The following is a 178,166-nucleotide window of genomic DNA, read 5'->3' on the forward strand; positions in this document are numbered from 1 at the left end:
CAGGCCGGCGGCACGGCGGATTGCATTCGCCACGATCGGGGATGGGCGCCAGGTCAGGTTCTGGTCCGGTACCCCGTTTCACATGTCGAGATCGCTCGCAGGTGAAGGTCACGAGTTGGTCCATATCGGTCCGTTGAGCGCACCGATACTGCCCCTATACAAGACGTATTCCAGGCTTTGCCGTGCCTTTCGCAGGCGCGGCCGTTCCCCGTTGCATGCGGGGGCGGTCGTTGCACAGTATGCAGCGGACTCAGCGCGTAAAATCCGAGCGGTGTCGCCCGATATCGTCTTCGCGCCGGCCGGCTCTACCTTTGCATGGAGTGTGCCTAACGGCGTTCCGCTCGTCTATGCGTCCGACGCGACCTTTCGGCTCATTGAGAACTACCATCCTAACTATCGAAACTTGTCGCGAGGTGCTCGGGACGTCGCTGAACGCGTGGAGCGGGACACGATCGCGCGCGCGGATCTGATCCTCTACCCTTCGGAATGGGCAGCCGAATCTGCCATCAGGGACTACGGTGCCGACCGTAGCCGGGTGCATGTCATTCCTTGGGGCGCCAACCTTGAAGAAGCGCCGGATCGTGCCTCCGTGCTAGGTTGCCGCAAGCCGGGTCCCTGCCGTCTGCTCTTCATCGGCGCCAACTGGGAGGAGAAGGGCGCTGACATCGCGGTCGGCGTCCTCGCTGAACTGAGGAAGAGGGGCATGGAGGCGGAGCTCGTGATCTGCGGATGTACTCCGTCGAAGTCAGTTGCTCAGGATGGCCTGACGATCATCCCTTATCTCGACAAGTGTGATCGCGAACAGCGCAACCGATTGGATCAACTCTATCGGGACGCGGATCTATTTCTGCTGCCGACCCGGGCGGATTGCTATGGAATCGTGTTCTGTGAAGCCGCGGCCCATGGAGTACCGAGCATTGCGCCGGCCACTGGCGGCGTCCCCTGCGTCGTCCGCAACGGGGAGACGGGCTTGTTGTTGCCACCGAACGCGACGAAGGCGGACTATGCGGCGGTCATCTTCGAGACCTTTGCTAACCAGGATCGGCTGGCACGCCTGAGACAATCGAGCCGCGACGCCTTCGAGGCCCGATTGAACTGGCAGGCTTGGGCCCGGCGGGTTTCAGATCTGATAGAAACTCTATGATCGTCTTGAATTATCATGAGCTGGTGGAAGCCTCGCCTTCGAACGCGTGGTGCCTGACTCATGAGGCGTTCGAAGTGCATCTCGCACTTTGCGGGGAAGCGCTGGTCTCGCCCCAGAATTTTCTGGAGCATTGCTGCGATCCGACATCCCACGGCACCGGCGCGGTCCTGTTGACTTTCGACGATGGATTTATTTCGGACTATACGCATGTCTACGCTCGTTACATGACGACCGGTCGTATTCCGGGTTTCATGTCCTTTATCCCGGTAGACTTTGTAGGCTCGCCGGGACGTATGAGTTGGGACATGATCGAGGAGCTTGCCAAGGGGGGTGTTGCGATCGGTTCACATGGCATGGCCCACGTCGATTTGACGACCGTCTCGGACGCAGAGCTCGAGCGCGAGCTCGGTGTGTCCAAGTCGATGCTCGAGGATCGCCTCGGTCGACAGGTAGCTCTCTTCGCTTTCCCATATGGACGGTTTTCCCGACGGGTCTGGGAGGCGGCGCTGAGGGCTGGCTACACACACCTCTTTACAATCCAGCTTGGATATCATCGCGGCTTCGAATCTTTTTTGTACTCCCGCCTTTGTATGACGAACAACATGGATGCTGAGTACATGCGCCGCCACTTGCGCGATCCGGATGCGATGCGCGGCGTTTCCTGGAAAATCAGCACAAAGCTCGGGCTCTATCGCCAACTCATGCGCTTGCGGTATCACTAGCGCTTTAGTATTTGGGCGGTTTCAGTGCTGTGCAAAGCCAGGACATCGCCCGTTGAGTCGTCTTGGCCTCGTCGATCACCTCGAATGCTCGTTTTGCCTCCCGCAACACTGCCAGTGATCGCCGCGATGCGGTGTAGTTCGAGACGATGATGCAGCCTCCCGGTTTGAGTGATTGCGCGTAACGCTCGAGCGACCGAACGGGGTCGCGCAAATAGAAAAGAGACTCGTTGAAGACGATGACATCGAAACGGCCGTCGGGCTCGTACACGTCGCCGTCAGCCTGAGAAAAGTCAGTGCGATCGTCGTTGTACAGACGGAGCTTCTCGATTGCCACGTCAGAGATGTCCACTCCGACATAGCGTTCATATCCAAGCTGCTTGAAGCGCTCGAATAGCATGCCGTCTCCGCAGCCGATCTCGAGGTACTCGCCGCCACGTCTAAAAGCGTCCATGAAACCAATGAGTGTCCAGTAGCGAGCTACTTCGCGCTGCATGTAGGTCCAGAGGCCATCGCTGTACTCGGCGTCCCAAGTGGATTTCGCTTTTGGGCTGTCACCGAACCCCTGCGCAGTCTCCCACTCGCTAACGGCACGCCCCAGCGCGTCGCCAAAAGGCAGCCGGGCCAATCCGAAGGCATAGTACGCGGCGCGCACCCGGCGCCATGCGTGGTAGTGAAGTGCTGCAAGCATTCCCAACCTGCCAACGCGTATTCGACGTCAGATAGTTTAATACAGGTGAAGTTATCGACAGATCAAGAGTGTACGGCGGGCGAGAACTGCAGATTTCATAGTACCTGTGAGGTGAGCTTCGCCCGGTCAATTCGCCTGCGCATCTCGGACCTTTGTCCGTGAGCCGCCAAGGAACGATTCCCGCAACTGTCTTGCGCTCCTATCGTTCCGTGATCGGATCGAGAGTACCACCCCCCGCAGAATCACAGCACGTCCCAATAACTCGCCCCGCTGCCAACGCGCGGGCATCATCAGGTAGTGGCTGGACGCTGCCACATCGGGTCTTCCGTTGCCGCGGATCGGGTCTAAAGCATTGTTTCTAGCTGAAAGCCGGCCGGGAGTATTGTCCGCGAGAAGGTAGTGCTTTTGGCAGGAGCTACACACTCCGAATATTCGGAGAAATGGGTTGGCTTGTGCAATGCAGAAATTAAATGCCTATTAACAGTTGACGGATGTATTTAACTGCGCCTATCATTATTCGTTTTTGCAATTTGTGACAGAAAATCAAAGCCATGAGTGATGGTTTTGCGGAAGCGATAATTTCCCTTTCATTGCATGCATTGCCAGGGCGGTTGCGCCTAAGCGTTAAACCCGGAGCGCTCGGTTACCGGGTTGGTCGACGGATTTGTCTTAAGTTGCTGTTTACAGCTGGTGGCCCATCGCTGTCCGCTTGGCATGCTAGCCCCCGACCAATTTTCGCTTGAAGGGAGTTGTCATGCAGATCGGGCCGGCGCTTTCAGGCGTATTAGGTACCACGACGATTGAGGAGTTGCGGCGCCCGGGAGCGCAGGATGCGATCGTGATCGGCGGGGGAGCCGCCGGAGGATTGGCGGCGCTCTTACTCGCCGAGGCTGGCCTGCGCGTGCTTGTGCTTGAGGCCGGCTGGCAGAATTCGCCGCGAACGACTGGGATGCGCCGAGCTATAGCCAGGATGAGCCGTAGGCTCGCGGACCCTGCGACACTTCGGTTGCTCCCTCCTGCGGTTGTTCCCTTTGGCAAGATGGCCTTGAGAGGCCTCGGCATGTTGCGCCAGCCCATCCAATCTCGCTGCAGCATCTGGGGCCGAGCACCGGACTCGTTTGTAGACGATCATGATCTGCCTTACGTGACGCCACGGAGCCAACCTTTTGTCTGGATACGCGCGCGAACGCTCGGCGGACGCGTGGGCCTTCCAGGGCACGGCCGGCAATACTATCGGCTGAACTCCTCCGACCTTGCGCCGTGCGATGGATTGAGCGCGCCTTGGCCGCTAGAGCCGGGTGAGTTGGACCCCTGGTATTCGATGGTCGAGCGACGGCTAGCGCTTGCCGGTGCCATGGATGGCGTACCATGGCAGCCTGACAGTCACCTCTCGCGAGAACTTGAACCTTCACTGAATCAGTTCGCGCTGATGGCAGCGATCCGCGCACGGTGGCCTCACTCGCGGCCGATGCTCACGCGCTTTGCCGCACCGCTGGATGCCTTGGAAACTGCTGCTCTTACAGGGCGCCTTCGATGCCGTGAGGGCGCAGTCGTACGGCAAATCGATGTTGATCGATCAGGTCGCGTACGCGGCGTAGTCTGGTTCGATCAACAAAGTGGAACCGACGTACGTGCTTGCGCTCCGTTGGTCTTTCTGTGCGCGTCCTCGTTAGAGTCGACACGAATACTCTTGCTTTCGCGTTCATCCAAAGGGGGCCAGGGGCTCGGTGCAGGATCTGACGCGCTGGGGCGCTACTTGATGGACCATATTGTCGTAACTGGGTGGGGTGGAGGTGCGCCGCTGAAGCCCAGCCCAGTGCTCGAAGATGGGTGCGCGATTTACCTTCCACGCTTCGATGCGCGCGACGGGCCCGCGCCCCTCGGCGGGCGAGGTTTTGGCGTGCAGTTGTATCAATTTCCAGGAGGGCACGGGCGTTCCCATTTTACTGCGGTTAGCTTCGGTGAAATGCTTCCTCGTGCCGAAAACCGAGTAATGCTGCATCCTACACGACGGGATATATGGGGAATCCCCGTATTGCATATCGACTGCCGCTATAGCGAAGCGGATTTGGCGCGTGCCCGCGATCAGGCAGCTGCCATACGCGAGATCGCCGCAACAGCTGGCGTGACGTTGAGCCGCGTTAATGAACGGCCGGCCCCGCCTGGCTCCGCGATTCATGAATGCGGGACCGCCCGGATGGGTATCGACCCCGCGACCTCCGTGCTCGATCCAAATAACCAGTGCTGGGACGCACAGGGATTGTACGTTACGGATGGTGCCTGTTTCCCGTCCCAGGGCACGCAGAATCCCACGTTGACCATTCTCGCTCTGACCGCGCGCGCATGCCATCATGCGGTGAGCACCGTCGCCCAAACAAAGCGAGAAGCTGCATTCGGACTAGCCGGAGGCGCGTCATGACGGTGGCTGCTGCCGCGCCGTTTCGAGAAATCCTTCCGCGAAACATGCTCCCCCTAGGTTTTGGATCCGGCGCACTGTTGAGCAAGCGACGAACCCGCCGTGAGGCTCTTAAGTTGCTCGAAGCAGCTATGGATTGTGGGGTCACATATTTTGATACTGCGCGAATGTATGGCGCCGGTCGCGCAGAGGGCATTCTGGGAGAGTTGGCGGCGCGAAAGCGGGAGCGCCTGGTTCTGGCAAGCAAGGCGGGCATTGTCCCACAAAGTCATGCACTTCATGTCCGCGCAATGGGTCGTAGCATTCGTCTTCTGCACAATGTCGCGCCAAGCTCAAAGAATTACCTGCCTGTGCCGTCCAACTATCTGCCGCGTTTCGGAGCCTTTGGTCTCGTGGAGTTCCGAAAAAGTGTCGAGACTAGTCTCAAGGAATTGCGTACAGACTATCTCGATATTCTACTCCTGCACGAGTGCAGCGCTGCCGACGTAGAGGAAACGGACCTGATCCGTCTTCTCGATGATCTCAAGCGTGAAGGGAAGGTTCGCGCCATTGGCATAGCGACAGGCATAGAGGAGACGGTGTCCATCCTCCAAAGACATGCAGCGCTGTTCGACGTTGTGCAGATTCCAAATGCCATCTGGAATATGAACGTCAGGAAAGTTCCGGCAACTAACCGCCTCGTGATTACGCATTCGTCTCTTACCAGCCGATTTAAAATACTGCTTGATCGATTGTTGTCCGATGAGCGGATGGCGGCTGAATGGCGTTCGCTGACGCAGGTAGATCCACGTGATTCGACAGAACTGGCTCATCTACTGCTGGCCCATGCGCTGAATGCAAATCCAAACGGGATCGTCATCTTTTTCTCATCCAATCCGTCGAATGTTGTGGCAAACGTGAGATCTGTCAGCAGTCGAGCTATCGACGAGAAGCAGATCGCGGGTTTGAACGCATTATTGGCGAGAAAGCATGTTGCCGAATTTCTTGACGCGAGCTTTCGAGATCTGAGTTTCTGATCGGTGCAGACCGACGACGGTGGCTTGACTTTGCATCAGTCAGACGCGGCGGAGTATGGTCAGGTCGTCGGCAGGACCTGATCGAACATCTTGTTGCGACCCTGCCGGGGAAGCGGGTGACTGTGTGCTGGGCTCGGGGGACATCAACGATCAGGATAATCGGCGCGCGCTCGTAACTCTCGATCTGAATGGTGTGTCCGCAACGGTATTTGCTTTGCTTGGGGTTTTTGGATGGCGCTGGATGGGCCATTACCTGAACCGGGCAATATGGGTTCGGATTGTTCGCAGCGCGATGTGTGCTCAAATGCTCTTGCCCGACGCTCGCGCTCTTGATTGTCCGGACAAAAATTATGTCGTGTTTGGCGGCGGATAATCTTGTGGATCAAAATATTTAATTGGTTTTCTGCTGTGGCGCCGTCGACGACACTTGGTAAGCTGTTGTCTAGTGGCGAAGGCGTAACATCGATTCCGGCATACTTTTGTATATCTTCGACCGCTCTGTGTGGCCCTCGTTCAATGCGGTGCACGAGTGGTTGATCGGACTGAAGAAATTTCCGGCATTTAATTCGCGCGATGCGAATGTGTCTAGGGTAGCTCAGGAAATTACCTTGGGTGAGCCGTCGTGTCGTCGCAAAAAAGCCTCCACCCGCCGGGAAGACGCACCCCAACGGCGCTGCGCCAGCAGAGTCGCACTTGGGGTCGCGTCGCTTGGGGAAACAATTGGGCGCGTGCCAGGGGCAAACCAGATTGAAATTAACAGGAGAAAACTAGATGGCATCCATTCCTCTGACATGGAATGATCCGATGTTTAGCGACCAGACCAATTCGGGGACGGTCTGGCTTGGAAATGGAGAGACGATTTCGGGTGTGAGCATTTCCGACCAGAGCGACACTGTCGCCGTCGGAGGGAGCGGCTCGTTCACCATCGACGACGTCCGTATTTCTTCAAGGGAAGGCGTGCGCATTGGGGGCAGCGGTGATGTCACCATCAACAATACGTACATCGAGACAACGGGACTGTCGGGCGATCACGCCGACGGAATTCAGGCCTATGCTCCCGGCGCCACCGGGAATCTGACCATTACAAACTCGACGATTGTATCGCACGACCAGAATGCCACTGCTGGGCTGTTCATCGCAGATGGTTATAGCGGAACGTTCACTTTCAATAACGTGGTGTTCGACGGTGGCCCATTTGGTCTGCGCATTGCCGCGGACGCAGGAGCCGGTCACGATGACTACCTCGCCCTCAAGGACGTGTATTTTGTGGGGCCATTTGCGTATGGCGCGCTTTGGTTGGAGGAGGTCAATGCGAACATACACATCACGCAATGGGAGAATGTTCGCTACGCAACGATCGTGGACGGTCAACTCATCCCGGGCGACCTTATCCCGCCTCCGCTTCCGGTTGAAGGACCGACCGCACCCAGCACGCCGACCGTGCCGGATGCTCCGACTATCGCGTCGTTCTCGACCGACAGCGGCACCGCTGGCGACAAGATTACCAACGACAATACCATCGAGCTCAAGGGCACCGCGGCTGCCGGCAGCACGGTCAAGATCTACGACGGTACGACCCAAATTGGTTCGACGACTACGGACTCGAGCGGCAGTTGGGACTACATCACCAAGATCCTGACCGACGCCAAACATACGCTGACCGCAACGGCGACCAGCTCGTCGGGTCAGACCAGCGCGGCGTCGTCTGCGTTGGCAATCACTATCGATACCAAGGCTCCGACTGCGCCGACCATTGCCAGCCATACCGTGAACACCGCCAATCAGGTGGTGATGTCGGGCAGTGCCGAAGCGAGCAGCGTCGTGAAGGTGTTCGACGGCACGACCCAGATCGGGACCGCGACTGCCAACAGCACCGGCGGGTGGAGCTATACAACCAGCGCCCTTGCGGCCGGTTCGCACAGCCTTACCGCGACGGCAACGGATGCAGCAGGCAATACCGGCCCGGCGTCCACTGCGTTCACCGCCAGCATCACCGGCACCTCGGCGCCAGCCACACCGACCTCGCCGACGTCACCGACGTCGCCGACTGCCGGCACGGTGGTCGAGTCAGCTGGCGCGACAACTCTCGTTGAGAGCGGCGGCAAATATTACCTCAATGGCAGCACCGGATCGGGCCCCACGCTGAAGGACAACGGTGTGCAGTTTGTGAAGGGGTCGGATGGCACCTGGACTCCCATCGGTGCGGAGAAGACGGCGACGGGCTATGTGGTTGCGTGGAAGGAGACGAGCACGGGTCAGTACACGGCGTGGAACACCGACAATAACGGCAACTACGTGTCCCATGTCAGCTCCCTGACCGGCTCCACAGACGGTGGCTCGGTGTCGGGTACTGACTCTGGCCTTAAGTCGCTCGAGACGAGCTTCCATCAGGATCTGAACGGTGACGGGCAGGTAGGTACTTCCACTGCGACCATCCCGACGTCGCCAACCCCGACGACTGGCAAGGTCGTCGAATCGGCTGGTGTGACAAGTCTCGTTGAGAGTGGCGGCAAATACTACCTCAACGGCAGCACCGGCACTGGCCCGACACTAAAGGATGACGGCGTGGATTTCGTGGGCGGGTCCGATGGCACCTGGACTCCCATTGGAGCGGAGAAGACGGCGACGGGCTATCAAGTTGCCTGGAAGGAGACGAGCACCGGTCAGTACACGGCGTGGAATACCGACAATAACGGCAACTACGTGTCTCATGTCAGCTCCCTGACCGGCTCCACGGACGGTGGCTCGGTGTCGGGTACGGACTCTGGCCTCAAGACGCTGGAGACCAGCTTCCATCAGGACCTGAACAGTGACGGGCAGATCGGTACGTCCAGCGTAGCTACGTCATCCACTGCAACCGGTAGCAACGCGGCTATTGCGGGCAGTACGTTCATCGCTTCGCCGGGCAACACGACCCTGACCAGCACTTCCGGCGATGACACCTTCGTTGGCAGCAGCCAGGCCGATACTTTCGTGTTTGGCGCGAACTTCGGCAACGACGTCATCAAGGGCTTCGTTGCCCGCGGACCTGCTCACGACACGATCGAGTTCAGCAAGAGTGTGTTCGACAGTTTTGCCAGCGTTCTTTCCCACGCGACCCAGTCCGGCACCGATGTCGTGATCGCGACGGGGAGCGATACGCTCACGCTGAAGAACGCCAAGCTCGGCTCGTTGACCAGCAACGACTTCCACTTCGCGTAGGGGACGGCATCCACAGAGAGCAATCTTCAACAACTGCCTTGGGGGATCTCTTGAGGGATCTTCCAACAAAGGCGCGTTTCAGGGGCAGAAGCCATGATTGACTTTGGACGGCGGGGGGTATTCCCCCCGCCCGCAAATCTCTATCGAATTCCATTTCTTCACATATCAGGACTCTGGTCAGCCGGACGGCAGTGGGCGGAAAACGCTCAACTGCAGACGCCGCAACTGATCGGCTGGGCAAAGGGCCTGATCGAAGTGCTGCGGTCACGGATATTCGCTGGTCGACCCCGGCCAGTGGATCACTATGACGAGTCGCAGTCAGAGTTGTCGGCGTTCCTGCGGTCTTGCCGCCGGATCTTCTGGGCGCTAGCGGCATTCAGCGGCATGAGCAACCTTCTCATGCTCACCGGCTCGTTCTTCATGCTGCAAGTCTATGATCGGGTGCTGCCCGGACGCAGTATACCGACTCTTGTCGCTCTGTTGGCTCTGGCAACGGTGCTCTACCTGTTTCAGGGCGGGCTCGACTTCGTCAGGAGCAGGATCAGCGCCCGGGTGGGCCGGTATTTCGATGAAAGTCTCGGGGTTCGCATCTTCGAGGCTCTTGTTCGCCTGCCTTTGAAGACCAGAGCGGATGGCGATGGCCTGCAGCCGGTGCGGGACCTCGATCAGGTCCGCAGCTTCCTGTCGAGCGGCGGGCCGACGGCGCTCTTCGATCTGCCCTGGATGCCGATCTATCTCGGCGTCTGCTTCCTCTTTCACTTCTGGATTGGCATCACTGCGCTGGCTGGTGCGTTGGTGCTGGTGGGCATTACGATGCTCACGGAAACGCGTACCCGAGGTCCGGCAAAGGCGAGCTCGCGTCTTGCCATTTCGCGAACTGCCCTCGCGCTCGAGGGACGGCGCAATGCCGAAGTTCTGCAGGCCATGGGTATGCGGCAACAAGCGGCTTTGCGTTGGCAGGATGCCAATGCAAAGTACCTCGCAGCCCATGAACGGGCCAGCGATGTCGCAAACGGACTCGGTGGTGCCTCGAAGATTTTCCGCGCGATCTTGCAATCGCTGGTTCTTGCCGTTGGCGCCGTCCTCGTCATCAACCAGGAATCGACGGCCGGCATCATCATTGCCGGGTCGATCCTCACCGCGAGGGCCCTTGCGCCTGTCGAAATGGCAATTGCGAACTGGAAGGGGTTCGTCGCGGCGCGCCAATCGGGACAACGGCTCGATTACTTGCTGAAACTTCTTCCTCAGGAGGAGGAGCGGTTGGCATTGCCTGCGCCTGTGGAAACCCTTAGCGCCGAGAACCTCTATATCAGTGCTCCGAACTCCGAGAGACCCACTCTCAGCGAAGTGTCATTCCAGCTGCGGAGTGGGCAGGCGGTCGGAATCATCGGTCCGAGCGGATCCGGCAAGTCGACGCTGGCGCGTGCGCTGGTTGGCGTGTGGCCGTGCATTCGAGGCAGGATCCGGCTCGACAACGCCGCCCTCGATCATTGGTCTTCGGACGACCTCGGCAAGCACATCGGTTATCTGCCCCAAGACGTAGAATTGTTCGACGGCAGCATTGCGATGAACATTGCACGCTTCGACCCGAACGCAACCGCCGCCGCTGTTCTGGAAGCCGCCCGCGCCGCGGGCGCGCATGATCTCGTCCTCTCACTGCCGGACGGGTACAGCACGAAGATCGGCGAGGGAGGGCTGGCGCTGTCGGCGGGGCAGCGGCAGCGTATCGCGCTTGCGCGCGCTTTTTACGGCAAACCCTTCCTGGTCGTGCTTGACGAACCATCTTCCAATCTCGATGCGGAGGGCGAGGAGGCTCTGACAGAGGCGATCCTGAACGTGCGACGCCGCGGAGGGATTGTGGCCGTTGTCGCTCATCGGCCGAAGGCGCTGGAAGGTGTGGACCATGTATTGTGCCTCGGCGAAGGCAGAGTTCAGTCCTTCGGCAAGCGAGAGGAGGTACTCAAGAGAGTGCTGCGGACCCCGGTGCCGCTGAAGGTCGTCGCAGAAGCTCAAGGAGGCGGCCGATGAACGATCAGATAGCGCCGGCGTTGCAGTCCATCCAACGTTACATGATCGTCGGAATGATCATGTTCGCCTTGGTGACTTTTGGGGTCGGCGGCTGGGCGACGACTTCCCAATTGTCGGGCGCGGTGATCGCGCAGGGCGTGGTCGTGGTGGATTCGAGCGTCAAGAAGGTCCAGCACGCCACGGGTGGAATCGTCGGAGAGTTGCGCGTGCGCCAGGGCGATCGGGTCAATGCAGGCGACATTCTGATCCGCCTCGACGAGACGCAGACGCTCGCGAATGCGACGATCGTCACGAATAGCATCGACGAATTGCTGGCACGGCAGGCCCGTCTCGAGGCCGAGCGCGATAGTGCCGAGCAGGTCGTGTTTCCAAAGGTACTGCTCGACCGGGCCAAAGAGAGCAACTCCGAGGCAAGCCGTGCAATCGCCGCGGAGCGGAAGCTGTTCGACCTGCGTCGTCAGGCGAGGAGCGGCCAAAAAGCGCAGTTGCAGGAGAAGAGCGCGCAGTTGGAGAACGAAATCAAGGGCTATATGGGGCAGACGGAGGCCAAGCAGAAGGAAGTGGAGTTCATCCGACAGGAGCTGGAGGGCGTGCGCAGCCTCTGGCAGAAGAACCTGGTGCCGATCACCCGGCTCAATTCCCTCGAGCGCGACTCCGCCCGCATCGAGGGCGAGCGCAGCCAGCTCGCAGGAATGATCGCTCAGTCGAAGGGCAAGATCTCCGAAATCGGACTCCAGATCATTCAGATCGACCAGGACCTCCGTACCGAGGTCGGCAAGGACCTGATCGAAACCCGCTCGAAACTCTCCGAGCTGGGCGAACGCAAGACTGCGGCGGTGGATCAGTTGAATCGGGTCGATATCCGGGCGCCACAATCCGGTCGCGTCCACGAGCTCAGCGTCCACACGGTCGGGGGGGTGATCTCTCCGGGCGAGCAAATCATGCTGATCGTTCCTGACGCGGACTCGCTCGCGGTCGAAGTCAAGATCGCACCGAAGGATATCGATCAGGTCTACGTGGGGCAGACCGCTACAATGCGCTTCGCAGCGTTCAACCAGAAGACCACGCCCGAAATCGACGGCGAGGTCAGCATGGTCTCGGCGGACATCACGCAGGATCAGCGTGCCGGCACGAGTTACTACACAGGCCGCGTCTTGCTGAAGACGGAAGAGCTGGTGAAGCTCGGCTCGGCCAAGTTGCTGCCCGGCATGCCTGTCGAGGTCTTCATCAAGACGGCAGGGCGGACCGCGTTGTCCTACCTGCTCAAGCCGCTACACGATCAGGCGCAGCGCGCATTCAAAGAGCGCTGAGCCCTTTGGATTTGAAATGACACAGCCCCGAGTGGACCCGCACTCGGGGCTGAGAGGAATCTCAAGAGTTTGTCCATTGCTGCGAACAACATTGATGTTCAAGACGAAAAAGAAGCCCAAATGAAAAGATAACGACGGGCTTGCAGGCGTGCCGTGAGCTGAGTGAACACCGAGGAGAGCTGCTCGCTGCGGATGGCTCGCCGCTCGTCGCATTGCATCCGAAGCCTATCGTTTGGCTTCGACCGCCCGGAGCTCAAGATTGCGCCGCGAGATTGATCGAGTCGATGCGGGGTAGACCGCAACGTTGGCCGCATCAACGAGCACCGAGCTGACGACGAGCCCCTGCAATGCGGCTGGAGGTGGACGGCGTGGCTTGAGGGGGCTCTGGCCGCCAGGAACGAGCCACAAGGGTGGACAGCTTTCGCACCTTCGTCAGGCTTGATTGGGCGTGTCTGAGCAGCCGCCAGAGATTGGCTGGGGTGAGCCTGGCAGTACCGATCCACGTCGTCAGCGCCGACAGCAAAGCTCCTGCGCGTGCACGGACCGAGTATGGCGCAGGCTTGCTGTGTTGGCCGGCGGACCAGCTAGCTGCCCGGCGGTGCAGCCCGCTCAGCACATCCATTCGCTTGCTGTGCAGAGTCATCGCTGTGACGAAGACAAGCAGGATGGCTTCAGCCCCCAAAATGACGAGCAGTTCTTCCGGCATGTGCAATCTCGATTGTGAGGCGGAGAGGTCGTTCGGAATACGATCTGCCGGGGGGCGCATTGAATCAACGATTAATTCGTCGGAATCGTTAAATCGTCGCCTATTTCTGAACGCTGCCGAGCAGCTCATAGTGGCCGGCGATGCGGCCGGGCCGGGACGCGTCTGCGGGGGCGATCTGCTTGTGGCTGTACTGAATAATGCGCAAACGAATTATTTCTTCCTGCCGATTATATTTAATTGACAATTAAATTAAATAAATTAAAGATGAAATATGGTTGCCGCGGGACTGTCGGTGTCAGCCTGCCAGCGGATCCGAGCCTCAGTTTTGCGTTTGCGAGGGGATCGGCAGATGTATCGAACCTTCGGCTCCGTCGTGGCGGTCGCTATCATGCTCGGAGGAGTTCAATGGGCGGGGGCGGGGCGCATGTCCTTGCCGGCGACGCCGCGGTCAGGGCAGCACATTGAACTGGGAAACCCGACGCTGCCGCCCCTTGCGTACACGGTGTTCTGCCTGCGCTACGAGGCGGAATGTCTTCCGCCGCGCTCGTTTCGCGGTGGGCCGATCCGGCTGACCGAGGACCGCTGGGCGGCTCTGCAGGAGGTCAATCGCGCGGTCAATCTCGCCATCGTGCCGGCGCGCAACGAGCTCGGCCTTGCCGGCGAGGAATGGGTCATCAACCCGAAGCACGGCGATTGCAATGACTACGCCGTGAGCAAGCGCCACGAATTGCTTCGGCGCGGCTGGCCTGCGCGAGTCCTGCTACTGAGCGAAGTCGTCGTCAGTTCCGGAGAGCACCACCTCGTGCTTCTCGTGCGCACGCGAAATGGCGATTTCGTTCTCGACAATCTATCACCCGAAATCAAACCATGGTCGCGCGTTCACTATCGCTGGGTTCGGGTACAAATGCCACGCCACATTCTGTGGGCGAGAATCGAAGGGAAGGGAGCATGAACCCGACAACCATTCAATGAAATATCTCTGGTTAAGATCGCCTGCGGTGTGAACGCGCAATCCGCATGGTCGCAATCATTTGAAGGGGAAATCTGTGAAGAAATTATCGCGTTGGCGAGGCTTTGGCTGGGCGCAAATAGCCGCCGGCTTGTGTTACGCCGGTTCCGCACTGGCGGATCAAACACTTTCCTCCAGCCAAGCGCCAGGTCCTGCCTCCTCGCGTTTGCCTTCTCCTGCGTCGGCTCCTCCACTCTCATTTGATGACCCCCGCTTTGCTGGAAATTCCTCCGAGCCATACACCCGTTACGGGAAGTTCTTCAGCAACGGTGAAGTCGTCGAGCATCGTTCCTGGGATCACAACAACGATGGAAGCTCGGTCGTTTGCGGGGATTGCACTCTGAAAAATTCCCGCATTCGATCCAACGAGGGATTCCGGTGTATTGGCTCCGACGGTATTGGCGGCATCAACATTGATGGCGTCTACATCGAAACCAAAGGTTTGCCGGGCGATCACGCAGACGGGCTTCAGTGTTATGATCCTGGCAAAACCAACGCCATCACGGTTCGCAATACAACATTCAAGACCTACAACAACACCAATGCAACGGCCGGATTCTTCTACGCTGATGGATTAGGGGGCTCAGTTAGCTTTGAGAACGTCCTGTTCTGGGGCGGACCTTACGGGTTGCGAATGCATCCCGATGGCATGAACGTCACTGTTTCCCTTAAGGATGTGTATTTCGTTGGCCCGTTCCTATACGGCGCATTTCTGATCAACAATGCGGGCGGCGGAACAATGACGATCACCAAATGGGAAAACGTCAGGAGTGCAACCATCGTCAATGGCCAGCTCGTCCCGGGGAGTTTGCTTCCTCAGCCTCGGATCCGCTGATCCATTTTCCTGCCCCAGCCCCGCGGCTTGCATTCTCGGGTTAAGGTCGCCCGTCCGGAAATAATAACTTGCAAATTAAATCAATTTAATAATATAAATGTTTAATAGTGGGTTCCGGTCGGTTATGCCATACCGAAGACGAGGAAGGCTGAGCGCGCACTTAGCATGGCCGACCTGGGTCGCCAGGCACTCACCACATTGATGAGCCAATTCCGGATGGTTTGGCGACCATCAGGAAGGACGGGCCTGACAAATCGCGTTCGAGCGAGATGGTTGTCGAAGATGGGTTCGGTCGAACATTGAAGGGGGGCCTGACGTATCGCATGAGGCTGAATCCCATGTCGGATGCAATTTATCGGGCCGCTGAGCCCGACATTTCGATCATCATCGTGAGCTACAACACGCGCACCATGACGCTCGAATGTATTCGATCTGTCTTGGCACAAACAACGACAGTACTCTACGAAGTCATCGTTTTCGATAACGCTTCAACAGACGGATCTCCGGAAGCCATTCGCGCAAACTTCCCTCAACTCGAGCTCATCGCGTCGCAAGAAAATCTTGGGTTTGCCGGCGCCAACAACATCGCCGCGATGCGGGCGCGGGGGCGCCGGTTTCTGTTGCTCAACCCGGACACCCTGATCTTGAATCACGCAATCGATCATCTGCACGAGTTCGCCGATGCGAATCCGCGCTTTGGGATCTGGGGCGGGCGCACCGTGCTGTCTGACGGCCGCTTGAATCCTGGCTCCTGTTGGGGAGATGCCACCTTATGGAGCATCTTCTGTTTTGCTACTGGTCTGACCAGCTTGAAGCGCAGCAGCTCGGTTTTCAATCCCGAAGGATACGGTGGTTGGAAGCGTGACAGCATTCGTGCAGTCGACATTGTCACGGGCTGCTTTCTTCTCATAGACCGCGAACTTTGGAAGCAACTTGACGGCTTTGATCCCGAGTTTTTCATGTACGGTGAAGAAGCGGACTTGTGCCGCCGGGCGCGCAAGCTTGGTGCATCCCCAACCATCACGCCTGCAGCTACCATCATTCATTACGGCCAGTCTTCCGAGCCCGATCAAGCAGAGCAACGCATCAAGGTCCTTGCCGGCCGGATCACGCTGTTGCGGCGTCACAATTCTGCTGCGACGATTCTCGCAGGCAAGACACTGTACATGCTTCTCCCGCTCCTGCGCTTGCTTGGGTACGGAACGGCCGGCCTGGTCTCCGGCAGAAGTGATTTGCGTGAAAAGGCGCGAAACTGGCGCTATGTCTGGCAGCATCGTCAACGTTGGGTGAATGGCTGGAGCAATGTCGGCGTGAGGAGAGCGCGCGGCAATCCGCGCAACGACCGGCCAGAGGAGGTAGCTGCTGTGGAACGTCCGTTAGGGGACGCGTTATCCCGCTCGCGCCAGGGATAGCCACTGATGCGGCGCGACGTTACCATTGTGGTCTATCATCATATCGCGGACCATGAAGACCCGTTAACCGGCAAGCTTGGAGTTGTTACAAGGCCAGAGGTTTTTGAGAAGCACGTCAAGTATTTCGCGCGTCATTTTGACGTGGTGAGCGGATCGGACCTTGTAAGTGGCACTCTGCCGCGTAAACCTTTGCTGATCACCTTCGATGACGCATATCGCTCAGTTCTCGATACCGCGAGTACTGTCCTTAAAACGGCAAATGCACCTTCGCTGTTCTTCGTCAATCCGACAACGTTGCTCGGAAGCAGATTGCCAGTGGATAATATCCTATCGTTGGCAGCGGTGGTGCTCGGTAAACAGCAACTGATAGCTCTCCTGAACATCAGCGAAACCGGACCAACGTCAGTCCCTAGGCTCATCGCCAACGTGATTTCAAAATGGACTCAGGCGCAAATTGCGGAGGCGAAGCAGCAGCTGTGTACCGCAATGGGCACCAATGAATTGGAGCTCCGGCGTACATCGAAGCTTTTTCTTAATATCACCGATATCAAGCGGTTTGCGAGCTTAGGGATTGAAGTAGGAAACCACTCGATGAGCCACACGTTCTTTCGTTCGCTTTCATCGAGCGAGTTGGAGACCGAGATCGTGCAAAGCCGAGAGCTTCTGGAGAAGTTATCGGGACAAACGGTTCAATGCCTGAGTATTCCTTATGGGAATGCATTGGACGCGACCGAAGGTGCGCTGCGGGCCGCACGGCGTAATCACAAGGCGATCTTTCTAGTGCATGCGAAAAGCAACCGCTTTAAACCAGCGGCTGACATTTTCTATCGGATTAGCCTGGGGAACGCCGCGCCAGAAGAGATTCCGTTCAAGCTCCGGATTATGCCTGTACTACGGTGTGCGAGAGATTGGCTATGGTAGCTGGGCAGCCCGAACAAAAGAGAATAGTGATTCTGACGCGGGATGGCCCAGAACATCGTTATGTCGCAAACATGCTTTGCGCTGGACTCTCCATTGACCGCATCATTGTGGACCGGTCAGCACGGAGAACAAGACTGCGGCGCGCCGTACGGAAGGGGTTGGTGCATTTCTTAGGAAAGGCAACCCGTGCTGTCTTTCTCAAGATGATTCGAGACGATGAGGCCCGGACTCGGTCACTTGAAAGTCTGTTGGGGCAAAAGGCTCAAACATTCTATGCATCTGATCGAATCGACTATGTCGAGGGCATAAACGGCACCGCAAGCTTGGAAGTCCTGCGGCAGAGACGCCCCGATGCGATTCTTATTTACGGCACGTCGGTCGTGAAGAATGCGGTCCTCGACTCTGCAACCGATATCTGCATCAATCTGCATACAGGTATTAGCCCGCAGTATCGCGGAACCGCGTGCAGCTTTTGGCCTGTAGTCAACGACGAGTTGGACATGCTCGGTGCGACCATTCACGAATGCACGTCCGGCGTCGACAGCGGGCCGATCTTTGAGACAGTGCATTCGAGATACGAACCAGGGGACGATTTGCATAGGATTTTTGGCCGAGCCGTGATGGTCGGTGCCGAAGCGTATGTACGAGTGGTTCAACGCTATGTGGCGGGCACCTTGAGCGGAGTTTCGCAAGATCTCAGCCTTGGGCGCGAGTACCGTGGAGCCGATTTGACCATTGGTCCGGAATTGGTGGCGCGACGCCGGCTCGCCCGTCTGAGGTCCATCGCCGAAATCTCGATCATTGGTCAAAACGACAGGGTAGTTCGCTGACGCAATCGTGCAAAAGCTCGCCTTATCGACCGAAGTCGTAAGCCGCCCCAGCGGATCGTCATCGATGGGGGAAAGCCGTGACCGGCGCCTGCTAGGACGACGCTGCGAGCCCCAGCGCCGTAACCGCTGAGGGGTCGACCCAACGTCGGATAGTGCCGTCAATCAAATTGGCCCCGTACATCCAGCCATCAGGGCCCTTCTGCATGTCGACGATGCCTTGTACGTTGTCCACCAACTGGACGCTGGTGACCTGCCGGCTTGCGTTCAGGGTCGCAGCGAAGATCGTTCCGTTTTGGACATCGTCGAAAAAAATGGTGTTCTGATTGTAGAAATCCCCCGCGGTAATCACGTGGGCATTGTCGGGGGCCCCGTGGCTTAGAGACAGGATCGGAAATACGGCGGGCGGGTCTGACGTATTGTTCCGATTGCCATTGTTATAGAAGGTGATCGCCTGCGCGAGATTTTGGTAGCTGCCGGTCCTGTCGGGGCCTTCGAGATAGGGCCATCCAAAGTTCGAGCCGGCTGGCCCCGTATTCAGCTCTTCCCAGCTGTTCCAGCCCACATCCCCGAGCACAGGAAGATTAGTAACTGGATCGAAGCTGAAGCGGTACGCGTTGCGAACACCGTAGTAGAACACCTTCGACGCATTACTGTTTGGATCGCTTGCCTGATAGAACGGATTGCCGGGCACTCCCTCACCTGTAACGGGATCGATCCGCAACAACTTGCCCGATAGATTGTGGATGTCTTGGACGCGCACTCCCCGGGGGTCGACGAAGTTGTACGACACGCCATCGCCGACGGTGAGGTAGAGATAGCCGTCCGGGCCGAAATGAACAGCGCCTACGCCGTGCGAATCGCTATCAGTCGCCAGATAGTCACGAATGTTTTGGTTCTGGATGCCGGTCCGATCCGGATCGTTGTCCTGCGATCCACTCTCGATCTGGCTCGCCGGAGCTGTGATCGTGGTGCCGTTGACGATGCCGGAAGGAGCGATGCTCGGATCGCCTGTGCTGTTTACGTCGGGACGGCTCGTATAGGCCCAGATGCTGTTCTTTCCGACCAGCACTACCTCGCTCGCCGGATCGGCAATCATTGTGGTTGGGTCAACGGTGACCCTCACCAGGCGAGCAGGTCGGTTGCCGGCCTGATCGGGGCCGGCAAGGCCGGGCTGGCCCGCCGTTTCGGGTGGATCGTAGGTATAGAGCAGGTAGACATAATGGTCCGTTGCGAAATTCGGGTTCACGGCGATACCCAGCAATCCGCGATCGTTGACGTCATTTACCTCGCTCGAAATGTCGATCAGCGGAGTTGATCGAAGTTCTCCGTTATCCACCACACGCACCACGCCGTCCTTTTGGGCAACCAGCATGTAGCGGCCGTCTGGAGTCCAATCGATCGCCGTTGGCCCGCCGGCATACCCCTGGCCCAGTCCCGTCACGTACGTCTCGCCCGCCAGATTGCCGAGATTGGGGTTGTCATTATCCAGGATTTTCACAGTCGTCGTTGTCTCGGCGCCGAGAGTGGCACCGGTCGGGTTGCTCAACGTGACCGTGAAGGTTTCATCATTCTCCGGTGTCGCATCGTTGAGGATCGGTACCGTGATCGTCTGGGTCACCTGGCCAGCAGCGAAAGTCACCGTGCCTGACGAGGCGGTGTAGTCGGAACCCGCGAGGGCGCTGCCGTTGCTTGTCGTGAAGCCGACAGTAGCTGTTTGACTGGTGTTGCCGCTGCGCAGCAGCGTAATCGTTGCCGTCTGTGTATTCTCGGTAACGCTGATCGCCGCGTCCGCCATTGAGATCGCGACGGGCGAGTCGTTGTCGATGATGGTCACGAGCACTGTGCGCGGGGTCCCGAGAGAACCGGAACCGGCATTCTGAAGCCCGACCGCGAACGTCTCGTTACCCTCGGTGAGCTGATCGTTCACAATTGAGATGGTGAAGCTCTTGGTGCTCTCTCCCGGGTTGAAGACGACCTGACCGGTGTTCGACCGGCCATTAAACGTGGGCTGGATGAAGTCCTGGCCTGCCGTAGCTGTGCCGCCGGTGCCGATTTCGTTCGTCGTGTACTCCACGGTTGCTTGAGATTGGAGGTCGCCGGAGCGTACGACGGTGATGGTAGCCATCCCTCCCGTCTCACTGACATACACTGTGGAACTGCTAAGTAGTGAGATGACGTTGCCCGCAGCGAACACGACGTCGCGGAAATAGTTTGCATTCTGATAGACATTGGTGGGGAAGGCGCCCTTGGACAGGTCGAAGACGCCGGCACCCACCGGGGCGTTCAGGCCACCATTGCTGATGGCTGAGGCGAAGCCCTGCGTGGTGGAGACGTAGTTGCTGTTGATGTTGACGGAGACGATGTAGGTCGTGCCGGCCTGGATGGTCAGCGGCGTGGCGAGCGCCTGCTGCTGCCAGCCCGATGCGCCTTCGTTGGTAAACGTGACCGTCGCCAGCTCCTGGCCGGTAGCCGACCAGATGTGGCCGATATGCGTGCCCGTCTCGCCCGGAGCCTTGTAGTACCGGATTGCCTGGATCGAGCCGGAGGTGTCGCTGGTGAAGCGCATCCCCAACTCATAACCTACTCCGTCGCTGGCATTGGTGATGACAGGCGTCTGGGTGGTGAACAGCGTAGTGGTGGCACTCGCAGCGGCAACCGTCGCCGTGGCCGCGCTGGTCACATCCTCGCTGGCGCCGAACAGGTCGGTGTAGGTGGCATTCACGCGGATCCGCTTGCCGACCAGGCTGCTATCGAGGGTGAGGCTCGAGGTCGTGGCGGTCAGGTTCGTCCAAGTGGTGCCGTCGGGGCTGCTCTGCCAGTGATAGGTGATGCTGGCGGGCGCGCCGTCGGGGTCCGTGACGCTGGCCGTCAGGGTCTGGTTCTGGGTCGCGGTGCCGTTGATCGTGACAGCGCCGGGGTCGTTGACGTTGGCCACTGTCGGGGCGGTCGCGGTGCTCACCGGGGCCTCGGTGCTGCCCGAGAGGTCCGTGTAGCTGGCGGTGACCCGTATGAAGCTGCCGACCTGAGCCTGCCCGAGGACCAACGTGCTCGCGGTCGCGCCACTGATGTTGCTCCACGAATTGCCGTTCGCACTCTGCTGCCACTGATAGGAGACGGTGCCCGGCACTCCGTCCGCATCGCTCACGGTCGCGGTCAAGGTCTGGTTCTGCGTCGGCGTCCCGCTGACGCTTACCTCACCGGGGCGGTTATTGGGCTGTGACGAGCCCGCAGCGAACACGACGTCGCGGAAATAGTTTGCATTCTGATAGACATTGGTGGGGAAGGCGCCCTTGGACAGGTCGAAGACGCCGGCACCCACCGGGGCGTTCAGGCCACCATTGCTGATGGCTGAGGCGAAGCCCTGCGTGGTGGAGACGTAGTTGCTGTTGATGTTGACGGAGACGATGTAGGTCGTGCCGGCCTGGATGGTCAGCGGCGTGGCGAGCGCCTGCTGCTGCCAGCCCGATGCGCCTTCGTTGGTAAACGTGACCGTCGCCAGCTCCTGGCCGGTGGCCGACCAGATGTGGCCGATATGCGTGCCCGTCTCGCCCGGAGCCTTGTAGTACCGGATTGCCTGGATCGAGCCGGAGGTGTCGCTGGTGAAGCGCATCCCCAACTCATAACCTACTCCGTCGCTGGCATTGGTGATGACAGGCGTCTGGGTGGTGAACAGCGTAGTGGTGGCACTCGCAGCGGCAACCGTCGCCGTGGCCGCGCTGGTCACATCCTCGCTGGCGCCGAACAGGTCGGTGTAGGTGGCATTCACGCGGATCCGCTTGCCGACCAGGCTGCTATCGAGGGTGAGGCTCGAGGTCGTGGCGGTCAGGTTCGTCCAAGTGGTGCCGTCGGGGCTGCTCTGCCAGTGATAGGTGATGCTGGCGGGCGCGCCGTCGGGGTCCGTGACGCTGGCCGTCAGGGTCTGGTTCTGGGTCGCGGTGCCGTTGATCGTGACAGCGCCGGGGTCGTTGACGTTGGCCACTGTCGGGGCGGTCGCGGTGCTCACCGGGGCCTCGGTGCTGCCCGAGAGGTCCGTGTAGCTGGCGGTGACCCGTATGAAGCTGCCGACCTGAGCCTGCCCGAGGACCAGCGTGCTCGCGGTCGCGCCACTGATGTTGCTCCACGAATTGCCGTTCGCACTCTGCTGCCACTGATAGGAGACGGTGCCCGGCACTCCGTCCGCATCGCTCACGGTCGCGGTCAAGGTCTGGTTCTGCGTCGGCGTCCCGCTGACGCTTACCACACCGGGGCGGTTATTGGACTTCACCGGCACGTCAGTTGTACTCCCCCAGCTAGTCAGCGTGAATACATGCTATCTAAAATAGCAACACCAGCTGTACGGGTTGTAGTTTCGGTCGCGGCAGTCACGTTGGTTTCGCATTTAACAATATAAATAACATTAAAAGTATTAAATCGGAAGCGGTTTTTGACTTTGGAGTAGCGCCGTTCGTCAACTTCCTCTTGAGCTTGAAGAAGCGGGCGTGCGTCACGGATTTCGTGCACTCAGCGGGATGTGCCGTTTGCCCAGCTTCGAACGCACTCGCGATGTGCAACTCTTATGGTTTCATCCGCTTCGCGATTAGGTCGGCGAACTCACCCAGATTCCGCGCCGCCTCGACCTCGCCAACGCGAAATCGAACGCGAAACTTCTGCTCGACGGCGATCACGAGCGAGATCTGCATGAGCGAGTCCCACTCATCGACGTCCGCCGCCGAGAGCTCGGGGGTAGCCGCGATCTTCTCGAGGAAGATTCCGTCGAATACTTCCTGCAACTTCGCTAATACTTCAGCCTGTTTCATAAGCTCTCCGGGCAACATCTATCTTTGTCGAACGCACCTGATACTTCCTCACCTCCAGCTCGAACTCTTTTCGGGTTGCGGAGTCTTCCGTACGCGCGAAACCAAACTCCTCGTAGAATTCGGCGACGATCCCGTTTTTGGCCGTTGGGAGATAGATGCCCCGCACTTTCGTGCAGCCGGCAGCCGCTGCGAGCCGGAAAATCTCATTCATGATCTCGTCCTCGACCTGGCGCTTCAGCACGCGGCAACTCATGAGCCAGGTATCGAGAACGAAGACGCCACCATCGATCTTTGCAATGACTACGGAGATGAGCCCGGAATCACCGAATCTATCCTCGAGCCGCATCGTGAAGCACCGGTACTCCGGCCTTCCTAGGAGCGCCTTAATCTCAGTCTCGGACCGACGGGCCGTCGTCAGGTTGAACTGGTTGCTGCGCGCGATCAGCTGGGCGATGCGAGGAACATCGAGCGAGTCGAATTCTTTGATCGTGCCTCGCATCTCAAGTGAGGCGAGGTAGGCAGGCATGTCGGTGACGCTCGCTGCGAGCTCCGTACGTCGCCGTTCTTGCCTGTACTGCGCCGTCCGCTCGAGATCCTCCTCGGTGATGGTCCGTGGCTCGAAATGACGTCCGGCCTGGATGCGAACGATGAATTCGGCGGGGTCCGGCCCGAGGAGTACACCTGTAACCAACGGCTGAAACTGGCGCACGATCTCGATTTCCGCCGGGTTGTCGTCGGCAAACACGAAGCTGTCCAGGCCAAGGCGGAGTTCCTCCGCGATCCTCTGCAGGTTGTCCGACTTCGGGTCCCAATTGGCTTTGAAGGCCGCGAAGTGCTCCAGCCGGACAACCATCTCAGGATGTTTCTCGAATACCTCGATTGCGCGTGCATGGTCGTTCTTGCTGCATACCGCAAGCAGGACGCCGCGTTGGGAAAGTCCAAGCAGGTACCTCTGGAAATCCTTGAACGCTTCACCACGGGGGGACGAGTAGCCAAGTTCGATTCCCTCGATACCGTCCTCCGCGATCACGCCGCCCCATAGCGTTTGATCGAGGTCGATCGCCAGGACCTTCTTGGGGCTCTGCTTCCGGGAGGCGATCAGATGGCTTAGCTCTTGCGCGATGTCGACGAGAAAGTCAGGTGAGCCGAGCTGCTTCGATTCATACCACGCTCGCGCATCCGCCGCGGCTGAGATCCCTCGCTGCGCCGAGAGGAACTCGACGTCGCAGATTTGCACCTCAGCTGGGGCCCGAAGCCCGAGCTCGAGATTGACCGCCTTTCGGAAACTCCAGTCGGTGCCAAGCGTACGTGAACGAAACGAGCCGAGATCGAGGCCGTCGGGCAGCGCAAGATTGGCGAGGATCGCCGCCGCACCGGAGCGCACGGTGAAAGTCTGCGCGAGGTTGAGGAGGTGCTCAGCGGCGCGGACTGCGGCTTCGCGCTGATGTTCGACGTCATCGAGGAGCGAGCCTGAAAACCGGCAGTGGCTCGCGTTCGGCAGTATGAAGGCGAGATCCGGCTTGAAGGCGTACAGTGAGCTCGAGCCGTCAAGGATCTCCGAGACGAAATTATCGTACTCGCCGAGGAAACGTTCGCACTCGATCCCACGAATGGCCAGCAGATGTTCAACCAGTTCGTGCAACGGATAAAGGTTGTAGCCGCCTATGAGGGCGAGGCGGAGTCTTGGCTGGACGCTTCCGGGTGCATAAAGCTTCGCCTTTTTTCGAAGCGTCGACAGAAAGAACAGCTCGGAGAAGCTCGTCGCTTGCCGCGAGCGGGCGACAAGATGCCCCCAGGACGTGGCATCGCCTGACAACGCCAGGGACTTGAGTTCGGCATCATTGATGCGCCGGTCCGGCTGGGGTGCTGCAGCGAGAATGGCGAGCCTCCGTCAGGACAGCGACTTGATGTGATTGTCCCCTACGCTAAATGATGATATGGCTCGGGTCAATTAAATGTATTTAAATAACTGATTAAGGTATAATAAATAGATGATGGTGCATGTCAGGCCGGAGCCGGTGAGCCCAAGCACGCTTTCCACGAAAGCCGAGAATCTCAAACTGCTTCCCGGAGGAAATAACCTGCTTCTCCGAGAGCTCCGGCTGGAGGACTCCGCGCAAGTCATCGCTTGGCGGAATGATCCCGTTCTCGGTAAGTTCCTGACCCGCGAGAAGCTGACCTTGGCTCAGCAGGAAGAGTTTTTCCGGAACTATCAAGCGAGGGTCGACGATTACTATTTCATTGCCGAATTCAAGCGCTCGAAGAAGCCGGCTGGCAGCATCGCGCTGGCGAACCTGGATTTCGCGGCGGGACAGGGCGAAGTTGCGCGGTTGATCGTCGATCCTGCCGCGCGCCTTTTCCTGGCAGAGATGTTCGACCTTTTACTCGAATTCGCATTCGAGCAGCTGGGGCTTTCGGCCGTCGTGGCCAACGTTCAAAGCCGGAACAAAGCCGCGAAGAACTTTCATATTCGCCTCGGCTTCCAAATTGAAAAGGTTGCGCCGAAAGCTTGGTGGAACGGCGACGACGTGATTACGTTTCGGATGTCGCGCGCAGACTATCCACGGCTAAAACAGGCCTGGTCGGCGCTGCTCCTCGATGCACGAGAGGGTTAAACTGTTTGAGCAACCAGCCAGATTCCGCTCGACGCCGCCCGTCTCCTTAGGCTGCCAGGGAAGGGAGGAGCAGCGCATGGATTTGCAGTTTCATCACATGGGAATGGCGTGTCGAAAGATCGCGGCGGAGCTGTCCGAGCTCGCGGTCGTTGGCTACAGTCCTGAAGGCCCCATGTTCGAGGACCCCATCCAGCAGGTTCGGATTCAGTTTGTATCAGGCGGCGGTCCGCGCCTGGAGCTCATTGAGCCGATCGGCGCACAATCGCCTGTGGCAGGTATCTTGAAGCGCGGCAGCAAGTTCTATCATCTTGCTTACGAAGCAGCTCGCTTCGACGACGCGATCGCTTGCTTTAGGTCGGAGCAATATCTTCCTGTATCGTCACCCGCGCCGGCGGTCGCGTTCGACATGCGCCGCATAGTGTTTCTTGCCTCCGCGACGCTCACGCTCGTTGAGCTCATCGAGGCGAGGGCCTAGCGCGAGTTGGCGATTGATCCGGATGCCAGGTAACGATTTGCGCGAGCCCGTCAGACGACACAGCTCCGCTGCGCCGAACCCATTCAGCAGCGCGCAGGCCGCCGGCCTGCAGTCTCACGACCGGCTCGGGGCCAAGCTCGGACAGCAGAATGCCCATGTGCCCTGATCCCGGAGACGTTGTTGGCCAAACGCCCAACCCATTTTCTGACAATACGGTTCGATCGATGTCGCCCCAAAACTGCACGACAATGGCGCCAGGGGGCGCGCACGCAACGAGGTGAGCTGTTTCCGGCGCGCCGATGCGAGGCTTAGCCGCCGGTCGCAGCGCAACGATGATTGCGTCCCATTGGTCGTGATACAAGCTCTGGACGTCCTCGAAGACGTCCACGCTCGCTCCGGAGCTCACGAGACCGGAGCGAAGCGAGCCAATGAAGTCGTTGTCGCACAGCAGGGCAATGCGATTCTTGTAAGCGGATAAGCCGCTATCGTGCAGTTGCTTCACGCACAGTGGACCGAGAAACGAGAAGACATCGACTGACGGGTGACGTTCGTTCACGCCGACGATTGGAATTCCGCGCCGCAAGCATGCGTCCATGTCGAGGTCCTCGGAGCGAAATTCCCAGGCCTCGTACATCAAGGCGATGACGGCTTCCTTTGGTAGCTCATCAATAAGCGCAGCGGTCAGAGGCCGAAGATGGCCGCTGTTGGTTACGATATCCGTCTGATGGATGATATCGGGAGTGATCTGCTCCAGGATGTCTATGCGATCGGCCACGCCGACCGAATCTGCGAGCTTGAGGGTCTGGTCCATGGCTTCAGCCGAGGTGCCGTGCCGCGTAGTTTTCGTAAAGGCATAGACGTGCCTGGCTCCGGCCATCGCTGCGAGAACGGCCGTCACGGCATAGGCCCCGGTCGCAGCCTCGGTGAGAACCGTTAGTTCCGAAAGGTCTAAGAGAGTTTCGGTGAGGGCGCGGCTCATCAGGGTGCCCAGACGTGGCAATGAGAAGCCTGGTCGTAAGGTGGTGTCGAAGCGAGACCGCAATTGCCCGAACGCTACACCGGACTCGGTCCCGATCATGAAATCGCCTCTCGGTTTCGTCAGGTGGGAAAGCGGTCGCTTGGGCGCATGTGCGGCGACTGCTCTAGCCCCGTTTTGCGCCGAAGCGGCGCTGAAGAGCGATGTGCCGCCTCATTTAATACATTAAAATATAAAAGTAACGCGCTTTGTGCATATAAGTCGTTTGGTATAATCTGCCTCTGGACCTCACTTTGCGCAGGAGTTCACCGATGCGCCGCGACGGGAGTGTCGGCATGCGATAGTACTCAAGGTGTTATTTGCGTAGACAATTTAAAAGGCGAGATTAACATATTTACTTGCGACGCATCCAAAACCGCTTATTTTCTATGACCATCGCAGGGAGAGCGCCGATGAACCCGACTGACTCCAATAGTGAAGACCGCCGTGAGTTCTTGAGAAGCTGCGGAAAATTTGCCGCCGTCACTCCTCCTGTGATGACACTGCTGCTTTCGACCTCTCTGACCTCATCCGCCATCGCTAGTTCTGGTGGAAACGTTGTGCAGGGCAATAATGGCAAGGGCAACGGTGGTGGGGACGGCAGTCCTAACGGGAAAGAAGATAGCACTCGCTAAAGTGGCGCCTGGCGGCCCAGCCCTGACACCACCGTCCCGGGGACCGGTCGGAGGTTCAGCCGGCCCGGCGGCGCCGTTGTGCGGACGAACGGTCGATCAGGAGATCGTTTAGCTTCTTGCCGGCGCGAAGCTGCGCCTTCAGCCATCGAGGCTGCTTACCACGGCCGGACCAGGTTTCGGACGGGTTCTTAGGGTTCTGATACTTCGGCAGCACGGGAGGGTAGGGGCGGCGTGCACGTCCCTCGGTCTGCCCCCCGGTCTTACCTTCGATCTTGCGAAGCCGCTCTTCGAGCTTGGCTTTTTCCGCGGTCATCCTGCGACTAAGAACAGCAGTGACCTCATCGTAGAGTCGCCACAGCTCAGCTGTGGTCATAGATGCCCAATCATCGTTCTCCATGGAAGCCGTCCCCACTACCTCCGAACCGAAACAGGAGGGGGGCTTATCAGGTCAAACCGGGGTCCGGCAAGCACGATCACCCGTGCCGCTGCGCCAGTGTGCGTGGTGGTCGGAGTTACCGGCTGGGCCCGTGCCTCCGAACCAGCGGTCGCTTCGCCCTCCGCCCCCGGGCTCGTCGCCTCGGCGCAAGCAATCGCTGCTCGGCCTTCGACACGCGGCTACGCAAGTTCTGCAATTCAGTGAATTGAATGATGAGAGCCTGATGAGTTTGACGCAAAACTGCTGAAGAATACATGTGACCACCTACTCATTGCCAACGATGCCCTCCCTGACCGCTCATTGAAGTTGCTGAATTGACGAATATGCAGCTCCAATATGGGTGACCGGATTTCGTCGTTGCTACACTGGCTGCGCGACGCAGCCGTTTTCGTGCTTTACTAACCAGCTTCGCCTTGATGAATAGTATTACTTTTCCTCCCTTCAATAACGTGGCTTTTTGAACGATCTCGTGTTCGTCGAAACTTCGTCGAATGTTAGATTTGAATCGTGAATGACCCAATATATCGTTGGTAATAACGGTGCCAACGAAGTTAATTGGATGTTGACCATCATGACACAGCAGCCGATCCGTGCGCCTAGACATTCTACGGGAGAATTTTCTGATCGAATCTATCATGCGTTGTCGAAATTTGGCTTTCGTCTACAAGCTTGCGGCCTCGAATGTTGAGCACCGCATTCTTACGGTGCTGCGCATACTTGCCGGTCAAGTTACCGTGGCGCAGTCGTCGAACGTTCGGCTGTCTAGGATTTGAGACTGTGTGACATTGTCGCCGAGCGGACCCGTCATCCTCGCGTTTCGAAGAAATTGTTGGATTAAACGGCTGCACGGGGGGTTCTTAGCGATAGGCAGGGGAAGCATGCACCGCACCAGAATTGTCATCGCGGATCGACATCCGATCGTTTTGCAAGGGATCAGGAGCGTTCTTGCAGCGCAGCGTGATTTTACGATCGTTGCGTCCTGCAGCGATGGCGCAAGCTGCAATGAGGCAATCCGATTTCTTGTGCCGGACGTCGCGCTCGTCGATGCTGCACTGCCTGATGTCAGCCGGCAGCAGATCCTCGCTCCCGCAAGCGCTTCAGGCCCAAGTCCCGCGGTAGTCTTTTTCGCCGGTGTCGCGGCGGATTGTGAGTTGCAAAGGCTGGCCTTGGAGGGCGCCTGCATCGTCCTCTCAAAGGATTCGGATGCCGAGATGCTGGTCTCAACCCTGCGGAAAGCCGCCCAGGGCCAAGCAGCGGCCTCGCCGAGCGCATGGCTAGCCAATGATGACGCCCGCCCCGATGAGAAGCCCCTGGCGCAACTGACGGACCGGGAGCGGCAAATCATGCGGCTTGTGTCGGAGGGTCTATCGAACAAGGAGATTGGACGTCGGTTGAACCTTGCCGACGGTACGATCAAGGTCCACCTTCATCATATCTTCCAAAAGCTGGACATCAGCAATCGCACGATTCTCGCGGCATTGGCGATTTCGCGAAACGAGCTGCATGCCGCGTCACGTAAGATGGATCCCCCTGATCTGTTGCATCAGGATCCGGCGAGCGTGAAATAATGGGAGTGTCTGGCTCTTCCGAGCGTGCGCGGGGGTTATCGCGGCGCCAGAAGCCCAGCCATGTCGCTGCAGGCCCCTTCGGCCTCGGCTAACGTTCGAAAGGGCGAACCGCCAATCTTGATTGCGGCCTGGTTTTTGTGGAGCGGACGCCAACTCGCCAAATAGCCGGCGCGGCCATGAAAGCCGGGGCCTCTCGGGCTTCCGAAGCTGATCACGAACGAGAAGCCCTCGCTGGTTGCGCTCCAGATCTCCATGTCGCGGACAGACCGGTGGAATTGCAGTGGCATCGTCATCATCCCTTGCAATCGAGCTTGCGCTCGACGTCCGTTAAAACGCAAATTAATCGTATTAAATGGCGAGCGCAACTCCGAAGCTGCGCCCGAAGGCCAGGAAGTACAGGAACGAGTACGGAAATTGCCCACGATCAATTGACGGCGCACGTCAAGAAACACCACTCACATAAAGAAAATTATCGGTTGAAAATACATTTAATGTATAATACCGTAATTAATATTTTAAACCGAGGAGAGCGTGTTGTGACCCGGGACGGCAACGAAGATGACGACCGGCGGGCGTTCTTGAAAACCTGCGGAAGATTTGCGGCCGTCACACCCCCAGTGATGACTCTGCTTCTATCCACTTCCCTGACCTCAGGAGCCATTGCAAGCTCGGGGGGCCTGCGTGGAGTGACGCAGAAGGATGGGAGGCAATCGTCGTTCTTCGATAACGACCGGTCGTCCGTATCGGGACCGGGGAGCTCCAGCGGCGGGTCAACAGGGGGCGGGGGAGCCCCTGGCGGGGGCTCTGCTAAATCATCTCGCGCCGGAGGAGGGGCAGCCGGTGGCGGATCCGGCGGTAGCGGCGGGTCTGGCGGTGGCGGAGGCAGTGCGAAAGGGCCTTTCGCAACCGGCGGCAGCTCTGGAATTCCAAACGCAAGTGGTGGGCTCGATTGCGCAGAAGAAGACGAGGAAAAGCGCAAGGCCGAGTGTCCGGGAGCTAACACCAGGATTTCGAGTGCAGCCGAATCCAGCCGATAGCAGTCTTCTCAGCCCATGCGTGAGCCTGCGGCGCCGTACGGTTTGGCAGGGCTGGACCTTTCTTAAACTCCGGCCGAGTCGTCCCTTGTTGCACCGCCGCAGCGCGATTTGCGGTGTAAACACTGCCAAATGTTCATGCGATTGTGGTGAATTACATACTTTTCCTGACCTTATGCGACTTCTTCTCAAGACCTCGATCAGGAGCGTGTCATGAATATCCGCGTTCGAGCGGAGAGTCCTGCGGCGCTGCTTCGAGAACGTCTCGAGGCGCTGGTGGCAGAGCTTGCGGAACTTGAAAAGCTCAGAGAGCGGGTAGGTCGAGAGGAGAATCTTCAGCGCAAGCTGCGCAAGGCGGGCAGCGCCAACAACCCCGCTCGGACCGCGGGTGGGCCTTCCGGCTTCGCACAGGCAAAGCTCATGGCCATACCGCTCATTCGCAAGAAGTCGGGCTGTTGTGACGAGCGTCCCAAGGCGAATGGATGACGGGAATTTTCGTCCATTGTTCGCTTCGGCCGGGAGCCGGCCGCAAAGTCGAAAAAAATGCCACGCAGGATCGGACGTTTGCAGCGACTGAGCTTCGCGCGGTTTGCCGGATGGCGCGGGCACATGCGGTGGTTCGCGAAAACGAACTGGTTCTAAGAGCCTGTCCCGGCTATTCGGCTGCCAGGCGAGCGGGAGGCGCTCCGCGCTGGAGGCCTATGAACGAGCCCGACCGTGCTCTGCGAGACGATCCGATCGATGCTGCGGCTCATGACCTTGTAGCATTCGCATGCCATGGCTTCGAGCCGCGGCCGATCGATTTCAAGCTGGCCACGTCGATTGGATCTTAGCGCTCTTGATGTTCGCATTGTGCTCACGACATGTGTGACGGTGGTGCGGCGGACGCCCAGCAATTCCGACAACGTTTCTTGGGTCAGCGGGAGGAGATCGCTGCCATTTGCCCGATCGTGAATGTGAAGCAGCCAGCGCGCCAAGCGGGCTTCGACGGAATGTAATGCGTTGCAGGCAGCCACGTGCTGGAGTTGCGTCAGCAACGATCTCGTGAACACTTGCACCATCGCTGCGACGGCGGGGCTGCAATGTTGCGCTGTCAGGAATTGCGCAGGCGAGATCTGCAGCGCGGTCCCGGCGATGCGAGCAACGGCCGTCACGGGCGAGTGGGATGCGCCAAGCGCTGACGTCAGACCCACAGCCCCTTCATGCCCCACTATCGTCGTGGCGACCGTCTGCCCGTTCGGCAGCTCCATGATAGTGGCTATCGCGCCGCTCAGGGGGAAGAAAAGATGTTCGATCCGATCGCCTGATCGGACGAGCACCGTATCGCGCTCGATGACGATCTTCCGCAGATGAGGTGCAAGCAAAGCAAAATCCGCCGGCGGCAACGCTGCTAACAACCGATTACCAACCCTGGTCGCGTGGTCCATCATGGGATCAACCCCCGACGGATGTTCGGCGCGAGAACTCATGCCGGCTCGTCGAGCTGCTGTCCGGCGTGCAGCTCAACAGCAGTCAACTGGCAACCACAGATATGGTTCCTGCGATGAAGGCTAGCATGCGCTGGTCTGCCAATCGCAGGAACGGCTTGCGCCCGCGACTCCAGCTTGCGCTTATACAGACCTGTCGCTGACCTGCAATTGATGTCGTCGACTCGCCGACGGCAGCCTGCGCTGCGGCTGAACAGCATCCCAGCCAACGATCATTCTCCGAACAGCTGATCGGCCTTGAGTTGTGAAGCGTGCCAGGCGCGGATCGCGAGCGCGCTCTGAAAGTCTCGTCTCAGGGGCGGACCAATTTCCAAGATGGCGTTCTGGCCGCCGGGACCAATAGCGTTGGAATGACGGCCGTGAGCCGTTCGTGTGCCCCACTCGAAGCCCACCCAACGGCCTGGCGTCGCCGTACTGTTCGGCAAAAGGCTAGGACTTACGGCAAATGGGCACATTTGCACGTCAAATTCGCGATTTTAGATATGGTTAAACCGGATTAAATCTCTTTCTTTATTCTATTCGTTGTATTTTAATGACTTCACTCGGTCTCGGCTATATGCCGAAGGACATAGACGGCCGGGTCGAGGCAGAGTCCATGTTAGACACGTCTGCGAAAGAGCGGATACTCAAGCCCGTCCGGCTTGTGATCGTAGATCGACAGCCGATCGTTCTACGGGGGCTAGAGTCGATACTCGGGGCACAGCCGGACTTCGACGTCATCGCGTCGTGCAGCGACGGGACAAGCTGCATCCAAGCGATGCGGAATTTGACACCCGACGTTGCACTTCTTGCTGACACCCTGCCAGATCTAACGGCATCCGAGATCCTCGTCATTGCGAAAGCTGATCGGCTGCCCACGCGTCTGGTGTTCTTTACAGATTCCGACACGGACCACGATCTAACCTTGGCCATCGCTGCTGGCGCGTGTGATGCAATCGCGAAGCATGTTGCACCGGACGCTGTGCTGCGATCGCTGCGACTGATGACGAAGCGTAGCTTTTTGGAGCAGTCCGATCTCTCGCCAACCGTCGAGAAAACCGACAGCAGCAAAATCGACAACCTACTGGAGCTATTGACGCCGCGCGAACGTCAAATTGTACGACTGGTGTCAGAAGGAATGTCGAACAAGGAGATCGCGCACCAGCTAAACGTTTCAGATGGAACCGTTAAAGTACACCTGCACAACATATTTCAGAAGCTTGAAATAACCAACAGGACGGTGCTCGCCACCCTCGCATTGCTACAACGCCCGTCCGGGTTCGGAATGCTCTCGCTGGCTCTCCTGGCGGTCGCCATTGCGGACGAACTCAAGGCGTCGGAGGCAAACGACATTCTTCCGCATGACGACAGCACCGGCCCCGCGGTGGAGTATGCCGAATATGAGCTCTGGAAGCGAGCTATCCTCCGTCACGCCATCGTCGCGGACTCCGACGAAAAGCCGTCGCTCACTCAGAGAGGCGTTTTTGTCGGGGCGAGCCAAATCTCGACCGCGGCCTCGGCAATGGAAGCGCCTCGCACCGCTGAGCAATCCGCAGGCTCGAAATCGTGGAAGGACTACAGTTCTGTTGGATCAAGCACGCCCGGTTTGGCCACACCTTCCCTGCGAGGAATGAACGACGCGAAGATTGGAGGTGACTCCACCGAGGAACATCTATTCTCGCGGCTGACATCCAATCCGACTTTGATTCACGGAGGGTATGGTACTTTCGCCACTCTCACCGGTGCGTTGATCTACACACTCAGCGATCCCCATTTGGCATTGCCGTCGCATGACCCGGCCAAAGCGCCGCTCGACAGCTTCGTGGACGTTACCGGATACAATGCGGCCACCAAACTGGCTGCGATCACCAATGCCGACGATCATCATGTAGATGATTCAGTCCCGGGTTTCCTTGCGCAGGCTTCTCGCCTGCCTTCCGCGTTTGTGGTCGTTGAAAACGAAAGCGCCGCCGGAGAAGGCACTCGGGGCCACTCGAGTGATGGTACCGTAGGGGAGACTCTCCAAAAACTTGCCGGCCTCGTGCACTTCAGTCACGATGCCGGTAGTAGCGGATATAGCCACGATCAGCTGATGGGCGGCAACGTCGCTGAAAACGTTGTTCATCGCGACCCGACCGATTCCAGTTCTACCTCTTCCGACTCTGTCTTCAACTTCGCGTCTGGGCCGAGCAGGATCAATCTTGCGGCTTTCGGAGCCCTTGCCAGGCTTCATATGACAGCAGCAAGCAAGTCCATACCGCCACACACCGTCGCTTGGATCTTCAACTCCACAACCAATGAAACGATCGTCTATGTGAATGCGACCGATCATGTTCTGGAGATCGGAGACCGCGACCTGTTGGAAATCCATCTGCCGGGAATTGTATCCATCGCAGAATCGGATTTTGTCGGCCAGCCGACAGCCGCGGCGGCCGCTCTCACGTTGGAGCAGCTCGAAGAAGCGCTGACATCCGTGATTGCAATCGAAGCTATTCTGAGTACCGACAGTGCCCATGCAAGTATCGGGACGAGAGAGAGCACATTCGGGACCGCTGGAGTTTGGGACAGTCTGGCTGATGCCGGCTTGAGGACTGAATTCGCGCCGGTCCGCACAACGGAAGAGAGCGTGGATGGGACCGAGGGGTCGGCTCGCATATCACCGATCGTGCTTGCTCATGCTGCAGCGGTAACGGAAGTTGAAAGTCTTACATTGAAGAGTCAGGGGAACGATGCAGGCACCGGCCCCAGCATCGCAGCGGCCGGTAGCGCGGGCGGCAGTAACTCACAGCATGTTCTGGAGCCATGGCCTGCAAAGGAAACAGGTGCGGAGCAGACGGACGGTGGCTTCATACCTGGGAGTGATGTCGGTGATGAGAACGAGCATCAATCCCCGGCTTCGGACCCTTCGGGAAGGTCAGGGAAGACGGCAGAAACAGGCAGCGCGGAACATGGCAAGCCGGTGCATTCAACCTCTAAAAACGCATCGGAAGCAGCCGATTTTGGTGAATCGAGCCTCGCGACAGCGCACAGGGACGACTGCGAAGGGCCGCAGCACGCTCCCGAGCAAATGTCTGCAATGGCCGGCGCCAGAGATACGGCCGACGTGAAGTCCATACCGGGCAATCGCGCTGGCAAGGACAACGCGCATGATTCACCGGCTTCGGACTATTGGTCAGGGCCAGCAAAAGCGGCCGAACCAGGCGGCCGGGACCACAGCAACTCGCACGCGTCGGAGCGAGGGTCGGCAAAGGCAGCCACGGAGACGGCCGAAGCGAAGTCCATGCCGGACAATCGCGCCGGGAAGGACAACGCGCATGATCCACCGGCTTCGGACCGTTCGTCAGGGTCAGCGAGAACGGCCGAACCAGGCGGCCTGGACCACAGCAACTCGCACGCGTCGGAGCAAGGGTCGGCAAAGGCGGCCACGGAGACGGCCGAAGCGAAGTCCGTACCGGGCAATCGCGCCGGCAAGGACAACGCGCATGATTCACTCGCTTCGGACGATTCGTCCGGGCCAGCGAAAACGGTCGAACCAGGCGGCCTGGGCGCCAGCAACTCGCACGCGTCGGAGCGAGGGTCGGCAAAGGCGGCCACGGAGACGGCCGACGCGAAGTCCGTATCGGGCAATAGCGCCGGCAAGGACAACGCTCATGATTCACTGGCATCGGACGATTGGTCAGGGCCAGCAGCAGCGGCCGAACCAGGCGGTCTGGACGACAGCAACTCGCACGCGTCGGAGCGAGGGTCGGCAAAGGCGGCCACAGAGACGGCCGAAGTGAAGTCCATGCCGGGCAATCGCGCCGGCAAGGACAACGCGCATGATCCACTGGCTTCGGACGATTCGTCAGGGCCATCAAAAGCGGCCGAACCAGGCGGTCTGGACGACAGCAACTCGCGCGCGTCGGAGCGAGGGTCGGCAACGGCGGCCACCGAGACGGCCGAAGCAAAGGCGACACCGGGCAATGGCCTCGGCAATGACAACGAGCATCATTCCTGGACTCCAGCCTATACGCGCGAGTCAGCGAAGATGGCAGAGCCCAGCGGCGTGGAGCAGAGTAACAAATGGGAGCATTCGACCTCTGCTCACGGCCCGAAGGCTGACGAAAGTGTTGCAACGGCGGAGCCGGAGCCTGTAAAGGCGACAACCACGGAGTTGGCTGAAACTGTCTTCATGTCCGAGATGAGTGTCGGCGATGGCGACAATCATCGTGCATCGAACGCAAGCGCGTCGGCAGCAGTGGCCACGACAAAACTGGCTGACCTGCAGCATAGCAATTCAGGATACAATTCACACTCGGCCTCCGCAAAGGCATCAGCAGCAGCCGAGATCGCCGAATCGAGCGCCACAAAAGGCGATAGTGCAGGGAACGGAAACTCGCAGCACGCTACGCAACCTGCTGCAATCGCATCGGTGGCCGCACAGCCGGCTAAAGCTGCGTTCGAGACCGGCGGCGCCGATCAAGATCGAGTGTTCCGCTTCGACAGCGACGCAACTCCTTTCACTCCCATCGTCAGGATTGAACCTAGAGAGGTCCACATTCCGCTCGATCCACGCGCCAAGCCCGATCAGGCGGCCACCCTCGATATCCTCGTCAAAATCCTACCCAACGCACTGGACGATCCCGCGGCCAACCATGGCAATAACGGACCCCATCACGCCCCTGTAGCTGCGCATCATGACCTGCTGATTTGAAATGTTGCATTGTCTCGCGAGCAGGACGCAGGGCCGATGTTGAACAGCCTGCTCCGTATACTGGTCGGTTGATATGCGCCCCTTATGCATTGATAGTCCTCGATAACTCATTGAAATCGCAGTAAATGCGACCGCCCTCCGAGCGCACCACCTTCATTTTCATAGCTTTTCTGGGCGGGGTTCGCGCTGCACGCCGCGATTCGGAACCAAAGCCCTCGCCCCGCATTCGCAACTGGTCGCCGAATGCGCTTGAAGGTGGAGGACGATGAGGGACGCTATGTCCGATGTTGCCGAGATCCGCGGCGCCGTTCACCTGTGCATCGACATGCAGAACATTTTCGCCCCCGATGGCCTTTGGGCGACGCCCTGGATGGAGCGGGTGCTGCCGACGGTCGTCTCGGTCGTTGCGCGCCACGCGGAGAGAACGATCTTCACACGCTTCATCACCCCGCAGGATCCGGAGGACCGCCCGGGGCAATGGCAGAGTTATTTCCGCCGCTGGCGCCAGGCGACGCGCAGGCATCTGCCGTCATCGGCTCTGGAGCTCGTGCCGGCCTTGGCACGTTTCGTTCCGCCGGCGGCGATGATCGACAAGTCGGCCTATTCCGCGTTCAGCAATCCCGGTCTTGCGCGCCTGCTGGTCGAGAAGAACGTCGGCACCGTCGTGATATCGGGCGCGGAGACGGACGTCTGCGTGCTCTCGACGGTCCTGAGCGCCGTCGATCTCGGCTTCAGGATCGTCCTTGTCGAGGACGCGCTGTGCAGCTCGTCCGACGTCGGCCACGACGCGCTCATGACGATGTACCGCACCCGTTTCCACGGCCAGGTCGACCTGGTGACAGCGGAAGAGCTGGCCGAGGTCTGGCGGGAGTAGGGTCCGACGTCATTTGAGCCGCGCAAGGTCCTCGCGCCCACGAGGCGGATCAAGCGACCGCGACGTCGGCCGCCACCGGTCTCGCATGCGGCGGCCGAGCATCGTCCGCGCCGGACCGCATGCTCAGGTAGGTTGGGTCGAAGCCGGCGAGCCGGACCAGGCCCGGCCAGTCCGTGATGGTCAAGGTCTTGCCCTGCCATTGCAGCAAATGGCAGCGGCGCAGCTCCTGGATGGTGCGGTTGGCATGGACCGGGGAGATGCTGCAGGCTGCGGCGAGGTCGGACTGGGTGAAGGGCGAGGACAACCTGAAATCCCGGGCAAGCCCGACGGTTTGCAGCCGCACCGTGATCTCGCAGAGCAGGTGCGCCACACGTGTCAACGCGTCCCGGCTGCCGAGGTTCACCGTCCAGTTGCGCTGGATGGCGTGATCGGCAAGCAGCATCAACAGCAAGGCGTGCGACATTGCCGGAGATCGCACCGCGAGCTCGCGAAAGAAGCGGTGCGGCACGAGCGCGACGATTGCGGAACCGAGCGCGGTCAGGTTGCCCTCGATGCGCGGGCGATACAGGCTTTGCAGGTTGGCGATGTCGCCGGGCACGCAGATCGCGGTGATCTGGCCATCTGCGCTTTCGTCATTCTGCCAGGACAGATATCCCTGGAGCACCAGGCAGCATTGCGTTGCCTCATCACCGTGCCGCAGGATGGTCTGATGCGCGCCGAAATGCGCGATGCTGCTCGGCATGTCCGCAAGCAGATCGAGATGTTCCGGGGTCAGTTCGACGAGGCTCGTCAGGCGGTCGGCCAGCCTCGAGAAAGCAAATCCTGCCTGCATTTGATCTCCGACGGCCCCCGTCGGCCCAAGTGTGGCCGATAATGACGGCGGAAAGCATTAACGTTTGATAGGTTCGTCTGGAGTATCGGCGAGGCAGCAGGCCGCTTGCCGATACAAGATCCTCACGTTCAATTGACGTTGTCGCCGAGCATGTTGCGGACGCCTGTGGTCACGGCGGCGAGGCCGCGCGTGCCGTGCATCAGCGCGATCTCGCCCTGCTGCTCGTGGCGGATGGCATGCGCCATGATGCGCAGACGAGGGTCGCCGCGGCTGTGCCACATCTGGTCGGCCATCCTGACCGCACCGCGGTGATGCCGGCTCATCGCCTCGACGAACAGCGTGTCGAACTGGTCCGGCGGCGCGGTCTTGACCTGGCGCATCTCGGCCGGCGTCAGGAAGCCCGGCATCGCCGCCCGCTCCTCGGTGCTGCAATCGGGCATCTCCGTGTCGAACCAGCTCAGCCACCAATTCTCGAATATGCGGTTCTCTCCGGTCTGGCTCGCGACCATCAGCATTGCGAGCTTGCGCAGATGCGGATCCTGCGCGCGCTCGGCAGCCGTCCGCGCCAGCTCGATGCCCTGGGCATGATGCGTTGTCATGTGACGGATGTAGGCCTGGTCTTGATCCCTGTCGCGGCCCATCCACGGCGGCTCGTAACCATGACCGCCGAACAATGCGACCGCCCCAAGTAGCGCAATCACGGCCAGCGCGCCGGTGATCCACATATTCGTGAACCGCACGTCGCTGTCAGGCGCAGTCCCGCGCCTCCAGCGCAGGCGCGCGAACAGGGGATACATCACGGCGGAGGAGCCATGCACCAGCAGCCCGATCCAGTAGGGTTGTTGCAGCGTGAACAGCGGCTGCCAGAATGGAAACAGCGGCACCAGCACGAACCATTCCATGCCTGAAGAGAACGCGGCCCAGGGCAGCGCCAGCAGCAGGATCGTCATCGGCCGCAAGTCGGCCGTCCAGCGTCCGAGCACGCCGAAGAAAACCAATGCCCAGGAAAAATCGGCCCATTGGTGAAAGGCGATCCCGGCCAGGATCGCGCTCCAGGATGGCTCGGAGCTGATCGCCCAGTCGCGCGCAGGAATCGCGGCAACCGTCATCCAATCGACCGCCGCATCGCGGCCGATTCGGGCAGCGAAGAGTTGGCTGACGATGGTCGAAAAGGTGCTGCTGATCAGGCCGAGTGCGGCCGCGGCAATCCAGCGCGAACGCCGCCGCTCGCCGGTGGTGCGCCGCGCCCCACTCGTGAGTGCTGGTCGCGGCTCGGCGTTCACGTCAGCTGCTTGAGCTTCTTCAGCGGATTGAGTTCGCTCGGCTTGTCCTGTTCGTCGCGCCCACGCTCGGCTTGCGCCTTGCCGTCATCGTGCAGATCCTGGTCGCCGATGATCTCGCCGACGGCCTGCTTGGTCTTGCCGGCGATCCGCTGCTGCAGACCTTTGGTCTTGCCCATGAGCTGCCTCCGATATGTCCTGCCGTGGCTCACGCCGCTACCCCGGCGCCCTGAAGGGGGCGTGGGCGCCGGGGCTGCGGTCTTGCAAATTGCCCCCGGCGGCGGGGGGAGACGCCGGAAGCGTTGATCAGACTCTTCGCGACGCGGATGGTTCCTCCTGACGTCACCGAGGTTCGAGTGCGATGATCACGCCTTCGTTGCCCCGGAGCAGGATGGACGCATCCGGCACGGGCTCGGGCGGCCGATCCAGATGCGTCGACATCAAGAGACGGCCGCGACCTTGCCAATGGAATTTCCGCGGTTCGGCCGCGAGATTGAGCGCGACCAGAATTTCGTTACGGCCTGCCGTCCGTTTAAAGGCCAGGACATCGTTCTGCGAGCGCAGCGGCTCGTAGCCGCCCCGTTGCAGGCCGGCATGCTCGCGCCGCAGCGCCATCAGCGCGCGAAACAGAGCGAGGATCGAGCGCTCGTCGCGCTGCTGTGCGGCGACATTGGCCGCACCATCGGGCGGCTCGAGCGGCAGCCATGGGCGGCCCGTCGTGAAGCCGCCATCGGGGCTGTCATCCCACCGCATCGGTGCGCGTTCGGGATCGCGGCACAGGCCGTAGCCGGGCACGAGCTTCTCGAAGGGATCGCGGACGCGGCCCTGCGGAATCGGCACGCGCTTGCGGCCGATCTCGTCGCCCATGAAGAAGAACGGCGTTCCCCGCAGCGTCATCAGCAGCATCGCCAGCACGCGCATCTGCGCCTCGCCGATCTTGCTCGCGATCCGCTGCTTGTCGTGGCCGCCGATGACCCAGACCGGCCAGCCATCGTCAGGGATGGCGTTGAGATAGGCGTCGACCGTGGCCTGCAGCGAGAGGGCGTCCCATTTGGAATCGAGCAGGGCGAAATTGAGCGGCAGATGCAGGCGCGGCCGGTCGTTGCCGTAGAAGTGGCCGATGCGGTCGGTCTTGCCCTGGACCTCGCCGCACAACATCCGTCCGGGATAGGCGTCGATCACCTCGCGGATGAACTCGATGCAATCCATCGTCTCAGGCCGATCGTCGGTGAACACCGTCGTGTGCCGCTGCGGCGGCGGCTTGCCCTCGGCTTGCGGATTCGCCGGATTGTCGCGCAACAGCCGGTCCTTGATCAGGACCGCACTGGCGTCGACGCGAAAGCCGTCGACGCCGCGGTCGAGCCAGAACCGCATGGAATCGGCGATCGCGGCGCGCACTTGCGGGTTGCGCCAGTTCAGGTCGGGCTGCTCCACCAGGAAGGAATGATAGTAATATTGTCGGCGCGCCTCGCACCATTCCCAGCCGCTGCCGCCGAACCGGCTCAGCCAGTTGTTGGGCGGCCCGCCGTTCTCGGCCGGATCGGCCCAGATGTACCAGTCGGCTTTCGCGCTGTTGCGCGAGCTTGCGCTCTCGACGAACCAAGCGTGATCGTTCGCGGTGTGATTGGGAACGAGGTCGAGGACGAGCCGGATGCCCGCACCGTGCAGCGCCTCGAGCAGGCGATCGAATTCCTCGAGGCTGCCGAAGGCGGGATCGATCGAACAATAGTCGGATATGTCGTAGCCGAGGTCGCGGAAGGGGCTTTTGTAGATCGGCGTCAGCCACACCGCATCGACGCCGAGCCATTTCAAATAGTCGATGCGCGACATCAATCCGGCAAGGTCGCCCTTGCCGTCGCCGTTCGAGTCCTGAAAGGAGATCAGCGCGATCTCGTAGACGACGGCGGATTCCCACCACGCAGCTTCGTCACGGGACTCGTCGCTCATCACCTTGCTTCACCTCGTTTTGCCCAGCGTGCGCTGCGATCTGTCTCGCCGCAGTGCGGACGCTCTCGATGCCCTTGGGAAATCCGCTGCGGTTCGGATAGAGCTTGCGCCGTGCATCGCGCGGCGGGCGGCGCGGCTTGGTGTCCTGCGCGGCGCGGTAGTCGAGCACGGCGATGCCGCCGACCATCAGCAATGCCAGCGCGATATTGCCCTTCTTGGGATTGTCCGCCGTCAGCCCGGACAGCAGCGCGGCGGCATCGAGGCCGTCGCCGCCGACGCGGGCCCACAGGCCGGCGTTTTTCTCGACAGAGAGCGTCATGATCCCGGCCATGATTTCGCGCACGCCGAAGGCGCGGACCAGCGTCTCATGGCCTTCCATGCCCAGCGTGTGCGTGACGCGCCGCGGCGCGAACAATTCGACGACGCCGAGGCCGATGCTGAACCAGCCGAGTGCGCGCGCGAGCTGGTCCGCCGGCTGCTTCAGGCTCGGTCCGCCCTCGACGATCTTGGGGTCGCCCTTGGTGCGCACGATGTTGGAGAAATGAAACATGGCTAGCTCCTTCAGGGCTTCAGCACGACCTTGACGCAGGAATCGCGCTTGTCGCGAAACACCTGGTACATCTCCGGTCCCTGGGCGAGCGGGACGGTGTGGGTGATGACGAAGGACGGGTCGATCTCGCCCTCTTCGATGCGGCGGAGCAGGTCGTCGGTCCAGCGGTTGACGTGGGTCTGGCCGGTCCGCATCGTCAGGCCCTTGTTCATGAAGGCGCCCATCGGGAGCATGTCGGACAGGCCGCTGTACACGCCGGCCACCGAGATGATGCCGCCGGGACGGCAGACATAGATCATCTCCCGCAGCACGTGGGGCCGGTCGCTCTCGGCCATCACCATCTGCTTGGCGCGGTCGAGCAGGGTGTCGGGCAGCGATGGCATCACATGAGATTCCATGCCGACGCAGTCGATGCATTTTTCCGGACCCTTGCCGTCGGTCAGCTCCTGGAGCCGCTCCACCACGCTCTCGGTCTCGAAGTTGATCGTGGTGGCGCCGCCGGCCTCGGCCATGCTGAGCCGCTCGGGCAGGCAGTCGATCGCGATCACCTGGTTGGCGCCGAGCAGGATGGCGCTGCGGATCGCCATCTGCCCGACCGGGCCACAGCCCCAGATCGCGACCGTATCGGTCGGCTCGATGTCGCATTGCGCGGCGGCCTGCCAGCCGGTCGGGAAGATGTCGCTGAGGAACAGCAATTGCTCATCCGGGATGCCGGCCGGAACCTTGATGTGGGTGGCGTCGGCAAAGGGCACGCGGAGATATTCGGCCTGGCCGCCGGGATAGCCGCCGGTCAGATGCGTGTAGCCGAACAGGCCCGCCGTCGTGTGTCCGAACACCTTGTCGGCCAGATGACGCTTGCGGTTCGTGGTCTCGCACACCGAGAAATTGCCGCGCTTGCACTGGTCGCATTCGCCGCAAATGATCGTGAACGGCACGACGATGCGGTCGCCCTTCTTCAGCTTGCCGTCGACGCCCGAGCCGACCTCGACCACTTCGCCCATGGTCTCGTGGCCCATGATGTCGCCGGGCAGCATGCCCGGGATGAAATTGTGAAAGAGGTGCAGGTCGGAGCCGCAGATGGCGCAGCTCGTCACCTTGATGATGGCATCACGCGGATCCTGGACCTCCGGGTCGGTGACGGTGTCGCACCGGATGTCCTCCTTGCCGTGCCAGACCAGCGCCTTCATCGTCCGTCCTCCCGGTTGAGCCACGTGCCATCTAAGTCCAGGCACGAACGATGGTTGCTATCGCCGCGCGCAAATTCTTCGCACTGCGCAAATAGGAACGAGGGAGCAGGGCGGCGATTGAGCGTGATCACCTCAATTCCAAGGATGTGCGCATGCCCGCCAATCAACTCGCCGTCGTCACAGGCGCCTCAACCGGTATCGGTCTGGAACTCGCCAGGTGCTGCGCGCAGGCGGGGTTCAACCTCGTCGTCGCGGCCGACGAGTCCCAGATCGAGCAGGTGGCCGTCGATCTCCGGCGGCTCGGCGGCAGCGTGGAGCCGGTCGAGACCGATCTTGCGACCACCGAGGGCGTCGACAAGCTGTGCGCGGCGGTCGGCGACCGGCCGATTGACGCGTTGCTCGCCAACGCCGGCATCGGCCTCGGCAAGGCGTTCCTCGACCAGGACTTTGCCAGGGTGAAACACCTCATCGACACCAACATCACCGGCACGCTGTATCTGATCCACCGCGTCGGCAATGAGATGCTTCGCCGCAATGCCGGCCGCATCCTCATCACCGGCTCGATCGCCGGCTTCATGCCGGGCAGTTTCCAGGCCGCCTACAACGCCAGCAAGGCGTTCCTCGATTCATTCTCATTTGCGCTGCGCGAGGAGCTGCGCGACAGCGGCGTCACCGTGACCTGCCTGATGCCGGGGGCGACCGAGACCGAGTTCTTCCGCCGCGCCGACATGATGGACACCAAGGTCGGCACCGACAAGAAGGACGGCGCCTACGATGTTGCCAAGGCCGGCTTCGATGCGATGCTGCGCGGTGAGGCCGATATAGTCACCGGGCTGAAGAACAAGATCCAGACCACGGTCGCGAACGTCACGCCGAACGAGATGCTGGCCAAGCAGCACCGCAAGATGGCGGAGCCCGGTACCGCAAGGTCTTAGAGCGACGCGCGCGCAATGTTGCGAAGCGCGCGAACCCTCTGCGAAGAGAAAGCAGACCCCCGATTCACATAGCCTAATGCGCCGCGGCCCTCAAACCGTCAAATTGTACGGGCTGAACCAAGAGGGGGGCTGCTCTGGCGATGGATCGCATCGAACAGGCCTTTATCGCGACTGCCGTTACGGGTTTTCTCGTGATGATGGTTGCGATCGTCTGGATGATGATGAGCTGAAGGTGGGGAGCTTGCCGTATTGCGCATCGCGCTACCTTACGCCGCAGTTATCCTGTGCCTGGCGGTGACCGCGTGGCTTGCTTTCGCGCATCTATTTTGATCGTCGCCCGGCTGCGAGCTTTCAACCGCTTTTGCTAGACCGGCTGTTCGGCGATGAGTCCGGTGAGCTTCCGTGCCATCGCCGCAAGATCGATCGGCTTTTCCAGGAGCGGCACGTCCTGAAATTCCGGACTGAGCGTGATCTTGTCGTATCCGGTGGTGAAAAGGAAGGGCACGTTCCGCGCTCTCAGCTCGCGGGCGATCGGAAAGATCATTTCGCTGCGGATGTTCACGTCGAGCACGGCGGCGTCCAGGACGGTGCCGTCGTGCAGGATCTTGAGCGCGTCTTCGAGATCGCCGACGGGACCGGCGATCTCGGCGCCCAGCGCGCGGAATGTCTTGCCGATGTCATCGGCGAGAAAATACTCGTCCTCGACCACGAAGATGCGGCGCCCCTTGAGCTCTGCGCGCTGATGCGACGATGTCGCCATGCTGTCTCGGCCTCCAAACGCATAGGAACATAAGCCGGCGATCCGCCTTGGTGCAAACTGCAAACGATGCAATTGGAGGCGGGTTCCATGGGCAACCGCGACATCATTGTCATCGGGGGCTCGGCCGGGGCGACCGCTCCATTGAAGCAGATTCTGGGCCGTCTGCCCGCGGATTTGCCGGCCGCCGTCTTCGTCGTGCTGCACATTCCGGCGCAGGGCATCGGCATCCTCTCCACCGTGGTCGGCAGTGCCGGTCCACTTCCGGTGCGGCAGGCCGAGAACGGCATGAAGATCGAGCCCGGCCAGATCTACCTGGGTGCGCCGGACCATCATCTTCTCGTCACGGAGGACCGCATCTTCCTCGGCCGCGGCCCGCGCGAGAACATGGTGCGGCCGGCGATCGATGCGTTGTTCCGCTCCGCCGCGCTCTATCACGGGCCGCGCGTCATCGGCGTGCTCCTGAGCGGCCTGTTGTCGGACGGCGCTTCCGGCCTCAACGCCATCAAACGCTGCGGCGGGATGGCCGTGGTGCAAGACCCCGCGGACGCGATCTCGGACGAGATGCCACGGCGCGCCATGGAGGCGACCACGGTCGATCTCTGCGTTCCCGGCGCCACCATGGGCGACGTGCTCTCCGAGCTCGTCAGGGAGCAGGCCGGCGCCGCGCTGCCGATTCCGCCCGAGATCAGGCTCGAGGTCGAGATCGCGGCCGGTGAGCGGATCGGAAGCGACAATCTCGCCGCCATGGCTGACCCTGTCGCCCTGACCTGTCCATCCTGCGGCGGGGTGCTCTCGGAGGTCAAGAATGCCCGCCCGATGCGTTTCCGCTGCCAGGTCGGCCACGGCTTCACCGCCGATGCGCTCGCCAAGGAGCAGGAGGGGCGCGTCGACGAAGCCTTGCGCGTGGCATTGCGGATTATCGAGGAGCGGGCGGAGCTGGTGCAGCGCATGGCCGCCGACGGCCGGCGCAGCGGCCGGGCTGCCGTCGCCGAGATGTACGAGGCTCGGGCGTTCGAATACCGCGAATATGCCGACATGATCCGACGCGTCGTGCTAAAGTCGCTGGATCCTTCCGTAGGCAAACGGGAGGCGTAAGGCGCCGCCATGGCCATCCCCCTTGCCCAACGCGTCGCGCAGCTCGATGCCGAGCGACGCCTCCTAGTGAAGGCGGAGCGGGATATCGAGGAAGGCTGGCTGCGGGTCCGCAATCAGGAGGACCGGGTGCGCGAACTCATGGCGGGCGGTCATGACACGTGTCAGGCGGAGCGGCTGGTCGACCTGCTCAAGCAGACGCTGGTCGAATGGGAGCGCCACCGCACCCTGATCGAGCAGCGCGTCGCCTTTCTCCAGCACGAGGTCAATCCGGAAGCGTAGGGCGCGCGACGCCCATCTCTCAAGCTGCGCTGTGCGACGCAGCGCAGCAGCAGGCGGCCCACTCGCGCTTGTCCCCTCAATCGGGCTAGCTGGGTCAAAGAGATGCCCGGGACATTTTTGCCTTTGATGTGTTGGGATAATATTGAATTCTGCTATGTGCAGGACGGGGCGCCCATCGGGTTCCCGCCAGCCAGTGAGCCACCAGAGCCATGACCGAAGTCAGCGACCAGCCGGTCGATGCACAGCGCCAGAGCAGGACCCCGCTGATCATAGGGGTCGGCGCCTCGCCGGGCGCGCTGGACAGCATCGAGCGCTTCTTCGCCAAGATGGCGGTCGCGACCGATCAGGCCATCGTGTTGGCGCTTCAGCACCACGAAGCATTCGACGAGCCGCGGCTGCGCGAGATCGTGCAGAATTCCAACGGCAGCAAGGTGGTCGAGATTGCCGACGGCCGCCCGGTCGAAGGCGGCACGATCTATCTGTGTCCACCGGCCATGATCACCACCATCCAGGGGGACCGCTTCGCAATCCGCAAGGCCGAGCAGGCGCCCGGCGAGCGCGCCACGATCGACAGCTTCCTGGTCTCGTTGGCCGAGGAGCGCGCCGAGCAATCCATCGGCGTCATTCTTGCCGGCACCGGCGGTGACGGCACGCTCGGCACGGCGACACTGAAGGATCACGGCGGCCTCGCCATTGCCGAAAAGCTAGCGAGCGAGGATGAGGCTGAGCAACTGCGCAACGGCAACACGCCCGCCGCCATCGCCGACTATGTGCTGCCGCCCGAGGACATCCCCGAGCACATCCAAGTCTATGCCCGTCATCTCAGGCGTCTGGAGGAGAAGCAGGGCTTCGACGAGGTCCTCGCCGCGGCCGCCAGTTCGCTGTCGCGCATCGCCGACATCCTGCGAAACAAGACCGGCAACGATTTCCACGGCTACAAGCAGAACACGTTCCTGCGCCGTGTGCAGCGGCGCATGCAGGTGGTCCGGATCGACGACATTGCCGCCTATGTGGATTTCCTTCGCAACGACAAGGACGAGGCCCAGTATCTCTTCAACGACCTCCTGATCGGCGTCACCGAATTCTTCCGCGACAAGCGCGAGTTCGAGGTGCTGGAGATGCAGATCATCCCGAAGATTTTCGAGGGCAAGGGCGCAGGCCAGCAGATCCGGGTTTGGGTGCTCGGCTGCGCCACCGGCGAGGAGGCCTACTCGATCGGCATTCTCCTGCGCGAGCACATGGCACGGATGGATTCCGTGCCGCAGGTGCAGATCTTCGCCACCGACATCGATGGTCGGGCGCTGGCGACCGCCCGCGTCGGCCGCTATCGCACCAATATCGAGACGGACATGACCAGCGAGCGGCTGGCGCGCTGGTTCGTGCGCGAGGGCGATACCTATTGCGTGGTGAAGGAGCTGCGCGAGATGTGCATCTTCTCGCAGCACAACGTCATCAAGGATGCGCCGTTCTCGAAGCTCGACCTCGTCTCCTGCCGCAATCTGCTGATCTATCTCAACGCCGAGCTGCAGAACCGGGTGATTCCGCTGTTCCATTTCGCGCTGCTGCCGGAGCGGTATCTGTTCCTCGGCAATTCCGAGAACGTGACCCGGCATCCGAAGCTGTTCGCGCCGGTCGACCGCCGCGCCCGGATCTTCAAGAAGCTCGAGACCGGGACGCGGCTGCCGCCGGAATTTCCGATCACGACCGCGGCGGGCAGGGTGCCGGTCGAGGTGCCGGCGATGCGCTCGTTCGGCCCCGACGTGGGCCTGGAGCGGCGCGCGCAGCGCATCGCGGAGCGCTATGCCCCGGCCTATGTCATCACCGACGAGAATTTCCAGGTTCTACATTTCTCCGGGCGCACCGGCCGCTACATCGAGCCGACGGCGGGCGCCGCCACGCTCGACCTGCTGCAGCTCGTGCACCGCGATCTGCGGCTGGAATTGCGCACCGCGCTCAGCCGCGCCTCCGATAGCAACGAGCCGGTTCATGCCGATCAGGTGCAGCTTGGCGCCAACGGTCACCGCGTCCTCGTCGACATCACGGTCGAGCCGATCCAGGAGGGCGCCGGCGGCCACCGCAATTTCGTCGTCCTGTTCAAGGACGGCCCTGCGCGAACCATCGAATCCGACCAGGCCAATCCCAACGTGCTGGTGCGCACCGAGCACGTCGAGCGCCTCGAGAATGATCTGCGCGCCACGCGCGAGCGCCTCCAGGCGACCATCGAGGAGCTCGAGAGCACCAACGAGGAGCTGAAATCGTCGAACGAGGAATATCAATCGCTGAACGAGGAGCTGCAGTCGGCCAACGAGGAGCTCGAGACCTCGCGCGAGGAGCTGCAGTCGGTCAACGAAGAGCTGACCACCGTCAACGGTGAGCTGGCACACCGCGTTCAGGAGCTGACGCGTGCCACCAGCGACCTCAAGAATTTCCTCGAAAGCACGCAGATCGCCACGGTCTTCCTCGACAACGATCTGCGCGTGATGAACTTCACGCCCGCCATCACCCAGCTGCTGCATCTGGTCGAGACCGATACGGGCCGGCCGATCAGCCATATCAAGGCGCGCATTCCGATCGAGGAGCTTTACGACGACATCCGCCGCGTTCTGCGCACGCTCGCCAGCGTCGAGCGCGAGCTGAGCGCGCCGGACAGCGGCACGCGTTACATCGTGCGCATCCTGCCATATCGCAGCGTCGACAATTTCATCGCCGGTGTCGTCATCACCTTCATCGACGTGACCGCCATCACCCGTGCCGAGGAGCGGCAGCGCCTGCTGCTCGCCGAGCTCCAGCACCGGGTTCGCAACACCCTCGGCGTGGTGCGCTCGATTGCCCGCCGCTCGGCGGAAACGAGCTCGACCGTGGAGGAATACGCCTCCCATCTCGACGGCCGTCTCAACGCCTTCGCCCGTACCCAGGCGCTGGTGACGCGCGATCCCGAAGGCGGCGTCGATCTGGAATATCTCGTGGTCGAGGAGCTGCTCGCCTATAATGCCAGGGAAGGCGAGCAGATGCGGGTCTCGGGCCCCAACATCCGCTTCCAGCCCAAGGCTGCCGAAACCTTCGCACTCGCCATTCACGAGCTCGCGACCAATGCGCTCAAATACGGCGCCTTGAGTCAGCCGAGTGGGCGCATCGAGGTGACCTGGCGCGTCGATGAGAGCACCGATCCGGCGGAGCTGGTGTTCGAGTGGCGCGAGCGCGGCGGGCCGCGCGTGACGGCAAGGCCGCGAAAAGGATTCGGGACCGAGCTTCTGGAGCGTACGCTGGCGTTCGAGCTGAAGGGGCAGACCACGATGACATTCAACCCGGCGGGGTTGCAATGCACCATCACCATCCCCCTGACCAAGCGTGCCTTCCACACACCGGTGGTGGCCGTCTGATGCCGTTGTCGACAGCCGATCGGAGCGTGCTGGAGCCGGCCATTCGCCGGCTCAGCGCGCTGCGGCCGTTGTCGAGCGAGGCTCGCGCGTCGCTGGAATACGCCATGCTCGAGGGCCTCCAGCGTGCCGGATCCGGCGAAGATCTGATCACTGAGGGTGATCGCGTCGACGGCGTCCGAATCCTGTTGTCGGGCTGGCTCGGCCGCTACAAGACGCTGGAGGACGGCAGGCGCCAGATCGTCAATTTCATCTTCCCGGGCGAAAGCTGCGATGCGCACGCTTACCTGCTTTCGGAGATGGACCATTCGATCGTGGCGCTGACGCCCGTGGTCTATGCCGAGATCAAGCGCGCGCGATTCGAAGGTCTCCTCGCCAACAACCCCACGCTGTCGGAAGCCTTCTGGTGCGAGACGTTGCTCAACAGCGCGATCCAGCGAGAATGGGCGATCAATCTCGGCCGCCGGGTCGCGCTGGAGCGCGTGGCGCATCTGTTCTGCGAAATCGTCGAGCGGCTGCGCCCGGTGGGAATGGTCGACGGCAATTCCTGCCTCATGCCCGTGACGCAAACGGATCTCGCCGATGCCACCGGACTTTCCGTCGTTCACCTCAATCGGACGCTCCAGGAGCTGCGCGCGGCGGGGCTGATCGTGCTGCGCGAGCGGACGCTGACCATCCCGGACCTCGATGCGCTCAAGAACGCGGCGCTGTATTCGCCGAGCTATCTGCGGCTCTACCGCGAGACTGAAGCTATCAGGTGACGCCGTTCCGCCGCGGCGCGGGCTGGTTTTGCCCGTGACGCGCGGTCGCGATCATGCGGGTGTATGCCGCTGCCGGTCCTGCGCATCATCATCGTTCTCACTTGGAAACGGCTCGTGAGTTTGCCGGCCGAGAAACGTATCCGGGAGGGGTAGCTCCAGCGCTGCTCGTGCCTCGCGGATCGTCTTGCGAACCTCCTCGACGTGCTTCTCGTCCGACTGCAACGGATGGTGAATCTGCTTGGTCATCAAGCGCTCCCTAATCAGCAGGCGGGAGCACCATCGGTCTCTCAGCCACCAGCGCCTACGGGCAGAGCCTCAGCCGGTGATAATGTCACCGTACACCCGCTGTGTCGTTTCAGCTAAGGAATTCGGCGATCTGCTCGTTAAAACCCCTCCCGGGCCACGGGTGGCGGTTGAGAGCGTTCCGGCGCGGTTGTGATCGCTTGATCCAGGTTAATCGGCGACGCTTTTTGAGCCGTTGGCACGGTTTGAGTAACTTATGCAAGTGCGCGCTTGCGAGCTCTGTTGCATGATGCCTGATGCCAGAGACCCTGTTTGCCCGCGCCACGCGCGCTATCGAAGAGAGCCGAGCCCTCCGGGAGCAGCACAGACAAGTCGCGGGACGCTACGGCGACGCGGTGAACGATTTGCGCCTCGCCATCATGGACAGCGCCATGCTTCGCTCCGAGATCAGGGCTCGCCGCGACAACGAAGAATCCTAACTCCGGTCTTTTCGCCGAAACAGGCAACCGTTCCCTTTCTGGAACGTTAGATCGTTGGCCAGGCTGTGTAGCCTGGCATCAACACCCGTCGGAACGCAACGGCGCGCTCGACCTCATGCACCAGGAGGACGCCTCATGAGGACGCGACATCGGTTCAAGCAAGTCGACACTCTGGAAGCGCGGCTCGCCGCCGAGGCGGAGCGGCTACGCGAACAGGCCAGCTTGCTTCCGCCCGGCGCGGCGCGCGACGAAGTCCTGCGCAAGGCGCGTCAGGCGGAAACTGGGTCTCAGATGAGCGAGTGGCTGCGGTCGCCGGGCCTGCAGCCGCCAAGTTAGCCCGGCGCGATGCGCGTCGTCAGCGCCGCTTCGCGGCCTTGCTTCGCCGATTGTACGGGGAGCGGTTGACCGGCCGCAGCGATATTCCTTCGCGTTGCGCCTTGCTGCGAATGGCCGTGACGGGGCGCTGCAGCTTGATGCTCATCACGCCGGTCGGCGTGTTGCCTTTCGCAAGCTGCTTCAGCTTGTTCACATCCGCCGCTGTCCACGGCTCGCGCGCGCGGCGCTTGTAGGCGGGATTTGCCTTGCGCGGTCCTTTGCGGCCGATCGGCGACCCCGGGCGTTTCAATGCTGCTTTTGCCATGATGATCCTCCTTCAGGTCGTCCTTGAACATACGAATCAGCATTTCGGTTCCGGCGCAGTCCGGATCGATCGGTCCTGCGGTTGTGATTTGCGCAAAATCTCGCAGCGTTAACTTATTGAAATGCCGGAACCGGCTGTTGCGACGGAAGCTACAATCGTTGCCGGGCCGAGCCGCCTCGACCGGCAAGCGACTTGAGTGACAAGAGAGCCTGGGCCCCGGCGCCCGATCCCCCGCCGGGGCCGATTTCCTTTCAACCGAATTGTCCACGAAAGTTCAAAAGTACAAATGACCGCCAAACGTAACCGCAGGAAACAGACCCAAACGCTTCAGGAGCGGCTAGCCGCCTTTGCCGAAAGCGCCCGCGAGCGGGCACGCGACCTGCCGCCGGGCAGGGAACGCGAGATGCTGCTGCGTCGCGCCAAGCAGAACGAAGTGACCTCGAACCTCACGGATTGGCTCAGCGCACCCGTCGCTTCAAGGCGAGGACACCCATAGTGGCAAGTATCAAGCACTACCGCGCGTTCCAGATCGATCCGGACGGGCACGTGTTCGGATGCATCAACCTCGTCTGCGACGACGACGAGCAGGCCAAGCGCGAAGCCGCCTCGCTCGTCCTGGTGCATCGAATCGAGCTGTGGCGGCTCGATCAACGGATCGCCAAATTCGATGCGCCGCAGGAGCTTGTTCGCCAGTAGGGCTTGGGAACTGCGCGCTGGGCGCCGGGTTGGGTCGGAGGGATTCGACTTCGCCAGGAGCGAGCATGACGGACGCCGACATTCGCAAGGGGATGCCGCCCGTCAAGCTGTCGCGTGAGGAGTTCGAGCGGCGCTACAAGCGTCAGTTCGTCGATCCCGCCTTTGCTCCGCTTGGGCGCGAGCTCGATGCCATCATCGCTGCGGCCTGGGACGCCTACAGCCATTCGCGCAAGGCACCGTTGACGCGGAAGGCCGGCGCAGGCTTTTCCGACCCTGACTACAATCTTGCCGTCGACTGGCTCGATGCGCGCTCAAAAATCCTGGAGGCGCAGCGTCGCCACGACGATGCCGACGAGACGCCGCGCATCCTGATCATCAACGGCTCGGCCCGCAGCGAGCACACCTGTCCCGGCGAGATGTCCAAGACCTGGCGGCTGGTCAAGCTGGCCGAGCCCGTCTTCATCGAGATGGGATTTGCCGTCGACATCCTCGATCTGTCGCGCCTCGCTTCGGAATTCGGCAAAACCATTCATCCCTGCAAGTCCTGCGTCGGCACCGCCATGCCGCTGTGCCACTGGCCGTGCAGCTGCTATCCGAACTACTCGCTGGGCCAGACCCACGACTGGATGAACGAGATCTATCCGCTCTGGGTTGCCGCCCACGGCATCCTGATCGTGGCACCCGTGAACTGGTATCACGTGCCCGCCGGTCTCAAGGCGATGATGGACCGCATGGTCTGCGCCGACGGCGGCAATCCCGATCCGACCTCGACCCACGGCAAGAACGCCGCGGAAGCCAAGGCGATCGAGCTGAAGGGCTGGCCCTATCCGCGCCATCTCGCCGGCCGCCATTTCGGCCTCGTCGTTCACGGCGATGCGGTCGGCGCCGAGGGCGTGCGCCGGGCCTTGTCCGACTGGCTGACCGACATGCAGCTGATCTCGGCAGGGCGCTACGCCGAGCTCGACGGTTATGTCGGCTACGACGAGCCATACGCCACATCCCATCGCGAGCTCGACGAGGACCGCGAATTCCAGCAGGAAGTGCAGAATGCGGCGCGCGCGCTCGGCAACGCCGTCCGGCTCGCGCGAAGCGGGCGCCTCGATGAGCCCGGCGCCGGTCTTGCGGACCCGAACCCCAAATGACCGGCGCGCCACCCCTTGAATGCCTGATCGTCGGAGGCGGGCCGGCGGGACTGATGGCCGCGATCTATCTGGCGCGCTTCCGCCGCCGCGTCTGCGTCGTGGACGCCGGCGCGAGCCGGGCGGCCCTGATCCCGCGCAGCCACAATGTCCCCGGCTTCGTCCACGGCCTGTCCGGCGCGGAGCTGATCGAGCGGATGTCGGCCCAGCTGAACGACCTCGCCGTCACACGCGTGGAGGCCGAGGTCACGGCGTTGCAGCGTCACGAACACGGTTTTGAAGCGAGCTGGAATGGCCGCGGGCATTCGGCCGCCACAGTCATTCTCGCCTGCGGGATCGTCGATACCCATCCGCCGTTCGCGGAGTGGCGCGCGGCGGTCGCGGACGGACTCTTGCGCTATTGCCCGATCTGCGACGCCTTCGAGGCCACCGGCCGCCGCATTGGCGTCGTCGGGCCGCTGGATCGTGCCGCCGCAAAGGCGCTCTTCCTGCGTGGCTATGCGCGCGACGTGACGCTGCTTGCGACCGGCGCGGACGACGCGAAGGCCGCAACGTCGGAGCTGTCCGAGGCGGGCGTCGGAATCGTGTTCGCGCCCGAGCTGCGCCTGGCGCGGCGAGGCGGCGGCGTTGAAGCGGATTTCGCCGACGGACGTACCGCGCAATTCGACATCGTCTATCCTGCGATGGGCGCGGAGGTCCGCTCCCAGCTCGCGATGGCGCTGGGCGCCGACCACACTGCGGACGGTCATTTGAAGGTCGACGATCACCAGCGCACGTCGATCGCCAGGCTCTACGGAATCGGCGACGTCGTCACCGACCTGCACCAGATCTCGGTCGCGTTCGGCCACGCGGCCATCGCGGCCTGCACGATCCACAACAGCCTGCCGCCGCGATTTGCGTGATGGGACGGCGGTGAGCCTCACAATCGACTGGAACCGGGAACGAAGCGCGTTGCCCCGCTTTGGTCGAGCGGAGCGGGGCGCGCAACTGGAGACAACCGATGGCTCAATCCGAAGACATGACCCGCTGCATCGCGCTTTGCATGAGCTGCTACCAGACATGTCTCGGCACGGCGATGAACCATTGCCTCGAGACCGGCGGCAAGCATGTTGAGCCGAAGCATTTCCGCCTGATGATGGCCTGCGCCGAGATCTGCCGGACCGCCGCGCACTTCATGCTGATCAACACGCCGCATCATAAGCACACCTGCGGTGAGTGCGCCGAAATCTGCACCGAATGTGCCGAGGATTGCGCCCGGATCGGCGGCATGGACGAATGCGTCGCGACGTGCCGCTCCTGCGCCCAATCCTGCCGCGCGATGGCGGCTTGAGGAGGTGCCTATGCTGGAAGAGAAACTCAAGGAAGCGATCGTCGGCGAATTGCAGCGTCAGGCCGCCGACCGGCCGCAATCGCTGAAGGTGCAGGGCGCGGGAGACGCAGCGGCCTCGGAGGAGCTGACCGTCAACGGCAAGATCGACCTCGGCGCGCTTGTCATGGTGATCGCAGGATCGGTCGCCGGCGGGCCTTGAGCTCGATCGTCGACCGCGGCCTCAGCCATACTCCTCGCCGATGCCGTATTCCCGGTAGATCTGCAGCGGGTCGAGCTCGGGAAACAGACGGCATTTGGCCTGCGCAAGATGCAGGCTCACCGCTGCCGGCTCCTTGCCGTTCGCGAGCAGCTTGCGGATGTCCTCCATATGCGCGTTCGGCTGGTGCTTCGGTTCGAGCTGCTCCAGCGCGACCAGGGCGGTCGCGAGTGCCTCGGTCAGAACCCAGTCGTCGTGGCCCGTGATTCCCTTCTTCGACATCGGAAGAACCCCACATCTGGTGGCGGTCACAGTTTACCGCGCCTTCGGCCAAATCGCCATTGAGCCGTTGCGGGCCCCTCGCGCGCGAGGCCATGGGCCATGCTCCAGCTTGCCTTATGGCCGCGTCAGGCTAAAAGGCGGCTAGTTGCGGGGGCGGCAGTATCCTTGTTGAAACAAACTTGGCGTAGACGGGCCGTATCCAGGCTCGCCGTTCCGGTCTGGGTCCCGATCCCGCACGTCGCAACACCATAGGGTTGCGACCCCCTCAAGGTTCGAGCCAGCATGGTTTTTCTCAGTTTCGTCTACCGCTTCCTCACCAATTTCGCCTTCATGGCGGTGGTCTACTTCAGCTTGAACTTCATGGAAAAGTATCCGAACCGGGCGATCCTGGCGATCCTGGTGCTGGTCTATGCCGCCATGCGCGCGGCCTCGACGCTGCGGGCGTTCTACTTCTTCCAGAAGATCGAGAAGCTGGAGGCCGAGACCAAGCGCCTTCAGGCTCCGATCAACGACGGTTCGGGCAGCACCACCGCGCGCAAGCAGGTGATCACCGACGTCGCGCGGCTGCGGCGGGACGGCGAGCTCAAGTCCTACATGGACCTGTTCTTCCTGGCGCTGATCGTGCTGCTCTGCGTCGCCGCCATCATGCGGCAATAGCAGCTAAAGCATGATCCGGAAAAGTGCGAAGCGGTTTTCCGAAAAGATCATGCATAAACAACAACCTAAAGCGCGATGATGATTCATCCTAATCTCATCGCGCTTTAGGCGCGTTTTTTCAGGCTGGCGACGCGGGTCGGACGGGGCGGCACGCCCTTGGAGGCCGCGCCATTGGCCGCGGCGCTCTTCGCCGCGGTACTCTTGGGTACGATGTCGACGGGCTGCGCAGCATGATCCGCTGCAGCCGGCGCCGCCTGGGCGGTACGCCGCCCATGCAGCTTGGCCGTCTTGCCCTTCGCGCCTCTGCCCTGTGCTGCCTTGTCCTTGGCCGGATGTGGCCTCTCGGCCGCCATGGCGAGCCGGGTCGCGGCGCGCCGCGATGAGGTCGTCGACATCAGCACCTCGACCGAGCCTTCCGGAATCGCGAACAGATCGCGACCCGGGACGGGCAGGGTGGATGCGAGGTCGATCTGGCCCTTGCTCCGGCGCGGCAGCAGCGATTGATGTTCGGGCTGCGCATTGAGGTCCGCGAGCGCGGGCGCCGGCAGCGTCCTGGTCTGCGTGAACACGAAATGCGGCACGCGCGGCCAGCGCGCGATCGGCGTCGTCTCGGTTGGCGGATGCAGCAGCCATTCGACCTGCGTGGTCGGCGTCGCCGGCCGCTCGGGACTGGCGGGCACCACATGCACGATGCGATAGCCGCGCGCCTTGAGGTCGCGGATGATCTTGGGCAGCGCCGCCACCGTGCGGGCCTGGATGTCGTGCAGCAACAGGATGCCCTTGCCCTTGGCCTCCAGCCGCTGGATCGCGAGCTGGTAGACGCGGTCGGACGAGACGTGCCGCCAATCGTCGGCCGGGAAGTCGGCGCTCCAGACCTGGAGGCCGCGCGAGATCAGATGGTTCTCGAGGCCCTCGGCGCGCATCAGCCCGGGAATGCGGAAGAACGGGGCGAGCTGCGACGGATCGGTCATCGCGGCTGCGGTCCATTCGATGCCGCCATTGATCTCCGCCTCGGCCTTCTCGATCGGCATCCGGTCGAAGGTCAGCGGATGGTCCATGCTGTGCGTGCCGACGGTATGGCCCGCCGCGACCAGCTTGCGCACGCCTTCCGGATTGGCCTTGGCCTGGTTGCCGACGATGAAGAAGGTCGCCTTGATGCATTCGTCGGCGAGGATCTTGAGCACCTGGTTCGAATATTTCGGGATCGGACCATCGTCGAAGGTCAGGACGACCTCATGGTCCTTCAGCGGCAGCGTCTCGCGGTACTGCATGGTGCCGATCAGCGGATGTTCGCGCGGATCGACAACGAGGGTGCGGGAGGTGCCGAGGGCGTCGGGGTGGCCGGGACACTCGGCTGCGAGCGCGGCCGGCGAACCGGCGGTGAGCATTCCCAGACAGAGGACGATCCACGATCGCGTCCGCAAAACAACGCTACTTCCGATCATGAACCTCGTCTGCCCCCATGCAATTTGGCGCCCTAGATAGGTCGGAGATGGCTCAAAACGGTTCAGCCGCAGCCGCTCTCATCTTCACGGGGTAGCATGAACAGAGTGTTAATTGGCCCCAAATCACCCCATTTTGCCCGGGCGTGACATTCCGGCATCAGCGCGTATCGGCGCTCTTCTGTGATGTGCCCGCCGGGACGATGTGGACCACCCGATAGTCGTTCTCCCTCAGATACCGTAGAAACGCCGGCATCATTGCGGCCGTGCGCGCCTTGTTGTCGTGGAAGAGGATGATGCCCTTTCCGCTCGCGGCCAGACGCTCGGTGACGAGCTTCAATTGCTGCTCCGGCGTCAACTCCTCCCAGTCGCTGGCCCATAAATCGGCCCCGAACACAATGATGCCGCGCGACTGGAGCAGGTCGAGCTGCGCTTGGGTCGACTCGAAATAGGGAAAACGGAAGAACGGCGTCGAGGGTGTCGTCGTCGAGACTCCGTGTAGCGCCATTTCGTCTGCGGCAATGCCCCGGTCGATGTCGGCCATGGCCTTCTCGAACGGAATACGCCCCATGTACGGATGCGAGTAGGAGTGATGCCCGACGGTGTGGCCCTCGCGGGCGATGCGCTTGACCATGTCCGGGTGCTCGGAGGCGTGCTGGCCGATCAGGAAAAAGGTCGCGCGCACGCATTCCTGTGCCAGCGCCGCCAGCACTTTCGACGTCGTCGGCGGGTTCGGCCCGTCGTCGAAGGTCAGCACGACCTCGCGATCGGCCAGCGGCAGCGTCTGCGGAAAGCTCTTCAGGCCCACGCGCGGATAGGTCTTGGGATCGACGCTGAGGACGCGCGAGGTGCCGAGCGCGTCCTTGCGCGGGCACTCGGCGGCCTCCGTCTCGGCGGCGCCGATGACGGTCGCGGCATTGCCGATGACGGTTGCGACAAGCGCGCCCGCCATGGTCGAGGTCCACCTTAGTCGCAGCATCTTTGCCATTGCGCTCGGCTTTGCCTTGTGGGTATTGCCTGAAGCCTCAGCTCACACCACCGGTTCCAACCTGTCAAACGGCGAGGCGCGCCATGGATGAACATCTGGACGTTGCCCCATCGGCTGCGGATTCGGTACTCGACCACGTGCCGATGCGCAATGAAGACGGCGATATCAGGCACGAATTCGTCGAGGAGGTCGCCCGTGCGATCGAGGCCGGGGACAGCGCGGCGCTGCGTGCCTGCGTCGCGGAGCTGCACGAGGCCGATCTCGGCGATCTGATCGGCGCCCTCGAGCCCGACGACCGCGTCCGCCTGGTCGAGCTCACCGGCCGCGATTTCGATTTCTCGGCGCTGAACGAGGTCGATGAGACCGTCCGCGAGGAGATCCTCGAGGAGCTGCCGCCGGAGACGGTCGCCGAGGGCGTCCGCGAGCTCGAATCCGACGATGCGGTCGAGCTCTTGGAAACCCTCGGTGCCGAGGAGCAGGAAGAGATTCTGGAGAAGCTGCCGCTCAAGGAGCGCGTCGCGCTCGAGCGCAGCCTGCTGTACCCGGAGAACTCCGCCGGCCGCCGCATGCAGACCGAGTTCATCGCCGTGCCCCAGGATTTCACGGTCGGCCAGGCGATCGACTACATGCGCGAGACGCCGGATCTGCCCGACCGCTTCTACGAGATCTACGTCGTCGACAAGGAACAGCACTGGCAGGGCGCGGTGCCGCTCGACGTGCTCCTGCGCACGCGCCGGCCGGTGGCGCTGACCGAGCTCACCGACGAGGACCGCCGCCGCGTCTCCGTCCTGGAGGACCAGGAAGAGGTGGCGCGCATGTTCGGCAAATACAATCTCGTCGCCGCGCCCGTGCTCGACACCCAGGATCGCCTCGTCGGCGTCATCACCGTCGACGACGTCGTCGACGTCATCGAGGAGGAGGCGGACGAGGACCTCAAGGCGCTCGGCGGTGTCACCAGCGACGAAGAGCTGTCGGACACGTTCCTCACCATCGCCCGCGGCCGCTTCAACTGGCTGCTGGTGAACCTCGCCACCGCGTTCCTGGCGTCCTCCGTGCTCGGCCTGTTCGAGGGCCAGCTGGAGAAGATGGTCGCGCTCGCGGTGCTGGCGCCGATCGTGGCGAGCCAGGGCGGCAATGCCGCGACCCAGACCATGACGGTGGCGGTGCGGGCGCTGGCGACGCGCGAGCTCGGTTCCTCCAACGCCTGGCGCGTGGTGATGCGCGAGGCCCTGGTGGGCCTCGTCAACGGCCTCGCCTTCGCCGTGATCACCGGCATCGCCGCGGTGGCCTGGTTCAAGATCCCGGGCCTCGGCATCGTCATCGGGCTCGCCATCGTCTGCAACCTTGTAGCCGGCGCGCTCGGCGGCATCCTGATCCCGATGGCGCTGGATCGCGTGCGGGCCGACCCGGCGGTGGCGTCGGGCACGTTCGTGACCACCGTGACCGACGTCGTCGGCTTCTTCTCCTTCCTCGGGATTGCGACGCTCTGGTTCGGGTTGAAGTAGGTCTCACCCCATCGTCATTCCGGGGCGCGCCACTTGGCGCGAACCCGGAATCCATTTGTCCGCGTCGACGCTGCGCAATGGATTCCGGGCTCGCGCTTCGCGCGCCCCGGAATGACGACAACCGTCTTTAATCCGACTTTAAGCGACCTGCCGCATCATCGCCTTTGCTTGGGGGAATGGGCATGCGGTTGCGGCTGAAGGCGGACGGACGGATCGTCGAATTGCGGAATGGGCAGGAATTTCCGGTCCAGCCGCTTTCGGTTCAGCCGACGGCCAATGCGGCGCCGTCTGACACCGGCCCGCTCGCGGTGCGCGATCTGCGCCGGCGCGCCTGCCTGACCCAGATGGAGTTCGCGGCCAGGCTCGGCGTTCCCGTCGAGACCATCCGCAACTGGGAGCAGGGCAAGCGCGCCCCGCGCGGCCCGGCCCGCGCACTGCTCACGGTGATCGCGCATGCCCCCGACACGGTGTTCCAGGCGCTCGCCAAGACCTGACGCCAAGACCTGACGCCAAGGCCTGACGCCAAAGGCCTGACGCACAACCTCCCGTTAGGCCTGCATCGAATATCCCGCCTGGCTGCCGCGGCTTCCGTTGGCAGTATCATCGACCGGGTCCATAATGACGTCTGGGGCTGTCGCAACGGAAGAGGATTCCTCATGCTGTTCGTCGAGGCCAATGGCGCAAGGATTCCGGCGATCGGTCTCGGGACCTGGGAGCTGAGCGGAAGGCCGGCCGCGCGCGTGGTCGAGCAGGCGTTACGGCTCGGCTATCGCCATATCGACACCGCGCAGGTCTACGACAATGAGCGCGAGGTCGGCGACGGCTTGCGCGCCTCCGGCGTGCGCCGCGACGACGTATTCCTCACCACCAAGGTCTGGACCAACCATTTCGCACCCCATGATCTCGAACGCTCGGTGAAGGAGAGCCTCGCTCGCCTGCGGCTTCCCTCGGTCGATCTGTTGTTGCTGCACTGGCCCAATCCTCATGTGCCGCTCGCGGAGACGCTGGGCGCGCTGTCGCATGCAAAGACGATGGGCCTGACCCGCCACATCGGCGTCTCCAATTTCACCGTGGCACTGATCGAGCAGGCGGTCGCGCTGTCGGCGGAGCCGCTGGTCTGCAACCAGGTCGAGTATCACCCCTATCTCGATCAGGCGAAGGTACGGGCGGCCTGCGACCAGCATGGCCTTGCCCTCGTCGCCTACAGCCCGATCGCCAAGGGCCGCATCAAGTCCGACCAGACACTGGCCGAGATCGGTCGCGTCCACCGCAAGACGGCGGCGCAGGTCTGCCTGCGCTGGCTGGTGCAGCAGAATGTCGCTGCGATCCCGCGCACCTCGCGCATCGAGCGCCTGTCGGAGAACATCGAGATCTTCGATTTCGAGCTGTCGGAAGACGAGATGGACCGGATCGCCGCGCTCGCCAATCCGAAGGGACGCCTGACCGACTTTGGCTTCGCCCCGAAATGGGATTGAGAGGGACCCGGGGTATGCTAGGACCGCGGGGGCAACCCAAGATCGGTCGATGGAACTGGGGAAGATCATACGGACGGACATTGCCGCCTCGGCAATCGCCCATCTGACGTTGGTGGCGCTGATCATCGTGATTAGCGAGGTCCGTCCGTTTCATAGCCAGCCGCCCGAAACCGTCGCGGTCGACATCGTCACGCCGGAGCAGGTGAAGCAGGAGGAAACCAAGGCCGAGGAGAAGAAGGAAGAGGCGAAGCCGCCAGAGCCGCTCCCCGATCTGAAGCTGCCGAAGCCGGATATCACCGACAAGGCGGAGGCATCGAAGCCTGCGGCCAGGCCGCAGGCGGCAGAACCATCGCCATCACAGCAGGCCTCGCCCGAGCCGCAGCAGAAGCAGCCGCAGGCCTCGAAGCAGCGTGAGGCCAACGCGCCGCCGCCGCCGCAGGCCGCGCCGCCGCCGGCCTATCAGACGCCGCAACCGGACGTCACCATCAAGTACGGGGTCATGCTGGGCTTGCCGCCCGAATTGCCGGTCGAGCCGAAAGGCGCCAAGGATGACGGCGGCGATGCCAACGATTCGATCGCTGCGAAGCTTCCGCCCGAGGTCATCGCGGAGCTTCGCCGTCACTTGCGCGGCTGCGCCAAGCTGCCGCCCGGCGTCGCACCGACCGACAACGTTCATGTCAAGCTGCGCACCGTGTTCGCCACCGACGGCACGCTGGCGCGCGAGCCCATCCTGATCGAGGCGCCGCCGTCCGCCAAGGGCGTGGCCATCGTCAAGTCCGCAACGAGCGCGCTGCAGAACTGCCAACCCTACAAGATGCTGCCGGCCAATCTGTACGGGGAATGGAAGGTGCTGGATCTGCCGTTCAGCCCGAAGGATTTCGGCGGATAGCACGTCGTCGTGTAGCCCGGATGGAGCAAAGCGTAATCCGGGGCTGCGCGCTCGGCATCTTGCGCTGTCCCGGATTACGCTTGCGCTCCATCCGGGCTACGGGAGCAGGGTGTTTCGCTTCTCTGTCAATCTGCCTGCGCTAAAATATTCCACTTTACCGAAATTCGGAAATGACGTATGTGTCGCCCATCCCGGCTCAATCTCGAGGGGCGATCATGCGGTCGTCATTGTCGCGAGCCGGGCTTGCGGTGGACGCGGCAGCGTCGTGTACGAGAGCTGAGGGCAGGGCGGATTGCTCTCCGTGAGCCCGAGGCTTCGTACGGACGAGCGGCGCTGTCAGGTTCGTCGCGCCGGCATTTCGATGGCAACGTGCACAACGCCGTCGAACCCTGCGGCGCCAACGAACCGCGCGTACGGCAAAACCGTGTGGTCCTGGCCGTCGTTGCTACGGCCAAGCTCTGGCGAATGCGGCCCTCGCGTCAACCGGCGCGGTGCCGGCGACTTTCGCGGGAGTGAGGGAGGCCAGAGGGAACTCGGCTCCCGGGAGAGCGCGGCATAAGCCGTCCGACCATCGCGCAGGGAAGGCCGTGTGTTGGGCTTCACCTGTATGCTGCTGTGCGGTTCTTCCTGCGTGTGCTCCAGCGCAGCGGACCGCGGGTGCCGCCGGCACCCGGCCTTCCCTGCGCCCTCTTGCATCTGAGGGCGGCGAGACGAAGCAAAGCTCGGGCGAAGCAGCCGCGAGATCGCGAAGGCATGTCTGTGATCCGATCTCGTGCCCCGGACGCAGCGCAGCGTCCCCCCGGCGATGCGAAGCATCGTCCGGTTCGACGATGCGCTGCAGAGCAGGGGCCCATGCCTCCGAGCAATCCGTGTGGCGCTGGGTCCCGGCTCTGCGCCGCAACGCTTCACGCGTTGCAGCTTGTCCGGGACACGTGGCTCAATGCCCTCGCTTCATCCCCTCACCACCATCCACCGCCCCGGTGCCATCGCGGCCCAGGCGCTGGACGCGAACTGCCGCCGCCAGGTCACGACCACGACCGCTGCCGTGGTCACGAACAGCACCCAGGGGCTGACGAACCAGCCGAGATAGCCGAGCGCGAAGAAGAAGGCACGCTGGCCGCGGTTGAAGTGGCGGCCGGCGGATTCGAACAGGCGCGAGGTGCGGATGACGTGGGCTTCGGCCTCGGGGGTGTCGCGCTGTGAGGCCGGCGGCATACCGCCAAACAGGATTGCGACATAGTTGAACAGGCGATAGGCCCAGGCAAATTTGAAGAAGGCGTAGACGCAAATCAGCACGAGGCCGACGCATTTCAGCTCCCACAAAGCGGGCGAGCAACGATTGATTGGCGGCAGGCGATGGCGCTAAAAAGCGGCTGCAACTGCAGGACTAAACGAAGGACCAGTGACATGGCTGCGCTGAAACTCGCGATCGGCAACAAGAACTACTCGTCATGGTCGATGCGGCCCTGGCTCGCGCTCCGCGCCAACGACATCCCGTTCGTGGAGACGCTGATCCCGCTCTACACCGACGATCCCGCCGACAAGGCGCAGATCCTGTCCTTCAGCCGCGCCGGCAAGGTGCCCGTGCTGGTCGACGGCGACGTCACCGTGTGGGATTCGCTTGCCATCATCGAGTACGTCGCCGAGCGCTATCCGGAAGCGAAGCTCTGGCCTGACGACGTCGCCGCGCGCGCGCATGCCAGGTCGGTATGCGCCGAAATGCATTCCGGCTTTGTGGCGCTGCGCAACGAATGCGGCATGAACCTGCATCGGCCGATCCGCGCCGTGGCGCTGTCGGCGGATGCCAAGGCGAACATCGCGCGCATCGAGGAGATCTGGCGCGAGTGCCGCACCCGCTATGGCGCACAGGGACCGTTCCTGTTCGGCCGCTTCGGTGCGGCGGACGCCATGTATGCCCCCGTCGTGCACCGCTTCCGCACCTATGCGATCGAGGTGGCGCCGGACACCAGGGCCTACATGGAGACCATGATGGCGCTGCCGGCGTTCCAGGAATGGACCCGGGATGGACTGGCCGAAACGCTCGTCATCGCCAAGTTCGAGGACGCCTGAGCGGCAGTCCGACCGGCGCCGGCCGGAGGCGGGGACGCCAGCCGATCGGGAGGAGGGTGCGACAGGCCTGCGACATGTCGGCGGAATAAGCAGCTCCGCCGGTATCATCGCCCCACCGGCTGTCCCGTTATCATCCTGAAATAACTGCAAAAATTGTGCGCGGGCCATGCCGGCATGGCGCTGGCCAAAAGCATCGGACGCGTGCTATACAGCCGCCCGGGTTTCCGGCCGGCCCTCGCAGTGGGACACTGGGCGAGGCGGGCGCTGTTTGAGTAATGGAGAGGGTGTTGAAGCACAAATTCCCCGTGGGAACGCGCGTCCTATTCACGGCCAGCAATGTCGCGCGTCCGGCTGCGAGCGGCGCGTATGAGGTCATCCGTCTGCTCCCGACCGAAGGCGACGACTGCCAGTATCGGATCAAAAGCTCGACCGAAGCCTTCGAGCGCGTCGCCAAGGAAAGCCAGCTCGCGCTCTCCTGAAGGCCGACGCCGTCAGTGCATAGGCGCCTCCCGGGAATTGTACTCTGCCGCCGTCAAAAGGCCCGCTTCACCTTCACAAGGGTGGGCGGGGGCAGTTGCCGACTCGCGGTGCTCGCTTGACCATCCGCTCTTTGCTCGCGTGAGGGGACGTCGCGCATGAACTGGGCATGGGCCACTTCGCTCGACCAAATCTGGCTCTCGCCGGCCTTCCCGATTTGGATGACGCTGGCGGCTGCCGGATTCTTCGGATTGATTCTGCTGATCACGCTGTTGCGCGCCGACAGATCGGTCGCGAACGGCGCGCTGACCGTCATTACCCTGCTATCCATCGCGATCGCCGGCGCAGCCACGGTGCGTCTCTATGGACCGGACGCGCCGTCCGCTCCGGCCGAGGCGCGCGCGCAGGCTGTGGTGAGCGCGAGTCTGCCTGCGCTGTCCTGTCTCGACGATCTCGCCGGCGATGCCGTTGGCGCCGGCTGCGAGAAGGCGCTGTTCGGCGCGCCTGACGCTGCGGCCGCGGCGGTCTCCTACACCGCCGCTAGGATCGACCGCCTGACCGCGCTCGGCGATGTCGCCACGGCGGAGAAGAGCCTGACCCTCGACATGAAGGTGCTGCGCAAGTCGCTCGAGCGAGATCGTTACGGTCTCGTTGCACATGTGCTGGTGGCGCGTGACGGCTGCACGCAGTTCGATTGCGCCGCGTTCCGCTCGCTGACCGACCAGCAGCAGGTTGCCGCCAACATGGACTCCCATCTCTACGAGACCCTGGTCGCGCGCTATGCGCCGACCTGGAACGCGCCCGCAGCAGCCGCAGCGGCGATGCCCGCCAACGCCGCGCTCGCCGGACTGCCGCCGTCAATGCCGACGGGCAGGCCGACCAATGCCGAGTTCCCGAGCGCGTCCTCGACGCCGCCGGTGAGCATCATGAATCCGGAGCCCACGGCGGCGACGCGCCAGGCCGCGCCGGCCGCAAATGCGGCGGCAGCACCGCGTGCGCCGGCCGCGGCCTCCGCACAGGCCGCAGCGCCTCCGGCATCGAGCCCGCCGGCTGCGAAGAAGCCGCCGCCCCAAAAGGCTGCGCGTGCGCCTGCGGCGCCGGTTCCGCTCGCGCCGCCGCCGGCCTCGACCGCCGCGCCCGCGCCTGCGGATAACGAGTAGATCGGCATTCCAAATGCTGGGTTGCCCGGCTAATGCTTGGGCATGCCACTCCATCTGATCAAGCTCGCCGTCGGCTGCGACTCCGTCAAGGAATTGAAGGAGTGGGTGGCCGAACGGATGCAGACCGCCAAGAAGAAGGGTCTGCCGCAACATCACATCCACATCACGCGCATGGTGCCCAAGCGCGACGCCGAGATCCTCGCCGGCGGCTCGCTCTACTGGGTGATCAAGGGCGAGATCGCCGCGCGCGAAAAGATCATCGGCATCGAGCCGTTCCGCGACAAGGACGGCATCGGGCGCTGCCGGATCGTGATGCAGCCGAAAGTGATCTCGGTCTCGCCGCGGCCGATGCGCCCGTTCCAGGGCTGGCGCTATCTGACCGACGATTCCGTGCCGGCCGATCTCGGCAAGTCAGCGGCCGGCTCGATTGCGGCGATGCCGGAGCCGATGCGGCGCGAGCTGCGTGACCTCGGACTGCTCTAAACAGCCATATTGTCGATCAGCCGGGTGGTGCCGAGCTTGGCTGCGACCAGGATCCGCAAGGGGCCGTCCTTGCGCGAGGTGACCGGTGCCAGCGTCTCGGCATGGCGGACCTCGTAATAGTCGAGCACCAAGCCGGCCGCCTTGACCATGTCCGCACCGCCGGCCATCGCCGGCGCGATCGAATCGCCGGCACGGATGCGCCCGGCGCTCTCTCTCATGGCGCGGTAGAGGACAATGGCGGTCTGGCGCTCCTCGGGCGAGAGGTAGACGTTGCGCGAGGACATCGCGAGTCCGTCGCGCTCGCGCACGGTGCGGGAGCCGATCACCTTGACACCGAGGTCGAGGTCGCGCGCCATCTGCGTCACCACGCGCAATTGCTGGAAATCCTTTTCGCCGAAGATCGCGACATCCGGCCGGACTTGCGTGAACAGCTTGCCGACGACCGTGGCGACACCGCCGAAGAAGTGCGGGCGGAAGCGGTCCTCGAGGCCGGCGAGCGCCGGCCCCTCCGGCGCGATGCGGGTGGCAAACCCCTCCGGATACATGGCCGCGACGCCCGGGTGCCAGACGATATCGACGTCCTCGGCCGCGAGCTTGGCGATGTCGGACTTCCAGGTGCGCGGATAGGCGCCGAAATCCTCGGTCGGAGCGAACTGGGTCGGGTTGACGAAGATCGACACCACGACGCGGCTGGCGCGCCGCTTGGCGAGGCGAACCAGCGACACATGCCCGTCATGGAGTGCCCCCATGGTCGGGACCAGTGCGATCGTGGCCTTTCGCTTGCGGAGATTGTCGACGGCGCGTCGCAGGGCGGGGACCGTGCGGGCGATCAATGGGCTTGCTGACATTGGGACTCGACGATTGGGAAGCGGCGCAGGTGCGGGCGTCGCGCCCGGCCGGCTAACCTTAACAAGCGGCGATCGTGGACGCCATGCATCCGGATGCGGCACAGCATCCCGCGCAAGGCGGCGTAGAACGTCGCGACATTTTGGGCTGGATCACAGACGAAAGACGGCGCCGCGACACATCGTGAGAACGGCGCGTTGCAATTTGCATTTCCTGTCACGCATTTCACTTGACCGCTGACGCGGTCAACTCGAAGATATTCGCAAGGGGTGTTGAGGATCGCCATGCTTGTGCAGGCTAGCCAAGGCCAATCCGGCTCGGCGCACGTGGTCGTGCTCGGCAACGAGAAGGGCGGCTCCGGCAAATCGACCACGGCCTTGCACATCGCCGTTGCACTTCTGAAGGCCGGCCAGCGCGTCGCCACCATCGACCTCGATTGTCGCCAGCAGAGCTTCACGCGCTACATCGGCAACCGGTCCGCCTGGGCGCAACGTACCAAGCTCGACCTCGAGCTGCCGGTGCATCGCTGCATCAAGCTCGGCGAGACCATGCAGATTGCCGAGAACGAGAATTCCGAGTTCCAGCAGTTCATGGAAGCCGTCTCCGCGGTCGAGAGCAGCTTCGACTTCATCGTCATCGATACGCCCGGAACCGACAGCTATCTGATGCGGCTCGCGCATTCGATGGCCGACACCCTGGTCACGCCGATCAACGACAGCTTCCTCGATTTCGACGTGCTCGGCACCGTCGATCCCGCGACTTACGCAGTGACGGGCGAGAGCCACTACGCCGAGATGGTGCGTGACGTCAGGCGCAAGCGACGCCAGCTCGACGGCGCGACCACCGACTGGATCGTCGTGCGCAACCGCCTGTCCATGCTCGGCTCGCGCAACAAGCAGCTCGTCGCCGAGGGCCTGAAGGATCTGTCGCTGCGGCTCGGCTTCCGCTACGTCGACGGCTTCGCCGAGCGCGTCGTGTACCGCGAATTCTTCCCGCGCGGCCTGACCGCCCTCGATGATATCGACGAGGCCACGCTCGGCATGCGGCCCAATCTCGGCCATCTCACTGCGCGGGAGGAGGTGACGAGCCTGCTCCGCCAGCTCAAGCTCCCGCTCGACGAGCGCGGCCGCCGCCGCGCGGCCAACCGGGCCGAGTGGTTCAGCCAGGTCGACAAGCCGCTCGAGGTCCACGATATCCTCGGCGCCTGACCTCGCGGTATAGCGCTACTCCCGGCCGATCCGGGCCCTCGGCTGGCACGGGAACCGGGACTGCGCCGCGCGCGTTTTCACCCTGCGTTTACCGCGAGTCGAACCCGATCAAGGCCGGTTGCGTCGAATCGGGACCTGCACCCTCACGTAGCGGTATGAGAATGGGGTGCTCACCGAACGAGTGCAACGCACAATGAAAGGGCTCCCGATTCACAACATTTAGCCTTCCTGTCACGCTGCTGTGACATATATTAGGGAATAGGCGACAAGGGGACGAAGAGCCCCGGAGAACACGATTTTCAACAGGGATTCAGGCCGCTTAGGCCTGAGGCTGAGGACGAAAATGAAGCGTGGAATTGCCGTTCTGGTTTCGGTCAGTGCCCTCTGCGGCATCGCCTATTTCACGGCGAGCAAGTGGGCGATCAAGCACGAGACCATCACATTCTACGATGCCTCGCGCGATAACCGTCCGGTGCCTGTTTCCATCGCGGTGCGCCGCGACAAGGAAATGCAGGCCAATGCCGGCATGATCAAGCTGCCCGTCGCGGTGATCAATCACGGCAACACCGTCAAGAACACCGAATACGGCTTCCTCGCCAACATCTTCGCTGCGCGCGGCTACATGGTCATGAGCCCGCAGCACGATCTGCCGACTGATCCTCCGATGGTCACCAAGCCCGGCGAGCTCTATGTCGGCCGGCTGCCGCAGATCCTGCGCGGCGTCGCCAACATCCATCTCGCCGTGCACGAGATGAAGAAGGTTCAGCCCAACGCCGATTACGACAAGGTTACGATGGTCGGCCATTCCATGGGCGGCGACATCACCATGTACTTCGCCAAGCAGTATCCGGATGAGGTCAAGAAGGTCGTCACCCTCGACAATCTGCGCGTGCCCTTCGTTACCGCGGGCAAGTTCAAGATCCTGTCGTTCCGCTCCCAGGATCCGCAGTTCAAGGCCGACGCCGGCGTAATTCCAACCGACGAGGAATGCGAGCAGGCAGGCATTCAGGTCGTGAAGACCGAGTTCCAGCACAACGACATGCGCGATACCGGTCCGGATGTGGCGAAAAGCTCGATCCAGAGCATGCTCGACAAGTTCCTGAGCGCGACCGACAGCGAGATCGCACCGGTCGACACGCAGTCCGCCCCGCCCAAGATCCTGGAGCCGGGCCCGGTCGCCCTGATGGCTCCTGCCAAGAGCTGACGTCCAAGAGCTTACCGAGCTGACGTCGTCGCAAGGCTGCACCAATCGTCGAAGCCTCCGCCGGCGCCCGCCCGCGGAGGCTTTGCGCATTGACCGGGCCGCATGCGCTGACCACATTAGCTTCTGACGCAAGGTGTAGCTGCGATGTCGGGCGAACCCATCAAACCGCGCGGCCGCGATGCCGTCTCGGCGCGAGCAGACGGCGTGCTGCCGCAAGCGCAAACCTCGACCTCGGAAGACATCGCCGCGTTCGTTGCCAAGGCGCGGACCCTCTCGCCGCATGCCCCGGGCGCAAGGGGGCGGCTGATCTTCGCGCTGGATGCGACCATGAGCCGGCAGCCGACCTGGGACTTGGCCTGCGCGCTCCAGGCCGACATGTTTCGCGAGACCGCAGCGCTCGGCAGTCTCGACATCCGGCTGGTCTATTATCGCGGCCTCAACGAGTGCCGAGCCACGGCTTGGATTTCCGACAGCGCCAGGCTGGCGACGCTGATGAGCAAGATCGATTGCCGCGGCGGCGATACCCAGATCGGCAAGGTCCTGAGCGAGGCCAGGCGCGAGGCAGTAGCATCCGGCGTGCGGGCCGTGGTCTTCGTCGGCGATGCCATGGAGGAAGACATCGACGAGCTCTGCGCCAAGGCCGGCGAGCTCGGCATGCTCAAGGTGCCCGTATTCGTCTTTCAGGAGGGCCATGACGCGGTCGCCGAACAGGCCTTCCGCGAGATGGCGCGGCTGACTGGCGGTGCCTGGTGCCGGTTCGATCCCGGTGCGGCAGCGCAGCTGCGCGAGCTGTTGCGGGCAGCTGCGGCCTATGCCGCGGGTGGACGTGAGGCGCTGTTGAAGCTGGCTGGAAGCGTGAGTGGCGCGGCGAAGTTGATCAGCCAGATGAAATAGCGGCCCGGCCGGTGCGGCTTGCGGCGCTGGGCGCCATGCTTTTTGACAACAGCACGACTATATTCCGGCCATGACCCTGATCGCCGGCGCTGTCGCCGTTATCACGCTGTACCTGCTGCTCCAGATGTTCCGCTCCGCCAATCCAGCGGTGCTGGCGCGCACCCTCAAGTTCGGCGGCGGCGTGCTGGCGCTGGTGGTTGCGGCCTTCACCGGCTTGCGCGGCGAGCTGGCGGTTGCGATCCCGCTCGGAATTTTCGGCGCGGGCCTGCTCGGCTGGACACCACTCGCGAATGCCGGCTTCGGCAATGTCGGCGGGCTGTTCGGCGGCGGTGCGACGCGCCCGTCCGGGCAGGCCTCGCGGGTGCGCTCGCAATTCCTGGACATGCGGCTCGACCACGATTCCGGCCAGCTTTCTGGCCAGATCGTTGCGGGGCCTCATGCCGGGCGCAATCTCGACGAATTCGATCTCGCCGGCTTGCTCGCGATGGTCCCGACGTTCGACGCCGAGAGCGTGGCCCTACTTGAAAGCTATCTGGACCGCCGGTTTCCCGCTTGGCGTCAGAACGCGCAGGGCGATACGGCAGGGCGGCAGCGCCGCACGGCGGCGAGCAGCAAAATGACGGCGGAGGAAGCCTATCAGATCCTTGGCTTGCAGCCGGGAGCGGGGCGCGACGACATCAGCCGGGCCCACAAGTCCCTGATGAAGAAACTCCATCCCGACCAGGGGGGCTCGACGTATCTCGCTGCCCGGGTAAACGAGGCCAAGGATACTCTGCTTCGCACGCATAACGGCTAACTCCGGCACCAACGCTACAAACGCCCGTACCGCGTGAGCTCCGTTTGCTCTGTCTGCCGTCGCCCGCCCTTGTCGGCGTGGTCGATCCCCTTGAGCAAAGTTTTAACCGTAAATCCTTGACGAGAGGTTGTCGTGGAACAGCCTTGTCCGGAGCCTGCGGCATCACCGCCTCACCAAAACGAAAATGCCCGCGCAAGGCGCGGGCATTTGGTCTGGAGCGGAGATGGAAATCAGTTGCGAACGGTGATGCAGGAGATCTCGGCACGCTTCAAGGTGCGGCAGACGGCTTCGGCCTGATCTCGCTCGAGCCCGGCGAAGCGGGCGCGGTAAAGCTTGCGATTGTCCTTGGCTACGACCGGCTCGGTGAACGGGTCCGCCTTGCTGAGCAGGCCGCGGGCCGAGTTGCGGGCCGCGTCGATGCGCTGCTGAGCTTCGTTCTCGCTCTCGAGCGCACCGACCTGGACGATCCAGCCGCTGTGGATGACGGCGGGCTTGGTGGTGGCGCTCATCTGGATCGGCTGCGGCGCCGGGTCGGCCGAGGCGAGCTTGGGAGCGGCTGGAGCCGGTGCGGCGGCGGTTGCCGCCGGCAGCACGCCAAGAATGCCGTTGCCGGTGCCGAAGCCCGCCGGCTGCCGCGGCAGTTCGGTGCGGGCCATCTCGGCCTTCGGCGCTTCCGGCTGGCTCACCGCCTCCGGCTTGTTGATGAGATCTGCCCTGGCGACGACGGCACCGGAGGTTTCCGCGACGTCGGAACGGGGCGGGACGGTGCTGGTGACCGGCGGCGCAACGACCTGGACACCACCCTGGGCCGGAGCGGCGGAGGCGACCTTCACGGCGCCGGCCTTGACCTGAACGGTCTTGACCCGAACCGGCTTCATCGGCTCGGACGAGCCGGGGATGATGGAGAGCGGCTGGCTCGAGATAACGCCATTGGTGAGCGGCGCCGGCTCCACCTTGGACTCCGTCGGCCGAGCTTCGGGTTTGGAGTGAGCGGGCGGCATCGCCGCAGTCGCTGCGGCCAGCGTCGACAGACGCGCTGCGAGGCGCGAAGGGGTTGCTTCGGGAGCAGGGGCCGCCGCTGCCTGGACCGGCAGGGCGGGCCGCGCCGGCGTATCCGAGGCATCGGCGACATCGACGTTGGCATCAGCGCCGTTGCGCTCCGTGACTGCGGCGACGGTGCGGACGGTCGCGCCCTTTTCGATGTTCTCCGCGAGCAGGTTGCGCATGATGGCGTCGCGCGAGCCACCGCTGCGGCCGCCGAGCACCACGCCGATCAGGTGGCGGTTGCCGCGGCGGATCGAGCTGACGAGGTTGAAGCCGGAAGCGCGGGTGTAGCCCGTCTTGATGCCGTCCACGCCTTCGACACTGCCGAGCAGGCGATTGTGGTTGCGGATCGACTGTCCGCGCCAATTGAACGTCGAGGTTGCGAAATAGCGATAGTAGCGGGGGAAGCGCTCCTGAATGGCGCGACCCAGCGTGGCCTGGTCGCGCGCGGTCGTGACCTGCTCGTCGTTGGGCAGGCCGTTGGCATTGCGGTAGACCGTCCTGGACATGCCGAGCGAACGCGCCTTGCGCGTCATCATCCGGGCGAAGTCGTCCTCGTCACCGGCGATCGCTTCCGCAATCACCACGGATGCGTCGTTGGCCGAACGGGTGACCAGGCCCTTGATCGCGTCCTCGACGCGAATGGTCTGGCCGGCACGCAGATTCAGCTTGGTCGGATCCTGGTCGGCGGCGTGCTTGGACACCGGCATTTCGGTGTCGAGCTTCATCTTGCCGGATTCGAGGCGCTCGAACAGCAGATAGAGCGTCATGATCTTGGTCAGCGAGGCCGGGTGGCGGATCGCGTCAGGGCTCGTCGCCTGGAGCACTGCGCCGGAATTGCCGTCGATGATGATGGACGCGAATTTCGAGCTGGAGCTCTCGGACACGTCGTGCTGCACCCGGTGGTGCGCGTAATGTCGACGATGGCGCCGTGCCTCGGCTGCATCGACGGTGAAGATGACTGCGGTGGTGACCGTAAGAAGCCCGAAAACGCCAACCCGCGCCCAGCGCGAGGCAGACAAGTTTTTACGAAGCATGGAACCCCGTCCCCGTTTCTGACTTGATCACCGGCTCGTGAGGCGAAATTGTGCCCGACGGACCCGGGATCATTACCTGCTCAGGCTGTCCCTCCGCTGGTGTTGGCCGCGGGGGACGTTGGACCCGAGCCGCTGTTCTGGCTAAGGTGATGTTCTCAAACGGCTTTTGGCCGCTCGCGGAAGTGACCACGTCCAGGGAATCAAGGTAGGGTGGCCCGGTTTCCAAAAGCTTAAGGAACCCTTGCGGGAAACCCCGGGAATCTCTGCGATTTGCGCCGGATTTGTGCGACGCACAAGATTCTTGACTTTTTTGTGCGTTGCACTAATTTTGGGCGGAGTCAGGGAGCCGGGGCTTCCCGACGCGAGCCAGGGAAAAGGATTCCGAAATGTTCAAGGTTGAAGACTTCCAGAGCTACGGGAAAGAGCAGTTCGAGCAGTGCGTTGCCTCCGCGACCTCGGTGCAGCACGGCCTCCAGGCGATCGCCAGCGCCTATGGCGACTACACGAAGAAGTCGTTCGAAGACACCAAGTCCTTCGTCGAGAAGCTTTCCGGCGTGAAGTCGCTGGACAAGGCGATGGAAGCGCAGACCGATTTTGCCCGTTCCGCCTATGAGACCTTCGTCGCGGAATCGCAGAAGATCGCCGGCCTCTACAGCGACCTCGCCAAGCAGGCGTTCAAGCCGGTCGAGACCATCGTGTCGAAGTTCACCCCGGCCGCGAACTGACGCATCGGTACGAGCCTGAAAGCAAAAGCCCGGCCGAGTTGGCCGGGCTTTTCATTTGCGGATGCTGATCGGACTATTTCGCGACGCGCAGCTTGGAAATCTGCGTCAGGATGTTCTTGAACGCGTCCGAAGTTTGAGCGGAACTCGTGATCATTTGGAAGTTCCCGTCGGTTGCGCATTTCTCCAATACCTGAGATTTCGCGTCCGCATTGTTGATGTTGACCTGAATTGTAAAGATCGTGATCGGGTTTGCCTTGTCCGCCTTGATATTCTCGCAGAGGATCGCCTGGCGGGCGTCGATCGCGGACTGGGAGGTGCTCCAGCGGTTCTGGGTATTCAAGCCGTCAGACAGCAGCACGATATAATCCTTGTAAACGTAGTTGCTGGCCTTGGCCGGTGCCGCGATCGGCGGGTTGGTCGTGCTGAGGGATTGCCAACCCCAGGCAAGACCAATGGCCTGGTTGGTATTGCCGCTCGGCGACATCGCCGTGATCTGATCCTTGAGCGTCTGCCACTGATTGCTCATCGGAAACACGGTGGCTGGAAGGCAACCCGACCACTGCTCGGCATAGAACTGCGAGGAGGGGCTCCCGCTGCCCGAACCGGGTGCGGAGTTCTTGGTGTCGTAGTCCTGATCACGGTCGTTCACGCAGCCGGTCCAGGTGTTGTGACCCGGTGCTGCCGCAGCCGTTGCTGTGGTCCCATCGCCGCGCCAGAGATGGCAGATCTTGCCCGAGCCGCTCCCTGTGCAGGTGCAACTCGTGCTCGATCCACAGCTTGCGCTCGCCCCGGTGGCGGTGGTGTAGCAGCCGTTGTAGTAGATGCCGGACTTGCCTGAGATCTTGCTGCCATTGTCTCTGCTCGGGCAGATGTAACCGGCATAGGTGCCGGTCGACGGTATCTTGCTGGTGGTGTTGGCGCCGCTCAACGTGGCCGGCCGATCCATGCAGACAAAGCCGTGGGTGGAGTACGAAAAGGGGCAGTTCGATCCGCCGATGGCCGAATTGAAGGCGCTGGACTTGTTGTTGACGAGGATCGGAGGCTCGGCCTCCCATTCAGTCCAGTTGATCCATGAGGCATTGACATTGGTCGTGCCGACATTGACGTCTTTCGAGAATGGAATGATCGAGATGTAAACGTCGCCCGTCTGCTTGTTGTAGTTGGACAAGGTGGTGATCATGTCCTTGGCCGCGGCTTGCATGGCCGTCATTTTGCCGTTCTGGGCCATCGATCCCGTGTTATCCAGGACCATTGCCACCCGCATGCGCGTATTTCCCCACGCCGCAGTCGAACTGCCATTGTATCCAAGCGTCGGAAAGCCCGCGATCTTCATGAAATCGGTCGGCATGGCGCCCGATCCGGTGACCACGACGTTCGAAATTCCATTGGAATCCTTCGGGGTGTAGGTGGCATGGATGTCTGCGGTCGAGACCAAACCGGGGCGACCCGTATAGAGACCGCTAAAATAGGATTTTGCCTTGGCCTCAACTTCGGACTCCGAGATGATGCCGTTGGTGAGGTCTTTGGAGACCATCAATGCTGCGGAATCGAGCGCAGACTGCAGCGAGGTGCGTGCGTGGACGGCCCGGCTGTAGTCCAGCGCGGCGCCGACAAAACCCAGCACTGGAACGAGCGCAATGGCGAAGATCACTGCGATATTGCCTTGCTCGGCCGCTGCGAAACGGGCGAGTTGTCGACCAAGGCGGCTGACGAGGGGCAGACCAGACATGACGATCCCCGAAATCTGTGTTTTGCCCGATTTCGCGCCATGCCATTGAATGGCAGGTAAATTGGACCGTAGAAAAACGGGGCGTTTTGCGGAAAACCGTCGCAGCCGGGTTAACGGCCGGGTTCCTGGTCAACACGTTCCAAACGTGCCGGGCGGAAATTTTTGTCAAATCGCTCCGGATTGATTAACCTGATCAGGATCGCCCGGACCGGGAATCGGGACTGCTGCGACCGCATGGGCTGAACCCCCGCGTGCTTGCGGCGGGCCGGGGGCAGGGCCATATTGCTGGCGAGCGATCCGGCCTCGACCGCATTTGCCGGGAGCGGCGATCCAAGGCGGCGCGCCTGCGCCAGGCTCCGAAGGGTGGGGTCGCGCGGTGACCGCCATTCGCTTCCGTGGGGAATTTGAACGCCTGTGCCATGCTGCAATTGACTTCCAGCCTCGATCTGTCCGCGCCAGCCGCTGCCGACGCGCCTCGCATGAGCAATGACGACAACCGTTCGGGTACTCCCTCGGGTCCGAGCACGTCGGTCATCACCAAGGTCAAGCCCAAGACCAAGCGGCCGAACCTGTATCGCGTGCTGATCCTGAACGATGACTACACGCCGATGGAGTTCGTCGTTCACGTGCTGGAGAAGTTCTTCAACAAGGACATCGAAGCTGCGACCAAGATCATGCTGCACGTCCATCATCACGGGATCGGCGAGTGCGGTGTGTTCACCTACGAGATCGCCGAGACCAAGGTGACGCAGGTGATGGATTTCGCCCGCAAGCACCAGCACCCGCTGCAATGCGTGATGGAAAAGAAGTAAGGCGGCTTGCGGCTCGCTTGAGGCCGTCTCCTGTACAAGCCGCAGTGTGATTGTCGCGTAGCGGCTGCGCGCGGTGGGCTGCAGCCGGCAAAACTACGGAATTCTGCGCCGGCGCCGATCCCGCCCAAATCGGAACGGGTTTTGCATCGAAAATGCCGCAAGTGTGTCGCCGCCGAGTCGCGGAACCGGTCTTTCGCCGCGGTCTTGTATAACTATATGTGACAAAGGTTGTTGTTGCCTGACCGGGCGATGACGATCATGATGGTGGGGGCCATAGAGGACGCGAATGCCGACTTTTTCCCAAAGCCTTGAACAATCCCTGCATCGTGCGCTGGCGATCGCAAATGAGCGTCATCACCAATACGCGACGCTTGAGCATCTCTTGCTCTCATTGATCGACGACTCCGATGCAGCCGCCGTCATGCGCGCCTGTAGCGTCGATCTCGACAAGCTCCGTACGAGCCTCGTCAACTACCTTGAGACCGAATTCGAGAACCTGGTGACGGATGGCGCCGACGACGCCAAGCCGACCGCCGGTTTCCAGCGCGTGATCCAGCGCGCGGTGATCCATGTGCAGTCGTCCGGTCGCGAAGAGGTGACCGGCGCCAACGTGTTGATCGCGATCTTCGCCGAACGCGAGAGCCATGCCGCGTATTTCCTGCAGGAGCAGGACATGACGCGTTACGACGCTGTCAACTACATCAGCCACGGCATTGCCAAGCGGCCGGGCGTCTCCGAGGCGCGGCCGGTGCGCGGCGTCGACGAGGAGACCGAGACCAAGGGCAACGAGGACGCCAAGAAGAAGGGCGAGGCGCTCGAGACCTATTGCGTCAACCTCAACAAGAAGGCGCGCGACGGCAAGATCGATCCGGTGATTGGACGCAATTCCGAAATCAACCGCGCGATCCAGGTGCTGTGCCGCCGGCAGAAGAACAACCCGCTGTTCGTCGGTGAAGCCGGCGTCGGCAAGACCGCGATCGCAGAAGGGCTCGCCAAGCGCATCGTCGACAGCGAAGTGCCGGAGGTGCTGGCGGCGGCCACCGTGTTCTCGCTGGACATGGGCACGCTGCTTGCCGGCACGCGCTATCGGGGCGACTTCGAGGAGCGCCTGAAGCAGGTGCTCAAGGAGCTCGAGGCGCATCCCAACGCCATCCTGTTCATCGACGAGATCCACACCGTGATCGGTGCGGGCGCGACGTCGGGCGGGGCGATGGACGCCTCGAACCTGCTCAAGCCGGCGCTGGCCTCGGGCACGATCCGTTGCATGGGCTCGACCACCTACAAGGAATATCGCCAGCACTTCGAGAAGGACCGCGCGCTGGTGCGGCGTTTCCAGAAGATCGACATCAACGAGCCGACGGTCGAGGATGCCATCGCGATCCTCAAGGGCCTCAAGCCGTACTTCGAGGACTATCACCGGCTGAAGTACACCAATGAGGCGATCGAGGCGGCGGTGCAGCTCTCATCGCGCTACATCCACGACCGCAAGCTGCCCGACAAGGCGATCGACGTGATCGACGAGTCCGGCGCGGCGCAGATGCTGGTCGCCGAGAACAAGCGCAAGAAGACCATCGGCATCAAGGAGATCGAGACCACGATCGCCTCGATGGCTCGGATCCCGCCGAAGAGCGTGTCGAAGGACGACGCCGAGGTGCTCAAGCATCTCGAGCAGACCTTGAAGCGCACCGTGTTCGGGCAGGACAAGGCGATCGAATCGCTCGCCGCCTCGATCAAGCTGGCGCGTGCCGGCCTGCGCGAGCCGGAGAAGCCGATCGGCTGTTATCTGTTCTCTGGCCCCACCGGCGTCGGCAAGACCGAGGTCGCCAAGCAACTCGCGGCGACGCTCGGCGTCGAGCTGCTGCGGTTCGACATGTCCGAGTACATGGAGCGGCACACCGTGTCGCGCCTGATCGGCGCGCCTCCCGGCTATGTCGGCTTCGACCAGGGCGGCCTGCTCACCGACGGCGTCGACCAGCATCCGCATTGCGTGGTGCTGCTCGACGAAATCGAGAAGGCGCATCCCGACCTCTACAACGTGCTCCTCCAGATCATGGACCACGGCCGGCTCACCGACCACAACGGCAAGCAGGTCAACTTCCGCAACGTGATCCTGATCATGACCACGAATGCCGGCGCGGCGGATCTCGCCAAGCAGGCGTTCGGCTTCACCCGGTCGAAGCGGGAAGGCGACGATCACGAGGCGATCAACCGGCAGTTCGCGCCGGAATTCCGCAACCGTCTCGATGCCATCGTCTCGTTCGGCCATCTCAGCGTCGAGGTGATCGGCACCGTGGTCGAGAAGTTCGTGCTTCAGCTCGAGGCGCAGCTCGGCGACCGCGATGTGACCATCGAGCTGTCCGAGCCGGCGAAGGCCTGGCTGGTCCAGCACGGCTACGACGAGCAGATGGGCGCACGTCCCATGGCGCGCGTGATCCAGGAGCACATCAAGAAGCCGCTGGCCGACGAGGTGCTGTTCGGCAAGCTCAAGGGTGGCGGCCACGTTCGCGTCGTCCTTGTCAAGGACGAGGCCGACGAGACCAAGGAGAAGATCGGCTTCGAATTCGTCGAGGGCCCGGTCACGCCGAAGCAGGAGAAGCTGCCCGGCACCCGCAAGCGCCCGCCGGGCAAATCCAAGCCGGGTGGCCCCGGCGGCTCAAAGGGGCCGACCTCCAAGGGGCCGCTGGTCAAGGTTTGATCGGCACGTGATGAAATCGAAAAGGCCGGCTGCAAAGCCGGCCTTTTTGTTTGCACCGATGTCTGCGCGAGGAGGCCTTACGTTCCGGCCTGCGGTTCGCGCGGTGGCCGCGGCTTTCTCGGTGCGCGCGGTGCTGCGTGCGGGACCGACGGCTGCATCGTCACGATGACCGGATTCGGCTTGTGATCGGTCGCGGCTCCGGTCGCTGCGTCGACGCCCATGCCGACGATACCGCCCAACAGGAGATTGCCCGCAAAACCCGCGGCTCCGCCCGTCTGGACGTCCCGGCTGAGCGGAACGATTTGCGGCTGATAGCCTTCCTTCTGGAAGGTGATCGAGATGTCGGCGTTCCGCTTGACGACCACGGAGCAAGGGGTCGTGCAGGTGGTCGGAACGTCCATTCCGCTGACGACGGCTTCCACGCCTGATGGTGTCGATGAAATGCTGATATTCTCCGTCGTACCGCGGGTGACCGACGCGCAGCCGCCCAGCATGACGCTGAGCGCCACAATTCCAAATGAACGCATGAAATGCCCCTTGTCCCACCGCCACTATGCGCAACCGGGGCGGGAGGGCAATAGGCCATTGCTCCGAATAGTTAAGCCACGCGGAGGTTGTGCACGACTACGCGCGAACCGGGTCGGGTCCGGCTATTCACCCCGCAGGCGCTGATCGTCCTGCACGCGGACGTGCTCGGCACCGCGCGCGCCGGCTGTGGAGAGCCGCAGCATGCTCAGCATCGCGCCGCACAGCGCAAATCCAACGCCGACAAGGAGCGCCAGCCTGGTCCCCTCAAGCGGATACCGTCCGAGCAACAGCGCCACCAGCGCCGCTCCGGTGGTCTGGCCGAGCAGGCGCGCCGTCCCCAGCATGCCGCTGGCGCCGCCGGCGCGCTCGCGCGGGGCGGCTGCGATCATGGTGCGGTTATTGGGGGTCTGGAACAGACCGAAGCCGGCGCCGGCGAGCGCCATCCGCCAGATCACGTCGAGCGGCGTTGGCGTCGCCGGCAGGAAGGCGAGCGCGCCAAGGCCGCAGGCGAATAGCGTGAGCCCAATACCGCCGAGCAGGCCGGCCGGATAATGCTCGACCAGGCGGCCGGCGAGAGGGGCCGCAACCGCCAATGCGATCGGCCATGGCGTGATCAACAGGCCCATATGCACGGCCGAATAGCCGAAGTGGCTCTGAAGATAGAAGGGGATCGCGACGAAGGCCAGCATCTGCCCGCAGAACGATGCGATCGAGGTCGCAATCGACAGCGCGAACACGGGGATGCGCAGCAGGTCGATTGGCAAGAGTGGCGAGGTCATGTGAGTCTCGCGATAGATCAGCAGCGCACCCGCGGCGATCGCGATGGCAAACTGCACGAGACAGGTGATCGCGGCCTCGCCATGACCGACGTTGTCGACCGCCGCGATGCCGACGCCGAACGTGATCGCCGACAGCCCTGCACTCTGCCAGTCGAAGGAGCGGCTCGCGGGCTTGGTGTGCGGCAGGCTGCGCAGGCCCAGCACCAGTGTCACCACGCCGAGCGGCACGTTGATCGCGAACAACCAGGGCCAGCTTCCGACCGCGAGGATGCCGGCGGCGAGCGTCGGGCCGATCGCAGCCGAGAAGGCGACGACGAGCGCGTTGAGCCCGATGCCGCGGCCGAGCAGGCTGCGCGGATAGGTGAAGCGCACCAGCGCGGCGTTGACGCTCATGATGCCGGCCGCGCCAAAGCCCTGGAGGATGCGCGCGATCGTCAGCAGCGGCAGCGTGTGGGCCAGCGCACAGAAGGCCGAGGCCAGCGTGAACAGCGCCAACCCGACCAGATAGACGCGGCGATAGCCGACGATCTCGCCGAGCGAAGCCAGCGGCAGCAGCGAGATCGTGATCGCGAGCTGGTAGCCGCTGACGATCCAGATCGACAAGGCCGGGGTCGCATCGAGATCGGCCGCGATCGTCGGCAGCGCCACATTGACGATGGTGCTGTCGACCACCGCCATGACGATGCCGAGCGCAATGGTCAGCACCGCCTGATTGCGTTGCGGCTGCGGCAGGCCGTCGGCATGCTCAATGGTGACTGTCGACATCGTGAGCGGCGTATCGTTGGCGAATCGGACTCGGCCACATGCCGAGTATTGCGCCAACAGGGCAGGGCCGCGATAGTTCCGGAACCGGCCGCCAGCGCGCCGGCTTACCCAAGCGCGCTTGATGCAGCTGTCCTACACCGCCGGTGGATTGCGGTCGCTGAAGGTCACGCGCTGGTGCCAGTAGGGATAGGGCAGCGTCACCGTGCTCGCGGCATCGAGCTTTGCGACCTGGTCCTTGGTCAAGGACCAGCCAACCGCGCCGAGATTTTCGCGCAGCTGGGTCTCGTTGCGTGCGCCGATGATCAGCGTCGAGACCGTCGGACGCTGCAGCAGCCAGTTCAGCGCGATCTGCGAGACGCTCTTGCCGGTCTCCTTCGCGATCTCGTCGATCGCATCGACGACACGGTAGACGTGCTCGTCCGAGACGGGCGGTCCGAATTCGGCCGTCTTGGGCAGGCGGCTGACTTCCGGTTTCGGCTGACCGCGGCGGATCTTTCCGGTGAGGCGCCCCCAGCCGAGCGGCGACCAGACCACGGCGCCCAACCCCTGGTCGAGGCCGAGCGGCATCAACTCCCATTCGTAGTCGCGCCCGATCAGGGAATAGTAGGTCTGGTTGGCGACGTAACGCGGAAAACCGTGCTTGTCGGCGACGCCGAGCGACTTCATCAGGTGCCAGCCCGAGAAATTCGAGACGCCGACATAGCGGATCTTGCCGGCGCGCACGAGCACGTCGAGAGTCGAGAGCACCTCTTCGGACGGCGTGAAGGCGTCGAAGCCGTGGAGCTGGAAAAGATCGATATAATCGGTGCCGAGCCGGCTCAACGAACCGTCGATGGCTTTGAGCAGGTGCTCACGCGACGAGCCGATATCGTTGGGACCGTCGCCAAAGCGGAAGGTCGCCTTGGTCGAGATCAGGACCTTGTCCCGGCGACCCTTGATGGCCTCACCGAGCACCCGCTCGGACTCGCCGAGCGAATAGACATTCGCGGTGTCGAACATCGACACGCCGGCCTCGAGGCAGATGTCCAGAAGACGCCGCGCCTCGGTCGCGTCCGTCGTGCCCCATGCCGCAAGGCGGCCGACGCCGCCGAACGTGCCCGTTCCCAGGCTCAAGGCAGGCACCATAAGGCCGGACCGGCCCAAGCGTCGGTATTCCATCGATCTGCTCCTTGGCTGGCCGCTGATGATCGTGGCGGCCTTGGCGGCGGAAGATACTGCAAGCAGGCGCCGTGTCCTATCACCTGCTCACATACCGGCCCTGCTCGCCATGACCTGATCGTGCAGATGACAGCCGACTGGAATGCACCTCAATGCCGCAACTGGCTCTGCCGGAAGTCGCGCGGCGACATCCCGAAATGCTCGCGGAAGACGCGGCCGAAATGCGAGAGGTCGTTGAAGCCCCAGGCGAAGGCGATCTCGCTGATGTGGCGATGGGCGAGCAGAGGCGAGGCGAGATCCCTCCGACATCGGGCGAGGCGTTCGGCAAGGACATGACGCTGGAAGGAGGTGTCCTCGTCTGCGAGAAGATCGTTGACATAGCGCGGCGAGATGCCGAGCGCGGCTGCGGTTTCAGCGACCGAGAGATCGGGATCGGCGAGGTGCGCGCGGATGTGCGCCTTCACTCGGTAGAGCAGGGCCGAGCGGTGGGTCGAGGACGGCAGCGATGACTTGCCGAGCCGCTCGCTCAATTCCATCGCAAGCAGATCAACTGCCTGCTCCGACAGCGCCGTAGCCGTATCCAGAGCCAAGCTATCCGCATTTTGGCAGAGCCGGACAATGAAATCATAGGCGAGCCGCTCGAGCGGTGCGTCGGCGCCAAATGACATTGCTGTCAGCGTCTCGGTGCCGCCGAGCCGCCGCTGCAGCATCTCGCGTGGGACCTTGAAGATGGTCTGCGTAAATCTGTCGTTGAACTTCAGCTCGTACGGGCGCGTCGTGTCGTAGAGCGCGAACTCGCCGGGGTGGATCACGGTCTCGCGGCCGTCCTGTACAACGCCACCGTTGCCGCGATTGCCGAGTGCGACTAGGACGAAACCCTGATCCGAGCGCGCGATGCGCGACGGTGTGCGGAAGACGTGCTGGCGGTCCGAGCAGACCTCGGAGCACACGGCCTTGCCGAGCGAGGCCTGCGTGACCGAGCCATGAAAGGCGCTGCCGAGGTCGGACTTGCAGTCGAGCCCGACGAAGACGTCGCAGACGATGTCCTGCCAGAGCGCGAGCCGCCGGTAGCCGGGACTGCCGTCTGTCGTGAACTGGATTGGCATCAGGACAGCCTCCCTTTCACATCCTGCAAAACCGCATGTTGGCGCAGATCGAGCCTGACCGGAGGCAAATTCCGTACCGGGCGATCCCTTCCAGTCGAGTTTTTGTTCCGCCGTGGTCGAGCGCCTGGCCGCCCAGCTTGGCCAAATAGACTGCATCGGACGTGGCTTGCGATCAACCGGCAATGGAGGCGGCAATGGGCATCGAACATCCGAAATACAAGGTTGCGGTGGTGCAGGCGGCACCGGCCTGGCTCGATCTCGACGCCTCGATCGACAAGTCGATCGCGCTGATCGGGGAGGCCGCGGAAAAGGGCGCCAAGCTGATCGCCTTTCCTGAAGCTTTCATCCCCGGCTACCCCTGGCACATCTGGCTGGACTCCCCGGCCTGGGCGATCGGGCGGGGCTTCGTGCAGCGCTATTTCGACAATTCGCTGTCCTATGACAGCTCGCAGGCCGAACGCCTGCGCGAGGCCGTGCGCAAGGCAAGGCTCACCGCCGTGGTCGGCCTGTCCGAGCGCGACGGCGGCAGCCTCTACCTCGCGCAATGGCTGATCGGCCCTGATGGCGAGACCATCGCAAAGCGCCGCAAGCTGCGGCCGACCCATGCCGAGCGCACGGTCTATGGCGAAGGCGACGGCAGCGACCTCGCCGTGCATGTGCGGCCCGACATCGGCCGGCTCGGCGCCCTGTGCTGCTGGGAGCATCTGCAGCCGCTGTCGAAATACGCGATGTACGCTCAGAACGAGCAGGTCCATGTCGCGGCCTGGCCGAGCTTCTCGCTCTACGATCCCTTCGCGCCGGCATTAGGGGCCGAGGTCAACAACGCGGCTTCGCGCGTCTATGCGGTGGAAGGCTCCTGCTTCGTGCTCGCGCCTTGCGCCACCGTCTCGCAGGCCATGATCGACGAGCTCTGCGATCGGCCGGACAAGAATGCGCTGCTGCATGCGGGCGGCGGCTTTGCGGCCATCTACGGCCCCGACGGCAGTCAGATCGGGGAGAAGCTGGCGCCCGATCAGGAGGGCCTGCTGATCGCCGAGATCGATCTCGCCGCCATTGGCGTTGCCAAGAATGCTGCCGATCCCGCCGGACATTATTCGCGGCCCGACGTCACACGGCTGCTGCTCAACAAGAAGCGGTACCAGCGGGTCGAGCAGTTCGCGCTGCCGGTCGACACTGTCGAGCCTATGGACATTGCGGCGGCGGCAAGCTGAACGCGGCGATCACGGGGAGGGCATCGCTATGGAATCCGCAATTCCTGCGCATCTCGAAACGCCACGCACGCGCCACAAGCGCGTGCCGGACGATTACCAGCCGCCATATCCGTCCTTCGTGGCGCGCTACAAGCCTTCGGTCAGCCGGGTCGTGATGGCCTATTTCGGTGTTCAGTATGGCGGTGCGGCACCGGAGGCAGCAATTGACGCGTTGAAAGAACTCGCAGGACTGTTCGCAATGGATGGCGGTCCGTCGCATTGGGACCGGGCAAGCTATAGAGATCAGTCCGGCAGCGAGAATGTTGTCACGGTCGCTTATTGGGACGATCTCGCACGCTTTGATGCCTGGTTCGCGCAGGCTCGCGAGATGTGGACCGGGCGGCAACGCGAAGGCATCGGTACCTTCGTCGAGGTGCTGCGTCCTATTGTGGCCCGTCACGAGACGCTGTTCTCCTCGCCCGATCGGCCGGAAGGTGTCGCCGTCGTTGCGGAGGGCATGAGCGGCGAGGTGCAGGAGCACGCCTATTGGGGCGGGATGCGCGACCGTATCCCGCTGTCGCAGACTGATGCGATGGCGCCTGGTGGCGCGCCTGAGCTGATTTGCGACGGCCCGCGGCTGAGAGTCGTGGCGCACGATAATCTCTGCCTGATCCGGTCCGGGCAGGACTGGAGCGATACGGAAGCATCCGAGCGAAAGCTCTATCTCGACGACGTCGAACCGGTGCTACGCGAAGGCATGGACTTTCTGCGCGATGATGGCCTCGCGATTGGCTGCTATGCCAACCGCTACATGCAGGTGCTGGCGGCCGACGGAAGCGCGAGCGAAAAATCCTACGGGCAGAGCTGGTGGAAGAGCCTCGCCGCGCTCGAACGCTGGGCGGAGTCGCATCCGACCCATGTCAGGATCTTCGGCGCGGCCATGAAATATCTGTCGACGCTCGGGCCGTCAGCCAAGCTGCGGCTCTATCACGAAGTGACGGTGGCGGCCGCCGACGAACAGTTCTTCGAATATCTGAACTGTCACCCGAAGACAGGCATGCTAGCGGCGGTCGAAACTGTCAGCACCTAAGCGACACAATGGCCGAGCAGCTCGGGATGTGCCGCGCAGATGTGATGCGCGCCGGCCTCCCGCAGCTCGCTTTCGCTGCCATAGCCGTAGAGCACGCCGATGGCGGTCATGCCGTTGGTGCGGGCGCCGACCACGTCGTGGCTGCGGTCGCCGATCATGAGCGCGCTGTTCGCATCGACGCTGGTCTCGTCGAGCGCGTAGCGAAGCAGGTCGCGCTTGTCGACACGCGTGCCGTCGAGCTCGGAGCCGAACACGCGTTCGAAATACGGCTTCAGGCCGAAATGATCGACGATGCGGCTGGCGTAGACGGCGGGCTTGCTGGTCGCCACGAACATGCGCTGACGTGTCGCTGCGAGCGAAGATAACGTGTCCGTAATTCCGCTGTAAGCCTCGTTCTCGAACAGGCCGATATCGCTAAAGCGCTCGCGATAGAGCAGCAGTGCTCGGTCGGCGAGCTCATCGGCTCCGGTGAGCTTGCGAAGGCTGGCAAGCAGCGGAGGGCCGATGCACCAGGTCAGTTCGTCCTCGCTCGGCACGGGAACGCCGAGCCGTTCCAGCGCATATTGGATCGAGCGGGTGATCCCGGGCTTCGGGTTCGTCAGCGTGCCGTCGAGATCAAAAAAGATTGTCACCATCGGGCATGACCGGTGTTGATACTGCCGTCTGTTGCTAGTTGGCTCTGGTTCCAAGTCAAGGTCCGATTTGTCCGATAGCGTCAATGCCATGCGAATAGCTCGGGTCATTACTGTGTTGTGCCAGGCTTTGCTGCTGGCACCGGCGCTCGCGGAGGAGGCACCCTCCACCGATGCGCCTCCGAAGGCCGAGGAACCCGAGAAGCCAGCGGAGAAACCGAAAGATGCCCGCGAGAGCGACACGCGGGAGTCGATCTGCCTGATCGTGGAGGCGGCCGCGCGCGACAATAACCTGCCGCTGGAATTCTTCGCGCGCGTGATCTGGCAGGAAAGCCGCTTCCAGGCCGATGCGGTCGGGCCCATGACGCGCAGCGGCCAGCATGCGCAGGGGATCGCGCAGTTCATGCCGGGCACTGCCAGCGAGCGCGGTCTGCTCGATCCGTTCAATCCGGTGCAGGCTTTGCCGAAGTCGGCCGAATTCCTGAATGAGCTGCGCAACCAGTTCGGCAATCTCGGCCTTGCCGCGGCCGCCTACAATGCCGGCCCCCGGCGCGTGCAGGAATGGCTCGCCGGCACCGGGCCGATGCCGGAGCAGACCCGCAATTACGTGTATGCCATCACCGGCACCAGCGTCGATGCCTGGGCCAAGGCGGGGAGCACCGGCAAGGGACCACCGAGCTCGCCGACGACGAGCTGCCGTGATCTGATGGCGCTGCTCAAGCGTGCTCCCAATCCGTTCGTCGCCGAGCTCGAGCAGCATGTCGAGCTTGCAGCCGCAAAGATCTGGGGCGTCCAGCTCGCGGCCGGCTTCGACCGCAACAGGGCGCTCGCGATGTATTCCCGGGCCGTGACGAAGCTGAGCACCGTGATCGGCGAGCGCGATCCGAGCCTGCTCTCCTCGGTGATGCGCAGCCGCGGCACGCGCGCGTTCTATCAGGTCCGCATCGGCACGGATACGCGCGCCGAGGCTGATGATCTGTGCAACCGCATCCGCAAGGCGGGCGGGGCGTGCTTCGTGCTGAGGAACAGGGGTGTGGCGGGGTAGGATGAGCTGTCATTCCGGGGCGCGACGAAGTCGCGAACCCGGAATCCATCGTGCAGCGATTTCTGTGGCCTGATGGATTCCGGGTCCGCGCCAAGTGGTGCGCCCGGAATGACGGCGGTGGATGTGCCGCGCATGCCAGCCCCGCCGCGCGGTTCCTTGACGCGAGGCGCCGTCTCGCCCGTTATGCGGGCACGATTCCTTACCGGCCAAAGCTCCCGTGGCGCTTCCTCCGCTCGATTCACCGCAATGGAATAGTCCCTGGCGCGCCTTCGCGTGGGGACTGCGCTCGATCACGCAGACGATCCTCACCATCGTGCTGTTCGTGACCTATCTCGGCATCGGTGCGCTCGCTCACGACACCCATTTCAGCCTGCTCTGGGCATTGTGCTCGACGCTGTTCGTCTGGGCAGGTCCGGCGCAGATCATCCTGATCACCACGCTCGGCTCGGGCGCCACGATCATCCAGTCGGCGATCGCGGTGACCGTCAGCGCCATCCGCCTGTTTCCAATGGTGGTCTCGGTGCTGCCGCTGATGCGCACACCCACGACCAAGCGGCGCGAGCTGATTTTCGCCGCGCATCTCACCGCAGTGACGCTGTGGGTCGAATGCCACCGCTTCCTGCCGCAGGTGCCGCGCGAACGGCGGATCGCCTTCGTCCACGGGCTCGGCTGCGGGCTCGTCTCCGTGTGCCTTGTCGCCAATATCGTCGGCTATTTCCTCGCCGCCAACCTGACGCAGACGCTTGGTGCGGCGATCCTGTTGCTGACGCCGCTTTCGTTCCTGTTCTCGACGGCGCGCAACAGCCGCGAGGTCGCCGACGTCGTCGCGCTCGTGCTGGGCATCGTGCTCTATCCGCTGGCGGCGAAGATGAACTCCGGCCTCGATATCCTCGTCAGCGGCGTGGTCGCCGGGACGATCGCTTATGGCGTGCACTGGTGGCGGGAGGTACGCGCATGAGCTTTGCGCAAGCGATCGGCGACTGGCACGCGCTGGCCGTCCTGTTCGTCGCCGGCGTCGTTCCCAACCAGATCTGGCGCATGCTGGGCCTGTGGTTCGGCGGCGGCATCGACGAGGGCTCGGAGCTGCTGGTCTGGGTCAGGGCGGTCGCCACCGCGATCCTGGCCGGCGTCATCGCCCAGATCGTGGTCCAGCCGCCGGGGGCGCTGGCCAGCGTGCCTGATGTCCTGCGTTATGGTGCGGTCGGTGCCGGTCTCGTCGTTTTCCTGCTGACCCGCCGTTCGATCTTCGCAGGCGTGGTCACGGGCGAAGTCTTCATGCTGGCCGGCAAGTGGTGGTTGGGCTAAAACCGCCAGCGAACAGCCAGGGAACAGGACATATGGTTCGCGAACAGGAGCTCCGCGAGGGCGAGGTCGCCATCGAGCTGCCGCCGACGCAAGATGCCGGCCTCGTCTTCATCGGCCGGATCCGCACGCCCTGGTCGTCGCGGCTGGAGACGCCGCGGCAGGGACGTCAGGACGGTCCGATCTGCCGCCTCGAGATCTTCGAGCCGTTCGTGCCGGCCATCAAGGGCGTCGACTTCTACAGCAACCTCGAAGTGCTCTATTGGCTCGACCGCTCGCGCCGCGACATCGTCCTGCAGAGCCCGAAGAACAACGAGAAGACCCGCGGCACGTTTTCGCTGCGCTCGCCGGTGCGGCCCAATCCGATCGGCACCTCGATCGTCAAGCTGGTCGGCATCGAGGGCAATGCCATCCTGGTGCGCGGCCTCGATTGCATCGACAACACGCCGCTGATCGACATCAAGCCCGACCGCTGCGAGTTCACGCCGCTGGCCGCGCCGCAAAAGGGTGATTTCGAGACGGAGTGAGGGGCCTCCGCTCCAACCTCGTCATTGCGAGCGCAGCGAAGCAATCCAGGATCCGTCCACCGAGGCAGTCTGGATTGCTTCGTCGCAAGAGCTGCTCGCAATGACGAGGATGCAGCGCCGGCTACCCCTTCAACGCCGCCATCAGCTTCGCCGCGTGCTCTTGCAGCACCTTGTCGTCTTCCTTGCGGCTCGCAGGCGGCAGCATGGCGACGCCGTCGTGGCGCGGCATCACGTGCATGTGCAGGTGAAACACCACCTGTCCGCCGGCAGGCTCGTTGAACTGCTGCACTGTGATGCCGTCGGCATTGAACGCCTTCATTGCGGCGGCCGCGATCTTGTGCGCGCCTCGGGCGACATGGGCGTAATCGTCGGGCTTGATGTCGAGGATGTTGCGGGCAGGAGCCTTCGGGATCACCAGCGTGTGACCGGGCACGCGCGGCATGATGTCAAGGAAGGCGAAGACGTGCTCATCCTCGTAGACCTTGTAGCAGGGCAGCTCGCCGCGCAGGATTTTCGCGAAGATGTTGTTAGTGTCGTAGGCGGTCATGGCGGCGGCTCCTCGAACGATTTGCGCTTACTGTCACCAGCCGTGGCGACGCGTCAAGGCGCCTCGTCGGCCGCTTTGCGGAACGGGCCGAGCTCGGCGAGCTCTCGTCCGGCTTCCGCGACATAGGCGCGCTCGCGCTTGAGGTAATCGTCGATGGCGCGGCGCAGGCCGGGATCGGCGATGAAGTGGGCGGAATGAGTGGTGCGCGGCAGGTAGCCGCGCGCGATCTTGTGCTCGCCCTGTGCGCCGGCCTCGACGTGCTTGAGGCCGCGCTTGATCGCGAAATCGATCGCCTGGTAGTAGCAGACCTCGAAATGCAGGAACGGGTGATGCTCGACCGCGCCCCAGTTGCGGCCGAACAGCGTGTCCGAGCCGATGAAGTTGATCGCGCCCGCAATCCAGCGATTGTTACGGCGGGCCATCACCAGCAGCACGTCCTCGCTCATGGACTCGCCGATCAGCGAGAAGAACTCGCGCGTCAGATACGGCCGACCCCATTTGCGCGAGCCGGTCTCCATGTAGAATGCGAAGAAGGCATCCCAGGCATCCTCGGTGATGTCCTTGCCGGTGAGCCAGTGAATGGTGACGCCGGCGGCGAGTGCATCGCGCCGCTCGCGCTTGATCGATTTGCGGTGGCGCGAGTTCAGCGTCGCCAGGAAGTCGTCGAAGCTCGCAAAGCCCTCATTGTGCCAGTGGAACTGCTGGTCGGTGCGCTGGAGGAAGCCGTGCTCGGCGAGCAGCTTCCATTCTGACTCCCGCGCGAAGGTGACGTGGACGGAGGAGGCCTTGCTGACGCCGCACAGCGCGATGAGCCCACTCGCCAGCGCCTCGGTGATACGCTCGCGATCGACGCCATCACGCACCAGCAGCCGCGGCCCCGTGGCCGGCGTGAAGGGAACCGAGACCTGGAGCTTCGGGTAGTAGCGCCCGCCGGCGCGCTCATAGGCATCCGCCCAGCCGCGATCGAAGACGTACTCGCCCTGGCTGTGCGATTTCAGATAGCAGGGCACGACGCCAGCCACGCGGCCGCCGAGCCGGGCGACCAGATGCCGGGGTTCCCAGCCAGTCCGGATCGTGGCCGAACCCGATTTCTCGGCCGCAGAGAGAAAGGCGTGGGAGACGAACGGGTTATAGGCGGGTCTTGAGAGGTCGAGGGAATCGCTTGGAAGAGCGGATGAGGTTCTGGTGCCAGCCCCATTGCACCGTCCGCCGGGATTGGCGCAGGCGTCCCAATCCTCCGGTGACACGTCGCCAATCGAAGGTACGGCCTCGAGCGTGATTTCCGATGATGCCATCGTGCCCAAGATCGTGCATTGCAGCAGCGACTTCAAGAGGGCGGGGGAACACAGGTCTCGTGCCCCGGACGCGGCGCAGCACTCCCGGCGATGCGAAGCATCGTCCGGTGTGGTGCGCCGCTGAGCCGGGCCCACGTGGCCGCGCGCTTGCGGAGAGATGGGTCCCGGCTCAGCGCTGCGATGCTCACGCGTCGCAGCTTGTCCGGGACACGGGCAAGCCCTACGGCACGAACCCCTCGAAGATCATCTGGTCCGCATACCGCCCGACCCGGCTCCGCTGCTCCGGGGTGCGGACGGTCCAGCCGAGCAGGGCGCAGCCGAACAGGTTGCGGGCGATCCAGGGGGCGGGGGCCGGCAGGTGGTCGACCTTGAAGGCGACGAAATGCGGCTGGGTCTGCAAGCCATGGCGGAGGTACAGCATGCTGTCGCGCTGTTCTTGGGTGAGGTTGGCCCAGTACTCGTCCTCATAGCTCCGCTGCGCGACGATGCCGCGCGGACGGTTGGGCAACAGGTCACGCAGCGCCAGCACCTGGTCGGGATCGAAGGACATGCCGACGGCGGGGCCGTCATACGAGGCCAACACCTCGGCCATCCGCTTCACCAGCTTGCGATCGCCACCGAAATGGCTCTTCACCTCGATCACCAGGGGCACACGTCCGGCGACCATGGCGCAGAGGTCGGCGAGCGACATCATCCGCTCGTCGGTGTCCTTGAACCTGACGGCCTTCAGCTCGGTCGCGGTCTTTGCGATCACCTCGCCGGTGGCCTCGGTGAGTCGGCCCAGGGCATGGTCGTGATGGACCATGGCCTCGCCGTCGGCCGAGAGCTGGATATCGACCTCGATCGCAAAATTACTAGCAATCGCAGCCTGCACCGCGCCCGGCATGTTCTCGACGATGCCGCGCGAAATGTCATGCAGGCCGCGATGGGCGACCGGCCGCGCTGTCAGCCAATCCGGAGCGCGCATTTGGCGTCAGGCGACCTCGAACACGCCTTCGACCTCGACCGCCGCATCCGCGGGCAGCGAGGCGACGCCGACGGTGGTGCGGGCGTGGCGGCCCTTGTCCCCGAAGGCGGCAACCATCAGGTCGGAGGCGCCGTTGAGCACCTTCGGCCCATCCAGGAAATCCGGGGCCGAGTTGATGAAGCCGCCGAGGCGCACGACGCGTACGACCTTGTCGAGATCGCCGAGCGCCGCCTTGACCTGGGCCAACAGGTTGACGGCGCAGCCGCGCGCGGCTGCGGCGCCGTCCTCGATCGAGACGCCGGCGCCCAGCTTGCCCTTGGCGATCAGCTTGCCGGCGGGGTCGAAGCAGACCTGGCCGGAGACGAAAAGGAGGTTGCCCGTGCGCACAAAGGGCACGTAGTTGGCGACGGGGGAGGGGGCCTCGTGCAGCTTGATGCCTTGCTCCGCCAGTTTCTGCTCGACCGTGCCCGCCATGTCCGACCTCGTTGTCCAAAAATCCTTCGCTCCGGCGCGTCCCCTGGATGGCCGGGCGCGCCCTGTTTCGCCCATCGTGCCGCCACATGCAAGCAACCGGAGGGGTTGAGGCTGGCCGGCAGGTTCAACGTGGAGGGGCAATTTTACGTGGACGGCCTCAGTTGCGGCGCAATGGAACGGTCATTAAAATGTCGAATCTGCGCTTTCCTCAGGGAACAGACATGGTGCATCTTTTCCGGACTTCGCTCGGTGTGATGGCGCTTGCCGCGGCCAGTGTCGGCCTTGGCGGCGTAGCCGAGGCCGCCAACGGTCCGTTTCTCGCGCACCAGGCGCTGTATGATCTCCGCCTCGTCAAATCGCGCACCAATTCGGTCAATAGCGCCCGCGGCCGGATCCTCTACAATTTCACGGGGAACGCCTGCGAGGGCTATACCTCGGAATTCCGCCAGGTCTCCGAGCTCGACAGCGGCGAGGGCAAGGTCACGCTCAGCGACCTCCGCTCCAATTCCTGGGAGGATGCCGCCGGCAAGAGCTACCGTTTCAAGATCGAGACGCGCATGAACGAGGCGGATGCCGGCCGCGTCGACGGCTCGGCCGAGCGCGACGGCGACCACATCAACGTCAAGCTCAGGCTGCCGGCGCCGAAGACGTTCACGCTCGACGGCAAGATCGTGTTCCCGACCGAGCAGATCCAGCGCATCATCGCCGCCGCGAAGGAAGGCAAATCGCTGCTGGAGCTCTCCGTCTATGACGGCTCCGATGACGGCCAGAAGGTCTACAACACGCTGACCGTGATCGGTCAACCGATCCCCGCCGACCGCGCCACCTCGTCCGATCCGTCGACTGCGGACGAGCACATGAAGTCGCTCAAGCGCTGGCCAGTCACCGTCAGCTATTTCGACCGCGACGCCCAGCAGAAGGAGGGCGAGCAGACGCCGGTCTATGCGATGGCGTTCGAGCTCTACGAGAACGGCGTCTCGCGCCAGCTCGTGCTCGACTACAACGATTTCGTCATCTCCGGCGCCATGGGCAAGTTCGACGTGAAGGACAGCAAGCCCTGTAATTGAGGGCTAGGTCTCTCGTCGCGAGCAGCGTCGTAGGGTGGGCAAAGCGGATCGTGCCCACGCTTTCTCTCGATAATTGTTGATAGATGGTGGGCACGGCGCAAGTGCGCCTTTGCCCACCCTACGAGATCTCTCTTGGTCGCTTCGCTCCTCGCAATGACGGGGCTAGCTCTCGTCACACTCTCCCGCTACGCTCCCTCCCAACCACAAATTCGGGGAGCCAGCCCATGCCGAAGCTCGACCATCTCCGCCCCAGCGGCCTGCATCACAATCCAGCCTATTCCCACGTCGTCACCGCGACGGGGGCGCGCACGATCTACATTTCCGGCCAGGTCTCGACCGACGAGGAGGGCCGGATCGTCGGCGAGGGCGATATCGCTGCGCAGACCACCCAGGTGATGCAGAATCTCGGCCTCGCGCTGAAGGCCGCGGGGGCGAGCTATTCCAACATCGTCAAGATCACGACCTTCGTGGTGAACTACAAGCCGGAGCTGCGGCCCATCATCGGCAAGGCCCGCTCGGCCTTCTTCGAAGGCATGGAGCCGCCAGCCTCGACGCTCGTCGGCGTCTCCGCGCTCGCTGCGCCGGAATGGCTGATCGAGATCGAGGCGGTCGCGGTTGCGGATTGAGGTTTTCCTGTAGCCCGGATGAAGCGCAAGCGTAATCCGGGAAGCCTGTCGCCACGGAGCACTGTCCCGGATTGCGCTCCGCTCCATCCGGGCTACAGCTGCTATGAGTGCTTCGCCTCTGACAGCTCTTGTAGAGCCGCCATCGCTTCGTCGGCTCTGTCGGACGGTACGAAGAGATGGTCGTGGTGGAACGCCGACACGGCATTCACGCTGATGCCGGCGTCGGCGAGGCGCGCCGTGATTGCCGCCAGGAAGCCGACCGCATCGAGCGCGGAGTGAACCGTGAGCGTGATCAGGCGTGAGGCGAATTCGTAGCGCAGTCCTGCGCGTTCGGCATCCTCCAGCGGTGCTACGACCGTTGTGCCCTCCGCCTCGCGGAAGATCAGGAGCGGATCGACTGCTGCGGGAATAGTCTCGTCTGCCGCGATCGTGCAAAATACGAAGGTGCCCGGTCGCAGCTCCGGCTTCATCAGTCTCAGCAGCGCATTGAGATCGCGTTCACACGTCATCACTCCTGCGCCTTCTCCGGGCCCTCATAGGCAATGCCGCGGATCACCGCGGCGCTGCCGAACTTCTTGCGCAGGCTGTCGACCGCGCGTTCGGCGTGGGCGGCGCGGCGGTCGAGCATGTCGGTGTCATCGACCGCCGAGCCCTCGCGCAGCGCGCTGACGCCGGCGCCCATCAGGCGGAAGGCGGTGCCGTCGATTTCCTTGGCCAGCATCTCGCGGCAGATCGAGAAGATCTTCGCGGCCAGCTGCGTCGGGGCGGCGATCGATTGCGAGCGCGTGCGCTGGCGGAAATCGGCGGTCTTCAACTTCAGCGTCACGGTGGAGCCGGCGAGCTCGCTGCTCTTCAGGCGCGACGACGTCTTCTCGCAGAGTCGCCACAGGATCTTCTCCAGCGTCGCGAAATCGCGGATGTCGGTCTCGAACGTCGTCTCGCTTGAAATGGTCTTGGCGCCGCGGTCAGGCTCGACGCGGCGGTCGTCGATGCCGCGTGCGAGCCGCCACAGCCTGCGGCCCTCGCTCGGAAACTGCCGCATCATCTCGATCTCGTCGGCCTTCTGCAGATCGGCGATGATGCGGAAGCCGCGCTGCACCAGGCGTTCCTGCGTCGCGGGACCGACGCCGAAGATGAAGCCGACCGGCTTTTCCGCCAGCATCAACCGCGCTTCCTCCTGGTCGAGCGCGGCAAAGCCTCTGGGCTTGTCGAGGTCGGAGGCGATCTTGGCCAGGAACTTGTTGCAGGACAGGCCGACCGAGACGGTGATGCCGATGTCGCGCTCGACGTCGCGGGCAAAGCGCGCCAGCACCTTGGCGGGGATCATGCCGTGCACCCGCTCGGTGCCGGAGAGATCGAGGAAGGCCTCGTCGATCGAGAGCGGCTCGACCAGCGGCGTCAGCGCCTGCATGGCCTGGCGGACCTCGCGGCCGACCCGGACGTACTTTGCCATGTCCGGGCGGATCACGGTCGCATGCGGGCAGGCTTCCAGTGCCTTGAACATCGGCATCGCCGAGCGAACGCCATAGGTGCGCGCGATGTAGCAGGCCGCCGACACCACGCCGCGCTTGCCCCCGCCGATGATGACGGGCTTGTCGGCGATGTCAGGGTTGTCGCGCTTCTCGACCGTCGCATAGAAGGCGTCGCAGTCGATATGGGCGATGGTCAGGCCGGCGAGCGAGCGGTGGCGGACGAGGCGGGGGGAACCGCAGGCCGAGCAGCGCCGCAGGCCCATATCCAGATCGGCCAGACAATCCCGGCAGAAGCAGCGGGGCCCGGCCGGCTCTGGGACGCTCACGGCACGTCGCGCTCCCAGGAGGGGTCACCGAGCGCATCGCCGAGGACCTGCCGCGCCGCGGCAACGTTGGTCGGGTGCAGTTCCGCCACCTTGGCAAAGGCCTTCACCGCGGCATCGTCCCGCATCACGAAATCGAGCACGCTGAGGAGGAAATTCGGGTCCGCGGCGGCGTTGCGCAGGGTCTCCGGACCGACCCCCGTCTCGGCCAGGAACAGGCCCAGCCGCTCAGGCTCGCCCGCGACGAAGGACAGGGCCTGAATCGCAACGATTTCAGCGACTTCGCGGGGGTTGTGAACAGGCTTTTTCACGGGGACGGTTTGCCTTTCCGTTAACTTTCGGTCTCTAATTTGGAATCATCATGCCCGAGTCTCGTGCTCAAGTCTTCCGGCCCCGGACAAGCAACTGGAAACCACATCGCAGAAAGTGGACCCTCGGGTTTAACGAAACTCAAGCGAATCTGAGGCTAGTTTGAATCCAGTTTTCGAAACGCCGGGAAGCGGCGTCTGAGGCGTCACATGTACCGGTCCTTCGGACCAATCAGGAGGGCGGGATGGCTAAGACCGTCCTGATCGTGGAAGACAACGAGCTCAACATGAAGCTCTTCCGCGACCTGTTGGAGGCGCACGGGTACCAGACCTCCGGCACCAGCAACGGCTACGAGGCGCTCGACCTCGTGCGCAAGATGCGGCCCGACCTCGTGCTGATGGACATCCAGCTGCCGCAGGTCTCCGGCCTTGAGGTGACGCGCTGGATCAAGGACGATCCGGAGCTGCGTGCCATTCCCGTCGTCGCGGTCACGGCGTTCGCGATGAAGGGCGACGAAGAGCGCATCCGCGAGGGCGGCTGCGAAGCCTATTTGTCCAAGCCGATCTCGGTCGGCAAATTCATTGAGACGGTCCGGCGTTTTATCGGATAGGAAGTGAGTTCACAGTGTCCGCGCGTATCCTGGTCGTCGACGACGTCCCCGCCAACGTCAAGCTGTTAGAGGCCCGCCTTTCCGCCGAATATTTCGACGTGATGACCGCCGCGAACGGCACCGAGGCGCTCGCGATCTCAAGGCGTGCCGAATGCGACATCATCCTGCTCGACGTGATGATGCCCGACATGGACGGCTTCGAGGTCTGCCGCCGCCTCAAGACCGATCCGGCGACGCACCACATTCCCGTCGTGATGGTCACCGCGCTCGACAGCCCCGCCGACCGCAACCGCGGGCTCGAGGCCGGTGCCGACGACTTCCTGACCAAACCCGTCTCCGACGTCGTGCTGATCGCGCGGGTGCGCTCGCTGACGCGGCTGAAGATGATGACGGATGAGCTGCGCATGCGCGCCATCACCTCGCTCGAGATCGGCATGCAGGCGCCCGAGCGCAGTGCGATCGCCGACACCGGCAAGGGCGGCCGCATCCTCCTGGTCGACGACCGCCAGTCCTCCTACGAGCGGCTGGCGACGATCCTCGCCGCCGAGCACACCATCGACGTCGAGCCGAACCCGACGGAGGCACTATTCCACGCCGCCGAAGGCAATTACGACCTCCTGATCGTCTCGCTCGACCTCAACAATTTCGACGGCCTGCGCCTGTGCAGCCAGGCGCGCTCGTTGGAGCGCACGCGCCATGTGCCGATCCTGGCCATCGCCGATCCCGAGAATTCGACGCGGCTGCTGCGCGGCCTCGAGATCGGCGTCAACGACTACCTGCTGCGCCCGATCGACAAGACCGAGCTCTTGGCGCGCGCCCGCACCCAGATCCGCCGCCGCCGCTACACCGATCATTTGCGCGACAACGTGCAGAACTCGATCGAGATGGCGATCACCGACGCGCTGACCGGCCTGCACAATCGCCGCTACATGGAGAGCCATCTGGCAACGCTCGCCGAACAGGCTGCGACCCGCGGCAAGCCGCTGGCGCTGATGATCCTGGACATCGACTATTTCAAGTCGATCAACGACAATTACGGCCACGATGCCGGCGACGACGTGCTGCGCGAGTTCGCGGTGCGCGTGCGCAAATCGATCCGCGGCATTGATCTCGCCTGCCGGTACGGCGGCGAGGAATTCGTCATCGTGATGCCCGAGACCGATCTCCATGTTGCCGGCATGGTCGCCGAGCGCCTGCGCCGCTCGATAGCGGGTGAGCCCTTCGCGATCCACAAGGGGGCCAAGCGCATCGAGGTCACGATCTCGATCGGCCTCACCACGCTCGAGCGAAAGGGCGAGGCGGTGGCCGACGTCCTCAAGCGCGCCGACACCGCGCTCTACCGCGCCAAGCACGACGGCCGCAATCGCGTGGTGTCGCACGCGGCGTGAGCGGCCGTCCGCGCAAAGTTGCGAAAACAACCCCATGCACAGTAGCCGGCGCGAGCGGGATCAATGGGTTACGCGGGTGGCGAGATAATTTGCGCCGGCAGCGGCGTCGTTTGACCCGTCGGGCAAAACAGGAGCATATTGGTAGGGTCGCGAAATGGTCCTGACGGGTAGTCAGGCGCCCGCGCTTTCTCCACAAATCCCGGTGTCATTCCCCGCCTTGTGCGCAGTCGCGCACTGGAGCGGGGAATCCAGTACGCCGCAGCTTCTCGGGTCTAGCTTCACTGTCTCTTGAATACTGGATCACCCGCTTCGCGGGTGATGACAGCGAGCGATCAGGCGACAGCGGTTAGTCTGGAGCGCGCTTGCTCCGTTTCTCCGCCGGGTTCGCATCCTCGCCCACATCCACCCCCGCATTCCGCAGCAGCACCTTCGCCGCTTCCTTCGCGGCTCTGGCCATCGCCGGATCATCGCGCACGAGGTCCTGCGCGATGGAGCCGTCGACCAGCAGCACGAGCTGCGTCGCGAGAGCCTCCGCATCCGCAACGCCGAGCTCCTTCAACCGGTCGCGAAACCAGAGGCGGCGGCTTTCCTTGAAGGCGATCGCGATCTTCTTCACGGCGCGGTCGCCGGGGCCGAGCTCGGCGACCGCATTGACGAACGGGCAGCCGCGAAAGTCTTTCGCCGCGAAGCGTTGCTCCAGCGAATCGAACGTTCCGAGGATCTGCTCGGCGGGCGGCTTGTCGGAGGGGCGTGCGCTGACGAAGCGACGCTCGAGATAGGCCGCGATCAGCGCGTCCTTGGACGGGAAGTGATTGTAGAGCGTGCGCTTACTGATGCCGACCTCGGCCGCGATGGTATCGACGCCGATGGCGCGAATGCCTTGCAGATAGAACAGCTTGTCGGCGGTCTGAAGGATCCGCTCTTTCATCGTCTGTGGGGCAGGCGGGGGAGCCATGCGGAGCTAAGCGTCCTGTTCGCTTGACAGCCGCTTCCATCTATAGCCTAAGTGCACAGGTCTGTGTACCCAAAAACATCGGCTAAAGCAGACGACGGCACGCGTGCCGCGCCCAAAAGGGAGAAGAAAAATGCCCCTGCTGCAGGTTCTGCGTCCCACCTTGCCGATCCTGATCGGCGCCTCGATCATGCTGACGCTGAGCATGGGGCTGCGGCAGTCGCTCGGCATTTTCATGCAGCCGCTGACGCACGACATCCACATTTCGATCTCGGATTTCACGCTTGCACTGGCCGTGCAAAACCTCGCCTGGGGCTTCCTGCAGCCGCCCGCCGGTGCACTCACCGTGCGCTACGGCTTCCGCCCGATCATGATCGCCGGTGCGCTGATGTACATCGCGGGCCTCGCGCTGATGGCGACGGCGAATGGGCTTCTCAGCATCATGATCGGCGCCGGCGTGCTGATCGGGACCTCGCTCGCCTGCACCGCGGCGGCGATCGCGATGTCGGTGGCGGCGCGCGCGGTGCCTGAAACGGTGCGCTCGACCGTGCTCGGCATCGTCTCCGGCGCGGGCTCGCTCGGCGCGCTACTTTCGGCGCCGATCGGGCAGATGCTCAACGAGGGCTTTGGCTGGCGCGTCGGGCTTGCCGGCTTCGTCAGCATGTCGGTGCTGATGATCCCTGCGGCCTGGTATGCTGGGCGCGTCGACAGGATTCGGTTGCCGAAGCCGGCGGCCGACGAGATCGATGATGCCACGGCTGCAGCCGCGGCGAGAACCGCGTTCGGCAATGCCTCCTTCGTGGTGATGACCTGCGCCTATCTCGTCTGCGGCATGCAGCTCGTGTTCCTCACCACGCACCTGCCGTCATATCTCGCGATCTGCGGCCTCGATCCGATGCTGAGCGCGCAGACGCTCGGCATGATCGGCGGCTTCAACGTGCTGGGCTCGCTGTTCTTCGGCTGGGCCGGCCAACGCTGGAACAAGCTGGCGCTCTTGGGCGGGATCTACATCCTGCGCTCGCTCGCACTCGCCTGGTACTTCATGCTGCCGGCAAGCCCGTTCTCGACGCTGCTGTTCGGCGCGATCATGGGCTTTCTGTGGATGGGCGTCGGCCCGCTGGTCGCGGGCGCGGTCGCCGAGATGTTCGGCCTGCGCTGGCAGGCGATGATCCAGGGCCTCGCCTTCATGAGCCACCAGATCGGCAGCTTCCTCGGCGCTTACGGAGGCGGGCTGCTCTACGACGCGCTCGGCTCCTACACCATGGCCTGGCGCATCGGTGTCGCGCTCGGCCTTGCCGGCGGCATCGTGCAGGTCGCGTTCGCGCTGATCAGGCCGTCGCAGCCGCCGGCGCCGGTGCTGCGGACAGCCTAGGGCGGGGCGGGTGGTCGTTTTCCTTGGCCTTGCACCGCTGCCGTTCTCACAAATTTGCATTTGCCTCAAAGCGCTCGGTTGCTGACGTGCGAGAGAACCTTTCGTCGACTCGGCAGGCGGTCGTTCATGGGCTTGCCAATTTCGCGTTTGGGTCGTGTCAGGCTGTGGTCAGCCTTCTCAGATTGAAAATGGACTTGAGTTGCAGAGTGTTAGCCAGTTCATAATCCTAATCGCGCCGGCCAGCTTAAGCTTTCGAGACAACCGCTCGGGAGGCAACGATGACGCCCGGCTGGCTCATTTTCCCTGCGACTATCGCCTGTGTCTACTTCCTGGTCATTGTGAGTTTGATCATGCTTGGCGCTTGGTAGGCGGCTGAGGGAAGAGAATCTTGAAAGAGCGCGCTCTCAAGATTCGCCCATAGACCGACGCGAACTCATGTCGGTCGGAATTCGATCGGGTGCGGCCATGGATTGCGCGAATTGCGGCAGAGTCCACCCGGAGGGAACGAAGGTCTGCGGCGATTGCGGCGCGCCGCTGTTCTTTCGCTGCCCTGCGTGCGGGGGCGACAATCCGACAGGCAAGAACTTCTGTGGCGACTGTGGTGCCGCGCTCACGCCGACCGTACCGCCGCAAATGACGAGAGGGGCCGGCGCAGCGACGTCCATCGTGCCACCGGTCACGGAGCGCGCAGGCTTGTTGGCCGCACCAAGTTCTTCCGCCGAGCGTCGTCAGCTCACAGTGATGTTCTGCGATCTCGTCGGCTCGACGGCACTTGCGACAAAGCTCGATCCGGAAGATCTACGGGACATAATTGCTGAGTACCGCGATAGCGTAGCGGCGGTCGTCCGCAAATACGGTGGCACCGTCAGCCGTTACATCGGCGATGGCATGCTCATACTATTCGGTCATCCTTCAGCGCATGAGGACGATGCCGAACGCGCAGTGCGCGCTGCGCTTGAGATCGCCGCGACCAGGCACGCGCCGGGAGCCCCAGCCGAGTTCGAGCTGCGGGTTCGTCTTGGGCTCGCGACTGGCCTCGTCGTCGTAGGTGACCTTATCGGCAGCGAAGCGGCGGAGGCGCAGGCCGTGCTTGGCGAGACGCCGAACCTTGCCGCTCGACTGCAAGCGCTCGCCGAACCGGATGGGGTAGTCATCCCTGAGGACACGCGGCGGCTCATCGGCGGGCTCTTTGACTACGAGAATCTCGGCGCCGTGACGCTGAAGGGCTTCGCCGCTCCGGTGCAAGCCTGGCGGGTGCTTCGTGAGGGAACAGCGGAGAGCCGGTTCGAGGCGTTGCACCCTTCGGTCCTCGCCCCGCTGGTTGGGCGTGAGGAAGACCTCGCGCGGTTGGAGCGGAGCTGGCGCCATGCGCGGGCGGGTACCGGTCAAGTCATGCTGCTTGTCGGCGAGGCGGGGATCGGCAAGTCGCGCCTCGTTGCGGCTCTTCAGGAGCGTATCGAGCGAGAGCCGCACACCTGCTTGCGCTACTTCTGCTCGCCTCATCATCAGGAAAGCGCGCTTTACCCCTTCATCGCACAACTCCAGCGAGCGGCTGGCTTCGATCGTGAGGACACACCGACGACCAAGCTCGACAAACTTCGAGCGCTCCTGTCGCCTGCATTGTCGCCCAACGAGGACCCGGCGATCCTGGCCGAGTTTCTGTCGATCCCCAACGATAATCTATACTTACCGGTTACGAGTACGCCGCAACAAAAGAAGGAGAGAAGCTTCGCCGCTCTGGTTCGCCAGCTTGAAGCTCTCGCGCAAAGACGTCCAATCATGATCGTGTTCGAGGACATGCAATGGATCGATCCAAGCTCGCGCGAGCTGCTGGACCGAACCGTCGATCGCGTAGCAAGCCTGCCGGTTTTGGTCTTGATCACCTACCGCCCCGAGTTCCAGTTAGTATGGACCGGAAAGCCGCATGTCAGCTTGCTCGTGCTGAACCGGCTCGACCAGAATGCGGGCGCTGCGCTCATCCGGAGCGTGGCAGGTGGCCAGACGCTGCCGACCGAAATCGTCAATGAAATTGCTGAACGTACGGATGGTGTGCCGCTGTTCGTTGAGGAGTTGACCAAAGCGGTGCTCGAAACAAGCCCCCAGAGTATCGCGCGAGCGATCTCCTTCGCGCCGCTGCCCGGACTTGCCGTACCGGCCACGCTACATGCTTCGTTGATGGCGCGGCTCGACCGGATTGGGCCGATCGCCAAGGAGGTGGCACAAATCGGCGCAGCTATTGGCCGCGAGTTCTCCTATGATCTGCTGGCCTCGGTCGCACAGCGGTGCGACAAGGAGTTGCGGGCGGCGCTTGACCGGCTGATCAACACCGGCCTCGTGTTTGGGAGTGTCGAGCCGCCCGACGCCAATTTCTTGTTCAAACATGCACTGGTCCAGGATGCGGCATACGGCACAATGTTGCGCGGCCAACGCCGCGAGCTGCACGCTCGGATCGCTGGCGCACTCGAGGAGAGGCTCGCTAGAGGCATCCAAGAGCAGCCGGAAATCCTCGCCCACCACTGCGGACATGCGGGCTTGGCCGAAAAGGCGATTTCCTATTGGCAGGAGGCTGGTGAGCGTTCAAAGGCTCGATCGGCAATGACAGAAGCAATCGCGCAGATGCGAAAGGCGCTTGATTTGCTATCTCAACTGCCGGATGCTCCCGGGCGCCAGCGCACCGAAACTGAACTTCAACTCGCGCTCGGCGGTGCACTGATCGCCGCGAAGGGCCACGCGGCCGAAGAGACCGGCAGGGCCTACGCCCGGGCGCGTTGCCTCTGCGAGGCACTCAACGACACGCCGAATCTGCTCAAGGCACTCTGGGGCGAGTTCGTGCATTATCACGTCCGTGGTGAAACGGACCGATCGCATCGCATCGCCGAGAATCTGCTCGATTTGGCCGGGCGACAGAACGATGCGGCCATTCTTGTCGCCGGTCATCGGGCAGTCGGCGATAGCTGGCTTCATCGCGGACAATTGGCCTTGGCGCGCACCCACCTCGAGCGGGGGCTCGCCCTTTACGATCCGGCGCAGCAGCGCTCTCTGACGGCCCTGTTCGCAGAAAACGCCCGCGTGGCGATGCTTTCGTTCCTTTCGCTTACGTGTGGCCTTCTTGGCTTCGCCGATCAGGCGCGCGTGCAGAGCAGTGACGCTCTGGCAGAGGCCCGCGATTCGTCGCACCCGATCAGCCTCGCATTCGCGCTGAGCGTTGCCTGCCGGTTGCATTTCGTGCTCGAAGACGCGGGCATGGTTGGGCAACGGGCGGACGAGCTGGTTGCGCTCACCACCGAGCAGCGCTTTGCCTTCTTTCTCGCGATGGGGACGGCATATCGCGGCTGGACGCTGGCCGAAGCCGGCGACCCCGAGGCCGGGGTGGACTTACTGCGGCGCGGCATCGAGGGATTCCAGGCGTCCGGCGCAGCATGGACTCTTCCGTTCTACCTTGCGCAGCTCGCAGCAGCCGAGGCAAAGAGAGCACGATATGAAACGGGGCTCGGCCAACTCTCCGACGCCTTGGCACTAACCCAGAAATCGGGGGTGCGGTGGTTCGAGGCCGAGCTGCATCGGCGCCGAGGCGAGTTGATGCTAAGGGCTCGGCCAGGCGCGGAGGCCGATGCGGAGGCCGAGTTTCGCCACGCCATTGCGATTGCTCACCAGCAGGAGGCGAAACTCTGGGAACTTCGCTCCGCCGTCAGTCTCGCCCGGCTCTGGCGTGATCAGGACAGGGGTGATGAAGCACGCGGTCTTCTCGCGCCGGTCTACGGTTGGTTCAGCGAGGGCTTCGACGTTCGCGACTTGAAGGAAAGCAAGGCGCTGCTGGAAGAACTCTGAGTGTAACGTGGAGCTTGTCGTAAGCGCGCTCCATTGGAGCTCCGTAACGTTCTCGGGTTTCGCGACTCCGCTGCACCCTAAAGAAACGTAAGGGCAACGGTGACCTGCTCGGCGCCGTCAATTCTCGGGTCGGCCCCGTCGCTCCGGTTCGCAGCTGGAGTTGGTCCGCGCTGCTGGTCGCGCTTCGGGTTATTCGCATGACCTCTCCCGGCTTCGCACTTTGTGCTGACCCGGTCCGGATCAGGTACTCGACCGCAACCACTGCGAAAAGACCCGAATGGTCCGCGCGCGCGGGTGGCTTGGCCTGCTGACCACATAAAAGCTGTAGCCGGGTAGGTTCAACGAGAATGCCTTCACGAGCGTGCCGGCGGCGAGGTCGTGTGCCACGAGCACATCACTGAAGATCCCGACGCCCTGCCCACTGATCACCGCCTCGATGGCGTGCAGTTCTTCCCGGAAACTCAAGTGCTGCAGGTCCTTGTATTGGGGCACCTCGCGCCACCGGCGCTGGGCCAAACCGAGCCATCTCTGCCACGTCGGTGGCTCACGATCGGCCGGCGACCAATAGGAGTGGATCAGAACGTGCTTTGCGAGGTCGACTGGTCTCTTCAGCCGTCCGGTTGAAAGCAAATCCGGATTGCAGATCGGCCAGAACGTATCGCTAAAGAGTTCATCGACGATTCCGTCTGTCGGCGGTACGCGGCTGGTCGCATAACGGATGGCAACGTCGCTGTCTCCGGCCTGCAGATCGAGCACCGTGTCAGTGCCGATCACTTCCAATGGCACGTCAGGATGCAACTTCCGCCACAGGGGCAGGCGGGGCACGAGCCAGCGGCTAGCGAAGGCGTTGGTCGTCGTAACCCGGAGCGGCTGCTCGTCACCTTCCTGCTTGAGGGACGCAATGGCAGCGGCAAACGCCTCGAGTCCGCCGCGAATGGCGGGAAACAGCCGCGCGCCGGCATCGGTCAACGAAAGAGGGCGTGGTCTGCGCCGGAATAGAGCGCGGCCGCAATACTGCTCGAGCAATCCGATCTGGTGGCTGATCGCGGTCGGCGTGACGCCGAGTTCTGCCGCGGCTTTCTTGAAGCTCAGATGACGCGCGGCAGCCTCAAAAGCGCGGAACTCGATCAGGGGCGGCAGCTTGTGCATGCGGCGAGTGTAGGTGAAATCAGTTCATCGTCACCTGAATTCTTCGGATTTGCTCTGAGACAGCCCGCGATCGAGGATGTGGCGGGCCAAGCTAGGGAGCTCGTGTCATGTCCATCGCATCTGTTGCCAGCGCTGCCGCCGAACTTAGCGCCTCCTTCGGAGGAGAACTGCTCAAGCCAGCGGACGAGGGCTACGACGAGGCGCGCAAGGTTCACAATGGGCTGGTCGACAAACGGCCAGCATTGATTGCCAGATGTCGCAGTGCGGCTGATGTCGTGGATGCCGTGGCACTTGCGACCAAGCTCGGCCTCGAGGTCGCTGTTCGCGGCGGTGGCCACAATGTGGCCGGGCGCGCAACCATCGACGGCGGGATCATGATCGACCTCTCACCCATGAAGGGGGTCCGGATCGACGCGATCGGCAAGACCGTATGGGCGCAGGGCGGGGTCACCTGGGGCGAGCTCAATCGAGAAACGCAGCTTCACGGACTTGCGGTGACCGGCGGCGTGGTCTCGACCACCGGCATCGCGGGCCTGACGCTCGGCGGAGGACTGGGCTGGTTGATGGGCAAGTACGGCCTCGCGTTGGATAATCTGCGGGCTGTCGAACTCGTCACCGCCGATGGCAAGGTTGTGCGGGCCAGCAAGCAAGAGCAGCCCGATCTTTTTTGGGCCGTGCGCGGCGGCGGCGGAAACTTCGGGATTGCCACCAGTCTTGAATACGACCTCCATACGGTAGGGCCCATCATCACCGGCGGCCCGATCGTTCACCCTATCGAGCGTTCCCGCGACGTGCTGGAATTTTTCCGGACCAGCACGCGATCGCTCACGGACGAGCACATGCTGTTCGCATCCCTGACCCATGCGCCCGACGGGTCCGGCAGGGAGGTCGCGGCCCTGGTTACCAGCCACTGCGGTCCAGTCGCCGAGGCCGAACGAGCGATGCAGCCGCTGAAACAGTTCGGGCCTCCCATTCTGGATGCGGTCGGACCGATGACCTATTGCGAGCTCAACCGCATGCTCGACGCCAACTATCCGAAAGGCGCGTTCAACTATTGGAAGTCGAACTTCCTCACGGAGCTGAGCGATGGTGCGATCGCGACGATGATCGAATGCTTCGCCCGCTGCCCGACTCAGATGGGGCAGCTGCTGCTCGAGCACATCCACGGTGCCGCGGCCCGCGTGGGTGCCGGGGATACGGCATTTGTGCATCGGCAGGAGGGCTACAATTTCCTGATCCTCGCGCAATGGACGCAGGCCAGCGATACCAGCCGCAGCATCTCGTGGGCACGCGCAACCTATGAAAGGATGCGGCCCTTCTTTGCCTCAGGACGCTATGTCAATTATCTCGACGACGATGAGACAGGCGATCCGGTTGCCGCTGCTTATGGGCGGAACTACAGGCGCCTGCAGCAGATCAAAGCGAAATACGACCCTACGAACTTCTTCCGGATGAACCAGAACATCCGGCCGCTCGCCTGATTGCCGGCTGACGATTTCTCGCTCTCATCAAGATGTGAGTAGAAACTAAGCCGCGACCCGATGCATCGTGGGCGGGGCGAGCTGACGCCCGGGAGGGACTAGAGAATGGCGGTCGTGTGCAGGCCCGCTCGCATCGACGACTTGAAGCAGGCCGATGACATCGTGGTCGCCAGCATCAATGAGCTAACCGAACGGCGGGGGTTCGGGAAGATGGCATCCTCTCGTCCGCCGAATTTTCAGGCCTTCTCGCTCGCGGATGATCCCGGGCTTATGGGTGGCCGATGACGACGGAGAAATAGTCGGCTTCGCGTGGAGTTGGGTCTGTGGCGAGCTTTGGTTCCTGGCCCATTGTTCGTCGCGCCTGATCGTCAGAGCGACGGCATCGGCAATCAACTCATCAACAAGGCATTCGCGCATGCAGAAATGCGCGGAGCACCCATCAAGGCACTGATCACCTTCACGTTCAACAACGTATCTCAAGGCCTCTACATCCGCCACGGACTGTTCCCGCGCTTTCCGATCTACATGGTCGGCGTCCCTCGTGACCGCCTGGCGCCACGGTTGGCTGCGCCGCGGCTCCGTCTTGAATCTCTCACGGCCGACGCGATCCCATACGACAGGCTGGCGCAGATCGATGTCAGCGCAGTCGGCGTTTCCAGGGAGAAGCATCATCGATTTCTCCTTGGCGACAGCACGACGCGCGGATTCACCATCCACGCCGGCAATGAGTGCGTCGGGTACGTCTACATTTCGGGTGGACACATTGGTCCGCTTGCAGTCCACAGGCCAGATCTGGTTGAGTCCGCTTTCGCCGCTGCGTTGTCGTTCGCGGCCCAGAGCGATTGTCCGGCCATTTCGGCTTTTGTGCCGGGCGCGAGCGAGCCGGCGCTCAAGGCGGCAATCGACCACGGGATGCGGCTGACGTTCCCGATGCTGCTGATGTCAAATCGACCATTCGGAGATTGGGGGTAGCTATTTCCCGCGCAATCCGGGTTTCATGTAGAGGATTCAACCGAGAAGGTCGACGTTGCGGGGCAGGCCGGAAGGCACGGAATGATGGCTGGATCGGCGCTCGTCACGGGCCGATCATGCTCTAGCCCTACCGGGGACGCGCGCTGCGGCCTGGAGGGGACGGCCGCTGCACATATGGGTTTTCCAGGCACATCGCCGAACGGCCCGCCGCGCTGGCTCTGCATTCGTCAAATGAACGATACTGGCAAGAGATGTAGGTGCCGCCGCCCCATTCCCACTCCTGCAGACATACCGGAAAATTGCCGCCGAACCGCTGCGCTGCCGCTGGACCGGGCGCGGACATGGTGATCAGGACGAAGAGCAGACAGGCAAGCGCGCGCATCATGATCAGCGCGGCCGCTGCGGAGCGTGCTGCTTGAACCTCACGCGCGGGTTCACATCGCAATAGGTGTTCGATCGCCCGGATGCCGAGGCCAGGCACTGTTCCCGCGTCGAATACATGCAGTCTCCGGAAGCGCCGAGCCCTCCGCCAAAAACGCACCAGGGATAGTCATACTGAGCGTTTGCTGCGGAAGAAAATCCGATGACCATAACGACAATGAGCAGAGCGATGCGCATGCGATTCTCCCATCAAGTCAGTTGAGCGGCAACGCAAGAGGTTCGCTCCGAAAGATAGCCGCTTGACGATGCTGGCTCAACAACCACGACTCAAGCGAGTTCCTCTCGTCACGCCGGAGTGTCCCAGTGTGATCTCGCAGAGCCGGTCCGGATTTGCTTCGCTGCGCTAAGCAGCGCAGCGCTGGGTAGCAGGGTACATGAGCAGGGACATGCGAGCCGAAACGACAACGGGGCCCGCAAGGGCCCCGCAAAAAACCTTAGCGCGCTACGCCGCGATCTTACTTGATCTTGGCTTCGCGGAATTCGACGTGCTTGCGCGCGACCGGGTCGTACTTCTTCTTGACCAGCTTGTCGGTCATGGTGCGCGAATTCTTCTTGGCAACGTAGTAGAAGCCGGTGTCGGCCGAGGACACGAGCTTGACCTTGATGGTGACCGCTTTGGCCATGTTCTGAACCTCAGAATATCAGGGGAATCTGGAGCCGGCCAAACGGCCCGCGTTGGCCGGCAACCTAGTCAGAAACGACGGGAAGTCAAGGTTTCAGGCGGCGGAAACCGCTCAGATCGGGCCCATTAGGCCTCAAAGAACCGGTTTTTCGGCCGCGGCAGGCCCAGATTCTCCCTCAAAGTGGGCCCTTCGTACTCTTTGCGGAAAATCCCGCGCTTCTGCAGCTCCGGGACCACCTTGTCGACGAAATCGTCGAGACCGGCAGGCAGGAACGGGAACATGATGTTGAAGCCGTCGGAGCCGCGACCGACCAGCCATTCCTCCATCTGGTCGGCGATGGTCTTGGCGGTGCCGACGAAGGACAGGCCGCCATAGCCGCCGACGCGCTGGGCGAGCTGGCGCACGGTGAGCTTCTCGCGGGCGGCGAGATCGACCAGGCGCTGCCGGCCGCTCTTGCTGGCATTGGTCTCGGGAATCTCGGGAAGCGGCCCATCGGGATCGAAGCCGGAGGCATCGGTGCCGAGGATGACGGAGAGCGAGGCAATGGCGCTGTCGTAATGCACGCGGCTGTCGAGCAAAGCGCGCTTCTCCTTGGCCTCATCGACACTGTCGCCCACGACGACGAAGGCGCCGGGGAGGATCTTCAGGTGCTCGGGGTCGCGGCCGATCTTCTCCATGCGGCCCTTGATGTCGGCATAGAGTTTCTGGCCGTCGGCGAGGCTGCCGCCGCCGGTGAACACTGCTTCCGCGGTCTCGGCGGCGAGCTGCTTGCCGTCTTCGGAGGCGCCGGCCTGCACGATCAGGGGCCAGCCTTGCACGGGGCGGGCGATGTTGAGGGGGCCGCGCACTTTGAAGTATTTGCCCTTGTGGTCGAGGGTGTACATCCTGGCGGGATCGAAGAACAGGCCGCTCTCGACGTCGCGCATGAAGGCATCGTCGGCGAAGGAGTCCCAGAGGCCGGTGACGACGTCGTAGAACTCGCGGGCGCGCTTGTAGCGCTCGGCGTGCTCCATGTGATCGTCGAGGCCGAAATTCAGCGCCGCGTCCGGGTTCGAGGTGGTGACGATGTTCCAGCCGGCGCGGCCGCCGCTGAGATGGTCGAGCGAGGCGAAGCGGCGCGCGACGTGATAGGGCTCGTCGAACGTGGTCGAGCCGGTCGCGATCAGGCCGATGCGCTCGGTCACGGCTGACAAAGCCGACAGCAGCGTGAACGGCTCGAACGAGGTTACGGTGTGGCTGCGCTTCAGCGCGTTGATCGGCATGTTCAGGACGGCGAGGTGATCGGCCATGAAGAAGGCGTCGAACTTGCCGGCCTCGAGCTTTCGGATCAGCGTCTTGATGTGCGAGAAGTTGAAATTGGCGTCGGGCCAGGCCCCGGGATAGCGCCAGGCGCCGGTGTGGATGCTGATCGGGCGCATGAACGCGCCAAGCTTGAGTTGCCTTTGTGCCATCGCCCGGTGTCCGTTCTTGGTGACGCTCGCAAAGACATAGGCATGAGTGGGAACTCCGCCATTGGGGGAGGCGGGAAGAATTTTTTGTTTTTCGTAGCTCTCTCAGCACGTCATTCCGGGGCGACGCGGAGCGGCGAGCCCGGAATCCATAACCACCATCCGGAGTATGGATTCCGGGCTCGCGCCAAGAGGCGCACCCCGGAATGACGGAGGATAGACTTGATCGAACTACGCCCCAGCGCGCCAACTAGCTCAAAACGTCCTTCTGCATCTTGCCGGCGTAGAAGTGGAAGAACGGCACCGGCGCGTCGTGACGGAGCGGGCCGGTGGCGAGGCGGGTGTCGAGCTCGTTGAGCACGTTGCGCGTCATCGGATGCAGATCGGCGAGCGGTTTTGAGCCGAGCTCGACCCAGACCAATTCGACCAGCTCCGCATCGGCATGGATCACGCCTTCGACGCGGTGGGTGATCGCAGAGGCATCGGCGGTGAAGAAACGCGTGTCGAAGCGCTTGACGCGGCCGGGCGGGGTGATCGCGCGCGCGATCAGGAACAGGCTGGAGGGATCAGGCAGCAGGCCCGCATCCGCGAACGGCTGCCAGGGACCTTCGAGCTTCGGCACTTTGCCTTCGGCCTTGCGGCCGAGGCAGAGGCCGGTCTCCTCGCAGGCTTCGCGGATGGCGGCAATGGCGAGCGATTTCGCGCGCGAGGCCGGCGTCTTCGGGCTGCCCTTGGCGAGATTGGCTTCCAGTTCGGCGGTGATGGGCGCGGCGCAGGGCACGCGATAATCGGCCTTGTCGACCCGCCCGCCCGGGAAGACGAATTTTCCCGGCATGAACACCACCTTGTCGTGGCGCTTGCCGACCAGCACTTTCGGAATGGCGCCGCTGCGGTCGACCAGGATCAGCGTCGCCGCATCCTTCGGGCGGAAGTAAGGATGATGATCGGCTTCCTTCTCCTCGTGAACCCTGGTCTTCTCCTCGGCCTGCGAGATATCGGTCATGTCCTCACCCGAACTGTTCTTTTACGTGTTTACACAGGCGGAATACCATCGGGAGGGTTGTCGTCAAACCCGTGCATGCGCAGAGCCCATTGCAAGCCGACCACAGCTCCCTTCACGGGCTGCAGCAGCGCGAGCGAGGCGACGAAGGTGAAGGGCAGATAGGCTGCGAAGCTGAGCCAGACCGGCGTCGAATAATTGGTCTCGATCCAGAGGATGGCCGGCACCACGATGTGGCCGACGATGACGATGACGAGATAGGCAGGCAGATCGTCGGCGCGATGCGGGGTGAAGTCGAGGCCGCATTTGGCGCAATGGTCGGCGGTCTTCAGGAAGGCGCGGAACAGCTTGCCTTCGCCGCAGCGCGGGCAGCGGCCGCGGAAGCCGCGCTTCATTGCTGACCAGACGTCGCGCTTCTCGACGAGACCGTTCTCGCGCGTCCAGATCTTTGGTGCCGTGCTCATCGTCACCATGCCTTGCCCTTCTTGCCCTTACCCTTGTTCTTTCCTTTGGCCTTCCTTCCCTTGCCGGACTTTTTCTTCTCCGGCTTGCGTTTTCGCTCCGGGCTGCGTCCGGGCTGCGGCTTGGACGATTTGCGCTGCGGACGGAGCGGCCTGCGCTGGCGCGGGCCGCTGTCGGTCTCGAACGACAGCAGCTCGAAACGCAGCGCGCCCGCGATGGGAGCGGCCTCGATCAGACGGACGTCGACGACGTCGCCGAGCTGGTACATGGTGCCGCTGCGCGTGCCGACGAGGGCATGGCGGCTTTCGTCATAGTTGAAATATTCCGTGCCGAGGGATCGGATCGGGATCAGCCCGTCAGCGCCGGTCTCGCTGAGCTTCACGAACAGGCCGGCGCGGGTGACGCCGGAGACGCGGCCCTGGAAGCTGGCGCCGATGCGGTCGGCGAGGTGATGGGCGATCAGGCGGTCGACGGTCTCGCGCTCCGCCTTCATGGCGCGCCGCTCGGTCAGCGAGATATGCGCGGCGACTTCGCTCAAGCTTTCCGGCGTCTCGCTGTCGGGCAGGGCGCCTTCGCCAAGGCCAAGCGCACGCACCAGCGCGCGGTGCACGACGAGGTCGGCATAGCGGCGGATCGGCGAGGTGAAATGCGCATAGCGGCGCAGGTTCAGGCCGAAGTGACCGTAATTCTCTGAGGAATATTCGGCCTGCGCCTGCGCGCGCAGCACGACCTCGCTCACCAGCGGGTAATAGTCGTGGCCTTCGAGCTGGGCCAGCACGCGGTTGAACGTGGTGGGGCGCAGCGCGCCGGACTTGGCGAAGGGAACGTCCAGTGTCTCCAGGAATTCCGCGAGCGCGTGAACCTTCTCCAAGGTCGGCTCGTCGTGCACGCGGTAGATCAGCGGCAGCGATTTCTTCTCCAATGTCTCCGCTGCGGCGACGTTGGCGAGGATCATGAACTCCTCGATCAGCTTGTGCGCATCGAGACGCTCGGGGACCACGACGCGATCCACGGTGCCGTCGCTCTTCAGGAGGATCTTGCGCTCGGGCAGATCGAGATTGAGCGGATCACGCTCGTCACGCGCGCGCTTGGCGCAGGCATAGGCGGCATGGAGCGGCCTCAGGATCGGATCGAGCAGGGGGCCGGTGGTGTCATCAGGCCGGCCGTCGATCGCGGCCTGCGCCTGCGCGTAAGCGAGCTTGGCGGCCGACCGCATCAGGATGCGATGAAAACTGTGCGAGCGCTTGCGGCCGTCGGGGCCGAGCACCATGCGCACCGCCAGCGCGCCGCGCGGCTCGCCGGGCACCAGCGAGCAGAGATTGTTGGAGATGCGCTCGGGCAGCATCGGCACGACGCGGTCCGGGAAATAGACCGAGTTGCCGCGGTCGAGCGCGTCGCGGTCGAGCGCCGTGCCCGGCCGCACGTAGAAGCTGACATCGGCGATGGCGACGTTGACGATGAAGCCGCCCTTGTTGTTGGGATCCGGATCGGGCTCGGCATGCACCGCGTCGTCGTGATCCTTGGCGTCGGGCGGATCGATGGTGACGAGCGGGACGTCGCGCCAGTCCTCGCGGCCTTTCAGATTGGCGGGCTCTGCCGCTTCCGCCTCGCGCTCGGCGGCGGAGGAGAATTGCAAGGGGATGTCGTGGGCGTAGATCGCGATCAGGCTGATCGCCTTTTCCGACTTGACCGAGCCGAGCTTCTCTTTCACCCGGCCGGAGGCGAGGCCAAAGCCGCGGGTGCGGACGATGTCGACGCTGACGAGGTCGCCATCCTCAGCGCCGCCCGTATCGGTCCTCGCGATGTTCAGCTCGCGGTCGGCGAACTTCTTGTCGACGGGGACGAGCCGTCCGCCGCCCTCCGGCAGGCTGCGGAAGACGCCGAGGATGCGGCTCTTGGCCTTGTCGATGACCTTGATGATGCGGCCGCGATAGGCGGGACCTTCATCGTCATCGCTGCGCTCGACGCGCAGCAGCGCGCGGTCGCCGACGCCGGCGGCGGTGCCGGGCCTCGGCCGGCGCGGCATCTCGATGAGGATCTTTGGCGGCTCGCCGTTCTCGACCTCGTCCCATTCGGCGGGGGAGGCGATCAATTCGCCATCGGAGTCGCGGCCGGTGATGTCGGCGAGCAGCGTCGGCGGCAGCGCGTCCGGCTCGGAGACCTTATGGCGCTTCTTCTTGATGGTGCCGTCGTCGGCGAGCTCGCGCAGCATGCGCCTGAGCTCGGCGCGATCGGCGTTCTTCAGGCCGAACTCGCGCGCGATGTCGCGAGTCCCGACCTTTCCTGGATTTGCCTTGATGAAGGCGACGATGGCTTGCCTGTCGGGAAAGCCACGGTCTTTCTTTGGTTTCACTTAACCTCTAATTCTTGATCTCAGGTCTTGCCGGCACTCTTCTTGGCCGGAGCCTTGGTGGCGGCTGCCTTGGTCGGCGACGTCTTTGCGGTCGACGGCACGGCGGCGCGCGCCTTGCTGGTGGATTCGGATTTGGATTTGGCCGCGGCTTTCTTCGCAGCCGGCTTCTTCGGCTTCGGTGCGGCGTCCTCGCCGTCCGCAGCCTTCTCTGACGCTTTCTTGGCCTTGGCCGGCTTAGCCGCCTTCTTGGCCTTGCCGCCGCCCTTGCCGCCACCCTTGGCGGCGCGCTCGTCGATCAGCGCGATCGCCTGCGGCAGCGTGATGGTGTCCTTCTCGAACTCGGCCGGGATGGTCGCGTTGACGCCGCCCGCGGTGACATAGGCGCCGTAACGGCCGCTCTTCACGGTGACGGTGCCAAGCGTCGGATGATCGCCCAGCGCCTTGCCGGGATCGGCGCCGAAGCGGCGGCTCGGGCCCTTGGCAACCTTCTCCGCGATCAGCGTCACCGCACGATTGAGGCCGATGTCGAACACCTCGTCGCCGGCCTCTAAGCTCGCATAGGTCTTCTCGTGCTTCACGAACGGTCCGAAGCGGCCGAGGCCCGCGGTGATCGGCTGGCCGGTCTCCGGATGCTTGCCGATCTCGCGCGGCAGCGACAGCAGCTTCAGCGCAAGCTCGAGATCGACGTCGCTGGGCGAGGTGCCCTTCGGAATGCCGGCGCGCTTGGGCTTCTCGCCTTCCTCATAATCCTTCTGCTCGCCGAGCTGGATATAGGGGCCGAAGCGGCCGGCCTTGACCCAGACATCGCGACCCGTGTCGGGATCCTGGCCGAGCGAACGGTCAGCAGTCGCCTCGCCATCGGCGGCGAGCTGACGGGTGTAGCGGCATTCCGGATAGTTCGAGCAGCCGACGAAGGCGCCGAACTTGCCGGCCTTGAGGTTCAGCCGGCCGGTGCCGCAGTTCGGGCACTGCCTGATATCGCCGCCATCGGCGCGGGGCGGATAGATGTGCTGGCCCAGCATGTCATCGAGCACGTCGAGCACCTGGGCGACGCGCAGCTCCTTGATGTCGTCGACGGCGCCGATGAAGCCGGTCCAAAAGTCCTTCAGAACCTGCTGCCAGGAGATCTCGTTGTTGGAGATGCGGTCGAGCTGTTCTTCGAGGCTCGCCGTAAAGTCGTACTCGACATAGCGGGCAAAAAAGCTTTCGAGGAAGGCGACCACGACGCGGCCCTTGTCCTCGCCGTGCAAACGCTTCTTCTCCAGCTTGACGTAGCCGCGGTCCTTCAGGACCTGGAGGATCGAGGCATAGGTCGAGGGCCGGCCGATGCCGAGCTCTTCCATGCGCTTCACGAGCGATGCTTCCGAGAAGCGCGGCGGCGGCTCGGTGAAATGCTGGGTGACGGACAGGCTCTGTCGCTTCACGGCCTCGCCCTGGCTCATCGCGGGCAGGCGGCGGGAATCCTCGTCCTCCTCGTCGTCGCGGCCTTCCTGGTAGAGCGCGAGGAAGCCGTCGAACTTGACGACCTGGCCGGTGGCGCGCAGCTCCAATGTGCGGGAGCCTGCCTTCGCCGTGATGTCGACGGTGGTCCGCTCGAGCTCGGCGGATTCCATCTGGCTCGCGATGGTGCGCTTCCAGATCAGCTCATACAGCTTGGCCTGATCGGCATCGAGCTTGCGGCTCATGCTGTCGGGGCGGCGCGAGAGGTCGGTCGGGCGGATCGCTTCGTGCGCTTCCTGGGCGTTCTTGGCCTTGGCCTGGTACTGGCGCGGGCTATCCGGCACGTAGGCGTTGCCGTAATCCTCGCCGATCACCTTGCGCGCCTGGGTGATCGCCTCGGGGGCGATCTGTACGCCGTCGGTACGCATATAAGTAATGAGTCCGGTGGTCTCGCCACCGATGTCGATGCCCTCATAAAGACGCTGGGCGATGCGCATCGTATGCGCCGGCGCAAAGCCGTATTTGCGGCTGGCTTCCTGCTGCAGCGTCGAGGTGGTGAAGGGCGCCTGCGGATTGCGACGGGCCGGCTTGGCGTCGACCGCGGTGACCGCGTAAGTCGCCAGTTCCAGCGCCTTCTTGAAGTCTTCGGCTTCCGCGCCGGTGCCGATGTCGAGGCGCTGGATCTTCTTGCCGTCGGCGCCGACGAGGCGGGCCTCGAAGGCATCGCCCCGCGGGGTGAGCAGGGTCGCGATCAGCGACCAATATTCGCGGGCTACGAACTTCTCGATCTCGAGCTCGCGGTCGCAGACGAGGCGCAGCGCCACCGACTGCACGCGGCCGGCCGAGCGGGCGCCCGGCAGCTTGCGCCACAGCACGGGGGAGAGGGTGAAGCCGACCAGATAGTCGAGTGCGCGGCGCGCCATGTAGGCGTCGACCAGGGCGCCGTCGATCTCGCGCGGATGCTTCATCGCTTCCGAGACGGCCTGCTTGGTGATGGCGTTGAACACCACGCGCTCGATCTTCTGATCCTTCAGCGCGCGCTTCTCCTTCATCACCTCGAGCACGTGCCAGGAGATGGCCTCGCCCTCGCGATCGGGGTCGGTGGCGAGAATCAGGCGGTCGGCGCCCTTCAGCGACTTCGCGATATCGTTGAGCCGGCCGGCCGCCTTGGGGTCGACCTCCCAGATCATCTTGAAATTGGCGTCGGGATCGACGGAACCGTTCTTCGCCGGGAGATCGCGGACATGGCCGAACGAGGCCAGAACCTCATAGGACGAGCCCAGATATTTGTTGATCGTCTTGGCTTTCGCCGGCGACTCCACAATGACGATATTCATTTAGTTCCAGTGGCTTACGGGAAAATCTTGGGCCGAAAACGAAAGGACTCGGGTCGGCCGTTTCGACCCGAACATGGGTGGTGAGCGGCCCCCTGTCAAATCGTGGGGTGTTGAAAGGCGCCGCAATGGGAAAAGTTTCATATCGAAAAAGTTGCAGAATACCACCTTGGAGTTGCGGTTGATGTGGGCGTAATGTCCTGTCGGGGCATGGATTCGGGTGGGGTTCTGGTGACCAGGCCAGGAAAGAAACGGGCGCGCGCCGGATCCGGCGCGCCGGGGGGCACGCGTCACGAGGAACCGGGGGAGGGCGGTGCGGACGAGGCCGTGGCCTTCATCGCCGAGCAGACGGGGGCCTTACGCAAGCTGGCCGAGCGCCACAAGCTGGACGTGCTGCATTATCTCTTGGGCATGACCAAGCTCGAGGCCGACGAGCACCTGCGGCTACGGACCAAGCGCAAGCTGTCGTGATGGCGGTGGGGTACCACTTGGGACTTTCACGCCGACTTGCGTCGCGGTGCCGGCCGCGGCTTTAGCGTGGTGTCGGCCGGGCTGAGCAGCCGCCCATCATCGGCACGCATTTCCAGCTTCTTCACCGGACGGCCCTTCTCGCGATCGACCAGCATCGTCGCAATCTCCTCGGGACGGTCGTCGAACTCCTCGCTCCACTGCCGCAGCGCGACCAGGATCGGGAAAGTGCCGCGGCCCTTCGGCGTCAGCACATATTCCTGATAGGCACTGCCGTCGGAGGCGGGGGCGGTTTCGAGAATGCCGTGGTCGAGCAGCGATCGCAGCCGCGCCGCCAGAATGTTCTTGGCCATGCCGAGCTTGTTCTGAAACTCGCCGAAGCGGCGGACGCCGAACAGCGCCTCGCGGATGATCAAGAGCGACCACCAGTCGCCGAGCGCCTCCAGCGACCGCGCGATCGGGCAGGCATCACCCTCGAAGCTCGTCCGTTTCACCATCGTTCGTCCTTTCGCATTCACACGCCGCCAGCGCCGATCACGCGCTTGTGTGGTTGCATCATAAAACCAAATAGCCTAGATGGCAACTTAGTTTCATCATGCAACTACTGGAGGCGAGCGTGAGACTGAAGGACAAGACGGCGCTGATCACCGGCGGCAATAGCGGCATCGGGCTGGCAACGGCAAAACTGTTCGTGGCCGAAGGCGCCAAGGTGGTGATCACCGGGCGCAACAAGGAGACGCTGGCGGCGGCCGCCAAGGAGCTCGGGCCGAACGCGCTCGCGCTGCCAGCCGACGCGACGGACATCGCGGCGACGGAAGCTGCAATCAAGCAGGGCGCGGAGAAATTCGGCAGGTTCGACATCGTGTTCGCCAATGCCGGCATCGCCGGCGGCACACCGCTGGGATCGGCGACACCAGAGATATTCGAAAAGGTGATCAGCACCAATCTGACCGGCGTGTTCTTCACCGTTCAATCCGCGCTGCCCCATCTCAACGACAACGCCTCGATCATCCTCAACGGCTCGGTAATCTCGGTGCTCGGCATTCCCGGCTACTCGGCCTATGGCGCGGCGAAGGCCGGCGTGCGGGCGATGGCGCGGATCATGGCTTCAGAACTGTCGCCGCGCGGCATCCGCGTCAACGTGGTCGCGCCGGGTGCGATCCGCACCCCGATCTGGGGGCCTGCGACCGCGACGCCGGAAGCCGAGAAGGCGTTCGAGAAGCGGATCGCACTGTCGACGCCGCTCGGCCGCATCGGTGAAACGGATCACGTGGCGAAGACGGTGCTGTTCCTCGCCTCCGACGATTCCGCGCATGTGCAGGGCCAGGAGATTTTCGTCGATGGCGGCGCGGTGGCCTCGCCGAGCGGCGCGCCGATCTATCGCGGCTGATCAAATCAAGCGAACCTGCTCGGGCGCAACATTCGCGTTGCGCCCGAAGTGTTAGCCACGGCTAGGCTGCGCTCAGGCTTGTTGCCGATTGGAGCGCACCAGCGATCGCCTTCTCGCGGTGCTCCGGCCCGAGTTGGATACCGTCGGCCGGGATGAATTCGACGCTGGTGATACCCATGAAGCCGAACACCCAGCGCAGGTAGGTTTCGAGATGCTCGCCGGCTGCGTAAGGCGTCTCTGCGCCGTAGTGGCCGCCGCGCGAGATGGCCACGATCACCCGCTTGCCGCCGGCGAGCCCCTCCGGCCCGGCCGCGCCGTACTTGAAAGTTTTTCCCGCCACCAGGATGCGGTCGATCCAGGCCTTGAGCTGGCTCGGAATAGTGAAATTGTACATGGGCGCGCCGATCACGACGATGTCGGCGGCCAGGAACTCCTCCAGCGCCGCGGCGCTTGCGGCAAGGTCGGGCCCAAGCTCCGCCGGCGTGGCGGCGCCTTGCGCGGCGGCGAGGTGCGAGCCGGAGAGGTGGGCTAGCGGTGTCTGGGTCAGGTCGCGGTAGACGACTTGAAGCGAGGGCGTCGCCTGCCGGAGCCGGTCGACGATGGCGGCGGAAACCTGCCGGCTGACGGAGTGGGGGCCGAGCACGCTGGAGTCGACATGGAGGAGTTTCATGTGGGGTCACCCTGGTATAAGTTTGTAACCAGCGCTACATGTGTGACTATCGAAATCCCCGCAAGAACGCACTTTTTTGAGCCATGGGCACATCATTGAAACCTGCGCACACCGAGTTGCCCGCACCGCCGCGGCCAAATCCGAGACTGGATACCAGGCCCATGCCGGATCCCAACCATGCGGACTGCCGTGGGGTCGCCTCCGTGCTGTCCCGCGTCGGCGACAAATGGAGCGTGTTCGTCATCATGATGCTGAGCGACGGGCCAAAGCGCTTCAACGAGCTCAAGCGCATGATCAACGGCATCTCGCAGCGGATGTTGACCCTGACGCTGCGCGGCCTCGAGCGCGACGGCCTCGTTACGCGCACGATCTTTCCGACCATCCCGCCGCGGGTGGACTATGAGCTGACCGATCTCGGCCGCGGCCTGTCGCGCCCCGTCGAGGCGCTCGGCAAATGGGCGAAGGACCATCTGGATCAGATCGAGGCCGCGCGCACGAAGTTCGACCAGCGTAACGACGGCTAGCGTTGCGCCTCGATAGTTCATCCCGTCATTCCGGGGCCTGAGCGAAGCGAGGGAGCCCGGAATCCATTTGGCCACAGATCAAGTGGATGAATGGATTCCGGGCTCGCGACTTCGTCGCGCCCCGGAATGACACCTGGGGAGGCTAAACCAGCGACACCATCCCGCCGCCGTGGCGTTCGAGCTTGCCGGCGAGCTCGAGCTCCAGCAGCACGGTGCGCACGATCGCGGGCGAAGCGCCGGACATCCGGACGAGGTCGTCGATTGTAACAGGGGCCGGGCCGAGCAGGGCGGTGATCTGGTCGCGATCATGGCTTTGCGGATCGCTCTCGAACCGCTCGCTGTCGGGCTCGCCCACGGGATGCATCAGCGGCCGCTCCATGATCGGCTGAACCGCGTTGACGATGTCGGCAGCTTCCGTGACGAGCGTTGCGCCCTGCTTGATCAGGTCGTTGGTGCCGGCGGCGCGCGGATCGAGCGGCGAGCCCGGGACGGCGAACACTTCGCGGCCCTGTTCGGCCGCCATGCGTGCCGTGATCAGCGAGCCCGAGCGGTGCGCCGCCTCGACCACGACGACGCCGAGCGAAGCGCCCGAGATCAATCGGTTGCGCCGGGGAAAGTCGCGGGCGCGCGGCTCATGGCCGAGCGGCATTTCGGAGATCGCAGCGCCGGCGTGGTCGAGGATCGCGGCGAGCAGGTCGCCATGCTCGGGCGGATAGATGCAGTCGTGGCCGCCGGCGAGCACCGCGATCGTGCCGCTCTCGACGCTGGTGCGATGCGCGGCCTGGTCGACGCCGCGGGCGAGCCCGGAGATGACCACGAAGCCGGCTTCGCCGAGCTCGCGCGCGAGCTGGCCGGCAAATTTGAGGCCGGCGCCGGAGGCGTTGCGTGAGCCGACGATCGCGATCATCGGCCGCATCAGGGATTTGGTGTCGCCGCGCACCGCGAGCAGCGGCGGCGCATCGTCGATCATCGCCAGCCGCTCCGGATAGCCGTCCTCGCCGGGCGCGCGCCAGGCGATGCCGAACTTGCGGCTCGCGGCGAGCTCGGCCTTTGCTTCATCCGCGCTGCAGATGCGCGCCGATCGCGCCGCGCCGCCGCGGCGGGCGAGATCGGGCAGCCGCTCCAGCGCGGCGCGCGGGCTGCCGAAATGATCGACCAGCGAGCGGAAGGTGCGCGGCCCGACATTGTCGGAACGGATCAGCCGCAGCCGGTCGATCCGCTCAGCCTCGGTCAGCTCCACGCTTGAATTGATGGCGTCCACGGCGTCTCCTTGCAGGGACAGCATGGAACAACCAGAGGGCGTTGCGCAACAGGGACGTGCGCTTGCACGACCTTGCTGCGATGCTAAAAGCGATGCCAATAAGAAGGATGTTGTCATGATCTCACTCGCCGACCTCCAGCGCCGCATTGAAGCGGGGGAGCTTTCGCCCGACGCCGCCATCGCCCAGTCGCATGCGGCGATCGAAGCCAAGGAGAAGGACGTTCAGGCTTTCGTCCGGCACGACAAATCCGCGAGAGCGCAAGCCTCGGGCCCGCTGCGCGGCATTGCCGTCGGCATCAAGGACATCATCGACACCGCTGACATGCCGACCGAGATGGGCTCGGAGATCTATCGCGGCTGGCAGCCGCGCGCCGATGCGCCGGTCGTGATGATGCTGAAGCGAGCCGGGGCCACCATCATCGGCAAGACCACCACGACCGCGTTCGCCTCGAGCGATCCGACGCCGACGCTCAATCCGCACAATACGGCGCATTCGCCCGGCGGCTCGTCCGCGGGTTCGGCGGCGGCCGTCGGCGCCGGCATGATCCCGCTGGCGCTGGGCACCCAGACCGGAGGCTCGGTGATCCGGCCGGCGGCCTATTGCGGCGCTGCCGCGATAAAACCATCGTTCCGGATGCTGCCGACCATCGGCGTGAAGTGCTATTCGTGGGCCCTCGACACGGTCGGCCTGTTCGGTAGCCGCGCGGAAGATCTCGCGCGCGGATTGCTGGCGATTACCGGCCGCACTGAATTCGACGGCATCGGTCCAGCCAAGGCGCCGCGCATCGGCGTGGTCAGGCAGGAATTTGCCGAAGCCGTGGAGCCGGCGGCAGAAGAGGGTTTGCTGGCTGCGATCAAGGCGGCCGAGAAGGCCGGCGCCCGCGTGCAGATCATCGATCTGCCCGAGGCGGTCAAGGAAGCCTGGCGCATCCATCCCATCATCCAGAACTTCGAGGCGCATCGCGCGCTGGCCTGGGAGTTTTCCGAGCGTCACGACGAGATCGCGCCGCTGCTGCGCGCCAGCCTCGATGAGACGGTCGGACTGACATCGAAGGAATACGACGATGCGCGCCGCATCGCCCGCCGCGGCCGCCGCGAGCTCGGCGAGCTGTTCGAAGGGTTCGACGTGTTGCTGACCTATTCGGCGCCGGGCATAGCGCCAGCCAAGGAGCTCGCCTCGACCGGCTCGCCCCGTTACAACCGGCTGTGGACGCTGATGGGCAATCCTTGCGTCAATGTGCCGGTGCTGAAGGTTGGCGGCCTGCCTGTTGGCGTGCAGGTGATCGCGCGCTTCGGCAATGATCCTGTCGCGCTGACCTCTGCCTGGTTCCTGGAGGACGCGCTGGCGAAATCACGCTAGCGCAGGTTCGGAGGGAGCACGGGCCTGAGCGGGCGCTGAGCCGGCTCTTGCACGTTGTCCAAGCCAACGCTCCGCGGCCTCGCGACCGCTCCGGTGCAGCAGGCGAATGAAGCCGCGGCCGAGATCGGTGGATGAGCGCTGCGCCAGGCCGTCAACGGAGTCTTCCGCCGCGATCCTGGTGAGCCGCAGCGGAGAGGCCATGTGCCACTGCGCCCATTCGATCGCGGAGATCTCGGCATTGAGCGCGGCGTTAGCCGCGATCTGGTCGAGCCGGCGGTCGATCGCGGCGAGCGTGATCGGCACATAGCTGTCGCGCGTCGGCGTGACCTGGACCAGCAGCAGATCCGTTGCCGCGGTGTCCTGCACCAGGCGCAGCAGCGGCGGATTGCCGCCGAAGCCGCCGTCCCAATAGGCCTCGCCATCGATCTCGACCGCACAATGGACCAGCGGAGGGCAGGTCGAGGCCAGCGCGACGTCGGCGGTGATGGCCTCGTTGCCGAAAATCTGCTGCTGCCCGTCGCGGATCCGCGTCGCCGCGATCAGCAGTTTTGGGCACCGCGCATGGCGCAGGACGGAAAAATTGATGTCGCGGGAGACCGCCTGCCGCAGCGGATCGAGATCGAACGGATCGAACTGCCCGGAGCGCAGGGTCGGGCCGAACGCGACCGAGCTTCCCGCCGGCGAAAAGCCGCCGATCAGCATCAGTGAGCGGAACGAGGCCTCGTGCATCAGCCGGACCCAGAACCGGTTCAGCCGGGAGCGTGCGCCTTCACGGCCGCCTTCGGCCAGGCCGCAAGCGAGGAGCAGCGCATTGATGGCGCCGGCGCTGGCGCCGCTGACGGTGTCGATCTCGATGGTGGTCTCTTCGAGCAGGCGCTCCAGCACGCCCCAGGTGAAGGCCGCAAAGGTGCCGCCGCCCTGCAGCGCCAGCGAAAGCTTTCGCGGCGGCCATTGCTCGGAACGCGCCCGCGCGGGCGCGACCGGTGCAGCCTTGGCGACGGCGACATCGAGCGGAGCGTCAGGCTTGACTGCAGGCTCCGGCTGCGGCGCTGGCCGTGCAGCGGGCGCGGGCAGCGGCGCGTCGGACCAGATATTGGTCGCCGAGAGCAGCCGGCTTGCTGCAGTGCCGGAAGCACCGAGCGAGCCGATCCCGTCATTCACGCCGACAATCTTCTCGCTCATTCTGAGCAACCGCCTAACGCCGTTTCCCGTATCAGGATGACAGGCATGGAACCAGTTCGCTACAGCCTGCCGTGACTCGCAGGAGAATTGCGAACAGGATTTGGCATATAATGCGGAAGGGGTGCGGCGGTATCCGTACTTTTTCCGACCTCAAATTCTTGTTTGAGGCGTTGTCGCGACGCGAACCGGAATCCAATTCGCTCTAAAGCGCGATGCGATTAGGAATCGTCATCACGCTTTAGGTTATTGTTTGAGCATGATCTTTTCGGAAGACCGCTACGCACTTTTCCGGATCATGCTCTAGGCCTTCTCGCCGATCCGGCTTTCCTTGCCCGCTTGCAGGCGCTTGATGTTCTCGCGATGCGCGTAGAACAACAGCAGGGTCAGCACGGCGGCGAGCGCCGACAATGCGAGATGACCGAACCACCAGAGGAACATCGGTGTGATGAACGCCGCCACCAGCGCCGAGAGCGAGGAATAGCGGGTGGTGAAGGCGGTCGCCAGCCAGAGCAGGCAGAACACGACGGCGCCCGGCCAGAACAGCCCCAGCAGGATGCCGATATACACCGCGACGCCCTTGCCGCCTTTGAACTTCAGCCAGACCGGGAAGAGGTGGCCGAGGAAAGCGCCGAGCCCGGCTACCATTGCGGCGTAGGGGCCTGCGATGTAGCCGGCGATCACCACCGCCACGGTGCCCTTGAGCGCGTCGAACAGCAGGGTTCCCGCGGCGAGGCTCTTGCGTCCGGTGCGCAGCACGTTGGTGGCGCCGATGCTGCCGGAGCCGATCGAGCGGATATCCTGGGTGCCTGCGAGCCTGGTCAGGATCAGCCCGAACGGAATCGAGCCGAGGAGATAGCCGATGACGAAAGCCACCGGCAGAAACGGTTCAAGTGCCATGGCGGCATCTCCAAAGGCCCATTCTCCACGTCGAACGAAGCCGCACGTCAGACATGCTCATATACCGTTCGTCCGCCGACAATGGTGCGCACCACCCGGCCTGTAAAGCGGGCCTCGTCGAACGGGGTGTTCTTGCAAGGCGACTTGAGGTCGGCGGGATCGACCACCCAGGGCACGTCGGGGTCGATCACGATGACATCCGCGGGGCTGCCGGCGCGCAGGGTTCCGCCCGACAGGCCGAGTAGCTCGGCCGGGCGGGTCGACATGGCGCGGATCAGCGTCTTCAGCTCGATCTCGCCATTGTGCACCAGCCGCAGGCCGGCCGGCAGCATGGTCTCGAGCCCGACGGCGCCGGGCGCGGCTTCCGCGAACGGCAGGCGCTTGCCCTCGACGTCCTGCGGATTGTGGTCGGACATGATGACATCGAGCAGACCGGAGCCGATCGCCGCCACCAGGGCGCGGCGGTCGTCCTCGGTGCGCAGCGGCGGCGACAGCTTCAGGAACGAACGGTAAGGACCGATGTCGTTCTCGTTCAGCGCCAGATGATTGATCGAGACCGAGGCGCTGACGGCGAGCCCGGCATCGCGCGCGCGCTGAAGGATGTCGAGGGAATCGATGCAGGTCAGCGACGCCGCGTGGTAGCGGCCGCCGGTGAGGGCGACGAGGCGCAGATCGCGCTCCAGCATCACGGCTTCGGCGGCATTCGGGATGCCCATCAGGCCGAGCCGCGAGGCAAACTCGCCCTCATTCATCACGCCTTCGCCGACAAGATCGGGGTCCTCGGTGTAATGCACGATCAGCGCGTCGAAATCGCGCGCATAGGTCAGCGCGCGGCGCATCACCTGCGCATTGGTCACGCTTCTGGCGCCATCGCTGAAGGCGACGGCGCCAGCGGCTTTGAGCAGGCCGAACTCGGTCATCTCCTGGCCGTGCATGCCCTTGGTGAGGGCGGCCATCGGCTGGATGTTGACGATCGCGGTGTCGCGGGCGCGGCGCATCACGAAGTCGACCGTTGCCGAATTGTCGATCACCGGCGAGGTGTCGGGCTGGCAGATGATGGTGGTGATGCCGCCGGTCGCGGCCGCCTGGCTCGCGGTGGCAAAGGTCTCGCGGTGGCTGAAGCCGGGTTCGCCGACGAAGGCGCGCATGTCGATCAGGCCGGGTGCGACGATCTTGCCGGAGCAATTGACGATGTCGGTGCCCTCGGGGACGCCGGCCGCGCCGATGCCGCGGCGGGTCTCGCGGATGCTGCCGTCCGCGATCAGGACGTCGCCGACGCCGTCGAAATCCCTGGAGGGATCGACGACGCGGGCATTGGCCAGCAGGATGGGGCGGCGATCGGTCAGCATCGGCATCACGCGTTCGGCAGGTTACGGGCGAGCGCTTCCAGCACCGCCATGCGCACGGCGACGCCCATCTCCACCTGCTCGCGGATCAGGGATTGCGCACCGTCGGCGACGGCCGTGTCGATTTCGACGCCGCGGTTCATGGGGCCGGGATGCATCACGAGCGCGTCCGGCTTGGCGTAAGCGAGCTTCTTCTGGTCGAGCCCGAAATAGTGGAAGTATTCGCTCGACGAGGGCACGAAGGAGCCGTTCATGCGCTCGCGCTGCAGCCGCAGCATCATGACGATGTCGGCGCCGTTGAGACCCTCGCGCATGTCGCGCGCGACCTCGACGCCCATGCGCTCGATGCCCGGCGGCAGCAGCGTGGAGGGCCCGACGACGCGGACGCGGGCGCCCATGGTGTTAAGCAGGATGATGTTGGAGCGGGCGACGCGCGAATGCATCACGTCGCCGCAGATCGCGACCACGAGCCCCTCGATCCGCCCCTTGTTGCGGCGGATGGTGAGCGCGTCGAGCAGCGCCTGGGTCGGATGCTCGTGCGCGCCGTCGCCGGCATTGATCACGGAACCGTCGACCTTGCGGGCCAGCAGTTCCACGGCGCCGGAGGCGTGATGGCGCATCACCAGGATGTCCGGGTGCATCGCATTGAGCGTCATCGCGGTGTCGATCAGTGTCTCGCCCTTCTTGATGGACGAGGAGGCGACCGACATGTTCATGACGTCGGCGCCCAGCCGTTTTCCCGCAAGCTCGAACGAGGATTGGGTCCGGGTGGAGGCCTCGAAGAACAGGTTCACCTGCGTCCGTCCGCGCAGGACGGTGCGCTTTTTGTCAACCTGGCGGTTGAGCTCGACATATTCTTCGGACAGGTCGAGGAGGCCGCTGATGTCGGCCGCGGAAAGGCCCTCGATGCCCAGCAAATGCCGGTGGCCGAGGACGAAGGTCGATTTCGATGTCATTAAAAGCAGAGCTATAGGGGCGGACGGCGGGGGGAGCAAGCTTCAAATCCCGCCGCCGGACTTATCCACGGCGCTTTGCGGCGGAGGCGGCGCCGCCAGCCGGTGTTCGGGGCAGCCGCTTTGCGCTAGACTCGCAACATTGGTTGCGTCACGGGCTGGATCATGACGGGCACGCGGTATTTTAATCGACTGGCGCGCAATGTTGCTGCGCTCGCGACCGCGTGCATGGCTGGCCTTGCGACACCGGCTTGGGCCGAAAAACGCGTCGCACTCGTGATCGGCAACGATCTCTATCCGAACCTGCCGGCCGACCGGCAATTGAAGAAGGCCGCCAATGACGCAACGACCGTCGCCGACGCGCTGAGGTCGCTCGGGTTCGACATCGTGCTCGGGACCAATCTTGGCCGCCAGGGCATGATCGACCGGCTTGCGGATTTCACGTCGCGGCTCGAGCCGGGCGATACCGCCGCCGTTTTCTATGCCGGACACGGCGTTGCGATCGCAGGCGTGAACTACCTCGTGCCGAGCGACGTTCCCACCGTGAACGAGGGCGCCGAGGCGCGGGTGCGCGGGGCCTCGATCGGCGAGCCCGACGTGATCGCGGAGCTTCAGGCCAAGGCAGTGCGGGTCGCCTTCGTCGTCATCGATGCCTGCCGTGACAATCCGTTTCCGCGCGCCGCGGGACGTTCGATCGGGAACACGCGGGGGCTTGCTGACGCCCGGCCCGCGCGCGGGATCTTCACGCTCTATTCCGCAGGCATCGGCCAGACCGCGCTCGACCAGCTCGGCAGCAACGATACGGCGCACAATTCGGTGTTCACGCGGATATTCGTCGAGCAGCTCAAGCGGCCCGAGCTGCATCTCGGCGACCTCGCGGTCGAGGTGCGCGAGCGCGTGGCGGCGCTGGCGCTGACGGCGACGGATGCCGGAGGACAAGCAGCACCGCACGAGCAGACGCCCGCTTATTACGACCAGACGGTCGGCGGGCGCATCTTTCTCTGGAATGCGGAATCGTCGAACGGGGCGCCGAAAGTGGCGGGCATGCTGGTGAAGCCGCTGGCAAGGCCTGCGGTCGCGGAGCGCGCCACCATGCGTCCGCCGCGTCCCTCCGCGGCAGGCGAAAGCTGCGCCCGCAGCGGCTTCGAGACCTATTGCGTCAGCTCGATGCTGAAGCCGCAATTCGGCAATTCATACGGCGCAGCGAATTTGTTCGACGCCTCGACGGGGACGGCCTGGGTCGAGGGCGCATCCGGCAACGGCGTTGGCGAGTGGATCACCATCGAGTTCGAAACCGTGCGGCGGGTCAAGTCGATCCACGTGCAGAACGGCTACCAAAAAAGCCGCGACATCTTCGCCAAGAACAACAGGGTCCGCCAGATCCGCGTGCTGTTCTCGGGCGGCGAGTCGCAGACCTTCGTTCTCGACGACAAGCTGTCGGCGCAATTGCTGATGTTGCGGCCACCGGTGTCGGCCCATTGGATGCAGTTCATCATCGACGATGTCTGGGCCGGCAACAAATATACGGACACCGCGATCACGAAACTTCTGGTCAACTCGGATCCGGTGCAATGACCGCAAGGACCGGAACCGCGGCGCGCGTCGCGCTTGTCGTGCTGCTCGCACTATCGTTTCTCGTTCCCGTGCGGGCGCAGAGCTTGCCCGGTGACTTCGTCTATCTGCGCGATATCGATCCCAGCATCATCCAGGATATCCGTTACGCCACGTCGAACAATTTCGTCGGCCGTCCGCTCGCCGGCTACCAAGCAGGCGAATGCGTGGTGAAGCGCGAGGTGGGGCTGCGGCTGAAAGCGGTGCAGCAGGAGCTGGCGGCGCAAAATCTCTCGCTCAAGATGTTCGACTGCTACCGGCCGGCGCGGGCCTCGCTCGACATGGTCAAGTGGTCGCAGAACGGCCGCGAGACGGCGTCGGAGCGGCGCTACAATCCGAAGATCCCGAAGACCGAGCTGTTCCGCCTCGGCTACATTGCGAGCCGCTCGCAGCATTCGACCGGTGCGGCACTCGATCTCACGCTGGTCGATCTCAGGGCGGACAATTCTGCCAAATATGATCCAGCCAAGACCTATGCGGATTGCACGGCGCCGGTCGAGGCGCGGGCGCCCGAGGGCAGCGTCGACATGGGCACAGGCTACGACTGTACCGACCCGAAGGGGCACACTGCGGCACCATCGATCACTCCGGAGCAGCGCGCCTGGCGCAAGCGGCTGGTGGCTGTGATGGCCAGGCAAGGCTTTGTGAACTATTCGAAGGAGTGGTGGCATTTTTCGCTGCCGGGGGCAGGCGGGGCGGCCTATGATTTCCCGATCCAGCCGCGACGGAACTGATTCCGCGCCGAGGACGCAAAATGACCCAGCCCACATTTGCGACCCACGAGGTCTTCAACCAGTCGCCGCCGTTCGAGGACGTCGATCTTTTCGCCGTGGACCGGCCGCTGGTCGAGGCGGTCAGGTCCAATGGCGGCGCAGCGGCGGAGCGGGAACTGTCGGAGTTCGGCCGGCATTGGGGCTCGGCAGCAATGGCCGATCGCGGGCGCCTTGCGAACGAGAACACGCCGAAGCTGCGCAGCTTCGATGCCAAAGGCAATCGCCGCGACCAGGTCGAGTTTCATCCCGCCTATCACGAGCTGATGGCGCACAGTGCGCATGCCGGCGTGCACAATTCGACGTGGATGGCGGACGGAAAACCTGCGGGCGATGCCACTGAGGTCATTCGTGCCGCAAAGTTCTACATGGCTGCGCAAGTCGAGACCGGCCACCTTTGCCCGATCACGATGACGCGCGCCTCCGTCGGTGCGCTGGCGATGCAGCCTGACTTGCTCGCGCGCGTGATGCCGGTGTTGTCGACCAAGAGCTACGATCCGAGCTTTGCGCCGTGGTGGCAGAAACGCGGCATGACGCTCGGCATGGGCATGACCGAGAAGCAGGGCGGCACCGACGTGCGCGCCAACATGACGCGTGCGGTGCGCGACGGGGACGGCTATCGCATCACCGGCCACAAATGGTTCATGTCGGCGCCGATGTGCGATGCGTTCCTGGTGCTGGCACAGGCCGACGGCGGGCTGACCTGTTTCTTCATGCCGCGCTTCGCGCCGGATGGATCGGTCAACGCCGTCCAGTTCCAGCGGCTGAAGGACAAGCTCGGCAACCGCTCCAATGCCTCGTCCGAGGTCGAATTCACAGGCGCCTATGCCGAAAGGGTCGGCGAGGAGGGCAAGGGCATCCGCACCATCATCCAGATGGTACAGCTGACGCGGCAGGATTGCGCGATCGCCTCCGTCGGCCTGATGCGCTCGGGGCTTGCGCATGCGCTGCACCATGCCCGGCATCGCAGCGTGTTCCAGAAGCATCTGGCCGATCAGCCCCTGATGCAGGCCGTGCTGTCGGACATGGCGCTGCATGTGGAGGCGAGCACGGCGCTGGTGATGCGGCTCTGCCGCGCCTTCGACCGCACGCCGCACGATGCGGCGGAGGCGGCCTATATGCGGCTGCTCACGCCCGCGATCAAATACTGGACCTGCAAGAGCGCGCCGCCGTTCCTGTTTGAGGCGATGGAGTGCCTCGGCGGCAACGGTTATGTCGAGGACGGCATTCTGGCGCGCCATTATCGGGAGTCGCCGGTCAACGCGATCTGGGAGGGCTCGGGCAACGTGATGTGCCTCGACGTGATCCGCGCGCTCTCGCGCGAGGGCGAGGCGGCGACGGCGGTGCTGCAAGCGCTGGCGGCCGAGACCAAGGGGCTGCCGGGGGCGGGCGAGGCGGCCAGCTTCATCGGCAAGACGTTTCGGCGCGCCGACGGCGAGCGCGTCGCGCGGCTTGCGGTCGAGAAGCTGGCATTGCTGGCCGCGACGGCCGCGCTCAATGGCGTGTCGCCGCGCCAGGCCGAATTGTTTGCCGCGACCCGCCTTGCGACGAACCATGCCAGCATGTACGGCGCGGTCGAGCTCGACAGCGCCGACGTGCGCGCGCTGCTGGATCGGGCGCTGCCGTGAATCTCCAAAACGAAAGCCTGCTGATGGACTCCCTCAATCCCGATCATCCGCCGCTGACCGCGACGCCGGCGGCGCCGCGTGTCTGGAAGTTCTGGGGCACGGCGGTGTGGGGCCTCTTCATCTTCGTTGCGATGTTCGTCGGGCAGATCGGCGCCGTCCTTCTGCTGGCGGCGCAGCGTGGTCTACCCATGGACCTCGCTTCGCTGCAGGTCGTCGGCCGCGAGCCCCAGACGCTAGCGCTCTCGGTCATCATGGGCTTGCCGGCGACACTGGCCGCGGTCTGGCTCGCCATTCGCATCAAGAAAGCTTCGTTCATCGATTATCTCGCGCTGCATTGGCCGTCCTGGAAGCAGCTGCTGTTCGGCGCCGTCGGCCTCATCCTGATCGTGCTGCTCTGGGAGACGATGTCGCGCGCCCTCGGCCGCGAGGCGACGCCGGGCTTCATGACCGATCTGTTGAAAACGGGCCGCGACAAGGGCGCCGCGCTGCTGCTGCTGGCCGCATTCGCGGTGGCGGCGCCGATGTCGGAAGAGGTTCTGGCGCGAGGCTTCCTCTATCGTGGCTGGTCGGCGAGCTTCCTGCGCGCACCCGGCGCGATCCTGATGTCGTCGCTGGTGTGGACAATCGTCCATCTGCAGTACGACATGTACTTCCTCGCCGAAGTTTTTGCCATCGGCCTGTGGTTCGGCTACATGCGCTACCGCTCCGGCTCGCTGTGGCTCACGATCGTGCTGCATGCGCTGAACAATCTCACCGCGGTGGTGCTGACGATGTGGCTGGGGAGCTAGGCCGCAACTTCGTCATTGCGAGCGCAGCGAAGCAATCCATAATCTCTCCGCCGCGGCAGCCTGGATTGCTTCGTCGCAAGAGCTCCTCGCAATGACGAGGTCAGAGAGGTGCGCTCGAATTGACGAGTGCTAGGCCGCCAGCGCGATCGCGATCGGCATTGTAATGGCTGCAAAGATCGTCTGCAGCGTGATGATCTGCGCCAGCAGCGGGGCGTCGCCGCCCATCTGGCGGGCGAGGACATAGGCGCTGGACGATGTCGGCACAGCCGAACAGATCGCCACGATCGCCAGGCTGTTGCCGGAAAGCCCGAACCAGAGACCGAGCCCCATCGCGAGCGCGGGCATCAGCAAGAGCTTGAACACGACGCCGACAGCTGCGCCGAGGCTTGGACGGAAGAGCCCTTCGAGATGCAGTCCCGCGCCTGTGACGAGCAGGCCGATGGCGAGGGAGGAACTGCCGAGCGCGTCTGCAACCTCATGCCAAAGCCTTGGCAGCGGCAGGTGGGTGACATTGACAGTGAGGCCGATAATGCAGGCCCAGATCAAGGGATTGCGCACCAATGTCATGACGATGGCGCGGCCGGATTGCTTTTCCGGCGATGCGTAACGAGCGAGCACCGACACGCTGAACACGTTGACGAGCGGGATGATCGCCACCATCGCAACGGAGGCGAGCGCCAGCCCGACATCGCCGAACAGATTGGCGGCGATCGACAGCGCAACGAAGGTCTGCCAGCGCGTCGCCCCCTGGAAGATCGAGGTGAAGGCGGGGCCGTCGATGCCGAGCCGCGACAGGGCGGGGCGCAATGCGAGGCACAACAGCGACATCGCCAGTGCCGACAGCAGCAGCGCGCCGCCGACCCCGGCGACCGGCACCTTGGAGAGGTCGGCTTTTACCAGGGTCTGGATCAGCAGCATCGGAAACAACACGAAATAGGTCAGCTGCTCCAACCCGTGCCATTGCGTGTCGAGGCGCATCAGGCTGCGCTTCAGCACGATGCCGAGCACGATCAGGATGAAGACCGGCAGTAGCGCCGCGATGACGACGGCCATGGATCAGTCCGGTCCCGGGCTCGTGCGTAGATTGGCAAGGCGATCGAGTGCGCCTTGCAGGATGAAGATCGCGGCGTGCTCGTCGATCACCTCGGCCCGCTTGGCGCGGCTGACGTCCATGCCGATCAGCTCGCGCTCGACCGCCGCGGTCGAAAGACGTTCGTCCCAGAGACCGATGGGCAGCGCGGTCAATCCGGCCAGATTGCGCGCGAAGGCGCGGGTCGATTGCGCGCGCGGGCCTTCGCTGCCGTCCATGTTGATGGGCAGGCCCAGCACGAAGCCGACCACCTTGCGCTCGGTGGCGATGGCCAGCAGCCTGGCGGCATCCTGCTTGAACTGCTTGCGCTGGATCGTCTCGACGCCGGTCGCCAGCCGCCGGTCCGGGTCGGATACCGCAACGCCGATGGTCTTCGTGCCCAAATCGAGGCCGACCAGCGCGCCGCGCGCGGGCCAGTGGGTTGCAGCATCGATGAGAGGCAGGATAGGAGCCGGCATGGCTTTAGCGCATATCATGCGTCGCGCTGCGGGGTGAACTGGTAACCATGGATGCACTGACACTATTCGGCCTGTTTGCCGTGACGGCGATGCTGGTCTGCTATGCCCTGGAGGATCGCAGCCACTGGTTCGTGCTGCTGTTCGCGGCGTCCTGCGCGCTCGGTTCCGCCTATGGCTTCCTGCAAGGCGCCTGGCCGTTCGGCCTGGTCGAGGCGATCTGGGCCGTCGTGGCATTGCGGCGGTGGCATCTGAGGCCGCGGTGACGAAGGGGTGGGCGAGGGGCCTGCCGCGCGGCAAGCGGCTCCTCGCCCGATTTTCAGCTCAGCGGATCGCGATCGGGTTAATCATGGCCTGCACGGCGCCGGTCCAGCGCGGCTGGCCCAGCACGAACAGGAATTCATAGCCCTTGTCGCGCGCGAGCGCCGCCGTGTCCATGTTCTCGAGGATATAGGTCCCGTTCATCGCGAGCAGAATCTGGTGGACCTCGAACACGGTCTTGCCTTCGAACGGCAACACCTCGAGCCCCCAGGTGTCGGCGCCGACCGCGACGACGCCCTTGCCGGCGAGGTACTTCGCGCCTTCGACGCCGAGGCCGGGCTCGCCGGCCGAGTAGCGCTTGTCGTCCTTGCCGATCAGGCTGAGCCAGCCGGTGTGGAAGATGACGACATCGCCCTGGCGGATCTCGACGTTCTGCTGCTTGGCGGCTTCCTCGATCTCCTTGACGTTGAAGGCGGTGCCTTCCTTCACCACGTCGGTCTTGAAATAGGCGGCCATGTCGAGCAGCACGCCGCGGGCGACCATCGGCGGCACCTTCTCGATGCCGAGCTTCTTCAAGCCATTGGGATCGGCGAAATCGGCCAGCTTGTTGCCGTTGTAGTAGACGTGCTCGACGCCGAGATGGCCGAGCCCGTCGAGCTGACTGCCGATGCCGACCCAGCTGTCGAGGATGTCATCGTTGTAAGTGGCCTTGTTCGGACCGAGACCCGGGGTGCCGGCCTGTCCGGGCTGCACGATGGTGAGCTTGAAGGTGCGCGGCGGGTAGGCGGGCGTCTGCGGCGTGACGGGGATGCCGAGGGCGTAGGTCTTGCCGGTCTTCACCAGCGATGCCGCCTTCACAACGAGCTCGGGCGTCATGTAGTTGGCGGCGCCGATCTCGTCGTTCGGCCCCCATTTCGATTTGGTCCAGTCCTGTGCGCTTGCAGTTCCTGAAATCGCCGACAACGCAGCGACGCAGCACAACACGAGCGTATTGCGCATCAATAGTCCTCCCGATGTTTTCTGCCGATGTTTTGGCTTCGTTTATGGTTTCGCGCTGGCCAGTCACTTATCCTAACGTAGAAGAAGCGCGGGCTTCAAAGCTTTTCGAAGTGCTGCGCTGCGATGGCAGGGCGCAGCGCGAATCGATTCAAACGCGATGGATTTGTGACGAATTTCGTGGCGTGGAACGTTGGCGCTCCGTCATGCTGCGATGACGTCCTCGTCCTTCTTCAGGCAATCGGCAAAACCGCTCAGCGCACTGTATTGATGTCCGGCGCGGCGCTGGATGAAGAGTGTCTCGACACGTGCATGTGACGGGCTCAGCGTGTGGACGGCGACGGCGCCGTTCATCGCGCTGCGTTCCACAACGGCGCGCGGCAGCAGCGTCACGCCCATGTCGGCGGCGACGCAGCCGATCATGCCGTCGAGCGTGCCGAGCTCGAAGCGTGCCGCCGACGGCCAGCCGAATTCGACGAAGATCTGTTCGAGCCGCTGGCGATAGGTGCAGCCGGTGCGGAACACCAGCGCGGTCGGACCCGACTCCGGCGTGCCGGCGCGCAGCTCGGCGAGCGAGGCCCAGCGGCGCGCGCTGACCAGCACCAGCTCTTCGCCGAACGCGCTCGTCGCGGTGAGGTCGTCATGCGCGATGGGCCCGGCGATGAAGGCGCCGTCGAGCGTGCCGTCGAGCACGAGTGCGACGAGGTCGGCGGTCGGTGCGGTGCGCAAGGAAAGACGCACGGCAGGGAAGCGGCGGTGGAAATCAGCGAGCAGCGGCGGCAATCGCACGGCTGCCGTGGTCTCCATCGAGCCGATCGCGAGCGGTCCTTTCGGCTCGCCATCATCGCGCGCGGCGAGCACGGCTTCGCGCGACAGCGCCGCCATCTTTTGCGCATAGGGGAGGAGGCGCTTGCCGGCACCGGTCAGCGTCATGCCGCGCGAGTGCCGCTCGAACAGCGGTGTGCCGATCTCCGCCTCCAGCGCCTTCACGCGCTGGGTGACGTTCGACTGCACGGTGTTGAGCTCCTCGGCGGCGCGGGTGATGCCGCCGGCGCGGGCGACTGCGGCGAAGGTCTTGATATCGCTGAGTTCCATGGCGTCGTTTCGCTTTTGAGATGGCAGCGTTCGCAACAATTCAATTTTCGAGAATGCTAGTCGCGCCTAGTCTCGCTGTCCAGATCGGGGAGGAGCCATGCCGATGACGACGTCGCTGACCACGCTGCTGGGGATCGAGCATCCGATCCTGCTGGCGCCGATGGATGTCATTGCCGGCAGCCGTCTGGTCGCGGCGGTGAGCCGCGCTGGCGGGTTCGGCATTCTTGGCGGCGGCTATGGCGAGCGGGTCTGGCTGGAGCAGGAGACGGCGAAGCTCGCCGACCTCAGTGCACCGTTCGGGATCGGCTTCATCACCTGGAGCCTCGCCAAGCAGCCCGAGCTTCTCGATGTCGCGCTCGCTGCGAAACCGGACGCGATCATGTTGTCGTTCGGCGATCCCGCGCCGTTCGCGCCCAAGATCAAGTCCGCCGGCGCGCGCCTGATTTGCCAGGTGCAGGACGAAGCGATGGCGCGGCAGGCGCTCGATGCCGGTGCTGACATCCTGATTGCGCAAGGCACGGAGGCGGGCGGTCATGGCGCTTCGCGCACCACTGTCGATCTCGTGCCCGCCATCGTCGATCTCGTCGCGGGGCGCGTTCCAGTGGTGGCGGCTGGCGGCATCGCGGATGGGCGCGGCCTCGCGGCCATGATGATGCTGGGCGCGAGCGGCGTGCTGCTCGGCACGCGCTTCTATGCCAGCCAGGAGGCCGACGGTGCGGAGGAGGCCAAGCGCCGCATCTGCGCGGCGAACTCCGGTTCGACCGTGCGCGGCATCCTCTTCGATCTCTCCCGCAACAATGTCTGGCCGGCGCCGTTTACCGGGCGGTGCCTGTTCAACGATCATGCCAAGCGCTGGATCGGCCGCGAGGTCGAGCTGATGCAGAATGTTGCCGCAGTCGCTTCCGAGTATGCGGCAGCAAGGGCGGCGGGCAATTTCGATGTCGCGGCCGTGATCGCCGGCGAGGCGGTTGGGTTGATTCATGATATCCCACCGGCGGCGGAGATCGTCGAGCGGATTGCGGCGGAGGCGGAGCAGTTGCTGGCAGGACGCCGGAATTCAGCGAGAGGTGTTCTTCCTTCTCCCCTTGTGGGAGAAGGTGGCGCGCAGCGCCGGATGAGGGGTTCTTTCCGCGGAGAGTGAAGTCAAATCTGAGAGGTCTGCTTCCGCGGATGCAAACCCCTCACCCGTCTCGCCGCTATCGCGGCGATCCACCCTCTCCCACAAGGGGAGAGGGAAGAGCGAATGCGAGGCAAGCATCATGTGGCCTGACCGTCGACTGATCGATCTCTTCAAGACCGAATTTCCGATCGTGCTGGCGCCGATGGCTGGCGTGATGGATGCGGAGCTGGTGATTGCGGCTGCGCAGGGCGGGGCGCTGGGGTCGCTGCCGTGTGCGATGATCTCGCCGGAGAAGGCGCGCGAGCAGGTTGGTCTCATCCGCCAGCGCGTCAAGGCGCCGGTCAACATGAACTTCTTCTGCCACACGCCGGTCGAGTTGACGCGCGAAGCCGAGGCGCGGTGGAAGCAGCGGCTCGCGGGGTACTATTCCGAGCACAGTCTCGATCCCTCCGCGCCGATCGCGGCTGCGAACCGCGCGCCGTTCGATGCAGCGTTCTGCGAAGTGGTCGAGGAGCTGAAGCCGGAGGTCGTCAGCTTCCATTTCGGCCTGCCGGAGCAAGCGCTGCTGCGGCGCGTCAAGGCGGCGGGTTGCCTCGTCATCTCGTCCGCGACGACGGTGAAGGAGGCGGTCTGGCTGGAAGAACACGGCGTCGATGCCGTGATCGCGCAAGGTGCCGAGGCGGGCGGCCATCGCGGCATGTTCCTGACCGACAAGATCGCCGAGCAGCCCGGCACCTTCGCGCTGGTGCCGCAGGTCGTCGATGCCGTGAAGGTGCCGGTGATCGCGGCGGGCGGCATCGCCGACGGACGCGGCATTGCCGCAGCCTTCGCCCTCGGTGCCGCCGGCGTGCAGATCGGCAGCGCCTATCTGCGCTGCCCGGAATCCAAGCTCAGCGCGGGCGGCCGCAAGGCGCTGGCCGAGGCGCGGGACGATTCCACCGTCATCACCAATGTCATGACCGGCCGGCCTGCGCGCGGGGTGCAGAACCGGCTGATGCGCGAGGCCGGTCCGATCTCGCCGAATGCGCCGCCGTTTCCCCACGCCGCGACGGCGCTGGGGCCGCTGAAAGCGGCTGCCGAAAAGCAGGGCAGGGTGGATTTCACCAATCTCTGGGCAGGGCAGGCCGTTGCGTTGGGCCGCGAGCTTCCCGCCGCCGAATTGACCCGGGACCTGGCCAAATCGGCGCTGGGGCGCATGAAGGCCCTCGCCGGATAGGGGGAAGCGCCGGTTGCGGCGCAAAACCGGCCTCTGCTATACGGCACATAGGTTTTGCCGTAAGAGGCCTTATATAATGTCCGTCGACGCCGCTACCGTCCGCCGCATCGCGCATCTGGCGCGCATTGCGGTTTCCGAGGACGAGGTTCCGCATCTGCAGGGCGAGCTCAACGCCATGCTCGCTTTCGTCGAGCAGCTCTCGGAGGTCAATGTCGAGGGCGTGGATCCCATGACCTCGGTCACCCCGATGCAGATGAAGAAGCGGCAGGACGTGGTCGATGACGGCGAGATCGCCGACGATATCGTTGCCAACGCCCCCGCGACCGAAGGTCACTTCTTCCTGGTGCCGAAGGTCGTTGAATAAACAGGTTAGGTCCGATGTGCCTGCTTTGCGACGATGAGAAGGCCTATCAGGCCTACATGAACTACCTCGACAAGATGGAGCGGCAGGGCAAGGCTGCCGACCCCAATGTCGCCGTCAATGCCGTGCTCGACGAGCTCGAGGCGGCCGCGAAAGCCGCCGCCAAAAAGGACGACCCGGCCGACGACAAGACCCTGTCTCCGTTCTTCTGCAGCCCGATCAATAAATGACCGATTTGATATCGCTGACGCTCGCCGAGGCCCGCAAGGGTCTCGCGGCAAAAACTTTCACGTCGCTCGAGCTGACCGATGCGCATCTTTCCGCGATCGAGAAAGCGCGCGTGCTCAACGCCTTCGTGATAGAGACGCCGGACCAGGCGCGCGCCATGGCGCGCGAGGCGGACAGCAAGATCGCCAAGGGCGATGCGGGCCCGCTCGCCGGCATCCCGCTCGGCATCAAGGACCTGTTCGCGACCAGGGGCGTGCGCACCACGGCGTGCTCGAAGATCCTCGGCAATTTCGTGCCGACCTACGAGTCCACCGTCACCTCGCAGCTCTGGCGCGACGGCGCGGTGATGCTCGGCAAGCTCAACAATGACGAGTTCGCGATGGGCTCGGCGAACGAGACCTCGTGCTTCGGCCCCGTCGGCAATCCCTGGCGGCGCGAGGGCAGCAACACCACGCTGGTGCCGGGCGGCTCGTCCGGCGGCTCGGCCTCGGCCGTGGCGGCGCTGCTCTGCATGGGCGCGACCGCGACTGATACCGGCGGCTCGATCCGCCAGCCGGCCGCGTTCACCGCGACCGTCGGCATCAAGCCGACCTATGGCCGCTGCTCGCGTTGGGGCATCGTCGCCTTTGCCTCCTCGCTCGACCAGGCGGGCCCTATCGCGCGCAGCGTACGCGATGCCGCGATGCTGCTGCGCTCGATGGCCGGCCACGATCCCAAGGACACGACGTCGGTCGATATCCCCGTGCCGGACTACGAGGCGGCGATCGGCAAGTCCGTGAAGGGCATGAAGATCGGCATCCCCCGGGAGTATCGCCTCGACGGCATGCCGGCCGAGATCGAGAAACTGTGGAGTGAGGGCGCGGCGTGGCTGAAGGCGGCCGGTGCCGAGCTGGTCGAGGTGTCGCTGCCGCACACCAAATACGCGCTGCCGGCCTATTACATCGTGGCGCCGGCAGAGGCCTCGTCCAACCTGGCGCGCTATGACGGCGTGCGCTACGGCCTGCGCGAGCAGGGTAAGAACATCATCGAGCTCTACGAGAACACCCGTGCGGAGGGATTTGGCGCCGAGGTGCGCCGCCGCGTCATGATCGGCACTTACGTGCTCTCGGCCGGCTATTACGATGCCTATTACCTGCGCGCGCAGAAGGTGCGCACGCTGATCAAGAAGGATTTTGAGGACTGCTTCGCCAAAGGCGTCGACGCCATCCTCACCCCGGCGACGCCGTCGGCGGCCTTCGGCATCGGCGAGAAGGGCGGCGCCGACCCGGTCGAGATGTATCTCAACGACATCTTCACGGTGACCGTGAACATGGCGGGCCTGCCCGGCATCGCGGTGCCCGCCGGCAAGGACGTGCAGGGCCTGCCGCTCGGGCTGCAATTGATCGGCCGTCCGTTCGATGAGGAGACGCTGTTCTCGCTCGGCGAGGTGATCGAGCAGGCCGCCGGCCGCTTCACGCCCGCGAGGTGGTGGTGAATGTCGCCGATTTCATCGCGAGCATCAGTGGCGCGGCGCCCGCGCCGGACCTGAATGCGCCGCTCGCCGGCCTCTGGTGGGCGGCGAAGGGCGACTGGGACCGCGCGCACACGATCGTTCAGGACGAGAGCAGCCGCGAGGCCGCCTGGGTGCATGCCTATTTGCACCGCGTCGAAGGCGATCTCGGCAATGCCGGCTATTGGTACCGCCAGGCCGGCCAGCCGGCGGCAAAGGATTCATTGGAAGCGGAGTGGGAGCGGATCGCTGCCACGCTGCTCGGGAGCAGGACATGAGCACGGCCACGCACAAGCTTCTCAAGGGCTCAACGGGTGACTGGGAGATGGTCATCGGCATGGAGATCCATGCCCAGGTGACCTCGAACGCCAAGCTGTTCTCGGGCGCGTCTACCGCTTTCGGCGGGGAGCCGAACAGCCACGTCTCGCTGGTCGACGTCGCGATGCCAGGCATGCTGCCGGTCATCAACGAGGAATGCGTCAGGCAGGCTGTCCGGACCGGGCTCGGCCTCAACGCGCAGATCAACCTGCGCTCGGTGTTCGACCGCAAGAACTATTTCTATCCGGACCTGCCGCAGGGCTACCAGATCAGCCAGTACAAATCGCCCATCGTGGGCGAGGGTGAGGTGATCATCGATCTCGACGGCGGCAAGACGGCCACCATAGGTATCGAGCGGCTGCATCTGGAGCAGGATCCCGGCAAGATGCTGCACGACCGGTCGCCGTCACTGTCCTACATCGATTTCAACCGCTCTGGCGTGGCGCTGATGGAGATCGTCTCGAAGCCTGATATCCGCGACGCCGAGCAGGCCAAGGCCTATGTGACCAAGCTGCGCTCGATCATGCGCTACCTCGGCACCTGCGACGGTGACATGGAGAAGGGATCCCTGCGCGCCGACGTCAACGTGTCCGTGCGCAAGCCCGGCGCGCCGCTCGGCACCCGCTGCGAGATCAAGAACATGAACTCGATCGCCTTCATCGGCCAGGCGATCGAGTATGAAGCGCGGCGCCAGATTGAGATCCTGGAGGACGGGGGCGAGATCGAGCAGGAGACGCGCCGGTTCGATCCCAACAAGGGTGAGACGCGCTCGATGCGGTCGAAGGAGGAGGCGCACGACTATCGCTATTTCCCCGACCCCGACCTGTTGCCGCTGGAGTTCAGCCAGGACTTCGTCGACGCGCTGAAGGCGAAGCTGCCGGAGCTGCCGGACCAGAAGAAGGCGCGCTTCGTCGCCGATTTCGGCCTCTCGGCCTATGATGCGAGCGTGCTGGTCGCCGAGCGCGAGAGCGCGCTGTTCTACGAGACGGTGCTCGACAAGCTCGCCAACCACGCCCGCGACGGCAAGATGGCGGCGAACTGGGTGATCAACGAGCTGTTCGGCCGTCTCAACAAAGAAGGCCGGGATATTACGGCCTCGCCCGTCAATGCCGGGCAACTGGCTGCGATCATCGACCTGATCGGCGAGGGTACGATCTCGGGCAAGATCGCCAAGGATCTGTTCGAAATCGTCTGGCAGGAGGGTGGCGATCCCCGCGCGCTGGTCGAAAGCCGCGGCATGAAGCAGGTCACGGATCTCTCTGCGATCGAAAAGGTGGTCGACGACATCATCGCGGCCAATCCCGACAAGGCGGCGCAGGTGAAGGACAAGCCGCAATCGCTCGGCTGGTTCGTCGGCCAGGTCATGAAGGCATCCGGCGGCAAGGCCAACCCGCAGAGCGTCAACGACCTGCTCAAGTCCAAGCTCGGCGTCTAAGCCTCACGCATTCGAACGAGGTGACGGACGCGTTTCGTCACCTCGCTTTCGGTTCTCGCTGCGACGTTCGCGCGCATCCTCGACGGCAAACTTCATCCTGATCGACGGCGATGCGGCGGGGCGAATCGCCGCCGCGCGATTCGCCCGAAACGGCGGCTTGAACGCGCTCCGGCGAGCGCCCGCGCCGTTAAGCATGAAAATATTTTCGTTGCCAAAAATCGCGACTCAGAGTCCGCGAAACGCCTTTGCGAGGCGACCGCACGATTGTCGATGCGCATCGCTGCGTTGGTCGCGCGCGATACGCGCGTGCGAAAAAATACTTGCTGCATAGTGTTTTCGTGCAATCGCATCGTTCGCGAACGTCGGCGATGCGCGCGCTCTGCATGATCGCAAGTGCACGTCGTACGAAGCGCCTGCGTCGCGCCCGCCAAGCGCAGGCGCCTTGCTGCGTCAACACTTCTTTAAGTGAGAAGCTGTTTTTTTCTTCGTGTTGGTGTATTCGGGATGAAGTGCATTCGATCCCCGAGTGCACGCAGCGATTAAAGCCATCTCACACATCGGAGGGCAACATGGCCAAGAAAGCGAAGAAGGCGAAGAAGGCGAAGAGCGCAGTGAAGAAGACTGCGAAGAAGACCCGCAAGGTCGCGAAGAAGAAGAAGTAACTTCGCTTCTGAAGTTGCCGGCTCCAGATAGCCGGCACGTCATCAGCGCCTCCTAGAGGTTCTGGTCGACGATAGAGGGTGTCGGCGAGACATCAGGTCAACGGTCGGACCGTTCTCTTTCGCGGTCCGGCAGAAGAAACGAGTTTTCTTCGTTCGGTGCGGTTCTCCTCAAACGGGCTCCGCAATTTCACGACAGGCCTTCGGGCCAAAGTGGAATCTGGTCCTGACGTGTTCGCCGACGCCCTCGTTCCCTTGAAGCCGGGGCATTGCCGGCATTCCTCTCCCTCACATCGTTGATTTGACCGCGCCGCGTCCGAGCGCGCTTCTGTCATGCCGGCTTGATCGCTTGGCTTGGAGAGGCAAGGCGTCCTGTGGCGTGATCGCGCGCCGTTTCGCCCAGCGGTGTCGCCGCCCGGCTCCGACGGGCCGATCCAGCACGCGCGGCTTGTCGTGGAACGATTGCGGCCGCTGGAATACTCGGTCACCCGCCTGCCACCTTCGCCGCTTCGGCGGCCCGAGACCGCATACCGTGGAAGCCTTGGCGTAGCGAGGGCGCGGGTGACGCCAGTTGAAGAAAAGCAACCACATGACCTGCGCCACCGCGCGCGATGGTTATCGATGTCCTGAAATCCCAGGGTAAACCGAATCTGACGAATGACAGAAGTCCCTGCGAATCATGGACTTCTTGAATTCTCGGCAGAGGAGGCGCGCGCCCGCGTTTACGTCTGCTTCATCGCGATGCTTAAACTGCCATTCAAATTTGCCCGCCATCATCGCCTCCAACAAGCCGGCAAACGGCGACGGGGAAGAGTTGAACAGTGCACGATCCCGTGACGGGTCATGCACATCAGAGGTTGGACGGGAGCCGCGCTCGGGGGACGAGGCGGCATAAGAACAAAGGGGATGCGTGATGTTTCAGGGTACTTTCGATCTGGAGACGGCGACGCCGGTCGATGCGAGCGCGCTGTCGGACGTGCTGTTCGAGCGCGGGATCTATTGGGCGAGCGGCCGCTCCGGCATCGTCGATCTCGTCGCCGCGCACAAATGGTTCAATCTCGCCGCGCTGAAGGGCCGCAAGGACGCCGTGGCGCTGCGCCAGGAAATCGCCGGGCAGATGTCGGAGGCCGAGATCTCCGTCGCGCAGCGTGAGGCGAGAGCCTGGGTCTGCGCGCACTGAGCGTCACTTCGCTTGGGAACCGGACCTTGACCGGGCGGCGCCACCGCGCCGAGGCGGCTTCAGGTCGAGGTTTGCACGGCAAACGAGGCCGGCGCTTTGCCCGCGCAATGCCTGCGCCAGATTTCGTCGAATGCCTTTTCGATATCCCGCGTCATGCGGACAGTATCGAAAAGCGGCCAAGTGGTCCGGCGCGCCGCCAGCTTGCTCCTGAGCGCGACGCGAAGTTCGGAATCGTGCGCGATTCGAAGTGCCAAAGCCTCATATTCCTCCAGCGATCGCGTCACCAGCTCGGGAAGGCCTACGGCGTTCAGGAGACTGGCTGCGACGCGTCCGGCAAAAGTGGTCCCAAGGCACGTCAGGACCGGCAAGCCGGCCCAGAGGGCGTCGCTGGCCCCGGTGTGGGCGTTGTAGGGCAATGTGTCCAGGAACAGATCGGCGACCTGGTGGCGCGCCAAATGCTCCTCAGCAGGGACGCGCGGAGCGAACACGATTCTCTCGGCGACAATCCCCCGCGCAACGGCTTCACGCTTCAGATTCTCCGTGGCGACCGGGTCGCCATCCAGCAGCCAAAGGACGCTTCCGGGGGTCTTGTCGAGCAGCCGCATCCAGACGCCGAACAACGGGGGCGTGATCTTGGGGCTTCTGTTGAACGCGCAGTAGACGAACGCATCGTCCGGCAGTCCGAGCTGGCTCCGGCTCGGTGGATTTGACGGGAGCGGTCGCTTCGCGTCGGTCGCCTGGTAGCTATTGGGAAGATAGATCACCTTCTCGGCGTAATAAGTCTGCTCTGCTTCGGGGATGACGATCCGGTCGGCCATGAGATAGTCGAGATAGGGGGCGCCCATCGTGCCGGGAAAGCCGAGATAGCTGACCTGGATAGGAGCCGGCCGGCGCGCAATGATTTTCGGCCGTGCACCGGCGGTGAAGCCGCCGAGATCGACGAGAACCTCGATCTCGAGCTGGCCGATCAGCTTGACGACGTCCTCGTCGGCGAGATCGCTGACATCTTCAAAACGTTCGAATGCGGCCCTCAAGCGGTTGCGCATCTGGCTGTCGTCGTCGGGCCCGTGGGAGATGGCGGTGACGTCGAAGCGCTCGCGGTCGTGCGCCTCGAAGATTCCGGCCATCAAATACGCGGTGGCATGACTGCGAAAATCGGCCGACATGTACGCGACCCGGAGCCGGGACGCCGGTCTCGGCGTTCCGGGCCTGGCGGCACCCCCGTCGGGGGTCACCTTGGCGACATAGGCCTTCGCGCAGGTCAATTGGCGTGCAGGCGATGAGGAGACATGAAAGAAGGTGAAGGGGTCGACCGGCACGCCTGCCTCGGCAGCGTCTTCCATGGTGGCCTGTTCACGTTCGAAGCTGCTCCAGTCGGCGCGCTTCCGCTTGCAAGCAACGAGGTTGCTCAGCGCAAACGGGAACGTCTTATCAAGTGCGACCGTTCGTTCCAGAGCCACGATCGCTTCGTCGTCTCGCCCCAGCTGGCCAAGAACCTCAGACAACGCGAAATGGTTCTGTGGGTCGGCCGGTGCAAGCTCGATGGCGCGGGCGTAGCTGTCACGCGCTTCCACGAGTCGACCAAGCTGCTGCAACGCGCTGCCTCGGTTGGCGAACGCGGCGCTCGACGGTGCGATCGCAATGGCGCGATCAAACTCGGCTATGGCGTCGCGAAGCTGCTGCCGTGCAATGAGGATCGCTCCGCGATTGAGATGCGCGTCCGCGAAGTTCGGAGCCAGGGCGATTACTTTCGCAAGCCAGACGAGCGCATCGTCCGGCTTGTCCAGCGCGCGCAGCACGTTGGCATAGTTGAAAAGAACGTCGGGATTGCCGGGGTCGACGCGTGCAGCCTTCTTCAGCAAAGGCTCGGCATCCGCAAAATGGCCGCGCTGGGCGTGCAACAGCCCCAGCATATGGAGCGCGACGGCATGCGTTCTGCTTCCCTTCAGAATGGTCGTGTAGGCCCGTTCCGCTTCCGACAGATTGCCCGAACGGTGCGCCGCAATTGCCTGGTCCAGAATAGCTGACGGATGGAGTGAGGAGGGGGCCGAGGCTCCCTTGTTGCGGCCTTGTTGCGACATGCAATGGGTTCTCGACCCGACGTAGGGGGGTCTGTGCTCGGGCGAAATGGTGCAAAAACTCTAGTCACCTTTGCCGGCGAGAACAACGGCCGCGCCGCCTGCGCTCATTCGCACGGGCGGACGCGCTTGCGCTGGAGCAAGTTTCCTCTTCATGGCGTCGCCTAGAATCCGACGTCATGAGCAACCAGGCTACGAATGGACGATGGCTGCCGATTCAGATCGCTCCCGACGAGTGCGACCTGGAACTCGGGCGTCTGCACAAAACAGGTATTGTGCCATGGTCCTTTCCATGCCGGCGTAAGGGCGGCATCTGGTTCAATGTTTGGGCCGATGAGGCCGTGCTGATAGCGCCCTCGCATTGGCGGGTCTGGCGATCCGGCATTTAGGTGGGGGCTCACATATATAAGGAGCGCGCGAATCGCGCGGGCTCGCCGCCCTCATCCTTGTGCGGAACTTTCGCACCGGCGTCGCCCATCGCCTTCCGCTGGACGCGCGCAGGGACCTTGATTCTGCTTCCGGGGATTCTGCTGCCGGGTGGCGGAGAGGGAGGGATTCGAACCCTCGATACAGCTTGAGACCGTATGACGCTTTAGCAAAGCGTTGCCTTCAGCCACTCGGCCACCTCTCCGGTGCGAGCCTTATGCATCTATTTGCTCGGGCTGGTCAATTTGGAAGCGCGTGTTTTAGCTCGAATATTCCCAGCGATTTGCGAAACGAGACGGGTTTGCGCTCGGATCAGGGCGTGGCGCTGAATTTTCGAGGAAATTCAAAGGTGCAAAGAAGGACTAGCACCTCTGCGTCCTCGCTCGCCGAGCTGTCCGGCCCGATTATCCCGCCAGCGTGACTTCCATATAGAGAGTGATGGCGAGCCCCGGACGGCGGAGGTACTTGCAGGCTGCCTGCGTCAGATTGCGCGACGGGGAGGCGGTCGATGCCTGCCCATTGAGTCTCCTTCTGATTCCACGATTCGAGCGCCTCAAAGCTGGCTCAAGCCGAGCTCTCGCGCGCGGCGCCTCATGTGCGGAACTTTGATGGCATTTGGAACCGCTCCGAAAACATCAATATAAACAATGCGTTACGAGAGCGGTTTGATCACATCTGCGTGTTATTTGTGCAACACCCGTTGGAAAACACGCTGCACCGGCCCGTTTCGGAGCGTTCTCTTGTTGTGTGTGCAAGGACGTTCGGTAATTGTGACTGAGCGACGGAGGGGGGCATCCCGAGGTCGTCCCGTTTAGGTCATTCGCTTAAGTCCCTCGCGTTCATGCGGGTGTGTCCGAAGACGCGAAGGGGCCGAAAGCGGTGATTTAGAGGGGGTTGGGGAATTGGCCGTCCGGTCAGTGACCTTCCCTGAAGAGCAACTTGGAGGTTTAACATGAAGTTGGTTAAGAGCCTTTTGCTCGGCTCAGCGGCGGGTCTGATCGCCGTGGGCGGAGCTCAGGCAGCCGATCTCCCCGTGAAGGCCAAGGCGGTCGAGTACGTGAAGATCTGCTCCCTGTACGGTGCTGGATTCTACTACATCCCGGGCACCGACACCTGCATCAAGTTCGGCGGCTATCTGCGTGCCGACATGCTGTTTAACACGAACAGCGACTACGGCATTGGCCAGGGTGCTCCCGGCGGCGCCAACAACCGTCTGGACAACTACTACCAGACCCGCGCTCGTTTGGACTTCACCATCGATACCCGCACGGCAACCGAGTACGGCGTGGTCCGCACCTACGCCGATACGGTTTTCAGCTGGGATGCCACGTCGGTGACCGGCAGCGCCCCGTCTGCCTTCTCGACCGGTTCGGCTTCGCTCGGCCTCTACCATGCGTTCATCCAGTTCGCTGGTTTCACCTTCGGCCGCACCGTCTCGATCTTCGACGCACCGTGGCAGAGCTATCCGGCTGGCGGTCCCGACTTCCTTCCGGGCGGCAGCAACAACGTCACCGGTGTGAACCAGGTCGCCTACACGGCTGATTTCGGCCAGGGCATCACGGGTTCGGTCGCGTTGCAGGATATGACGACCGCCGCTGGCGGCCAGTCCAACCTCTGGAACGCGAGCGTGACGGGCGTTGCCGGTGCAGTGGGTGGCTTCGCCACGACTGCAGCTGCGGGCGCTGCCTTCATCCAGGGCATCTACGGTGTCAACGATTGGGGTGGCACGCGCATGCCCGACATCGTCGGTCAGGTTCGTGTCGATCAGGCTTGGGGTCTGTTCCAGATCTCGGCGGCGGCGCACGAACTCCACTCGGCTTATTACGGTACGACGGAGCTCACGGGTCATCCGTCTGACAAGTGGGGCTGGGCGGTGCAGGGTGCCTTGTCGATCAAGAACATCCCGACCGGCGCGGGTGACTCGATCAACTTGCAGGCGGTCTATACCGACGGTGCTTCGCGGTACAACTTCCAGAGCCTGTTCCCGCAGACCATCTTCATCTACGGCGGCAGCGGCATCGCTTATCAGAGCATCGGCTTCGCCGGTATCGCTGATGGCGTGTTCGGTTCCGGTCTCGGTATCGAGACCGTCAAGACCTGGGGCTTCCGCGGTGGTTATACCCACAACTGGTCCCCGAACTGGGCGTCGGGCATCTACGGTGCTTATGCTTCGCTCCGCTACGGCGATCAAAGCAAGGCTCTGATCTGCGCCAACTTCGCTGCTGCTCTGGCCCCCGCCGCTGGCTCGACCTGTAACCCCGACTTCAACCTTGCGGTTATCGGCGGCAACTTGGTCTGGACTCCGGTCAAGGGTCTCGCCTTCACGGCTGACGTGAGCTACGTCTGGCTCGACCAGAAGCACTCTGGCGTTGTCACGGGCGCCAACACGGCCAACCTGGCCGTTGCCAAGCCCGCAGCCACCTACGAGCTGAAGGATCAGGGCAACCTGCAGATGCTCCTGCGCGCTCAGCGCAACTTCTAAGATCGACCCTAGGTTGATCCATGAACCCCGGCAGGAAACTGCCGGGGTTTTTCTTTGGAGCGTAGCGCTTCGCCTAACGTGCGGACCTTGTTGGCTCGCAAGCTGGAATGTCGGCAAAGTGCTATCAAACTACCATCTCAGGCCCTTCCACTCCTTGAAGGCATAGGTCGGGTTGAGACCGCAGGCATCGATTGTGCCCGACGTGGTCGCCATGCACTGGCTGTAATTGGACAACTGGCAGTTGCCAGGATTCTCCCAACGCCGTTCTTGCAGGCAATAGCGATCCTGGATGCCGGTTACCTGTGGCTGGGCAGGATGGCGGTTCTTGCCGAAGGGGGGAGCCGCCGGTCGCGAGGCCCGACGAGATCACGGCTGCGAACAGGAACGCACCGACCACGCGCAGCGTGACACGTTCCCAGCTTTGTGAGGCATAAGCTAACCGGTGCGTGGGAACGCTTGGTCCAATTCTATCGTCAGGTCGCTGGTGCCGTCGACGAATCCTGCCGAGCCCTGCCCAGCAACCAGGCTCTGATTCTATCGGGCCATCGACGCCCGTTACTGCACGCTGACGGCGCCGCGGCGCAGATCGGCTTCGATCTGCAAGCGGGTGCCGCCGCCGAAACGGGCGCGGTAGACTTGAAGGTTTTCCATGATCCGCTGCACATAGTTGCGCGTCTCGGAGAACGGAATCAGCTCGACCCAGTCGACCGCGTCGACCTTGGGGTCGCGCGGATCGCCGTAACGCTCGACCCACTTCTTCACGCTGCCGCGGCCGGCATTGTAGGCGGCGAAGGTCATGATGTAGGAGCCGCGATAATCCTCGAGCAGTCCGCCGAGCTCGGCCGAGCCGAGCGTGGCGTTGTAGACGGAGTCGTTCTTCAGCCGCGCGAGGTCGTAGGTTGCGCCGTGGCGCTTGCAGACGTAGCGGGCGGCATCCGGCGTCACCTGCATCAGCCCGTAGGCCTGCGCCGGCGAGACCACCGACGGGTTAAACGCGCTCTCCTGCCGCGCAATCGCATAGATGATGCTGCGTTCGACCTCGGGGCCGATCGGCGTGAACTGAGGGATGCCGTTGACGGGGTAGGCGTAGAAGTCGAACGGGAGGCCGCGGTTGAGCGCGGCCTTGCCGAGCAGCAGCATGCCGCGCGCGTCGCTGTAGCGCTGGGTGAGCTCGCCGAGGCCCGCGAGCGCCTCGGGATCGCCGTTCTCGCCCATGTCGGCGAGCAGCGGTATCGCGAACTCGCGCTCGTCCAGCTCGTAGAGCAGTTGCGCGGCGCGCACGATCTCGAGCCGCTCGGCGCCGCGACCGCGCGGCTGGCTGTTGAGCTCGATCTGCGGCAGGCCGAGCTTTGCGCGCGCGAGCTGGCCGTAATAGCTGGTCGATTGCTCGGCCGCCCGCGCATAGGCATTGCGTGCCTCCTGCTGGCGGCCCATCGCCTCGGCAGCGCGGCCCTGCCAATAGCCGGCACGCGCCAGCGCGGTGGGATTGACGCTGCCGACGCCGATGCGAGCAAAATGCTGGGCGGCGGTCGCGGGATCGTTGAGGAAGCGCAGCGCGATCCAGCCGGCGGTGAACTCCTGCTCGGTCTTGTAGATGTCGCGCGAGGGCAGGGCGGCGTCGCGCGCGATCAGATAGGCGCTGCGGAATTCCTCGGTGTCGATCATCTTGCGGGCCAGGAGGCGCCGCTCGATCCACCATTCATCGAGATTGTGGAGGCGACCCGGATCCTTCGGCGCCGACAGCATCAGCTGGGCGGCTTCAGTGAACTTCTCCTCGCGGCGCAGCAGCTGGATCTTGCTGAAGATGAAGCCGGGATCGCCGTGCAGCTCGCGCGGCACGGCATCGAGCAGCGCCCGCGCGTTCGGCGCTTTCTTGACCGCGGCGATGCGGGCCTTGGCGAGCGCGACATAGCCGGCGCCGAGACGCTTGGCGGCGCGTAGCGCCGCCTCGTTCTCGCTGCCGTAGAGCAGGTTGTCCATCCGCGCTTTCTGGTCGCCCGGCGTGAGCAGGGCGCCGAACTGGTCGAGCGCGTTGTTCTCGGTGTCCTCCGACATCGGATCGGCGCGCCAGGCGTCCCGCACCAGCCGCTCGGCATTGGCGCGGTCGCCGCGCGCCAGCATCGCCCTGGCGAGTGTGAAGCGTCCCTTGGCGGAGATCGGCGACTCGTTCTCGAACCACGACCACGCGACCGACTCGTCGCGCCTGTCGTCCCACATCGCGGCCTCGAGCCGCCGGCGCAGGAAGGTCTGCGACGGCCAGCTCGGATTGGCTGAGAGGAAGGCGCGATAGCGTTCCACGGTCGCGCCGTTGTCCTCGCTGCGCAGGATGATCCATTCGGCGAGCTTTCGCGCGACCGGATCGGAGATGCCGGCCGCGGCATTGGTGGCGTCGCCGGCCTTGCGCTTACGCACGAGCTCGATGACGCTCTCCAGGGTGTCCTTGTCAGCCTGCGACGTCGACGATGTCGCAGCGACGGCGGCCGGGATGACCGGCTTGCGCGGCGCTGCATGCTGGCGTGTTGCAGGCGCCAGTATGGGAGCTGCGGCCGGTCTGGCTGGGGCCGGCGCAGTTGGTTTGACGGTGGCAGTCACGGCCGGGGCGGGGGCTGCCTTGGGCGGCGCGCCGCTCGCAGTCGGCGCTGCCTTTGGCGCGGAAGCAGGTGCCGTGGCAACGGGAGCGGTGGCCGCAGGCTTGGGTTTGTCTTTGGGCTTGTCCTTCGCCGGTTCCTTGCTGGCGTTCTTGCCGGCGTCCGGCTTCTTCGCGGCGTCCTTGGCGGGGGTGCCAGGCGTACCCTTGCTTGCGGCCTTCGCGGCGTCCTTGCCGGTTCCCTTGGCCGTATCCTTCGCCGTTTCCTTGGTTGATCCTTTGGCCGAGCCATTCGCGGCGTCCTTGGCTGCTGGCTTGGCGGGATCCTTGGTCTCCGCGGCCGTCTCGTTGGACTTGGCGAATGCGGCGCAGTCCATCGACAGCCCGGCCATCAGGCACAATGCCATACTCAGGGATCGCCACGCGGCAGATGCAAAGGAGGTCACGGCGTTTCGTCGCCCCGAATCAGTGAAGTGGCTCAAGACCTAGCTGAATTTGCTTGAATATGCGGAGAAAATACCAACAGCCGCTTACCTCGGGCCGATTTGCACCAGCACCGCGGCAAAATCGCGGCCTAAACCCAGCCTGGCACCGACCCCGGGTCTTTTACCGGCCGGATAGACCCGATATGAAGGGGGCTTGCTCAAGAGATCGCCGCGTACGGAGGAAGTCCATGGCAGCCAAGACGAAATTCCGAGGGTCGTTCACCGCCTTGGTCACCCCGTTCAAGAACGGCTCGCTCGACGAGGCGGCATTCCGCTCCCTGGTCAATTGGCAGATCTCCGAGGGCACCAATGGCCTCGTTCCGGTCGGCACTACGGGCGAGAGCCCGACGCTCAGCCATGACGAGCACAAGAAGGTCGTGGAATGGTGCATCGCTGAAGCCAAGGGCCGCGTGCCCGTCATCGCCGGCGCCGGCTCCAACTCGACCAAGGAGGCGATCGAGCTCTCCCAGCACGCCGAAAAGGCGGGCGCGGACGCCGTGCTGATCGTCACGCCCTATTACAACAAGCCGACGCAAGAAGGCATGTACCAGCACTTCAAGGCGATCAACGATGCGATCGGCATTCCGATCATCATCTACAACATCCCACCGCGCTCGGTGATCGACATGTCGGTCGACACCATGAAGCGGCTGTGGGAGCTGAAGAACATCGCCGGGGTCAAGGACGCCACCGCCAGCATGGTCCGCGTGTCGCAGCAGCGCGCGGCGATGGGCGAGGACTTCAACCAGCTCTCGGGCGAGGACGCCACCATCATCGGCTACATGGCCCATGGCGGCCATGGCTGCATCTCGGTGACCTCGAACGTCGCGCCGCGCCTGTGCTCGGAGTTCCACGCCGCCTGGCAGAAGGGCGACACCAAGGCGGCGCTCGCGATCCACGACAAGCTGATGCCGCTGCACAACAACCTCTTCATCGAGAGCAATCCGGCGCCGATCAAGCACGCGATGTCGCTGCTCGGCAAGCTGGACGAGACGCTGCGGCTGCCGATGGTTCCGGTGTCCGAGCCGACGCGGGTTGCGGTGCGCAGCGCGATGGTTCACGCCGGCCTGGTCAACTGACGCATTACCGTTCGGGGGAGCCTTTCATGAGCGTGGAGGAAAAGGGCGCGCGGATGCTCAAGGAGTTCCGCGAGTTCGCCATGAAGGGCAACGTCGTCGATCTCGCGGTCGGCGTCATCATCGGCGCGGCCTTCGGCGGGATCGTCACCTCGCTGGTCGGTGACGTCATCATGCCGATCGTCGGCGCGGTCACCGGTGGCCTCGACTTCTCGAACTACTTCATTCCCTTGTCGAAGGCGGTCACCGCCACCAACTTGGCGGATGCGAAAAAGCAAGGCGCCGTCCTTGCTTACGGCAGCTTCCTGACGCTGACGATCAACTTCATCATCGTCGCCTTCGTGCTGTTCTTGGTGATCCGCGCCATTAACACCTTGAAGCGCAGGGAGGAGGCGGCACCCGCTGCTCCGCCCAAACCGACGGCCGAGGTCGAGTTGCTGACCGAGATCCGCGATCTCCTGAAGAAGTGACGCGCCCACTTCATCCGAACTGTTAGAATCCGAGCGCATCTCGATCAGGTTTGCCCGTCATGGCCGATAAGAACGAACGTCCGATCAAGGTGATGGCGGAAAATCGCAAGGCGCGTTTCAACTACGCCATCGAGGACACGATCGAGGCGGGCATTGCGCTGACCGGCACCGAGGTCAAGTCGATCCGCAACGGCAAGAGCACGATCGCGGAATCATATGCCGATTCGAAGAACGGCGAGATCTGGCTGATCAACGCCACCATTCCCGAATACCTGCAAGGCAACCGCTTCAACCACGAGCCCAAGCGGCCGCGAAAGCTGCTGCTCCACCGCCGCCAGATCAACAAGCTGATCGGCGCGGTCGACCGCGAGGGCATGACGCTGATCCCGCTCAAGCTTTACTTCAACGAGCGCGGCCGGGCCAAGCTGCAGCTGGCGGTTGCGAAGGGCAAGAAGCTGCACGACAAGCGCGAGTCCGAGAAGAAGCGCGACTGGAGCCGGGAGAAGGGCCGGCTGCTGCGGGCGAGGGGATGACGAGATGAATCAACGGAACCTGCTCGAGGTCGACTGGAGCCAGATTCCCGCGCCTTCCGACGATGGCGCCGCCGCGCATCTCGAAGGCATGACGTTGCCGCCGATTGGCCTGCTCGCGACCGACGACACATCGGTCACCCTGTCGGCTTTGCGCGGCCGCACCGTGGTGTTCGCCTATCCCCGCACCGGCGAGCCCGGCAAGATCGCGCTGGTCGACGATTGGGACATGATCCCCGGAGCGCGCGGCTGCACGCCCCAGACCTGCGCCTTTCGCGATCTCTACGCCGAGCTGAAGGCCGCCGGCGCCGCGCATGTGTTCGGCCTCTCGACCCAGAGCAACGACTATCAGATCGAGATGGCGTCGCGCCTGCATCTGCCGTTCCCGGTGCTTTCGGACGAGAAGCTGGCGCTGACGCGCGCCTTGAACTTGCCGACCATGGAGGTCGCGGGCCTGACGCTGATCAAGCGCCTCGCGCTTGTTATCGACGACGCCAGGATCACGCACGTGTTCTATCCGGTGTTTCCGCCCGACCGGAACGCCGGCGACGTGCTGGCCTGGCTCAAGGCAAATCCCGTCAATAAGGCGCGATGCGATTAGGATGAATCGTCATCGCGCTTTAGCTTATTGTTTGAGCATGATCTTTTCGGAAAACCGCTACGCACTTTTCCGGATCATGCTCTAGCTAATCGAGATCCGCCTTCACCTTCGCGAACACGGATCTGAACATGTCTGGCGTCAGCACGCCGGTGTTCGTGTTGTAGCGGGAGCAGTGATAGCTGTCGTAGAGCCTGAACGCGCCGGCCTGATGCACCGCGCCGTGGCCGAAGGGGGCTTGCGAGGCCTTCAAATTCAGCGGCTTGAGCACGCTGTCGTGCGCAATTCGCCCGAGCGCGACGATCGCGCGCAGCTTCGGCATCGTCGCCAGATTGGCCACGAGAAACTGGCGGCAGGTGTTGATCTCGATCGGCAGCGGCTTGTTCTGCGGCGGCACGCAATGCACGGCATTGGCGATCCGGCAGTCGACGAGTTTCAGGCCGTCGTCGGGACGCGCCTGATAGGTGCCCCTCGCAAAGCCGTATTCGATCAGCGTGGCATAGAGCAGGTCGCCGGCATAATCGCCCGTGAACGGCCGCCCCGTGCGGTTGGCGCCCTGCATTCCCGGGGCGAGGCCCACGATCAGGAGGCGGGCCTTGATGTCGCCGAAGGGCGCAACCGGCGCATTGTGCCACGAGGGCTCGCGCGCGCGGTTCGCCTCGCGGAAGGCGACCAGGCGCGGGCAGAGCGGGCAGTCACGGTCGGGAACGATTGTGAGAGGCTGGCGGCTTGACCGGGCCGCCTCACTCCTCGAAGTCGTCATCGCCCCTCGGCGCCGTCGTGGTCGCGCGCTGGAGGAATTGCGGGGCGTGGTGGCGTTCACCACGCTCGCCGCGGTCACGCGGGGCGGGGCGCTCGGACGGATCGCGGCCGAGCTTGGATTGCAGCTCGACGAGGTCGGTGAAGACGTCGGCCTGGCGGCGCAGCTCGTCGGCGATCATCGGCGGCTGGCTGGCGATGGTGGAGACCACCGTGACCCGCACGCCGCGGCGCTGGACGGCCTCGACCAGGGAGCGGAAGTCGCCGTCACCCGAGAACAGCACCATCTGGTCGATGTGCTCGGCGAGCTCCATGGCGTCGACGGCGAGCTCGATGTCCATGTTGCCCTTCACCTTGCGGCGGCCGGAGGCGTCGATGAATTCCTTGGTCGCCTTGGTGACGACCGTGTAGCCGTTGTAGTCCAGCCAGTCGATCAGCGGGCGGATCGAGGAGTATTCCTGGTCCTCGATGATGGCGGTGTAATAGAACGCCCGCAATAACGTCCCGCGGCTCTGAAACTCCTTCAGCAGGCGCTTGTAGTCGATGTCGAAGCCGAGGGTTTTCGCCGTCGCGTAGAGATTGGCCCCGTCGATGAAGAGCGCGATCTTGTTGGTAGGAGAAGGTGACATTCAGTTTGCTCGCGTAGCGTTCGTGATTGATCGTTTTTTGTTGGCGCGGCGACAACAGGCCGCGCAGTTCTAGAGTGCCGCAGAAACCCGTCGAAACCGCAAATCCGGAGAAGTCGGGGCAATCAAGGTATAGTTATGGCGGACTTGCATACACCCCGGGGCCGCCCCCAACGGCAGCCCGGAAAACCACCCGTCCCAGCCCCAATGTGGGGGTAGCAGAGCGGTTTGGCGAGGCCAAATCACAAAATGGTCTTGCGAAACCGTCCCGGCCCCTATAACTAGCCCCAATCATCCACATATTTCGTCCCACCCACAACGGAGCGACAGTCCATGGCTCGCGTCACCGTAGAAGATTGTATCGACAAGGTCGACAACCGGTTTGACTTGGTCCTGCTGGCCGCCCACCGTGCCCGCATGATTTCATCCGGTTCACAACTAACGGTTGACCGCGATAACGACAAGAACCCTGTTGTGTCTTTGCGTGAAATTGCCGAGACGACGATCTCGCCGGAGGACCTCCGCGAGGAGCTGGTCCACTCGTTGCAGAAGTTCGTCGAGGTGGACGAGCCCGAGCCGGATACAGTGCCGCTGATCGGTTCCGCGGGGGCAAGCGTCGATGCCGACGACACCGAGGTCGCCGTGGAGCGCATGACCGAGGAGGAGCTGCTGAAGGGCCTGGAAGGCCTCGCGCCTCCCGAGGAGCAGCCCGAGGAAGACGAGTAATTCCTCCATCGCGATCATCTTCTTCTTGTGATCATATCAAAGGCCCGAACGATCGTTCGGGCCTTTGCTTTTGTTGGCCTTTTCGTGGTTACCATAGCGCTGCGGTCGGTGCTTGGCCCTGTCACTGAATTGATCGGACACGAGCGCGATCGGAGTTAGGATGTATGCAGCGGGCCGGTTCAAGCCCGTTTGAAGGCAGGACGGCATGGTATATCGGCGCCGCAGATCCACGCAGATGCAGGCCGCAACCGAATCGGTTGCCGTGGCCCCGACTGCGCCGGTCGCGCGCCCCGCCAGGCCTCGCGCCCGGATGATGCGTCAATATGACCTCGTCGAGCGCGTCAGGTCCTACAATCCCAACACCAATGAAGACCTGCTGAACCGTGCCTACGTCTACGCCATGAAGGCCCACGGCTCGCAGACCCGCGCCTCGGGCGATCCGTATTTCTCGCATCCGCTCGAGGTGGCTGCGATTCTCACCGACCTCAAGCTCGACGACGCCACCATCGTGGCCGCGCTGCTGCACGACACGATCGAGGACACCGAGGCAACGCGGGCCGAGATCGATCAGATCTTCGGCTCGGAGATCGGCGCGCTGGTCGATGGCCTGACCAAGCTGAAGCGGCTGGAGCTGGTGTCGCGGGAGGCTAAGCAGGCCGAGAATCTGCGCAAATTGTTGCTGGCCATTGCCGACGATGTCCGCGTGCTTCTGGTCAAGCTCGCCGACCGTCTGCACAACATGCGCACGCTGGACTTCGTGCCGACGGAATCGCGCCGGCGCATCGCCGAGGAGACGCTCGACATCTATGCGCCGCTGGCGGGGCGCATGGGCATGCAGGAAATGCGCGAGGAGCTGGAGGATCTGTCCTTCCGCACCCTCGATCCCGAAGCCTATTCGGTGGTGATGCAGCGGCTCGACGCGCTGGCTGAGCGCAACCGCAACCTGATCGGCGAGATCGAGGACCAGCTCTCCAACAATCTGCGCCACCGGGGCTTGGGGGCGCGAGTCTATGGCCGGCGCAAGAAGCCGTTCTCGATCTGGACCAAGATGGAGCGCAAGTCGGTCGGCTTCGAGCAATTGTCCGACATCTTCGGCTTCCGCCTCGTCGTCAGCGACGTCGAGGCCTGCTATCGTGCGCTCGGGATCGTCCACACCACCTGGCCGGTCGTGCCCGGACGTTTCAAGGACTATATCTCGACGCCGAAGCAGAACGACTACCGCTCGATCCACACCACGGTGATCGGCCCCGGCAACCAGCGCGTCGAGCTGCAGATCCGCACCGAGGCGATGGACCAGATCGCCGAGCGCGGCATCGCCGCGCATGTCTTCTACAAGGAGGGCGTGGGTTCGCCGACCGAATTCCTCAAGCGCGAGTCCAACGCGTTCGCCTGGCTGCGCCACACCATCGGCATCCTCTCGGAAAGCGCGAACCCGGAGGAATTCCTCGAGCACACCAAGCTCGAGCTGTTCCACGACCAGGTGTTCTGCTTCACCCCGAAGGGCAAGCTGATCGCGCTGCCGCGCCATGCCAACGTGATCGACTTCGCCTATGCGGTGCATACCGACGTCGGCAACAGCGCGGTGGGCTGCAAGATCAACGGCAAATTCGCGCCGCTGTCCTCGGAGCTTCAGAACGGCGACGAGGTCGAGGTGCTGACCTCGGAGGCGCAGTCCGCGCCGCCCTCGGCCTGGGAAACGCTCGCCGTCACCGGCAAGGCGCGTGCCGCGATCCGCCGCGCCACGCGCACCGCGGTGCGCGACCAATATGTCGGGCTCGGCCGGCGCATCGTCGAGCGCCTGTTCGAGCGCGCCAAGATTGAATACGCCGACGACAAGCTCAAGGGCGCGCTGCCGCGGCTCGCGCGCACATCGATCGAGGACGTCATGGCGGCGGTCGGGCGCGGCGAGATCAAGGCCTCCCATGTCGCGCGTGCGATGTACCCGGATTACAAGGAGGAGCGCATCGCGCGCTACGGCGTCAAGAAGGGCCTTGCCGCCAAGCTCAAGGAGAAGGGGGTCTCCGAACAGTCGCGCAGCCCGGTCGCGATCCCGATCCGCGGCATCAATTCCGACCTTCCGGTGAAGTTCGCGCCGAACGGCGGCGCCGTCCCCGGCGATCGCATTGTCGGCATCGTCACGCCGGGCGAGGGCATCACGATCTATCCGATCCAGGCGCCGGCCCTGAAGGATTTCGAGGAGGAGCCGGAGCGCTGGCTCGACGTCCGCTGGGACATCGAGGATTCCGCGCCGCAGCGCTTCCCGGCCCGCATCAAGGTCGAGAACGTCAATGAGCCCGGCGCGCTGGCGCAGATCGCGACCGTGATCGCCGAGCACGACGGCAACATCGACAACATCAGCATGCAGCGCCGCTCGCCCGATTTCACGGAGACGACAATCGATCTCGAAGTCTACGACTTGAAGCACCTCAGCGCGATCCTGGCCCAGCTGCGCGCGAAGGCGGTCGTCGCCAAAGTCGAACGTGTTAATGGATAGGCGCATCTCGCATGCGCCGTTCCCTCTGATTTCGCGAGTTCTGAAATGCCCGCACCTCCGCTCCGCCTCGGCGTCAATATCGATCACGTCGCAACCGTGCGTAACGCGCGCGGCGGCCGCCATCCCGATCCGGTGCGCGCCGCGCTGCTCGCGATCGAGGCCGGCGCCGACGGCATCACCGCACATTTGCGCGAGGACCGCCGGCACATCCGCGACGAGGACATGGCGCGCCTGAAGGCGGAGATCTCCAAGCCGCTCAATTTCGAGATGGCCGCGACGGACGACATGATGCGGATCTCGCTCGCCACCAAGCCGCACGCGGTGTGCCTGGTGCCGGAGCGGCGCCAGGAGGTAACGACCGAAGGCGGGTTGGACGTGGTCGGCCAGCGCAGCGCGCTCGCGCCCTATATCGCGCGGCTGAGCGAGGCCGGCATCCGCGTCTCGCTGTTCATTGCGGCCGATCCCGCCCAGATCGAGATGGCGGCACGGCTGCGCGCCCCTGTGATCGAGATCCACACCGGTGCCTGGTGCGATGCCGTCGTCGATGGCCACACTGACAAGGCCGAGGCTGAATGGCAGCGGATCGTGGCCGGGGTGAAGCTGGCGAAGGACGCGGGACTCGAGGTTCACGCCGGCCACGGGCTGGACTATGCGACGGCGGAGAAGATCGCGAGCTTGCCCGAAATCATGGAGCTGAACATCGGCTATTACATGATCGGCGAGGCGCTGTTCGTGGGGCTGGCCGAGACCGTGCGCAGCATGCGCGCGGCGATGGATCGTGGCCGGAGCCGGGCATGATCATCGGCATCGGCTCCGACCTGATCGACATCACCCGCGTCGCCAAGGTGATCGAGCGCCACGGCGAGCGTTTTCTCGACCGCATCTTCACCGCGGCCGAGCGTGCCAAGGCGGAACGGCGCGCCAAGAACGAGAAGATGGTGGTGGCGACCTACGCCAAGCGCTTCGCCGCCAAGGAGGCCTGCTCCAAGGCACTCGGCACCGGCATCAGGCGCGGCGTCTGGTGGCGCGACATGGGGGTGGTCAACCTGCCGGGCGGGCGGCCGACCATGCAGCTGACCGGCGGCGCGCTGGCCCGGCTCCAGGCCCTGACACCGGAGGGGTTCGAGGCGCGGATCGACCTTTCGATCACCGACGACTGGCCGCTGGCGCAGGCTTTTGTCGTCATTTCCGCCGTCCCGCTGCCGAAACCTTGACCGCGGCTCGGGCGTTTTGTGATTTTCTTTATAAATCAATATCTTAATCAGTTTTGATGCGATCCTTGATTGCGTGGCCTCCGACAACCGTCTAAAAGTCCGCGAACGCAAATCAGCCTGGGCGAATTCGGCTTTACGCCGGAATTGGCCCTCACTATCAGAATCAGGACAATCTCCTTGCGCCGCGAACCGGTGGGCCGTTCGCGGGAGGAGGGCGCTCTATGATCGCCGGCCGGAATTGAGAGAGCAATGAGCGTGACTTCGGGAACGAAAACTGAGAGCGGCGTCGGCGAAACGATCCGAGTCGTCATTCATGCTCTCCTGATCGCGCTCGTGATCCGCACCTTCCTGTTTCAGCCCTTCAACATCCCGTCCGGCTCGATGAAGGCGACGCTGCTGGTCGGCGACTATCTGTTCGTCTCGAAATATTCCTACGGCTACAGCCATTACTCGATTCCATTCTCGCCGCCGCTGTTCTCGGGACGGATCTGGGGCTCGGACCCCGCTCGTGGCGACATCGTCGTGTTTCGCCTGCCGAAGGACGATTCCACCGACTACATCAAGCGCGTGATCGGCCTTCCCGGCGACCGTGTCCAGATGCGGGACGGGCTGCTCTACATCAACGATACGCCCGTCGAGCGGCAGCGCATGAGCGAATATGTCGGCGAGGACCCTTGCGGCTCGGAAGGCGGCGGCATCTCCCGGGTGAAGCGCTGGAAGGAGACGCTGCCGAACGGCGTGTCCTATGAGACGCTGGACTGCGCCGACAACGGCTACATGGACAACACCAACGTCTACACCGTCCCGGCCGGCCACTTCTTCATGATGGGTGACAACCGCGACAACTCCACCGATAGCCGCTTTCTCGGCCAGGTCGGCTACGTCCCGCAGGAGCACTTGATCGGCCGCGCCCAGATGATCTTCTTCTCCATCGCTGAAGGCGAGCACGCCTGGATGCTCTGGCGCTGGCCGTGGGCGGTGCGCTGGAATCGGTTCTTCAAAATCGTCCGATGAAAGACGAAGCCAAGGACATCGCGATCCAACCGACCGAGGTGCAAGCCGCTCCCGAGGGCGATGCTGCGGCGAAGGCGCCTGCCAAGAAGAAACGGCCGCGGAGCAGCAAGGCCAAGGGCACGAATGCCAACGCGGCGCTCGAGGCGCGGATCGGCCACAGCTTCGCCGATCCAAATATGCTGATGCAGGCGATCACGCATGTCTCGGCCCTGAAGTCCGGGCGCAAGCGAGGCGACAGCTATCAGCGGCTGGAATTCCTCGGCGACCACGTGCTCGGGCTCGTCGTCTCCGACATGCTCTATCACGCCTTCCCGAACGCCGATGAGGGCGAGCTGTCCAAGCGGCTTGCCGAGCTCGTGCGCAAGGAGAGCTGCGCGGACGTCGCCAAGTCGCTCGGTCTCGTCGACGACATCAAGCTGGGCTCGGTCGGCTCCAGTGCCGATGCCCGCCTGCGCAAATCCATCCTCGGCGACATCTGCGAGGCCGTGATCGGCGCCATCTACCTCGACGGCGGCCATGCGGCGGCAGCCGAATTCGTCAAGCGCAACTGGACCGAGCGGATGCACAAGCCGCGCCGGCCCTTGCGCGATCCCAAGACCGTGCTGCAGGAATGGGCGCAAGGCAAGGGACTGCCGACGCCTGTCTATCGCGAGGTCGAGCGCACTGGCCCGCATCACGATCCGCAGTTCCGTGTCGCCGTCGATCTGCCGGGCCTGGCCCCGGCCGAGGGTGTCGGCGGCAGCAAGCGCGCGGCAGAGAAAGTGGCAGCCTCAGTGATGATCGAACGCGAAGGCGTCGGCGGCAGCAATGACGGTTGAAGCAAGCGGCGGGGCACCCGGCGCGACGCGCTGCGGCTTCGTCGCGCTGATCGGCGCGCCGAATGTCGGCAAGTCGACGCTGGTCAACGCGCTGGTCGGCGCCAAGGTCACGATCGTCTCGCGCAAGGTGCAAACCACGCGCGCGCTGATCCGCGGTATCGTCATCGAGAACAACGCGCAAATTATCCTTGTCGACACGCCCGGCATCTTCTCGCCCAAGCGCCGGCTCGACCGCGCCATGGTCTCGACCGCCTGGAGCGGGGCGCATGATGCCGATCTGGTCTGCGTGCTGCTCGATGCCAAAACGGGCATCGACGAGGAGGCGGAGGCGATCCTCGCCAAGGCCGCCAGCGTCAATCACGACAAGATTCTCGTCATCAACAAGGTCGACCTGGTCCAGCGCGAGAAGCTGCTGGCGCTGGCGCGGGCCGCCAACGAGCGCATGGCGTTCGCAAGGACCTTCATGATCTCGGCGATCTCGGGCGATGGCGTCGACGACATCCGCAAGACGCTCGCGGACATGGTGCCGCCGGGTCCGTTCCTCTACCCCGAGGACCAGATGTCGGACGCGCCGATGCGGCAGCTGGCTGCCGAGATCACCCGCGAGAAGATCTATCAGAAGCTGCACCAGGAATTGCCCTACCAGTCCACGGTCGAGACCGACAAGTGGGAGGAGCGCAAGGACAAGTCTGTGCGGATCGAGCAGACGATCTACGTCGAGCGCGAAAGCCAGCGCAAGATCGTGCTCGGCAAGGGCGGCGCCACCATCAAGTCGATCGGCGCCGACTCGCGGAAAGAGCTGATGCAGATTCTGGACGTGCCGGTGCACCTGTTCCTGTTCGTCAAGGTGCGCGAGAACTGGGGCGACGATCCCGATCGCTATCGCGAGATGGGCCTGGACTTCCCAAAAGAATAACCAAGAAAAGATCGGCATTCGATGAGCCTACCCACCAACGTCCAGCGCTTCGAAGCGCTGCTCTATGCATCGTTGATGCTGGACGCCGTCTCGGTCGCCGTGCAGGACCGCACGCCCAATGCCGCGGTGACCGAGCAGATGATCATGACCGGGACGCTGCTCGCCGGCGGCATGATCCTCCTGCTGCTCTATTTCGTCCGGCTGGCCGCGCATCATCGCAAGAACTGGCCACGCTGGGTGCTGGCGGCGGCCCTCGTGTTGTCGGTGATCTCGCTCGGCCAGATCATCGGCGAGAAGGGCCTGGAGCTCGACAGCGCCATCGAGATCGTCTCCTGCGCGCTGACGACGATGGGCCTGTATTTCTCCTTCAGCGGCGACGCGCGGGACTGGTTCAACGCGTGAGGCGCCGTAGGGTGGATTAGCGAAGCGTAATCCACCTTTGACGTGCACGGGCGATTGGCGGGTTACGCCTTCGGCTAATCCGCCCTACGATTGAACGCCGGAATCCGCTACACTTCCCCTATGGAATGGTCCGACGAAGGCATCGTGCTGGGGGTGCGGCGGCATGGCGAGTCCAGCGCCATTGTCGAGCTGTTGACGCGCGCGCATGGCCGGCATCTCGGCCTCGTCCGCGGTGGCGCCGGCTCGCGGATGCGGCCGCTGCTGCAGCCGGGGAACAGCGTCAGTGCGGTGTGGCGGGCGCGGCTCGACGAGCATCTGGGCACCTACGCAATCGAGGGATTGAAGCTGCGCGCGGCAACGCTGCTGGCATCGTCCCACGGCGTCTACGGCGTCACCCATCTCGCCTCCGTCGCGCGGCTGCTGCCGGAGCGCGATCCGCATGAGGACATCTTTGCGCTGCTCGAGCATTCGCTCGACGATTTCGACGACATCGGCAGCGCGGCCGTGCACCTGATCCATTTCGAGCTGGCGATGCTCGCCGAGCTGGGTTTCGGCCTGGCGCTGGACAATTGCGCGGTGACCGGCGAGACCACGGACCTGATCTATGTCTCCCCGAAATCAGGCGGCGCGGTATCGCGTAGCGCGGGCGAGCCGTGGCGCGACCGGCTGTTGCGGCTGCCGCCGTTCCTGCGCCAGGGCGAAACCGCGGGCGATCTCACCGAGCAGGATCTCCAGGACGGTTTTCGGATCACCGGCCTGTTCCTGCTCCGCCACGTGCTGGAGCCGCGTGGCCAAGGCCATTCCGATGCGCGAGCCGGCTTCATCAACGCCCTGATGCGGCAGCAGGCGAGGGCGGCGATCCCGGCGCAATGACGTAATAGCTGCCCAGCCTTGCCCAGCAGCATGCAGTTCCCTGGAACGAAATCGGCCCGCGCGGACTTGGGGCTTGAGGTTCCACATCGGGGGACAGCCCAAATGTTGATCAGGGGATTCGCCTTGTCCGCGACGCTGCTTGCGTTCGCTCCCGACGCCATGGCTGGCGAGCCGCAGCCCGGGGCGTTTCGCCGGGCCTCGTGCACGGTGGTGCGGTACTATGTGGCGAAATATTCCGCTGCCGCTGCAGAGACATGGGCGCGGTCGCGGGGCGCGACCGACGCCGAGATCGAGGCCGCCCGCCGTTGCCTGACCAATGCGCCGGCGCCTGCGCAAACACCTGGTCCAGCCCCAACCCAGACCGTCACAGCCGGCTGGGCAGGTTAGTACGTCGCCCACAGGGAACCATTCGATCCTTGCCCGATTCGCTTCCACGGTTTAACCGGGCGGCATGGGAAAACGAATCGTTCCGCCGGAAGAACCGGCTGAAATCCACGAGGTGCCGCTGCGTGAGGCGCTGGAAGAGCGCTATCTCGCTTATGCCCTCTCCACCATCATGCACCGTGCGCTGCCGGACGCGCGCGACGGCCTGAAGCCGGTGCACCGGCGCATCCTCTACGGCATGCGCCTGCTCAGGCTCGACCCCGGCACGGCCTTCAAGAAGTCGGCCAAGATCGTCGGCGACGTGATGGGCTCGTTCCATCCGCACGGCGACCAGGCGATCTACGACGCCATGGTCCGCCTCGCGCAGGATTTCTCCTCACGATATCCGCTGGTCGACGGCCAAGGCAATTTCGGCAATATCGACGGCGATAACCCCGCCGCCTACCGCTACACCGAAGCGCGCATGACCGACGTCGCGCGGCTTCTGCTCGAGGGCATCGACGAGGACGGGGTCGAATTCCGCGCCAACTACGACGGCCAGTCGAAAGAGCCCATCGTGCTGCCGGGCGGCTTCCCGAACCTGCTCGCCAACGGCGCGCAGGGCATCGCGGTCGGCATGGCGACCTCGATCCCGCCGCACAACGCCGCCGAGCTGTGCGATGCCGCGCTGCACCTGATCGAGAAGCCCGACGCAAAGTCGAAGGCACTGCTCAAGTGGGTCAAGGGCCCGGATTTCCCGACCGGCGGCATCATCGTCGATTCCAAGCAGGCGATTGCGGAAGCCTACACCACCGGCCGCGGCTCGTTCCGCGTCCGAGCGCGGTGGACGCAGGAGGAGGGCGCACGCGGCACCTGGGCCGTCGTCGTCACCGAGATTCCGTTCCTGGTGCAGAAGTCGCGTCTGATCGAGAAGGTCGCCGAGCTGCTGGACCAGAAGAAGCTGCCGCTGGTCGGCGACATCAGGGACGAATCGGCCGAAGACGTCCGCATCGTGATCGAGCCGAAGTCGAAGAACGTCGATCCGGCGCTGATGATGGAATCGCTGTTCCGCCTCACCGAGCTCGAAAACAAGATTCCGCTGAACCTCAACGTCCTGATCAAGGGGCGCATCCCCAAGGTCGTGGGGCTCGCGGAGTGCTTGCGCGAATGGCTCGACCATCTGCGCGACGTGCTGATCCGCCGCAGCAACTACCGCAAGGCGCAGATCGAGCACCGGCTGGAAGTGCTCGGCGGCTTCCTGATCGCATACCTGAACATCGACAAGGTGATCAGGATCATCCGCACCGAGGACGAGCCGAAGCCTGAGCTGATGAAGGCGTTCAAGCTCACCGAGGTGCAGGCGGAAGCCATCCTCAACATGCGCCTGCGCTCCTTGCGCAAGCTCGAGGAGATGGAGATCCGCACCGAGGACAAGAACCTCCGCGCCGAGCTCAAGGGCATCAATGCGGTGCTCGCCTCCGAAGCCGAGCAGTGGAAGAAGGTCGGCGAGCAGGTCGGCAAGGTCCGCGACATGTTCGGACCGAAGACACCGCTCGGCAAGCGTCGCACCACCTTCGCGGATGCGCCCGAGCACGATCTCGCCGCGATCGAGGAGGCCTTCGTCGAGCGCGAGCCGGTGACGGTGGTCGTCTCCGACAAGGGCTGGATCCGCACCATGAAGGGGCATGTCGAGGATCTCTCGGGCCTTGCCTTCAAGCAGGACGACAAGCTCGGCTTCGCCTTCTTCGCCGAGACGACCTCGAAGCTGCTGCTGTTCGCCACCAACGGCAAGTTCTACTCGCTCGACGTCGCCAAGCTGCCGGGCGGCCGCGGCCATGGCGAGCCGATCCGATTGTTCATCGACCTCGAGCAGGAGGCCGCGCCCGTCGCGCTGTTCGTCAACAAGGGCGGCCGCAAATTCCTGGTCGCCAGCCACGAGGGCCAGGGTTTTGTGGTCAACGAGGACGATTGCGTTGGCACCACCAAGAAGGGCAAGCAGGTCCTCAACGTGGACATGCCGAACGAGGCCCGCGCGATCACCGAGGTGACGGGCGACACCGTCGCCGTCATCGGCGAGAACCGCAAGATGCTGGTCTTCCCGCTCGACCAGGTGCCGGAGATGGCCCGCGGCCGCGGCGTGCGCCTGCAGAAATACAAGGACGGCGGCCTGTCCGACGTTGCGGTATTCGACGCCAAGGCGGGCCTGACCTGGAAGGACTCCGCAGGACGCGAATTCTCGGCGACCATGAAGGAGCTCGCCGAGTGGCACGGCACCCGCGCCGACGCCGGCCGCCTGCCGCCGAAGGGTTTCCCGAAGTCGAACAAGTTCGGTCGGGTGATCGGGTAGGGCACTGGCCCCAACTGTCGCCACAACGACGCTGTCATGCCCCGCCTAGTGCGCAATTGCGCACGGGGGCGGGGCATCCAGGACGCCGCGGCTTCTCCGTATCCATCAGCTGTCTCTGGAATACTGGGTCGCCCGGTCAAGCCGGGCGGGCGACAGCGCGTGTTGTGCTCTCTGCTTCTCCACCGTCATTGCGAGCGCAGCGAAGCAATCCAGAATCCCACCGCGGAAAGACTCTGGATTGCTTCGCTGCGCTCGCAATGACGAGCTGCGACAGCCTCGCTCTCCAACTCTAAGTATGTGCATCCTGCAAACGCGTGGCAGCTAGCTATGAGCGCATACGTGTGGGCACGAACATTGCTTTTTCCTGCTGAACGCAAACGGCTGGTCAAAAGGCAAAAACACCCCAATGCTCAAACTGAAGACTTTCATTCCCGCGCTGTTCGGCCTTGCGCTGGTGGCGGCGCCCGCGCATGCGGCGGGCAATCTCGTCGCGGTGCTCGAGGCGGAGATTGTCACGCTCGATCCGCATTTCTCCACGGCCTATATTTCGCGCACGTTCGGCTACATGGTGTTCGACACGCTGTTTGCGAAGGATGCCAAGGGCGACATCAAGCCGCAAATGGTGCAGGACTGGAAAGTCTCGCCCGATGGCTTGACCTATACGTTCACGCTGCGCGACGGCCTGAAATGGCACGACGGCCAGCCCGTCACGGCAGCCGATTGCGTGGCCTCGCTGCGTCGCTGGGGCACCCGCAGCGCACTCGGCCGCCGCATTTTCGCGATCACGGCTTCGCTCGAGCCGGTCGATGCGAAAACCTTCGTGCTGACGCTGAAGGAGCCGTCCGGCCTCGTCATCGACGCGCTCGGCAATCCCGTCAGCCCGGTCGCTTTCATGATGCCCGAGCGCATCGCGAAGACGCCCGGCGACCAGCGCATCACCGAGATCGTCGGCTCCGGCCCGTTCGTCTACAGCAAGGCCGACCACCGCACCGGCGACCGCATGATCCTGAAGAAGTTCGGCGACTATGTGCCGCGTCCCGAGCCCGCGGACTTCCTGGCCGGCGGCAAGCGCGTCAATGTCGACACGCTCGAGGTCCGCGTCATTCCCGATGGTGCGACTGCCGCCTCTGCGCTGCAGGCCGGCGAAATCGATTTCCTGCAGTACGCGCCGTTCGATCTGCTGCCGCAGCTGGAGAAGAACACGCGCGTCAAGCTCGTCAACTTCACCGGCGGCAACATGTTCGCCGGCGCCTACCGTCTCAACGCGGCCTCGAAGCCGTTCGATGATCCGGAAATCCGCCGCGTGCTGTGGAAGCTGGTCGACCAGCGCGAAGTGCTGGATGCGCTCGGGCTCGACGCCAAATACGCCACGCCTTGCGCGACCTACTTCACCTGCGGCACCACATACGAGAGCAAGGCCGGCACGGAAGCGGCGGCCAAGCCCTCGATCGAAGCGGCGAAGGCTGCGCTGAAGGCGACCAAATATGCCGGCGAGCCCGTCGTCGTGATGCAGGCCAACGACCTCGAAGCCCCGCGCGTTTCGGCGCAGGTGCTCGCCGAGCGGCTGAAGGCGGCCGGCTTCAATGTCGATCTGCAGGTGATGGACTGGGCGAGCGTGCTGGCGCGCCGCGCCAAGAAGGAGGGCTGGAGCGTCTATGGCGTTCACGCCGGCGGCTTTGATCTCGGCTCGCCGCTGACCAATGTCATGGTCGCCTTCAACTGTGCCGACTTCACCGGCTGGCAATGCGATGCGCGTATCACCCCTCTGATGGAAGCCTTCGCCAAGGCGCCGGCCGAGGCGGACCGGAAGAAGATCGCGGGCGAGATCCAGGCGGTCATGTACGATCAGGCGCCCGGAATCCCGTGGGGCCAGTTCGCGCAGCCGGCCGCCTATCGCGCGACTTTGCGCGGTCTGATACCGTCCGCCATCCCGGTGTTCTGGAACGTTGAGAAGTAGCGCGATGCACGATGTCATTGTTGTCGGCGGCGGCTCCGCCGGCGCCGCCGTGGCCGCACGGCTCTCCGAAGATCCCGCACGGCGGGTCCTGCTGCTCGAAGCGGGGCTCGATTGGCGCGCCGACGAGGCGCCCTGGGAGGTGAGGACGCCGAATCCAATCCCGATCATCCACAAGCGCGAGTACCAGGAGAAATGGCAATGGCCGGATCTTCTGACGCGCCGCGTCGCTGGGCAGGAGCCGCGCTTCTACTGGCGCGGCAAGGGGCTCGGCGGCTCGTCGATGATGAACGGCCAGATCGCGATCCGCGGCGTTGCCGATGCGTTCGACGAATGGGCGGCCAATGGCTGCACCGGCTGGTCGGCGAAAGAGGTGATGCCGCTGTTTTCGGTGATCGAGGACGATCTGGAATTCGGCGATGTCGAGGGCCACGGCCGCGGCGGGCCACTGCCGGTCTACCGCGCGCCTTTGCAAAAGTGGGGTCCGATCGACCGCGGCTTGCGCGATGCGGCACTTGCGAGCGGCTATCCCTGGTGCGCCGACGTCAATGGTCCGGACGGCGAGGGCGTTGCGTGCTACCCCATCAACAGCCGCGACTTGCGCCGCATCACCACCAACGAGGGCTATCTCGAGCCCGCGCGCGGGCGCGCCAATCTGGAGATCCGCGGGCATGCGCTGGTCGATCGTGTGCTGATCAGCGACGGACGGGCAACGGGTGTCCGCGTCCATATCCAGGGGCAGGGCACCGACGAGATCAGCGCACGTCAGATCGTGCTGTGCGCCGGCGCCATCCACAGTCCGGCGATCCTGCTGCGCTCGGGCATCGGGCCGGCTGAGGAGTTGAAGGCGATGGGGATCGCGGTCGAGCGCGATCTGCCGGTCGGCCGCCATTTCTTCGATCACCCGCTGTTTCGCGCCACCATACAGCTCCGGGAGGAGCTTCGCCCTACTGATCCCGATACGCGCCACACCAATTGCTGCGTGACCTATTCCTCGGGCCTCGCCAATGGCGGCAAGCGCGACATGATCCTGATCGCCTTCAATCATCGCGGCATCGGGAACCCCGGAGCGATCGGCGCGGGGCTGTTCAACGCCTATTCGCGCGGGACGCTCAAGCTGGCCTCGACCGATCCTGCAATCGATCCGGTCGTCGAGGAGAACATGCTGGCCGATCCGCGCGACATGCTACGCATGATCGATGCGGTGAAACGCCTCGCGGTCATCACATCGCAGCCGGCGCTGTCAGGCATCGCCGACTGGATCAGGCTCGCTGACACGGATCTGACGCTGCCGCAGGCCGCCAGCCTGCCCGATCACGAGCTCGAAGCGGTGCTGCGCCGCGAGACGGGCGACATCCAGCATGCCGCCGGAAGCTGCCGTATGAGCGGCTTGGACGACCCGGATGGCGTGGTCAACCCCGACGGCACCGTGAAAGGGATCGGCGGCCTGCGTGTCGCCGACGCCTCGATCATGCCGTCCGATTGCCGCGCCAACACGCACTTCACGACGGTGGTGATCGGGGAAGCGATCGCGCGGATGATGATGCGGTAGCCGGCAGCCGGGATTCAAGACGCATTGTGTTGAGTCATGCCTGCGTCGCGGAAGATGGGCGAGTGGCGGGACCTAGACTCAATTCAACGTTGCGCGACATCGTTCCTACCAATGTTGAAAGCCTCCGACGAATATCATCAGGAACGTTTGCGCGCGGCTTCGATTGGCATGTCATCGTCAATCGGAGTTTGAACAATGCGAAAGACAATCTTCTCAGTAGCCATGTGTGCGTTGCTTGCTGGCGCGTCGATCGGGTTCGCCCATGCGCAGGCGGGCGGAGGTGCCGGAGGCGGGGCAGGCGCAGGTGGAGCGGGCGGCGCGGGTGCGGGCGCTAGCGCCGGGGCCGGAGGAACCAGCGGCGGAACGAGCGGCGCGGCGGGTGGAACAGGAGCGGGCGATGCAGGTACCGGCAGTTCGACGGGATCCAGCGTAGGCTCCGGCGGCGGCAGTGGCGCAGGTTCCGGCCAGGGCGGTCCTCAGACCATCCGCCCGGGCGGCACAAACGATCCAACCCGACGCTAACAAACGTCGGCGCTTACGACGTGAATAAGGGAAGGCTGCAGGGTTCGACTCAGCAGCTTTCCCGCGGCATCAGCGAGCCGGCCCAAGGTGGAACGGGTCTATGGACTGAACAAGCTGCGGAGAAACCGCTCCTTTTCGCCGGGCGCATAACCTTGAGAAGCGCCGAAATAAGGTTCAGTGGCGCCAGGATAAGCTGAGGTTTCCGGCGGCGGCGCGTAGACGAAGCCCGAAGCTGGACCGGACGGGACCATACCCTGACCGGAATGGACAATCGCGTGCCGCCGGTGTGGATGACGCGCCTGTGCGGCGTCGGCAGCGCCGACCAAGGTGATCAGAAAACTGAAAACCAGAAGGAAACGCATCGCTGTTTCTCCAAACGCCCCCTGCCTAGGTGGCGTTCGGCCGCGGCGTTCCAACTCATCCTGGACTCACGATTAGTCACGTCCCTGGCATCAGATCACCCCGGCCATCCGCAACGCCACGCCCGCCGCGCAGCTGCCCGCCAGCACCGTCAGCATGCCGAGCTTGAACCGGAAGATCGCGGTGGCCGCCGCGATCGCCAGCACCAGCGCCGGCACGTCGACGCTCCTCAGCACCGGCATGTCGAAGTTCAGCGGAAACGCATGCACCGGCACGGTCTCGCGGAACAGGATGTGCAGCGCGAACCAAATCGACAGGTTGAGGATCACGCCGACCACGGCGGCGGTGATCGCGCTGAGCGCGCCGGCGAGGCCCGCGTTGCCGCGCAGGCGCTCGATATAGGGCGCACCGACGAAGATCCAGAGGAAGCAGGGCGTGAAGGTGACCCAGGTCGCGAGCAGGCCGCCGAGCGTGGCCGCGAGCATCGGCGACAGGCCGCTGGGGTCGCGATAGGCCGCCATGAAGCCCACGAATTGCAGCACCATGATCAGCGGGCCCGGCGTGGTCTCGGCCATGCCGAGACCGTCGAGCATCTCATGCGGCTTGAGCCAATGATAATGCTCGACCGCCTGCTGGGCGACATAGGCCAGCACCGCATAGGCGCCGCCGAACGTGACCAGCGCCATCTTCGAGAAGAACAGCGCGATCTGGCTGAATACGTTGGCCTGGCCGAAGGCGATCAGCAGCGCTATCACCGGCACCAGCCAAAGCGCCAGCCACAATGCACCGACGCGGATCGCGCGCGCCGTGTCGGGGCGGACGTGATCCGGTACGGCCTCGCCGAGCATGCTGTCGATCGCTGCGCCGCCGCCATGGCCGTGACCGGCCGGCGCGAATTCCGGACGGCCGCTTCGGGCGCCGGCATAACCGATGAGGCCAGCGGCGATGATGATGATCGGGAAGGGGACCGCGAAGAAGAAGATCGCGACGAAGGCGATGCCTGCGAGCGCGATCATGATGCGGTTCTTCAGCGCGCGCTTGCCGACGCGCACTACCGCCTCGACGACGACGGCGAGCACGGCCGCCTTGAGCCCGAAGAACAGCGCCTCGACGAAGCTGACATTGCCGAAGGCGGCATAGATGTAGCTGAGGCCCATGATGGCGATGATGCCGGGCAGGATGAACAGCCCGCCCGCCATCAGCCCGCCGGCGGTGCGATGCATCAGCCAGCCGACATAGGTCGCGAGCTGCTGCGCCTCAGGTCCCGGCAGCAGCATGCAATAGTTCAGTGCGTGCAGGAAACGGCCTTCGGAGATCCACTTCTTCTCCTCGACCAGGATGCGGTGCATCACCGCGATCTGGCCCGCGGGCCCGCCAAAGCTCAGGCAGGCGACACGGAGCCAGACGCGGAAAGCTTCGTTGAAGCTGATGCCGTGACCGGCACCAGCTCCCGCTTGATCGGCGCGAACGTCCATTACGCCTTCACCTTGTTGGTCGGCCAGTTGTGAGTCTCGGTGGTGGCGTCGCGGCACCAGCGGTAGAAGGCATCATAGAGCAGCATGCCGGCCTCGAGCTGCTCGAGGTCGTCGTCATACATGCGCGACAGCCCGAGCGAGGCCGCGAGCAGGCCGGGCGCCTCCGGCGCGAGGTCGGGTCGCGCGGTGTCGGCGCCGCGCACCAGCGTCGCGAGGCGCAGCAGGGGCGGAGTCGCGATGCCGAACTCCTCGATCATCACGTCGAAGGTGCAGAGCTCGCCGCGGTGGCTCCAGAACACGTTCTCGATGTCGAAGGGCGCTGCGCCGAACCGCTCGCCGACGGCGACCACCTCGGACGGCGCGACATAGAGGAACACTGCGTCCGGATCGACGAAGCGGCGGATCAGCCACGGGCAGGCGATGCGGTCGACCTTCGGCCGCGCCCGCGTCACCCAGACGGTGCGCCCCTTGGCATCCCGCGGCGGCAGCTTGCGGGCGTCGACCAGCGGCAGCTGGGCCGCCTTCCAGCCCTCGAAGCCGCCCTCCAGCGTTTCGGCCTGCGCGCCGAGCTGGCGTAACCAGGCCGCGGTGCCTTGCGCGAGCTTCTCGCCGCGGAGGCAGGAGACTACGGCGCGGCGGCCGGCGAAGGCGCCGCCCCAGTCCGCCACGTTGTCGTGGCCGAGCTTGATGGAGCCGGGAATCAGCCGCCGGTCGGCGGCGAAATCCTGCTCGGTGCGCACATCGATCAGAACAGGCGCATTCGCCGTGCCGATCAGCCGTGCCATTTTGTCGGATGAGATGGTCGTGAATGTAGACATGATGCGTCCTCGAGAACCAAACGGGACGCGATGCTTGGGCCTGTCGCCTCGTGGGGAGATCGCTCAAATCCCCATGGCGCAGATTACAGCGAAACTAAGAAGCACTGTCAATCCGCGGGACGATTGGTCCTTAGAAAATTGGTGCCTGCCGTCTATATTGGAGGCCAACAGAGCTGAATCTTCTGGAGAATTCGATGCATTCCCATTCCATCGAACAATGGACCCATGACCACGCCTTCCTGGGCGAGAAGCACGACGACAACGAGCGCCGCACCTGGTTCGTGGTCGTGCTGACGCTGGTCATGATGGTCGGCGAGATCGTCGCCGGCTCGCTGTTCGGTTCGATGGCGCTGCTCGCCGACGGCTGGCACATGGGCACCCATGCGGCGGCGCTCGGCATTGCCGCCTTCGCCTATCGCTTCGCGCGGCGGCATCTGGGGAATGCGCATTTCACCTTCGGCACCGGCAAGTTCGGCGATCTTGCCGCCTTCGCCAGCGCGATCATCCTCGGCCTGATCGCGGTCGAGATCGCCTATGAGAGCGTGCTGCGCTTGATCAATCCGGTGCCGATCGTCTACGGCGAGGCCATGGCCGTGGCTGCTCTCGGCTTGGGCGTCAATCTCGCCAGCGTGTGGCTGCTGCGCGACAGCCACGATCATCACCACGGCCATGGCCATGCGCATGATGACCACGCCGAGCATGACCACGAGCGCGATCATCACCACCATCAGCACGACAACAACCTCCGCGCGGCCTATGTCCATGTCATGACCGATGCCGCAACCTCGGTGCTGGCGATCGCAGCGCTCGGCCTTGCCATGTATTCCGGCTGGGTCTGGGCCGACCCGGCGGTGGGTCTGATCGGCAGCGCCGTGATCGCGAGCTGGGCATTCGGCCTGATCAAATCATCGGGTGCGGTGCTGCTCGACGTGCGCGCCGACGAGAAGCTGGAGCGGGTGATCCGCGCCCGCATGGAGGTCGGTGAGGATCGCGTCACCGACCTGCATCTCTGGCAGGTCGGCCCCGGCCATTGTGCCGTGCTGCTCTCGGTGGTGTCGGACAAGCCGAAGCAGCCGGCCGTCTACAAGCGGCGGCTCGCCGGGCTGAAGGGCCTCAGCCACGTCACGGTCGAGGTCGAGACCTGCCCGCATTAGCAGTGAGTGAACGTGACTTCGCGCATGACGAGAAGAAGTTTGCGTTTTCATTTTGAGTTGTCGCGAGTGCGACCCACGCGGGCGTTTCGCAAATCGTGATCTGGTTCATAACCGAGCGGCCAGCTGCGCAGTATGGATTGACGTGCGCTCGATGAGGACGTGCGTGCGCTGAGTTCGCAACTGCCGGGCAAGGTCCGGTCAACATCAAGGTAGTGAAGCAGTACCGGCCTTAAGGGCCATTCACCTGAGAGCCCGGTCAGCGGAGGCCGGGCTTCGGAGAGACGAGCAATGGGCCTCGTGCAGCAGGACACCGTGGTCCTCTTGGTCGACCTCGTCGAGTCCGTGCGTCTGATGCGGGAGCATGAGGCGTCCGCGGTGCGTCGATGGACCGACTTCGTCCAACTTGCCACCGGCCAAATTCTGCCGCGTTATCGCGGCGGCCTCGTGAAGAGCCTCGGAGACGGGCTCATGGCCCGCTTCGAATCCGTGCGTGACGCCGTCAATGCCGCCGCCGAAATGCACCGGAGTATCGCCGTTCAGAACACCGGGCGGCCTGAAGATCAACACTTCCAGCTTCGTGCGGGGATCAACTCCTCCACCGCCTGGAGTGACGGCACTGACATCTATGGCACCGGCATCAACCTCGCAGCCCGGCTCGCAACTCTTGCCGGTCCCGGTGAAACCATCGCCAGCGAGGCCGCGCATGAGCAACTGGCGACAGCTCTTGCCAGCCTGGCCAGTCCGGGGGAGACGATTGGCAGCGCTGCGGCGCGCGACGAGCTGACGCACGGAGTGGATGCGCTGTGCGAAGATTTGGGCGACTGTATCCTCAAGCACTTTGACAAGCCGGTTCGCGCCTACCGCGTTGGTCCGGCCAGTCCACACCCAAGCCTCGCAGCTCGGCGAGACTATGGAACTCCCATGGAGCCGACGATCGCCGTCATCCCCTTCGACGCGCGCAAGGACGCGGAGGAGCATCTCGACGTTGGTAACCTGATCGCGGACAGCGTGATCTGGTGCCTCTCCAGATCGGCGAACCTCAAGGTGATCTCGCGTCTGTCGACCAACATATTTCGCGGCAGGGTCAGCGATGTGGCGGAAGTATCGGCGCATCTCGGTGCCACCTACATTCTCAGCGGCAGCTATGTGGTCGATGCGGACCGGATTCTGGTGACGGCGGAGCTGTCCGCGGCGCGAACCAATCAAGTCGTCTGGACCGACCGCCTGAGCGGCAATATCGGCGATCTGCTGCAGCCGGAGAGCGAACTGGCTCACCGCATCGCCGCTGCAGTGCATCTGTCGGTCTTCGATGCCGAGGTCGAGCATATCCTGACCCAGCCGTTACCGACGCTAGAAAGCTACTCGCTGCTGCTTGGCAGCATCCGCCTGATGCACCGGTCGAGCAGGGAGGAGTTTCTCCAGACCCGGACGGTGCTGGAGGAACTGATCAATCGCCACGGCCGAATAGCTGCCCCGCGCGCCTGGCTCGCCAACTGGTACATCCTGCGCATGACGCGCGGCTGGTCCGAGGACCGCAAACGCGAGGCCGCCGAGGCCTTGAGCGCCACTCGCGCGGCGCTCGACCGTGACCCGTCCGACGCGCTTGCGCTTGCGACCGAAGGCTTCGTCTATTGTCACATGTTGAAGGACCTGGACGCTGCCCGAAAGCGGTGCGAGCAGGCCGTCGATGCCAACCCCAGCCACGCGTTGGGCTGGCTCTACCGGGGCACCGTCGACGCCTTCAAAGGCGACGGCGAGGCAGCCGTGGACGCAACGCGGCGCGCTCTGAAACTCTCCCCGCTCGATCCGCAGCGGTATTATTTCGAGTCCCTGGGCGCCACGGCGCTTCTATCGGCGCATCGATACGACGAGGCGGAAGAGCTCGCGCGCTCATCTCTCATTCTCAATCGCATGCATCCGTCTACGTGGCGGGTCCTCGCTATCGCACTCGTTTCGCAGGGACGGGTCGCGGAGGCCCGCGAAGCCTTGGGCAAGATGTGCGAGCTCGAGCCGCATTTGACCCTAGATCGATACATCGGGCGCCTCCCCAATGCGCATCTCGAAACAGGCAGGCACTGGGCTCGCTGCCTCGAAGTGGCAGGACTACCGACGACAGGCTGACTAACCTCATACCGACTTGTTTTCATAAGGAGGCAGGCAATGGCTCAACTAGGCGGGGCGGGAGGAGCAGGCGGCGCAGGTGGTGCTGGCGGAGCCGGCGGCGCAGGGGGGGCAGGAGGTGCAGGCGGAGC

General features: G+C 63.6%; 161 protein-coding genes, 1 tRNA gene and 2 pseudogenes. 98 read left to right on the top strand and 66 right to left on the bottom strand.

Annotation, left to right across the window (positions count from 1 at the left end; all coding sequences use genetic code 11):
- Nucleotides 1-82: 82 nt before the first annotated feature.
- The gene (locus tag I6F24_RS07045; protein ID WP_225151542.1) at nt 83-1,144 is read left to right on the top strand and encodes a glycosyltransferase family 4 protein; all 1,062 of its coding nucleotides are present in this window, start codon (nt 83-85) and stop codon (nt 1,142-1,144) included.
- Complete coding sequence (locus I6F24_RS07050; RefSeq protein WP_036029184.1) at nt 1,141-1,866, top strand: polysaccharide deacetylase family protein; 726 nt, start codon at nt 1,141-1,143, stop codon at nt 1,864-1,866. Before I6F24_RS07045 ends, I6F24_RS07050 begins: the two co-directional genes overlap by 4 nt.
- Nucleotides 1,867-1,870: 4 nt before the next feature.
- Here the strand turns inward: I6F24_RS07050 and I6F24_RS07055 are convergent, their stop codons facing one another.
- Nucleotides 1,871-2,554 (bottom strand): class I SAM-dependent methyltransferase, encoded by a 684-nt coding sequence (locus I6F24_RS07055; RefSeq protein WP_057029397.1) that lies wholly within the window; start codon nt 2,552-2,554, stop codon nt 1,871-1,873.
- Nucleotides 2,555-4,969: 2,415 nt separating this feature from the next.
- Between I6F24_RS07055 and I6F24_RS07065 the strand changes: the two genes are divergently transcribed.
- From I6F24_RS07065 to I6F24_RS07080, 4 genes are all read left to right on the top strand, one after another.
- A complete protein-coding gene (locus I6F24_RS07065; RefSeq protein ID WP_074448162.1) occupies nt 4,970-5,986 on the top strand; it encodes an aldo/keto reductase in 1,017 nt (338 codons plus the stop codon).
- A 771-nt stretch (nt 5,987-6,757) separates the two neighbouring features.
- Nucleotides 6,758-9,187 carry an Ig-like domain-containing protein gene (locus I6F24_RS07070; protein WP_225114267.1) on the top strand — a complete coding sequence of 810 codons (2,430 nt, stop codon included), beginning with the start codon at nt 6,758-6,760 and terminating at the stop codon, nt 9,185-9,187.
- Between the two features lie 93 nt (nt 9,188-9,280).
- Entirely contained in the window at nt 9,281-11,215 is a 1,935-nt protein-coding gene (locus I6F24_RS07075) for a type I secretion system permease/ATPase (protein ID WP_225151498.1), read from the top strand.
- Nucleotides 11,212-12,525, top strand: coding sequence for an HlyD family type I secretion periplasmic adaptor subunit (locus tag I6F24_RS07080; protein WP_036029191.1), 1,314 nt, complete (start codon nt 11,212-11,214; stop codon nt 12,523-12,525). Before I6F24_RS07075 ends, I6F24_RS07080 begins: the two co-directional genes overlap by 4 nt.
- A 313-nt stretch (nt 12,526-12,838) precedes the next feature.
- Here the strand turns inward: I6F24_RS07080 and I6F24_RS07085 are convergent, their stop codons facing one another.
- Nucleotides 12,839-13,231, bottom strand: coding sequence for a hypothetical protein (locus I6F24_RS07085; RefSeq protein ID WP_225151500.1), 393 nt, complete (start codon nt 13,229-13,231; stop codon nt 12,839-12,841).
- A gap of 349 nt (nt 13,232-13,580) precedes the next feature.
- On the opposite strand from I6F24_RS07085, the gene I6F24_RS07090 reads away from it, so the two are divergent.
- The 5 genes from I6F24_RS07090 to I6F24_RS07110 all read left to right on the top strand — a co-directional run bounded on the left by I6F24_RS07090 (nt 13,581) and on the right by I6F24_RS07110 (nt 18,238).
- Nucleotides 13,581-14,183 carry a transglutaminase-like cysteine peptidase gene (locus I6F24_RS07090; protein ID WP_036029196.1) on the top strand — a complete coding sequence of 201 codons (603 nt, stop codon included), beginning with the start codon at nt 13,581-13,583 and terminating at the stop codon, nt 14,181-14,183.
- Nucleotides 14,184-14,277: 94 nt separating this feature from the next.
- Nucleotides 14,278-15,075 (top strand): hypothetical protein, encoded by a 798-nt coding sequence (locus I6F24_RS07095; RefSeq protein WP_146207716.1) that lies wholly within the window; start codon nt 14,278-14,280, stop codon nt 15,073-15,075.
- A 338-nt stretch (nt 15,076-15,413) separates the two neighbouring features.
- Nucleotides 15,414-16,487, top strand: coding sequence for a glycosyltransferase family 2 protein (locus tag I6F24_RS07100; RefSeq protein WP_225151502.1), 1,074 nt, complete (start codon nt 15,414-15,416; stop codon nt 16,485-16,487).
- Between the two features lie 6 nt (nt 16,488-16,493).
- On the top strand, nt 16,494-17,408 hold the full coding sequence (locus I6F24_RS07105) for a polysaccharide deacetylase family protein (RefSeq protein ID WP_225151503.1): 915 nt from the start codon (nt 16,494-16,496) through the stop codon (nt 17,406-17,408).
- Entirely contained in the window at nt 17,402-18,238 is an 837-nt protein-coding gene (locus tag I6F24_RS07110; protein ID WP_082641484.1) for a formyl transferase, read from the top strand. The genes I6F24_RS07105 and I6F24_RS07110 overlap by 7 nt, the downstream gene beginning before the upstream one ends.
- A gap of 91 nt (nt 18,239-18,329) precedes the next feature.
- Here the strand turns inward: I6F24_RS07110 and I6F24_RS07115 are convergent, their stop codons facing one another.
- The 3 genes from I6F24_RS07115 to I6F24_RS07125 all read right to left on the bottom strand — a co-directional run bounded on the left by I6F24_RS07115 (nt 18,330) and on the right by I6F24_RS07125 (nt 24,850).
- Complete coding sequence (locus I6F24_RS07115; protein WP_225151505.1) at nt 18,330-22,508, bottom strand: DUF4082 domain-containing protein; 4,179 nt, start codon at nt 22,506-22,508, stop codon at nt 18,330-18,332.
- Nucleotides 22,509-22,791: 283 nt separating this feature from the next.
- Nucleotides 22,792-23,034 carry an acyl carrier protein gene (locus tag I6F24_RS07120; protein ID WP_225151506.1) on the bottom strand — a complete coding sequence of 81 codons (243 nt, stop codon included), beginning with the start codon at nt 23,032-23,034 and terminating at the stop codon, nt 22,792-22,794.
- Nucleotides 23,021-24,850, bottom strand: coding sequence for an HAD-IIIC family phosphatase (locus tag I6F24_RS07125; RefSeq protein ID WP_225151508.1), 1,830 nt, complete (start codon nt 24,848-24,850; stop codon nt 23,021-23,023). The genes I6F24_RS07120 and I6F24_RS07125 overlap by 14 nt, the downstream gene beginning before the upstream one ends.
- Before the next feature lie 175 nt (nt 24,851-25,025).
- Here I6F24_RS07125 and I6F24_RS07130 point away from each other — a divergent pair, with 175 nt between their 5' ends.
- Together I6F24_RS07130 and I6F24_RS07135 are read left to right on the top strand one after the other, a co-directional pair.
- Nucleotides 25,026-25,649: a GNAT family N-acetyltransferase gene (locus I6F24_RS07130; RefSeq protein WP_225151510.1), complete on the top strand. Its 624-nt coding sequence runs from the start codon at nt 25,026-25,028 to the stop codon at nt 25,647-25,649.
- Between the two features lie 76 nt (nt 25,650-25,725).
- Nucleotides 25,726-26,124: a VOC family protein gene (locus I6F24_RS07135; protein ID WP_225151512.1), complete on the top strand. Its 399-nt coding sequence runs from the start codon at nt 25,726-25,728 to the stop codon at nt 26,122-26,124.
- Here the strand turns inward: I6F24_RS07135 and I6F24_RS07140 are convergent.
- Nucleotides 26,105-27,202 carry a hypothetical protein gene (locus I6F24_RS07140; protein WP_225151514.1) on the bottom strand — a complete coding sequence of 366 codons (1,098 nt, stop codon included), beginning with the start codon at nt 27,200-27,202 and terminating at the stop codon, nt 26,105-26,107. The two genes, I6F24_RS07135 and I6F24_RS07140, sit on opposite strands and share 20 nt — an antisense overlap.
- 350 nt (nt 27,203-27,552) lie before the next feature.
- On the opposite strand from I6F24_RS07140, the gene I6F24_RS07145 reads away from it, so the two are divergent.
- On the top strand, nt 27,553-27,774 hold the full coding sequence (locus I6F24_RS07145; RefSeq protein ID WP_081493985.1) for a hypothetical protein: 222 nt from the start codon (nt 27,553-27,555) through the stop codon (nt 27,772-27,774).
- Between the two features lie 55 nt (nt 27,775-27,829).
- On the opposite strand, the gene I6F24_RS07150 is transcribed toward I6F24_RS07145, so the two are convergent.
- On the bottom strand, nt 27,830-28,171 hold the full coding sequence (locus I6F24_RS07150) for an H-NS histone family protein (protein ID WP_036013661.1): 342 nt from the start codon (nt 28,169-28,171) through the stop codon (nt 27,830-27,832).
- A 917-nt stretch (nt 28,172-29,088) separates the two neighbouring features.
- On the opposite strand from I6F24_RS07150, the gene I6F24_RS07155 reads away from it, so the two are divergent.
- The 3 genes and pseudogenes from I6F24_RS07155 (at nt 29,089) to I6F24_RS07170 (ending at nt 31,298) form a co-directional block, all read left to right on the top strand.
- Nucleotides 29,089-29,778 (top strand): response regulator transcription factor, encoded by a 690-nt coding sequence (locus I6F24_RS07155; RefSeq protein ID WP_225151516.1) that lies wholly within the window; start codon nt 29,089-29,091, stop codon nt 29,776-29,778.
- Nucleotides 29,779-30,269: 491 nt separating this feature from the next.
- Nucleotides 30,270-30,674 (top strand): annotated as a pseudogene (locus tag I6F24_RS07165) (hypothetical protein); the annotation flags it as partial.
- Nucleotides 30,675-31,025: 351 nt separating this feature from the next.
- Entirely contained in the window at nt 31,026-31,298 is a 273-nt protein-coding gene (locus I6F24_RS07170; RefSeq protein ID WP_225125028.1) for a hypothetical protein, read from the top strand.
- A 152-nt stretch (nt 31,299-31,450) separates the two neighbouring features.
- On the opposite strand, the gene I6F24_RS07175 is transcribed toward I6F24_RS07170, so the two are convergent.
- Nucleotides 31,451-32,242 carry a Crp/Fnr family transcriptional regulator gene (locus I6F24_RS07175; RefSeq protein WP_225125328.1) on the bottom strand — a complete coding sequence of 264 codons (792 nt, stop codon included), beginning with the start codon at nt 32,240-32,242 and terminating at the stop codon, nt 31,451-31,453.
- Between the two features lie 652 nt (nt 32,243-32,894).
- Here I6F24_RS07175 and I6F24_RS07180 point away from each other — a divergent pair.
- Nucleotides 32,895-36,971 carry a LuxR C-terminal-related transcriptional regulator gene (locus tag I6F24_RS07180; protein WP_225152392.1) on the top strand — a complete coding sequence of 1,359 codons (4,077 nt, stop codon included), beginning with the start codon at nt 32,895-32,897 and terminating at the stop codon, nt 36,969-36,971.
- Nucleotides 36,972-37,236: 265 nt separating this feature from the next.
- Nucleotides 37,237-37,845, top strand: a complete 609-nt coding sequence (locus I6F24_RS07185; protein ID WP_225125030.1) for a cysteine hydrolase — start codon at nt 37,237-37,239, stop codon at nt 37,843-37,845.
- Nucleotides 37,846-37,894: 49 nt separating this feature from the next.
- Here I6F24_RS07185 and I6F24_RS07190 read toward each other — a convergent pair whose 3' ends face one another.
- From I6F24_RS07190 to I6F24_RS07215, 6 genes are all read right to left on the bottom strand, one after another.
- Nucleotides 37,895-38,677 (bottom strand): Crp/Fnr family transcriptional regulator, encoded by a 783-nt coding sequence (locus tag I6F24_RS07190; protein WP_036013671.1) that lies wholly within the window; start codon nt 38,675-38,677, stop codon nt 37,895-37,897.
- Nucleotides 38,678-38,805: 128 nt separating this feature from the next.
- Nucleotides 38,806-39,960, bottom strand: coding sequence for a DUF305 domain-containing protein (locus I6F24_RS07195; RefSeq protein ID WP_225148772.1), 1,155 nt, complete (start codon nt 39,958-39,960; stop codon nt 38,806-38,808).
- Complete coding sequence (locus I6F24_RS07200; RefSeq protein ID WP_027575113.1) at nt 39,957-40,136, bottom strand: hypothetical protein; 180 nt, start codon at nt 40,134-40,136, stop codon at nt 39,957-39,959. The genes I6F24_RS07195 and I6F24_RS07200 overlap by 4 nt, the downstream gene beginning before the upstream one ends.
- Before the next feature lie 163 nt (nt 40,137-40,299).
- A complete protein-coding gene (locus I6F24_RS07205) occupies nt 40,300-41,904 on the bottom strand; it encodes an alpha-amylase family glycosyl hydrolase (protein WP_225152394.1) in 1,605 nt (534 codons plus the stop codon).
- Nucleotides 41,885-42,454, bottom strand: a complete 570-nt coding sequence (locus I6F24_RS07210; protein WP_225152396.1) for a hypothetical protein — start codon at nt 42,452-42,454, stop codon at nt 41,885-41,887. Before I6F24_RS07210 ends, I6F24_RS07205 begins: the two co-directional genes overlap by 20 nt.
- Nucleotides 42,455-42,465: 11 nt before the next feature.
- Entirely contained in the window at nt 42,466-43,641 is a 1,176-nt protein-coding gene (locus I6F24_RS07215; protein ID WP_225152398.1) for a zinc-dependent alcohol dehydrogenase, read from the bottom strand.
- 152 nt (nt 43,642-43,793) lie between these two features.
- Between I6F24_RS07215 and I6F24_RS07220 the strand changes: the two genes are divergently transcribed.
- Complete coding sequence (locus I6F24_RS07220) at nt 43,794-44,576, top strand: SDR family NAD(P)-dependent oxidoreductase (protein WP_225152400.1); 783 nt, start codon at nt 43,794-43,796, stop codon at nt 44,574-44,576.
- A gap of 364 nt (nt 44,577-44,940) precedes the next feature.
- Here I6F24_RS07220 and I6F24_RS07225 read toward each other — a convergent pair whose 3' ends face one another.
- Nucleotides 44,941-45,336 (bottom strand): response regulator, encoded by a 396-nt coding sequence (locus tag I6F24_RS07225; RefSeq protein ID WP_225152402.1) that lies wholly within the window; start codon nt 45,334-45,336, stop codon nt 44,941-44,943.
- Nucleotides 45,337-45,423: 87 nt separating this feature from the next.
- Here I6F24_RS07225 and I6F24_RS07230 point away from each other — a divergent pair, with 87 nt between their 5' ends.
- The 4 genes from I6F24_RS07230 to I6F24_RS07245 all read left to right on the top strand — a co-directional run bounded on the left by I6F24_RS07230 (nt 45,424) and on the right by I6F24_RS07245 (nt 50,848).
- Nucleotides 45,424-46,431 carry a chemotaxis protein CheB gene (locus tag I6F24_RS07230; protein ID WP_225125040.1) on the top strand — a complete coding sequence of 336 codons (1,008 nt, stop codon included), beginning with the start codon at nt 45,424-45,426 and terminating at the stop codon, nt 46,429-46,431.
- A 9-nt stretch (nt 46,432-46,440) separates the two neighbouring features.
- Complete coding sequence (locus tag I6F24_RS07235) at nt 46,441-46,710, top strand: hypothetical protein (RefSeq protein WP_225125042.1); 270 nt, start codon at nt 46,441-46,443, stop codon at nt 46,708-46,710.
- A 209-nt stretch (nt 46,711-46,919) separates the two neighbouring features.
- The gene (locus I6F24_RS07240) at nt 46,920-50,090 is read left to right on the top strand and encodes a CheR family methyltransferase (protein WP_225152404.1); all 3,171 of its coding nucleotides are present in this window, start codon (nt 46,920-46,922) and stop codon (nt 50,088-50,090) included.
- Nucleotides 50,090-50,848: a Crp/Fnr family transcriptional regulator gene (locus tag I6F24_RS07245; RefSeq protein WP_225152406.1), complete on the top strand. Its 759-nt coding sequence runs from the start codon at nt 50,090-50,092 to the stop codon at nt 50,846-50,848. The genes I6F24_RS07240 and I6F24_RS07245 overlap by 1 nt, the downstream gene beginning before the upstream one ends.
- 51 nt (nt 50,849-50,899) lie before the next feature.
- Here I6F24_RS07245 and I6F24_RS07250 read toward each other — a convergent pair whose 3' ends face one another.
- A complete protein-coding gene (locus I6F24_RS07250; RefSeq protein WP_036013721.1) occupies nt 50,900-51,094 on the bottom strand; it encodes a hypothetical protein in 195 nt (64 codons plus the stop codon).
- 611 nt (nt 51,095-51,705) lie between these two features.
- Between I6F24_RS07250 and I6F24_RS07255 the strand changes: the two genes are divergently transcribed.
- Entirely contained in the window at nt 51,706-51,906 is a 201-nt protein-coding gene (locus I6F24_RS07255) for a hypothetical protein (RefSeq protein ID WP_036025636.1), read from the top strand.
- Between the two features lie 19 nt (nt 51,907-51,925).
- Here the strand turns inward: I6F24_RS07255 and I6F24_RS07260 are convergent, their stop codons facing one another.
- Nucleotides 51,926-52,210 carry a hypothetical protein gene (locus I6F24_RS07260; RefSeq protein ID WP_225130075.1) on the bottom strand — a complete coding sequence of 95 codons (285 nt, stop codon included), beginning with the start codon at nt 52,208-52,210 and terminating at the stop codon, nt 51,926-51,928.
- A 286-nt stretch (nt 52,211-52,496) separates the two neighbouring features.
- Here I6F24_RS07260 and I6F24_RS07265 point away from each other — a divergent pair, with 286 nt between their 5' ends.
- The 6 genes from I6F24_RS07265 to I6F24_RS07290 all read left to right on the top strand — a co-directional run bounded on the left by I6F24_RS07265 (nt 52,497) and on the right by I6F24_RS07290 (nt 55,574).
- Nucleotides 52,497-52,706, top strand: coding sequence for a hypothetical protein (locus tag I6F24_RS07265; RefSeq protein WP_128265356.1), 210 nt, complete (start codon nt 52,497-52,499; stop codon nt 52,704-52,706).
- Complete coding sequence (locus tag I6F24_RS07270) at nt 52,706-52,906, top strand: hypothetical protein (protein WP_036013732.1); 201 nt, start codon at nt 52,706-52,708, stop codon at nt 52,904-52,906. Before I6F24_RS07265 ends, I6F24_RS07270 begins: the two co-directional genes overlap by 1 nt.
- A gap of 65 nt (nt 52,907-52,971) precedes the next feature.
- Nucleotides 52,972-54,048 (top strand): flavodoxin family protein, encoded by a 1,077-nt coding sequence (locus I6F24_RS07275; protein ID WP_036013734.1) that lies wholly within the window; start codon nt 52,972-52,974, stop codon nt 54,046-54,048.
- A complete protein-coding gene (locus I6F24_RS07280; protein ID WP_225152408.1) occupies nt 54,045-54,947 on the top strand; it encodes an NAD(P)/FAD-dependent oxidoreductase in 903 nt (300 codons plus the stop codon). Before I6F24_RS07275 ends, I6F24_RS07280 begins: the two co-directional genes overlap by 4 nt.
- Nucleotides 54,948-55,045: 98 nt before the next feature.
- Nucleotides 55,046-55,375, top strand: a complete 330-nt coding sequence (locus tag I6F24_RS07285; RefSeq protein ID WP_036013740.1) for a four-helix bundle copper-binding protein — start codon at nt 55,046-55,048, stop codon at nt 55,373-55,375.
- 10 nt (nt 55,376-55,385) lie between these two features.
- Complete coding sequence (locus I6F24_RS07290) at nt 55,386-55,574, top strand: hypothetical protein (RefSeq protein ID WP_036013742.1); 189 nt, start codon at nt 55,386-55,388, stop codon at nt 55,572-55,574.
- A gap of 21 nt (nt 55,575-55,595) precedes the next feature.
- Here I6F24_RS07290 and I6F24_RS07295 read toward each other — a convergent pair whose 3' ends face one another.
- The gene (locus I6F24_RS07295; protein ID WP_036013744.1) at nt 55,596-55,853 is read right to left on the bottom strand and encodes a hypothetical protein; all 258 of its coding nucleotides are present in this window, start codon (nt 55,851-55,853) and stop codon (nt 55,596-55,598) included.
- 282 nt (nt 55,854-56,135) lie between these two features.
- Here I6F24_RS07295 and I6F24_RS07300 point away from each other — a divergent pair, with 282 nt between their 5' ends.
- Nucleotides 56,136-56,510 carry a hypothetical protein gene (locus tag I6F24_RS07300; protein WP_036013747.1) on the top strand — a complete coding sequence of 125 codons (375 nt, stop codon included), beginning with the start codon at nt 56,136-56,138 and terminating at the stop codon, nt 56,508-56,510.
- Between the two features lie 104 nt (nt 56,511-56,614).
- Here the strand turns inward: I6F24_RS07300 and I6F24_RS07305 are convergent, their stop codons facing one another.
- Nucleotides 56,615-57,955: a polysaccharide deacetylase family protein gene (locus tag I6F24_RS07305; protein ID WP_225152409.1), complete on the bottom strand. Its 1,341-nt coding sequence runs from the start codon at nt 57,953-57,955 to the stop codon at nt 56,615-56,617.
- A 157-nt stretch (nt 57,956-58,112) separates the two neighbouring features.
- Nucleotides 58,113-58,940, bottom strand: a complete 828-nt coding sequence (locus I6F24_RS07310; protein ID WP_225152412.1) for a polysaccharide deacetylase family protein — start codon at nt 58,938-58,940, stop codon at nt 58,113-58,115.
- A gap of 83 nt (nt 58,941-59,023) precedes the next feature.
- Here I6F24_RS07310 and mgtE point away from each other — a divergent pair, with 83 nt between their 5' ends.
- The 4 genes from mgtE (at nt 59,024) to I6F24_RS07330 (ending at nt 62,809) form a co-directional block, all read left to right on the top strand.
- Entirely contained in the window at nt 59,024-60,445 is a 1,422-nt protein-coding gene (gene mgtE, locus I6F24_RS07315; protein WP_036025625.1) for a magnesium transporter, read from the top strand.
- A 176-nt stretch (nt 60,446-60,621) separates the two neighbouring features.
- Complete coding sequence (locus I6F24_RS07320; RefSeq protein WP_036013755.1) at nt 60,622-60,939, top strand: helix-turn-helix domain-containing protein; 318 nt, start codon at nt 60,622-60,624, stop codon at nt 60,937-60,939.
- A gap of 162 nt (nt 60,940-61,101) precedes the next feature.
- Complete coding sequence (locus I6F24_RS07325; protein ID WP_036013757.1) at nt 61,102-61,920, top strand: aldo/keto reductase; 819 nt, start codon at nt 61,102-61,104, stop codon at nt 61,918-61,920.
- 49 nt (nt 61,921-61,969) lie between these two features.
- Nucleotides 61,970-62,809, top strand: coding sequence for a hypothetical protein (locus I6F24_RS07330; RefSeq protein ID WP_225152414.1), 840 nt, complete (start codon nt 61,970-61,972; stop codon nt 62,807-62,809).
- Nucleotides 62,810-63,746: 937 nt separating this feature from the next.
- Here the strand turns inward: I6F24_RS07330 and I6F24_RS07335 are convergent.
- Nucleotides 63,747-64,141: pseudogene (locus tag I6F24_RS07335) on the bottom strand (DUF599 domain-containing protein); the annotation flags it as partial.
- A 75-nt stretch (nt 64,142-64,216) separates the two neighbouring features.
- Between I6F24_RS07335 and I6F24_RS07340 the strand changes: the two are divergent.
- The 4 genes from I6F24_RS07340 (at nt 64,217) to I6F24_RS07355 (ending at nt 66,999) form a co-directional block, all read left to right on the top strand.
- Complete coding sequence (locus I6F24_RS07340; protein WP_036025622.1) at nt 64,217-64,879, top strand: glutathione S-transferase family protein; 663 nt, start codon at nt 64,217-64,219, stop codon at nt 64,877-64,879.
- 275 nt (nt 64,880-65,154) lie between these two features.
- The gene (locus tag I6F24_RS07345; protein ID WP_085969273.1) at nt 65,155-65,358 is read left to right on the top strand and encodes a hypothetical protein; all 204 of its coding nucleotides are present in this window, start codon (nt 65,155-65,157) and stop codon (nt 65,356-65,358) included.
- Nucleotides 65,359-65,514: 156 nt separating this feature from the next.
- Nucleotides 65,515-66,516 (top strand): hypothetical protein, encoded by a 1,002-nt coding sequence (locus tag I6F24_RS07350; protein WP_036025621.1) that lies wholly within the window; start codon nt 65,515-65,517, stop codon nt 66,514-66,516.
- 42 nt (nt 66,517-66,558) lie between these two features.
- Nucleotides 66,559-66,999: a DUF1489 domain-containing protein gene (locus I6F24_RS07355; protein ID WP_036015220.1), complete on the top strand. Its 441-nt coding sequence runs from the start codon at nt 66,559-66,561 to the stop codon at nt 66,997-66,999.
- Here the strand turns inward: I6F24_RS07355 and panC are convergent.
- Entirely contained in the window at nt 66,996-67,847 is an 852-nt protein-coding gene (panC, locus tag I6F24_RS07360) for a pantoate--beta-alanine ligase (protein WP_036025620.1), read from the bottom strand. The two genes, I6F24_RS07355 and panC, sit on opposite strands and share 4 nt — an antisense overlap.
- Before the next feature lie 282 nt (nt 67,848-68,129).
- On the opposite strand from panC, the gene I6F24_RS07365 reads away from it, so the two are divergent.
- The 4 genes from I6F24_RS07365 to I6F24_RS07380 all read left to right on the top strand — a co-directional run bounded on the left by I6F24_RS07365 (nt 68,130) and on the right by I6F24_RS07380 (nt 71,947).
- Entirely contained in the window at nt 68,130-69,053 is a 924-nt protein-coding gene (locus I6F24_RS07365) for a division plane positioning ATPase MipZ (RefSeq protein ID WP_036015216.1), read from the top strand.
- Between the two features lie 343 nt (nt 69,054-69,396).
- Complete coding sequence (locus I6F24_RS07370; protein ID WP_036015213.1) at nt 69,397-70,257, top strand: alpha/beta fold hydrolase; 861 nt, start codon at nt 69,397-69,399, stop codon at nt 70,255-70,257.
- Between the two features lie 144 nt (nt 70,258-70,401).
- Complete coding sequence (locus I6F24_RS07375; RefSeq protein ID WP_036015211.1) at nt 70,402-71,151, top strand: hypothetical protein; 750 nt, start codon at nt 70,402-70,404, stop codon at nt 71,149-71,151.
- A 70-nt stretch (nt 71,152-71,221) separates the two neighbouring features.
- On the top strand, nt 71,222-71,947 hold the full coding sequence (locus tag I6F24_RS07380) for a DnaJ domain-containing protein (protein ID WP_109143484.1): 726 nt from the start codon (nt 71,222-71,224) through the stop codon (nt 71,945-71,947).
- 230 nt (nt 71,948-72,177) lie between these two features.
- Here the strand turns inward: I6F24_RS07380 and I6F24_RS07385 are convergent, their stop codons facing one another.
- Nucleotides 72,178-74,028: a D-alanyl-D-alanine carboxypeptidase gene (locus I6F24_RS07385; protein ID WP_225152417.1), complete on the bottom strand. Its 1,851-nt coding sequence runs from the start codon at nt 74,026-74,028 to the stop codon at nt 72,178-72,180.
- Between the two features lie 386 nt (nt 74,029-74,414).
- On the opposite strand from I6F24_RS07385, the gene I6F24_RS07390 reads away from it, so the two are divergent.
- The gene (locus I6F24_RS07390) at nt 74,415-74,753 is read left to right on the top strand and encodes a phasin family protein (RefSeq protein WP_011087913.1); all 339 of its coding nucleotides are present in this window, start codon (nt 74,415-74,417) and stop codon (nt 74,751-74,753) included.
- A gap of 73 nt (nt 74,754-74,826) precedes the next feature.
- Here the strand turns inward: I6F24_RS07390 and I6F24_RS07395 are convergent, their stop codons facing one another.
- Nucleotides 74,827-76,482 (bottom strand): TadE/TadG family type IV pilus assembly protein, encoded by a 1,656-nt coding sequence (locus I6F24_RS07395; protein WP_225152419.1) that lies wholly within the window; start codon nt 76,480-76,482, stop codon nt 74,827-74,829.
- Nucleotides 76,483-76,961: 479 nt separating this feature from the next.
- Between I6F24_RS07395 and clpS the strand changes: the two genes are divergently transcribed.
- Nucleotides 76,962-77,294, top strand: a complete 333-nt coding sequence (clpS, locus tag I6F24_RS07400) for an ATP-dependent Clp protease adapter ClpS (protein ID WP_036015195.1) — start codon at nt 76,962-76,964, stop codon at nt 77,292-77,294.
- A gap of 286 nt (nt 77,295-77,580) precedes the next feature.
- A complete protein-coding gene (clpA, locus tag I6F24_RS07405) occupies nt 77,581-79,989 on the top strand; it encodes an ATP-dependent Clp protease ATP-binding subunit ClpA (RefSeq protein WP_036015184.1) in 2,409 nt (802 codons plus the stop codon).
- Nucleotides 79,990-80,066: 77 nt separating this feature from the next.
- Here clpA and I6F24_RS07410 read toward each other — a convergent pair whose 3' ends face one another.
- The 4 genes from I6F24_RS07410 to I6F24_RS07425 form a co-directional block, all read right to left on the bottom strand.
- Nucleotides 80,067-80,516, bottom strand: a complete 450-nt coding sequence (locus tag I6F24_RS07410; protein ID WP_036025610.1) for a PEGA domain-containing protein — start codon at nt 80,514-80,516, stop codon at nt 80,067-80,069.
- A 123-nt stretch (nt 80,517-80,639) separates the two neighbouring features.
- Nucleotides 80,640-82,061: an MFS transporter gene (locus tag I6F24_RS07415; protein WP_225152421.1), complete on the bottom strand. Its 1,422-nt coding sequence runs from the start codon at nt 82,059-82,061 to the stop codon at nt 80,640-80,642.
- A 132-nt stretch (nt 82,062-82,193) separates the two neighbouring features.
- Nucleotides 82,194-83,219 (bottom strand): aldo/keto reductase, encoded by a 1,026-nt coding sequence (locus I6F24_RS07420; RefSeq protein ID WP_036015181.1) that lies wholly within the window; start codon nt 83,217-83,219, stop codon nt 82,194-82,196.
- 149 nt (nt 83,220-83,368) lie between these two features.
- A complete protein-coding gene (locus I6F24_RS07425) occupies nt 83,369-84,325 on the bottom strand; it encodes a helix-turn-helix domain-containing protein (RefSeq protein WP_225152423.1) in 957 nt (318 codons plus the stop codon).
- A gap of 194 nt (nt 84,326-84,519) precedes the next feature.
- On the opposite strand from I6F24_RS07425, the gene I6F24_RS07430 reads away from it, so the two are divergent.
- Together I6F24_RS07430 and I6F24_RS07435 are read left to right on the top strand one after the other, a co-directional pair.
- Nucleotides 84,520-85,536: a carbon-nitrogen hydrolase family protein gene (locus tag I6F24_RS07430; RefSeq protein ID WP_225150152.1), complete on the top strand. Its 1,017-nt coding sequence runs from the start codon at nt 84,520-84,522 to the stop codon at nt 85,534-85,536.
- Between the two features lie 28 nt (nt 85,537-85,564).
- A complete protein-coding gene (locus I6F24_RS07435; RefSeq protein WP_036025605.1) occupies nt 85,565-86,605 on the top strand; it encodes a phenylacetaldoxime dehydratase family protein in 1,041 nt (346 codons plus the stop codon).
- Here I6F24_RS07435 and I6F24_RS07440 read toward each other — a convergent pair.
- Nucleotides 86,602-87,240 carry an HAD family hydrolase gene (locus tag I6F24_RS07440; RefSeq protein WP_225148399.1) on the bottom strand — a complete coding sequence of 213 codons (639 nt, stop codon included), beginning with the start codon at nt 87,238-87,240 and terminating at the stop codon, nt 86,602-86,604. The genes I6F24_RS07435 and I6F24_RS07440 overlap by 4 nt on opposite strands.
- 88 nt (nt 87,241-87,328) lie before the next feature.
- Between I6F24_RS07440 and I6F24_RS07445 the strand changes: the two genes are divergently transcribed.
- From I6F24_RS07445 to tsaA, 4 genes are all read left to right on the top strand, one after another.
- The gene (locus tag I6F24_RS07445; RefSeq protein WP_225152425.1) at nt 87,329-88,282 is read left to right on the top strand and encodes a lytic transglycosylase domain-containing protein; all 954 of its coding nucleotides are present in this window, start codon (nt 87,329-87,331) and stop codon (nt 88,280-88,282) included.
- Between the two features lie 217 nt (nt 88,283-88,499).
- On the top strand, nt 88,500-89,240 hold the full coding sequence (locus I6F24_RS07450) for an AzlC family ABC transporter permease (protein ID WP_036039333.1): 741 nt from the start codon (nt 88,500-88,502) through the stop codon (nt 89,238-89,240).
- Entirely contained in the window at nt 89,237-89,587 is a 351-nt protein-coding gene (locus tag I6F24_RS07455; RefSeq protein ID WP_036015173.1) for an AzlD domain-containing protein, read from the top strand. The genes I6F24_RS07450 and I6F24_RS07455 overlap by 4 nt, the downstream gene beginning before the upstream one ends.
- Nucleotides 89,588-89,619: 32 nt before the next feature.
- Nucleotides 89,620-90,111, top strand: coding sequence for a tRNA (N6-threonylcarbamoyladenosine(37)-N6)-methyltransferase TrmO (gene tsaA / locus I6F24_RS07460; protein WP_036039330.1), 492 nt, complete (start codon nt 89,620-89,622; stop codon nt 90,109-90,111).
- Nucleotides 90,112-90,232: 121 nt separating this feature from the next.
- On the opposite strand, the gene I6F24_RS07465 is transcribed toward tsaA, so the two are convergent.
- The 4 genes from I6F24_RS07465 to I6F24_RS07480 form a co-directional block, all read right to left on the bottom strand.
- Nucleotides 90,233-90,658 (bottom strand): HIT family protein, encoded by a 426-nt coding sequence (locus I6F24_RS07465; RefSeq protein WP_057029794.1) that lies wholly within the window; start codon nt 90,656-90,658, stop codon nt 90,233-90,235.
- Between the two features lie 53 nt (nt 90,659-90,711).
- Entirely contained in the window at nt 90,712-91,953 is a 1,242-nt protein-coding gene (locus I6F24_RS07470; RefSeq protein WP_225152427.1) for a GNAT family N-acetyltransferase, read from the bottom strand.
- 220 nt (nt 91,954-92,173) lie between these two features.
- Nucleotides 92,174-92,920 (bottom strand): glycerophosphodiester phosphodiesterase, encoded by a 747-nt coding sequence (locus I6F24_RS07475; RefSeq protein ID WP_225148402.1) that lies wholly within the window; start codon nt 92,918-92,920, stop codon nt 92,174-92,176.
- A gap of 6 nt (nt 92,921-92,926) precedes the next feature.
- The gene (locus I6F24_RS07480; RefSeq protein ID WP_036015166.1) at nt 92,927-93,394 is read right to left on the bottom strand and encodes a RidA family protein; all 468 of its coding nucleotides are present in this window, start codon (nt 93,392-93,394) and stop codon (nt 92,927-92,929) included.
- 221 nt (nt 93,395-93,615) lie between these two features.
- Here I6F24_RS07480 and I6F24_RS07485 point away from each other — a divergent pair, with 221 nt between their 5' ends.
- Both I6F24_RS07485 and I6F24_RS07490 read left to right on the top strand, forming a co-directional pair.
- On the top strand, nt 93,616-94,461 hold the full coding sequence (locus I6F24_RS07485; RefSeq protein ID WP_158284391.1) for a cell envelope integrity EipB family protein: 846 nt from the start codon (nt 93,616-93,618) through the stop codon (nt 94,459-94,461).
- Between the two features lie 224 nt (nt 94,462-94,685).
- Nucleotides 94,686-95,087 carry a RidA family protein gene (locus tag I6F24_RS07490; RefSeq protein WP_018646938.1) on the top strand — a complete coding sequence of 134 codons (402 nt, stop codon included), beginning with the start codon at nt 94,686-94,688 and terminating at the stop codon, nt 95,085-95,087.
- Between the two features lie 101 nt (nt 95,088-95,188).
- Here I6F24_RS07490 and I6F24_RS07495 read toward each other — a convergent pair whose 3' ends face one another.
- From I6F24_RS07495 to I6F24_RS07505, 3 genes are read right to left on the bottom strand one after another with little or no spacing between them, the layout of a single operon-like run.
- Entirely contained in the window at nt 95,189-95,596 is a 408-nt protein-coding gene (locus I6F24_RS07495; protein WP_225152429.1) for an ACT domain-containing protein, read from the bottom strand.
- The gene (locus I6F24_RS07500) at nt 95,596-96,885 is read right to left on the bottom strand and encodes a DNA polymerase IV (protein ID WP_225152431.1); all 1,290 of its coding nucleotides are present in this window, start codon (nt 96,883-96,885) and stop codon (nt 95,596-95,598) included. The genes I6F24_RS07495 and I6F24_RS07500 overlap by 1 nt, the downstream gene beginning before the upstream one ends.
- On the bottom strand, nt 96,882-97,193 hold the full coding sequence (locus tag I6F24_RS07505; protein WP_225152433.1) for a DUF3572 domain-containing protein: 312 nt from the start codon (nt 97,191-97,193) through the stop codon (nt 96,882-96,884). Before I6F24_RS07505 ends, I6F24_RS07500 begins: the two co-directional genes overlap by 4 nt.
- A 242-nt stretch (nt 97,194-97,435) precedes the next feature.
- On the opposite strand from I6F24_RS07505, the gene I6F24_RS07510 reads away from it, so the two are divergent.
- Both I6F24_RS07510 and I6F24_RS07515 read left to right on the top strand, forming a co-directional pair.
- Nucleotides 97,436-97,801, top strand: a complete 366-nt coding sequence (locus tag I6F24_RS07510; protein ID WP_008566616.1) for a response regulator — start codon at nt 97,436-97,438, stop codon at nt 97,799-97,801.
- 14 nt (nt 97,802-97,815) lie between these two features.
- Nucleotides 97,816-99,189: a PleD family two-component system response regulator gene (locus I6F24_RS07515; protein ID WP_225152436.1), complete on the top strand. Its 1,374-nt coding sequence runs from the start codon at nt 97,816-97,818 to the stop codon at nt 99,187-99,189.
- A gap of 346 nt (nt 99,190-99,535) precedes the next feature.
- Here the strand turns inward: I6F24_RS07515 and I6F24_RS07520 are convergent, their stop codons facing one another.
- Entirely contained in the window at nt 99,536-100,144 is a 609-nt protein-coding gene (locus I6F24_RS07520) for a TetR/AcrR family transcriptional regulator (RefSeq protein WP_346656899.1), read from the bottom strand.
- A 130-nt stretch (nt 100,145-100,274) separates the two neighbouring features.
- Between I6F24_RS07520 and I6F24_RS07525 the strand changes: the two genes are divergently transcribed.
- Together I6F24_RS07525 and I6F24_RS07530 are read left to right on the top strand one after the other, a co-directional pair.
- On the top strand, nt 100,275-101,513 hold the full coding sequence (locus I6F24_RS07525; RefSeq protein ID WP_225152440.1) for an MFS transporter: 1,239 nt from the start codon (nt 100,275-100,277) through the stop codon (nt 101,511-101,513).
- Nucleotides 101,514-101,948: 435 nt separating this feature from the next.
- The gene (locus I6F24_RS07530) at nt 101,949-105,341 is read left to right on the top strand and encodes an adenylate/guanylate cyclase domain-containing protein (protein ID WP_225152442.1); all 3,393 of its coding nucleotides are present in this window, start codon (nt 101,949-101,951) and stop codon (nt 105,339-105,341) included.
- A 240-nt stretch (nt 105,342-105,581) separates the two neighbouring features.
- On the opposite strand, the gene I6F24_RS07535 is transcribed toward I6F24_RS07530, so the two are convergent.
- Nucleotides 105,582-106,490, bottom strand: coding sequence for a LysR substrate-binding domain-containing protein (locus tag I6F24_RS07535; RefSeq protein WP_036025575.1), 909 nt, complete (start codon nt 106,488-106,490; stop codon nt 105,582-105,584).
- A 107-nt stretch (nt 106,491-106,597) separates the two neighbouring features.
- Between I6F24_RS07535 and I6F24_RS07540 the strand changes: the two genes are divergently transcribed.
- Nucleotides 106,598-107,971, top strand: coding sequence for an FAD-binding oxidoreductase (locus I6F24_RS07540; RefSeq protein ID WP_036025574.1), 1,374 nt, complete (start codon nt 106,598-106,600; stop codon nt 107,969-107,971).
- Between the two features lie 348 nt (nt 107,972-108,319).
- Nucleotides 108,320-108,943, top strand: a complete 624-nt coding sequence (locus I6F24_RS07545; protein WP_225152444.1) for a GNAT family N-acetyltransferase — start codon at nt 108,320-108,322, stop codon at nt 108,941-108,943.
- A gap of 127 nt (nt 108,944-109,070) precedes the next feature.
- Here I6F24_RS07545 and I6F24_RS07550 read toward each other — a convergent pair whose 3' ends face one another.
- From I6F24_RS07550 to topA, 8 genes are all read right to left on the bottom strand, one after another.
- Entirely contained in the window at nt 109,071-109,328 is a 258-nt protein-coding gene (locus I6F24_RS07550; protein ID WP_225113849.1) for a DUF3551 domain-containing protein, read from the bottom strand.
- A 2-nt stretch (nt 109,329-109,330) separates the two neighbouring features.
- A complete protein-coding gene (locus I6F24_RS07555; protein ID WP_074448008.1) occupies nt 109,331-109,561 on the bottom strand; it encodes a DUF3551 domain-containing protein in 231 nt (76 codons plus the stop codon).
- A gap of 278 nt (nt 109,562-109,839) precedes the next feature.
- On the bottom strand, nt 109,840-110,007 hold the full coding sequence (rpmG, locus tag I6F24_RS07560; RefSeq protein WP_007603295.1) for a 50S ribosomal protein L33: 168 nt from the start codon (nt 110,005-110,007) through the stop codon (nt 109,840-109,842).
- A 125-nt stretch (nt 110,008-110,132) separates the two neighbouring features.
- Nucleotides 110,133-111,458 (bottom strand): LLM class flavin-dependent oxidoreductase, encoded by a 1,326-nt coding sequence (locus I6F24_RS07565; RefSeq protein ID WP_225152446.1) that lies wholly within the window; start codon nt 111,456-111,458, stop codon nt 110,133-110,135.
- Nucleotides 111,459-111,705: 247 nt separating this feature from the next.
- The gene (locus I6F24_RS07570; protein ID WP_036015119.1) at nt 111,706-112,458 is read right to left on the bottom strand and encodes an NUDIX domain-containing protein; all 753 of its coding nucleotides are present in this window, start codon (nt 112,456-112,458) and stop codon (nt 111,706-111,708) included.
- A 29-nt stretch (nt 112,459-112,487) separates the two neighbouring features.
- Nucleotides 112,488-112,928, bottom strand: a complete 441-nt coding sequence (locus tag I6F24_RS07575; RefSeq protein ID WP_036015117.1) for a DUF983 domain-containing protein — start codon at nt 112,926-112,928, stop codon at nt 112,488-112,490.
- The gene (gene rnr / locus I6F24_RS07580; RefSeq protein ID WP_225152448.1) at nt 112,922-115,270 is read right to left on the bottom strand and encodes a ribonuclease R; all 2,349 of its coding nucleotides are present in this window, start codon (nt 115,268-115,270) and stop codon (nt 112,922-112,924) included. The genes I6F24_RS07575 and rnr overlap by 7 nt, the downstream gene beginning before the upstream one ends.
- Nucleotides 115,271-115,290: 20 nt before the next feature.
- Nucleotides 115,291-118,047, bottom strand: coding sequence for a type I DNA topoisomerase (gene topA, locus I6F24_RS07585; RefSeq protein WP_225148407.1), 2,757 nt, complete (start codon nt 118,045-118,047; stop codon nt 115,291-115,293).
- 228 nt (nt 118,048-118,275) lie between these two features.
- Here topA and I6F24_RS07590 point away from each other — a divergent pair, with 228 nt between their 5' ends.
- Nucleotides 118,276-118,515, top strand: a complete 240-nt coding sequence (locus tag I6F24_RS07590) for a hypothetical protein (protein ID WP_036039304.1) — start codon at nt 118,276-118,278, stop codon at nt 118,513-118,515.
- A 26-nt stretch (nt 118,516-118,541) separates the two neighbouring features.
- On the opposite strand, the gene I6F24_RS07595 is transcribed toward I6F24_RS07590, so the two are convergent.
- Nucleotides 118,542-119,009 carry a helix-turn-helix domain-containing protein gene (locus I6F24_RS07595; protein WP_225152450.1) on the bottom strand — a complete coding sequence of 156 codons (468 nt, stop codon included), beginning with the start codon at nt 119,007-119,009 and terminating at the stop codon, nt 118,542-118,544.
- A 119-nt stretch (nt 119,010-119,128) separates the two neighbouring features.
- On the opposite strand from I6F24_RS07595, the gene I6F24_RS07600 reads away from it, so the two are divergent.
- Nucleotides 119,129-119,902 (top strand): SDR family oxidoreductase, encoded by a 774-nt coding sequence (locus I6F24_RS07600; protein ID WP_225144634.1) that lies wholly within the window; start codon nt 119,129-119,131, stop codon nt 119,900-119,902.
- A 61-nt stretch (nt 119,903-119,963) separates the two neighbouring features.
- Here the strand turns inward: I6F24_RS07600 and I6F24_RS07605 are convergent, their stop codons facing one another.
- The gene (locus I6F24_RS07605) at nt 119,964-120,572 is read right to left on the bottom strand and encodes an NAD(P)H-dependent oxidoreductase (protein ID WP_109143506.1); all 609 of its coding nucleotides are present in this window, start codon (nt 120,570-120,572) and stop codon (nt 119,964-119,966) included.
- 83 nt (nt 120,573-120,655) lie between these two features.
- On the opposite strand from I6F24_RS07605, the gene I6F24_RS07610 reads away from it, so the two are divergent.
- The gene (locus tag I6F24_RS07610; protein ID WP_225125087.1) at nt 120,656-121,096 is read left to right on the top strand and encodes a helix-turn-helix domain-containing protein; all 441 of its coding nucleotides are present in this window, start codon (nt 120,656-120,658) and stop codon (nt 121,094-121,096) included.
- Between the two features lie 142 nt (nt 121,097-121,238).
- Here I6F24_RS07610 and dprA read toward each other — a convergent pair whose 3' ends face one another.
- A complete protein-coding gene (dprA, locus tag I6F24_RS07615) occupies nt 121,239-122,381 on the bottom strand; it encodes a DNA-processing protein DprA (RefSeq protein WP_109143508.1) in 1,143 nt (380 codons plus the stop codon).
- Nucleotides 122,382-122,472: 91 nt separating this feature from the next.
- On the opposite strand from dprA, the gene I6F24_RS07620 reads away from it, so the two are divergent.
- Nucleotides 122,473-123,717: an amidase gene (locus tag I6F24_RS07620; protein ID WP_036025548.1), complete on the top strand. Its 1,245-nt coding sequence runs from the start codon at nt 122,473-122,475 to the stop codon at nt 123,715-123,717.
- On the opposite strand, the gene I6F24_RS07625 is transcribed toward I6F24_RS07620, so the two are convergent.
- The 4 genes from I6F24_RS07625 to I6F24_RS07640 all read right to left on the bottom strand — a co-directional run bounded on the left by I6F24_RS07625 (nt 123,709) and on the right by I6F24_RS07640 (nt 128,098).
- A complete protein-coding gene (locus I6F24_RS07625; RefSeq protein ID WP_225152452.1) occupies nt 123,709-124,899 on the bottom strand; it encodes a patatin-like phospholipase family protein in 1,191 nt (396 codons plus the stop codon). The two genes, I6F24_RS07620 and I6F24_RS07625, sit on opposite strands and share 9 nt — an antisense overlap.
- A 300-nt stretch (nt 124,900-125,199) precedes the next feature.
- Nucleotides 125,200-125,796: a glycerol-3-phosphate 1-O-acyltransferase PlsY gene (plsY, locus tag I6F24_RS07630; RefSeq protein WP_036015094.1), complete on the bottom strand. Its 597-nt coding sequence runs from the start codon at nt 125,794-125,796 to the stop codon at nt 125,200-125,202.
- Nucleotides 125,797-125,843: 47 nt separating this feature from the next.
- Nucleotides 125,844-127,145 (bottom strand): dihydroorotase, encoded by a 1,302-nt coding sequence (locus I6F24_RS07635; protein ID WP_036015131.1) that lies wholly within the window; start codon nt 127,143-127,145, stop codon nt 125,844-125,846.
- A gap of 5 nt (nt 127,146-127,150) precedes the next feature.
- On the bottom strand, nt 127,151-128,098 hold the full coding sequence (locus I6F24_RS07640; RefSeq protein ID WP_036015092.1) for an aspartate carbamoyltransferase catalytic subunit: 948 nt from the start codon (nt 128,096-128,098) through the stop codon (nt 127,151-127,153).
- 225 nt (nt 128,099-128,323) lie between these two features.
- On the opposite strand from I6F24_RS07640, the gene I6F24_RS07645 reads away from it, so the two are divergent.
- The 4 genes from I6F24_RS07645 to I6F24_RS07660 are packed head-to-tail and all read left to right on the top strand — an operon-like array spanning nt 128,324 to nt 132,892.
- Nucleotides 128,324-129,670 carry a caspase family protein gene (locus I6F24_RS07645; RefSeq protein ID WP_225152454.1) on the top strand — a complete coding sequence of 449 codons (1,347 nt, stop codon included), beginning with the start codon at nt 128,324-128,326 and terminating at the stop codon, nt 129,668-129,670.
- The gene (locus I6F24_RS07650; protein WP_036025543.1) at nt 129,667-130,440 is read left to right on the top strand and encodes a M15 family metallopeptidase; all 774 of its coding nucleotides are present in this window, start codon (nt 129,667-129,669) and stop codon (nt 130,438-130,440) included. The genes I6F24_RS07645 and I6F24_RS07650 overlap by 4 nt, the downstream gene beginning before the upstream one ends.
- 20 nt (nt 130,441-130,460) lie before the next feature.
- Nucleotides 130,461-132,104 (top strand): acyl-CoA dehydrogenase family protein, encoded by a 1,644-nt coding sequence (locus I6F24_RS07655; protein ID WP_036025540.1) that lies wholly within the window; start codon nt 130,461-130,463, stop codon nt 132,102-132,104.
- Nucleotides 132,105-132,127: 23 nt separating this feature from the next.
- Complete coding sequence (locus I6F24_RS07660) at nt 132,128-132,892, top strand: type II CAAX endopeptidase family protein (RefSeq protein WP_225113878.1); 765 nt, start codon at nt 132,128-132,130, stop codon at nt 132,890-132,892.
- Nucleotides 132,893-133,021: 129 nt separating this feature from the next.
- Here I6F24_RS07660 and I6F24_RS07665 read toward each other — a convergent pair whose 3' ends face one another.
- Both I6F24_RS07665 and ruvX read right to left on the bottom strand, forming a co-directional pair.
- Nucleotides 133,022-133,945: an AEC family transporter gene (locus I6F24_RS07665; protein WP_225152456.1), complete on the bottom strand. Its 924-nt coding sequence runs from the start codon at nt 133,943-133,945 to the stop codon at nt 133,022-133,024.
- 3 nt (nt 133,946-133,948) lie between these two features.
- The gene (gene ruvX / locus I6F24_RS07670; protein ID WP_036025537.1) at nt 133,949-134,440 is read right to left on the bottom strand and encodes a Holliday junction resolvase RuvX; all 492 of its coding nucleotides are present in this window, start codon (nt 134,438-134,440) and stop codon (nt 133,949-133,951) included.
- 47 nt (nt 134,441-134,487) lie between these two features.
- Between ruvX and I6F24_RS07675 the strand changes: the two genes are divergently transcribed.
- Nucleotides 134,488-134,703, top strand: a complete 216-nt coding sequence (locus tag I6F24_RS07675; RefSeq protein ID WP_225113861.1) for a hypothetical protein — start codon at nt 134,488-134,490, stop codon at nt 134,701-134,703.
- A gap of 58 nt (nt 134,704-134,761) precedes the next feature.
- On the opposite strand, the gene I6F24_RS07680 is transcribed toward I6F24_RS07675, so the two are convergent.
- Together I6F24_RS07680 and I6F24_RS07685 are read right to left on the bottom strand one after the other, a co-directional pair.
- Nucleotides 134,762-135,697, bottom strand: coding sequence for a cyclase family protein (locus tag I6F24_RS07680; RefSeq protein ID WP_036025535.1), 936 nt, complete (start codon nt 135,695-135,697; stop codon nt 134,762-134,764).
- 201 nt (nt 135,698-135,898) lie between these two features.
- Nucleotides 135,899-136,789 carry a LysR family transcriptional regulator gene (locus I6F24_RS07685; RefSeq protein ID WP_225113864.1) on the bottom strand — a complete coding sequence of 297 codons (891 nt, stop codon included), beginning with the start codon at nt 136,787-136,789 and terminating at the stop codon, nt 135,899-135,901.
- 97 nt (nt 136,790-136,886) lie between these two features.
- Between I6F24_RS07685 and I6F24_RS07690 the strand changes: the two genes are divergently transcribed.
- The 8 genes from I6F24_RS07690 (at nt 136,887) to I6F24_RS07725 (ending at nt 144,795) form a co-directional block, all read left to right on the top strand.
- Nucleotides 136,887-137,930, top strand: coding sequence for a nitronate monooxygenase (locus I6F24_RS07690; protein ID WP_225152458.1), 1,044 nt, complete (start codon nt 136,887-136,889; stop codon nt 137,928-137,930).
- A 118-nt stretch (nt 137,931-138,048) separates the two neighbouring features.
- A complete protein-coding gene (locus I6F24_RS07695) occupies nt 138,049-139,125 on the top strand; it encodes a nitronate monooxygenase family protein (RefSeq protein WP_225152460.1) in 1,077 nt (358 codons plus the stop codon).
- Nucleotides 139,126-139,201: 76 nt separating this feature from the next.
- Complete coding sequence (gatC, locus tag I6F24_RS07700) at nt 139,202-139,489, top strand: Asp-tRNA(Asn)/Glu-tRNA(Gln) amidotransferase subunit GatC (RefSeq protein WP_225152462.1); 288 nt, start codon at nt 139,202-139,204, stop codon at nt 139,487-139,489.
- 14 nt (nt 139,490-139,503) lie between these two features.
- A complete protein-coding gene (locus tag I6F24_RS07705) occupies nt 139,504-139,716 on the top strand; it encodes a hypothetical protein (RefSeq protein ID WP_109143519.1) in 213 nt (70 codons plus the stop codon).
- Nucleotides 139,713-141,188 (top strand): Asp-tRNA(Asn)/Glu-tRNA(Gln) amidotransferase subunit GatA, encoded by a 1,476-nt coding sequence (gene gatA / locus I6F24_RS07710; protein WP_225152464.1) that lies wholly within the window; start codon nt 139,713-139,715, stop codon nt 141,186-141,188. The genes I6F24_RS07705 and gatA overlap by 4 nt, the downstream gene beginning before the upstream one ends.
- The gene (locus tag I6F24_RS07715; RefSeq protein WP_085969262.1) at nt 141,179-141,481 is read left to right on the top strand and encodes a hypothetical protein; all 303 of its coding nucleotides are present in this window, start codon (nt 141,179-141,181) and stop codon (nt 141,479-141,481) included. The genes gatA and I6F24_RS07715 overlap by 10 nt, the downstream gene beginning before the upstream one ends.
- Nucleotides 141,478-142,956 carry an Asp-tRNA(Asn)/Glu-tRNA(Gln) amidotransferase subunit GatB gene (gene gatB / locus I6F24_RS07720; RefSeq protein WP_225152467.1) on the top strand — a complete coding sequence of 493 codons (1,479 nt, stop codon included), beginning with the start codon at nt 141,478-141,480 and terminating at the stop codon, nt 142,954-142,956. The genes I6F24_RS07715 and gatB overlap by 4 nt, the downstream gene beginning before the upstream one ends.
- A gap of 1,572 nt (nt 142,957-144,528) precedes the next feature.
- Nucleotides 144,529-144,795, top strand: coding sequence for a hypothetical protein (locus tag I6F24_RS07725; RefSeq protein WP_036025525.1), 267 nt, complete (start codon nt 144,529-144,531; stop codon nt 144,793-144,795).
- 59 nt (nt 144,796-144,854) lie between these two features.
- Here I6F24_RS07725 and I6F24_RS07730 read toward each other — a convergent pair whose 3' ends face one another.
- Both I6F24_RS07730 and I6F24_RS07735 read right to left on the bottom strand, forming a co-directional pair.
- Complete coding sequence (locus I6F24_RS07730; protein WP_225152469.1) at nt 144,855-146,876, bottom strand: tetratricopeptide repeat protein; 2,022 nt, start codon at nt 146,874-146,876, stop codon at nt 144,855-144,857.
- A gap of 535 nt (nt 146,877-147,411) precedes the next feature.
- Nucleotides 147,412-147,504 (bottom strand) — tRNA-Ser (locus I6F24_RS07735).
- Between the two features lie 747 nt (nt 147,505-148,251).
- Here I6F24_RS07735 and I6F24_RS07740 point away from each other — a divergent pair.
- Nucleotides 148,252-149,781 (top strand): porin, encoded by a 1,530-nt coding sequence (locus tag I6F24_RS07740; RefSeq protein ID WP_057029763.1) that lies wholly within the window; start codon nt 148,252-148,254, stop codon nt 149,779-149,781.
- Between the two features lie 129 nt (nt 149,782-149,910).
- Here the strand turns inward: I6F24_RS07740 and I6F24_RS07745 are convergent, their stop codons facing one another.
- Both I6F24_RS07745 and I6F24_RS07750 read right to left on the bottom strand, forming a co-directional pair.
- Entirely contained in the window at nt 149,911-150,072 is a 162-nt protein-coding gene (locus tag I6F24_RS07745; protein WP_346656900.1) for a DUF3551 domain-containing protein, read from the bottom strand.
- A gap of 264 nt (nt 150,073-150,336) precedes the next feature.
- Nucleotides 150,337-152,760, bottom strand: coding sequence for a lytic transglycosylase domain-containing protein (locus I6F24_RS07750; protein WP_225152485.1), 2,424 nt, complete (start codon nt 152,758-152,760; stop codon nt 150,337-150,339).
- 281 nt (nt 152,761-153,041) lie between these two features.
- Here I6F24_RS07750 and dapA point away from each other — a divergent pair, with 281 nt between their 5' ends.
- The 4 genes from dapA to I6F24_RS07770 are packed head-to-tail and all read left to right on the top strand — an operon-like array spanning nt 153,042 to nt 155,530.
- Nucleotides 153,042-153,932 (top strand): 4-hydroxy-tetrahydrodipicolinate synthase, encoded by an 891-nt coding sequence (gene dapA / locus I6F24_RS07755; protein WP_225152471.1) that lies wholly within the window; start codon nt 153,042-153,044, stop codon nt 153,930-153,932.
- Between the two features lie 53 nt (nt 153,933-153,985).
- Entirely contained in the window at nt 153,986-154,399 is a 414-nt protein-coding gene (gene mscL, locus I6F24_RS07760) for a large conductance mechanosensitive channel protein MscL (RefSeq protein WP_225152487.1), read from the top strand.
- A 59-nt stretch (nt 154,400-154,458) separates the two neighbouring features.
- Nucleotides 154,459-154,932 carry an SsrA-binding protein SmpB gene (gene smpB / locus I6F24_RS07765; protein ID WP_025036727.1) on the top strand — a complete coding sequence of 158 codons (474 nt, stop codon included), beginning with the start codon at nt 154,459-154,461 and terminating at the stop codon, nt 154,930-154,932.
- A 4-nt stretch (nt 154,933-154,936) separates the two neighbouring features.
- On the top strand, nt 154,937-155,530 hold the full coding sequence (locus I6F24_RS07770; protein WP_036025520.1) for a peroxiredoxin: 594 nt from the start codon (nt 154,937-154,939) through the stop codon (nt 155,528-155,530).
- A gap of 85 nt (nt 155,531-155,615) precedes the next feature.
- On the opposite strand, the gene I6F24_RS07775 is transcribed toward I6F24_RS07770, so the two are convergent.
- Nucleotides 155,616-156,290, bottom strand: coding sequence for a uracil-DNA glycosylase (locus tag I6F24_RS07775; RefSeq protein WP_036025518.1), 675 nt, complete (start codon nt 156,288-156,290; stop codon nt 155,616-155,618).
- The gene (locus I6F24_RS07780) at nt 156,271-156,915 is read right to left on the bottom strand and encodes an NYN domain-containing protein (protein ID WP_036015038.1); all 645 of its coding nucleotides are present in this window, start codon (nt 156,913-156,915) and stop codon (nt 156,271-156,273) included. Before I6F24_RS07780 ends, I6F24_RS07775 begins: the two co-directional genes overlap by 20 nt.
- Before the next feature lie 330 nt (nt 156,916-157,245).
- Here I6F24_RS07780 and rpoZ point away from each other — a divergent pair, with 330 nt between their 5' ends.
- The 13 genes from rpoZ (at nt 157,246) to I6F24_RS07845 (ending at nt 171,585) form a co-directional block, all read left to right on the top strand.
- Nucleotides 157,246-157,638, top strand: a complete 393-nt coding sequence (gene rpoZ / locus I6F24_RS07785; protein ID WP_007603391.1) for a DNA-directed RNA polymerase subunit omega — start codon at nt 157,246-157,248, stop codon at nt 157,636-157,638.
- Nucleotides 157,639-157,843: 205 nt separating this feature from the next.
- Complete coding sequence (locus I6F24_RS07790) at nt 157,844-160,132, top strand: bifunctional (p)ppGpp synthetase/guanosine-3',5'-bis(diphosphate) 3'-pyrophosphohydrolase (RefSeq protein WP_036015037.1); 2,289 nt, start codon at nt 157,844-157,846, stop codon at nt 160,130-160,132.
- Nucleotides 160,133-160,177: 45 nt separating this feature from the next.
- Nucleotides 160,178-160,930, top strand: a complete 753-nt coding sequence (locus I6F24_RS07795; RefSeq protein WP_057029760.1) for a pyridoxine 5'-phosphate synthase — start codon at nt 160,178-160,180, stop codon at nt 160,928-160,930.
- On the top strand, nt 160,927-161,346 hold the full coding sequence (acpS, locus tag I6F24_RS07800) for a holo-ACP synthase (protein ID WP_025036721.1): 420 nt from the start codon (nt 160,927-160,929) through the stop codon (nt 161,344-161,346). Before I6F24_RS07795 ends, acpS begins: the two co-directional genes overlap by 4 nt.
- 249 nt (nt 161,347-161,595) lie before the next feature.
- Complete coding sequence (gene lepB / locus I6F24_RS07805) at nt 161,596-162,360, top strand: signal peptidase I (protein WP_036015031.1); 765 nt, start codon at nt 161,596-161,598, stop codon at nt 162,358-162,360.
- Nucleotides 162,357-163,178: a ribonuclease III gene (gene rnc / locus I6F24_RS07810; RefSeq protein ID WP_225152473.1), complete on the top strand. Its 822-nt coding sequence runs from the start codon at nt 162,357-162,359 to the stop codon at nt 163,176-163,178. The genes lepB and rnc overlap by 4 nt, the downstream gene beginning before the upstream one ends.
- Nucleotides 163,168-164,094, top strand: coding sequence for a GTPase Era (era, locus tag I6F24_RS07815; protein ID WP_036025516.1), 927 nt, complete (start codon nt 163,168-163,170; stop codon nt 164,092-164,094). Before rnc ends, era begins: the two co-directional genes overlap by 11 nt.
- Nucleotides 164,095-164,115: 21 nt before the next feature.
- Nucleotides 164,116-164,496 (top strand): hypothetical protein, encoded by a 381-nt coding sequence (locus I6F24_RS07820; RefSeq protein WP_036039208.1) that lies wholly within the window; start codon nt 164,116-164,118, stop codon nt 164,494-164,496.
- Nucleotides 164,497-164,616: 120 nt separating this feature from the next.
- Nucleotides 164,617-165,369, top strand: a complete 753-nt coding sequence (gene recO, locus I6F24_RS07825; RefSeq protein WP_225152475.1) for a DNA repair protein RecO — start codon at nt 164,617-164,619, stop codon at nt 165,367-165,369.
- Between the two features lie 102 nt (nt 165,370-165,471).
- Entirely contained in the window at nt 165,472-165,756 is a 285-nt protein-coding gene (locus I6F24_RS07830) for a hypothetical protein (protein WP_036015015.1), read from the top strand.
- A gap of 64 nt (nt 165,757-165,820) precedes the next feature.
- Nucleotides 165,821-168,079 (top strand): DNA topoisomerase IV subunit A, encoded by a 2,259-nt coding sequence (gene parC, locus I6F24_RS07835; protein ID WP_225152477.1) that lies wholly within the window; start codon nt 165,821-165,823, stop codon nt 168,077-168,079.
- A gap of 406 nt (nt 168,080-168,485) precedes the next feature.
- The gene (locus I6F24_RS07840) at nt 168,486-170,036 is read left to right on the top strand and encodes an ABC transporter substrate-binding protein (RefSeq protein ID WP_109143531.1); all 1,551 of its coding nucleotides are present in this window, start codon (nt 168,486-168,488) and stop codon (nt 170,034-170,036) included.
- A 4-nt stretch (nt 170,037-170,040) separates the two neighbouring features.
- Nucleotides 170,041-171,585 (top strand): GMC family oxidoreductase N-terminal domain-containing protein, encoded by a 1,545-nt coding sequence (locus I6F24_RS07845; protein ID WP_225152479.1) that lies wholly within the window; start codon nt 170,041-170,043, stop codon nt 171,583-171,585.
- A 620-nt stretch (nt 171,586-172,205) separates the two neighbouring features.
- On the opposite strand, the gene I6F24_RS07850 is transcribed toward I6F24_RS07845, so the two are convergent.
- From I6F24_RS07850 to I6F24_RS07860, 3 genes are all read right to left on the bottom strand, one after another.
- Nucleotides 172,206-172,469 (bottom strand): hypothetical protein, encoded by a 264-nt coding sequence (locus I6F24_RS07850; protein WP_225152481.1) that lies wholly within the window; start codon nt 172,467-172,469, stop codon nt 172,206-172,208.
- A 90-nt stretch (nt 172,470-172,559) separates the two neighbouring features.
- Complete coding sequence (gene chrA, locus I6F24_RS07855) at nt 172,560-173,942, bottom strand: chromate efflux transporter (RefSeq protein WP_225152483.1); 1,383 nt, start codon at nt 173,940-173,942, stop codon at nt 172,560-172,562.
- Nucleotides 173,942-174,760 carry a chromate resistance protein ChrB domain-containing protein gene (locus I6F24_RS07860; RefSeq protein ID WP_036025495.1) on the bottom strand — a complete coding sequence of 273 codons (819 nt, stop codon included), beginning with the start codon at nt 174,758-174,760 and terminating at the stop codon, nt 173,942-173,944. Before I6F24_RS07860 ends, chrA begins: the two co-directional genes overlap by 1 nt.
- Before the next feature lie 194 nt (nt 174,761-174,954).
- On the opposite strand from I6F24_RS07860, the gene dmeF reads away from it, so the two are divergent.
- The gene (gene dmeF / locus I6F24_RS07865; RefSeq protein WP_036014991.1) at nt 174,955-175,914 is read left to right on the top strand and encodes a CDF family Co(II)/Ni(II) efflux transporter DmeF; all 960 of its coding nucleotides are present in this window, start codon (nt 174,955-174,957) and stop codon (nt 175,912-175,914) included.
- Nucleotides 175,915-176,202: 288 nt separating this feature from the next.
- Nucleotides 176,203-178,035, top strand: a complete 1,833-nt coding sequence (locus tag I6F24_RS07870) for a tetratricopeptide repeat protein (RefSeq protein ID WP_036025493.1) — start codon at nt 176,203-176,205, stop codon at nt 178,033-178,035.
- The last annotated feature ends 131 nt before the right edge of the window (nt 178,036-178,166 follow it).

This window comes from Bradyrhizobium sp. BRP23 (assembly GCF_020194135.1).
Lineage (GTDB): Bacteria > Pseudomonadota > Alphaproteobacteria > Rhizobiales > Xanthobacteraceae > Bradyrhizobium > Bradyrhizobium yuanmingense.

Coding starts and splice junctions, on each gene's coding strand:
- I6F24_RS07290 (WP_036013742.1), top strand. CDS start 55,386: ATGCTGGAAGAGAAACTCAAGGAAGCGATCGTCGGCGAATTGCAGCGT.
- I6F24_RS07190 (WP_036013671.1), bottom strand. CDS start 38,677: ATGCAGGCAGGATTTGCTTTCTCGAGGCTGGCCGACCGCCTGACGAGC.
- plsY (WP_036015094.1), bottom strand. CDS start 125,796: ATGGCACTTGAACCGTTTCTGCCGGTGGCTTTCGTCATCGGCTATCTC.
- I6F24_RS07775 (WP_036025518.1), bottom strand. CDS start 156,290: ATGACGACTTCGAGGAGTGAGGCGGCCCGGTCAAGCCGCCAGCCTCTC.
- I6F24_RS07045 (WP_225151542.1), top strand. CDS start 83: ATGTCGAGATCGCTCGCAGGTGAAGGTCACGAGTTGGTCCATATCGGT.
- I6F24_RS07120 (WP_225151506.1), bottom strand. CDS start 23,034: ATGAAACAGGCTGAAGTATTAGCGAAGTTGCAGGAAGTATTCGACGGA.
- I6F24_RS07225 (WP_225152402.1), bottom strand. CDS start 45,336: ATGGCGACATCGTCGCATCAGCGCGCAGAGCTCAAGGGGCGCCGCATC.
- I6F24_RS07150 (WP_036013661.1), bottom strand. CDS start 28,171: ATGGAGAACGATGATTGGGCATCTATGACCACAGCTGAGCTGTGGCGA.
- I6F24_RS07650 (WP_036025543.1), top strand. CDS start 129,667: ATGACCGCAAGGACCGGAACCGCGGCGCGCGTCGCGCTTGTCGTGCTG.
- I6F24_RS07155 (WP_225151516.1), top strand. CDS start 29,089: ATGCACCGCACCAGAATTGTCATCGCGGATCGACATCCGATCGTTTTG.
- I6F24_RS07475 (WP_225148402.1), bottom strand. CDS start 92,920: ATGCGCGCTCCGGATTGGCTGACAGCGCGGCCGGTCGCCCATCGCGGC.
- dmeF (WP_036014991.1), top strand. CDS start 174,955: ATGCATTCCCATTCCATCGAACAATGGACCCATGACCACGCCTTCCTG.
- I6F24_RS07795 (WP_057029760.1), top strand. CDS start 160,178: ATGCCCGCACCTCCGCTCCGCCTCGGCGTCAATATCGATCACGTCGCA.
- gatA (WP_225152464.1), top strand. CDS start 139,713: ATGACCGATTTGATATCGCTGACGCTCGCCGAGGCCCGCAAGGGTCTC.
- I6F24_RS07260 (WP_225130075.1), bottom strand. CDS start 52,210: ATGGCAAAAGCAGCATTGAAACGCCCGGGGTCGCCGATCGGCCGCAAA.
- I6F24_RS07085 (WP_225151500.1), bottom strand. CDS start 13,231: ATGCCGGAAGAACTGCTCGTCATTTTGGGGGCTGAAGCCATCCTGCTT.
- I6F24_RS07180 (WP_225152392.1), top strand. CDS start 32,895: ATGTTAGACACGTCTGCGAAAGAGCGGATACTCAAGCCCGTCCGGCTT.
- I6F24_RS07080 (WP_036029191.1), top strand. CDS start 11,212: ATGAACGATCAGATAGCGCCGGCGTTGCAGTCCATCCAACGTTACATG.
- I6F24_RS07250 (WP_036013721.1), bottom strand. CDS start 51,094: ATGACCAAGCAGATTCACCATCCGTTGCAGTCGGACGAGAAGCACGTC.
- I6F24_RS07245 (WP_225152406.1), top strand. CDS start 50,090: ATGCCGTTGTCGACAGCCGATCGGAGCGTGCTGGAGCCGGCCATTCGC.
- I6F24_RS07780 (WP_036015038.1), bottom strand. CDS start 156,915: ATGTCACCTTCTCCTACCAACAAGATCGCGCTCTTCATCGACGGGGCC.
- mgtE (WP_036025625.1), top strand. CDS start 59,024: ATGGATGAACATCTGGACGTTGCCCCATCGGCTGCGGATTCGGTACTC.
- I6F24_RS07555 (WP_074448008.1), bottom strand. CDS start 109,561: ATGCGCATCGCTCTGCTCATTGTCGTTATGGTCATCGGATTTTCTTCC.
- I6F24_RS07185 (WP_225125030.1), top strand. CDS start 37,237: ATGAGGGACGCTATGTCCGATGTTGCCGAGATCCGCGGCGCCGTTCAC.
- I6F24_RS07090 (WP_036029196.1), top strand. CDS start 13,581: ATGTATCGAACCTTCGGCTCCGTCGTGGCGGTCGCTATCATGCTCGGA.
- I6F24_RS07305 (WP_225152409.1), bottom strand. CDS start 57,955: ATGATCGGAAGTAGCGTTGTTTTGCGGACGCGATCGTGGATCGTCCTC.
- I6F24_RS07100 (WP_225151502.1), top strand. CDS start 15,414: ATGTCGGATGCAATTTATCGGGCCGCTGAGCCCGACATTTCGATCATC.
- I6F24_RS07645 (WP_225152454.1), top strand. CDS start 128,324: ATGGCTGGCCTTGCGACACCGGCTTGGGCCGAAAAACGCGTCGCACTC.
- I6F24_RS07520 (WP_346656899.1), bottom strand. CDS start 100,144: ATGGCTCCCCCGCCTGCCCCACAGACGATGAAAGAGCGGATCCTTCAG.
- I6F24_RS07295 (WP_036013744.1), bottom strand. CDS start 55,853: ATGTCGAAGAAGGGAATCACGGGCCACGACGACTGGGTTCTGACCGAG.
- I6F24_RS07610 (WP_225125087.1), top strand. CDS start 120,656: ATGGGCACATCATTGAAACCTGCGCACACCGAGTTGCCCGCACCGCCG.
- I6F24_RS07355 (WP_036015220.1), top strand. CDS start 66,559: ATGCCACTCCATCTGATCAAGCTCGCCGTCGGCTGCGACTCCGTCAAG.
- smpB (WP_025036727.1), top strand. CDS start 154,459: ATGGCCGATAAGAACGAACGTCCGATCAAGGTGATGGCGGAAAATCGC.
- I6F24_RS07235 (WP_225125042.1), top strand. CDS start 46,441: ATGGCCATCCCCCTTGCCCAACGCGTCGCGCAGCTCGATGCCGAGCGA.
- I6F24_RS07140 (WP_225151514.1), bottom strand. CDS start 27,202: ATGATCGGGACCGAGTCCGGTGTAGCGTTCGGGCAATTGCGGTCTCGC.
- I6F24_RS07325 (WP_036013757.1), top strand. CDS start 61,102: ATGCTGTTCGTCGAGGCCAATGGCGCAAGGATTCCGGCGATCGGTCTC.
- I6F24_RS07425 (WP_225152423.1), bottom strand. CDS start 84,325: ATGCCAATCCAGTTCACGACAGACGGCAGTCCCGGCTACCGGCGGCTC.
- I6F24_RS07055 (WP_057029397.1), bottom strand. CDS start 2,554: ATGCTTGCAGCACTTCACTACCACGCATGGCGCCGGGTGCGCGCCGCG.
- I6F24_RS07620 (WP_036025548.1), top strand. CDS start 122,473: ATGATCTCACTCGCCGACCTCCAGCGCCGCATTGAAGCGGGGGAGCTT.
- I6F24_RS07265 (WP_128265356.1), top strand. CDS start 52,497: ATGACCGCCAAACGTAACCGCAGGAAACAGACCCAAACGCTTCAGGAG.
- mscL (WP_225152487.1), top strand. CDS start 153,986: ATGCTCAAGGAGTTCCGCGAGTTCGCCATGAAGGGCAACGTCGTCGAT.
- I6F24_RS07215 (WP_225152398.1), bottom strand. CDS start 43,641: ATGAAGGCGCTGGTCTGGCACGGCAAGGAGGACATCCGGTGCGACACC.
- I6F24_RS07830 (WP_036015015.1), top strand. CDS start 165,472: ATGTTGATCAGGGGATTCGCCTTGTCCGCGACGCTGCTTGCGTTCGCT.
- I6F24_RS07595 (WP_225152450.1), bottom strand. CDS start 119,009: ATGGTGAAACGGACGAGCTTCGAGGGTGATGCCTGCCCGATCGCGCGG.
- gatB (WP_225152467.1), top strand. CDS start 141,478: ATGAGCACGGCCACGCACAAGCTTCTCAAGGGCTCAACGGGTGACTGG.
- dprA (WP_109143508.1), bottom strand. CDS start 122,381: ATGCTGTCCCTGCAAGGAGACGCCGTGGACGCCATCAATTCAAGCGTG.
- I6F24_RS07665 (WP_225152456.1), bottom strand. CDS start 133,945: ATGGCCGTCGTCATCGCGGCGCTACTGCCGGTCTTCATCCTGATCGTG.
- I6F24_RS07445 (WP_225152425.1), top strand. CDS start 87,329: ATGCGAATAGCTCGGGTCATTACTGTGTTGTGCCAGGCTTTGCTGCTG.
- I6F24_RS07440 (WP_225148399.1), bottom strand. CDS start 87,240: ATGGTGACAATCTTTTTTGATCTCGACGGCACGCTGACGAACCCGAAG.
- lepB (WP_036015031.1), top strand. CDS start 161,596: ATGAGCGTGACTTCGGGAACGAAAACTGAGAGCGGCGTCGGCGAAACG.
- I6F24_RS07465 (WP_057029794.1), bottom strand. CDS start 90,658: ATGACCGCCTACGACACTAACAACATCTTCGCGAAAATCCTGCGCGGC.
- I6F24_RS07870 (WP_036025493.1), top strand. CDS start 176,203: ATGGGCCTCGTGCAGCAGGACACCGTGGTCCTCTTGGTCGACCTCGTC.
- I6F24_RS07435 (WP_036025605.1), top strand. CDS start 85,565: ATGGAATCCGCAATTCCTGCGCATCTCGAAACGCCACGCACGCGCCAC.
- I6F24_RS07850 (WP_225152481.1), bottom strand. CDS start 172,469: ATGCGTTTCCTTCTGGTTTTCAGTTTTCTGATCACCTTGGTCGGCGCT.
- I6F24_RS07365 (WP_036015216.1), top strand. CDS start 68,130: ATGCTTGTGCAGGCTAGCCAAGGCCAATCCGGCTCGGCGCACGTGGTC.
- I6F24_RS07070 (WP_225114267.1), top strand. CDS start 6,758: ATGGCATCCATTCCTCTGACATGGAATGATCCGATGTTTAGCGACCAG.
- I6F24_RS07395 (WP_225152419.1), bottom strand. CDS start 76,482: ATGTCTGGTCTGCCCCTCGTCAGCCGCCTTGGTCGACAACTCGCCCGT.
- I6F24_RS07510 (WP_008566616.1), top strand. CDS start 97,436: ATGGCTAAGACCGTCCTGATCGTGGAAGACAACGAGCTCAACATGAAG.
- I6F24_RS07135 (WP_225151512.1), top strand. CDS start 25,726: ATGGATTTGCAGTTTCATCACATGGGAATGGCGTGTCGAAAGATCGCG.
- I6F24_RS07655 (WP_036025540.1), top strand. CDS start 130,461: ATGACCCAGCCCACATTTGCGACCCACGAGGTCTTCAACCAGTCGCCG.
- I6F24_RS07675 (WP_225113861.1), top strand. CDS start 134,488: ATGGATGCACTGACACTATTCGGCCTGTTTGCCGTGACGGCGATGCTG.
- I6F24_RS07535 (WP_036025575.1), bottom strand. CDS start 106,490: ATGCACAAGCTGCCGCCCCTGATCGAGTTCCGCGCTTTTGAGGCTGCC.
- I6F24_RS07625 (WP_225152452.1), bottom strand. CDS start 124,899: ATGAGCGAGAAGATTGTCGGCGTGAATGACGGGATCGGCTCGCTCGGT.
- I6F24_RS07685 (WP_225113864.1), bottom strand. CDS start 136,789: ATGGAACTCAGCGATATCAAGACCTTCGCCGCAGTCGCCCGCGCCGGC.
- I6F24_RS07210 (WP_225152396.1), bottom strand. CDS start 42,454: ATGTTTCATTTCTCCAACATCGTGCGCACCAAGGGCGACCCCAAGATC.
- I6F24_RS07525 (WP_225152440.1), top strand. CDS start 100,275: ATGCCCCTGCTGCAGGTTCTGCGTCCCACCTTGCCGATCCTGATCGGC.
- I6F24_RS07350 (WP_036025621.1), top strand. CDS start 65,515: ATGAACTGGGCATGGGCCACTTCGCTCGACCAAATCTGGCTCTCGCCG.
- I6F24_RS07105 (WP_225151503.1), top strand. CDS start 16,494: ATGCGGCGCGACGTTACCATTGTGGTCTATCATCATATCGCGGACCAT.
- I6F24_RS07275 (WP_036013734.1), top strand. CDS start 52,972: ATGACGGACGCCGACATTCGCAAGGGGATGCCGCCCGTCAAGCTGTCG.
- I6F24_RS07490 (WP_018646938.1), top strand. CDS start 94,686: ATGCCGAAGCTCGACCATCTCCGCCCCAGCGGCCTGCATCACAATCCA.
- I6F24_RS07220 (WP_225152400.1), top strand. CDS start 43,794: ATGCCCGCCAATCAACTCGCCGTCGTCACAGGCGCCTCAACCGGTATC.
- parC (WP_225152477.1), top strand. CDS start 165,821: ATGGGAAAACGAATCGTTCCGCCGGAAGAACCGGCTGAAATCCACGAG.
- I6F24_RS07730 (WP_225152469.1), bottom strand. CDS start 146,876: ATGTCGCAACAAGGCCGCAACAAGGGAGCCTCGGCCCCCTCCTCACTC.
- recO (WP_225152475.1), top strand. CDS start 164,617: ATGGAATGGTCCGACGAAGGCATCGTGCTGGGGGTGCGGCGGCATGGC.
- I6F24_RS07170 (WP_225125028.1), top strand. CDS start 31,026: ATGAATATCCGCGTTCGAGCGGAGAGTCCTGCGGCGCTGCTTCGAGAA.
- I6F24_RS07605 (WP_109143506.1), bottom strand. CDS start 120,572: ATGAAACTCCTCCATGTCGACTCCAGCGTGCTCGGCCCCCACTCCGTC.
- ruvX (WP_036025537.1), bottom strand. CDS start 134,440: ATGCCGGCTCCTATCCTGCCTCTCATCGATGCTGCAACCCACTGGCCC.
- I6F24_RS07285 (WP_036013740.1), top strand. CDS start 55,046: ATGGCTCAATCCGAAGACATGACCCGCTGCATCGCGCTTTGCATGAGC.
- rpmG (WP_007603295.1), bottom strand. CDS start 110,007: ATGGCCAAAGCGGTCACCATCAAGGTCAAGCTCGTGTCCTCGGCCGAC.
- I6F24_RS07280 (WP_225152408.1), top strand. CDS start 54,045: ATGACCGGCGCGCCACCCCTTGAATGCCTGATCGTCGGAGGCGGGCCG.
- I6F24_RS07065 (WP_074448162.1), top strand. CDS start 4,970: ATGACGGTGGCTGCTGCCGCGCCGTTTCGAGAAATCCTTCCGCGAAAC.
- dapA (WP_225152471.1), top strand. CDS start 153,042: ATGGCAGCCAAGACGAAATTCCGAGGGTCGTTCACCGCCTTGGTCACC.
- I6F24_RS07430 (WP_225150152.1), top strand. CDS start 84,520: ATGGGCATCGAACATCCGAAATACAAGGTTGCGGTGGTGCAGGCGGCA.
- I6F24_RS07485 (WP_158284391.1), top strand. CDS start 93,616: ATGGTGCATCTTTTCCGGACTTCGCTCGGTGTGATGGCGCTTGCCGCG.
- clpA (WP_036015184.1), top strand. CDS start 77,581: ATGCCGACTTTTTCCCAAAGCCTTGAACAATCCCTGCATCGTGCGCTG.
- rpoZ (WP_007603391.1), top strand. CDS start 157,246: ATGGCTCGCGTCACCGTAGAAGATTGTATCGACAAGGTCGACAACCGG.
- I6F24_RS07635 (WP_036015131.1), bottom strand. CDS start 127,145: ATGCTGACCGATCGCCGCCCCATCCTGCTGGCCAATGCCCGCGTCGTC.
- topA (WP_225148407.1), bottom strand. CDS start 118,047: ATGAATATCGTCATTGTGGAGTCGCCGGCGAAAGCCAAGACGATCAAC.
- I6F24_RS07540 (WP_036025574.1), top strand. CDS start 106,598: ATGTCCATCGCATCTGTTGCCAGCGCTGCCGCCGAACTTAGCGCCTCC.
- I6F24_RS07415 (WP_225152421.1), bottom strand. CDS start 82,061: ATGTCGACAGTCACCATTGAGCATGCCGACGGCCTGCCGCAGCCGCAA.
- I6F24_RS07240 (WP_225152404.1), top strand. CDS start 46,920: ATGACCGAAGTCAGCGACCAGCCGGTCGATGCACAGCGCCAGAGCAGG.
- I6F24_RS07310 (WP_225152412.1), bottom strand. CDS start 58,940: ATGGCAAAGATGCTGCGACTAAGGTGGACCTCGACCATGGCGGGCGCG.
- I6F24_RS07455 (WP_036015173.1), top strand. CDS start 89,237: ATGAGCTTTGCGCAAGCGATCGGCGACTGGCACGCGCTGGCCGTCCTG.
- I6F24_RS07375 (WP_036015211.1), top strand. CDS start 70,402: ATGTCGGGCGAACCCATCAAACCGCGCGGCCGCGATGCCGTCTCGGCG.
- I6F24_RS07770 (WP_036025520.1), top strand. CDS start 154,937: ATGAATCAACGGAACCTGCTCGAGGTCGACTGGAGCCAGATTCCCGCG.
- I6F24_RS07145 (WP_081493985.1), top strand. CDS start 27,553: ATGAACCCGACTGACTCCAATAGTGAAGACCGCCGTGAGTTCTTGAGA.
- clpS (WP_036015195.1), top strand. CDS start 76,962: ATGAGCAATGACGACAACCGTTCGGGTACTCCCTCGGGTCCGAGCACG.
- I6F24_RS07660 (WP_225113878.1), top strand. CDS start 132,128: ATGGACTCCCTCAATCCCGATCATCCGCCGCTGACCGCGACGCCGGCG.
- I6F24_RS07530 (WP_225152442.1), top strand. CDS start 101,949: ATGTCGGTCGGAATTCGATCGGGTGCGGCCATGGATTGCGCGAATTGC.
- I6F24_RS07300 (WP_036013747.1), top strand. CDS start 56,136: ATGGTTTTTCTCAGTTTCGTCTACCGCTTCCTCACCAATTTCGCCTTC.
- I6F24_RS07345 (WP_085969273.1), top strand. CDS start 65,155: ATGGAGAGGGTGTTGAAGCACAAATTCCCCGTGGGAACGCGCGTCCTA.
- I6F24_RS07550 (WP_225113849.1), bottom strand. CDS start 109,328: ATGATGCGCGCGCTTGCCTGTCTGCTCTTCGTCCTGATCACCATGTCC.
- I6F24_RS07680 (WP_036025535.1), bottom strand. CDS start 135,697: ATGCGCAATACGCTCGTGTTGTGCTGCGTCGCTGCGTTGTCGGCGATT.
- rnc (WP_225152473.1), top strand. CDS start 162,357: ATGAAAGACGAAGCCAAGGACATCGCGATCCAACCGACCGAGGTGCAA.
- I6F24_RS07480 (WP_036015166.1), bottom strand. CDS start 93,394: ATGGCGGGCACGGTCGAGCAGAAACTGGCGGAGCAAGGCATCAAGCTG.
- I6F24_RS07130 (WP_225151510.1), top strand. CDS start 25,026: ATGATGGTGCATGTCAGGCCGGAGCCGGTGAGCCCAAGCACGCTTTCC.
- I6F24_RS07230 (WP_225125040.1), top strand. CDS start 45,424: ATGGGCAACCGCGACATCATTGTCATCGGGGGCTCGGCCGGGGCGACC.
- acpS (WP_025036721.1), top strand. CDS start 160,927: ATGATCATCGGCATCGGCTCCGACCTGATCGACATCACCCGCGTCGCC.
- I6F24_RS07725 (WP_036025525.1), top strand. CDS start 144,529: ATGTTTCAGGGTACTTTCGATCTGGAGACGGCGACGCCGGTCGATGCG.
- I6F24_RS07570 (WP_036015119.1), bottom strand. CDS start 112,458: ATGACCGATATCTCGCAGGCCGAGGAGAAGACCAGGGTTCACGAGGAG.
- panC (WP_036025620.1), bottom strand. CDS start 67,847: ATGTCAGCAAGCCCATTGATCGCCCGCACGGTCCCCGCCCTGCGACGC.
- I6F24_RS07340 (WP_036025622.1), top strand. CDS start 64,217: ATGGCTGCGCTGAAACTCGCGATCGGCAACAAGAACTACTCGTCATGG.
- era (WP_036025516.1), top strand. CDS start 163,168: ATGACGGTTGAAGCAAGCGGCGGGGCACCCGGCGCGACGCGCTGCGGC.
- I6F24_RS07690 (WP_225152458.1), top strand. CDS start 136,887: ATGCCGATGACGACGTCGCTGACCACGCTGCTGGGGATCGAGCATCCG.
- I6F24_RS07790 (WP_036015037.1), top strand. CDS start 157,844: ATGGTATATCGGCGCCGCAGATCCACGCAGATGCAGGCCGCAACCGAA.
- I6F24_RS07575 (WP_036015117.1), bottom strand. CDS start 112,928: ATGGTGACGATGAGCACGGCACCAAAGATCTGGACGCGCGAGAACGGT.
- I6F24_RS07820 (WP_036039208.1), top strand. CDS start 164,116: ATGAGCCTACCCACCAACGTCCAGCGCTTCGAAGCGCTGCTCTATGCA.
- I6F24_RS07420 (WP_036015181.1), bottom strand. CDS start 83,219: ATGGAATACCGACGCTTGGGCCGGTCCGGCCTTATGGTGCCTGCCTTG.
- I6F24_RS07330 (WP_225152414.1), top strand. CDS start 61,970: ATGGAACTGGGGAAGATCATACGGACGGACATTGCCGCCTCGGCAATC.
- I6F24_RS07075 (WP_225151498.1), top strand. CDS start 9,281: ATGATTGACTTTGGACGGCGGGGGGTATTCCCCCCGCCCGCAAATCTC.
- I6F24_RS07705 (WP_109143519.1), top strand. CDS start 139,504: ATGTGCCTGCTTTGCGACGATGAGAAGGCCTATCAGGCCTACATGAAC.
- I6F24_RS07840 (WP_109143531.1), top strand. CDS start 168,486: ATGCTCAAACTGAAGACTTTCATTCCCGCGCTGTTCGGCCTTGCGCTG.
- I6F24_RS07370 (WP_036015213.1), top strand. CDS start 69,397: ATGAAGCGTGGAATTGCCGTTCTGGTTTCGGTCAGTGCCCTCTGCGGC.
- I6F24_RS07385 (WP_225152417.1), bottom strand. CDS start 74,028: ATGCTTCGTAAAAACTTGTCTGCCTCGCGCTGGGCGCGGGTTGGCGTT.
- I6F24_RS07255 (WP_036025636.1), top strand. CDS start 51,706: ATGAGGACGCGACATCGGTTCAAGCAAGTCGACACTCTGGAAGCGCGG.
- I6F24_RS07050 (WP_036029184.1), top strand. CDS start 1,141: ATGATCGTCTTGAATTATCATGAGCTGGTGGAAGCCTCGCCTTCGAAC.
- I6F24_RS07565 (WP_225152446.1), bottom strand. CDS start 111,458: ATGGCACAAAGGCAACTCAAGCTTGGCGCGTTCATGCGCCCGATCAGC.
- I6F24_RS07410 (WP_036025610.1), bottom strand. CDS start 80,516: ATGCGTTCATTTGGAATTGTGGCGCTCAGCGTCATGCTGGGCGGCTGC.
- I6F24_RS07320 (WP_036013755.1), top strand. CDS start 60,622: ATGGGCATGCGGTTGCGGCTGAAGGCGGACGGACGGATCGTCGAATTG.
- I6F24_RS07205 (WP_225152394.1), bottom strand. CDS start 41,904: ATGAGCGACGAGTCCCGTGACGAAGCTGCGTGGTGGGAATCCGCCGTC.
- I6F24_RS07380 (WP_109143484.1), top strand. CDS start 71,222: ATGACCCTGATCGCCGGCGCTGTCGCCGTTATCACGCTGTACCTGCTG.
- I6F24_RS07175 (WP_225125328.1), bottom strand. CDS start 32,242: ATGATGGACCACGCGACCAGGGTTGGTAATCGGTTGTTAGCAGCGTTG.
- tsaA (WP_036039330.1), top strand. CDS start 89,620: ATGGTTCGCGAACAGGAGCTCCGCGAGGGCGAGGTCGCCATCGAGCTG.
- chrA (WP_225152483.1), bottom strand. CDS start 173,942: ATGGACGTTCGCGCCGATCAAGCGGGAGCTGGTGCCGGTCACGGCATC.
- I6F24_RS07640 (WP_036015092.1), bottom strand. CDS start 128,098: ATGACATCGAAATCGACCTTCGTCCTCGGCCACCGGCATTTGCTGGGC.
- I6F24_RS07200 (WP_027575113.1), bottom strand. CDS start 40,136: ATGGGCAAGACCAAAGGTCTGCAGCAGCGGATCGCCGGCAAGACCAAG.
- I6F24_RS07750 (WP_225152485.1), bottom strand. CDS start 152,760: ATGGCCGGGCTGTCGATGGACTGCGCCGCATTCGCCAAGTCCAACGAG.
- I6F24_RS07860 (WP_036025495.1), bottom strand. CDS start 174,760: ATGTCTACATTCACGACCATCTCATCCGACAAAATGGCACGGCTGATC.
- gatC (WP_225152462.1), top strand. CDS start 139,202: ATGTCCGTCGACGCCGCTACCGTCCGCCGCATCGCGCATCTGGCGCGC.
- I6F24_RS07845 (WP_225152479.1), top strand. CDS start 170,041: ATGCACGATGTCATTGTTGTCGGCGGCGGCTCCGCCGGCGCCGCCGTG.
- I6F24_RS07495 (WP_225152429.1), bottom strand. CDS start 95,596: ATGACGTGTGAACGCGATCTCAATGCGCTGCTGAGACTGATGAAGCCG.
- I6F24_RS07390 (WP_011087913.1), top strand. CDS start 74,415: ATGTTCAAGGTTGAAGACTTCCAGAGCTACGGGAAAGAGCAGTTCGAG.
- I6F24_RS07695 (WP_225152460.1), top strand. CDS start 138,049: ATGTGGCCTGACCGTCGACTGATCGATCTCTTCAAGACCGAATTTCCG.
- I6F24_RS07110 (WP_082641484.1), top strand. CDS start 17,402: ATGGTAGCTGGGCAGCCCGAACAAAAGAGAATAGTGATTCTGACGCGG.
- I6F24_RS07740 (WP_057029763.1), top strand. CDS start 148,252: ATGAAGTTGGTTAAGAGCCTTTTGCTCGGCTCAGCGGCGGGTCTGATC.
- I6F24_RS07470 (WP_225152427.1), bottom strand. CDS start 91,953: ATGGCATCATCGGAAATCACGCTCGAGGCCGTACCTTCGATTGGCGAC.